This window comes from Psychrobacter sp. T6-6 (assembly GCF_052258185.1).
Taxonomy (GTDB): Bacteria; Pseudomonadota; Gammaproteobacteria; order Pseudomonadales; family Moraxellaceae; genus Psychrobacter.
On record NZ_JBQQEX010000001.1, the window covers coordinates 115,343 to 346,028 of the forward strand.

Annotated in this window: 180 protein-coding genes and 1 tRNA gene (2 of these 181 cut by a window edge); 87 read left to right on the forward strand and 94 right to left on the reverse strand. The window is 44.4% G+C overall.

The genetic code is table 11. The features are described 5' to 3' along the window. Positions 1 to 203 carry the 3' end of an acetyl-CoA carboxylase biotin carboxyl carrier protein gene (gene accB, locus ACTXGL_RS00445; protein ID WP_443524104.1) on the forward strand. It extends 229 nt beyond the left edge of the window, so 203 of the gene's 432 nt are visible here — the last part of the coding sequence; the start codon falls outside the window, past its left edge; its stop codon occupies positions 201 to 203. A gap of 122 nt (positions 204 to 325) precedes the next feature. Beyond that, complete coding sequence (gene accC, locus ACTXGL_RS00450; protein ID WP_319050348.1) at positions 326 to 1,687, forward strand: acetyl-CoA carboxylase biotin carboxylase subunit; 1,362 nt, start codon at positions 326 to 328, stop codon at positions 1,685 to 1,687. Between the two features lie 228 nt (positions 1,688 to 1,915). On the opposite strand, the gene ACTXGL_RS00455 is transcribed toward accC, so the two are convergent. Continuing rightward, entirely contained in the window at positions 1,916 to 2,533 is a 618-nt protein-coding gene (locus tag ACTXGL_RS00455) for a hypothetical protein (protein ID WP_443524106.1), read from the reverse strand. 313 nt (positions 2,534 to 2,846) lie between these two features. Then, positions 2,847 to 4,631: a 2-isopropylmalate synthase gene (gene leuA, locus ACTXGL_RS00460; RefSeq protein ID WP_443524107.1), complete on the reverse strand. Its 1,785-nt coding sequence runs from the start codon at positions 4,629 to 4,631 to the stop codon at positions 2,847 to 2,849. 220 nt (positions 4,632 to 4,851) lie between these two features. Between leuA and ACTXGL_RS00465 the strand changes: the two genes are divergently transcribed. Continuing rightward, positions 4,852 to 5,340, forward strand: a complete 489-nt coding sequence (locus tag ACTXGL_RS00465; RefSeq protein WP_443524109.1) for an Lrp/AsnC family transcriptional regulator — start codon at positions 4,852 to 4,854, stop codon at positions 5,338 to 5,340. Here the strand turns inward: ACTXGL_RS00465 and ACTXGL_RS00470 are convergent. The 5 genes from ACTXGL_RS00470 to ACTXGL_RS00490 form a co-directional block, all read right to left on the reverse strand. Next, positions 5,308 to 5,502, reverse strand: coding sequence for a hypothetical protein (locus tag ACTXGL_RS00470; RefSeq protein ID WP_319050344.1), 195 nt, complete (start codon positions 5,500 to 5,502; stop codon positions 5,308 to 5,310). The genes ACTXGL_RS00465 and ACTXGL_RS00470 overlap by 33 nt on opposite strands. Positions 5,503 to 5,666: 164 nt before the next feature. Next, positions 5,667 to 7,010, reverse strand: a complete 1,344-nt coding sequence (locus ACTXGL_RS00475; protein WP_443524111.1) for an ABC1 kinase family protein — start codon at positions 7,008 to 7,010, stop codon at positions 5,667 to 5,669. Between the two features lie 84 nt (positions 7,011 to 7,094). Further along, the gene (locus ACTXGL_RS00480) at positions 7,095 to 7,886 is read right to left on the reverse strand and encodes a HesA/MoeB/ThiF family protein (RefSeq protein WP_443524113.1); all 792 of its coding nucleotides are present in this window, start codon (positions 7,884 to 7,886) and stop codon (positions 7,095 to 7,097) included. 48 nt (positions 7,887 to 7,934) lie between these two features. After that, positions 7,935 to 8,807: a peptide chain release factor N(5)-glutamine methyltransferase gene (gene prmC / locus ACTXGL_RS00485; protein ID WP_443524114.1), complete on the reverse strand. Its 873-nt coding sequence runs from the start codon at positions 8,805 to 8,807 to the stop codon at positions 7,935 to 7,937. Between the two features lie 44 nt (positions 8,808 to 8,851). Beyond that, positions 8,852 to 10,747, reverse strand: coding sequence for an AmpG family muropeptide MFS transporter (locus tag ACTXGL_RS00490; RefSeq protein ID WP_443524116.1), 1,896 nt, complete (start codon positions 10,745 to 10,747; stop codon positions 8,852 to 8,854). An 801-nt stretch (positions 10,748 to 11,548) separates the two neighbouring features. Between ACTXGL_RS00490 and katG the strand changes: the two genes are divergently transcribed. From katG to ACTXGL_RS00515, 5 genes are all read left to right on the forward strand, one after another. Continuing rightward, a complete protein-coding gene (gene katG / locus ACTXGL_RS00495; RefSeq protein ID WP_443524822.1) occupies positions 11,549 to 13,741 on the forward strand; it encodes a catalase/peroxidase HPI in 2,193 nt (730 codons plus the stop codon). Positions 13,742 to 14,170: 429 nt separating this feature from the next. Beyond that, positions 14,171 to 15,100 carry a LysR substrate-binding domain-containing protein gene (locus ACTXGL_RS00500; RefSeq protein WP_319050339.1) on the forward strand — a complete coding sequence of 310 codons (930 nt, stop codon included), beginning with the start codon at positions 14,171 to 14,173 and terminating at the stop codon, positions 15,098 to 15,100. 240 nt (positions 15,101 to 15,340) lie between these two features. Next, on the forward strand, positions 15,341 to 17,872 hold the full coding sequence (locus ACTXGL_RS00505; RefSeq protein ID WP_443524118.1) for a membrane-bound PQQ-dependent dehydrogenase, glucose/quinate/shikimate family: 2,532 nt from the start codon (positions 15,341 to 15,343) through the stop codon (positions 17,870 to 17,872). A gap of 337 nt (positions 17,873 to 18,209) precedes the next feature. After that, positions 18,210 to 19,211, forward strand: a complete 1,002-nt coding sequence (locus ACTXGL_RS00510; protein WP_443524120.1) for an LLM class flavin-dependent oxidoreductase — start codon at positions 18,210 to 18,212, stop codon at positions 19,209 to 19,211. Between the two features lie 49 nt (positions 19,212 to 19,260). Then, the gene (locus ACTXGL_RS00515; RefSeq protein WP_319050336.1) at positions 19,261 to 19,434 is read left to right on the forward strand and encodes a hypothetical protein; all 174 of its coding nucleotides are present in this window, start codon (positions 19,261 to 19,263) and stop codon (positions 19,432 to 19,434) included. Between the two features lie 111 nt (positions 19,435 to 19,545). On the opposite strand, the gene ACTXGL_RS00520 is transcribed toward ACTXGL_RS00515, so the two are convergent. The 5 genes from ACTXGL_RS00520 to ispF form a co-directional block, all read right to left on the reverse strand. Beyond that, positions 19,546 to 20,505 carry an AEC family transporter gene (locus ACTXGL_RS00520; RefSeq protein WP_443524122.1) on the reverse strand — a complete coding sequence of 320 codons (960 nt, stop codon included), beginning with the start codon at positions 20,503 to 20,505 and terminating at the stop codon, positions 19,546 to 19,548. Between the two features lie 262 nt (positions 20,506 to 20,767). After that, complete coding sequence (gene mnmG, locus ACTXGL_RS00525) at positions 20,768 to 22,663, reverse strand: tRNA uridine-5-carboxymethylaminomethyl(34) synthesis enzyme MnmG (protein WP_443524124.1); 1,896 nt, start codon at positions 22,661 to 22,663, stop codon at positions 20,768 to 20,770. 302 nt (positions 22,664 to 22,965) lie between these two features. Then, positions 22,966 to 23,505, reverse strand: coding sequence for a hypothetical protein (locus ACTXGL_RS00530; RefSeq protein WP_443524126.1), 540 nt, complete (start codon positions 23,503 to 23,505; stop codon positions 22,966 to 22,968). A 229-nt stretch (positions 23,506 to 23,734) separates the two neighbouring features. After that, positions 23,735 to 24,085: a Grx4 family monothiol glutaredoxin gene (grxD, locus tag ACTXGL_RS00535; RefSeq protein ID WP_193012410.1), complete on the reverse strand. Its 351-nt coding sequence runs from the start codon at positions 24,083 to 24,085 to the stop codon at positions 23,735 to 23,737. Between the two features lie 185 nt (positions 24,086 to 24,270). Then, positions 24,271 to 24,777, reverse strand: coding sequence for a 2-C-methyl-D-erythritol 2,4-cyclodiphosphate synthase (gene ispF / locus ACTXGL_RS00540; RefSeq protein WP_443524128.1), 507 nt, complete (start codon positions 24,775 to 24,777; stop codon positions 24,271 to 24,273). Between the two features lie 368 nt (positions 24,778 to 25,145). Here ispF and mnmA point away from each other — a divergent pair, with 368 nt between their 5' ends. Next, a complete protein-coding gene (gene mnmA / locus ACTXGL_RS00545; protein WP_443524824.1) occupies positions 25,146 to 26,258 on the forward strand; it encodes a tRNA 2-thiouridine(34) synthase MnmA in 1,113 nt (370 codons plus the stop codon). Between the two features lie 211 nt (positions 26,259 to 26,469). Then, a complete protein-coding gene (purB, locus tag ACTXGL_RS00550; protein ID WP_443524130.1) occupies positions 26,470 to 27,861 on the forward strand; it encodes an adenylosuccinate lyase in 1,392 nt (463 codons plus the stop codon). A gap of 172 nt (positions 27,862 to 28,033) precedes the next feature. Here purB and ACTXGL_RS00555 read toward each other — a convergent pair whose 3' ends face one another. Continuing rightward, positions 28,034 to 28,219 carry an NF038104 family lipoprotein gene (locus ACTXGL_RS00555; protein ID WP_201571421.1) on the reverse strand — a complete coding sequence of 62 codons (186 nt, stop codon included), beginning with the start codon at positions 28,217 to 28,219 and terminating at the stop codon, positions 28,034 to 28,036. Between the two features lie 130 nt (positions 28,220 to 28,349). Between ACTXGL_RS00555 and ACTXGL_RS00560 the strand changes: the two genes are divergently transcribed. Next, positions 28,350 to 29,522 carry a JmjC domain-containing protein gene (locus ACTXGL_RS00560; protein ID WP_443524133.1) on the forward strand — a complete coding sequence of 391 codons (1,173 nt, stop codon included), beginning with the start codon at positions 28,350 to 28,352 and terminating at the stop codon, positions 29,520 to 29,522. A gap of 215 nt (positions 29,523 to 29,737) precedes the next feature. Here ACTXGL_RS00560 and ACTXGL_RS00565 read toward each other — a convergent pair whose 3' ends face one another. The 3 genes from ACTXGL_RS00565 to ACTXGL_RS00575 all read right to left on the reverse strand — a co-directional run bounded on the left by ACTXGL_RS00565 (position 29,738) and on the right by ACTXGL_RS00575 (position 35,692). Next, a complete protein-coding gene (locus tag ACTXGL_RS00565; RefSeq protein WP_319050327.1) occupies positions 29,738 to 30,430 on the reverse strand; it encodes a 1-pyrroline-5-carboxylate dehydrogenase in 693 nt (230 codons plus the stop codon). An 11-nt stretch (positions 30,431 to 30,441) separates the two neighbouring features. Continuing rightward, positions 30,442 to 33,705, reverse strand: a complete 3,264-nt coding sequence (gene putA / locus ACTXGL_RS00570; protein WP_443524135.1) for a bifunctional proline dehydrogenase/L-glutamate gamma-semialdehyde dehydrogenase PutA — start codon at positions 33,703 to 33,705, stop codon at positions 30,442 to 30,444. 691 nt (positions 33,706 to 34,396) lie between these two features. Further along, a complete protein-coding gene (locus ACTXGL_RS00575; protein ID WP_443524136.1) occupies positions 34,397 to 35,692 on the reverse strand; it encodes an NCS2 family permease in 1,296 nt (431 codons plus the stop codon). Positions 35,693 to 36,261: 569 nt separating this feature from the next. Here ACTXGL_RS00575 and tolQ point away from each other — a divergent pair. From tolQ to ACTXGL_RS00600, 5 genes are all read left to right on the forward strand, one after another. Then, a complete protein-coding gene (gene tolQ / locus ACTXGL_RS00580) occupies positions 36,262 to 36,984 on the forward strand; it encodes a protein TolQ (RefSeq protein ID WP_319050324.1) in 723 nt (240 codons plus the stop codon). Further along, the gene (tolR, locus tag ACTXGL_RS00585) at positions 36,981 to 37,442 is read left to right on the forward strand and encodes a protein TolR (RefSeq protein WP_319050323.1); all 462 of its coding nucleotides are present in this window, start codon (positions 36,981 to 36,983) and stop codon (positions 37,440 to 37,442) included. Before tolQ ends, tolR begins: the two co-directional genes overlap by 4 nt. Before the next feature lie 67 nt (positions 37,443 to 37,509). Further along, positions 37,510 to 38,532 (forward strand): cell envelope integrity TolA family protein, encoded by a 1,023-nt coding sequence (locus tag ACTXGL_RS00590; protein ID WP_443524138.1) that lies wholly within the window; start codon positions 37,510 to 37,512, stop codon positions 38,530 to 38,532. A gap of 135 nt (positions 38,533 to 38,667) precedes the next feature. Then, positions 38,668 to 39,960 carry a translocation protein TolB gene (locus tag ACTXGL_RS00595; RefSeq protein ID WP_443524140.1) on the forward strand — a complete coding sequence of 431 codons (1,293 nt, stop codon included), beginning with the start codon at positions 38,668 to 38,670 and terminating at the stop codon, positions 39,958 to 39,960. Between the two features lie 476 nt (positions 39,961 to 40,436). Further along, the gene (locus ACTXGL_RS00600) at positions 40,437 to 41,843 is read left to right on the forward strand and encodes a nucleobase:cation symporter-2 family protein (RefSeq protein ID WP_443524141.1); all 1,407 of its coding nucleotides are present in this window, start codon (positions 40,437 to 40,439) and stop codon (positions 41,841 to 41,843) included. A 197-nt stretch (positions 41,844 to 42,040) separates the two neighbouring features. On the opposite strand, the gene ACTXGL_RS00605 is transcribed toward ACTXGL_RS00600, so the two are convergent. Continuing rightward, on the reverse strand, positions 42,041 to 42,706 hold the full coding sequence (locus ACTXGL_RS00605; RefSeq protein WP_443524142.1) for a TetR/AcrR family transcriptional regulator: 666 nt from the start codon (positions 42,704 to 42,706) through the stop codon (positions 42,041 to 42,043). 476 nt (positions 42,707 to 43,182) lie between these two features. Here ACTXGL_RS00605 and uraD point away from each other — a divergent pair, with 476 nt between their 5' ends. The 7 genes from uraD (at position 43,183) to ACTXGL_RS00640 (ending at position 49,884) form a co-directional block, all read left to right on the forward strand. Continuing rightward, positions 43,183 to 43,704 (forward strand): 2-oxo-4-hydroxy-4-carboxy-5-ureidoimidazoline decarboxylase, encoded by a 522-nt coding sequence (gene uraD, locus ACTXGL_RS00610; protein WP_443524144.1) that lies wholly within the window; start codon positions 43,183 to 43,185, stop codon positions 43,702 to 43,704. Between the two features lie 120 nt (positions 43,705 to 43,824). Beyond that, the gene (gene uraH, locus ACTXGL_RS00615) at positions 43,825 to 44,193 is read left to right on the forward strand and encodes a hydroxyisourate hydrolase (RefSeq protein ID WP_443524145.1); all 369 of its coding nucleotides are present in this window, start codon (positions 43,825 to 43,827) and stop codon (positions 44,191 to 44,193) included. Between the two features lie 195 nt (positions 44,194 to 44,388). Continuing rightward, entirely contained in the window at positions 44,389 to 45,735 is a 1,347-nt protein-coding gene (locus ACTXGL_RS00620; protein ID WP_319050316.1) for a urate hydroxylase PuuD, read from the forward strand. An 82-nt stretch (positions 45,736 to 45,817) separates the two neighbouring features. Beyond that, positions 45,818 to 46,798, forward strand: a complete 981-nt coding sequence (puuE, locus tag ACTXGL_RS00625; RefSeq protein WP_443524146.1) for an allantoinase PuuE — start codon at positions 45,818 to 45,820, stop codon at positions 46,796 to 46,798. 85 nt (positions 46,799 to 46,883) lie between these two features. Beyond that, the gene (gene alc / locus ACTXGL_RS00630) at positions 46,884 to 48,005 is read left to right on the forward strand and encodes an allantoicase (RefSeq protein WP_443524148.1); all 1,122 of its coding nucleotides are present in this window, start codon (positions 46,884 to 46,886) and stop codon (positions 48,003 to 48,005) included. Next, complete coding sequence (locus ACTXGL_RS00635; protein WP_443524150.1) at positions 48,005 to 48,535, forward strand: ureidoglycolate lyase; 531 nt, start codon at positions 48,005 to 48,007, stop codon at positions 48,533 to 48,535. Before alc ends, ACTXGL_RS00635 begins: the two co-directional genes overlap by 1 nt. A 524-nt stretch (positions 48,536 to 49,059) precedes the next feature. Next, positions 49,060 to 49,884 carry a DUF5020 family protein gene (locus tag ACTXGL_RS00640; RefSeq protein ID WP_443524152.1) on the forward strand — a complete coding sequence of 275 codons (825 nt, stop codon included), beginning with the start codon at positions 49,060 to 49,062 and terminating at the stop codon, positions 49,882 to 49,884. 126 nt (positions 49,885 to 50,010) lie between these two features. Here ACTXGL_RS00640 and guaD read toward each other — a convergent pair whose 3' ends face one another. From guaD to ACTXGL_RS00660, 4 genes are all read right to left on the reverse strand, one after another. After that, entirely contained in the window at positions 50,011 to 51,432 is a 1,422-nt protein-coding gene (gene guaD / locus ACTXGL_RS00645; protein ID WP_443524153.1) for a guanine deaminase, read from the reverse strand. Between the two features lie 107 nt (positions 51,433 to 51,539). After that, entirely contained in the window at positions 51,540 to 52,604 is a 1,065-nt protein-coding gene (locus tag ACTXGL_RS00650) for an XdhC family protein (RefSeq protein ID WP_443524154.1), read from the reverse strand. Further along, a complete protein-coding gene (xdhB, locus tag ACTXGL_RS00655; protein WP_443524155.1) occupies positions 52,597 to 55,170 on the reverse strand; it encodes a xanthine dehydrogenase molybdopterin binding subunit in 2,574 nt (857 codons plus the stop codon). The genes ACTXGL_RS00650 and xdhB overlap by 8 nt, the downstream gene beginning before the upstream one ends. Positions 55,171 to 55,234: 64 nt before the next feature. Further along, positions 55,235 to 56,935: a xanthine dehydrogenase small subunit gene (locus ACTXGL_RS00660; RefSeq protein WP_443524157.1), complete on the reverse strand. Its 1,701-nt coding sequence runs from the start codon at positions 56,933 to 56,935 to the stop codon at positions 55,235 to 55,237. Between the two features lie 676 nt (positions 56,936 to 57,611). Between ACTXGL_RS00660 and ACTXGL_RS00665 the strand changes: the two genes are divergently transcribed. Continuing rightward, positions 57,612 to 57,737 (forward strand): hypothetical protein, encoded by a 126-nt coding sequence (locus ACTXGL_RS00665; RefSeq protein ID WP_443524158.1) that lies wholly within the window; start codon positions 57,612 to 57,614, stop codon positions 57,735 to 57,737. A 105-nt stretch (positions 57,738 to 57,842) separates the two neighbouring features. Here ACTXGL_RS00665 and ACTXGL_RS00670 read toward each other — a convergent pair whose 3' ends face one another. After that, on the reverse strand, positions 57,843 to 58,454 hold the full coding sequence (locus ACTXGL_RS00670; protein ID WP_443524159.1) for a flavodoxin family protein: 612 nt from the start codon (positions 58,452 to 58,454) through the stop codon (positions 57,843 to 57,845). A 743-nt stretch (positions 58,455 to 59,197) separates the two neighbouring features. Here ACTXGL_RS00670 and ACTXGL_RS00675 point away from each other — a divergent pair. Next, positions 59,198 to 60,454, forward strand: a complete 1,257-nt coding sequence (locus ACTXGL_RS00675) for a YeeE/YedE family protein (protein WP_443524160.1) — start codon at positions 59,198 to 59,200, stop codon at positions 60,452 to 60,454. 87 nt (positions 60,455 to 60,541) lie between these two features. Here the strand turns inward: ACTXGL_RS00675 and ACTXGL_RS00680 are convergent, their stop codons facing one another. Then, positions 60,542 to 61,438, reverse strand: coding sequence for a polyphenol oxidase family protein (locus ACTXGL_RS00680; RefSeq protein ID WP_443524161.1), 897 nt, complete (start codon positions 61,436 to 61,438; stop codon positions 60,542 to 60,544). A 139-nt stretch (positions 61,439 to 61,577) separates the two neighbouring features. Next, positions 61,578 to 62,651, reverse strand: coding sequence for an RluA family pseudouridine synthase (locus ACTXGL_RS00685; RefSeq protein ID WP_443524825.1), 1,074 nt, complete (start codon positions 62,649 to 62,651; stop codon positions 61,578 to 61,580). A gap of 869 nt (positions 62,652 to 63,520) precedes the next feature. Here ACTXGL_RS00685 and ACTXGL_RS00690 point away from each other — a divergent pair. The 10 genes from ACTXGL_RS00690 (at position 63,521) to yfaE (ending at position 77,066) form a co-directional block, all read left to right on the forward strand. Continuing rightward, positions 63,521 to 64,729, forward strand: a complete 1,209-nt coding sequence (locus tag ACTXGL_RS00690; protein ID WP_443524162.1) for an outer membrane protein assembly factor BamD — start codon at positions 63,521 to 63,523, stop codon at positions 64,727 to 64,729. 138 nt (positions 64,730 to 64,867) lie between these two features. Next, complete coding sequence (locus ACTXGL_RS00695) at positions 64,868 to 67,063, forward strand: DNA primase (protein ID WP_443524163.1); 2,196 nt, start codon at positions 64,868 to 64,870, stop codon at positions 67,061 to 67,063. A gap of 531 nt (positions 67,064 to 67,594) precedes the next feature. After that, positions 67,595 to 69,535: an RNA polymerase sigma factor RpoD gene (gene rpoD / locus ACTXGL_RS00700; RefSeq protein WP_443524164.1), complete on the forward strand. Its 1,941-nt coding sequence runs from the start codon at positions 67,595 to 67,597 to the stop codon at positions 69,533 to 69,535. A 203-nt stretch (positions 69,536 to 69,738) separates the two neighbouring features. Next, a complete protein-coding gene (locus ACTXGL_RS00705) occupies positions 69,739 to 70,707 on the forward strand; it encodes a bestrophin family protein (protein WP_443524166.1) in 969 nt (322 codons plus the stop codon). A gap of 429 nt (positions 70,708 to 71,136) precedes the next feature. Further along, on the forward strand, positions 71,137 to 71,529 hold the full coding sequence (locus tag ACTXGL_RS00710; protein WP_443524167.1) for a YbeD family protein: 393 nt from the start codon (positions 71,137 to 71,139) through the stop codon (positions 71,527 to 71,529). Positions 71,530 to 72,031: 502 nt separating this feature from the next. Beyond that, a complete protein-coding gene (nrdA, locus tag ACTXGL_RS00715) occupies positions 72,032 to 74,308 on the forward strand; it encodes a class 1a ribonucleoside-diphosphate reductase subunit alpha (protein WP_443524168.1) in 2,277 nt (758 codons plus the stop codon). Positions 74,309 to 74,389: 81 nt separating this feature from the next. Then, complete coding sequence (locus ACTXGL_RS00720) at positions 74,390 to 74,941, forward strand: hypothetical protein (RefSeq protein WP_443524170.1); 552 nt, start codon at positions 74,390 to 74,392, stop codon at positions 74,939 to 74,941. 153 nt (positions 74,942 to 75,094) lie between these two features. Further along, positions 75,095 to 75,466, forward strand: a complete 372-nt coding sequence (locus ACTXGL_RS00725; protein WP_443524172.1) for a hypothetical protein — start codon at positions 75,095 to 75,097, stop codon at positions 75,464 to 75,466. Between the two features lie 97 nt (positions 75,467 to 75,563). Continuing rightward, positions 75,564 to 76,697: a class Ia ribonucleoside-diphosphate reductase subunit beta gene (gene nrdB, locus ACTXGL_RS00730; RefSeq protein ID WP_290176118.1), complete on the forward strand. Its 1,134-nt coding sequence runs from the start codon at positions 75,564 to 75,566 to the stop codon at positions 76,695 to 76,697. A 99-nt stretch (positions 76,698 to 76,796) separates the two neighbouring features. Further along, positions 76,797 to 77,066, forward strand: a complete 270-nt coding sequence (gene yfaE, locus ACTXGL_RS00735; RefSeq protein ID WP_443524174.1) for a class I ribonucleotide reductase maintenance protein YfaE — start codon at positions 76,797 to 76,799, stop codon at positions 77,064 to 77,066. 138 nt (positions 77,067 to 77,204) lie between these two features. Here the strand turns inward: yfaE and ACTXGL_RS00740 are convergent, their stop codons facing one another. After that, a complete protein-coding gene (locus ACTXGL_RS00740; protein WP_443524176.1) occupies positions 77,205 to 78,533 on the reverse strand; it encodes a S1C family serine protease in 1,329 nt (442 codons plus the stop codon). Positions 78,534 to 78,839: 306 nt separating this feature from the next. Here ACTXGL_RS00740 and ACTXGL_RS00745 point away from each other — a divergent pair, with 306 nt between their 5' ends. Both ACTXGL_RS00745 and ACTXGL_RS00750 read left to right on the forward strand, forming a co-directional pair. Further along, positions 78,840 to 79,658 carry a Nif3-like dinuclear metal center hexameric protein gene (locus tag ACTXGL_RS00745; RefSeq protein WP_443524177.1) on the forward strand — a complete coding sequence of 273 codons (819 nt, stop codon included), beginning with the start codon at positions 78,840 to 78,842 and terminating at the stop codon, positions 79,656 to 79,658. Between the two features lie 984 nt (positions 79,659 to 80,642). Continuing rightward, positions 80,643 to 81,851: a transglycosylase SLT domain-containing protein gene (locus ACTXGL_RS00750; RefSeq protein ID WP_319050291.1), complete on the forward strand. Its 1,209-nt coding sequence runs from the start codon at positions 80,643 to 80,645 to the stop codon at positions 81,849 to 81,851. A 128-nt stretch (positions 81,852 to 81,979) separates the two neighbouring features. Here the strand turns inward: ACTXGL_RS00750 and ACTXGL_RS00755 are convergent, their stop codons facing one another. The 3 genes from ACTXGL_RS00755 to ACTXGL_RS00765 all read right to left on the reverse strand — a co-directional run bounded on the left by ACTXGL_RS00755 (position 81,980) and on the right by ACTXGL_RS00765 (position 87,305). Beyond that, positions 81,980 to 84,961 carry a LysM peptidoglycan-binding domain-containing protein gene (locus ACTXGL_RS00755; RefSeq protein WP_443524178.1) on the reverse strand — a complete coding sequence of 994 codons (2,982 nt, stop codon included), beginning with the start codon at positions 84,959 to 84,961 and terminating at the stop codon, positions 81,980 to 81,982. 327 nt (positions 84,962 to 85,288) lie between these two features. Further along, positions 85,289 to 85,783: a hypothetical protein gene (locus tag ACTXGL_RS00760; RefSeq protein WP_443524180.1), complete on the reverse strand. Its 495-nt coding sequence runs from the start codon at positions 85,781 to 85,783 to the stop codon at positions 85,289 to 85,291. A 301-nt stretch (positions 85,784 to 86,084) separates the two neighbouring features. Next, positions 86,085 to 87,305: a CNNM domain-containing protein gene (locus tag ACTXGL_RS00765; protein WP_443524181.1), complete on the reverse strand. Its 1,221-nt coding sequence runs from the start codon at positions 87,303 to 87,305 to the stop codon at positions 86,085 to 86,087. 688 nt (positions 87,306 to 87,993) lie between these two features. On the opposite strand from ACTXGL_RS00765, the gene yajC reads away from it, so the two are divergent. From yajC to ACTXGL_RS00795, 6 genes are all read left to right on the forward strand, one after another. Further along, positions 87,994 to 88,323 carry a preprotein translocase subunit YajC gene (gene yajC, locus ACTXGL_RS00770; protein WP_319050287.1) on the forward strand — a complete coding sequence of 110 codons (330 nt, stop codon included), beginning with the start codon at positions 87,994 to 87,996 and terminating at the stop codon, positions 88,321 to 88,323. A gap of 377 nt (positions 88,324 to 88,700) precedes the next feature. After that, positions 88,701 to 90,578, forward strand: a complete 1,878-nt coding sequence (gene secD / locus ACTXGL_RS00775) for a protein translocase subunit SecD (RefSeq protein ID WP_443524183.1) — start codon at positions 88,701 to 88,703, stop codon at positions 90,576 to 90,578. 9 nt (positions 90,579 to 90,587) lie between these two features. Further along, the gene (gene secF / locus ACTXGL_RS00780) at positions 90,588 to 91,841 is read left to right on the forward strand and encodes a protein translocase subunit SecF (protein ID WP_443524184.1); all 1,254 of its coding nucleotides are present in this window, start codon (positions 90,588 to 90,590) and stop codon (positions 91,839 to 91,841) included. Positions 91,842 to 92,114: 273 nt separating this feature from the next. After that, entirely contained in the window at positions 92,115 to 93,518 is a 1,404-nt protein-coding gene (locus ACTXGL_RS00785; RefSeq protein WP_443524186.1) for an MATE family efflux transporter, read from the forward strand. Positions 93,519 to 93,650: 132 nt separating this feature from the next. Continuing rightward, positions 93,651 to 94,382 (forward strand): AzlC family ABC transporter permease, encoded by a 732-nt coding sequence (locus ACTXGL_RS00790; RefSeq protein WP_443524187.1) that lies wholly within the window; start codon positions 93,651 to 93,653, stop codon positions 94,380 to 94,382. Beyond that, positions 94,372 to 94,731, forward strand: a complete 360-nt coding sequence (locus ACTXGL_RS00795; protein WP_443524188.1) for an AzlD domain-containing protein — start codon at positions 94,372 to 94,374, stop codon at positions 94,729 to 94,731. The genes ACTXGL_RS00790 and ACTXGL_RS00795 overlap by 11 nt, the downstream gene beginning before the upstream one ends. 119 nt (positions 94,732 to 94,850) lie before the next feature. Here ACTXGL_RS00795 and purF read toward each other — a convergent pair whose 3' ends face one another. The 11 genes from purF to ACTXGL_RS00850 all read right to left on the reverse strand — a co-directional run bounded on the left by purF (position 94,851) and on the right by ACTXGL_RS00850 (position 105,776). After that, positions 94,851 to 96,386 carry an amidophosphoribosyltransferase gene (gene purF / locus ACTXGL_RS00800; protein ID WP_319050281.1) on the reverse strand — a complete coding sequence of 512 codons (1,536 nt, stop codon included), beginning with the start codon at positions 96,384 to 96,386 and terminating at the stop codon, positions 94,851 to 94,853. A gap of 208 nt (positions 96,387 to 96,594) precedes the next feature. Next, a complete protein-coding gene (locus tag ACTXGL_RS00805) occupies positions 96,595 to 97,092 on the reverse strand; it encodes a CvpA family protein (RefSeq protein ID WP_319050280.1) in 498 nt (165 codons plus the stop codon). Positions 97,093 to 97,122: 30 nt separating this feature from the next. Further along, complete coding sequence (locus ACTXGL_RS00810) at positions 97,123 to 98,157, reverse strand: quinone-dependent dihydroorotate dehydrogenase (protein ID WP_443524190.1); 1,035 nt, start codon at positions 98,155 to 98,157, stop codon at positions 97,123 to 97,125. A 237-nt stretch (positions 98,158 to 98,394) separates the two neighbouring features. Next, positions 98,395 to 98,808 carry a DUF4870 family protein gene (locus ACTXGL_RS00815; RefSeq protein ID WP_443524192.1) on the reverse strand — a complete coding sequence of 138 codons (414 nt, stop codon included), beginning with the start codon at positions 98,806 to 98,808 and terminating at the stop codon, positions 98,395 to 98,397. 223 nt (positions 98,809 to 99,031) lie between these two features. Continuing rightward, positions 99,032 to 99,601, reverse strand: a complete 570-nt coding sequence (gene gspM / locus ACTXGL_RS00820) for a type II secretion system protein GspM (protein ID WP_443524194.1) — start codon at positions 99,599 to 99,601, stop codon at positions 99,032 to 99,034. Between the two features lie 32 nt (positions 99,602 to 99,633). Then, positions 99,634 to 100,956, reverse strand: a complete 1,323-nt coding sequence (gspL, locus tag ACTXGL_RS00825) for a type II secretion system protein GspL (protein WP_443524195.1) — start codon at positions 100,954 to 100,956, stop codon at positions 99,634 to 99,636. A gap of 102 nt (positions 100,957 to 101,058) precedes the next feature. Then, positions 101,059 to 101,517, reverse strand: coding sequence for a SixA phosphatase family protein (locus ACTXGL_RS00830; RefSeq protein ID WP_443524197.1), 459 nt, complete (start codon positions 101,515 to 101,517; stop codon positions 101,059 to 101,061). Positions 101,518 to 101,583: 66 nt separating this feature from the next. Beyond that, positions 101,584 to 102,870 carry an NAD(P)H-dependent glycerol-3-phosphate dehydrogenase gene (locus ACTXGL_RS00835; protein WP_443524199.1) on the reverse strand — a complete coding sequence of 429 codons (1,287 nt, stop codon included), beginning with the start codon at positions 102,868 to 102,870 and terminating at the stop codon, positions 101,584 to 101,586. A gap of 123 nt (positions 102,871 to 102,993) precedes the next feature. Beyond that, a complete protein-coding gene (locus tag ACTXGL_RS00840) occupies positions 102,994 to 103,578 on the reverse strand; it encodes a nitroreductase family protein (protein ID WP_443524827.1) in 585 nt (194 codons plus the stop codon). A 226-nt stretch (positions 103,579 to 103,804) separates the two neighbouring features. Then, positions 103,805 to 104,905, reverse strand: a complete 1,101-nt coding sequence (gene zapE / locus ACTXGL_RS00845) for a cell division protein ZapE (RefSeq protein ID WP_443524201.1) — start codon at positions 104,903 to 104,905, stop codon at positions 103,805 to 103,807. A gap of 211 nt (positions 104,906 to 105,116) precedes the next feature. Next, positions 105,117 to 105,776 (reverse strand): alpha/beta hydrolase, encoded by a 660-nt coding sequence (locus tag ACTXGL_RS00850; protein WP_443524202.1) that lies wholly within the window; start codon positions 105,774 to 105,776, stop codon positions 105,117 to 105,119. A 303-nt stretch (positions 105,777 to 106,079) separates the two neighbouring features. Between ACTXGL_RS00850 and ACTXGL_RS00855 the strand changes: the two genes are divergently transcribed. From ACTXGL_RS00855 to xseB, 3 genes are all read left to right on the forward strand, one after another. Further along, positions 106,080 to 106,448 (forward strand): hypothetical protein, encoded by a 369-nt coding sequence (locus ACTXGL_RS00855; protein WP_319050271.1) that lies wholly within the window; start codon positions 106,080 to 106,082, stop codon positions 106,446 to 106,448. A 238-nt stretch (positions 106,449 to 106,686) separates the two neighbouring features. Next, positions 106,687 to 108,219 (forward strand): exodeoxyribonuclease VII large subunit, encoded by a 1,533-nt coding sequence (xseA, locus tag ACTXGL_RS00860; protein ID WP_443524204.1) that lies wholly within the window; start codon positions 106,687 to 106,689, stop codon positions 108,217 to 108,219. Between the two features lie 58 nt (positions 108,220 to 108,277). After that, the gene (gene xseB / locus ACTXGL_RS00865) at positions 108,278 to 108,538 is read left to right on the forward strand and encodes an exodeoxyribonuclease VII small subunit (RefSeq protein WP_443524205.1); all 261 of its coding nucleotides are present in this window, start codon (positions 108,278 to 108,280) and stop codon (positions 108,536 to 108,538) included. 21 nt (positions 108,539 to 108,559) lie between these two features. Here the strand turns inward: xseB and pncB are convergent, their stop codons facing one another. From pncB to ACTXGL_RS00885, 4 genes are all read right to left on the reverse strand, one after another. Continuing rightward, on the reverse strand, positions 108,560 to 109,786 hold the full coding sequence (gene pncB, locus ACTXGL_RS00870) for a nicotinate phosphoribosyltransferase (RefSeq protein WP_443524207.1): 1,227 nt from the start codon (positions 109,784 to 109,786) through the stop codon (positions 108,560 to 108,562). Between the two features lie 372 nt (positions 109,787 to 110,158). Continuing rightward, entirely contained in the window at positions 110,159 to 111,079 is a 921-nt protein-coding gene (locus tag ACTXGL_RS00875) for an ATP-binding cassette domain-containing protein (RefSeq protein ID WP_443524829.1), read from the reverse strand. 63 nt (positions 111,080 to 111,142) lie between these two features. Next, positions 111,143 to 113,071, reverse strand: a complete 1,929-nt coding sequence (locus ACTXGL_RS00880) for a glycine betaine ABC transporter substrate-binding protein (protein WP_443524209.1) — start codon at positions 113,069 to 113,071, stop codon at positions 111,143 to 111,145. A gap of 478 nt (positions 113,072 to 113,549) precedes the next feature. After that, the gene (locus ACTXGL_RS00885; protein ID WP_443524211.1) at positions 113,550 to 115,034 is read right to left on the reverse strand and encodes a coniferyl aldehyde dehydrogenase; all 1,485 of its coding nucleotides are present in this window, start codon (positions 115,032 to 115,034) and stop codon (positions 113,550 to 113,552) included. Between the two features lie 488 nt (positions 115,035 to 115,522). Between ACTXGL_RS00885 and lipB the strand changes: the two genes are divergently transcribed. The 3 genes from lipB to ACTXGL_RS00900 all read left to right on the forward strand — a co-directional run bounded on the left by lipB (position 115,523) and on the right by ACTXGL_RS00900 (position 117,716). Then, positions 115,523 to 116,353 (forward strand): lipoyl(octanoyl) transferase LipB, encoded by an 831-nt coding sequence (gene lipB / locus ACTXGL_RS00890; RefSeq protein WP_443524212.1) that lies wholly within the window; start codon positions 115,523 to 115,525, stop codon positions 116,351 to 116,353. Positions 116,354 to 116,549: 196 nt separating this feature from the next. After that, a complete protein-coding gene (locus tag ACTXGL_RS00895) occupies positions 116,550 to 117,080 on the forward strand; it encodes an inorganic diphosphatase (protein ID WP_443524214.1) in 531 nt (176 codons plus the stop codon). A gap of 168 nt (positions 117,081 to 117,248) precedes the next feature. Beyond that, positions 117,249 to 117,716: a hypothetical protein gene (locus ACTXGL_RS00900; protein ID WP_443524216.1), complete on the forward strand. Its 468-nt coding sequence runs from the start codon at positions 117,249 to 117,251 to the stop codon at positions 117,714 to 117,716. A gap of 61 nt (positions 117,717 to 117,777) precedes the next feature. Here ACTXGL_RS00900 and ACTXGL_RS00905 read toward each other — a convergent pair whose 3' ends face one another. Continuing rightward, positions 117,778 to 118,632, reverse strand: coding sequence for a patatin-like phospholipase family protein (locus ACTXGL_RS00905; RefSeq protein WP_443524217.1), 855 nt, complete (start codon positions 118,630 to 118,632; stop codon positions 117,778 to 117,780). 465 nt (positions 118,633 to 119,097) lie between these two features. Here ACTXGL_RS00905 and ACTXGL_RS00910 point away from each other — a divergent pair, with 465 nt between their 5' ends. Further along, positions 119,098 to 119,319, forward strand: coding sequence for a hypothetical protein (locus ACTXGL_RS00910; RefSeq protein ID WP_443524218.1), 222 nt, complete (start codon positions 119,098 to 119,100; stop codon positions 119,317 to 119,319). 301 nt (positions 119,320 to 119,620) lie between these two features. On the opposite strand, the gene ACTXGL_RS00915 is transcribed toward ACTXGL_RS00910, so the two are convergent. Continuing rightward, positions 119,621 to 120,508, reverse strand: coding sequence for an SDR family NAD(P)-dependent oxidoreductase (locus ACTXGL_RS00915; RefSeq protein ID WP_319050262.1), 888 nt, complete (start codon positions 120,506 to 120,508; stop codon positions 119,621 to 119,623). A gap of 199 nt (positions 120,509 to 120,707) precedes the next feature. Between ACTXGL_RS00915 and ACTXGL_RS00920 the strand changes: the two genes are divergently transcribed. Further along, complete coding sequence (locus ACTXGL_RS00920) at positions 120,708 to 121,115, forward strand: DUF1622 domain-containing protein (protein WP_319050260.1); 408 nt, start codon at positions 120,708 to 120,710, stop codon at positions 121,113 to 121,115. 87 nt (positions 121,116 to 121,202) lie between these two features. Here the strand turns inward: ACTXGL_RS00920 and dusB are convergent, their stop codons facing one another. The 3 genes from dusB to ACTXGL_RS00935 form a co-directional block, all read right to left on the reverse strand. Continuing rightward, the gene (dusB, locus tag ACTXGL_RS00925) at positions 121,203 to 122,234 is read right to left on the reverse strand and encodes a tRNA dihydrouridine synthase DusB (RefSeq protein ID WP_443524220.1); all 1,032 of its coding nucleotides are present in this window, start codon (positions 122,232 to 122,234) and stop codon (positions 121,203 to 121,205) included. Positions 122,235 to 122,355: 121 nt separating this feature from the next. Continuing rightward, complete coding sequence (locus ACTXGL_RS00930; protein ID WP_443524221.1) at positions 122,356 to 124,401, reverse strand: BCCT family transporter; 2,046 nt, start codon at positions 124,399 to 124,401, stop codon at positions 122,356 to 122,358. Positions 124,402 to 124,787: 386 nt separating this feature from the next. Beyond that, entirely contained in the window at positions 124,788 to 125,231 is a 444-nt protein-coding gene (locus ACTXGL_RS00935) for an HIT family protein (RefSeq protein ID WP_443524222.1), read from the reverse strand. Positions 125,232 to 125,570: 339 nt separating this feature from the next. Here ACTXGL_RS00935 and ACTXGL_RS00940 point away from each other — a divergent pair, with 339 nt between their 5' ends. The 3 genes from ACTXGL_RS00940 (at position 125,571) to ACTXGL_RS00950 (ending at position 130,044) form a co-directional block, all read left to right on the forward strand. Further along, positions 125,571 to 126,455, forward strand: coding sequence for a hypothetical protein (locus tag ACTXGL_RS00940; RefSeq protein WP_443524223.1), 885 nt, complete (start codon positions 125,571 to 125,573; stop codon positions 126,453 to 126,455). Between the two features lie 191 nt (positions 126,456 to 126,646). Beyond that, a complete protein-coding gene (gene ilvD, locus ACTXGL_RS00945; protein WP_443524224.1) occupies positions 126,647 to 128,533 on the forward strand; it encodes a dihydroxy-acid dehydratase in 1,887 nt (628 codons plus the stop codon). A gap of 263 nt (positions 128,534 to 128,796) precedes the next feature. Further along, positions 128,797 to 130,044 carry a cation:proton antiporter gene (locus ACTXGL_RS00950; protein ID WP_443524226.1) on the forward strand — a complete coding sequence of 416 codons (1,248 nt, stop codon included), beginning with the start codon at positions 128,797 to 128,799 and terminating at the stop codon, positions 130,042 to 130,044. A 97-nt stretch (positions 130,045 to 130,141) separates the two neighbouring features. On the opposite strand, the gene ACTXGL_RS00955 is transcribed toward ACTXGL_RS00950, so the two are convergent. The 4 genes from ACTXGL_RS00955 to ACTXGL_RS00970 form a co-directional block, all read right to left on the reverse strand. Continuing rightward, on the reverse strand, positions 130,142 to 131,563 hold the full coding sequence (locus ACTXGL_RS00955; protein WP_443524228.1) for a serine hydrolase domain-containing protein: 1,422 nt from the start codon (positions 131,561 to 131,563) through the stop codon (positions 130,142 to 130,144). 214 nt (positions 131,564 to 131,777) lie between these two features. Then, entirely contained in the window at positions 131,778 to 132,362 is a 585-nt protein-coding gene (locus ACTXGL_RS00960; protein ID WP_443524230.1) for a protein tyrosine phosphatase family protein, read from the reverse strand. A 61-nt stretch (positions 132,363 to 132,423) separates the two neighbouring features. Next, entirely contained in the window at positions 132,424 to 133,341 is a 918-nt protein-coding gene (locus ACTXGL_RS00965) for a MaoC family dehydratase (protein WP_443524231.1), read from the reverse strand. A 312-nt stretch (positions 133,342 to 133,653) separates the two neighbouring features. Beyond that, positions 133,654 to 135,054, reverse strand: coding sequence for a 3-oxoacyl-ACP reductase (locus ACTXGL_RS00970; protein WP_443524233.1), 1,401 nt, complete (start codon positions 135,052 to 135,054; stop codon positions 133,654 to 133,656). A 551-nt stretch (positions 135,055 to 135,605) separates the two neighbouring features. On the opposite strand from ACTXGL_RS00970, the gene ACTXGL_RS00975 reads away from it, so the two are divergent. Together ACTXGL_RS00975 and ppk2 are read left to right on the forward strand one after the other, a co-directional pair. Further along, on the forward strand, positions 135,606 to 137,273 hold the full coding sequence (locus ACTXGL_RS00975; RefSeq protein WP_443524234.1) for an acetyl-CoA C-acetyltransferase: 1,668 nt from the start codon (positions 135,606 to 135,608) through the stop codon (positions 137,271 to 137,273). 179 nt (positions 137,274 to 137,452) lie between these two features. Further along, positions 137,453 to 138,553, forward strand: coding sequence for a polyphosphate kinase 2 (gene ppk2 / locus ACTXGL_RS00980; protein WP_443524235.1), 1,101 nt, complete (start codon positions 137,453 to 137,455; stop codon positions 138,551 to 138,553). Between the two features lie 90 nt (positions 138,554 to 138,643). On the opposite strand, the gene ACTXGL_RS00985 is transcribed toward ppk2, so the two are convergent. From ACTXGL_RS00985 to rsmG, 10 genes are all read right to left on the reverse strand, one after another. After that, entirely contained in the window at positions 138,644 to 138,991 is a 348-nt protein-coding gene (locus ACTXGL_RS00985; RefSeq protein WP_443524236.1) for a PilZ domain-containing protein, read from the reverse strand. Positions 138,992 to 139,102: 111 nt separating this feature from the next. Then, positions 139,103 to 140,233, reverse strand: a complete 1,131-nt coding sequence (locus ACTXGL_RS00990; RefSeq protein WP_443524238.1) for a DNA polymerase III subunit delta' — start codon at positions 140,231 to 140,233, stop codon at positions 139,103 to 139,105. 89 nt (positions 140,234 to 140,322) lie between these two features. Continuing rightward, positions 140,323 to 141,183: a 3-deoxy-manno-octulosonate cytidylyltransferase gene (gene kdsB, locus ACTXGL_RS00995; protein WP_443524239.1), complete on the reverse strand. Its 861-nt coding sequence runs from the start codon at positions 141,181 to 141,183 to the stop codon at positions 140,323 to 140,325. Between the two features lie 48 nt (positions 141,184 to 141,231). Further along, positions 141,232 to 142,362 carry a tetraacyldisaccharide 4'-kinase gene (gene lpxK / locus ACTXGL_RS01000; RefSeq protein WP_443524241.1) on the reverse strand — a complete coding sequence of 377 codons (1,131 nt, stop codon included), beginning with the start codon at positions 142,360 to 142,362 and terminating at the stop codon, positions 141,232 to 141,234. A 105-nt stretch (positions 142,363 to 142,467) separates the two neighbouring features. Further along, positions 142,468 to 144,255: a lipid A export permease/ATP-binding protein MsbA gene (gene msbA / locus ACTXGL_RS01005; protein WP_443524243.1), complete on the reverse strand. Its 1,788-nt coding sequence runs from the start codon at positions 144,253 to 144,255 to the stop codon at positions 142,468 to 142,470. A gap of 76 nt (positions 144,256 to 144,331) precedes the next feature. After that, positions 144,332 to 144,763, reverse strand: a complete 432-nt coding sequence (locus ACTXGL_RS01010; protein WP_443524244.1) for an ExbD/TolR family protein — start codon at positions 144,761 to 144,763, stop codon at positions 144,332 to 144,334. A gap of 85 nt (positions 144,764 to 144,848) precedes the next feature. Beyond that, on the reverse strand, positions 144,849 to 145,562 hold the full coding sequence (locus ACTXGL_RS01015; RefSeq protein ID WP_443524245.1) for a MotA/TolQ/ExbB proton channel family protein: 714 nt from the start codon (positions 145,560 to 145,562) through the stop codon (positions 144,849 to 144,851). Between the two features lie 100 nt (positions 145,563 to 145,662). After that, positions 145,663 to 146,820, reverse strand: coding sequence for a ParB/RepB/Spo0J family partition protein (locus tag ACTXGL_RS01020; RefSeq protein ID WP_443524246.1), 1,158 nt, complete (start codon positions 146,818 to 146,820; stop codon positions 145,663 to 145,665). 147 nt (positions 146,821 to 146,967) lie between these two features. Beyond that, positions 146,968 to 147,747: a ParA family protein gene (locus ACTXGL_RS01025; protein ID WP_319050236.1), complete on the reverse strand. Its 780-nt coding sequence runs from the start codon at positions 147,745 to 147,747 to the stop codon at positions 146,968 to 146,970. 246 nt (positions 147,748 to 147,993) lie between these two features. Beyond that, positions 147,994 to 148,713 carry a 16S rRNA (guanine(527)-N(7))-methyltransferase RsmG gene (rsmG, locus tag ACTXGL_RS01030; RefSeq protein WP_443524248.1) on the reverse strand — a complete coding sequence of 240 codons (720 nt, stop codon included), beginning with the start codon at positions 148,711 to 148,713 and terminating at the stop codon, positions 147,994 to 147,996. Between the two features lie 349 nt (positions 148,714 to 149,062). Here rsmG and ACTXGL_RS01035 point away from each other — a divergent pair, with 349 nt between their 5' ends. From ACTXGL_RS01035 to ACTXGL_RS01045, 3 genes are all read left to right on the forward strand, one after another. Further along, positions 149,063 to 151,843 (forward strand): AAA family ATPase, encoded by a 2,781-nt coding sequence (locus ACTXGL_RS01035; protein ID WP_443524249.1) that lies wholly within the window; start codon positions 149,063 to 149,065, stop codon positions 151,841 to 151,843. A gap of 211 nt (positions 151,844 to 152,054) precedes the next feature. Next, positions 152,055 to 153,194, forward strand: coding sequence for a helix-turn-helix transcriptional regulator (locus ACTXGL_RS01040; RefSeq protein ID WP_443524250.1), 1,140 nt, complete (start codon positions 152,055 to 152,057; stop codon positions 153,192 to 153,194). A 95-nt stretch (positions 153,195 to 153,289) separates the two neighbouring features. Continuing rightward, complete coding sequence (locus ACTXGL_RS01045) at positions 153,290 to 153,937, forward strand: TerD family protein (RefSeq protein WP_443524252.1); 648 nt, start codon at positions 153,290 to 153,292, stop codon at positions 153,935 to 153,937. Positions 153,938 to 154,122: 185 nt separating this feature from the next. Here the strand turns inward: ACTXGL_RS01045 and ACTXGL_RS01050 are convergent, their stop codons facing one another. Then, on the reverse strand, positions 154,123 to 155,106 hold the full coding sequence (locus ACTXGL_RS01050) for an ion transporter (protein WP_443524254.1): 984 nt from the start codon (positions 155,104 to 155,106) through the stop codon (positions 154,123 to 154,125). A 793-nt stretch (positions 155,107 to 155,899) separates the two neighbouring features. Between ACTXGL_RS01050 and ACTXGL_RS01055 the strand changes: the two genes are divergently transcribed. Next, positions 155,900 to 156,526, forward strand: a complete 627-nt coding sequence (locus ACTXGL_RS01055; protein ID WP_443524255.1) for an OmpW/AlkL family protein — start codon at positions 155,900 to 155,902, stop codon at positions 156,524 to 156,526. A 214-nt stretch (positions 156,527 to 156,740) separates the two neighbouring features. Here the strand turns inward: ACTXGL_RS01055 and ACTXGL_RS01060 are convergent, their stop codons facing one another. Both ACTXGL_RS01060 and aceE read right to left on the reverse strand, forming a co-directional pair. After that, a complete protein-coding gene (locus tag ACTXGL_RS01060; protein ID WP_443524257.1) occupies positions 156,741 to 158,459 on the reverse strand; it encodes a 2-oxo acid dehydrogenase subunit E2 in 1,719 nt (572 codons plus the stop codon). Positions 158,460 to 158,484: 25 nt separating this feature from the next. Further along, entirely contained in the window at positions 158,485 to 161,298 is a 2,814-nt protein-coding gene (gene aceE, locus ACTXGL_RS01065) for a pyruvate dehydrogenase (acetyl-transferring), homodimeric type (protein WP_443524259.1), read from the reverse strand. A gap of 579 nt (positions 161,299 to 161,877) precedes the next feature. Between aceE and ACTXGL_RS01070 the strand changes: the two genes are divergently transcribed. The 5 genes from ACTXGL_RS01070 to ACTXGL_RS01090 all read left to right on the forward strand — a co-directional run bounded on the left by ACTXGL_RS01070 (position 161,878) and on the right by ACTXGL_RS01090 (position 173,208). After that, positions 161,878 to 163,932 carry a hypothetical protein gene (locus tag ACTXGL_RS01070; protein WP_443524260.1) on the forward strand — a complete coding sequence of 685 codons (2,055 nt, stop codon included), beginning with the start codon at positions 161,878 to 161,880 and terminating at the stop codon, positions 163,930 to 163,932. Between the two features lie 249 nt (positions 163,933 to 164,181). Beyond that, on the forward strand, positions 164,182 to 164,649 hold the full coding sequence (locus ACTXGL_RS01075; protein WP_420230407.1) for a hypothetical protein: 468 nt from the start codon (positions 164,182 to 164,184) through the stop codon (positions 164,647 to 164,649). A gap of 41 nt (positions 164,650 to 164,690) precedes the next feature. Continuing rightward, entirely contained in the window at positions 164,691 to 166,799 is a 2,109-nt protein-coding gene (locus ACTXGL_RS01080; protein WP_443524262.1) for a beta strand repeat-containing protein, read from the forward strand. A gap of 139 nt (positions 166,800 to 166,938) precedes the next feature. Beyond that, a complete protein-coding gene (locus ACTXGL_RS01085) occupies positions 166,939 to 172,263 on the forward strand; it encodes an SdrD B-like domain-containing protein (RefSeq protein WP_443524264.1) in 5,325 nt (1,774 codons plus the stop codon). A 147-nt stretch (positions 172,264 to 172,410) separates the two neighbouring features. Beyond that, complete coding sequence (locus ACTXGL_RS01090; protein ID WP_443524265.1) at positions 172,411 to 173,208, forward strand: hypothetical protein; 798 nt, start codon at positions 172,411 to 172,413, stop codon at positions 173,206 to 173,208. 154 nt (positions 173,209 to 173,362) lie between these two features. Here the strand turns inward: ACTXGL_RS01090 and ACTXGL_RS01095 are convergent, their stop codons facing one another. The 4 genes from ACTXGL_RS01095 to glpK form a co-directional block, all read right to left on the reverse strand. Further along, positions 173,363 to 174,055, reverse strand: a complete 693-nt coding sequence (locus ACTXGL_RS01095) for a TetR/AcrR family transcriptional regulator (RefSeq protein WP_319050221.1) — start codon at positions 174,053 to 174,055, stop codon at positions 173,363 to 173,365. Positions 174,056 to 174,292: 237 nt separating this feature from the next. Continuing rightward, on the reverse strand, positions 174,293 to 175,315 hold the full coding sequence (locus ACTXGL_RS01100) for an endonuclease/exonuclease/phosphatase family protein (RefSeq protein ID WP_443524267.1): 1,023 nt from the start codon (positions 175,313 to 175,315) through the stop codon (positions 174,293 to 174,295). 299 nt (positions 175,316 to 175,614) lie between these two features. Continuing rightward, positions 175,615 to 176,085, reverse strand: a complete 471-nt coding sequence (locus ACTXGL_RS01105) for a hypothetical protein (RefSeq protein ID WP_319050431.1) — start codon at positions 176,083 to 176,085, stop codon at positions 175,615 to 175,617. A gap of 366 nt (positions 176,086 to 176,451) precedes the next feature. Then, entirely contained in the window at positions 176,452 to 178,086 is a 1,635-nt protein-coding gene (gene glpK / locus ACTXGL_RS01110) for a glycerol kinase GlpK (protein WP_443524269.1), read from the reverse strand. A gap of 572 nt (positions 178,087 to 178,658) precedes the next feature. On the opposite strand from glpK, the gene ACTXGL_RS01115 reads away from it, so the two are divergent. From ACTXGL_RS01115 to ACTXGL_RS01135, 5 genes are all read left to right on the forward strand, one after another. Further along, positions 178,659 to 180,317: a TolC family protein gene (locus tag ACTXGL_RS01115; RefSeq protein WP_443524271.1), complete on the forward strand. Its 1,659-nt coding sequence runs from the start codon at positions 178,659 to 178,661 to the stop codon at positions 180,315 to 180,317. Between the two features lie 207 nt (positions 180,318 to 180,524). Next, positions 180,525 to 181,391, forward strand: coding sequence for a YihY/virulence factor BrkB family protein (locus tag ACTXGL_RS01120; protein ID WP_443524273.1), 867 nt, complete (start codon positions 180,525 to 180,527; stop codon positions 181,389 to 181,391). A 62-nt stretch (positions 181,392 to 181,453) separates the two neighbouring features. Then, positions 181,454 to 182,653: an HlyD family secretion protein gene (locus ACTXGL_RS01125; protein ID WP_443524274.1), complete on the forward strand. Its 1,200-nt coding sequence runs from the start codon at positions 181,454 to 181,456 to the stop codon at positions 182,651 to 182,653. A 3-nt stretch (positions 182,654 to 182,656) separates the two neighbouring features. Further along, positions 182,657 to 183,970, forward strand: a complete 1,314-nt coding sequence (locus tag ACTXGL_RS01130) for an ABC transporter permease (RefSeq protein WP_443524276.1) — start codon at positions 182,657 to 182,659, stop codon at positions 183,968 to 183,970. Next, positions 183,970 to 185,166 carry an ABC transporter permease gene (locus tag ACTXGL_RS01135; protein WP_443524278.1) on the forward strand — a complete coding sequence of 399 codons (1,197 nt, stop codon included), beginning with the start codon at positions 183,970 to 183,972 and terminating at the stop codon, positions 185,164 to 185,166. Before ACTXGL_RS01130 ends, ACTXGL_RS01135 begins: the two co-directional genes overlap by 1 nt. A gap of 162 nt (positions 185,167 to 185,328) precedes the next feature. Here ACTXGL_RS01135 and sthA read toward each other — a convergent pair whose 3' ends face one another. Both sthA and ppsR read right to left on the reverse strand, forming a co-directional pair. Next, positions 185,329 to 186,972 carry a Si-specific NAD(P)(+) transhydrogenase gene (gene sthA, locus ACTXGL_RS01140; protein WP_319050212.1) on the reverse strand — a complete coding sequence of 548 codons (1,644 nt, stop codon included), beginning with the start codon at positions 186,970 to 186,972 and terminating at the stop codon, positions 185,329 to 185,331. A 160-nt stretch (positions 186,973 to 187,132) separates the two neighbouring features. Beyond that, positions 187,133 to 188,029 (reverse strand): posphoenolpyruvate synthetase regulatory kinase/phosphorylase PpsR, encoded by an 897-nt coding sequence (gene ppsR / locus ACTXGL_RS01145; RefSeq protein WP_443524279.1) that lies wholly within the window; start codon positions 188,027 to 188,029, stop codon positions 187,133 to 187,135. A 627-nt stretch (positions 188,030 to 188,656) separates the two neighbouring features. Here ppsR and ppsA point away from each other — a divergent pair. From ppsA to ACTXGL_RS01185, 8 genes are all read left to right on the forward strand, one after another. After that, positions 188,657 to 191,041 (forward strand): phosphoenolpyruvate synthase, encoded by a 2,385-nt coding sequence (gene ppsA, locus ACTXGL_RS01150; protein WP_443524281.1) that lies wholly within the window; start codon positions 188,657 to 188,659, stop codon positions 191,039 to 191,041. 169 nt (positions 191,042 to 191,210) lie between these two features. Next, positions 191,211 to 192,194 carry an RDD family protein gene (locus ACTXGL_RS01155; RefSeq protein WP_443524282.1) on the forward strand — a complete coding sequence of 328 codons (984 nt, stop codon included), beginning with the start codon at positions 191,211 to 191,213 and terminating at the stop codon, positions 192,192 to 192,194. Between the two features lie 293 nt (positions 192,195 to 192,487). Beyond that, positions 192,488 to 192,892: a 30S ribosomal protein S6 gene (gene rpsF, locus ACTXGL_RS01160; protein ID WP_101205443.1), complete on the forward strand. Its 405-nt coding sequence runs from the start codon at positions 192,488 to 192,490 to the stop codon at positions 192,890 to 192,892. A 16-nt stretch (positions 192,893 to 192,908) separates the two neighbouring features. Next, entirely contained in the window at positions 192,909 to 193,139 is a 231-nt protein-coding gene (gene rpsR, locus ACTXGL_RS01165; protein WP_010198808.1) for a 30S ribosomal protein S18, read from the forward strand. Between the two features lie 20 nt (positions 193,140 to 193,159). Beyond that, positions 193,160 to 193,666 (forward strand): 50S ribosomal protein L9, encoded by a 507-nt coding sequence (rplI, locus tag ACTXGL_RS01170; RefSeq protein ID WP_319050205.1) that lies wholly within the window; start codon positions 193,160 to 193,162, stop codon positions 193,664 to 193,666. Positions 193,667 to 194,032: 366 nt separating this feature from the next. Beyond that, the gene (locus tag ACTXGL_RS01175) at positions 194,033 to 194,272 is read left to right on the forward strand and encodes a hypothetical protein (protein ID WP_443524283.1); all 240 of its coding nucleotides are present in this window, start codon (positions 194,033 to 194,035) and stop codon (positions 194,270 to 194,272) included. Positions 194,273 to 194,826: 554 nt separating this feature from the next. Then, positions 194,827 to 196,185, forward strand: a complete 1,359-nt coding sequence (locus ACTXGL_RS01180; RefSeq protein WP_443524285.1) for a GntP family permease — start codon at positions 194,827 to 194,829, stop codon at positions 196,183 to 196,185. 111 nt (positions 196,186 to 196,296) lie between these two features. Then, positions 196,297 to 197,433 carry a glycerate kinase gene (locus tag ACTXGL_RS01185; RefSeq protein ID WP_443524286.1) on the forward strand — a complete coding sequence of 379 codons (1,137 nt, stop codon included), beginning with the start codon at positions 196,297 to 196,299 and terminating at the stop codon, positions 197,431 to 197,433. Positions 197,434 to 197,532: 99 nt separating this feature from the next. Here the strand turns inward: ACTXGL_RS01185 and ACTXGL_RS01190 are convergent, their stop codons facing one another. Beyond that, on the reverse strand, positions 197,533 to 198,402 hold the full coding sequence (locus ACTXGL_RS01190) for a LysR family transcriptional regulator (protein WP_443524287.1): 870 nt from the start codon (positions 198,400 to 198,402) through the stop codon (positions 197,533 to 197,535). Positions 198,403 to 198,510: 108 nt separating this feature from the next. On the opposite strand from ACTXGL_RS01190, the gene ACTXGL_RS01195 reads away from it, so the two are divergent. Further along, a complete protein-coding gene (locus ACTXGL_RS01195) occupies positions 198,511 to 199,011 on the forward strand; it encodes a lactoylglutathione lyase family protein (RefSeq protein ID WP_443524289.1) in 501 nt (166 codons plus the stop codon). Between the two features lie 220 nt (positions 199,012 to 199,231). Continuing rightward, positions 199,232 to 200,044, forward strand: a complete 813-nt coding sequence (locus ACTXGL_RS01200; RefSeq protein ID WP_443524290.1) for an enoyl-CoA hydratase — start codon at positions 199,232 to 199,234, stop codon at positions 200,042 to 200,044. Positions 200,045 to 200,149: 105 nt separating this feature from the next. On the opposite strand, the gene ACTXGL_RS01205 is transcribed toward ACTXGL_RS01200, so the two are convergent. The 3 genes from ACTXGL_RS01205 to ACTXGL_RS01215 all read right to left on the reverse strand — a co-directional run bounded on the left by ACTXGL_RS01205 (position 200,150) and on the right by ACTXGL_RS01215 (position 204,305). Continuing rightward, positions 200,150 to 200,488, reverse strand: a complete 339-nt coding sequence (locus ACTXGL_RS01205; RefSeq protein ID WP_443524832.1) for a RidA family protein — start codon at positions 200,486 to 200,488, stop codon at positions 200,150 to 200,152. A 59-nt stretch (positions 200,489 to 200,547) separates the two neighbouring features. Then, entirely contained in the window at positions 200,548 to 201,795 is a 1,248-nt protein-coding gene (locus tag ACTXGL_RS01210; protein ID WP_443524292.1) for an NAD(P)/FAD-dependent oxidoreductase, read from the reverse strand. 326 nt (positions 201,796 to 202,121) lie between these two features. Beyond that, a complete protein-coding gene (locus tag ACTXGL_RS01215) occupies positions 202,122 to 204,305 on the reverse strand; it encodes an ATP-dependent helicase (RefSeq protein WP_443524293.1) in 2,184 nt (727 codons plus the stop codon). A gap of 503 nt (positions 204,306 to 204,808) precedes the next feature. On the opposite strand from ACTXGL_RS01215, the gene ychF reads away from it, so the two are divergent. The 4 genes from ychF (at position 204,809) to ACTXGL_RS01235 (ending at position 208,985) form a co-directional block, all read left to right on the forward strand. Continuing rightward, positions 204,809 to 205,900 (forward strand): redox-regulated ATPase YchF, encoded by a 1,092-nt coding sequence (gene ychF, locus ACTXGL_RS01220; RefSeq protein ID WP_443524295.1) that lies wholly within the window; start codon positions 204,809 to 204,811, stop codon positions 205,898 to 205,900. A gap of 184 nt (positions 205,901 to 206,084) precedes the next feature. Then, complete coding sequence (locus ACTXGL_RS01225) at positions 206,085 to 206,621, forward strand: hypothetical protein (protein ID WP_443524296.1); 537 nt, start codon at positions 206,085 to 206,087, stop codon at positions 206,619 to 206,621. A gap of 168 nt (positions 206,622 to 206,789) precedes the next feature. Beyond that, complete coding sequence (locus tag ACTXGL_RS01230) at positions 206,790 to 208,199, forward strand: deoxyguanosinetriphosphate triphosphohydrolase (protein WP_443524297.1); 1,410 nt, start codon at positions 206,790 to 206,792, stop codon at positions 208,197 to 208,199. A 105-nt stretch (positions 208,200 to 208,304) separates the two neighbouring features. Further along, on the forward strand, positions 208,305 to 208,985 hold the full coding sequence (locus tag ACTXGL_RS01235; RefSeq protein WP_319050194.1) for a TetR family transcriptional regulator: 681 nt from the start codon (positions 208,305 to 208,307) through the stop codon (positions 208,983 to 208,985). A gap of 21 nt (positions 208,986 to 209,006) precedes the next feature. Here the strand turns inward: ACTXGL_RS01235 and gspK are convergent, their stop codons facing one another. The 8 genes from gspK to tsaA form a co-directional block, all read right to left on the reverse strand. Continuing rightward, positions 209,007 to 210,071, reverse strand: a complete 1,065-nt coding sequence (gene gspK / locus ACTXGL_RS01240; RefSeq protein ID WP_443524299.1) for a type II secretion system minor pseudopilin GspK — start codon at positions 210,069 to 210,071, stop codon at positions 209,007 to 209,009. 48 nt (positions 210,072 to 210,119) lie between these two features. Then, positions 210,120 to 210,959 carry a type II secretion system minor pseudopilin GspJ gene (gene gspJ / locus ACTXGL_RS01245; RefSeq protein ID WP_443524300.1) on the reverse strand — a complete coding sequence of 280 codons (840 nt, stop codon included), beginning with the start codon at positions 210,957 to 210,959 and terminating at the stop codon, positions 210,120 to 210,122. Then, positions 210,956 to 211,450 carry a type II secretion system minor pseudopilin GspI gene (gene gspI / locus ACTXGL_RS01250; protein ID WP_443524301.1) on the reverse strand — a complete coding sequence of 165 codons (495 nt, stop codon included), beginning with the start codon at positions 211,448 to 211,450 and terminating at the stop codon, positions 210,956 to 210,958. Before gspI ends, gspJ begins: the two co-directional genes overlap by 4 nt. Continuing rightward, positions 211,450 to 212,292 (reverse strand): prepilin-type N-terminal cleavage/methylation domain-containing protein, encoded by an 843-nt coding sequence (locus ACTXGL_RS01255; RefSeq protein ID WP_443524302.1) that lies wholly within the window; start codon positions 212,290 to 212,292, stop codon positions 211,450 to 211,452. The genes gspI and ACTXGL_RS01255 overlap by 1 nt, the downstream gene beginning before the upstream one ends. Before the next feature lie 158 nt (positions 212,293 to 212,450). After that, a complete protein-coding gene (locus tag ACTXGL_RS01260; protein ID WP_443524303.1) occupies positions 212,451 to 213,134 on the reverse strand; it encodes a TetR/AcrR family transcriptional regulator in 684 nt (227 codons plus the stop codon). 233 nt (positions 213,135 to 213,367) lie between these two features. Next, positions 213,368 to 214,156 carry a TatD family hydrolase gene (locus tag ACTXGL_RS01265; RefSeq protein ID WP_443524305.1) on the reverse strand — a complete coding sequence of 263 codons (789 nt, stop codon included), beginning with the start codon at positions 214,154 to 214,156 and terminating at the stop codon, positions 213,368 to 213,370. Positions 214,157 to 214,394: 238 nt separating this feature from the next. Further along, on the reverse strand, positions 214,395 to 216,182 hold the full coding sequence (locus ACTXGL_RS01270; protein WP_443524307.1) for a GspE/PulE family protein: 1,788 nt from the start codon (positions 216,180 to 216,182) through the stop codon (positions 214,395 to 214,397). A gap of 53 nt (positions 216,183 to 216,235) precedes the next feature. Continuing rightward, positions 216,236 to 217,141 (reverse strand): tRNA (N6-threonylcarbamoyladenosine(37)-N6)-methyltransferase TrmO, encoded by a 906-nt coding sequence (gene tsaA / locus ACTXGL_RS01275; RefSeq protein WP_443524309.1) that lies wholly within the window; start codon positions 217,139 to 217,141, stop codon positions 216,236 to 216,238. Positions 217,142 to 217,584: 443 nt separating this feature from the next. On the opposite strand from tsaA, the gene ACTXGL_RS01280 reads away from it, so the two are divergent. The 3 genes from ACTXGL_RS01280 to ACTXGL_RS01290 all read left to right on the forward strand — a co-directional run bounded on the left by ACTXGL_RS01280 (position 217,585) and on the right by ACTXGL_RS01290 (position 219,957). Then, positions 217,585 to 218,358 carry a ferredoxin--NADP reductase gene (locus tag ACTXGL_RS01280; RefSeq protein ID WP_319050186.1) on the forward strand — a complete coding sequence of 258 codons (774 nt, stop codon included), beginning with the start codon at positions 217,585 to 217,587 and terminating at the stop codon, positions 218,356 to 218,358. Positions 218,359 to 218,498: 140 nt separating this feature from the next. Then, positions 218,499 to 218,585: transfer RNA gene (locus ACTXGL_RS01285), tRNA-Leu, on the forward strand. Between the two features lie 172 nt (positions 218,586 to 218,757). Beyond that, a complete protein-coding gene (locus tag ACTXGL_RS01290) occupies positions 218,758 to 219,957 on the forward strand; it encodes a tyrosine-type recombinase/integrase (protein WP_443524310.1) in 1,200 nt (399 codons plus the stop codon). A 119-nt stretch (positions 219,958 to 220,076) separates the two neighbouring features. On the opposite strand, the gene ACTXGL_RS01295 is transcribed toward ACTXGL_RS01290, so the two are convergent. The 11 genes from ACTXGL_RS01295 to ACTXGL_RS01345 all read right to left on the reverse strand — a co-directional run. After that, on the reverse strand, positions 220,077 to 220,571 hold the full coding sequence (locus tag ACTXGL_RS01295; RefSeq protein ID WP_443524312.1) for a glycoside hydrolase family 108 protein: 495 nt from the start codon (positions 220,569 to 220,571) through the stop codon (positions 220,077 to 220,079). Between the two features lie 24 nt (positions 220,572 to 220,595). Then, positions 220,596 to 220,952 (reverse strand): hypothetical protein, encoded by a 357-nt coding sequence (locus ACTXGL_RS01300; protein ID WP_443524313.1) that lies wholly within the window; start codon positions 220,950 to 220,952, stop codon positions 220,596 to 220,598. After that, positions 220,930 to 221,448, reverse strand: coding sequence for a hypothetical protein (locus tag ACTXGL_RS01305; protein ID WP_443524315.1), 519 nt, complete (start codon positions 221,446 to 221,448; stop codon positions 220,930 to 220,932). The genes ACTXGL_RS01300 and ACTXGL_RS01305 overlap by 23 nt, the downstream gene beginning before the upstream one ends. 59 nt (positions 221,449 to 221,507) lie before the next feature. Beyond that, on the reverse strand, positions 221,508 to 223,538 hold the full coding sequence (locus ACTXGL_RS01310; RefSeq protein ID WP_443524316.1) for a tail fiber/spike domain-containing protein: 2,031 nt from the start codon (positions 223,536 to 223,538) through the stop codon (positions 221,508 to 221,510). Positions 223,539 to 223,651: 113 nt separating this feature from the next. Next, on the reverse strand, positions 223,652 to 224,551 hold the full coding sequence (locus ACTXGL_RS01315) for a BRO-N domain-containing protein (RefSeq protein WP_443524317.1): 900 nt from the start codon (positions 224,549 to 224,551) through the stop codon (positions 223,652 to 223,654). A 306-nt stretch (positions 224,552 to 224,857) separates the two neighbouring features. Then, complete coding sequence (locus tag ACTXGL_RS01320) at positions 224,858 to 225,310, reverse strand: hypothetical protein (protein WP_443524318.1); 453 nt, start codon at positions 225,308 to 225,310, stop codon at positions 224,858 to 224,860. A 58-nt stretch (positions 225,311 to 225,368) separates the two neighbouring features. Then, entirely contained in the window at positions 225,369 to 227,537 is a 2,169-nt protein-coding gene (locus ACTXGL_RS01325; RefSeq protein ID WP_443524320.1) for a hypothetical protein, read from the reverse strand. Continuing rightward, positions 227,521 to 228,360 carry a glycoside hydrolase family 24 protein gene (locus tag ACTXGL_RS01330; RefSeq protein ID WP_443524321.1) on the reverse strand — a complete coding sequence of 280 codons (840 nt, stop codon included), beginning with the start codon at positions 228,358 to 228,360 and terminating at the stop codon, positions 227,521 to 227,523. The genes ACTXGL_RS01325 and ACTXGL_RS01330 overlap by 17 nt, the downstream gene beginning before the upstream one ends. Positions 228,361 to 228,369: 9 nt before the next feature. Then, a complete protein-coding gene (locus tag ACTXGL_RS01335) occupies positions 228,370 to 229,851 on the reverse strand; it encodes a hypothetical protein (protein ID WP_443524323.1) in 1,482 nt (493 codons plus the stop codon). After that, positions 229,852 to 230,457 (reverse strand): hypothetical protein, encoded by a 606-nt coding sequence (locus ACTXGL_RS01340; RefSeq protein WP_443524324.1) that lies wholly within the window; start codon positions 230,455 to 230,457, stop codon positions 229,852 to 229,854. Between the two features lies 1 nt (position 230,458). Then, positions 230,459 to 230,686, reverse strand: partial view of a hypothetical protein gene (locus tag ACTXGL_RS01345; RefSeq protein WP_443524326.1) — the 3' portion only. 198 nt of this gene lie beyond the right edge of the window; only the last 228 of its 426 coding nucleotides appear in the window; the start codon falls outside the window, past its right edge; its stop codon occupies positions 230,459 to 230,461.

Genomic DNA, 230,686 nt, shown 5'->3' on the forward strand with positions numbered 1-230,686 from the left:
TCTATTCAGCACCAACGCCGAATGATCCACCATTTGTAAAAGTCGGGCAAAAAGTTCAAGCAGGTGATACCTTAGGTATTATCGAAGCCATGAAAATCATGAATCCACTTGAAGCGACTCAAAGCGGTATCATTGATGAAATCTTGGTAGACAACTCTGAAGTCGTACAGTTCGGCCAACCTGTCATACGCTATAAAGCGTAACGATATTTGCCATACTTTATTTCATAATGGCTGAGTTTTAGTGTACCTATCGTATCAATATTGAATAACACGATGCTATATTAAACTTGGTCAATGACTGACGCTTCGACAAGGATGAACCCATGATAAAAAAATTGCTCATTGCCAATAGAGGTGAGATTGCCCTGCGCATCGTTCGAGCTTGTAAAGCGCTAGGTATTGAAACAGTAGGTGTCTACTCTACCGCTGACGCCAATTTGATGCACCTGCGCTTTGTTGATGAGGCAATTTGTATTGGCAAACCTAATGCCAACCAAAGCTATCTGGATATCAATACCATCTTAACCGCTGCTGAAATCACTGGCGCAGATGCTATCCACCCAGGCTATGGTTTTTTGTCTGAAAATGCTGAATTTGCTGAACGAGTAGAAGAAGCAGGATTGACTTTCGTTGGTCCAAATGCTGATCACATCCGCTTGATGGGCAATAAAGTCTCTGCTATCAACGCGATGAAAAAAGCAGGCGTGCCGACTGTGCCAGGCTCTGTTGGCGCTGTGACACTCCACAACGCTGAAGAGCAAGCACGTAATATCGGTTTTCCATTACTGATCAAAGCCGCCTCTGGTGGCGGTGGACGCGGTATGCGTGTGGTTGAACGCTTTGATGAGTTGGTTGGTCAAGTACAAGCTGCAAAACAAGAAGCTGAGCTATGGTTCGGTGATGATACAGTCTATATGGAGCGCTATCTACAAAACCCGCGCCACGTAGAAGTACAGGTACTTGGTGATGGTAATGGTAATGCCATCCATCTATACGACCGTGACTGCTCATTGCAGCGTCGTCACCAAAAAGTACTAGAAGAAGCGCCTGCACCAGATATCCCAGATGATGTACGCGAACCGATTCTAAAAGCTTGTGTGAAAGCCTGTGAGCTTGTGAAGTATCGCGGTGCAGGTACATTTGAGTTCTTATTCGAAAACAACGAGTTTTTCTTTATTGAGATGAATACTCGAGTGCAGGTTGAGCATCCCGTGACTGAGATGATTACTGGCATTGATGTCGTTGTCGAGCAGCTCAAAATTGCCGCCGGTTATGGCCTATCTTATCGCCAAAGCGAGATTGAGATCCAAGGTCACGCGATCGAATGTCGTATCAACGCTGAAGATCCAGCGACCTTTGTGCCGTGCCCTGGTACTATTAGCCAACTATTCACACCAAGTGGTTCTGGTATTCGTTTTGACTCGCATTTATATCCTGGTTATGAAATACCGACTTATTATGATTCATTGATTGGTAAGCTAATCTGTCACGGTCAAACGCGTCAGCAAGCTATCGCTAAGACAGTACATGCCCTTGATGAATTAATTATTGAAGGCATTAAGACCAACATCCCACTACATCGTGATGTTATTTTGGCAGATGATCAGTTTGTTCAAGAAGCACAAAACATTCACTATCTTGAAAGAGAGATGTTGAGTGCCGACAAAACCAAAAAAGAATCATAAATTACAATAGTTAGAGCTTCTGTAATTAACAACTAGATAAATAGTAATTAGTATAACTAGAGACTTGATAGTTATAGGCTTTAACCCTCTAATTAATGATCCCTAAACCAGATTTATTGGAAATTTAGCACGAAAAAACCGCTATATTGATAGCGGTTTTTTTATGTCATTTTAGAGCAGGATAATCAGTGTTTTGTATGGTAGACAATGTATTATTGACACCACTTACTATGGCAAAACTCTATTGAAGTTCATAAAGCATTCTTTTCCATCAGGGTCAGCGCACCACTGCATCTGATTGCCATCATGATTTATAAAGGCAATCAATGCTTCATCAGTCTGGTCTATCTGATTGCCCGAGCAGTCTACCTCGTTATTGTCATAGACGGTCTTGATCGCGATAATAGGTAGCCCCTCTTCGCGATGGGTGATCAAGTAACGACCATAGGTCCATTCTTTGCCACTAGACGCTCGCATCTCGTTATCAGCACCAAAATTGTACAACTCGCGGCACTGCGCAGAATTGTTGGCTGAGCTAATAAGGTTGTTGCTAGTAATCGGCGGAACCTTTAAAACTCGCTCTTCGTTTTGAGTCAGTATGCCGCCATCTATCCCAGCCGTTACTTTAGGCTCTACGCTACTGGGTTTTTGCTCACTCACAGCCGCTTGTTTAGCCCTCGCCTCTTTGGTCATAGTGATAGGGCTGTCCAAATCGATCTCCCACTGCCCTGCAATAGCGGGGCTGATATGAGTAGTGATTGTCGGCTCAGTAACCGCTTCACCGTTTGCAGGTAATGAAGCTAGAATAGATGCCAATGTAAACGAAGCAAATGAGGTAGGTTCCATGGTTAACCTTTTATTTATAATGTTTTAATATATACATTAGCGTAAGTCGTAGGCACCAAAAATACAAGTAACATTATGCTATTGGTCGCAGCATCATATATATAAAGTATTCAAAAATATCAGCATGACCGTAGGCTATATCCATAAGAAGATAGAACATTGACCAACGCTCAGTCTTCTTTTTACCCAAAAAATAACGCCATAACTTTGCTTGTTAGGCACAAGAAAGCTATGGCGTTATATATTCATAAACTTAAGATCAGCATAGGTCACTGGACTACTCAGTGATTGCTGTTTAGTACACTTTTTAGTATTAGGCTACCTCTGTACTCAATGCTTGAGCAAAAGCTGACAGCGCCCCTTTGAGCATCGCTGATACCGTGCTACTACATGTACCGATACCAGAGTATACTTCACCATCTACATTTAGCTGAATATAGGCAGCAGCATTGGCATTAGTCTTGTTGTCACTGTTGGTATCGTCATCGATGCCATTGCCGCTGTTATGGTGCGGGTTAATCGCATGCTCAGCATAGTTAATGATATGCAAAGACTTACCCGTATGCTGTGCAAGACCATCAATAAATGATGACAACGGGCCATTACCAGTACCATCAATATCAATAGTGTCACTATTCATCTGTACCTGACCACTAAAATATACCTCGCCGCCTTTGTTATTGACACTATAGTCTAATAGCTCGAACTTACCTTGCTGTAAGTAAGTATCTTCAAAGGTCTGTAGGATTTCATCGTTTTGCAATTCGCGGGCAACCGCTTCAGCCTGCTTTTGTACCACGCGACTAAAGTCAATCTGCATCCAGCGCGGTAAATTAAAGCCATAATTGCGCTGTAGAATATAAGCAACGCCACCTTTTCCTGACTGACTATTGATGCGTACCACATCTTGGTAGCTACGACCAATATGTGCAGGATCGATTGGCAAGTAAGCCACATCCCAAACGTTATCCGTCTCGTTTTGATGATTTTCATTATAATCGAGAGACTTTTTGATGGCATCTTGGTGTGAGCCACTAAATGCCGTAAAGACCAACTCGCCTACATAAGGATGACGTGGATGCAACGGTAAATTATTGCACTCGCTCACGACTTGTACGATTTCACTCATGTTGCTAAAGTCAAGATCAGGATCGATACCTTGGCTAAACAAGTTCATAGCCATGACCATGATGTCCATATTACCGGTACGCTCGCCATTGCCAAGCAGAGTACCCTCGATACGATCAGCGCCTGCAAGCACACCCAATTCAGCTGCCGCTACTGCACATCCGCGATCGTTGTGCGTATGCAAACTAATAATGACATGCTCACGCTGGGCAAGATGACGACAGAAGTACTCGACTTGGTCAGCAAAGACATTGGGCATAGATGCCTCAACAGTCGCTGGTAAGTTAAAAATAACTTCTTGACCGTTCTGCGGCTGCCACACGTCACAAACTGCATCGCAGACTTCTACAGCATACTCAGTCTCTGTCTGGCTAAAACTCTCAGGAGAGTATTGAAATACCCAATCTGTCTCAGGATATTTTGCCGCATACTCTTGTAGTAGCTTGGCACCAGCGATAGCAATTTCTTTTATCTCAGCTTTGTCTTTGCCATATACTTTTTCGCGTTGTACACGACTGGTTGAGTTATAAACATGAACGACTGCGCGTTTTGCGCCTTTCAATGATTCAAAGGTACGGGCAATCAAATGCTCGCGCGCTTGTACCAATACTTGCAGTGTCACATCATCAGGTACATGTTTTTCTTCAATGAGCTTACGAGCAAAGTCAAACTCAACCTGTGCCGCTGATGGAAAACCAATCTCAATTTCTTTAAAACCAACATCGACTAGCGTCTTAAAAAAACGCATTTTTTGTTCAATAGTCATCGGGTCAATCAATGCTTGGTTACCATCACGCAGATCTACGCTTGCCCATATCGGTGACTTTTCGATTGTTTTGCTCGGCCACGTCCGATCTGGCAACGAGGGTGCAAATGCAAATGGACGGTATTTACGAAAGTCAAAAGCGGCACTTTTTGGTGTGATCTTTGCAGTCCCTGAGACTGCAGTGCGAGTGGCTTGGTCAGACATAATCAATCCTTAGACGGTAACGTTATTTGTATATTTAGTGGGCGATTAGCTGCTGGTTAGATCAATACTTATCATATAAGATAGCTAGTGTTTATATCACAATAATAGCAAAGTTTGATGCTCAGAAACCTGCTTTTTTTCACTCTATTTATTGTTATTTTAGTGGATAATACTATATTAGGCTCTATAATCGAGTTAATTCACTATTGAGACAATAAAAATGCCAGACAACCAGATCGAGAATACATTAGTAGCGGATATAGACGAGATCGATAGGCAACTACTGCGCTTATTACAGACACAAGCGCGCATGAGTGTGACTGAACTTGCTGAGCGCGTTAATCTGTCTGCCACGCCCTGCGCGCGGCGAATCAAACGCTTAGAAGATGCAAATGTTATCACAGGATATCAAACCAAGACCGATGCACAAAAACTCGGTTATCCACTTGCTGTGTTTATCGCTATCAGTATGGACCGTCATACAGCTGAGCGTTTCGAACAGTTTGAGCGCAAAGTTCAAAGTTTTGAGGAAGTTATTAGCTGTAGTATTGTCACAGGACGCACAGAGGACTATCTAATCAAAGTGAGGGTACGCGATATGGCACATTACGAGGAGTTTTTGTTACATCGACTCAATCGTATCGAAGGCGTTGCCCAAGTACATACCAGCTTTGAGTTACGAGAAGTGTTTAGTCGGAGCGTGGTTTAGAGGGTCTAAGCCACTGGTAGTGTAGGACGACGGGGTGTTAGCATTATTATCCTGCCCTGCCAGCAAGGCTGTGACCAATAAGCCAAAAAACTGCCCTAGTGCATAGAACAGCGTCACCAATGCAATCACTAAGTCAGAGTGGGCAGCAGTGGCATTTGACACAATGTGAGTATCATCGCTACCCTAACAACAAAGATTAATTACAAAAATCTCAACCTTACAATAGTGGCATTGCCATGTAGCCCAAATGTCCCATCAAACCAGATATTCAGGCACTCATCAATAGCAAAAACGATAAACCTATGACTTACTAATCGAATCAATATTTACGAGACGTTTAGCGTTGGCATTTCTGTCTCATCTTGTCCTAACATCTGTACACGCTGGTCACTGAACATATCCATATCAGGGGCTAACGTACGCATAAACCGATCAAAATATAGCATCTGCTTGGTCAGTAAAGCAAAATCACGCGGGAAATGGATACCATGACGCTTACCCACTTCGACGATCTCAAGCATCATTTGATTCAGCTCGTCTGCTTGTTCTTTGCTGTTGAAAGGCACGCCACTGGTAAACGCCTTATCTTCTGCCATGATGGTTGTCATCATGCGCTGTAAATCATTGCCCAATGCAGCCACATCGATTTTGTTGTCGCCATGCGTCATTTCCATATCAATCATATGACGGGCCATCGCTTGATAGTCATTGTCTTGCATCGCTTGCATCATACCCATGCACGCGCGCCAACTCTCAGCTTTTAGTTTACCAACGATACCAAAGTCTAAAAAGCCAATACGGCCGTCGGTCAATAGCATCAAATTACCAGCATGTAAGTCAGCATGGAAACTGTTGCACAGCATGAGACTGGCAAACCATGTGTTTAGAGTATCTGCCATCACTTGCGCAGGATCGCTACAGTACTGACGCATGAGTGACTCATCGACCATCGAGACGCCATATAGTCGGCTCATTGTGAGTACACGCTTAGTCGTCAACGCTTCGTATACTTGCGGCGCCACTACGCGCGTATTACCTGACACCGCTAAGAACTGCTGAAAATCGCGGATATTTTGTGCTTCAGCGATAAAGTCAGTTTCGGCAAGCATACGCAGACGAATCTCATCGATGATCGGTGCGATGCTGGCAAATTTCATCGACGGCATTACAATTTCGAGCAGTTTAGTCACGCCATGCAAGACACCCAAATCGGTCTGCATAATGGTTTCGACACCAGGTTTTTGCACCTTTAGCACCACTTCATCACCGTTATGCAACCGTGCTGCATGCACTTGGGCAATAGAAGCTGATGCGAGCGGCTCTGAGTCAATATGTGCAAACGTGTCATCAAGGGTCATACCCTCAGTCGCTAGCTCTTCTTTTAACACTTGCTCAATATAAGCATAAGACAATGGCGTGGTCTGATCCAGACAGCTCTGGAATGCCTTGACATACTCTCGTGGAAATAGCGACGGTGTACTGGCAATAAACTGACCAATCTTAATATAAGTAGTGCCGAGTTGCTCAAAGGTTTCTTTGAGGAGCATCGCGTCAGGTTTCTCCCCTTTTGCTACTCTCAGCGCAGACAGACCTGCCACACTCGCTGTCTGGCGAACACGGTTGACGACATTAAAGGTATGTTTTAATAAATGCGGACGATGAATTTTCATAAGAAACAACTATGGTAATAAGAAGGATGTTTGAAAATAGATAATGTACTAAAAGTATTTATAAAGGGTTAAAGCATTAGCATATTAATTAACACTGCTACAGACAGGGCATTGGGGGTCTTTTCTATAACCCATCAGTCGCTGCTGCATTTGACTACCATCCCATATGAGCAGCTTATTTGTCAGTGGATTTTTGGTTAATCCCAAATACTGTAAGGCGGCATTGGCTTGCAGATTACCCATGACGGCTGTAGTACTAGCGAGCACACCCGAATTGGCACAGGTACGTTCATCAGCGGCATCATCGCGCACAACTGAGCCAAACACGCAGTGGTAGCAGCCTGTATCGAGCTGAGGCTCAAACAACGCCAACTGCCCTTGCATTGCAATTGCTGAAGCTGATAACAGCGGGATTTTATAGCGCACGCTGATACGGTTGATACTATCACGCGTGGTAAAATTATCCGTACAGTCTAAGAGTAAATCAGGCTTGTTTGTTGCCATACCTAGCAGCTCATAAGCATTGTTTTCATCTAAACGTGCGACTGTCCCGTGAGCTTGTGTCAGAGGATTGATACGCGCCAGCATAGCAGCTGCACTCAGTGCTTTAGACTTGCCAATATCTTCTGGCAAAAATAACGTTTGCCGTTGTAGGTTACTCGCCTCAATCTCATCATCATCAATTAGATGAACATAGCCCACCCCTGCACGTACCAGTGTCTCAGACGCTGGGCATCCAAGACCGCCTGCCCCTATCATAACCACGCGTGCTGATTTTAATCGCAGTTGAGCATCTATATCCCAACCGTCTAATAAAACGTGCCGAGCATAACGGAGCAGCTCATCATCGGATAGCGGTACCACCTCTTCTACCATATTTATCTACAACCTATAATCAAAGAAATCTACTACCAAAAAACTTGTCTATTGAACTTGCCCTAACGTGACACGGTCATTACCACCATAATCTTGTACCGTATGCACCGACTCAAAATCATTATCCAAAAACAACTGTCGAACAGCAGCACCTTGATCATAGCCATGTTCGATAGCCAATAACCCATCTGTACATAGGTATATCGGTGCCTGCTGGATAATATGCTCAATATCCGCCAAGCCATGATTGGGCGCACTCAGTGCGCTTATCGGCTCTGCCTTTAACGCAGCCAAATGCTCATCTGTCTCATCGATATATGGTGGATTAGAGACAATCACATCAAACTGCTGTTCAGCACCAGTAGCGAGTGTCTGATACCAACTGCTTTGGACGAACTCAATATCAGCAACGTCATTGCTCACAGCATTATGCTGAGCAACCTTCAGCGCGTCGAGCGATAAATCGACCGCAACAACTTGCCAGTTAGCGTGCTTAAGTTCATGAGCAAGACTGATAGCAATACAACCTGAACCCGTCCCCAAATCTAGCAAACGCTTATTATTAATACATGTCGGCTGAGCATTGATCCACTGTAGTACCTGCTCGACCAATACCTCGGTATCCGGTCTAGGAATCAGAGTATGCTCATTGACATTAAAATTAAGTGACCAAAATTCTTGCTGCCCAGTCAAGTACGCAAGCGGTATGCCTTGCTGCATCTTATTCACACCATCACTGAACTGTGCAAGCTCGCTGTCACTCAATTGGTAATCTTCATCCGTCATCAACGCTATCGCGGGCTTATCAGTGACATGTAACAACCAGTCAGTTAGCCAAAACGACGGCAGCCGGTTGCTCGTATTATCATTCGTCAGTTGTCCAATGTGTTGCTTAATTTGACCGATGGTTGATGCTGACATAAGTCACTCTTAAAAATAATAGAAAGATCAGTAAAGAGCCTAAACTACTCTGATGCGCGCGGTGGCTCTTTGGTATCAGTCAGGTTTGGGTTTGCCTTGGCTAATTTATCACCGCTGCCATCATCGTCGCCATAAATGTCATCGTTATCACCAATGACAATATGTTTATCAACGAAATAAATCAGTGCCAAGATAGGAATACCAATCGCAAAGGTAAAAATAAAGAAGAACGGATAGCCCATATTATCGACGATAGCACCAGAATAACCACCCATGACCTTAGGTATAAGCGTCATCAGTGAAGAAAAAATAGCATACTGTACGGCAGTAAAGCGAATAGAAGTCAGTGCCGACAAGAAGGCAATAAATACAGCACTTGCCAGTCCTGCAGCTAAGTTATCAAAAATGACCGCCAAATACATGAATGGTAAGCTGCCTGGATTATACGTCAATAGTACAAATAACAAATTGGTCGCACAGGCTAAAATAGCACCAATCATCATAGCGTGCATAATACGGAAGCGCTGGGCTAAAATCCCGCCCAAAAACCCACCTCCAATCGCCATAATCACACCGACAAGCTTCACGGCATTCGCAATGTCCGTCTTACTAAAGCCCATGTCTTGATAAAAGACGTTTGAGATCACGCCGGCTACGATATCAGATATACGATACAGACCAATCAACGCCAGCAGCAACAGGGCTTTTTTGCCATAACGACGGAAGAAGTCTAAAACAGGCTCAATCCATGTGGCCATCGCCACTTCTTTTTTGACTAATCCTACTTGTACCAATGCGTAGCCTGCTACCATCGCCGCCCCTAAACTCACCAGTAAATGGAAAGTTTCTACAAAGAAACTAGAAAACGCGCCTTCAAATTCTGGTAGGACTTGTCCCATCACTATGTAAGCAGCAATAAAGGCAATCACTGAAAACACAAACAACGCCACCAGTCTGACGTAATCCTCACGAGTCTCAGCGACCAGTGGGGCTTTGTTGATGATTTTGGGTTGGTTGACGATGAAGTACAGTAGTAATAATGGGGCACAAGCAACCAAAGCCAAAAAGTAAAACTTGATAGCCGGCATTATCATTAACGGTATCAACGCCACTGTGCTATCAAATACTGTATTGATTAAGATATTAATTAAGTAAATAAAACCGAATAGCAGCCCTGGTATCAGCAGTAACGCAGAATAAATAAGAAATACTTTCAAATTGCCTTTTTGCTTGTTGTTTTGTAAAACGTCAGCCGTCGGCTCATAACTGGCAAATGTCGTCAAGACCCCTAAAGTCATGACCCCTGCCATGATATAATAGGTATTGCGCCATGCCTCGTAACTGTAAAAAGTCTCATTTGAGCCAAAATAGTCCGCCAAATACAACGCGCCTGCCCCAGCAACGATCATACCAATACGGTAACCTGACACATAAATAGAAGACAAAATAGACTGCATAGACGGCGGTGCAAGCTCGATACGGTAGGCGTCAATCACAATATCTTGCGTCGCAGAAGAGAAGCCAAGCAACACGGCCGCACCTGCCATATAGACCAAAACATCTTCACTGACAGGGTTTACCCTTGCCATTAGAACGATGGCCAGCACAATGAGCAGCTGTGATACCACCATCCAACTGCGGCGGCGCCCGAGCCATTTTGTCAAAAATGGTACAGGTAGCGCATCGATTAATGGTGCCCAAATAAACTTAAATGAATATCCTAATGCCGCCCAACTAAACATGGTAACGACGCTACGATCAATTCCTGCCTCTCTGAGCCATAATGATAAGCTTGAGAAAATAAGCAGAATAGGGATACCCGCTGAAAAACCCAAAAACAACATGATAATCACACGAGGGTCTAGATAGGCTTTTGTCGCCTCGCCCCATGATTTTTTAGCAATTGATTGATTGGGCGGCACAGATTTGACAGCAGACATAATAACTCACCAACAATTGAGACAAGGAACACAACTGCACACAATTCTTATCACTCTTCAAAATCAGTTACTCAATAAAGTAGCGATAAAAAAGAATCGATAGAAACTGCTCGACGTTGTACCAATATAAAGTTGTACCAATATAGATATGACAACAAAATCCAGTTATGGTACTTGAGAACCTTCACCTTGACTAGATGTTTTTGCACTAACTCACTGACTATACTGCTTGTACGATAGCTTATGTTTCGTAGTAGTCACGCAGATTATAACAATATTTCTCTAAGGTTAAATTATCCCTTATTTTTCTTGCTACATTCTCTCTTAAGCCATACCTGACAACGTCATGATATATAGGTAATATAAAGGTAGCTATAAAATTGAAATAGATCTAATTGATTGAGCGTAATCTGCTGGTTTATTCTCAACTAGCGATAACGAGTACAGGCGTTAATGACGATTTAGATAAACAAAACATCAAGCTTTTTACGATTAATAATTTAAAACTTATAATTCTTATATATTAGTTTTATAAATACACAGTGCTTCGCTATGCTCTATGTATAAACAATGATTATTTCGATTAACTGTTTGTTCTTTCTATTATCATAGCCCAGGAGTTTTACCATGTCCGATTCGACCAATACCCCAACCAACAAAGACGCCGCTCAGGATACTGCTGGTTGCCCTGTGGATCACAACAACGCACCAACCAATACCACTTATGATCAAGGAGATGACAAGGGACCAACGATTCATAGTGAAAACGTTGACAAAACACACGCGCCTCAGCGTCCTAGCATGGGCGGCTGTCCTGTCATACACCAAGCTCACACCACTACTGCTTCTGCTGCAACCGATTGGTGGCCAAACAGCTTGAATTTAGACATATTGCATCAGCAAGACAAAAAGACCGATCCTATGGGAGCGGATTTTGACTATAACGAAGCATTTAAGCAACTTGATCTAGAAGCGGTAAAAACAGATCTAAAGAACCTAATGACTGAGTCACAAGAATGGTGGCCAGCAGACTGGGGACACTATGGCGGTTTGATGATTCGCATGGCATGGCACTCAGCCGGTACGTATCGCGGTGCTGATGGTCGCGGTGGCTCTAACACGGGTAACCAGCGTTTTGCGCCATTGAACAGCTGGCCAGATAACGTCAACCTAGACAAAGCGCGCCGTTTATTATGGCCTATTAAGAAAAAATACGGCAACAAACTATCTTGGGCTGACTTGATGATTTTGGCAGGTAACATGGCTTATGAGTCTATGGGTTTCAAAACCATAGGTTTTGCTGGTGGTCGCGCTGATACTTGGCATCCAGAAAAAGACATCTATTGGGGTTCTGAGCGTGAATGGTTAGCAGATACAGAGAACCGTTACGACAATGATGAAGACCGTACCTCGCTCGAAAACCCACTAGCAGCAGTACAAATGGGCTTGATCTATGTTAACCCTGAAGGTGTGGACGGCAACCCTGACCCACTAAAAACAGCTCAAGATATGCGTACTACCTTCGCTCGTATGTCAATGAATGATGAAGAGACTGTGGCATTAACAGCTGGTGGTCACACCGTGGGTAAATGTCATGGTAATGGTGATGCAACAACCCTAGAGGATGAGCCAGAAGCCGCTGATGTGAAAGAGCAAGGTCTAGGCTGGCGCAACCCTAAAGGTAACGGCAATGCAGGTAACACGGTCTCAAGTGGTATTGAGGGCGCCTGGACGACCAATCCTACTCAGTGGGATCACGGCTACTTTGAGCTATTATTAAACCAAAACTGGGCATTGACCAAAAGTCCAGCAGGTGCATGGCAGTGGGAACCAACCGACATCAAAGAAGAAGATCGTCCATTAGATGCTCATGATCCAAGTGTACGCCGCAATCCAATCATGACTGATGCCGATATGGCGTTGATTAAAGATCCTATCTATCGTGAGATCTCTGAGAAATTCCACAACAACCCAGAGTATTTTGATGAAGTATTTGCCAAAGCATGGTTCAAGCTGACTCACCGTGATTTGGGACCTAAAGCTCGCTATTTAGGTGCCGATGTACCAAGCGAAGATTTTATCTGGCAAGATCCTATCCCAGCAGGCAATGCAGAGTTAACTGCTGATGATATTGCAACGCTAAAATCGCAGGTATTAGATAGTGAGTTGAACCGCCGTGAATTTATCATTACCGCATGGGATAGCGCACGTACATTCCGTGCCTCAGACTATCGTGGCGGTGCCAACGGTGCACGTATCCGTTTGGCCCCTCAAAAAGACTGGGCGGGTAATGAGCCAGAGCAGCTACAACGTGTACTTGAAACATTAACACGCATTCAAGCTGACTTTGACAAAGACATCAGTTTGGCCGATCTAATTGTGTTGGCTGGTAACGCGGCTATCGAGCAAGCAGCAAAAGAGGCAAGTGTAGACATAACCGTTCCATTTACACCGGGTCGCGGTGATGCCGATGCATCAATGACTGATGCTGAATCTTTTGCTGATTTAGAGCCATTACATGATGGATATCGTAACTGGGTCAAAGAAGATTATGCCGTTTCTCCTGAGGAGATGCTACTTGATCGCTCTCAGTTGATGGGATTGACAGCGCCTGAGATGGTTGTATTGATTGGTGGTATGCGAGTCCTTGATACCAACTATGGTCACAGCCAACATGGTGTCTTTACGGAACGTGCTGGTGTTCTCACCAATGACTTCTTTGTTAACTTGACAGACATGAACTACACTTGGCATCCTGTAAAATCGGACGACAAAGCAAGTGATACTGTTGATAACTATGAAGTGCGTGAGCGCAGCACTGGAAAAATCAAATGGCAAGCACGCCGTGTCGATCTAGTATTTGGCTCAAACTCTATCTTACGTGCTTATGCTGAACTATACGCACAAGACGATAATGTAGAGAAGTTTGTTCGTGACTTTGTGAGCGCTTGGAACAAAGTGATGAATGCAGATCGCTATGATGTTGCTAAGTAAGCGTTATTTATTGGATTAACGAAAATCAAGCAAGTCTATAAATCATGAACAGCTACCTTCTAGAAGGTAGCTGTTTTTTGTGCTGAAAATTTACCCGTTTGAAGTCTATTTTTTAGAAAGCCGTAATTTTTCGTGCTTTATAGACCGCTTATCCTTCATAAGACATTTGTCTTTTATGAGTGACTACCATCTTATAAGCCATTCACGTTTTACTAAAATAAATCATCATAACCCTTGTTGAGAACTATGTCACCACATTAACTACCCCTATATTCATTATTATCATAAATTGATAGCTATTTATTATATACAAGAATAATAGGTTTGTTTTACACTAGCCTATTGCGGTATATTCGTATGTTTTTACTTTCATATACAGACCTTTCAAACATAGACAAGGTCTATATAGTTATACAATAGGATTAGGTTATGGCAATCGACGTAGTGGTCAACCAGCGACATTTGCAGATTCAGCTCAAACAGTTGGAAACAGTATGGCATACGGTGATCAATGGCTATAACTTAAGTCAAGCAGCGACGGTACTACACACGAGCCAGTCGAGCTTATCTAAGCATATCGCAGCCCTCGAAAACCAACTAAAGACCGAAGTATTCATTCGTCAAGGCAAGCGCTTGACAGGTTTGACCACTATGGGTACAGCACTCATGCCTCATATCGAGTCTATCTTTGCTGAAATCCGTACCATTGAAAATTTGAGTCTAGATTTTAACAATCCCAATATAGGCACGCTAACGATTGCCACCACTCACACACAAGCACGCTATGTGTTGCCGCAAGTGGTCAAAGAGTTCAAAGATCGCTTTCCCAAAGTAAATCTCATCTTGCAACAGGCAGATCCTGAGACCATCGCGCAGATGGTGATTCGTGGTCAGGCGGATATTGGTATCGCAACCGAGTCGTTGCTGCAAAACAATTACCTCAGATGCTACCGTTACTATGATTGGACGCACCGCGTCATCGTACCGAGCGATCATGAGCTTGCTAGTCAAGAATCTATCGACTTGCCTACCCTTGCCAGCTATCCCATTGTTACCTATCATGGCGGCTTTACTGGACGCGGCGCGATTGATAAAACCTTTGAAGAAGCAGGTTTAGAGCCGGATATCGTACTAGCGGCGCTGGATGCTGATGTGATCAGTACCTATGTTGGACTGGGTTTGGGGATTGGCATCATCGCAGAAATGGCGTTTGAACCCAGCCATTATCAGAACCTAACTGCCATACCAGTAGACCATTTCGGCCGCTTTACCAGTTGGATGGCAGTACGAGATGATGCCGAAATCCGCCAATACGGCCGCGCCTTTATGGAACTGTGTCAGAAACAATTCAACAACTAAAACAACCCTACCAAACCGTTACTGCTAGCTTGCGTCACCTTTACCCAACTTATGCATAAATGATAAAATAGAGTCTAAAACGTCATCCAACGTTTTATTTTTTATTTATGCATGTATTGCTGGACACCTAGACATTTAATGACCTAAATATTCAGATATTTGAAGATTTAGAGACTCAATGACTACTGGGTGTCGATCACTGCATGTCCATTTGCTCTTATGTAACAGGTGATACCGCTCATGGAAAAACTCGTAGCGATCATTATGGCAGTTTTTGCCGCCCCTTTGCTTATTGGCGGCGCTTATCTGCTCTCTCTAGGCGGTAGTCCTTACTATCTTTTCGCTGGCGTTATCATGTTAACGACAGCTTTTTTATTGTTCAAAAAACACTGGAGTGCTTACGGACTCTACGCCCTCTTTATCGTGGCAACCATGGTGTGGGCACTATGGGAATCTGGATTTTATTGGTGGGCGCTAGCACCTCGCGTTGGTTTCCCACTGATATTTGGTTTGCTCATGCTATTACCATGGGTAGCTAATAAGATGCGTGGACATAAGCCTCAAGTAGCCGCGAGCACATCACCAACCACAGACTCTGTTAAGAAAAGTCCCCTATATTATTGGGGTCTGCTCGCTAGTGTCGTTGTGGGCGCATTGCTCTCTTTTGGGAGCTTGGCAAATAACGCTACTGACAAACTAGGCGAGCTTGATTTGTCTGCGACCGATAAAAGCGACCAAGATGACAGTACAGATGAAACGTCAGCCAATCTTGGTGACCCATTATCCAATGGTCAACAAACGCCAGATGGCGAGTGGAGCGCGTATGGTCGTACAGACTACGGACAGCGCTACTCTCCTCTGACACAGATCAACACTGATAATGTCAAAGATTTAGAACTGGCTTGGCAGATCCAGACAGGTGATGTCAAAGGTCCTAACGATGTCGGTGAGACCACCTATCAGGTAACCCCGCTCAAAATTGGCAATGCACTATATCTATGTACACCTCACAACTGGGTTATGGCATTAGATGCAGACTCTGGTGAGACACTATGGAAGTTTGACCCTCAAGTAGAAGAGAACTTACAGCGTCAGCACCAAACATGCCGCGGCGTCTCTTATTATGCGGGGCAAGCTGGCACTGATAATACGCCTGTGATTGCTGATGATACTACTGCGACTAATGCAGCGGGTACTCGCGATACGATGGTTCAAAAAATTGCTGGCAATACATTTGACAATACCTCTAAGCAATGTGATGCCAAAATATTTATTCCGACGTCTGATGCCAAGCTATATGCACTTGATCCAAATACTGGACAGCGCTGCCAAGACTTTGGTGATGATGGTGCATTAGATTTGATGCATAACATGCCATTTACTCAGGCAGGATACTACTACTCTACCTCGCCGCCAGTAGTAGCAGGCGACGTTATTATTGTAGCTGGCGCTGTCAATGACAACTATGATGTCAACTCGCCTTCTGGTGTGATACGTGCTTATGATGTCAATACTGGTGAGCTCATGTGGAACTGGGATTCAGGTGATCCTGAAAACACCGCACCTTTTGATGTTAATGATCCAACCCAAACTTACAAAACCAGCTCACCAAATTCATGGGCGATTGCTAGTGCTGATGAAGAGCTTGGATTGGCATATTTCCCAATGGGCAACCGTACTCCCGATCAGCTGGGTAGCTATCGTAACGCTGCTGAAGAAAAGTATGCAACGTCTGTGGTTGCGCTAGATATCGAAACGGGTGAAGCGCGCTGGGTTCAGCAGTTTGTGCATCATGACCTTTGGGACATGGACACCCCTGCTCAGCCTACGTTGCTTGACTTAGATACTGCTGACGGCGTTCAGCCTGCGTTGGTCGTACCGACCAAACAAGGCGACGTCTACGTATTGAACCGTGCAACAGGCGAGCCTATTGTACCTATCAAAGAACGTGAAGCGCCGCAGGGATATCTGGTAGCAGGCGAGCACGCCGCACCGACTCAGCCATACTCTGGTTTGAGCTTTGAGCCTGAAATGATGACTGAAAAAGACATGTGGGGCGCTAGTCTCATTGATCAAATGATGTGCCGTATCGAGTTCAATCAGCTCAACTATGATGGTCGCTATACACCGCCATCAACCAATGGTAGCTTGGTCTATCCTGGTAACTTCGGTACCTTTAACTGGGGCGGCATCGCGGTCGACCCTGAAAATGGCGTGATGTTTGGTATGCCGACGTATTTAGCATTTACCTCAAAACTCATTCCTAGAGAAACGCTAGGCGATGCGGAGACCAATAAAGGCGAACAAGGGGTCAATGCCAACGAAGGCGCAGACTATGCAGTCGAGCTAGGTCCTTTCTTATCGCCACTAGGCGTCCCTTGCCAGCAGCCACCATGGGGTACTATAGCAGGTGCTGATCTAGCGACTGGCGAGATTGCCTATCAGCGCAAAAACGGTACGGTACAAGACCTGTCTCCTATCCCAATTAAACTGGAACTAGGGGTTCCTGGTATTGGCGGACCTATGATCACCAAAGGCGGCGTTGCGTTCTTATCAGCAGCGACCGAAAACAACTTCCGTGCTTATGACCTAAAGAATGGTGATGTGCTGTGGAATGTTCGTATTCCGGCGGGTGGCCAGGCCACACCAATGACTTACCTAAACTCTAAAGGTGAGCAAATGGTGCTACTGGTTGCTGGTGGACATGGCTCAGTGGGTACAACTATTGGTGACTACGTCATGGCTTATAAACTCGGTGACCAGTCTAAATAGCTAACAGACTGAACAGTTACTCAGCTATAAGACGTTATGTTGATAAAGTATTGATGATTCATATCATGGCTATTTTATCAATAACCAAAAAAAGCAGGCAACCTAGGTTGCCTGCTTTTTTGTTCTTTATGATGGTGCAATATTGCTTGTACTACCTCTATATCGTACGACGACGTTATATGTGACGCTCAGTGGTTAACGAGTGATTATTAAGTGAACTTAAAAACAGAGTTAGCTTACTTTGTTATGATTGATTAATACCGATCAGAGGCACTTGAAACTATCACCAATCATGAGCATATCGGTAGACAGTAATTTACACACTACTGGATAATTTATGAATAACAACATCCCTTTATCTTTTTTAGATTTAGCACCCGTACCTGAAGACCATACTATCGCTGAAGGTATCGCCCAAACGGTCGAAACCGCACAGCAAGCAGAAAAATCTGGCTTGAATCGTTATTGGATGGCAGAGCATCACAATATGCCAGGTATCGCTAGTGCAGCAACCTCAGTGCTACTGTCACATATTGGCAGTCAAACCAAGCGTATCCGTATTGGCGCAGGCGGCGTCATGTTACCTAATCATGCGCCCCTCGTGATCGCTGAGCAGTTTGGTACCTTGCAGGCGCTCTACGGTGACCGTGTTGACTTAGGTCTGGGACGCGCGCCTGGTACTGACGGGGCGACGTTTCAGGCGCTTCGCCGACAAATGAAAGACGCTGAGCGTTTTCCGCAGGATGTGCAAGAGCTGATGTACTTTTTGGGCAATGATACTGACGGTAGCCCTGTACAGGCATTCCCTGGTGCAAAATCAGGCATTCCTATTTGGATATTGGGCTCTTCTCTTTTTGGCGCTACTTTGGCCGCCCATTTAGGACTGCCTTACGTGTTTGCCTCGCACTTTGCACCGCAGATGCTTGGGCAAGCAATCGATGCCTATCGTGAACAGTTCAAACCATCTGCATATTTGGACAAACCTTATGTGATGCTGGCTGCGAACTTATTACTCGCTGATGATGATGAAACTGCCGAGTATCATTTTACTTCAGCACAGCAGAGCTTTGTGCGGTTGCGCCGCGGCGAGACCGGTCAGATGCCAAAACCTACTTACGATATGGACAGTATCTGGAGTCAAGCAGAAAAAATGATGGTAGACAATGCCCTATCAGTGTCTTTCGTTGGCTCTGTTGAGACCGTTAAACCTAAATTGTCTGCGTTTTTGGCAAGATACCAGCCAGATGAGCTGATTGTGACTGCCAATATCTATGACCAAGCCGCCCGTATCCGTTCACTTGAACTTACACCGGAGCTAAACTTATTTACTTTACAATGAAATGAGAGACTTGCATAATTATTAGTAAACCTAAAACTGGATCTTTGACATGGAAGCAACTCCCATTATTGGCGCGTCATTGATGATTGGCTCATCAATATTTATGTATATCGTGGCGCTCCTTGCAGTACTGGCTATTTTTGCATACCTTACCTATCGTACTAGCCCTAAACGCAAACAGCGCCGAGAAGATAAGCGCAATCGAGACAATTTAAATCGATAACGAAAAGCCCTTTCTCAAATAAGAAAAAGGGCTTTTTTTGGCTCAAAGATATGTCAACACTCAGTAATGCTGTTAATTTGAATGTAACCGATGTCCGTAATAAAATAAATACTACATCAAGCCAAGCGCACGCAGCGCTGCCGCCCCAAACGCCATTCCGAACATGCCAACGACCGTAGTAAACGCTAAAATATTTGCCGCCAGTATGTCATTGCCACCCATCGCTTTTGCCATCACATAACTGGCTGCTGCTGTTGGTGACGCTACCATCAGGAATAACACGCCCATGTGCACACCTGACAAGCCAAATGCCATTCCAATCGCGACAGCTACCAATGGTGCAACAACAATGCGTCCAATACTAGCCTGCATGGACAATCCTGACGCACTCAGCATTGATTTCAAATCAATGCTCGCACCAGCACAAATCAATGCTAAGGGTAATGCGACCGCTGCCAATAAGTCACCAGTCTTATGTATCACGCCTGTTAGTGGTGGCAATGGCAGTGCCTTATATGCAAATGCTGATAACAATGCCAAAATAAGCGGATTAGTGAATACTTTTTTGATGATCATAATACTACGACTGATCAAGGTATCATCTGCGCTTTTGGAGACCCGGCTCAAGGTAATGACCGCTAAAATATTGAACAGTATCGTCACCACGCCCATATAGACAGCGCCGATACTTAAACCTTGCGCGCCATAAGCGTTGGCAACCGTTGCAAGACCAATAATTGCCATATTACTACGGAAAATACCCTGTACGAACACGCCTTGATCTTCAGGACGTTTGACAAACCGCTTGGCATAAAGCTCTGCGCCAATAAACAAAACAAAGGTTACCAAGATACCAACGAAGATTAGCTTAATTTGCTGACCATAGTCGACATCACTATCGACCACGCTAAAGAACAACAAGCACGGCAAGCAGTAGTTAAAGACAAAACTTGATGCTTGATCGATAAAAGTTTGGCTGGTCTCACCTCGCCTTTGCATAAAAAAACCCAACCACATCAGTGCAAGGTTGGGAAAGACAATGGTAATCGCAAAAATAACAGCATCGATCATAAATAAGCTCAGTTCGCTGACAAGCCCGACATCATATAGGCATCAGCGATATAAATTAATAAATAGTAATGAGATTTGGTGACATTGGTAACCTAGTTTCGATGACCTAGTATAGAGATAAAGTAGCCAATAAAACAAGCTCACATACTTCTTTCTTGTCAGAACGATGTATATCTTGACAAACAAAAGCCTGTAACGAAGTGCCGTTACAGGCTTCTTATACGATAAGTGCTTTATTATAAAAGGCTTTATTACATACCTATTATGAGTCCAATGCAGCCTTTGCTTTCTTATGTTTTTTGACCGTCATCGCTAATAGCTGTATAGCAGCAGGTGTCACACCACTGACTCGCCCAGCCTGAGCAAGCGTTGCAGGACGCACTTGCGTGAGTTTCTGTACGATCTCGTTTGATAGACCTGAGACGACGCTATAATCAAAATCTAGCGGTAGCGCTGTGTTTTCTAGTCGCTTCATTTGATCGATGTCTTCCTGCTGACGGTCGATATAGCCTGCGTATTTCACAGAAATCTCGATCTGCTCGCCCACTTGTGCATCTACTGTTGAATCAGTAATAGCAGCGATATCCGCAAAGTGAATCTGCGGACGCTTCAGCAAATCAAAGGCTGTCGATTCTTTAGACAGCACCTCACCTGTTTGCTCAGTCACTTGCTTACCTAATGCATTACTAGGCGTTGCCCACATGTCTTTTAGACGCGAGGTTTCTGTCGAAATGGCTTCAATTTTCTCTTGATAGGCCTGCCAGCGCACATCATCTACCAGTCCTAGCTTACGACCTGTCTCAGTTAAACGCTGATCGGCATTGTCTTCACGTAGCAATAGACGATACTCTGCACGGCTCGTAAACATACGATATGGCTCGGTCGTACCGTGCGTAATCAAGTCATCGACAAGCACACCAAGATAAGCCTCATCACGGCGCGGTGTCCAGGTGTCAAACTCGCTGTTATTAGTGGTGACCAATGCTGCATTAGTACCTGCTAGTAGACCCTGTACGCCTGCTTCTTCATAGCCCGTCGTACCATTAATTTGACCAGCAAAGTACAAACGATCAATCGATTTGGTCTCAAGCGTTGGTTTTAAGTTCTGCGGATCAAAGTAATCATATTCAATTGCATAGCCTGGACGCGTGATATGAGCGTTTTCTAGTCCTTTCATACTATGAATAAATTTCAGTTGCACATCAAACGGCAAACTGGTCGAAATACCATTTGGATATAGCTCATGCGTGGTGAGACCTTCAGGCTCGATAAAGATCTGATGGCTGTCTTTGTCCGCAAAACGATGGATTTTATCTTCGATAGATGGGCAATAACGCGGGCCTACGCCTTCGATTTTTCCAGAGAACATCGGTGAGCGGTCAAGGTTCTCACGGATGATGTCATGAGTACGCGCGTTGGTATGGGTGATATAGCAATTGACCTGTTCAGGATGCATAGAGACGTCACCCATATAGCTCATGACTGGTAGTGGCGTATCACCCGGCTGTACCGTCATCACGCTAAAATCAACGCTACGGGCATCGATACGCGCTGGTGTGCCTGTTTTTAAACGACCTACTGGTAGTTTAAGCTCACGCAAACGATCTGCAAGTTTGATAGACGGCTGATCCCCTGCACGGCCACCCTTTGAGTTTTCCATACCAATATGAATGACGCCGCCCAAGAAAGTCCCTGAGGTCAGCACCACTGTTTCAGTCTTAAAGACAATACCTGTAGAGGTCACAACCGCTGTCGCACGGCCATTCTCTACCAAGATATCGTCAGCGGCTTGTTGAAATAAGTCTAGGTTTGGTTGATTCTCTAGTGTGTGACGAATAGCCGCTTTGTACAAAATACGGTCTGCTTGCGCACGCGTGGCACGAACGGCAGCCCCTTTACGGCTGTTTAGTACGCGGAACTGGATACCTGCTTTGTCCGTTGCCAGCGCCATTGCACCGCCCAACGCATCAATCTCACGCACCAGATGCGATTTACCAATACCGCCAATCGCAGGATTACAACTCATCTGCCCGAGCGTCTCAATATTATGCGTCAACAATAAGGTCTGTGCGCCCATACGTGCAGCCGCCAAAGCAGCTTCTGTGCCAGCATGACCACCGCCGATCACTATCACGTCGTAATGTTTTGGGTATTGCATGTTTGCCTCACTTGACTCATAACGCTGCTTGGTACCACATTTCATTGAATAACATGGTAGTCGGCAAATAAACGTCAGTCGTATTTATAAAAAAGATAACGACTCAGATAAGTCGTTCATAATTGGTTAGATAACCTGTCATTATAACAATTTTTTGACGCTTAAAAAACGCTAGGACAAAAACTATTATAATTAAGCGCAAAGATATTTATACCAGTAATGACGATGTTGACAGTAACACCGTCATTACTGGTGCAGCCACCATCACTTTAGCGGTTAGCTTTTTAGTTTATGATGATATCTTAGCCATTACCGTTACCACGGCTCAGCGGTACTATTTGATCTGACTGACCACTAGACAGCATATGGTGACTGCCATACCCTTCTGGATTGATCTGTAAATAGGCATTCATTTGACCAATGGCATCACCGTCATCACTCGCTAAGATCTGCTCTTTGATGAGCTCGACTGGTGGTAATGGTAAATTTTTAAGCAATGCTAAGCGTTGGTCGTTGTCACCCTTGTTGACCACCAACTCGATTAGCTGGCGCGCATCAATAGGTAGATCAGGGGTATTTTGTGCCAATAATGCCAAATGATAAGCACCTGCCGTATCTTGGTCTGCAACGACGCGCTGCTCGATAGCGATATAGGTCGCTTCTGTCGCACCGCCTGCCACACTCAACTGGTGAATACACTTGAGTGCTGAGTTTGACTCATTACTAGCAATCTCGATGATACGCGTAGATTCGTTTTTTAGACGCTCACGACGCTTTTCAATCGCTGCTTGCTCAGCCGCTTCTTTTTGCTCGTTTAACTGTTCACTGGTTTTGTTATTCATAAAGCTCTCTTACTCATCTAGTAATTATTATTTATATCGCTGATATCTTGGACACTATATGGGGGTAAATACTATAAAAACAACGAAGCCTAATGATATAGGCGCGTGAGAATACTAATGGGGACAATAAAAAACCCAAATAGCCATTAATAGCTATCTGGGTTTGCTATGCTCATATCTTGCAAAGGCTAATTGGACATCAAAGACATCCAACCAACACTCTCAAGTATTAAGCAGCAGGGCTGTTTGCTTCAACCAATGGCTTTAGCTCACCTGATTGATACATTTGCAAAATAATGTCAGATCCGCCCATCAACTCACCATCGATCCATAACTGTGGGAACGTTGGCCAGTTAGCAACTTTCGGGAGTGTTGCGCGGATTTCTGGGTTTTCTAAAATGTTTACAAATGCAAATGGACGACCAATCTGAGTCAACACTTCAATAGAGCGTGCAGAAAAACCACACTGCGGAAATTGCGGCGTGCCTTTCATGTAGATAATGACTTTATTGTCACGGATTTGATCACGGATCAATTGTTCAACGTCGTTTGCAGCAGTATTTGGGGTTTGCTCACTCATAAAAGCTCCTATTGATAAAGCGGTTTATTAAAATGATTATTTATATAAAAATAATTATGTGAAGATATGGCTGATACATGGGGTGACTGCTTGTATATTACAAGCGCCCTTTCATATTGTTTTAGCCAGTTGTTGTTTACTAAATCTAAAAGCTCTAGATTCAACAGCTCCTAGAGTCGATAGCATTATGGACCAACCGCATTAGGCATCAATAATACCACGGCGTTGGCCATGATGCCTTCTTGTCGACCAGTAAAGCCCAATTTTTCCGTCGTAGTGGCTTTCACACTGATATTGCTAATATCTGTTTGCAAGTCGCTCGCAATATTAGCGCGCATCGCTTGGTTGTGCGGTGCCAGTTTAGGCCGTTCACACATCACCGTGATATCGGCATTGCCTAGGCTATAACCTGCCTCTTGTACTTTGCCATAAACGTAGCGTAGCAATATACGCGAGTCTAGGCCTGCATGGGCGGCGTCTGTATCAGGGAAATGCTGACCAATATCACCAAGTGCTAAAGCGCCAAGTAGTGCGTCAGCCAAGGCATGCAAAACCACGTCGCCGTCAGAGTGTGCCAGCAAACTGTGCGAATGCTCAATGGGCACCCCTGCCAATACGACGTATTGCTGCTGCTGACCGTTGTTATGAAACGCGTGAACATCAATACCTTGACCGATTTTTATCATTTTCATTCCAAGATGAGTTAGACGTGATTAAAATAATTCAAAATGACTATCTGAATTTTCAAAGTGGTTTTCCCAATAGCTAGATAGCATCGGTCGCCACCAGTTTAAATTAACTGGTATAATATGACGTTTATTTTATCATAATACCAGATCCAAAAGACAAGCTGACACTGTTATGCTGAGACTATACGTTATAGTAATTGTATAACTCTTGGCGTCGGCATTTACTTTGGATAACGTATAAATAGTTGAGCCGTTCTATGTCAGCCACAAAAAACACCTCAAACGCAGTCGTTTCTGAGTCTTTTAATGCTCACCGCCCGTTGACACTTGCCGACGTCGAAAACCCTAGCACCAAACATGTGATTGTTGGTATGTCAGGTGGAGTCGACTCCTCTGTGTCAGCCGTATTACTTCAACAAGCGGGTTTCAAGGTTGAAGGCTTGTTTATGAAAAACTGGGAAGAAGACGATGGTACTGAATACTGTACGGCAATGGACGACCTAGCAGACGCGCAAGCCGTATGTGACAAAATCGGTATGAAGCTACACACTGCCAACTTTGCTATGGAATATTGGGACCGTGTTTTTGAGCATTTTTTGGCAGAATACAAGGCTGGACGCACCCCTAACCCCGATATCTTGTGCAACAAGGAAATCAAGTTTAAGGCGTTTTTGGACTACGCGTTGACCCTTGGTGCAGATTATATCGCTACAGGTCACTATACGCGCCGCAGTGTGAATTACAAAAATGCCGAGGGTGACGAGGTTGCCCAGTTATTGCGCGGCCTTGATAACAATAAAGACCAAAGCTATTTCTTACATGCGGTTGGCGGCGATAAAATCGCTAAAACGCTATTCCCAGTTGGTGAGCTTGAAAAGCCAGTGGTACGTCAAATTGCCGAAGAGCATGACCTAGCGACGGCTAAGAAAAAAGACTCTACAGGTATTTGCTTTATTGGTGAGCGCCGCTTTAAAGACTTCTTACAGCAATATCTGCCTGCTCAAAAAGGCGAGATACTTACTGATGACAATAAAGTCATCGGTACTCATGACGGCCTCATGTATTACACACTGGGTCAACGCGGCGGCATCGGTATTGGCGGTGTTAAAGACCGTCCTGAGGAGCCTTGGTTTGTATTGGCAAAAGACTTAGAAAAAAACCGTTTAATCGTTGGTCAAGGGCATGAACATCCCATGTTAATGAGCAACGAGCTAAGAGCTTGTAAGCTCGATTGGACGAATGGTCTGCCGCCTGCTGATGTGTTTAGTGACGAAGGGCTAGCCTGTATGGAAAAGTCTCGCTATCGCCAGCCAGACCAAGCATGTCGCGTATTTGCGATCAATGCTGATGGCAGCGAAGTGCGTGTGGTATTTGATGAGCCACAGCGCGCCGTCACTCCTGGTCAGTCAGCGGTATTTTATATCGATGACGTATGTCTGGGCGGCGGCGTGATTGAATCTATCGATGCACCTTGTGGATTCTAATTGCTTCCTAAGACCCAACTTAAGGTACAGATGTTGATGCAGTGAATAGATTGATTTTAACGAGCCTCAACATCGCTTTATTTGCATAGACCGCTTTTTTAATAACATATTTCTGCTATATTACGCGCAGCGATTTCGATGTCGTTTTTTGTATGGTAATTTTTAGCCAGACTCTTGCAGTTTTTTATTTCATAACTACTGAGGCATAACCATGACCCCACTTACCGCTCTCTCTCCAATTGATGGTCGTTACGCATCAAAGGCTGATAGCTTACGTCCTTATTTATCTGAATTTGGTCTAATCAAAGCCCGCGTTACGGTAGAGATTCGCTGGTTGCAGTCATTGGCTGACAACAGCGCAATTGGTGAATTAGCAGCATTTGATGAACAGACCAATGCTTTTTTGAATGCGATTGTTGATGACTTTAGCGAAGCCGATGCTCAAGCGATTAAAGACATCGAAGCAACGACCAATCACGATGTAAAAGCGGTTGAGTACTTTATCAAAGACAAATTCCGTGGTCAGGATGCCTTAATTGACTCGCTTGAATTCATTCACTTTGCTTGTACCAGTGAAGATATTAATAACTTATCATACGCATTGATGCTCAAAGACAGCCGCGAGCTCGTCGTTGCCAAAATGCAGCAAGTGACTGACAGTATCGTTGACTTAGCGATTGCGCATGCTGCCCAACCAATGCTATCACGCACACATGGTCAGACCGCCAGCCCAACGACGCTTGGTAAAGAGATGGCAAACGTGGCCTATCGCCTTGCTCGTCAAATCAAGCAAATCGGTCAAGTAGAGCTACTTGGTAAAATAAACGGTGCCGTTGGTAACTATAATGCGCATTTTTCAGCGTATCCTGATGTTGACTGGCAGAGCCATGCTGAAGCCTTTATCAATCAGCGTCTAGAGCTGACATTCAACCCTTACACGACTCAGATTGAGCCACATGACTATATTGCTGAGCTGTTTGATGCTGTTAAACGCTTCAACACAATCTTGATCGACTTTAACCGCGATATCTGGCAGTACATCAGCTTAGGCTATTTTAAACAACGCCTAAAAGATGGTGAAGTTGGGTCTTCTACCATGCCTCACAAGGTTAACCCAATTGACTTTGAAAACTCTGAAGGTAACTTGGGCGTTGCCAATGCTATGTTGGGACACTTAGGTGAGAAGCTACCAATTTCACGTATGCAGCGCGACCTATCGGACTCAACGGTATTGCGTAACATCGGTGTTGGCCTAGCACAAAGCATGATTGCATTTGATGCGTGCCTAAAAGGCGTGGGTAAACTTGAGCTAAATGCACAGCGTTTGAATGATGATTTGAATCAAGCGCAAGAAGTGTTGGCAGAGCCGATTCAAACGGTCATGCGTCGCTACCGCGTTGAAAACCCATACGAGAAGCTAAAAGCTTTAACTCGTGGTAATGCTATGACTCGTGAAGCCATGCTAACGTTTGTCGAGAGTGATGAGCTATCGGCAGTTAGTGATGCTGACAAAGCAAGTCTACGCGCATTGACGCCAGCCACTTATATCGGTAATGCCGCTGAACAAGCGCGCACTATTAAAGAATGGATTGCCAAGCTTTAATAGCAGTAAGCGGATACCAAAAAATAAGAGCGTGTAAAATAATTTACGCGCTCTTATTTCAATAATATTACTGTCTGGTTCAGCTAATGTCTTACTGGTTTTGTGACCACACAACAGCCTTACTTTGAATGCTATGATATTCATTTAAAATTCATAGTTGATAAGTGAGGTTTTATTTTTTGTCATCATCGTCATCACTGTCGCCTGGTATGATGGCTTTGCCAACCGCTACCGTTCCTTTTACCACGCCTTTAGTGGTTTTGTAAGCAACTTTAGCGGGCACCGTGACGATTTTGTGGACACAGGCTTGTAGCAAAAACACGCTAGCGATGATTGCGATCAAGTGCAATTTTTTCATAACTTTCCTACGATTTAGTGGCTACTCTGATGATAACCATCAGATAGACCATAATCATAGACTATTAAAACCTTCCTATAAAGCGTCCCTTATTATTAATATTGTACGTATTTAAAATATGGATTTATCAATGACTTCTATTCCGCTTTGTCTACCTGACACCATCACGCCTGAGCAGTTTCTAGCAGAATACTGGCAAAAAAAGCCACTGCTTATTAAGCAAGGGTTGTCGCAACTGATTGACATGTTTGAGCCCGATGACATGATCGGTCTTGCCCTTGAAGAAGACGCTAGCGCACGCCTACTAACTCAAGCAGCCAGTAAAAAAGAAGGTCAAGCGCAGTGGCAGCTCAAAAAAAGTCCACTAACCGAAACTGACTTCGAAGACTTACCAGAGCAATGGACGGTATTGGTACAAAATCTCGAGCAATGGTCACCAGAGCTGGGTCAGTTGTGGCAAGCGTTTGACTTTATTCCGCAATGGCAGCGGGATGATATTATGGTGTCTTATGCTCCACAAGGTGGGTCGGTCGGTAAGCATTATGACGACTATGATGTGTTTTTGGCGCAAGGCTATGGCTCTAGACGTTGGCAATTGGGTAAGTTCTGTGATGAGCAAACAGCGTTTGTTGCTGATGAGCCTTTGCGATTATTTGATGATATGGGCGAGATTATCTTTGATGAGGTACTAGAAGCAGGTGACGTGCTTTATGTACCACCTAAATTATCACATTTCGGTGTGGCACAAGACGATTGTCTGACTTTTTCTTTTGGGTGCCGCCGTCCAAACCTGATGCAAATTATCGATAGCGTGGCAGATATTGCGACCAATGACAGCAGCTTGTTTGTCCCGATGCTACTGCCACAAGCACTACAGAACTCAGGTGAGCTGCAAACGGATAGTATCGCTGCTATCAAAGCGCAGTTGCTAGAGATGCTACAATCTAGTCGCGGTGACGACATGATTCGTCAAGCAGTCTCGGAGGTGGTCAGTAAGCGTCAATATGATGCGCTGATGCCAGAAGAAACGTTAGATATCGATGAGCTCATGCAAGCGCTATCAGAAGGTGCCACATTACAAGCAGACTATAGCAATCGCCTTCTCTATAGTCAGACCAATGATAGCACCGTGCTGTACGCCAACGGTCAACGTATCGATGGGCTTGATGAAGTGGCAATATCAGTACTGGTACGCTTGGCCAATGGTGAAACACTGCAACATAGCGACGTGACGAGTATCGATGCAGATGATTTGAGCGAATGGCTAGAGAACGGCTGGGTATGGGTGGATATTGCTGAATAATACTCAGTAATAAAATTTCAGTTAAATAACGCAAAAAACCGCTATCTGATAATTACTCAGATAGCGGTTTTTTCTTATACATTTTTTGCAATTACTGGTTTGGTACTTATAGCGCTACCAAATACCACTTAGCCTTTGTGAAAGTTACTATTATGAGTTGCTATTATGAATAGTTACTATAAAAGCTAAGCGGATTCGTAATTAATGCAACTACTCTACTCTGTACCCAGCTCAAGCAAGCTCGCGTTACCACCGATTGCTGTGGTATTGATAGTCTTAACACGCTCAGTGACAAACCGATGCAAATAATCAGGCGTCAGCATCTCTGATAGGCCTTCCATATCAGTGACACTAATGACTTGGGTCAAAATACCGTCAGTATTGGCAAGCTCTTGACTGATCGCCTGTACTTCGCTATGACTACCAGACACTGCCACTTGCGCAAGACGGTCGATATATAAAAGCGTGACCGTTTGTGAGTCGTTAGCAACGCTCAGTACATCTTCGCTGATACCAGTATCATGTAGTATCTTGGCCGCTTCGCTACACATGTCATCTTGGCTTGGGCAATGTAGTATGACTTCATTACCTGTCAATAGCGCAGCGATAAGTTGTCCTAGTACGGCCATGGCTCTAGCAGACTCACCGCCGATGACCATGGTTTTACCACGGCCAGTCACATACAAGTCGTTTGACTCGCCAGTTGCACCCGTCATGCGATGCGTCTCATCTAGACTAGGAGCCGCACTCAATAGATGGTTGAACAAACGCTTTGCTTTATTAGCATCACCAGTGAGCAGCGCCAGTTTTGACACTGCCGCTTGCAGGTACGTTGCGCGATTGACTGCGCCAAGTAGTCGCCAAGATTCACAAACCTGGGCATGATTTTTTTTGAATTCAGTCGCCATGTTGCTACTCCTTATGCGAGTTCTGTTTGAATGGTAGATTGGGTGGTTGTTGCTGTCACGTCAGCAGCTGACTGTGATGCATTAACTGACTCTGATTTGAGCTGCATCAGACGCGCAACATAGTGCGGCCCGCCAGCCTTTGGACCAGTACCAGATAAACCACAACCACCAAATGGCTGGACGTTTACAACTGCGCCGATTTGGTTACGGTTAATATAGGTGTTCCCTACAAAAGCACGACGCTCAATGTGCTCAACCGTGTTTTCGATACGGCTATGGATACCCAAAGTCAGACCAAACCCTGTGTTGTTGATGGCATCAATCAGCTTATTCAAATCACGCGCTTGATAACGCAGCACATGCAGGATGGGACCAAAGTGCTCACCGCCGATGACGTCAATGCTTTTGACTTCGATTGCGGTTGGCAGTACAAAGGTAGATTTTTCCTGGCTGACCACTGAGCTTGAGCTCATTGGCGTTTGCGCCAAAATATTCGCTGTCGGTTCAGCATCCATACGCGCAATATGCGCCTCCAAACCATGCTTAGCGTCAGCATCAATAACTGGACCTACATCTGTCGCAGCATACAAAGGATTGCCTACAGACAGCTCAGCCATATTGCCTTGTAGTAGCTCGATCAAGTCATCAGCCATCTCTTCTTGCACGCATAGTATGCGGCAAGCTGAACAACGCTGACCCGCTGAACCAAATGCTGATAGCACCGCATCTCTCACGACTTGCTCTGGCAATGCTGTTGAATCAACAATCATAGCATTCTGACCACCAGTCTCAGCAATAAAGACAGGCAGCTCACCGCTGGCTTGTGCATGATCATTCAAGCTTTGGTTGATACGCTGGGCAGTTTGCGTCGAACCTGTAAATATCACCCCTGATATATTGTCAGCAGCTGTCAATGCGCCGCCCACATCACCTGCACCAGTAACTAACTGTAGCGCTTCGGCTGGTACGCCCGCTTGATACATCAACTGTGCACCAAAATGAGCAATTAAGCTGGTTTGTTCGGCAGGTTTAGCCACGACAGTATTACCTGCTGCTAGTGCCGCTACGATTTGACCTGTATAGATTGCCAATGGGAAGTTCCATGGGCTAATACAAACAAAGGTGCCACGCGGTTTATACACTTGACGAGATTGCTTACCAGACAAATCGGTAAACTCATGTACAACGTCGTCTAATCGCTCTGCTTCATCCGCATAAAAACGGCAGAAATCAACGGCTTCTTTGATCTCATCGATGCTGTCTTGCATGGTCTTGCCTGCTTCGACTTGGCATAATGCCATCAGCTCAGCATAGTTTTCTTCAAATAGCTCACCAATCTTACGCAAGATAGCAGCACGCTCAGTGACTTTCACGTTTTGCCACATGCTTTGTCCAGCGACAGCAACGTCAATCGCTTGACGAGCCAATGCTGCATTGGCGTATTTGACTTCACCAGCGCTTACATCATGGTTCCAAGGCGCAAGTACAGTCTGTGCATTCAGCTGATGGGTGGCACCATCTACTTCATACTCATTGATCGCTTCACCATTAATGATAGGTGTCGCTGACCATTTGTTATTTAGATGACTATCAATAGCTGATTTGAACGGCAGCCATTGTGACTCAACAAATATATTAGGGCCAAAGCTTGCACGTCGCTCACCATAAATCTCTAGTGGTAATGGAATATCTGGATTGTGCAAAGTGGCATTAGCAAGTAGCTTGTCGTACGGATGTACGGTTAGCTTTTCAATTGGATAAGACTTGTCTAGCAACTGATGGACAAACGAGCTGTTAGCCCCGTTCTCAAGCAAACGGCGTACCAAGTATGGGAGCAAGTCTTTATGCGCGCCCACTGGTGCATAGATACGTACAGGGATCTCGTAAGCTTGCAAGATATGATCATAAAGCGCATCACCCATACCGTGCAGACGTTGGAACTCAAAGTCTCTGTGCGCACTCATGGTCATGATTGACGACAATGTATGGGCATTATGCGTGGCAAACTGTGGCCAGATAAGACCACGTAGTTGCTCTGACAATAAGAAACGCGCGCAAGCTAGGTATGCGGTATCCGTACCTTCTTTGCGTGTCCATACTGGATAGCCTGATAGACCTTTTTGCTGAGCAAGTTTGATCTCAGTATCCCAGTAAGCACCTTTTACCAGACGTACTGGAATGCGGTCGCCTACTTCAGTCGATATACGAGCAAGCCAAGCCAATACAGCGATGGCACGCTTAGAGTACCCTTGTACGACGATACCCAAACCATCCCAGCCAGCCGTCAAATTATCACGGTACAAAGACTCAAACAGTTTTAGAGAAATCTCAAGGCGATCTGCTTCTTCAGCATCGATACTGATATCGACATTGACTTCGCGCGCAGCTTCAATAAGCAATAGGCAACGCTGACGCAATAGCCCCATAACTTGAGCTTCTTGCGTGGCTTCATAGCGAGGATGCAGTGCTGATAATTTAATAGATACAGACGGCTTAGGCATGCCTTCTTTGACTTTAACATTAGCCGTTGCTCTGATCGCATGCAGGTAGTCATTGAAATATTTTTCAGCGTCTTTGTGCGTGATCGCCGCTTCACCCAACATATCAAACGAATAGGTATAGCCTCTATTACGATATGGTTGGCTGTTTTTGTTGGCGTCTTCGATAGTCTCACCCAATACAAACTGGTGACCCATGATACGCATGGCTTTTTGCATGGCACTACGAATGACAGGCTCCCCCATCTTTTTGGTCATGCGATCCAAGAAACCTGATGCAGTGGTGCTGCTATCGATACTGACAACACGGCCTGTCATCATCATGCCCCATGTAGAAGCATTGACCATAAAGCCATTGTCGTTTTTGATGTGCTTTTTCCAATCAGCAACACTCATTTTGTCATGAATCAGCGCATCAGCCGTATAATTATCTGGTACACGAATCAATGCTTCTGCCAAACTCATGAGCAAGATACCTTCTTGGGTATCAAGGCTATACTCAAGCAATAATGAGTCAACCATCTTGACGGCTTTGCCATCGTTACGCACATGCTCAACCAGTTTGCGTGTCTGCTCAGCAGCAGCATCGCGCTCTTCTATACTAGGCTTGGCAAGTGGCAATAAATCAGACAACCAACGTTCTTCATCAACGCTATATAATGGCGAAACACGCTTATGTAGCTCTGCTGCTGACTGCGCAAGATACTCTGGCGACAGCAAATCAACAGGATTGAACAAAATCGGCTCTTGCGGGGTAAACTGGTCTACTGGGTTCATAACAACTCCATAACTATCGTTTAAAAACCATAATAAATGGTGCTTTAGGAAGTCTGATCGTCCTGTATAACTGCTCGTAACCGCTATCAAAAAATAGAGGTTATTGACGGATATTCACAGCAATAATCAAAAGACCAAACGGCGCCATCACAAAACTAGAAAATCCAGCACATGCTGGAGACGGTTAAGTAGGTCGTTCGACTGTTAAACGGGCTACGTTAACAATACAAAGGCAACAACGAAAAATTAAGCGGCATTAGTGCCTTCTTCTTGTTAGTAGTGAAAGGAGTGTGATGACCAGATATCGCTTGAAACAACCTAAATCTGTCATCTTTATGTGCTAATTCACTGTAAGAAAAACCTCTACGGCGTTGATTGAGGTGATGCGCTTAACTCGGCTATAATATCATGAAAAAAAATTTCAAACTAACGAATTTTTCTTAATTTCATAAATTAATATATACATAAATAACAATAGCTTACAAGCAATTTATTGACTATGACGCTTTGGTTATATATTTCTGTTTACTATTGCCTGTTTTTTGGCATGTCAAAAGCTAGCAAAAAAGCCCAAAATATAGGGGTAGATTTAAGCCTGTAAACTTATACCCCTGACAAAGAAAAACCCTCTTTATCATTCAATGATAAAGAGGGTTTGCTTTTTAGATACTAGCTAATCTCTGGTTATACCTTACAAGAATACAATCTTAACCAGTAGTATAATAGTCAAAATCCATACCGCGATACTGATATCAGAGAACTTGCCTGCGATAGCTTTTACCGCAGCAAATGTAATGAAACCTAGTGCAATACCATCAGCGATAGAATATGTCAGCGGTGTGAATAACAACACGACGACTACAGGCGCCGCTTCTGTTAAATCGCTCCAGTTGATGTCTTTTAGAGTGCCCATCATCAGTACAGCAACATAGAAGATTGCACCAGCCGTTGCATACGCTGGAATCATACCTGCTAGTGGCGAGAAGAAGATACTGAATAAAAATAGCACACCAACAGTCACTGCCATTAAGCCCGTACGGCCACCTGAGGCGATACCAGAGATACTCTCAATATAACTGGTCGTCGATGACGTACCCAGCAAAGAGCCTGCTACTGTCGCTGACGAATCAGCCAATAGTGCTTTGCCCATATTAGGAATGTTACCGTCTTTGTCGGTCAGCTTGGCTTGGCTAGTGGTTGCAATCAAAGTACCAGCAGTATCAAATAAATCGACAAACAAGAAGGCAAAGATCACGCTGATCATACCCACATCGAACGCACCTGCAATATCAAGCTGCATGAGCGTTGGTGCGACTGAAGGTGGCGTAGAGATAATACCCGTGAACTGTGTATAGCCCATTAGTAAGCTAATCAGAGCAACCAATAAAATACCGATGGTAACCGCGCCTGGTACTTTCTTATAAGATAAGCCGATAATAACCACAAAACCCAATGAGGCCATAACAGGTCCAAATGACGTCATGTCACCAAGACCAACTAAGGTTGCATCATGATTGACAATAATGCCAGCGCTCTGTAGAGCAATGAAAGCTAAGAATGCACCAATACCAGCGACTACGCCGTTTTTGAGAGAGTTTGGAATCGCATTAATAATTGCTTCACGGATCTTGAATAAGCTTAACAGTACAAAGATACAACCCGACAAGAACACCGCACCTAGCGCTGTTTGCCATGCATAGCCCATGCCTAGCACAACCCCATAGGTGAAAAAAGCGTTGAGCCCCATTCCTGGTGCTAACGCTACTGGTAGTCGGGCATATATACCCATGATAAAACAACCTATCGCTGCAGCCACACAAGTCGCTACAAATACTGCTCCTTTATCCATCCCCGCATCAGCTAAAACATTTGGGTTCACAAAGATGATATATGCCATCGTCAAAAACGTGGTTATACCAGCGATGATTTCTGTTTTGATCGTGGTATTCTCACCATTGATCCCAAAATAGCGTTCAATTGCATTCATAAGTGTCGCCCCCGACTGGCCAATAAAAAGTCACCACTACTTAAAATCAAACGTAACTTCAGCAAAAATAACGACGCCACAGTAAGAATAATGTAGTAACAAAGCGTAACATATTAGACCAGTTATCTTACAAACTCAATCGTTGATAATGCCTAATTCGTATAAAAACACAATTCGAGATGCCACTGACGCAAGGGCTAAACGTCTATACAAATATTCTGCTCTCTATATTACTCTAGGTGTTTTTAGGTATATCAGTCATCAATAAAACCGTTCGTTGCTCTACTATTATTTCTATATATATTCGCTACTTGCCATTTGATATATGCGCTATCTATTTGTTTAACACATTAATAATGACCTTTCTTTCATTTAGAAGTAAACTAGGGGGTTATTGTGTCAATACCTTAATCATTGCTCGGCCCCGATTGGGCAATTATCTTTGCTGTTGTAGACATAGCATTGCCTTGAGGGCGACCAATAAAGCATAAGCATTATATTTTGAGGTTGGTCTGGTTAATATACTTTTATTCAATCCAGCTGTTGTCAATTATCCGTGAGTCCATTACATGCCTGAATCATTAAATATTATTGATCTTATTACCCAAGCCAGTTTATTGGTACAGATTGTGATGGCGTTATTGCTATTAGCGTCTTTACTCAGTTGGGTTATTATTTTTCGTATGAGTGCGCGTCTCGGTACGGCCAAAAACTTTGATCAGCAGTTTGAGACTTGGTTTTGGTCAGGTGAAGATCTGGCAAAGCTATATCAAGGTATCCAAGGCTCACCTGATCGCCAAGGGCTTGAGCAGATTTTTTATGTGGGATTTTCAGAATACCTCAGAATGCATAAAAAGCGCCAACCCAAAGACGATATTATCGATGGTGTCGAGCGTAAGCTGCGCGTGGGCTTAGGTCGTCAGCAACAGCTATTAGAGTCAGGACTGACGGCGCTTGCCAGTATCGGTTCGGTCGCGCCTTATATTGGCTTATTTGGCACTGTTTGGGGCATTATGAATGCCTTTTTGGGGCTGTCACAAACGGAGCAGGCTACCCTCGCCTCTGTTGCACCCGGTATCGCCGAGGCATTAATTGCAACGGCGATGGGATTATTTGCTGCTATTCCTGCAGTTCTGGCTTACAACCATTTCACTGCAAAATCGAGTAACCTTTATGACTCACGTGCATTATTCTGCGATGAGATGACAGGCATGCTACAGCGTGAGACTAGCGTTCAAAGCCCTGTCAACAGAGAAACTCAAGTGAGTGCCAGTCAGGTGAATGGGCTATGAAACCAAACCCCTATCGCCGTGAGAAAAAAGCACTCAATGCAGAGATGAATGTCGTGCCTTATATCGATGTGATGCTGGTGCTGTTGGTGATATTTATGGTGACCGCACCGATGCTCATTACGGGTGTCGATGTTGATTTGCCAAAAGAGCAGACCAATACGATGAGTCAGAGCCAATTACCCGTTATTGTCTCTTTGACTGATAATGGTGAGATTTTTGTCAGCTATGAGAACAACGTCGATTTACCCATGAGTGAGCCTGAGCTGATCAACACACTATCAAATTTACAGTCTCAGAGCGGTAGTACCAATGCCGAGCCATTGCAAGTAATGATCAATGCCGATCAAAATAACCAATACGGCGCTATCATGACGCTAATGGCGACTTTGCAGCAGGCCGGTATTGAAAAAGTGGGATTGTTGACTGGTGCGCCTCTACCAACGCCTGCGCTCCAATAGTGGTACGCTCCATAAATACTGACTCAATAGCCAGCCCGATAATTCTCGTTTCTGATAACTACCGTTCATGAGTATCTATACCATGCATAATGCGCCTGCCGTCTATGTACCTACCGAACCTGAAAGTAACGGGCTGACCCTACCTACGTTGCTCAGCTTGCTAGCACATGGTCTTATCATCGGTGTACTGGTTTATAATTATCAAACCGCTGACGTCGAAACCTCTGGTAGTATCGAAACCGTAATGGTATCGCCTGAGCAACTCGCTGAGATGCAAGGACAGATACTGGCCAACCGTGCAGCAGCAAGTGCCATGCAAATGGAAAGTAGCACCAGCGACTCGCCCAGTAGCGCTCAACCGCAAACGTCAAGCAGTAGTACCAGCGCGCAAAGCGCAAGCCAGCCAGACTCTCAGCGCGTTCCTGTGTTTACACGATCTGACGAGCCAGCCAGCCAGCCCATGCTCATGAGCGAAGAGCAGCATCAGCGATTGCGTGAACAAAACCAAGAATATGAGCGCAGAATGGCCGAGTGGGCATCTCAGTTGGACGAGACAACCATGGAAGAGCTCGAGCAAGTTGAACAAAACAAAAGAGAGCAGATGATCGAAGAGCAAAAAAGGCTTGGGGATTTTCGCCAAAAGCAAAACAATCCACCTAAAATAAAAAGACCTACTGCCAACGATCGTAATATAGAGATTGATACCGATGGCTCTGGCAATGCCGGCCGAACCTTTAGCTTATCTGATGGTCAATCAACCATCACAGGTGATACCTCAACGGCTAGCACCTCTAGAGGCAGCAGTCGTTCCGCCTCAAGTGGTAGCCGCGGTGCCAGCAACAACGAGATTATAAATCTTATCAAGCGTAACTATACACCGCCTACCGCAGCGAGAGGTTCCACCCAGCGTGCTACTTTGACCATCACTGTCAATGCCAATGGCGACGTCATCAATGTTACCGCCTCCGGACCTGATAACACCGTCAACGAAGCCGCAAAACAAGCCGTGCTCAATACAGGTAGCCTACCCATCAATACTGATGATCCTAAATACCCTACTTTTACCATACAGTTCAGAGGTAGCAACTAATCAGTTGCTAGCGTCTTGTATTATTGATAACGTAACGTTAATCGGCTTGTATCGTATCGGTTTTTTCTATTTAAATGCGTGCCTTATTGACTATAAAAATGAATATCATACTACTGTTAGGAGCTCAATTAACTCATGCGTACTCATAAAAAACTACTCGTCTCTTTATTGACTGGCACCTCGGCACTGCTTGTCTCGCAAAGCTTGCTAGCAGCACCTGTCGTACTAGAACTCGACTATGATATTCCTGTTCAACAGAACCAAGTCGCGTTTGTACCATTCGCAGGCGACTCTGTTTTATCTCCTATCATCCTAAACGACTTGAGCAACACAGAGCTGACAGTTACCAGCCAAAACTTGCCGCAGCAGCCGCGCAGTAGTAGCGAGCTGGCAGGTACGCTACCTGTGTGGCAAAACATGGGCATCCCTTATCTCGTTGTCGGTAGCACCCGCACCAATCGTGGCAAAGTCGTCACCGATTACGAGGTTATCGATGTTAAATCTGGCCGCGTGATAGAGGGTAAGCAAAACCTAACGGCAGATAACAACAGAGAAAGTATGCGTTACGCCGGCCACGTGATCGCAGATAAGGTCTATGAGCTGATTACTGGTATTCCAGGGGATTTCTCGGGACGTATTGCCTACATTGAAGAGACAGGCACTGGCAAGCAAAAAGTCTCTCGTCTAAAAGTAATGGATGCTGATGGGGAAAACGCCAAAACCATTACCGAAGTAGCAGGGTCTATTTTCTCACCAGCATGGTCACCTGATGGCAACCGTATCGCCTACTCTGTACAACGTGAAAAGTCGTACCCTGTCATCTACATTCAGAACGTCAGTGGCGGCGGTGCCAGCGTATTGACACCTTTTTCTGGTAGTAACCTAAGCCCATCATTCTCTCCTGATGGTAGCAAGATACTGTTCTCCAGTAGCTTTGAGGGCAGCGCTGATATTTATGAGATGAGTGTCAGCGGCGGTACACCTAGGAGACTCACCAACTTGCCAAGCAGTGAAGTACAACCAAGTTATGCCCCTGATGGTAAGTCATTTGTCTATGTCAGTGACAAAACAGGGTTTAATAAGCCGCAAGTCTATCGTTATGAGTTTGGTTCAGGGCGCACAACCAAAGTGTCCAATGGTGGCTATGCAACCAGTCCACAGTTTAGTAGTGATGGGACGCAAATTGCCTTTTTGAGTGGTCGATCAGCCGCTATTATGAATAACAGTGGTGCGGTAACGACCAACCTTGGTAATACTGGTATCGACGAAGCGCCAAGCTTCTCGCCCAATGGTAAACGTGTGGTCTATGCGTCGACCCAAGGCGGTAAAGGTGTATTAACGATTAAATCACTCAATGGTGGTGCAGCCTTCGGTAAGTCAGGACAAGGCATCATTCGCTCACCAGTATGGTCATCAAGTCCAAAATAAATTTGCAATTTTATTGTCATGTAGCTATTCAAAGAAGCCTCAATCATGATAAGTATGGTTGGGGCTTTTTTGTGGGTGTTTGAAGTACAGATGCAACTAGATGGACTGTTATCTAATGATATTCATTTTCTAAAATCTCTCTATTTAGGTTAAGCCTTTCTTTCTAAGACGTAACAATCACGTAAACCTGCTAGTACCAAAAAAAACATTGCATTCACTCATAATTTATCTATATCCTAAATAGACCTGACCAAATGGTCAGACTTTAGCAATACTAGCCAACAAACATAGGTTTTTTGGCTAGTATTCAATCGGATGTGTGCCCCCATTGTATAAATCGATAAAAAACTGCTCAAAGGTTAGATATTAATTCTTATCTAATGACCTCCATGTTATCTGAGATCCATTTGATTGCCATGTTATCTGATATATGCCGTTGCGCGGGTGCCAAGTAGTTATTTTAGGAGGAAACCACCATGAGTGAAAACGTTCCAGAAAATACCGATTTACTATATAAACTACATGACCGTCCAACCCCTATCAAAGCATTCTTAGGTGCTATACAACATGTGCTAGCAGCCTTTGTTGGTATTATCACTCCCTCCCTAATTATCGGTGGTACTCTAGGTTTGGGTGAGCATATCCCCTACCTTCTCAGCATGTCTTTGATTGTTTCTGGGGTGGCAACCTTTATTCAAACTCGAAAAGTAGGTCCTGTGGGCTCTGGGTTAATGGCGTTACAAGGTACCAGCTTTGGGTTTTTAGCGGCGGTATTGACCGCAGGGTTTGTGGTAAAAAACCGTGGCGGAAGTCCTGAAGAGATTTTATCAGTTATCTTTGGCGTCTCATTTCTCGGTGCATTTGTTGAGATATTTTTGAGTCAATTTATCACCAGGCTCAAATCATTTATGAGCCCTATTGTTACAGGGTGTGTGATTGTCACGATTGGTTTGTCTTTAACCAAGGTAGGTTTGACTGATTTGGCAGGCGGGTTTGGTGCGGAGGATTTTGGTAGTATTCCAAATTTACTTTTAGGTGGTGGCGTACTTGCAAGCGTCGTGCTCATCAGCATTATTAATAACAAGGTTATTCGCTCAAGCGCTATTTTTATCGGTTTGATGCTTGGACTCGTCGCTGCTGTCTTTATGGGCCGTATTGACTTTTCATTGGTGTCTGAGGCGGCGTTTTTTACCGTGCCCGTACCGTTCAAATATGGCTTTGGTTTTGATTGGCAGGCGTTTATTCCTATTGCCTTTATGTACATCATTACCAGTATTGAAACGTCTGGCGATCTGACGGCTACCTCGATGATATCAGGGGAACCGATCAAGGGCCCTCTGTATGAAAAACGCATTAAAGGCGGCGTATTAGGAGACGGTGTCAACTCTCTGATTGCGGCGGTCTTTAATACCTTTCCGGTCACCACCTTTAGCCAAAACAACGGTGTGATTCAAATGACAGGGATTGCGAGTCGCTACGTCGGTTTTTATGTTGGTGGTATATTGTGCTTGATGGGACTGTTTCCGGTGCTTGGGGCTGTTTTTACGCAATTACCTAAGCCAGTCGTTGGCGGTGTCACGTTATTGATGTTTGCTACTGTGGCGACTGCGGGTATCCGTATTTTGTCTACCGTGAACTTCACCCACCGTAATGTATTGATTATCGCCACCTCTCTAGGTTTGGCAACAGGTATTGCGTTCGTACCTGATGTACTGTCACAAACCCCGCAGTTTTTTCAGAATATCTTTGGCTCAGCGGTGACGATGTCAGGAATTGTCGCGATTACACTTGATATGATTTTACCGAAGAATTACGGCGTTGAATTTGATACAAAAGCGCAGCACCAAGATGACTCTCTAGAGCAAGTCCAAGAAACAGCTTGATAAGCCTCTGTACATAGTGCTTGATTGACTACGCTTGGCTGACTGATCTTATCTGGCTGTTCTTAACTGACTGAGCTTGACTGACAACCTTTCATCACCAAACAGCGAAAAACACAGTATCACTGCTTGGTGATGAAAGGTAGACTACTCAACGTAGACAACCCATACGACATAAAGCCTGTGACTTTAATCCGTAATTATTCTAGCCCGCAACCTCGCAGAATAAAGGGTACTAAAAACGCTTCTGCGCGTGCCTGGTCCTCTGCATCATAAGCGGTCTTGTCCATTAAGCCGACAATTTCTATCTCAAATTCTGCATAGCGCTGGGTCGTCGCCCATATCAAAATCAAGAGTTGCAAGGGATCCGTAATACCTATCTTTCCTTGCTTATGCCATTCTTTCATGACTTGTGCTTTATCGTTTACCCAGTCCTTCATCGTGGTAGACATAAACTCGTGTAAGTGCGGCGCACCGCCAATAACCTCAATAGCAAACAGTTTATGACGACTCGGGTTGGCAAAGGCTTGTTGCAATTTGGTACGGACGAACTTTTCAATGACAGTTTTTGGATCACTCTCTACGGTCATAGTGACCAAGCCCTCATTCCATTCCTGAATGATTGAGCGCAGTACCGCCATGTACAGATTTTTTTTGTTTTTAAAATAGTAATGAACATTGGCTTTGGGTAGCCCTGCTCTATCCGCAATTCCTTGCATCGTAGCACCGCGATAGCTTTGGAGCACAAACTCCTCTTCGGCTGCTGCCAGTATTAGAGATTGATTGTGTGCACGCGTCGCTTGCTGGCTTCGATGCGAGGGCGCGTCAGTAGTAAGGGTATCTTCTTTTTGGTTGTCTTTAGTCATGGTAGTGGTATCTCACTCCGAGTGGCAGGTTCGACAAAATAGTCGTTATTTTTCCTGAGACGTTTGGTTATCAATGCACAGAGTTGTGCAGCATTATTCTCTGGATAAAAATATTTCCAATAAAACAGTTGACCAATTAGTCAGGTTTTAGCAAAATGGTAACTATAAATTCATCACATTACTACTAAAATCATGTTGCCATGATTTTTTACCATTGAATTGTTAGCATTCATGCGGTAAAGCAGTTTTTTATTATCAATGCTATCCCACACAAATCATGGTTATTAACGATAAAGAATTAAATGCAGCAAGTGAAATATATACGCATGCAAAACAACATGGATATAGCAAATGGATATAGTAAAACGTCTACTGCTACCGTCACATTTATGCCCATAACCATAATGTATAAATCATTATTAGACAACCGTTACCCGATAGGTAAACGGCCTGTCATATTATAAAAGGATATCATCGTGAGCTTAACCTTAGCGCAATTTAATGATCTGTCTCAAGAGTTGGCTGTCGAGCACCTGCTAACGTGTTGTACCAGCAGCACGTGGGCGAGCAAACTTGCTGATGCGCGTCCTTTTACAGACTTGGATACACTGCTAACGAGTAGCGATACTATCTGGCATGAGGTACAAACCAACGAGGCCGACTTGCTAGAAGCGTTCGATGGTCATCCACAAATCGGTAACGTGGCAACCCTAAAAGAAAAATATCGCAATACGCAAGGTAGCGCCGCCCACGAGCAGTCAGGTGCTAATGATGCAGCTGACGATGTGCTCGAAGCACTTGCCAAAGGCAATCAGGACTATCTGGAAAAGTTTGGTTTTATTTTTATTGTCTTTGCCACTGGCAAAAGCGCGCAGCAAATGCTTGATTTACTATTGGCTCGTCTGCCTAATGAGCGTACCACTGAGCTGGCGAACGCAGCCACTGAACAAAACAAGATCACACGCCTACGTCTACATAAATTATTCGGTCAGGCATAGATAACTGCGACTTGATGAACCGTAAGATCAACATTCATACAATGGTTTATTCATCAATCACTCTAGACTCATTCACATCGCTACTGAATTTACATCGCTAATAAATATAAAGGAAGCATCATGTCTGCCACCCTATCATCACATATCTTGGATACGCATCTTGGTAAGCCTGCCACCAATATCGCTGTCACTTTACACCGTATACAGGACAGCGGCGGCGCCACCCTACTTGCACACGGTACGACCAATGAAGATGGCCGTGTCACCCCAGATGCTTGGCAATTTGTTACCATGCTCGATAGCGCAGCGCAGCAGCTAAGCATCGGACGCTATACCGTGACTTTCGATACTCAGTCTTATTTTGATGCCCAGCAGTTGACTGCATTTTATCCGCAAGTCATTATCGATTTTGTGGTGAATGATGCCAGTCACTATCACGTGCCGCTACTACTGAGTGCCCATGGTTATAGCACGTACCGTGGATCGTAGCCTATAGAGCGTGGTGTCCTTTAATGTGTATTCGCGTTATATGATCATAACTCATTGCTGACATTTTGCTGACGTTGCCACTTTATCTCATTACTTTATATCCAAGCGATCATAAACCATGGTCGTTATTAATTATCAAAAAAGCTTATCAATATATTTTATCAAGACACGGTCATATTAAAGGACAATTACTACATGGGTGCCTATCTTCTCGAATGGTTGAGTTTATTTTTCCGCTGGTTTCATGTCATCGCTGGGGTAGCATGGATTGGTGCCTCATTTTATTTTGTGTGGCTAGATCTGAGCCTACGCAAGCCGCCACAGTGGAAAGCAGACAAAGGTATCTCAGGCGATCTTTGGGCCGTACATGGTGGCGGGTTTTATGAGATTGCCAAATACAAGCTCGAACCAGAAGAGATGCCAAAAACCCTACATTGGTTTAAGTGGGAAGCATATACCACGTGGCTAACGGGTGCGGCGATGATGTCTATCGTCTATTATGCCAATGCAACTGCTTACCTAATTGACCCAAGTAAGGTACCTTTTACCAGTATCGGTGCTATTGCCACAAGTTTGCTGTTTTTGTTTGGTAGTTACTTTATTTATGAGGTCATCGTGCGCAGTCATTTGGGTAAAAACGCCCTAATATTTAGTACGTTGATTTTTATTCTTTTGATCATTGCCTGTTGGGGTTCGTACCAGCTGTTTAGTGATCGCGCCTCATTTATCCATATCGGTGCTATCCTGGGTACAGTGATGGTCGGTAATGTGTTCTTTGGTATTATGCCAGCACAGCGCGCCCTCGTAGATTGCGTAAGGCGCGGTGAAAAACCGGGTAAAGAAGTGGCTGAGTTGGCGCTACAAGCCAAAAACAGATCATTGATGAACAACTACTTTACCCTACCACTTATCTTTACCATGATCAGTAATCACTATCCAATGATGTATGCTCACGAGCAAGGTTGGTTGGTGTTGGTCTTCGTCGGTATCATTACCGCGACTGCCCGTCATTACTTTAACCAAAAGCACTTGGGACACAAAAAACCGCGTTACCTAGTCATACCAGCGATACTGACCGTATTGCTCATTATCTGGATGCGACCTGAGCCGATTGAGCCTGCGCCTGTGATGCCTGCAGCTTCAGCAACTACTGCTACAGTTGACAACGCTCCATCAGTGACAAGTCCGCCACCAGCTGCAAGCATGACTACTGACTCAAACACTGATACCGTTACTAGTACTAACAATAGCGTTGCCAATGATACTGCCACTGCTGAAGCCGTACCCATAAGCGCGTCAGCAGATGACGCGATGATGGATGTGGTGCATACGCGCTGTAGCACTTGTCATGCCGTGCAGCCAACGCAACAAGGGTTTGCCGCGCCTCCAGCAGGTATTATCTTACAGACACCAGAAGATTTGAGAATACATAAAGCAAAAGTCGTCACTGCGGTACAAACAGGCTACATGCCACTTGGCAATATCACGCAGCTAACAGATACAGAGCGCCAGCAACTTGTCGCGTATGCCTCATCACTTTAATTTGTGATTGAAAAATAATTGGCTCTGACGAGTAATATTTAAATAAATATTCGAGGCTCTAAGCAATATAGGAACAATAGTAATGACCCAAAAAATCACAAGTGACTTTGATCTAAGTACATATCCACGAGATCTAAAGGGCTACGGCGACAATCCACCAAAAGCAAACTGGCCTGGCGGTGCAAAGATAGCCGTACAGTTTGTACTCAATATCGAAGAAGGGGCAGAGAATAGCGTCATTCATGGCGATGGACAGTCAGAGCGCTTCTTGTCTGATATCTTGGGTACGCCTGAATTTAACAACCGTCATCAATCAATTGAGTCTGCTTTTGAGTACGGTAGCCGTGTCGGTGTATGGCGAGTCCTAGATGTTTTCAAAGAGTACGGTGTTCCTATCACCACGTTCACTTGTGCTGCTGCTGCCGAAAAAACGCCGCACATTATTGAACGTGTATTAGAAGACGGTCATGAGATTGCCAGTCATGGTCTACGCTGGATTACCTATCAGGACATGTACCGTGAGACTGAACGCGAGCACATTCGCTGTGCGACTACTATCTTCAAGCGTATGCTAGGTAATCAACCTCTCGGCTGGTATACCGGACGCGACAGTCCAAATACTCGCGAGTTGGTCGCTGAACAAGGCGGCTATGTTTACGACTCTGACTCGTATGGTGATGAGCTACCCTACTGGCTCAATGTAAAAGTCCAAGACGGCAATGTCCTCACGCGTAAGCCGCATCTGGTCATACCCTATAGTTTAGAAACCAATGATATGCGTTTTTCTTCAAGCCCAGGGTTTACTCATGCAGAGCCGTTTTATCAGTATCTCAAAGACAGCTTTGATACCCTTTACGAAGAAGGCGCGCATACCCCGAAAATGCTGACGATTGGTTTGCACTGCCGAATTATCGGACGTGCAGGACGCATCAAAGCGTTAAAGCAGTTTTTGCAATATATCACCAATAAACCTGACGTATGGATATGTCGCCGTGATGACATCGCCAAGCACTGGTACGACAATCATCCTGCCACGTCAGACAACACTGTCAACTGGATGTGAGCGCCGCCATTATCTTGGTATATTGACCACATAAGACAGACCGCATACGATAAATACAACCTCATATAGAATAAAGGAAATAACGATGAGTCAAAGTAGTTCAGAAGTCGGACAAATTCTCTCAGCAAACAATTTACCTGAGACATTGCCAGCATTTACCAAAAAATCAAACGTGGCTGACAGTCGCTTAGGCGCAAAATCACTGTTTGCGACTGATGATTTTTTTGCAGATAAAAGCCGTATTCTAAATCCGGATGCGCCTATATTTGTGGTTGGTAAATTCGATGACAATGGTAAATGGATGGACGGCTGGGAGACGCGTCGTAAGCGTCATTTAGGTTATGACTACTTGGTTATTCAACTTGCCCGCCCAACCAAAATCGCTGGGCTCGATATCGATACCAGTCACTTTACAGGTAACTTCCCATCTTCTGCCAGTGTCGATGCTTTGTATGCACCAGAGCTATTACAGCAGGCTGATACCGAACTTGCCAACCTAAGCAAAGAAGACTGGGACGGTAAAAACTGGCAAACGCTTGTAGGTATGACGCCGCTACAAGGACACAATCATGAGTTTGTCGAGATCGATCATGAGCAAACGGTGACCCATATTCGTTTGAATATCTATCCAGATGGCGGCGTTGCTAGGCTACGTGTCTACGGTGATATCCAGCTTGATGCGAGCCTCAATACTCAAGGCGAGTTGCTCGATTTGGCAGGTGCGCTAAATGGTGGTCGCGCGATTGCTAGCAATGATGCGCACTTTGGCGCAGCCAGCAACTTACTGTTACCGACCAAAGCACCCAATATGGGGGATGGCTGGGAGACTCGTCGTCGCCGTGAGCCAGGTAACGACTGGTGCATCATTGCCTTAGGTCAAGCAGGTATCGTTGATTCTATTGAGATTGATACGGCTCATTTTAAGGGCAACTATCCTGACAAAGTCTCGCTCCAAGCGGTCTACTCACCAAACACACCAGAGCAAACGCTAGTGACTCAAAGTATGTTTTGGGAGACGTTACTTGAGCCGCAAAAGACCAATGCTAATGACGTCCATACTTTTAGTAAAGATAAGCTTCAGATAGACCAGCCTATCACTCATATTCGAGTCAATATCTTTCCAGATGGTGGTATCAGCCGCGTGCGTATATATGGACAGATTGCTGACAATGCCGCGGCCCAGCCCAACGATAGCGAGACTACCTAATGTCTGTCATATTAACCGCCATACCTTTGACGAAGGAAAATTTTGCCCCCTATGGTTCGGTGATCGAGCGCTATAGTGATGATGAGCAAACCGCTGACAATACTTATGAGATCAATAATGGCTATGCCGTTCGCCATCATGCACTTGCTGAAAGCCAGCTTGAGGGTGGTACAGTAGGTATGAGTATCTTTCGTGCCAAAAAGCGCGAGAACCCTATTGTCCTCTCCGTCATGGAGTACCACCCACTTGGAACACAAGCGTTTGTGTCTATGGAAGGTCAGGACTATGTCGTCGTTGTTGCAAAAGCGGGTACACCGCCCCAGTCTGCTGAAGACCTCGCTGTATTCTATGCCACCTCTCATCAGGGTGTGCAATATGACGCTAACGTCTGGCACCATCCACTACTGGCTCTAGGGCGTGATAGTGATTTCTTGGTGGTTGATCGCATCAATGGCGACGGTAACAATTGCCATGAGATAGATATTACTGACTGGCATGTATTTATTGAACTAGCAGACGAGTGCAGCTAACCAGCAAATACAGCACGTACGATACAAACTAAAAGCCAGCTAAGTCCTATTAGCTGGCTTTTTTATGTTTGGCAGATTGGTAAGTCCTATCTATGTTGACTCAAAGGCATTTTTATACAGCCCAAATTGGGGCATAAAAAGGTCTATTTTGGTGCTTTTATCGCGTGCTTTTTCATCCAAAAGCACTGTTTTCTATATTTACTCAAATACATAGGAGATGCGTCTGGCATTTAAGAAAAACTAAGGACTATTTTGCTTATTTTATACCCTGATAATAGCAAATAAGCATAAAAGCCAGTAAATGCTGCAGAGCATATATTTTATAGGTTCGTGGCACGATTATTGAATACTCTTTAGGGGTAAGCGTATGAATGCTATTTATTGATTACTACTTAAAAACAGAACCGGTCAATAGCACGCTTATTGTTAGTTGATAGTGATTTTCAAACAACAACCTATTTTATGAATTATCAAAGATAAATTTAAGGTAATTAATATTCCATCGTATATAAAGGAGTTACATTTTGCATTTTGATTTACGAACGAGCCTACTCTCCACCTCTAAACTGTCTAACCAGCAACCATTTAGTCAAAAAAAATCTAGCCAAAAGCCGTCTTTGCTTAAACCGTTGTCAATCGTGGCAGTTGCTGTCGCCGCTCTCGGTAGCATGTCTAACCTCCAAGCTGAGACCTATTTTACCGATACAAGCGTTTCTGTACTTTACGGCAGTGACTATGACCTTGTAGAGGATGGAGAGCTGACGACTGTTACATTAGAGCATGTCTCTGCGCACGACTGGGGCGGTGTATTCTTCTTTGTCGATCGAAATCAAGGTGCCAATGATATTGAAAACAATAGATTTAGAGAAACTTATGGCGAGCTGTCTCCTACACTCAAAATGGCGACTTTTGACAATAGCTTTGTAAAGCAAGTTAATTTAGCCGCTACTTATGAATTTGGCTCAAACAGTACTGGCTTTGATCAAGACAATTATTTGGTTGGTATTGGTGCAGATCTAAATATACCTATTCCAGGGACAACGTACGCGTCTGCAACGCTATACCATGCTTTTAATGACAATATCGATGATGATCAACAAATCACCTTAACCTACGGCTGGGAGCGTAACAATTTTGTAGTGGACGGTTTTATTGATTATTCATTTAATAACGATGATATTGAAGATAACATTCATATCAATCCGCAAATCAAATACAACCTACAAGAGGTGCTCGGTATTGATAACCGGCTAGAAGTCGGCATGGAATATAGTTATTGGAAGAACAAATACGGAGTCGATGGTGTCAATCAAAGCGCCCCTAGCGCCTTAGTAAAGTTCCATTTTTAACACCGGATAAAGATACCTTTATTCGTAAAAACCCCTGCTTCTATCTGGTAGAAGCAGGGGTTTTTATTTCTGATTAGACATCTACTGGCTGCGTTATTGGTGCAAGCATACACTGATGTATTTGTCCTATAAGGCAGCGCTGCGATAGCGACTCACACCTGCAACGACTGTCTGTTCGATCACTCTATCATCACCCAGCATCATCAGTACAAACAGCTGCTCCTCGAGTGATTTGGTCTGTGCCATACGTCGCTCCATCAGCTCCGTCGCTCCCATATCGATAACTACAAAATCGGCTTCTTTATCAGGCATAAAATTACCGATCTTATCATCCAATAGCAGCGACTGTGCATTACCCAAAGTAATCTGATACAACCCTTGATGCGCAGACAACTGATTGCTCTGTAACTGTTGGACTTTGTACGCTTCTGATAATGTCGTCAGCATAGATAGGCTCGTGCCCGCCCCAACATCGGTGGCGATACTGACACCGGTATAGCTTAAGGTCTTGGGCAAATCGAACAGTCCACTACCCAAAAACAGATTGGACGTCGGACAATGTGATATCTGTGTCCCAGTCGCGCGCAGGCGCTCATACTCTGATGTCTCGAGGTATATTCCATGCGCCAAGGTTGTGCGTCGACCTAACAGACCCATATCATCATAGACATCGAGGTAGCCTTTATGATTGGGATAAAGCTGCTGTACAAAAGCAACCTCATCACGGTTTTCTGCCAAATGCGTCTGTAAATAGACACTATCATAACTGGCATATAACTCGCCTGCCAGCCGTAGCTGCTTCGGTGTCGAGGTAATCGCAAAGCGCGGGGTGATGGCGACATGCTGACGTCCGCGCTCATGCCAGTTATCAATGATGTCTTGAGTATCGCGGATACTTTGCTCAGCAGGAACGCACAGTTGCTCAGGCGCATTTTGATCCATCAATACATTACCCGTGATCATACGCGTGTTGAGCTTGTGGCTTTCGGCAAAAAATGCCTCGGCAGATAGCGGGTGACTGGTAGAGAAAACCATGGCACTAGTCGTACCATTTGCCAGCAGTTGGTTTAAGAAGAACTGCGCAGTGTCGTGCGCTACTTTTGGATCAGCAAAATTGGCTTCGGTGACAAAGGTATAGTTGTTGAGCCAGTCGAGCAGTTGCTCACCATAAGCGGCAATCATATCGATTTGCGGATAGTGCACATGGGTATCGATAAAACCTGGCATGATGAGTTTGTCGCGATAGTCGTGCACTGTAACTGCTGGCTTGCCCTCTGCATTAGCATACGTCGATAAGATAGTCTCGCTACGACCGTACTCTAAAATGCGTCCTGTCACATCATCTACAACAAGCGCACCATCAGCAATATATTCAGGGTAAATGCGCTCGCCTGCAATCACGGGTAATAACATTGTGCTTTGATCAATGGTTGATACCTGTGCATGACCAGGTTGATTGGTGTTCGCTATTTTAGAGGGTGTACGCTCAGTACGATCGCTTTCGGTCAAATAATGCAGCAGTCGAGCTTGATAAATATGTAGGGTCATTTGGTGGTCTCACATGGCTTAATAGTACTGAGCATCTTGATAAATAGTACTGAGCGTTTTGATTGTTTAATAAAAAGTGACACGGTTTTATGAGGTAATTAGTTCCTTCAAAGAGCAGCCTGATGATAACGCTGTAGCAACTGTGCCACGATAGAGACTGCTACTGCCATTGGCTCTTTGCCGCCGATTGATAGTCCAATGGGCATGACGAGCTGACTCACTAATGACTCACTATAACCGCGCTGAATCAAACGGTCTCTAAAACGTTTGGCTTTGGTGGCCGAAGCAATGCAGCCGATATAAGGTACTGGGATATCTGAGCGCTTATCATCATCTGGGCTGCTATCAGAAATAGTATCTAATGCTGCTCGCACCAGCTCAAAATCAACACTATGGTCATGCGTCATAACCAAAATAAAACGCTGACCGCCCTGCTCTATGAATGGACGCACAAAATCGACAGGATCGTCATCGATATGCGGACGGATATGCGCTGGTAATTTGTAAGAGGTTGGTTGGGTTGATGCTGTTTTGTTTGATGCTAATGGTCGTGCTTCAGCATCGTTATGTGATATTGAAGTGTGGCGGTTACAGTCTGTCTGATCTGCTTTATCAGTATTTGGCTTATTACTTAAGTAACGCTCAAACATCTCTGGGCGACTGTCCACCCAATCTACCTGACATGGCAATTCAGCAAGGATGGTCATGAGTGCTGAGGCCACATGTCCTGCCCCAAATACCAGTAATGACATCGGCGGTATCACATTAAAGCATTCAAACATAACGGTGACGCTACCGCCACAACACTGTGCCAATTTCGCACCCAACGGGTAATGTTTGGTATAAACCGCGTCTCGGCGCACCGCTTTAGAAGGATTTAGCGCGCTTGTATCATTGACTTCAGAAACTTTTGGTTTAACTTCCTTTGATACCGTTGCTGAAATCTCACCGTTCAGTAGCTGACGAGCAGTAGTAATCACATCGTGCTCGAGACCGCCACCGCCCAGCGTATCTACGATGCCGTCTTGTGTGACGATCATCTTTGCCTGTAGCGAACGTGGGGCTGAGCCATTCACAGCTACCACTGTCGCCAACACATGAGCGGTACCTTGCTGCTGATATCTTGCCAGACCTTCATACCAGATCACTGGCGGTGCTAATGACTCACTCACTGTGCGCAGGACCTCTTGCCCCTGCGACGTTTGGATGCTCTATCGCCTCTGGCTGCTCATCGGTCTGTTTGCCTGCCACCTCTTTTGGATCAATGTCTTTGGCATGGCGCACATCTTGCGGCATGACCTTGTCGTTATAGAGATCGCCCTTTTCTTCTACGCCTTTGGCAAGACTATCCATCGTATCTTTATCTGCCTTGGTCTCTAGATCCCATGAGGTACCTTCCATACGCATCACTGCCTTTAGTACCGCTTCTGGCGTTGCAGGCATGGTCAGCTCTGGATTCTTTTTATACTCACCGAGACTAGCCACTGCATTATTGAGTGCGCACCAGACACTGGCTGCCAACATAAACGGCGGCTCACCAACGGCTTTAGAGTTATAGATAGTTTGTTCTTCGTTTTTGCGGTCGTATAATTTGACATTCCACTGCTTAGGTAAGTCATGCGCAGTTGGAATTTTATAGTTGGCAGGACTGTCAGATGCGAGTTTTCCTTTATCATTCCAGATCAGCTCTTCTGCTGTGAGCCAACCCATGCCTTGAACAAAACCGCCTTCAATCTGACCGATATCAATGGAAGGGTTAATCGACTGCCCTGCATCGTGTAGCACGTCACAGCGCAGCACTTTGTACTCCCCTGTCAGCGTATCAATCTCAACCTCAGCGCAGGCGGCACCTAGCGCAAAGTAAAAGAACGGACGTCCCCATGCTTTAGAGCGATCATAAAATATCTTTGGCGTTTTGTAGTAGCCAGTAGACGATAGGCTGATGCGATTCTGATACGACAGCTGAATCATTTCAGCAAAAGTTAGCGTTTCTTTATCACCGATATAGACATGGTTATTTTCAAAACGTATGTCTTCTTGTGCCACCTCAAAATGCTCAGCTGCAAATTCAACGATGCGCGCTTTGATGCTCAAGCACGCATTTTGCGCCGCTTTACCGTTGATATCGGTACCTGATGACGCAGCAGTTGGTGAGGTGTTAGGTACTTTATCTGTACGCGTCGCTGATACCTTGACCGTATCCAGATCCACATCGAACTCATTAGCGACGATCTGGGCGATTTTGATATATAGTCCTTGCCCCATCTCTGTACCGCCGTGATTGAGATGGATACTGCCATCGGTATAAATATGTACCAGCGCACCTGCCTGATTGAGCGTCTGCACGGTAAATGAAATACCGAATTTGACGGGCGTTAGCGCGATGCCTAAACGCTTGTCACTGCCTTCAGCAGCAGCTTTTTGATTGGCTTGTATGATTTGCTGACGGCGATTGTCATAATCGCAATCTTCTGCCAGTGTGCTCATGATGGTCGCCAAATCAAAGTGCTCAATGGTCTGACCATAATGCGTACTTTGACCATCTTGATATAGATTGGCTAGGCGCACTTGCAGTGGATCTTGACCCAAGGTATAGGCGATATGATCCATCATATATTCAGCCGTCATCAGCCCTTGTGGTCCACCAAACCCGCGATAGGCTGTATTGGATACCGTATGGGTCTTGCAGCGATGACCTGCCACATGAGCCGCTGGATAATAATAGGCATTGTCACAGTGGAACATCGCTCTGTCGACAATGGCATCAGACAGATCTGGCGCATAACCGCACAAACCAGCCAATTGCATATCGACGCCTAGTATACGACCCGACTCATCCAAGCCAACCTCATAGCGATTGGCAAACTCATGACGCTTACCGGTCACAACCATGTCGTCTTGACGGTCTAGACGCATACTGACAGGAACGTTATGGCGCTTGGCAATGATACCGCACAGACAAGCCCATGCCGCGGCTTGCGTTTCTTTACCGCCGAAACCGCCACCCATACGGCGCACGACTGTGTTTACCGCATGAAATGGCAAGTCTGTTACTTCAGCGACCAGTTGCTGCACTTCACTTGGATGCTGTGACGACGTGTATACTTCTAGCCCTCCATCATCACACGGCACCACGTAAGACACTTGCCCTTCAAGATAAAAGTGCTCTTGCCCGCGCATATGAATATGACCTTCGATGCGAACTGGTGCGTTCTCAAGCGCCGTCGCGGCGTCACCACGCTTCATAAAATGACTCGGACGCACAAAAAACTCTTGCTCTAGCGCTTTATCGATACTCAGCACCGCTGGCAATGGCTCATATTCAACCACGGCTTTGGTAGCCGCTTTTTTGGCGGCGCGATGACTGGTCGCCACAACCACAAATAGCGTTTGACCCACATACTCTGTAATATCATCAACCATGAGTGGCTCACCGTCGAACACCGCACCGATATCCGTTTGCGCCGGTAAATCCTGGAAATTTAAAACATCTACAACCCCATCAGCCTCTCTAACAGCGCTTAAATCCATACTCAGGACACGTGCATGAGCATGGCTGCTCTTGCCAACTGCTAAATGTAGCGTACCTTGTGGTTTTGCAATATCATCCACATAGGTTGCCGTCCCCATGACATGACTGATCGCACTATCATGCTTGGCCGAGGTGCCAATTTTGTTTTTTGGCGGACGCACACGGCGAATACTATAACTGTCGAATAAGGACGAATGATGGCTCATGGCAAGTCTCTTCTATTAATACGCTTTTATTGATGCTGTTTTTGATTTTCGGCAATGTTAATGATTAGGCACTCTCAGTCTGCATAGCTGTTGTCAGCTGCTTACCGCACTTCACCAGTAGACGCTGTACCACATGCATGCGGTATTCACGGCTGGCTCTGACATCAGTCATCGGGGTCACATCAGCAGATAAGCGTTGTGCTGCCTTCTCAAAACTTGCCACTTCAGTAGCTTGCCCAATAAGTGCTTGCTGACACTTGGTCGCTAACAATGGTATCGCTGCCATACCGCCAAGGCCTAGCTTAGCACTCTCAATGGTTGCACCATCTGCTGACACATCTAGTCGCGCGGCAAGCAAGCACGCTGAGATATCATCTTCGTAGCGTTTGCTAATCTTATGGATAAATAAATGTTGATTTTCTTGTAGCAAAGGAATATGAATAGCGACGACGTAGCTGCCTGCTTGTAGCTTAGTCTTTTTATAATCTAAGAAAAATTCTGATAACGGTATGATTTCATCCGTATGAGACGAGCCGCTTGACGCTTCAGTATTAGTCGCACAGTGACGCAAATGAATAGAAGCGTCCAATGCTAAAAGAATCGGTGGCAGATCACCAATCGGCGACGCGTTGGCTATATTGCCGCCAATGGTGCCCATATTACGAATTTGCGGAGAGGCAATACGCTCAAACACTTGCGCAAAGGTTGGGAAGTGTTGCTCAAGCACAGGCAGCATCTGTTGATAGCTCATGCAAGCACCTAGCACTAGTGACTGAGCTGTCAGCTTTTCGCTATCCGACTTATCACTGTTTGAGTCAGGGTTTGCGTCAAGTAGCGACCATGACTTTAGTGCCTCAACGCCTGAGAGCTGAATAATGACGTCATGATCGATTAGATGCTGGGTTACGCTCAGCCCTAAATCCGTACCACCTGCCCAAATCGTTGCCTGCGGATTGGCTGCCAATACTTGATTAAGCTCATCTACTGTTTTAGGCATATACAACTGTCGCCCAGCATCAGTCAATGCAGCTTCAGTATTTTTTTGCGCTGTATTATCTGGTTCAACTTCAGTTAAGGCAGTATGAGAGGCTGCTGATTGTTTTGTACTACTCATGGCATCTGTCGCCAAACTGACCGTCAGATCTTTCACCGCTGACTGCTCTGCCTGTCTTTGCTGACCGATATCACCCATCAGTAGACCCGCTTCAATAATCGGACGATAACCCGTACAGCGACATAGGTTGCCAGATATCGACGCGATGACCTCATCATAGCTTAATGGCTTGGCATCACTTTGTTCACTGTCATTCTGATTGGTTTGCAAACGCTTGTTTTCGTAGACACAAGCCAGCGACATCACAAACCCAGGGGTACAAAAACCACACTGCGATCCATGACACTCGACCATTGCTTGCTGGGCAGGATGCAACAAGGCACGATCAGGGTGATGCTCAGGATTGTCTGCTAAGTAAGCCGCTGTCATTACATGATGACCATCCATGAGCGAGACTAGCGTGATACAGGCATTGATAGTATAGAACGGTGACGCAGTGCTTTCACTATTGCCATTTTCGACATCAGACGACTGCTGGTTGGTTGTGGGTAGACGCTGAACCATCACCGTACAGGCACCGCAGTCACCACTACCGCAGCCTTCTTTTGTGTCCATTTGGCCTTCATACAATCGTAGATACTCAAGCACCGTCGTATTGGGGTTAAGCTGGGTTAGCTCTTGGATTTTTCCATTGAGATAAAAACTAATCATAGCAAGGCTCGGCTAAAATAATGAAGATAAAAATAAGGGATTTGACGGCTCAAACACTCAGCTTAAGCGCTCGAATTGTATCGTATTGCAATTGTTTTCGTATCACTCATGGGTGCTACAGACTTTAATTTATTGACTGCTCTGTGGCACACTTGCAAGATACCAATACATTGACGACAGTACACTTTTATAGTAAATAAACGGATAAAAAATATCAGCAATTATCAGGCAGTTTCGCTAGAAGTTTACAAACGCTTTAGAAACTAATGTTAATGATATAAGATACCTGACTATTTGGTCAGCTTTCAACATATTATCACTATTCTTATTTACAATACAACCCATTAGGGTGCCTACCAATACTACCGAATAGTTGATATATAGACAGATGCTCAATGGCTCTGATTGATATGTGTAGTAGCAAATATATTGCCACTATGTATTCGCTTTAGCCATATAGGCAACAGACCGAGCAGAGTGATCAATAAAGCAGGTTGCCATTGAATAAATAATCCTTTGAAAAACAAGGTCAAACACATATATCTTGTCTAAACTTTTATAGCTGGCTGGTTTTTATATATAATAGCTAAAATACATCCAACATTTTACTGCCATCGCTTATGATAATCGGTAGTAGAAAAATATTACTGGTCAACACTGCCCTTGAGATACGATCATGAAGTCATTTAGCTTTATTTATTTGTTGGTAGTGACGATGATGCTGACAGGGTGTCAGGCATTTCAGTTTGTTGACAGCCCCATCCCTGTGACCGCAGCCCCTGCTACATTAATTGCTCAATAGAAACTCGGTACAAAAACTCTCTCCAAAATAAATTTGACATAAAAAAAGCAGACATCACAAGGTGTCTGCTTTTTTCTTCTACTGGTCTGTTAGCTATCCGCTCGTCTAGCTTTTAGTATCAGTTGGTTGGTGCTTGATAATAGTCTTTGCCAAATGATCACCGAACCAAATAGCGGTGTCGATATCCCCTTTTCCTGGTGTCTCTTCAGGTGGACCATCAAGCGACTGCGTCATCAAACCCAAAAAGCTAGATAAACGGTTTAAGTCATGTGACTCATGACCTGTCGGCATCAAGGGCAGACCGATCCAGTTCATGCCATGCTGCATCGCATATAACGAAATTTGCTGTAGTACAGCAAGCTTATCACCGCTCAAACCGCCCGAGTTGGCAAAGGCTGCGGCCCACTTGCCTTCCCACTTACGGTTGTACCAGCGCTTTGAAGTCTCATCCATAAAGGTCTTAAATTCAGCGGTCACGCTACCCATATATACTGCACTACCGAAAACCAGCAAATCTGCCTGATCTAAATAGTCCCAATCAATATCATAAATATCGACTGCCCTTGCTTGAGCTTGCGGCAATTGCTGATGCGCACCTTCTACAATCGCTTCGGCAACGCGCTTGGTATGACCATAATTACTATGAAAAATAACAGCGATTGATACGTTGGGCGTGCTATCAGTAGATGTTTCAGACGATTTAACAGGTGTATTCATACATACTCTAATAATAAATAATTGGTTGGATAATAAAGATTGTAAAATATCGGCTACTTAGCGATGGTCAGTAGCTTGTGACATCGCTTTGATTGGTAAAGGCGTCATCATTATCACTGATAAGCAATCAAGTGCTGACAGGCGACTCTAAGCAATTGATTACTGAATCAATCACTTTCATGGACAAAAGCGTCGATGACAACATTTCTAAATGGTAAAATCTCTAAATGACAAAGCTTGCACATGATTTTTATACGTCAGCGTACACGTATCATCATATATGCGATGAACTTCATTGAATTCAAGCCTATTGTATCAGACGTATTTTTATTTTTGAGTTATTTGTTAGATTCTAACCTATTAAACTATCAGGCTACGCGGTTTACCAAACGATGCGCTATGCACGATCAATACAGCCTAGAGTCTTACCTTAGATAGACGCAATGGCTTTAATACGCTGATAACCCTTATGTTTGGTAACTATATAGACGACTATCAAACTCGAACAATATCAGCAATTAACTCCTATATTCCAAATAATTATATGCTAATTCAAATTATTCTACTCTCTTCAGGTTTACATTACGCCCAATAGGATTAAGATGTAGCGCTTCTCTTAATTTGACCGTGATACCACTTTTCAACTCTGTAGACCTGCATATATATAAACCTGCATACATATAAAACATAAATCCTCGTAAAAACGATATCTGATAAAACTGTCGGATAAGGAAGCTATTACCTTGACTACTACTCTCGTTCAACCTGTAAACGATACAAAAGACCCCATTGTCAGAGACGATCTTGCTCTGAATGCCCCGCAAAAACCCTTGATCATAGGGGGCGGTATCGTAGGATTAATGGTGCTTGTGTATCTACTGGCTACCCAGCATATCTCTCAATCACTGCTACTTGGCATTGGCCTATTGTTGGGCTATACCCTCTTTCATGCACGCTTTGGCTTTACCTCTGCTTTTAGACGCATCATGGCGGTAGGCAATGGTCAGGCGATGCGCTCACACATGCTGATGCTAGCGGTTGCCGTTACTTTGTTTGCGCCCATACTTGCTTATGGTACGACGCTATTTGGTGGACCTGTGGCAGGTTATGTCGCACCGTTAGGTGTCAGTCTGATCGTCGGTGCATTCGTGTTTGGTATCGGCATGCAGCTTGGTGGAGGCTGTGCCTCTGGTACGCTCTACGCGGTAGGCGGCGGCCGTTCAGTGATGTTTATCACCTTTATCTTCTTCATCATAGGCGCGACGATTGGCGCTTATCATCTGCCGTTTTGGACAGAGGAGATGCCCGCAGCGGCGCCTTTTTCTTTGGCAACCTCCACAGATCTCGGTTATACAGGGGCATGGCTATTGTCTCTTGCGATATTCGGTATCATCGCGTGGGTGACTCTCATCGTTGAGAAAAAGAAAAACGCACCAAAGATGGCGCCCGTCCCCTCTGAGTCTGGCTGGAGAAGAATCTTTCGCGGTTCTTGGCCACTGTTTGCTGCCGCTATCGTCTTGGCGCTACTTAACGGACTGACACTGCTCACGCGTGGTCAGCCGTGGGGGATTACCTCTGCCTTTACATTATGGGGTTCTAAAATTGCAAGCGGCTTTGGTATGGATGTCGCCAGCTGGGGCTACTGGCAGGGTGCTAATGCAGCAGCCCTAGAAGCCTCTATCTTCGCAGATTCGACCACGGTACTAAATATCGGTATCATCGTCGGTGCGTTTATCGCGTCTGCAGCGGGCGGCTTATTCAAATTTACTAAGATTACTACAGGTAATTTTGCAGCGTCCGTCATTGGCGGATTGATGATGGGATATGGCGCACGTCTAGCATTTGGCTGCAACATTGGCGCTTATTTTGGCGGTATCGCTTCTTTTAGCTTACATGGCTATATCTGGGGCATACTCGCAATGGCAGGTACGTTTTTAGCGCTGTATTTACGCCCTTTGTTTGGCTTATCTGTGCCAAAATCTAGCGATTCTGTTTGTTAATACAAATTTAGTTCTTAAATAAAAAAACAGCAGATTATTCTGCTGTTTTTTATTGCGTGCTGTGCGGTGTATATATCTAGAGCGCTTCTAACGGCGCACGATGACCAGTGCCATGCGACCCGTTGCCGGCTGCTGCATATGGGTCTGACGACGGTAAGAATAATAGTGAATATCTGCGTAGCTACAGTTAACTGGCAGGTCACTCATGATGGTAGCGCCAGCCGATTCTAATTGCATGGCAGCAAGCTTTGGTAAATCTAGCTTGACCTTGTCATCGACAGATGGAATAGAAAACAGCGTCACAAAATTATCGATATGTTCCTGTGATAATGTCTGATGCTCTATGCACCCAGCCAATAGCTTATCGCGAACGTCTGTATTTACTTCGTAGTTAGCCTGACTGATACAGACCCCTATCCAAGCCTGTATAGCCCCTGAATCCGTAAAGCGCTGCGCCGTCTCTTGAATGACGCCACATGCCAACCCTTGCCAGCCTGCATGGATCGCCGCTATTTTGCCACTGGTAGGCTGGTATAAGACAATCGGCACACAGTCTGCCGTCATTATCGCTAGTCCGCGCCCACATTGTTGGCTGACCAGTGCATCAGCAGCCAATGGCATCATACTCAATGTTGTCGCATCAATATCGTGGATTTGCTGTCCATGGACTTGACTGACCCAATGTATACTATTGATACTGCCATACTGCCCATCTATCGATGACTCACTTGCCAGCTGCTCATTAATAGCAGTCAACAAACTCATCCGGTTGCCCAATACTTTTGCCGCATCATCATTGACATGAAGACCTAGATTCAGCTCACCGTAATTTGACTGTCCCTCATACCCCATACGCTGGTTTCTGGTAACAGAGTCATTCCTATCATCATACGCAAACGCAGCCGTTTGAAAAACAGCCACTTCATCCATTTGCGCAAGCATTGTCATTGGGAAGTTATTTGTTATCGGAAGCTTGTTTATCATGACTGCTCTACCCCTTTATCCACCGATTACCTCACAATGAGGTTGGTTGTATCACTGCCGTAGACTAGATAGGTGTCATACCTGTGTACAGCAATGACTCAACCGCAGCATTGTTTCCGTAGCTTTGTTTCAGCAGGTTTTACTCTTCATCATAACCATCACTTAATACGGCTATTAGTTTTTGCATGTCTTCTGGCAGCGGCGTAGTAACTTCGATGTCTTCACCAGTCGCTGGATGAACAAAACCTAAAGTATAAGCATGCAGTGCTTGGCGCGGGAAATTATTAATGGCTTGACGCTGTGCTTCGGACAATCCTGCACGCAATTGACGACGTCCACCATAAACACGGTCTCCTACTAGCGGATAAGTCACATGACTCAAATGCACACGAATCTGATGTGTACGACCCGTCTCAAGCCCCACATCTAGCAGGCAGTAGTTGTCATTAAGGGGCGTCACTTTCAGTAAATGCGTCACCGCTTCACGGCCTGCTGTCATGACTGTCATTTTGGTACGCTGCGTACGATGGCGTCCAATCGGTGCATCAATACGGCGATGACGCAGCAAACTTGCTTGGTCACCTGCTACCACACACTTATAGTGACGATAAACAGACTTGTCTTTTAGCTGCTCCATGAGTGCCATTTGAGCAGGTTTGGTCTTACCAATAAGCAGCAGCCCAGAGGTGTCCTTGTCAATACGGTGTACCAGACCAGCACGCGGTAGATGGTGCTGCTGCGGATAATGGTATAGCAAGGCATTGACTAAAGTGCCAGTTTGATTACCTGCCCCAGGATGGACCACCATGCCGACAGGCTTATCGATCACCAGTACCTCATCATCTTCGTAGACCACATTGATATCAATATCTTCTGGCTGATCTTCGCTATGCTGCTGCAGCGTCGTTGATAGATGTAGCACGTCATCTGCTTTTACACGGACCTTTGGCTTTTGCACTTTGCCGTTATATAGCAAACTGCCGTCAGTTATCCAGCCTTGTAACTGCACACGCGAAAAGTCTGAAAATACTTGCGAGGCGACTTTATCAATGCGCAAACCAGACTCTTCTTCTGTGACGATGTGTGTCATATCTACGACTACTGGCACCGCTTGACCTGCTACTGGCGCTTCATCATCGTCGCTATCATCTATATCATCTGCATCGCCATCATCAATGCCATGCTCTTCAACACCATCATCGTCGATGAGCATATCGTCGTTATCCAGTATTTCATCATGTGCTTCATCAATCATTGTCTGATTATCAGGTAGCTCTTCATTATTTAAAACGTTATTTGGCATTGGTGGCTCTTGTGCTGATGAATCAGTCTTTGACGATTGATTCTGTGATAAATGGGTAGTCATGGCGTTATTGTTCATAGCGAATTTATACATATCAAGACCCTTAACAGATAGTGATAAGGCAGCCTTAAAAAAAGTAATAAAAAAAATTATAAAAAGTTGGCGTTTTTTGACCTTTAGCTGACATATAAAAGCAATCAGGACTCAAAAAATCGGAAACAATATCGCCATAGTGTACCATGTCACGCGCCCAAGCCCTATAAAAGTGGCTGGTATCTATCGATTTTGAGCGTTTAACATTTACCCCTTAGCTCTCTGGAACATAACATTGCTGTAATTTACTGTATATTTGTCCCAGCCAGTGATATTCGATATCGCTCGTGATAGCCGCTCATGTTAAACTGCCTGTAAAATACCTGTGGCGAAAAAATAGACGAAGCTGACGTTATTCTATAAAGTGTAGCCATGTTTTGCTGTATGCTATGGCACTATATTTGAATGCTTTGTATTTGAATGCTCTGTTGACATGCCGTATTTGAGTGCCGTTGCATTCTATCGACAACGTTTGCTCTCTATATCGTTTGACTGTGATAAAACACGCATGCGCGGCTGAACATTTATAAATTTTTCATAGCTTAATCAGTTCTATGAGTAAAATACGTCATAACAAAAACTGCATTCGATAAAAACCTTATTATTCGTGAATTGTTTTTATCACTAACCTTTTATATAGCATGATAGCGCTGCTGCTATTATGCGTCTTGTGTCGGAGAAGAAGTATGCAAGCTGTTGGCAATACGTTTATCAAGCTGTCCTCAATAACCTTACTTGCGCTTAGCGTCAATCTAGTGGGTTGCCAAACTTTCAAAAACCTAACGGGTGCCAAAGACGTCGATGCGGTAGAAACTGCAGAAAAATCAGAGCAAGGTTACTATAGCGATGCCGTTGCTCAAATCGACAAAGGTCGTTATCTCCAAGGTATTGAAGAATTGACTAATTTGCGTACTTTTTATCCAACTGGACAGTATGCTGAGCAAGCATTGCTCGACATGATGTACGCACAGTATGAGGCTGATAAATACGAGATGGCAGCGGCAAGTGCTGAGCAATTCATCCGTCTATATCCGTCTAACCCGCAAGTCAGCTATGCTTACTATGTACGCGGCGTTGCCAATATGGAAGGCTCATCTGAGAGCTTAAAGCTATTTAAACTCAACCAAGCAGAGCGTGATACTGCGTATTTGCGTATTGCTTTTGCCAACTTCCAAGAACTTATCAACAAGTATCCAAACAGCCCTTACGCACCAGATGCCGCTCAGCGTATGACCTTCATCTACAATCAATTTGCTCAAAGCGAGATGAGCGCAGCCAACTGGTATATCGAGCGTGAAGCTTATGTGGCAGCTGTTAACCGCGCCAAATGGGTGTTCCAGTACTACCCACTTAGCGAATCGATTCCAGATGCCCTAGCCGTCTTAGCCTATAGCCACGACAAGCTTGGTCTAACAGATTTGGCAGACGAGTACAAAACCCTCTTGCAAATCAACTATCCAGACATGTTGACCAGCAACGGCAGTGTGAAGCTAAGCACCAAACGTGATCGCTCTTGGCTCAATAAAGTGACTTTTGGTAAGCTTGGTCGCTCAAACACAACTGACAACTCAGTGGCAACTGGCGAATATAACGGCGTGACTAAAACTCAGATGATTCGCAATGCCAATCAGCTCAGACTACCAAGTGATAATGGCATAAGCGCTGCTCGTGCAGCCACTGCCAACACTACGACGGCCTCAGGCAACAACGGCATCAATGTAGGTCTAGGTCTGCCAGAAGCATCAGCTGAACGCGTGACCAGTCAATCAAGCACTGGCTCTACGGCGAGAGAAGCCAACGTTGATCCACAAAACATCAACCCAACACGCCGCACCACCCTAGATGGTAACAGCAATAGCATACTACTGACCCCATCAGATATGGACGACGAATAATCCCATTCAGTGACTGGGTTAAGTCGACACCGTCTGTATGATTAATAATAAGGCCAACACTATGTTGGCCTTATTTTTCTAGTGGTATGCTATTCGCTATGCCCCAATATAATTGACCTATGGTAAACTGTTTTTTGTATGAGCATCCCTAACCATATTCTTGAACAATTAAATAGCCAAGCTGACCTGATCAGCATTATTGGTCGACATACCACGCTCAAACGTGCTGGTAGTGAATATAAAGGCTGTTGCCCCTTTCATGGTGAAAAATCACCCTCATTTTATGTCAATCCGCAAAAAAACATCTACCACTGTTTTGGCTGTAGTGTTGGTGGCAATGCCATCAGTTTTTTGCGTGATTATGAAAGCTTAACCTTTATTGAAGCGGTCAATGAGCTGTCCAAACAAACAGGCATTGAGGTACCAAAAGAAGAACAACAAAACGTCAGCTACCAGCGCCGCGCACCCAAACCTGTGCCTCCGCCACAGGCACCAAACCGTTCTAATGTAGCCGTAGATCGAGCTGTCAATCAAAGCCATCCAAATGCTAGCGACTCAAGCAAGAGCAATATAAAGCAAGCCCATTCAGATCATAGTCACGCAGATCAGAGCCACGCAGATAGCAGCGACCAAAGCTACATGGATCAGCCCAGTTATCCAGATGCTCAGGGCTACGATAATTTCCCGCCGATAGATGCTTACGATTCAGTGCCATACGCAGCGGACCCATATCCGTCCGATTATTCACAGGATGATAGCTACCCGCCAGCATGGCTGACGGATACCGATGCAGGCATAGCTAGTATTGAGACGACTGACCAAGATGGCAACCTATACGAGCTGCTAGAGCAAATTCAGCAGTTTTATCAGCATAACCTAACCACTCACCCTCATGCCAAGCAGTACTTTTTGTCTCGTGGACTCACTGAAGAGACTTTTGAGACTTTTGGTTTAGGTTACGCGCCATTTGGGTGGCAACATCTTGAGCACCAGTTTCCACAAGATATTGAAGGACTCAAAGCCTTGGGACTAGTGCGCCAGTCAGAATCTGGCCGCGACTATGATCTGCTGCGCGATCGGGTTATTTTTCCTATTCGTGATAACCAAGGTCGTACTATTGGTTTTGGTGGTCGCGCGCTCGATGACGAGGTCAAGCCCAAATATATCAACTCCTCAGACTCGCCCGTCTTTCACAAGCAGCACGTACTCTATGGCTATTACGAATCGCGCCAGCAGCGTGCCAACGACTGGCTGGTGGTCGAAGGCTATATGGATGTGATTGCACTGTACCAAGCCGGTATCTATGGCGCTATTGCGTCAATGGGTACGGCCATCAACGAAAGCCAGATATCACGTTTATTGACTCTAAACCCAACCTTGACCTTGAGCTTTGATGGCGATAGTGCCGGACAAAAAGCGGCTTGGCGTACGCTTGAAGTTGCTCTGCCTGTATTGGCCGATGACAAAGAGCTACGGTTTTTGACCCTGCCCAACAATCATGATCCTGACACGTTTATTAAGAGTCAGGGCAGCGATGCCATGCGTGAGCAAATCGCTAATGCCATGCCGCTATCACAGTATATTTTTGCATACTTGAGTGAGCGCTATGACATGAGTCTGGCTGAAGGCAAAGCCAAACTCATGTCGCAAGTACGCTCGTTGACCACCGCCTTACCTAAAGGCAGTAGCTTTCGCTATTTGCTCAACAATGATGTGTATCAAAAGCTGGGCGGCAAGCGCAGTCAAAATGTCGAGGCCAAAGATGCATTGTTAGATTTTGATGGTGACATGACCATCAGTCAGCAACTGCAGCTTTGTTTTTTGTTTCAGCCGCGCGCGTTAGTCGATGATCCTATTGAGTCAATATGGCAACAGTCTGGTCTTACAAGACTAAAACTGCCAGCCCACATACAAAAAAAGGCCGCGAGCGATGCATTGCGCGCTATCGCATGGGAAGACTTGCAAGATGCTGCGCTATTGAATGTCGTCACGACCATCAAGCGTTGTATCACGCACTTACCAACAGACGCCAATGCGGCGGCACACTTTGTATTATCCAACCTTGATCATACCAATCAAGTGACATTGAGCGGTAGTTGGGGCGGGTTTTATAGAGCGCTAACCGCAAGGAACGTCCTCAGTCTTGATGATTTGATTGAAGAGCTCGTAAGCTCACTACTTGAACGTAATATAAAGAAAAAAATGCAAGAGCTGATAAAAAACCCTGACCACATCAAACAAGCAATCGTACGTATGCAAGCCCAGCATTTGAGTAATTGGCTGCGCGCGCAACATGCCGAACGCTCATCACAAATGGTCACTGTCCAGTCTTAATGCTCAATTTCAAATGTCGACCCTTTAAAAGTTTAGTTACTGCCCCCACTACTAATGATTATACCCAGTAGCATGAGCAGCTCCTATATCATTCAACTGATAATAAATAATCAGTAAAAATGGCTAGTAGCTATCACTAGCTCGTGCTTGAGAGCTGCGGTCTGTGTTAAACTGTGTCGCTGTATATTGACAGCACTGCTTGGTGAATGATTGCGAGCATGCATCGTTAAGCACAAATTTTAGGTATTATTTTTACGTATCCGCTTTTAGATACTATTTTTAAGTACTGTATTCTTTTAAGCACCATATTGAAGTTTTTTAGCTTTTCTAATTTTTAGCTGTTTTTTAGCATAGCTATTTTTTTAGCATTGTTATTGTAGTGTTTTGAGCCTTTATTCATATCAACTCATTTTTGATATTATTGACAACCTCTACGCCATATTTTGATCAATCGACTGATAAGATCAACGCAAAGAGCAAGCGATAGCGCGTCACAATATAAAAATGTCCGATGCAAGTAAGCGAGTATTTATGAACGATAAGTCAGTTTCTAAGTCCACATCTCAACTGGCCACCTTAATCCAAATGGGCAAAGAGCAAGGGTATCTTACCTACGCTGAGGTGAATGACCAGCTGCCCGACTCTATTACCGAAAGCGATCAGATCGAAGATATTGTGCAGATGCTAACCGATGTTGGTATCAAAATCTTTGAGTCTGCTCCTGATGCCGATGACATCTTGATGAATGATGATTCAAGTGACGATGACATGGCAGCAGATGAAGCAGCAGCGGTACTCGCCTCTGTTGAGACCGAGCCTGGCCGTACCACTGACCCTGTCCGTATGTATATGCGTGAGATGGGTACCGTTGATCTACTGACCCGTGAGGGCGAGATCTCTATTGCTAAACGTATCGAAGAAGGTATTCGTGACGTGCAGCATGCCATGTCTTACTGGCCGGGTACCGTACAGTTCGTCCTTGATGAATATCAAAAAGTACAAGACGGCGAAAAAAAGCTGTCTGATGTCATCACTGGTTTTTTAGACCCTGAAACCGAAGAAGACAAAATCGCTGCTCAAGAAGCAAAAGAAGCGGCGAAAGAAGAGCGTGAGCGCATCAAAGAAGAAAAAGAAAACCCACCCGTTATCAAAGCCAAGGTCAATGCCAAAGCTGAAGCTGAAGCTGAAGCTGAAGCCCTTGATGATGAAGACGAAGATGAAGACGACGTTGAAGAAGAAGCTGAAGAAGAAACCAGCGGTCTTGATCTAGAAGAAGTACGTCTACGTCTAGAAGAGATCGAGCATTTATTTATCAAAGCCAAGCAAGCCTTGCTAGATTATGGTCGTGGTAGCGTGCAGGCAGATACTGCGTATGCCCTACTTGCTGAACGCTTCATGATGTTGAAGCTAAACAACCGTCTGTCAGATCAAGTCATGGCAATTATGCATGATGTCTATGATGATGTGCGTAAGCAAGAGCGCCAGATCATGCGTCTGGTGATTCGCCGTGGTCGTATGCCGCGCGAAGAGTTCCGCAAGACTTTCCCAAGCAATGAAACCAACGTTGATTGGCTCATTGAGCGTATCAAAGGTAAGCCTGCATTTGCTGGTACGCTAGAAAAAGTCACTGATGACGTCATCTTATTACAACGTCGTATCCGTGACTACGAGCAACAGCTCGACATGAAAATCCATGACATGAAAGATGTGGCACGCCGTATGGCAGTTGGTGAAGCAAAAGCTCGCCGCGCCAAAAAAGAGATGGTTGAAGCCAACCTACGTCTGGTTATCTCTATTGCGAAAAAATATACCAACCGTGGTCTGCAGTTCTTGGATCTGATCCAAGAAGGCAACATCGGTCTGATGAAAGCCGTTGATAAGTTTGAATATCGCCGTGGTTATAAGTTCTCAACCTATGCCACGTGGTGGATTCGTCAGGCAATCACCCGCTCTATTGCTGACCAAGCGCGTACCATTCGTATTCCGGTACATATGATTGAGACCATCAATAAGATCAATCGTGTCTCACGTCAGCTGCTACAGGAAATGGGACGCGAGCCAACGCCTGAGGAATTAGGCGAACGTCTAGAGATGGACGAAGTCAAAGTCCGTAAGGTGCTCAAGATCGCTAAAGAGCCTATTTCTATGGAAACCCCTATCGGTGATGATGAAGATTCACACCTAGGTGACTTCATCGAAGATGGTACGATCTCAAGCCCTGTCGACGATGCGACGTCTGCTGGACTACAAGAAGCCACTCGTGATGTACTCGGCAACTTAACTGAGCGTGAAGCGCGCGTGCTCAAGATGCGTTTCGGTATCGATATGCCAACGGATCATACGTTAGAAGAAGTCGGTAAGCAGTTTGACGTGACACGTGAGCGTATTCGTCAGATCGAGGCAAAAGCACTACGTAAACTGCGTCATCCATCGCGCTCTGAGCATCTGCGTTCGTTCTTAGAGAACGACTAATACTCAAGCCAGCGACACAAAAAAGCCGAGTTTATCTCGGCTTTTTTGTGTTTAACGAATCAACTACAGCGTTATCAACTGCTCAGACATGTTGCTACGTTTTAGGCTGACCCGATGGCTATTGAAGTCAATATTGATGTTGATGTTCATGCTGATGCTGATGCTATTAGTGTGACCACAAAACCCACCGCTAGGACGCCAATATGATTGTCCGCCAAACCCCAAACGCACTCAAAATATTTTTTACCCTGCGCGGCTCTATTGTTCCCAAGATCTATCCGCAGATTTTACTAACTACTCTACTTAGCACGCTGATAACGGTTATCCAGCACTGGCACCCTAACTCGTTCCCTTATTATGGTACGGCGACCTTTACCTTGATAGGTATTGCACTATCGTTGTTTCTTGGGTTTCGGAATAATGCCAGTTATCAACGTTGGTGGGAAGCGCGGACACTATGGGGTCAACTGGTCTATGATTCTCGTAGCTTAACGCGCCAAGTATTGTCCTTTATAGATGAGGACAATACAACTGCCATAGAGAATGGCGAGGATGGTAAGGATAACAACGAGACTGGACGCGATATTCAGCGAGATATGGTATATCTGACCATTGCTTTTGCCCATGCTGTACGTCACAGGTTACGTGGTACGCTACCTTGGGCGGATATCGAGCCTTTTGTCGCAGTGACAGATCATGACCGTATGCATCAAGCGAAAAACGTGCCTGATTATATAATGCGCCTAATGGGGAAACAGCTCGGCGATATTCGGCGTCAAGGACTGATATCGGAGCAAGTTATACAAAACATGGACGAGCGCCTGACCTCGATGACGATTGTGCTGGCAGCGTGCGAGCGTATTCACAACACTCCGCTGCCCTTCGCTTATATGCTGCTGGTACATCGCACGACCTACCTGTACTGCATTATGTTACCTTTTGGTCTGGTAGCCTCACTCGGTTGGGCAACGCCATTAATCTGCGCGGTAATCGCTTATACCTTTTTTGGACTAGACGCGCTAAGTGAAGAGCTAGAAGAGCCTTTTGGCTTGGCAGCTAATCAGTTACCTTTGACTGCTTTGTCACGCACCATCGAGATCAATCTACGAGAAGCATTGGGAGAAACCGATATTCCACCTGATATCACTCCTATCAATGGCTATTTGCAGTAGTTTGTGTTGATAGCTATTAATAAAAGCCATTTGGCTTACTGTTTCGCGATAAACCTGACTAAATACAGACTTTACTTGAATAATTGTCCATAGACCACTATAAACAGTGCATATACTCTCTGCCTAATATAGCCATTCCATTATAAAAGTATGACAGCGTTAACTCCGCTTGAAGTATCACAGTTACATCTACACTCGGTTACCTTGTCCTACTTTTAAATTGAATCGACTATAGCTTGACTGAATTAAATGCCATTTACGACCATACTGAGCCTGTCTCAGATTTTTGCGTTATGATATTGGCATGACTCACACGCACGGGCATAACTCAAGCGCATGGTTTACTGATTGAATATCTAACCAGCAACTTCTTAATTATTTATTACTGATTAAATTTTCCTATTTATTTATATAAGCGAGGCTCATATCATGAGTGATGATTCAAAAGACAACAACGACAACAATTCAAATAACCCAACCAACAATCAGCCATCAGTGAAAGTCACTGATCTGACGCCAAATAAAGGCGTCCTGAAAGGCAAAAAAACAGACATCCAAAACCCAGAGCTTTGGGAATTCCCGATGAACTACCCGCTCAGTATCATCGGTCATGAAGGCGAGCATGAGAGCTTACTCAATGAGATAAAGCTCATCTTGGGTAGTCAGTTCCCTGATTTTGATCTGGCATCTATCGAAGTCAAGCCATCAAAGACAGGTCGTTTTCACTCAGCACGGGTCAATTTGTATCTAACCGCTGCTGAGCAAGTCAACGCGCTTTATGCGGCACTCGATAATGCAAAAACGGTTCGTATTGTGCTGTAGACAATTTAGAAAACTTTAACGCCTTTTTAGTCCAAGTCGTCACTCGCTAGTAATAAGATACGGGTGGCGATTTTTTATGGTTTGATGTACAATCTGCGCCCGCATTATTGTCTTCATGACTGCCCTTTTCAGTCAACAATAACCGAGAGAATGAAAAGCGAAACGTCACGATATTTTTACAAAAAATTTATTATTGACCGCATTCGCGTCTAACCCTTATCCCATCGTCGTTTGCCAAAATTTGGACCGCCTACAACCTTGTAGCAACATAGTTTTATTCTAAAATCAATATAGTATTTTCAAAATTTTCCCGCTATATTGTGCCTACCAATTAACAAACACGCTATATGTAGTACTCAGTGATTTTAACCATCACTATGAGTAGTGGTAGTCTTTTGTCCAAAAAATGACCTATCACAACCCCGCATAATAGCGTCATAAAGAATGTCTGCCGCCCACTCGGCGCGTAGCATCACTATAAGCAATCAAAATAGAGGCCAGCATGACACATATTGATAAAATCCAAGTAACCAAACGTGATGGACGTTTAGAGCCTATTGATTTAGACAAAATTCACAAGGTAATCGCATGGGCTGCGGATGGCTTGGACAACGTGTCGGTATCACAAGTTGAGCTAAAATCGCACATCCAGTTTTATGAAGGGATCAAGACGCGTGACATTCACGAAACCATCATCAAATCTGCTGCTGACCTCATCTCTGAGACCACGCCTGACTATCAATATCTGGCTGCTCGCCTAGCAATCTTCCATTTGCGTAAAATTGCTTATAATCGATTCACCCCGCCGCATCTATATGACCATGTCAAAACCCTAACGGACTCTGGCAAATACGATCAGCATATCCTAGCGGATTATAGCCGTGCTGAATTTGATGAGTTAGAAGAGTATCTTGATCACTGGCGCGATATGAATCTTGCTTATGCGGCTGTTGAGCAAATGGCTGGTAAATACCTAGTCCAAGATCGCGTGAGCAAGACTGTCTATGAAAGTCCGCAGTTCTTATACATGCTCGTCGGTATGTGTCTGTTTAGCCAATACGACAAGTCAGATCGTCTTGATTTCGTCAAACGCTTCTACGATGCGACGTCAGAATTCAAAATCTCACTACCGACGCCGATCATGTCAGGTGTACGTACGCCATCGCGCCAGTTTAGCTCGTGCGTACTGATCGAATGTGGTGATAGCCTAGACTCTATCAACGCGACTACTAGCGCCATCGTACGCTATGTGTCACAGCGTGCTGGTATCGGCATCAACGCAGGTCGTATCCGTGCCCTTGGTAGCCCTATCCGTGGCGGCGAAGCACAGCATACTGGCTGTATCCCATTCTACAAATTATTCCAGACTGCTGTGAAATGCTGCTCACAAGGTGGCGTCCGTGGCGGTGCAGCAACCCTGTTCTACCCACTATGGCATTTAGAAGTTGAGTCATTACTGGTACTCAAAAACAACCGCGGTGTCGAAGACAACCGCGTCCGTCATATGGACTACGGCGTACAGTTAAACAAAACGATGTACACGCGCCTAATCAAAGGTCAAGACATCTCGCTATTCTCTCCAGGCGATACTCCTGGCTTGTATGATGCGTTCTTTGAAGATCAAGACAAGTTCGAAGAATTGTATACCAAGTACGAAAATGATCCTAACGTACGCAGCCGTCAAATCCCAGCAGCCGACTTGTTCAGCCTAATGATGCAAGAGCGTGCTAGTACGGGTCGTATCTATATCCAAAACGTCGATCATTGCAACACCCATAGCCCATTTGACGCGACGGTTGCCCCGATTCGCCAGTCAAACCTATGTATGGAAATCGCGCTACCGACCAAGCCACTGGATAACATCAATGACGAAGAAGGCGAAATCGCCCTTTGTACGCTATCAGCGGTCAACTTGGGTAAAGTCGAAAATGTCAGCGATATCGAAGAGCCAGCTGAGCTGATCGTCCGTGCACTTGATGCCCTGCTCGACTATCAAGACTATCCAGTCAAAGCGGCTCAAAACGGCAGCATGCGTCGCCGTACGCTCGGTGTGGGCGTGATTAACTATGCGTACTACTTAGCTAAGAATGGCGCTCGCTATTCGGACGACAGCGCGCTTGGTCTGACCCATCAGACGTTTGAAGCGTTGCAGTTCTATCTCTTGAAAGCATCAAACAAATTGGCAAAAGAGCAAGGCGCGTGCCCTGCGTTCAATGAGACCACGTACTCACAAGGTATTTTGCCGATTGATACGTACAAAGCCGACTTGGACAAAATCTGCCAAGAGCCGCTACATCTCGATTGGGAAACGCTACGTGGCGAGATCACCGAGCACGGTCTACGCAACTCTACCCTAACCGCCTTGATGCCGTCTGAGACCTCAAGTCAGATCGCCAACGCAACCAACGGTATCGAGCCACCACGTGGTCTGGTCTCTATCAAAGCGTCAAAAGACGGCATCCTAAAGCAAGTAGTGCCTGAGATTGATAAGCTAAAAGATCAGTACGAGCTACTATGGCAAATGCCAAACAATGATGGTTACCTAAAGCTGGTCGCTATCATGCAGAAGTTCGTCGATCAAAGTATCTCTGCCAACACCAACTACGATCCAGTTCGTTATGCTGGTGGCCGTGTACCGATGAAGATATTGCTAAAAGACTTGCTAAACGCTTATAAAATGGGTGTGAAGACGTTGTACTACCATAATACTCGTGATGGTGCGAACGATGCCCAAGCGGATATGGAAGATGATTGTGCTGGCGGGGCTTGTAAGATCTAGGCTATTGATGAATGGCGGGTTTGGCTTTTGAGTTAAGCCCGCTCTTTTCTGGTATTGATATAATAGTTAGGTTATCTATTTATGAAAAAAATTCAGAACATATTCTTCATGATCCTTGGCATATCAATAATCATCGGCATGATTGTCGCTATAATTTATAGTATTAAGTTTTTTATAAATTTCTTTTATCAAATTGATGCAACTGTAGCGGCTGCACTCATTGCTGCTTCAGGAACTATAATAGCTACAACTTTTACAGTAGTGATAGGACAAAATATTAATAAAAGAAGGGAAATCGAAGAAGCACACAGAAGTTATAAAATTGATATATATTCTAAATTCATTGATTTCACGATAGATTATGTATTCTCGCAAAATAGAAACGACGTTGAACCAATATCTGATGAAGAGTTACAAAAGTTTTTTATTAAATTCTCTAAAGACCTAACCTTATGGGCATCCCCAGAAGTAATCAAAACATGGTCTATATTTCGTGGTCAGGCTGGAGATGATAGCAACTCCGATACACTTTCTAAAGTAGATAATATTTATAGAGCCATGAGGAAAGACTTGGGTAATAGCAATGCAGGTCTGAATAATAGAGCTTTAATAAACCTATATGTTAACGATTAACTTGCTTTACTACTTTTAAATCAATAAAGCACATAGGTTGGGCTGACGAAGGAAACCCAACGGTTTGAGTCTTTGTTCGGTCTCGTGCCTCGACACTAACCTACTCTTATAATTAAAACATACAGACAGAATAAAACGACGGAGGTCATAGACGTGCAATATACCGCAATCATCAAAGACGGTGGTTTGTTTATCCCAAACGTATTTTCAGACCTAAACGATGGTGGCTCGCATATCGTACAAGTCGAGGTTGATATTGCAGCAGTGCGTCAGCAGTTAGGTGTGGATGAAGCACCAAAGGCAACTGTCACCAAAAAAAGCGTGACAAAAGCAGCCAAAAAGCCAGTATCGAGAGCGGCTAAAAAAGACTTAAAAATAGCAGCAGAAGATTCTAATGTGAGTACCCTGCGCAAAAGCGCACTTGATGAATTAGAAGCACTCGATGATAGTGAACTGAGCGAGATATTCAAAGCCTATATGAACGATGGGCAAGAGTCGTCACAGATATCACTAGAGAACCTCTAAGCTAAAACGCTATAATCCAAAAACGTGTCATAGCATCAGATCAAAACCAGTCAAACCCCTATAAATTAATAACCGTATCAATTATAAAGGCAGTCCCATGACTTACTCGATTTTTTCGCAAACGCCAAACAATGCGCTAACAGAGCCGATGTTCTTTGGTCAGCCCGTCAACGTGGCGCGCTATGACCAACAAAAGCACCCTATCTTTGAGCAATTGATTGAAAAGCAGCTATCGTTCTTTTGGCGTCCAGAAGAAGTCGATGTCTCACGCGATCGTATCGACTTTAGCAATTTGTCCTCGCATGAGCAGCATATATTTTTGAGCAACCTCAAGTACCAGACCCTACTCGACTCTATCCAAGGTCGTAGTCCAAACGTGGTACTGCTGCCGCTGGTATCTATCCCTGAGCTTGAGACGTGGATTGAGACATGGTCGTTCTCTGAGACCATTCACTCACGCAGCTATACGCATATCATTCGTAATATCGTCAATGATCCAAATATTATCTTTGATGACATTATGCAAAACGAGCACATCTTAGGCCGTGCCTCTGATATCGCCCAGTATTATGATGAGCTGTACCGCAACTCACAGCTATATAGCCTGTACGGTCCAGGTACGCACAACATCAATGGCGAGCAAGTCACAGTTGATTTAAGATCATTGAAGAAACAAATGTACCTATGCATCATGGCGGTCAACGTCCTAGAAGCCATTCGTTTCTATGTATCGTTCGCTTGCTCGTTTGCCTTTGCTGAGCGTAAATTGATGGAAGGCAATGCCAAAATCATTAAGCTAATCGCACGTGATGAAGCGCTGCATTTGACGGGTACGCAGCACATGCTAAACCTCATGCGCAACGGTCGTGACGATCCTGAGATGGTCGAGATTGCCGCAGAGTGCTACGAAGAAAGCATCGAGATTTTCCGCAAGGCTGCTGAACAAGAAAAAGAATGGGCGGGTTATCTGTTCAAAGATGGATCAATGATTGGTCTAAACAAAGACATTCTATGCCAATATATCGAATACATCACCAACTTACGTATGGAAACCGTCGGCTTGCCAGCGGCGTTCCCGAACTCAAAATCAAACCCAATCCCATGGATCAACACGTGGTTGTCGTCTGATAATGTACAAGTAGCACCGCAAGAGACCGAGATTAGCTCGTACTTGGTTGGTCAGATTGACTCTGATCTATCAGACAGTGATTTTGATGACTTTGAATTATAAGAGCTTTGAGCTGTAAAAAGCTGAATTATAAGAGCTTTGAATCGTAACCGTTTTACGTTTTAGTAGTAACAGCAAAGACGTATCCCAATAGGATAAATTATGACGTGGGTAATGACCAGTAAGCAGCAATTTTACTTGCATGACGATGAAAGTCTGCTTGATGGTCTGCTGCGCACTGGTCATGAGGTCAACTATCAATGCCGTGAGGGCTATTGTGGTAGTTGCCGAGTCAAGCGTATTGCCAGCTCGCATACGGTGGACTATCCGTTTGATCCGCTTGCGATGATTGAGGAAGACGAGATCCTACCCTGTTGCTGCCGAGTGCAAGGGGTTATTCATATCAATCATGACCCCATTGAAAGGTCATAGCAAAGTTATGTGTAGATAAAGCTAGCCTAAATAAAACCAGCTCCAACAAAAAGCGCGCTTCTTATCTAAAGGAGCGCGCTTTTTTATGCGACTAGCTAAATCAATATGCTAATGAAAAGCATATATTATCAATACACCTTACTGTGCCGCCGTATCTTGTTCAAACAGTTTCATCAGCTCTTCGCGCATACGATCACGCTCTGCTTTTGACATCATTGGCGCCTCTTCATCACTTTGAATACTTGGCTCTGCTTCCATACCGCCCATACTCTCTCCTTGCAGTACCACAGGACGCTCGATAGGCTCTTGGACAGGACGTTCCTCTAGCATGATTTTGACTTGTGCATTTTTGCCCTGGCGTAGTATCTGCGCATCCAGCTCAGTATTTGGTGGCTTGCGAGCGACATACTGGATCAAGGTATTGGCATCGGTCATCTCGACACCATCGATGGTTAGGATAATATCACCAACACGCAGTCCACTCTTGGCAGCAGGACCACCTCGAATGACATTTAGCACTTCCACGCCCGTTGAGGTTTCAAGCTGCGTTGGGTCACGTAGTTGTGACTGAATCTCGATACCGAGCCAGCCACGACTGACGCGGCCATCTTTGATGAGCGCATTCATCACTTGCTCAACGAGCGCTGTAGGAATCGCAAAACCAATCCCCATCGAGCCACCAGAGCGTGAGAATATTACGGTGTTAATACCGACCAGCTCACCACGCGCATCGACCAGTGCCCCGCCCGAGTTGCCTGGATTGATTGCCGCATCTGTCTGGATGAAGTCTTCAAATTTATTTACACCCAGTCCAGTACGTCCAGTCGCTGAGATAATTCCTTGGGTCACCGTTTGACCGACCCCAAATGGATTACCAATAGCTAGGGCCAAATCGCCAACACGGATTGGGTCTTCACGGAAACCAAGGGGCGTCAGTCCTGTCATATCGACTTTGATCACTGCCAAGTCACTGTCTGGATCAGTACCGATGACTCTAGCACGGCTCTTGCGACCATCGTTGAACGCGACTGTAATCTCATCGGCTTTCTCGATCACGTGAGCATTAGTCACGATATAGCCGTCTTCTGATACGATGACCCCTGAGCCTAGATTGGTCGACCCTTGATCTTGTGACGGTCCACTATGATTTTCAAAAAAACGACGCAATACAGGATCATCCATATAAGGGTGCTCCATCATCGCTTGAGTCGTATAGATATTGACCACCGACTGTGATGCGCGAGCCACTGCGTTATGATAAGAAGATATCGGCGCTGGCGTGTCTGCCACTGGTGCTGAGGCTTGCTGCTCAGCTGGCGTGGTTCTTGGTGGTTCCCACGTCGCCTCTGATGTCGACTTCATACTCATAAACAACCAGATAAACGCTGCTAACACTAGCAACAATAAAACCCAAGGCAACCATTTTAATAGGGGTGCCTTGTTATGGGTGTTCTGGGATGACGACATATAGAACCTCTATAAATGTAATGCAAACAAACAGTGAAAAATAAAGTTATAAGAGATAAAGTAAGTTGGTTGCGACTGATCGCATCTCATTGCCTGGCTAAGCAATGAAAAGGTCTGGCTAGGCAACGGATGCACAGATAGGCAGACTTACATGTATAAATTATAACCGCAATGCCGTCAAATAGTAACGTATCGTGTACCGTTTCAGTTATCCATCTTGTCTACTCTTTTGCAGCGTCATGTTAAAATAAAAACCATGTAAAATACTTGCCACAGAGACCGATACGATAAGAATAAGGAAACCCAATGACCCAAAACACGATTAAATCTTTGACCAGTAGTATCAGTGCACAAGAACTAACCCAGTTCTGTGATGAGTATCTATCTACCAGTGCATTTAAAGACTACGCGCCAAACGGGCTACAAGTAGATGGTGGACGACCGATACAACGCATCGTGACAGGGGTGACAGCATGTGAAGCCTTAATTGACGCTGCTATCGCTGATAATGCTGATGCCATTATGGTGCATCATGGTTACTTTTGGAAAGGCGAACCTGCCCCGCTCACAGGCATGAAGGGTCGACGTGTCCGTAAACTCATGCAGCACGGTATCTCTATGATTGGCTATCACTTGCCGCTTGACGCGCATCCTGTGGTTGGCAACAATGCCCAGTTGATCGATGTCTTAGGTATGACGATGACTGGTGCGCTCTACCCTTCCGAGTCGCACCCTGTTGGCAATATTGCCACTTGTACACCGCAAACTACTGATGATCTTATCACCACAATTACTCAAGTATTAGGGCGCGTACCGCTTCATATCTCAGCCAATTATGAAAACAACGCAGATGCTCACTCACAGAACAGACTGATCAAACGAGTGGGTATTTGTACAGGTGGTGCCCAAGATATGATTGAACAAGCGGCTGCTATGGGCTGTGATGCCTTTATATCAGGAGAGATATCTGAGCGTACCACGCATAGTGCGCGAGAGTTGGGTATCGACTATTTTGCCTGTGGTCATCATGCAACCGAGCGTGGCGGTATCCAAGCATTGGGCGATATCGTTGCCAAAAAATTCGAGCTACCAGTGACGTTTATTGATATCAATAACCCTGCCTAAGAAATCAGCATAGCGTGTATGGATAGTTACATGGTAAAAAAACAGATTGAAAATTGACAGTTTCGGGCTCATTTAAATTCACTGTCTATCTGTTTTTAGCCATTATTAGTCTTTTTGTGAATAACAAACAGTTAATGTACGGAAATTTAACCGTTTATGTCTCTATTGTTAAGTTTTATCGCTTTTTTCTTAACTCTACTTGAATAATACAATCGGTAACCGCATATTACTACCTGTAAGAAAGAACGTTTTGTCATGAAACTTCCCATTATTACAGCTTCCGGTTATGGCACTAGAGTGATATTGGCAGTAATCTAAGATTTTATTACACATGATAAGTAATGATATTTTAGAATGCTGGCCACTGAGACACGATGTATGCACTATATTTTGGCAACATCGCGTTTTTAACTTTAGTGTCGCGATGACAATAAGACGTGGCTTATTTTTATTCGATAGCTACTGTACTTACTCTCATCGCTGGACAAGAAACTTTGTAGCAAGCCACCTTATTACTAATAACACAAGGTGTCGCCAGTTTTCAAAGTTGCATAGTAAAGGCAAATGAAGATATTTATTTTAATCTTAAAATATCTCAATGCTGCTTAGCGCTATGTCATTGTCCCAATGACTTACTCATGACCTTACCTATGTTTGATATATAGTTGTTTGACCATTAGCCACACCGAAACATTGATGAAGGAATCATCTGATCTATATCCTTCCTATAGTCGTGCGTCTAGATTTTGAGACGACTGTTGTGATGATATGAATGATACTTGAATTGCCGGCTAATGATCGCTCACATCGCTAACTCTTAGAGAGAGTATGCTAGTGGCACTGTATTCAAGCAAGATGATATGTGCTTGTTTTATTTAAAAGTACCCTATCGTCTGAGACGCTATATCGATAGATGCAAAATGACGTGCACTTGTCTTTATGTGTTTTTGTGGTAAGAAGGATGGCTAAAATCAGGAGACATCCATGCAACGTATTACTTATCGTGTAAAAGTATCTGCGCAAGGGGCCAAACGCCGTATTTCTTATTTACTGCGTCCATCTAAACGCCTGCTTAACACCAAAAGTAACATCGTTTCATCCGTTACCCCTACTGCGTCAGGGCGTTTTGCCAGAACCAAGAAGCTGGCACAAGTATCCAGTATAGCACTACTCTCTCTGCCAGCAGAAAGTCTGACCACTATGAGCGCGCCTGTGCCAGCTTATGCCAACGTCATGCTAGAGAACACCTTAACCATTGCCGCAGTACCAGGCGATAGTACCTATTTTGCGACTGATGGCTTCCAACATGGCTTTGGATTTGATTTGGTGCGCACTTACGCTGATGAGCTGGGTGTTGATATCGACCTAAAAGCTTATGCTAACGAAGAAGCTGCGCTAAAAGCTATCAGATCAGGTGATGCTGATATGGCGCTGACTACTGCCAGCACCAAGCTAAAAAGCCAGCTTAATCTGTCCTCTATAAATGTCAGCTGTGGTTATGATGCCAGTTTGACTAAAAATGGCTTACATCCAAAAGTCAGCTGGACGTTCAGTTCACCTAATGACCCATTGTCCAAAAAAGCCAGTTACTTCTTGTGCGATAGCATCAAGCTACAAAACACACAAAAGCTAGCAGCATTCTACAATCAGAACTTGCTAAAAGATGCATATAGTCAGGATCATTTCCAAAAAACACTGACAGAAAAACTGCCTGATTATCAATCATCGTTTGAAGAGCAAGCGCGCAATTATAATCATGATTGGGAATTGCTAGTGGCTATGGGTTATCAAGAGTCGCATTTGGATGCCAATGCAGTATCACCGACTGGCGTACGTGGCCTTATGATGCTGACCAATAACACCGCAAAAGCAATGGGCGTCTCAGACCGTGTTGATCCTTACCAAAGTATTGGTGGCGGTGCACGCTACCTAGAGCAAGTCAAAGACGACTTCTCTGATGTACCCAAAACGGACCGTATTTGGTTTGCCCTTGCAGGTTATAACATGGGTCCCAATGCAGTCAAAAGAATTCAGCGTGAACTACGTGCTCAAGGTATTGATGATAAGAGCTGGGCGAACGTCTATGCTTATTTAGCAGATAACAAAGCTTCCAACAGTCGGTACGGGCAAGCAATGCATTATGTCAGTAACATCAGAAGCTACCTTGAGACCATCAAAACTCAAACTGTCTAGTCGATAGATCTCTATTGGATAGACACTTGTAAAACTAAATATCCAAAAAAAGGCTGCTCTTATTAAGAGCAGCTTTTTTGTTATACGGTCAATCAAAACGATATCTAGATACCGTATCTAAGGTCTTATTAACGGTTGGGTACTGTCAGACGCTGACCACGCTGCAACATAGTGTCAGCAGCGATGTTATTCATGTCAGCTAGCTCTTGTGTCGATACGCCATACTTACGAGCTAGACCGATCAAGCTATCGCCTGAACCAACGGTATAGCTTACAGTTACTTTTGGTACTTTAAGGGTTTGACCACGCTGTAACTGTGAGTTAGTTGCCAGATTATTCGTCGCTGCTAAATCCTCAACAGAAACTCCAAACTGACGTGCCAAAGCAATTAAACCATCACCTGATTGGACTTTGTAGTTTTCAGTGTTACTCAGTTTTGTTCCGCTACTCGCAGAGCTGCTGCTGTTACTACTAGTAGAGCTACTGCTTTGACTACTGCTAGAGGCACTTGCAACACTGCCACCAGCAGGAATCGTAATCGTACGACCCAGTATCAAATTAGAAGTGGTCGTTAAGTTATTCGCTGATGCCAAATCGCTCAAGCCGATGTTATAGCGTCTCGCCACACCAGTTAGCGTATCACCTGATTTTACTTTATAGCTAACCGCTTTATCATTGAGCTGACGATCAACCAATTCTTTAGACACAGGTACTTTGATCGTTTGACCACGTTGGAGACGTGCTCTTGCATCAAAGTTGCTGTTAACAGCAGCAATCTCTGCGGCACTAACACCCACACTATTGGCAATACCAATCAAGGTGTCACCTGATTGTACCTTGTAACTGGTGGTCGCTACTGAGCTTGCGCTATTGGCACTACTAGAGCTTGACGTACTTGCTGTATCAAAATTAACACTAGCTGGTACTTTTAATATCTGACCAACGTATAGTGAGCTGTTGGTATTGATACCATTTAGGCTGGCTAATGTGTCTGTTGATACATTGAACTGACGCGCTAGAGCAATCAGACCGTCTCCTGATTTTACTTTATAACTCTTAGTTGCAGCGCTTGACTTGTTCGACCGAGTAGAAGGTGCCGCAGGTGTTGTCGCCGGTGCAGTCACTTTGCCCGGTATCAACCACAACTTTTGTCCTCTAAGCAGATCTGCACGACTACTAAGATTATTGTAGCTGGCAAGCTGAGTGACTGACAAACCAAAGCGATTTGCTGTACCGATGAGCGTGTCGCCGCCTTGTACAACGTAGCTATCAGGCTGACTGGCTGCAGTATTATTGGCAGCAGCCAATGGCTCGATAGACTTAGCATTGTATAGATACAAGGTACTACCAGACAATAAGTTGGCACTGGCGTCTATCTGGTTCCACTCTGCGATATCACGCCAGTTTACCCCAGCACGGCTTGCAATATTCGATAGGGTGTCGCCACGCTTGACTGTATAAGTACTGCGCGTGCCTTGCGGTTTTGGCTTGCTGGCCGATGACTTTGCAAAGCTAAGTTTTTTCTCTGCACCGCTTGCTTCTAAGATAGACTGCTGTGTTTGAACGGCTGATAGGTTAATATTACCATCAGCATTAATTACGTTAGTTTCAGAGGTGCTTCTACGAATTTGATTGGCAATGAAATCACGCTCTTCTTTACTCAGTGGTGGCTCTTGGACAATCGTATTGTTCTGAGTGATTTGAGCTGAAGTGGTCGGTAGACTGTTGCTACTCTTAAGCTCAGCATTGATTTTTTTGGTCTCAGCATTGGTCAATGGTGGCTCAGTACGCACTGAGGCACTACCGCTATAAACAGAGCTGCTCGTCGTTTGAGCCGATGGTGAGATATAGCTTGTCGTTTGCTGAGGGACGCTCGCGCTGGCAGCATAATCAGCTAAAGCGCTGCTGCTAGATGGTAGTGATGATGAGGTATATGGCTTGTTATTATAGCTTGGTGTCGTTGACGCCGGTGTGCTTGTATTACCAGATGCCAATACGTTACCTGTACCATTGCCGCGCAATAGGCTCAGTTTGGCATCAGCATTTAGGCTAACATCGTTAGGAATAATAACACGCTGCGGACCTGAAGAATCAACACGACCTGAGGTCAATGCCGTGTTGAGTCGTTCGAGCTCATCATAAGTCACACCTGTGAGCTGTGATACCTCAGACAAGCTCACACCATAGTTGACTGGTACACTACGGAAATGCTGACGATTGGCAATAGCTGGTAGGTATACGCCATACTGTTCAGGTTTGGCAACGATTTCGGCAACTGCCAAAAAGCGTGGCACGTAGTTCATGGTCTCTGTAGGCAGCTGTAGTGACCAGTAATCTGTTGGCAAGCCGCGTGCAGCGTTCGCATCAATGGCTTTTTGTACACGACCAGGACCTGCATTATAAGCTGCTAACGCAAGCTCCCAACTACCAAACTGGTTGTGCAGTGCGGTCAAGAAATCATAAGCGGCACGGGTCGACTCGATCACGTCACGGCGACCATCATAGGTACTGCTTTGGTTCAAACCGTAAATACGGCCCGTACTTGGAATAAACTGCCATAGCCCTGCAGCGGCTGCACTACTGGTACCGCTTGGATCATACGAGCTCTCAATAACGGGTAGCAAAGCCAGCTCTGTCGGGATATTACGTCGCTCAGCTTCTCGTACCGTATGATAAATATAACGGCTGGCACGAGCTGTTAAACGGTTTAGGTAGTCTTGTCTGCTAGTAAACCAGCTTTTTTGTCCTTCGATACGCTGATTATAAATCGGCTTACCACCGTTCATACGGTAACCGGCACGCAGGCGATTCCACAAATCACCATACTGTTGAATGGCAAGCTGGTTGCCCTCCACCATTGTCATGTCAGTTGCTTCTAACAAATCTGCCAACTCATCTAAACTCTCTGCATCTAAAAATGCAGTAGAATAGTCTGTACTATTCGTCGCCACTTGAGTAGCAGAACGTTTAGTAACAACAGATGAGCTATTAGTCGCACCTGTGTTTTTTACTGCTGAGGTGTTGCTACACGCACTGATGAGTAACGTTGATACTGCAAGCGTCAAGGGTAACGCGACAAACGAGCGAGATTTTGATAGCACAGTAGACATGGTATTGGAGGTTTCCTAACGACAGAAAGTGATAAGATAAAGTTGATAGATAGTATAGTATGCAACGTAAAGCAAAAACCAGCCTAATATAAAAGATAGTAATAATCGTTTAAAGAAATGTTTAAAGCTGACACCTTTTACAGACTTTTGATGTCAGACTTTTAATGTCAAAATCCTTAGTCATAGGTTTTGACATCGACAATCAGACTGGCTACTTTTTCAAACAAATAACCGTTTTTTGCTTTGTCTGACGGACATGCTTGGCTACCTACTCTTTTTGTTAATAGGTAATAGGCAGCAGCTAACTACGCTTGTTCTGAGTCAGACTTAGTTAATAGCTACTTGCGATACTGCGCGCAGTAGTACAGCATTACCAGTAGATACCGTCAGCGTCACGCGAGAGGTGGTAACAAACGATACTGGCTGACCGTTTTTAATCCAGCTTTCGTTTGTTATGACATTGGCTTTAGCCTGATCACCTGTGATGACCACATTATCTACTGATATGTCATAGCGATAATTCGACGTATCGTTCCAGCTATTCTGCAATAGTCTCAAGTAGGCATCTTTATCTAGGCTAGTCGACTTACCCTTTCTAGATAAAGAAATCAGCGCATCATCAGATACAAGACGCGCCACTTGATTGATGCTTTGGTTATTTGCAGAGGACTTCATTGCTGATGCATAATTTTGCACCAAAGCTTCTGTCATCGTGGCAGCTTGTGCACTGATGCTAGTGGTGCTGGCTACTGCTACTATCGCAGTGATGCTGGCGCCTTTTACCAAGAGAGCTAATAGCCCATTACCCAATAGTTTTTTCATGATAATCCTTAGCGATATTTTTCGTTAGCGTCATATAGTGACGATCAACGCTCTTTATCATTTATTTTGGCAGTGCGTTTTTATAGATATATCTATATGATTATACCTATATAATATGCCGAGCCTATCATCGAATTCTCACAGCCATGTGACACCCTGTGTAATTATTGCGACTAACAAAACGCAGAAGTCCCACATTCGCGGCTATGACACCGCACGTCATTAAAACGGTTATTTTTATGACGTTTGGTACCATAACATTTGATCTCAAGGGCTCTTAATACTAGATAAGCTCTCAATACTAGAATTTGGCGTCGCTATTGCTATCGTCATCTTGCTCGTCGTCACTGAGCTTCATACCCAAACGTTCTACACGTCTGTCCATCATTTGTCGAGCTAAGGCCTGCATATCTTCTACGCGATCTATCTCATCAACAATCTCAAGCCCTAGTAGTGTCTCAAAAACATCTTCCAACGTGACCAAGCCTTTTACTTCGCCATATTCACCGACAGTAATCGCAATATGAATACGGTTTTTTAGCATAAGCTCTAATAGATCGAATAGCTTCATTTTAGAGAATACAAAAGTAATGTCTCTTTTGAACTGGGTCAACGGTTTGTGCATAGCATGATTGACTTTGGCCAATAACATGTCAGTCTTTAAAACAAAACCCGTAATATTATCTAAGTCACCATCATAAATAGGCAGTCGAGAAAAAGTCAGTTTTGGGCGATCAACCAATAACTCAGCCACTGTTTTGTTTTCTTCAAATGCGAGCATCACTGAGCGCGGCGTCATGATGTCTTCGACCTTTATAGCACCAAACGCCAGTAGATTACGAATAATCCGTGACTCTAATGGATCGATCTGACCTGACTCTTCACCAATGCTAGCAAGTGCGGCAAACTCGCGACGGCTAAACGTTTGCGTCTCTTTACCGCGTACTAGTAGCTTAGTCAAGCGTTCTGACACCCAAATAAGTGGGTACAAAATCATGATAATACCGCGGACAAAGTATGCCACCATGCCACTCAGCTGACGCCAGTAGACCGTACCCAGTGTTTTTGGAATAATTTCAGATAAAAACAAAATGGCAAGCGTCATAATGGCAGAGAATAAGCCGAACCAAGCGCTACCAAATACGATCGTAGCCTGCGCACCAGCCCCAATAGAGCCAAGCGTATGCGCGACCGTATTTAGGGTCAAAATAGCAGCCAATGACTGATCGATATTGTCAACTTTAAGGCTCTTTAGCATCGCTGCTTTTTTGGGGCTTGTTTCTTGCACATCGGCAATAAACGATGGCGTCATGCTAAGCAGAACAGACTCTGCAAGCGAACAGACAAAAGAGACGCCAATAGCGAGCAAGACAAAAAATATCAAGAGAGAAACACTGAGCGCAGTTGGTGCAGCAGCAGCGGTTGTTGTGGCTACAGCACCAGCTGCCCATACAGACTGCGGTAGCATCAATAACGCTAACGCAGAAAAAAATGTATAACCAATTTGAGAACTATTCTTCATTCTCGGGGGAGGTTCTGCAGATGCGTCTTCACGATGAGCGCGCGGACGACATAAACGAGGTACAAACATAAAAGTGGTGAACAAGTTAGGTAACCTAAAAAGAGAAAAGGGAATATGACATGAAGAGCAAAAGATGTCGGTTAGTAGCATACTACAAGATATCTAGAGATCATTATAATCTTGATTATATATAGATCAGATACGGTGTCAGGCTCGTTCAGTCTACTCTGTAGTACTTTTACTCACCATCTACCTCACTACACTGCATGAACCAATACCACTGCTCAAAGCTGACTTAGCACTGCTCCAAAGCTATATTTCGCTTCAATAGACAGCAGACTAAATGCAGGCAATCATTGCCATTTGATAGTAGCATTGATAATAGCATTTCACAATAAGCCGCTATTTTTAAGTTTTTATTTTTTGGTCACTTTTATTGTTCATTATTGCCTCAATATTACTGAGCGAGTCACTGCTGTTTATGGCTCCCTGTGATGCTATTTATAGCTTCGTATTTTCGTATTCTATACTTGGGGTAGTAAAACGTTGTTGTGACACCTGTGTGCTGCTAGTATGCCGCTACGCTAACAAAAACACGCTCAGCCTATGATTAACAGTTACCAAGTCGGGTATTTTTTGTTACTATGCGTCTAATTTTATTGTTATCTATGACTTACTGAGAGATATTATGAGCCTATTTATTCAAGCTGCCCATGCTGCCCCAGAGACTGCAGGTGCTGCAGGTTTATTCGGTCAGATTTTACTGCCTGTTGCCTTTTTTGCAATTTTTTACTTCTTGGTTATTCGCCCGCAGTCTAAGCGTACCAAAGAGCACCGTGCAATGGTTAACGCTTTGAGTGTTGGTAATGAGATCATTTTTGCTGGTGGCTTGATGGGCCGTATCAAAGCGATCGAAGGCGATTATGCCGTCGTAAGCCTAAACAACAATACTGACGTAAAAGTACAACGTGCTTCTGTTATTTCAGTATTGCCTACTGGCACGATCGAAGGCGTATAGTCACTACTGTTTCTTACTAGTAATGATTTGATGGTCATCTCACCACTGGGTGTCATGACAAAACAATGACCGTATATCATTTACGGTCATTTTTCGCTATTAAGGCAGTAAAGTATAGTTGCCATATAGGCTGATTTTTTGTCTATATATATTGGCTCTTGAGACACATTGGTTTTATCTATTTGCTTGGTGATATTTTTGGTGACTAGATAAAGATACCGCTGTATTATTTGCTTTACTGTTTTATGCTTTACTATCACCGCGGATGATCGCAATGAAGCCTGCCAAATAGACAGTCAATCATTGCTGTCGCTAACTTCCCATCTGCTAACTTGTGGCTCACATCGCCAGTCGTTTATCAACCTAAAGAAGTGATTATGCAATATCCCGCTTGGAAATACTTAATTATTGCCGTCGTGCTACTTGTGTCCGGTCTGTATGCTGCTCCTAACCTCTACCCTGACGAGCCTGCAGTGCAGATTACCAGTGCAGCAGCTGGCACACAATTGTCTGAAGGCATTTTGACCCAGTCTCAAAGCTTACTCGAAGAGGCAGGACTAGACAATCATGATGGTACATTTGAGGGAAACAGTGCGCTGGTACGTCTCAACAACCCAGTTGACCAGCTAAAAGCGCAGGAAGTACTCCGTCAAAACTTGGGTGAGGACTATGTAGTCGCTCTCAACTTAGCACAGACGACCCCGCAATGGCTGCGTGATATCGGTGCAAAACCGATGAAGCTCGGTCTTGATTTACGCGGTGGTGTTCGTTTTGTACTAGAAGTTGATATGGACAAGGCACTTGAGCAGCGTTTGACCAGTGCCAGTCGTGATATGCGACGCGAGCTACGTGCTGAGCGAGTGGCGATCAAAGGTATAAAAACTGAAGAGCGCGGTGTTGTGTTGCATTTTGCTGACACTGATACGCGTAGTCGTGCACAGAATGTCTTGCAAGGCTCGATGAGCAATACGTTTAATCTGCAATCTTCTATTGATGATCAAGGGCCTGCATTAGTGTTGTCGTATAATGATGCAACGCTTGATGAGATCAATAGCTATGCGGTCAATCAGAACTTAACGACCCTACGTAACCGTATTGCTGAGCTGGGTGTTACTGAAGCCTTGGTACAGTCTCAAGGTGCTAGCCGTATTGTGGTCGAGCTGCCAGGTGTACAGGATACCGCTGAAGCAAAACGTGTCCTTGGCCGTACCGCAAACCTTGAGTTTCGTATGGTGGCAGACGACGCCGATACCTATACAGGCGGCATACCTCCTGCAGGCACAGAGGCATTCCCGTTTGAGACACTAGATGGTCCACCAGTATTACTCGATCGTCAAGCGATCGTCACAGGTGATAAAGTAACCAACGCTCAAACTGGCGTTGATGAAAGCGGTCTCCCTGAAGTAAGTATTACTTTGGACAGTGCTGGTGGCAAGCTCATGCAGAACGCCACTCGTACCGCTGTTGGTCAACAAATGGCTGTATTGTTTATTGAAAATAAGCAAAGAATTACTTACGAAGAAGATCCAGCTACTGGTGAAACGACTGAAGTTCGTACGCCTTATGCTGAAACTAAAGTTATCAACCGCGCTAACATTCAAGCGGTACTGGGCTCATCGTTCCGTATCACTGGTTTAGACAGCACTGCTGAAGCAGCCGAGCTTGCTTTATTACTACGTTCAGGCGCACTTGCGGCACCGATGTACTTTGTAGAAGAGCGCACCATCGGTCCATCGCTGGGTCAAGAAAACATCGACAAAGGCTTATTCTCTACGCAGGTTGGCTATCTTCTAGTCTTTGCGTTTATGATTATCTTCTATCGTCTGTTTGGGGTGATTGCCAACGTGGCACTCGCCGTGAACGTTATTATTATCATTGCTATCATGTCAATTTTGGGATCGTCTCTTACTCTACCTGGTATCGCAGGTATCGTTTTGACCATCGGTATGGCCGTTGATGCCAACGTACTGATTTTTGAGCGGATACGAGAAGAGATAGCAAATGGCGTACGACCAAAGTCCGCTATCGTGGCAGGTTTTGACCGCGCATTTAGTAGTATTTTTGATGCCAACATCACAACCTTATTGGTCGCGTTTATCCTATTTGCGATTGGTACAGGTCCGATTAAAGGCTTTGCGATTACGCTAGCTATTGGTATTGTCAGCTCACTATTCACCGCTATTTTGGTGACACGTGCACTGGTACAAATTGCTTACGGTAAGCGTAAATCCATCAAAAGTCTGAGCATCGGTTAGGAGAATACTATGGCGATCGATAATAACAACCCTTTAGAGCAGCAGAACAACCCTGATCGAAATGGCTCGACTGGTGAAGCGAATAATGCAAGTACGCGACGCCGCAAAAAACCGCGTCGTGATGGTAAAGGTAGCAACACTAAAACCAATAATCCAACTGCCACAAAATCTGGCAAAAGCAGTCGCAGCGGCGGCAAAGATAACAAAGACAGTCAGGCATTATCTACTGCGACTGATCCCAATCTAGTATCAGGTGACGCCGCTGATGATGCTGCAGCCGTAGCTGAAGGTGGTATCAAAGCGGTTGGTAATCAGCGTATTATTCCTTTTATGAAGATAGAGAAGCCAATGGCGCTATTATCTTTATTTATGGTTATCGCTAGTATCATTGCTATCGCTGTCAATGGCTTGAATTTAGGTCTTGATTTTACTGGTGGTGTCTCAGCAGACGTGCGTTATGAGCAACCTGTCGAGCAGGTAGCCGTGGTACAGGCGCTGGCAGACAGTGGGTTTGATGATGCTGTCGTACAGTATCTAGGCACTCGCGAGGAGCTACTGGTACGCCTGCCGCCACAGTCAGATAACGTCGACGGTCTAAGCGCAGGTCTTACTCAGGCATTGGCATTACCTGGTAATACTGCTGATATTAGCAACGTCAATATCATTGGTAGTCAAGTGGGTAACGAGGTTTACTTAAACTCAGTTATGGCGCTAGCACTAGCACTGGCCTGTATGCTGGGCTATGTTGCGCTACGCTTTCAGTTCAAGCTGTCTTTGGGCGCTGTACTGTCTCTTTTTCATGATGCCGTCGTAACTATTGGTGTGTTTGCATTGTTTGGCTTTCCGTTCGATTTGACAGTATTGGCTGCTATCTTGGCTTTGATTGGTTATTCATTGAACGATACGATTGTTGTCTATGACCGTATTCGCGAAAACTTCCGCCGTGTTCGAGGTATATCGCCCAGTCAAACTGTCGATTTATCTTTGACTGAAACCTTACGCCGCACGATTATGACCATCTCAACTGTTCTATTGGTCGTACTAGCCATGCTCTTCTTGGGCGGCGATGGACTATACTGGTTCTCAGTGGCGCTATTTATCGGCTTGCTTGCCGGTACATACTCGTCGACTTATATCGCAAGCTCGATTCCATTACGTATGGGTCTATCGCGCGATGACTTTATTGTGAAAGTAAAACCAGAGTTCGAAGAAGAGATTGTTACTTTTAATGATCCAAAAATGTTTGAACAGGACAATGTCTAATAAGCCATATTAGCTGTCTAGCAAATTGGTTGAGCTAAGACGCGAACATAGCGTATTATTGGTCTTTATATTATCGCTACTCAAATAGTCATAATAACAGTCACTATCTTTAAAAGCGTCTAAATAAGAGCACCTGACTCATGAATGATGAGTCTAGGTGCTTTTGTCTTTATAGCTATTTTGTCTCACTTCTCATAGGTATAGCACTGCTGTTTTGCTACAGATTAAATAACATATTACTCTCTTTATCACCTCAGTATAAACGAGCTACCAATGTCAGCCAACGCTTCAACATCTAATGCCATGCCGCCTATTGATACCAGCTATAAGCGTATCATCGCGATTGCCCTGCCTGTACTATTGGCCAATCTGGCTATGCCACTGCAAAGTGTTATCGATACAGCAATCGTAGGCAATATGAATGACACTGCCAAACTCGCTGGTATGGGTCTGGCAATACAGCTGTTGTCCTTATTGCTGGTCAGTTTTAACTTTTTGCAGTACGCCTCATCGGGACTTTCCGCACAGGCATTGGGACAGTTGGCTAATAGTACTGACCGTATTACAGCAACCTCTGCCACCCCTCTGCTGTCTATCTTACAACGTGCGCTGTTGTTAACCTTTATAATTGGCGCAATATTGCTACTCGCAAAGCCATGGCTGATTGATTATGGTTTACAAGCACTGTCAGCCAATCCGGAGAGCGGTCGTGCGGCAAAAACCTATCTAGATGTACGCTTTTGGGGCGTGATAGCGGAACTCATGAACTTTGCATTTATTGGATGGTTTGCAGGACAAGGTAAGACACGATATATGCTCTACCAACAGGGTTTTATCGCCATAATCAATATCGTGCTGACCTTATTTTTTGTGTTTGTAATGCAGATGGGTTTGGCTGGTGTTGCTCTAGGTACGACTATAGCATTTTGGCTGGGAGTGTTACTGGCGTTGTGGTTAAGCCGTCATCACTTAACGATATCTTGGAGCGTTCTATTTAGGGCTGACAGCCAACATTTCACCAAAGAAAAGATGCTTAGGCTATTTTCTTTAAATAAAGATATTTTTGTACGTACGCTTATCTTAACGCTAAGCTTTGCGTGGATTACTCGCCTATCGGCTCAAAGTGGCGACGTCATACTGGCAGCCAATGCTATTTTGTTGCAAGTATTAAGTATCTCAGCCTTTGCGCTTGACGGTGTTGCTGTCTCTGCTGAAACCTTGAGTGGACAGGCCGCTGGTCGACGTGACTGGTCACGTTTTCGTCTGATCGTCAAACGCACAGGTGTGGTTAGCTATGCTCTCGCTATCATGTTGAGTGCCATTTGGTGGCTTGCAATGCCCACATACTTAGACTTTATGACCAATATTGAGCCAGTATTTACCCTCGCTTATGAGTACCATTGGTATGCTGTGCTATTACCTCTTGTCGGCGTGGGTGCCTACTGGTTGGATGGTATATTTTTTGGTTTGACCGCGGGTAATGTCATTCGAAATGCGGCACTGATACTGGCTGTTGTTTTCTTTCCATTGAGTTGGTTACTTTATCAGCAATGGGATATGACTGGTATTTGGCTCAGCGTATGGTGTTTGTTGCTGTTGAGATTGATCATTTTAAGTGGGTTTTTATACCGTGCGCATCAGTCAGGTAGTTATGAGGTGCTACAGCCTGAATCATAATGATTATCGACTAAATGCCTGCTTGGTTAGCCACCTTATGCAATGAGTGGTTTATCCTTAGAACGTATCAGTCTATCAGTCTATCAGTCTATCAGTCTATAAAAAATTAGTAAGACAAATTTAGGATGTCATGTGAGTACTCATTCAAATGAATTAAGCCGGCAACACAACAGTCACTACGACTGGGCTGAGGGGTTCAAAAAGAGCTTACCCGTTGCTATGGGGTATCTGCCTGCAGGTATTGCCTTTGGTGTGCTGGCACAAGTTGCCGGTATTCCCATATGGGCAACCATCATGCTCAGCATTGTGTTGTATGCTGGTGCCGCACAATACGCTTGTCTACCCATGCTAAGCGCAGGCTTACCAATCGGTAATATCGCAACCAATATCGCAGCGATAAATTTACGTCACGTATTTTACGGTATGCCGTTATTACAGTATTTACCTCAACACAAACTCGCCAAAACGTATTGTTTGTTCGCCCTAACTGATGAGACATTTTCGGTGATGACCAGTCTACCCCATGAGTCACGACGAGCATTGATACTGCCTATTAGTTTATTCAATCAAAGCTGGTGGGTGCTCGCGAGTGCTATTGGCGTGGTCATTGGTAGTACGCTCAGTGATTTAGTACCGCATTTAGATTTTGCGTTGGTTTGTCTGTTTGCAATTTTAGCCTACGAGCAGTTTCAAAGTATCAAGCGTTACTTTCCAATTGGTATTGCAGTGATTGGCCTAATTATCGCCTCGCTATTTACGAGCGATTGGTTGCTATTAGTAGCCATTACTATCTGTATGATCATGATTTTGATACGTGGATTTTGGATACAACGTCAAGAAATAGGAGCGCCTCATGACCAGTAGTTATCTTATTTTTGCAACACTTGCCATGGCTGCTGTTACCTTTATCACTCGTGCATTGCCAGCGCTAATACCTAGAAAAATTTTAGACACGCCTTGGCTACATCGATTGAATGAGAGCTTGCCGCTGTCTGTCATGGTCTTACTTATCTTGACCAGTCTGTCTTATCAGAATTTACCAGCAGATATCACATTCAATAACTCTGAGCTCCATTTATTGATGGCTCAAGTTGGTGCGCTTATTTTGGTACTATTTGTTTACCATATTAGCCGTCAACTTTTAGTAAGTATGGTCGTTGGTATTGCTGCAATCAATGGTTTGTTTTGGATACTTAGTCGATTTTTTGGCTGACTGTATGATGTCCACTCGTACTAGTGTCATTATTTCTGATTGTGCTTTACATACAAAAGAGCTGGATTCTACTTAGAATCCAGCTCTTTTTACAACATCATTCTTCAGCGGTATATGACTTAGAGCTCTTCAACACCCATCATATCTACTGGGGTATCGGCCACTATTTGCACACCTTTTTTTCCCGTTTTAGCAGTGTCATTACGCTGTTCTTGCAGGTGATCAAGATACGCTTCATTGATCTGACCTGTGATATAACAGCCATTGAATACCGCACAATCAAAACCTTCAACGCGGCTATGCTTGGTGTCTTTTACCGCATCGATCAAATCATCCAAATCTTGGAAAATTAAACGATCAGCACCGATGATATCACGTACCTCTTCGACACTATTACCTGAAGCTATCAGCTCACTACGCACTGGCATATCGATACCGTAGACATTTGGGAATTTTACCGGTGGCGCAGCACTCGCAAAAAACACCTTGTTAGCACCGGCATCTCGTGCCATCTGGATGATTTCATGACAGGTCGTACCACGAACGATAGAGTCATCAACCAATAGTACGTTTTTACCTTTGAACTCTAATGGGACAGCGCTAAGCTTTTGACGCACTGATTTTTTGCGCTGCTGCTGACCTGGCATGATAAACGTACGACCGATATAGCGGTTTTTCATAAACCCTTCACGATATTTGACGTTCATTTTGAGCGCCAGCTCCATGGCTGACGTACGTGACGTATCTGGAATCGGGATAACCACATCAATGTCATGTCCGTCGCCCCATTCAGCAAGGATCTTATCTGCCAGTTTTTCACCCATGCGTAAGCGTGACTTGTAAACTGAGATATTGTCCATAATCGAATCTGGGCGAGCAAAGTACACATACTCAAAGATACAAGGCGTGTATTCTTTTTGCTCTACGCACTGATGCGTATGCAATTTATGGTTCAAGTCGATAAAAATCGCTTCGCCTGGTTTTACATCACGAACGATAGTGAATCCTGACCCTGTTAGCGCTACTGACTCTGAGGCGACCATATACTCGGTACCGCCGTTCTGTGCCATGCGTTTACCAAAGATAAGCGGACGGATACCGTTTGGATCACGGAATGCCAGCAGACCATGACCAGTAATCAAAGCCACAACGCCATAAGCACCCTCACAACGCTTATAAACCGCTTTTACTGCTTCAAAGATATCATCAGCCGTTGGATGAGTCTTGCCAAGATTTTGCATCTCGTGCGCCAGTACATTTAGCAGTACTTCAGAGTCTGAGTCAGTATTTAGATGACGACGATCTTCGATATATAGCGATTTGGCCAAACTCTCAGCATTGGTCAAGTTGCCATTATGTGCAAGCGTAATACCATAGGGTGAGTTGACATAAAATGGTTGGGCTTCAGCGCTGCTAGAGGTGCCAGCCGTCGGGTAACGAACGTGACCAATACCAAATTTACCAACCAGTTTCATCATATGACGATTCATAAATACGTCACGTACCATGCCATTTTCTTTACGTAGATAGAGTCGCCCATCTTGCAAAGTGACAATACCTGCTGCATCTTGCCCGCGATGCTGTAGCATCGTCAAGCCGTCATAAAGTATCTGATTGACTGGCTCATGAGCTGCAACTCCAATGACTCCACACATAATAGCTATATCCTATTTTGACCCACACATTAGTACGACAATAACGGCAAATGCAACGACAGCATGTTGCTAAAATCACTCACTGTCGTTCGCCGCTAACCTGATGATTTTGTAAGACACTTAACGATAGTTTCTGATAACTTGTTTTTGATGATCCGCGACACGCACAAACATTTAGAAGTATAAAAAGAATGAAAACTTTAGAAAATTACGATTGATTGACTTGATCCCAAGCCATGCCTAACACATCTGAAACCAAGGCTTTGCCCATGGGTGCATAGGGCATGAGTTCAGGGGCAAGTACTGAGGTCTGCCATTGCGGCATCTGCACCAATAGAGGTGCACTGACACTCAAAATGACCAATACCATCAAGACATTTTTGGCAGCACCAAGTACCCCGCCAGCCATTTTATCGACCACACCTAAGCGTAGGGTTTTGAGTACGCCTGAAAACACAAAAGCCACCAAGTGCATGATAGCCAATATCGCAATCACTACCAACAAAAAAGCCAACGCCATTTGTAACACAGGGCTTTGTACAATACCAGACAGCTGAGGCGATACTACGCCTGCTAGGCGAGTTGCGGCAATAAGCGCAATGAACCAACCTACCAAGCCTACTGCTGTTTTGATCAGTCCGACTTGGAACCCACGCCATAAGCCAATCAATACCACGATAGCAATTACAATATCTAGACCGCTCATATTTTGCGCCTCACTACCTGCTTCATGTGATTAGCTTTCCATGGCATCATAATACCCACCGATTGCTTGAATACACGACTGTACCAGTCCAGGGCCTCTATAGATCAGTCCGGTATAGAGCTGCACCATGTCTGCACCCGCTTCGATTTTTTTGACGGCTTTGGCGCCACTATCGATACCGCCGACACCGATCAAAGCCACTTTACCATCCAGCTGATCGGAGAACTGCTGCAAAATCTGAGTACTAATATGGCTGACTGGTCGACCTGAAAGACCGCCCATTTGATCGCCATCACGCAAGTCTTCGACGCCTACGCGGCTCAATGTCGTATTGGTCGCGATCAAACCATCGATTTCAAAATCTAACAATTGCTGTGAGATATAGTCGACTTGCAGAGGCTCTAGATCAGGGGCAACCTTCAATACTAATGGCACATAAAAACCATATTCAGTGGCTAACTGACTGTGACGGTTCTTAATCGTATCCATCAGCTGGGTCAACGCTTCTCCACTTTGCAAATCACGTAAGTTCTTGGTATTTGGCGATGAGATATTGACCGTGATATATGACGCATGAGGATAAACACGCTCTAGACAATAGACATAATCATCTGCTGCTTGCTCTACTGGCGTATCAGCATTCTTGCCAATATTGATACCGATATTACCCTTGTACTTGCAGCGTTTGACGTTATCAATCAGATAGTCGACGCCTTCATTATTAAAACCCATACGGTTGATAATAGCGTCTGCTTGTTTGATTCGAAACAGTCTGGGTTTATCATTACCCACTTGTGGTCTTGGTGTGACGGTACCTACTTCTATAAAGCCAAATCCAAGCTCAGCTAAGGCATCAATATAGTCACCATTTTTGTCCAGACCTGCGGCAAGGCCAACTGGATTAGAGAATTGCAATCCCATACAGTCTGTGGGCTGCATCGACTGACCATATGCCAGACCTAAGACGCGCGCCTTATGTGCCTTGTCCAATAAAGACAAAGTCATCTCATGGGCGTGCTCAGGATCCATATTAAACAAAAAAGGACGAAGTAAGGCATAAGACATAATGACGACAGACCCTGCTCAAAAGCAATAGTGAATAAAGAATATGAATAAAATCAAGCGCAGCGATTATATCAGCTTAACAGAAACAAGGGCAAAGTTTCATACGGTAAATTTCCACCCCAAAGTAACTCTTAGTACTCCTAAGCATTCAGTAAATGACGATAATAAGTCACTGCCTGTTCAGTGGATCAACATCAAAAAACACTCAAACCATACATTTTGCGGCATATTAAAGCACTAAGGTACTGGGCGACCATCAGTCAGAGCAATCCAACCACGAACGATACGATATAGATGCCAGATAAAGGTAAAGGTCATAATCAATAGGCCAAATCCAGCCAATAATATGGAACCAATAGCGATATTACCACTATCAGCCAACACACTGACACCAAAGCCACCCAGTGCAAAGGTGATGATGATAACACCAATGACAAACCAGACAATACTGTACCAGAAGGTTTTGATTTGCCAATCAAAATGCGTGGCTAGCCATGACCCATTCGCATCATGGCGCTTGGCATAGTTCATCACAATCGGCACAATCCATAATAAACCAGCAGTAAAGTAACTGATCACATATAAGAAATAAGTAATGTGGTTGTAAGTCACCAAAGAACGGTGCTTGTCTTTGCTCATACTGTCACTCATCGTAGGCAATCTTCCTTACTGAGTTGGCTATCTAGATATTCTTTTGCGATACCTATTTTTTTTGGTTAGCAGTGGCTAATAAATAGTTAATGGTGCCAGTAAAAGGCATTTCAATGACATTCAATCTAAAATGGCACCTAATCTAAGATGTTGGACCCAGCAAGCCGTCTTAAGCACTGGCTATCGCTCATCTAGACTGATGTATTATGTTTGGCACATCATATTATGAAGTGACAGTGGCTTGCACTTCAATAGATTTGTCCGCTAGGTTCTGCTGCATCGATAATTGCATGAACTGCCAACCTTGCTGCTTAAGCTTACCAAGTGCAGTACTAACAACAGCTTGACTAGGATGAACAAACCTCAACTGCACCGAGTCACCAGCAGCAACGACTTGAGCGTCCGTAATACCTGAATTATTGAGTAGCGCACTGATGCGATTGGCAGGCGGCATGTCAGCCACGCCGTTAGTAGTATTATTAATATTCAATGCATTATTATCAATATTACCTGCTTGCGCACGCAACCAAAAATAATCAGATACTTGCTCTTGATAGTTACTTTTGCTGGCTTTTGCGGCTTGATGAATACTATAACCGCCATAGCCACCGATAAATAACAGCAGAAACACGGACAATACAGCTAATGCCAGCTGGTCACGTGGTGGTAGAGCTTGCCAGCGCGTTGCCAGCATGTTTTGATAAGTGCCAATCTGAGCTGAGAGTGCATGCGTTGTAGTATTGGGTGTAGAGGCAGCTGCACTACGTTTGGTACGGCGCTGTAATCGTTTCATATTTTAACCTTTATTACCGATACCTAGATGAGTTATGACGCTGCCACATTGTCTGTTGCACCACTCCCTTCCACTACATTTACAGTAATCTGACCACTGAACTGGCCTTGCTCATTACTATTCACTTGTGCAAGCTTAGCACTCAATCCCTGTGCAACCAGTGTGCTCGTAAACTGATCTAGACTGCCGCGATCAGGTGCAATGAGCGTAAAACTGAGTGCTGATGGTTGCATGACTAATGATTGCGCACGTAGCGAGGACTGTTTGATCAAAGGTGATATCTTTGATAGTGCGGCTATATGCGACTCAGGTGCTTGGCTATCGCTCATCAGCTTGGGTTGCAGTTGTACTTGGAGTTTGGTACGTGTACTGAGTGGCTCATCAGCGAACCAAGATTGATACTGCGTCGCGATTTCGGTCTTGGTTGCAGCAGTGGCCTCGTTGTACTTGTACCACTGTACGCCATCGGTTGCCATCTGTAGCACCAAGGCCGCGAGCGCAACCATCATTGCCACTCGCAGATAAGGTGATAGCTGCGAGTCAGTTGATTTAATAAAAAAGTTAAGAGCATGACGTTCAGGACCGTCAATGGGTTTAGGTATACTCGGTAGCGTCGTCAATAGCAGTTGAGCATCAGCGATAAGCGCTGTTGTTTGTGCGATGGCGCTGGTTGTCGCTGACATCGTCTGGGTATCTTGTGTACCCGTAACAGCAGTCTCGTTAGACTCTATAGCCGCGTTTAGACTATCATCTATCGACTGGTTGTCTACGAGACTCGAAGCCTCAATAGACGATAGCATCATCACTTCACTTAAGTGCGGCAAACGCTCCAATATCAGCGGTAAATAGCTGACAGCCATACCTTGGCGCACTGACTGACGCAATAGCATCGTCTGCCCATCTTGGTACAGTGTCACTTGCTGACCTGCTCCCTCCTCTGGTGGCAGCAACAATAAAAAATCAGGAAGTAAGGCAACAATATTCATGCCAATAAGCTGAGCACTTTGCTGCCAGGACTCAATATCGCTTTGCGCCAGTGCGTACAGCTGCGTAGTATCAGCATGACCTAACTGGCGAATAGCCAATTGCTCAACAGGTGTGAGCGAGGTCTCTTCAAACAGATACTGCTTACCGCTGTTGCCTAGCTGCTTGAGCTGAGTAGCACTAAGCTCGGTATCTACCTGCAGTGCATAGCTCGAGGGAAAATATAGGCAAAGTGACTTTTGGCTATTGGATTTATAATGGCTATAGACAGTTTGCAGCTGCTGCCAGCTGTCAACCAATTGCCACTGCTGTACCTCTTCATGCCAGACAGCTAACGGACTATGCTGCGCTCGTAACCAAACGTGTAACACTAAACGTGTCCTCAATTATTGATGCAATTGTAACCATACGTTCATGAGGCAGAACCCCAAAGGCATCTGCTAAATGTTCAAATGTCCAAATGTCCAAATTTTTTAGTATGGCTGATCAGGCACAAACCGATCCACTTCTGTTGCCATACCTGTCATCACAAACTCCATCTCAAACACTCTAGCTTCTGCCAAAGAGAATGATTCAGGAGACTCACCGGTAAGCAGCCCCGCTATATAAGCAACAATCGACATATGGCAAACCACTACCAGACACTCCGCTTCAATATTAGCGATATCTATTAGCGCCTGACGAGCATTATCAGAAGGCGTAATGTTGGATTGGATAGATGATGGTGTTTTTGGCGCTCGCAACTGAAATGCAGACAGTGTCTGTTGCGCCCGCTCATAAGGGCTAACTATGAAATAATCTGGGCTATAATGAGTGGTCACGTACTCCGCCGTTTGCACTGCTTGCTGCTGACCAAAATCCGTCAACTGGCGCGCACTATCTGGACGCGTCTCATCTTCTGCTTGACCATGACGTACTAATATAATTTTCATAACCTTCCTTGGTGCATGTGGCGGCAGTGTATTTTGCCTAATAGTACTTTGCCTAAATGATAGGCCTTACTTACTATCAGCATCATTGGCATTGTCTGTAGCACTGTTTTTCATATGAGCGGTCAGCGCGGCATTGCTATGGTCATGAGCCATCACAAACTCAACATCACTACGGAATCCTGCTTCCATCAAATGTAGTGCCACGCCTAGTGCTGCCTTATCTTCATAAATCACGGCATAGAGTGCATGGGTAATGGGCATATAAATGCCCGCTTTAGTGGCTTTTTCGTGAACCTGCTGAATCGTATTAACCCCTTCAGCAGTTTGACCGAGCTTTTTGACAGCGGCGTCGATACTCATGCCACGACCGAGCATATTGCCGATACGGTAGTTGCGGCTCAATTCTGAGCTGCAAGTAGCGTATAAATCCCCCACTCCCGACAGACCTAAGAAGGTGAGTGGATTTGCCCCTTCTTCGACACCGAAACGACTCATTTCTGCCAGCGCACGGGTCAGTATCATTGCCTTGGTATTCTCACCTACTTCATAGGCAGCTGCCATACCCATAGCAATGGCGTAGATATTTTTGAGTGCGCCTCCAAGCTCAACGCCGCGTATATCATCGCTAGCAAACACTCTAAAAAACGCACTATGCAGCGCAGCTTGTACGGCATGGCGTAATGGTTCCGACTCACTTGCTATGACTGTAGCAGATGGCATGTTTTTCATAATTTCGATAGCCAGATTTGGCCCTGACATAACACCAAAGTTTACCTCAGGCAGCACTTCTTTGATGATGTCGCTCATCATGGCAAAAGTGTCTTTCTCCATGCCTTTTGTCAATGAGACAATAGACTGTCCACTGATAAATGGCGCGATACTCTTGAGGGTCTCGCGAAAAGCCAAGCCCGGTACAGCAATAAAGATGATATCTTTGTCTTTAACGCTTGTCGCCAAATCATGACTGTATTTTAGACGATCATCAAGCTTGTAGCCCGGTAAATATTTTTTGTTGGTCTGGGTTTTTGCCATCGCTTTGACAGTACGTTTATTACGTACCCATAGCGTGGTATCACAGCCATTACGTGCGGCCAAATTTGCCATTGCCGTACCAAAGCTACCACCACCCAAAAATGCCAAACGCAGCTTGGTAGGATTACTATGAATATCTGCCATATCCTTTGCAACTGCAGACGCCACTGGACTCGGTATTGATTTCTTACGACCGATGCCTGACTTACTTGCACGCTCTAAGATACCTGCCAGCATACCGTTTTGTTTGTCAGACGTATTGTTGCTCGTCTCATCATTAGCGCTGCTATTGTCTTTGTTGCTATTGTTAGGGCTTGTCATGTTCTTTTATCCGTGTTGACTGACTTATTATCAATAGAATCTATCTTACCCCTGATATCTTAGATACACAGGTTGACTGTCTATTTTGGCAATACTATTACCAAGAAATCCTATAGGGTCAAATCATGACTCGAAGCGTACTAACGGTTCGATATCGATAGGTTTGCGGGCAGACTCATCTTTGGGGCTTGTGCCAGTATAAACAAAAGCGGTCACATAATCATCTGGCCCTACGCCAAAATAGGCTTTTACTGCCGGCTCGTTACATAGTAGTCCAGTACGCCACACCGTACTAAACCCTTGGGCTTTTAGCGCCAATATAAGGTTTTGCACCGCAGCGCCAGCACTAAGCATTTGCTCAAATGGTGGGACTTTTTTATGCGCTTGCATTTGAGTAACCACAGTTATAATCACTGGTGCACGAAGTGGCATAGTGTGGGTTTTTTTGATGGTCTTCTCAGATACCTCTTCACCATCTTGTAATGCCTTTGCTTTGACGGCTTCAACCAGAGCATTGCCAAGCTCATGTCGCGCGTCACCTTGCGTCACAATAAATCGCCATGGGCGCAATTTTTTGTGATCTGGTGCTGTTGCTGCGCACTCAATAGCAGACTCAATCTGGTCACGCGTCGGTGCTGGTGTATCTAGATTGCCCATACTGCGTCTTGAATTAATCCAACCTATTAACTCATCACTGGTAGATGACATATCGCTTCCTGATACATTTTTCACGGACAGCTTATTGTCTAGAGCTTCTTCATTTGTCGTAGTCATTTTTTATCCTTATTTATTATTATCTATTTTTACTGATTGTTTGTAATATTTATCACTGACTGCCTAATTCTTATTACTCAGCAGTTCTAAAGAATAAATCTTTAACAGTACTTTTAGAAGCAATGAGCATAGAGCATCAGCAATACAGCTTTAAGGAGAACTACGCGGCATCCTCGACACGGTGCTCCATACGTAGGTAGTCTTCTGATTGCATCTCAAGCAAGCGCGAGCGAGTACGCTCAATCTCAAACGCCAGCTTTTCTCCCTGATATAAGTCCAAAATCGATTGTTCTGCCCGTACCAATAGTTTTACACGGCGGTCGTAAAACTCGTCAACAAGGTAGATAAAGCGGCGCGTTGGATCACGCAGATCATCATCCAAGGCAGGAACTGAGTCGACCAATACCGTACTGAACTGTTTGGCAAGCTCAATAAAATCAGATGCTGAGCGCGGTGCCATGCACAGATGGCGGAAATCACAAAATAGAATATCGTCAGTACGCGCATTGACTTTTACTTCGCGACCATTAATAGTAATAGGATCATTACTGATTTTTTGGTTATCAGACAGACTGGCAAAACGGTTGGCTAACCAGTGATGGTTGGCCTTGGTCATTGGCGACTCATATAGCTCCGCTTGCTGAAGCACTCGCAGACGGTAATCAATACCAGAGTCAATATTCATCACTTTTGTATGGCTTTCAACTTCTGCAATGGCTGGCAAAAAACGGTCACGGTGCAGGCCATCTTTGTATAGTCCAGCGGGTTCAATGTTTGATGTGGCGACCAAGGTAATGCCGCGATTAAACAGCATAGTGAACAAATCACCTAAAATCATAGCATCGGAGACGTTAGACACAAAAAACTCATCGAAACAGATAATGACCGCTTCTTCATAAATAATATCGGCGACCTTTTCGAGTGGATTGCTTTCACCTTGGAGTTTATTCAACTCTTGATGAACGCGCTGCATAAAATGATGAAAATGCAGGCGCATTTTGCGCTCAATGGTCAATGAATCATAGAACATGTCCATCATCCACGTTTTACCGCGTCCCACACCGCCCCACATATATAACCCAGTTGGTACAACAGGCTTAGACTTCAAAAACCCAAAAAAACCTTTCTTTTGCGGCGCACTATTGATGAGCTGATGGTATATCTCATCAAGGGAACTCATGGCCTGAAACTGCTGCTCATCACGGGTAAACTCATCTGTACTGACGGCTTTCTCGTAACGTTGCAATGGAGATAAACTCATAATACGACTCATCGTTGGATTCAATAAATATCAAAATTAAATAACAAAACAGTGGGATAGCCAAGCATCTGACAAGAAACACTACCCGTCAACACATTTCATATCAAGGTACTTCATTCAAAAACATTGGCTGTGAGATGTACTACAAGAAGCCTCTTCAAAGACAAAGCTGTGAAATAATGACCTTTAAATAAAAATTATAAAGCCAAAGCTAGCCGTCATGCCCAAAGCTATGGGCTTCTAATAGCTTTTTGAGCTCTGACAAGCGTCCATGGAAAAAGTGTCCAGCACCATCGACGACGCTAACCTCAAGCCCTAGACGATCTGCAAATGCTTGCATATTGTCAGGTTCAATCACTTCATCAGCATTGCCATAAATCTCAAAGGTTTTGTCAGCGGGTAGATCAATGTCACTACTGTCGTTTTTTTCGACTGATGGTGCAATAAGGGCAATTTTTGAAACTTCAAAATCACCCACTCCCCATATATGCGGGGCTTCAAGCACTTGCTCAGCCACGCGGGCTGTAACATATCCACCAAAAGAAAAACCACCAAGCCATAGTTTGCGGGCATTGGTTTGCTCGGCGATCCATTGTAGCACGGTCATTGCATCGACGACTTCACCTTCCGCGTAATCGTGCTCACCTGTCGATTGACCTACCCCGCGGAAGTTGAAGCGCACCACATGCATGCCATTATCACGAGCAAAGCGATACATAGTCGTGACTACTTTGTTATTCATCGTACCGTCAAACAGGGGATTAGGATGACACAGTAGCGCCACGGTATCGGTGTTTGGGTCATTCGGATTGTCTTGTTGCCATAGTGCGTCGACCTCGAGCACACCAGCAGGAGCAGGAATCAATTGCATAGTATTACTTTTTAATAAAAAATGAATGGCTCAATTATGCTAGATATGATTTATATTTCAAGTGATTTGCTGTGTATGGTCGTGTCTTGTTTTGTTTTAAACGAATGAAAGTTATTTTTAGCCTTGGGATTTAGGCTTTAGACCTCACTCATTTCACTAAACGCACTTATGGCAGTGTCTTTTCGCAATATCGCTGCAATACAACACACCATAAGCGTCTAGACATTTAATATATCGTTAGGTTACATTCATAAAGCTTTACTTATAATCATGATGTTTTTTTTGTAACCTCAGGAATCATTTATGAATACTTTTAATAAAACCGCCAGTCTAGGTGCGTGTTTCGCGGCTATACTGACATTGAGTGCGTGTCAAAGCACACCATCATCGCCTGTGATTCAACGTGCCAATTCCATTTATGAGACTACTGGTATTAGCGATACTAAAGTAAAGGCGCAACAGAATGCCATAGATAGTGCGCAAAAAACCTGTCGTAGCAAGCAAGTGATTATCGTAGAAGATAGCGTGCAATATAACGGTATCTTGAATGAGCGTACTGGTCGCATGGTTGGACAAATGGGTGCAGTCGTTGGCTCTATCTTTGGTACAGGCACACCTAACTTGTCGCGTGATGATGACTATGAATATACTATTAGTTTTCGTTGCCAATAAGCCAACAACCTACTTTATACGATAGCCACCTTACGGATGGTAAATTTACGAGTCATCTGCTGATATCACAGACAATCTGATGCCAATCAAATAGCCAACAAGCTTCGATGTCGATAATATATCGCTCAAAGCGTATTGGCTTCGCTTTTTGTACACGCCCTTTTGGGTTAAACTGTTCATATTCTACTTGTCACTACCTCATCAGTCTTTGTATTTCAATCATCTTCGGTCTCATATCATGCGCAAACCCAATCTTTCAAATATCAAACCCGCCAAAGTATTAGCGCCTGCTAAAGATTTGGCAACATTGGAAGCAGAACTCGCTGAGCAAGAAGACCATTTAGAAGATACCGTCCTACGCCTGAGCGACTATTTATCGGCGGTTGAAATGGTCATCAAGCAAACCTTTGATCACCGTGTCTGGGTCAAGGCGGAAATCCGCAATTTATCAAGTAAGGGCGGTCACTATTACTTTGAGTTGGCAGAAAAAGACGATGATGGCAAAGTAATTGCCAGTTGCCGCGGTAATCTTTGGCGTTTTAAAGCGTCTCGTGTGTTGGCTAAGTTTGAGCGCGCAACAGGCATGCCCCTTGAGCGTGACTTGACTGTCCTACTCAAAGTATCGGCAGGTTTCCATGCCCAATATGGCTTTTCTATCACCATTGAAGATATTGATCCTAGCTATACGCTAGGTGACTTAGCACGGCAATATGCAGAGATGGTTGATCGCTTGACAGGCGAAGGCCTACTGCATCTTAACCAACAGCTTCCGACTCCTTTTGATATCGAACATGTACTGGTCATCGCACCCGAAAAGGCTGCTGGATTGGGCGACTTTCAAGCCGATGCAAATCGCTTAGCGAATACAGGCGCTTGCCAGTTCCACTATCATCATGCGACCTTTCAGGGCAATCACGCGCCCGCCGAGATACGACAAGCGATTGTTAGCGCCCAACAGGCGTTTTATGATACTTACCAGCACCTACCAGACTTGTTAGTCATTATTCGTGGCGGCGGTGCAGTTGGTGATTTGGCTTATCTGAATGATTATGAGCTGGCAGCGTTGGTTGCTGAGCTACCTATTCCTGTCTGGGTCGGTATCGGTCATGAGCGAGACCGCGTGATTTTAGATGAAGTTGCGCACACAAGCTTCGATACGCCTTCCAAAGTCATTGCTGCTATCCATAACCATTTAGCACAGCTCGTCTCTCAGACGCTACAATATCAAGCGCAAATTAAGCAAGCCGCTCAGCGCCAATTGAATACTGCCGAGCAACAAACCACGCGCCAGTTGAGCCAAATACAATCGCAAACTATCGGACAGCTCACCGCTCTACAAAAAGACAGTGATTACACATGGCGTAGTATTCAACAAAGTGCCCAGCGCCAAGTAAAGCAAGCCGCTAGATTGACGGCTGAGCGGTACATACAGACACAAAACTTAGCGCATCAGCAGCTCACAAAGGTCGCTACTCGTAGTAAAAATTACCAAGAGTTCATTATGCAAAACGCGCAACAACAAGTGATACAAGCGAAGCGTGATAGTGAACATCTGCGAGACATTGTACTATTACATCGACCCTCTCGCGTGCTCAAGCAAGGCTATACCATGCTTATGGATAAAAAAGGCAAACAAACACTCACCAGCAGCGCCCAACTGTATCCTGAGCAAACGGTCAATATCATTCTAAAAGATGGTAGCGCAACAGCACAGATTATAGATTTAACTATGGATAAAGAGGTAACAGAAACCTCAGGCACTTTAACTTAACAAAATAATAATATCTAAAGAACACTCGTCTACTTACCTTTAAACATTAGGAAATTTTATGACCACCCCTACTCGCAGACGCAAAAAAGCCGCCCCAAAAACTTTTAAGGCGGCCTACGATATTTTGAAAACCAATGCAGCCGAACTACAGCAACAAGACGAGCCTGACATTGACAACCTGATGACCACCGTTGAAGAGTCTATCGCCGCTTATCGCGTGTGCGAGACTCGCATCAATGCGGTTCAACAAGCATTGGATGCCGCCTTTGCTGAAGAAAACCCTACTAGCGACTCCAAGCATAATCAGTCTGATAGTTAGACAACAGAATGTTTTTCTGGCTTACTCTGGTTCATCCACCTCAAATACTTGACGAAGATAGGCAAGATACGTGTCGTTATTGATCATGGTCTTGCCTGGGCTATCAGATAGCTTGGCTACTGGCTGACCATTGCACTCCACTAATTTAAGTACGATATTGATCGGTGTAATCCCCATATCATTGGTCAAGTTAGTACCAATGCCAAAGCTGGTTCTGATACGACCTTTAAAGTATTGATGCAGCTCCCACGCTTTTTCTAAATCCAGCCCGTCACTAAAGGTCAAAATCTTGGTCTTTGGGTCTATTTTTAGCTTTTCATAATGGGCAACTGCCTTATCACCCCAAATATAGGGGTCGCCGCTATCATGGCGTAACCCATCAAACAGCTTGGCAAAATACAAATCAAAATCACGCAAGAATGCATCCATTCCGACCACGTCGGTTAAGGCAATGCCTAAGTCGCCACGGTATTCATGCACCCATGCTTCAAGTGCGGCCTTTTGTGAGTCACGCAGACGCACATCCAATGCCTGAAATGCCTGCATAAACTCATGTGCCATCGTCCCTATTGGCGTCATTCCAAGCTGCTTTGCCAAATATACATTAGAGGTACCGCTCACGATCTTTGGTTCAGCGTTATATAACGTCTTTACCACATGCGCTTGCCAGCGTTTACTAAAACGTCGACGCGTGCCAAAATCAGCAACGATAAATGGCGGTGTATCGACACCATTGTTTGCTTGCTCTACCGCATATTGGTGCAGTAGTGTGACCTTTTCATCGAGGCGACGCTGTCCTTCTTCAATCACGCTATCATTCGATAGTGCATTAAAATATAGCTCATTGACGATAGCGAGCACAAATACTTCAAAGAACATCGCTTGAATCATCGGTCCTTCGATATCGATAGATAAGCGCCCTTTTTCATCGGTACTGACCGTAATAAAACGGCGCTTTAGCTTAAATAATTCAAGATAATCGACGAAGTCTGAACGCATAAAACGCAAACTGCGCAGGTAATCCAACTCATCTGGCAAAAAACGCAGCTCACATAAGCTGTCTAGTTGCTGCTCTAAGTCTTTTTGGACATCAGCCAATGGATAGGCCGTGTCTTTATTATTGCGGCAGCGAAAACGATAAACACCATGTGTCTGAGGGAACTGATGCAGCATGGCTTGCAGCATGGTAAATTTGTATAAGTCATTATCAAGCAGTGAGGTAATGATCGGGGTATAGGTAGCAGTCATGCTATGGCCTTAGAAGTGCAAAATGAGAAACAAGCGTCACTGAATAGACCAAGCGACATTGCAACATTGTATTTGAGATATAAACTGTATTTAAGATATAGGCTGTATTTGAACTATACATAGTATCTAAATAATAAACGACAAAACTTTATAAAGCGCGTGTTATCAAAAAGCCATTAAGTATAACGAAGTTTGGTGTTTATTTCAGAGTTCACTATAAATTGCAGCAAAATTAGTACAACCTTCAAGTTAGTGAGCCGGCATATTTGGCATATAACATAGAAAACGCTAAGGCTTAGTTTAGCGTTTTTTATTTATTTTAGATCAGAGTTTTCTTAGTATTTATCACGTCTTATTAAGTATTGGGATCTATCAAGCTTTTGCACTCATGAACTGCTCGACATAGTCATCAACAGGATTATGCTGTAACTCACTTGAGGTGCCAGTCTGTATCAATCGTCCACCATTTAAAATACTGATGCGCTGACCGACTTTGATGGCTTCATCAATATCATGAGTGATAAAAACAATGGTTTTGTTGAGTCTGTCTTGTAGTGCAAGCAGCTGATCTTGCAGTTGGGCGCGAATAAGTGGATCAAGCGCAGAGAATGCCTCATCCATCAACAAAATCGGATTGTCGGTTGCTAATGCTCGAGCCAGCCCGACACGCTGCTGCATACCGCCTGACAGCTCGTCTGGGTAACTGTGCTCTACATTGGTAAGTCCCACTTCATTTAGCCAGTGCCGTGCACTCTCATTGCGTTCATTCACACTCATTTTGCGGACACGTAGCCCATAAGCGACATTTTGCATCACTGTCATGTGCGGCACCAAACCAAAATGCTGAAATACCATACTAACCGTCTGCTGCCGATAGTGCTGCAATTGCTTATCATTAAGCGACAAAATATTGGTGGCAGTTCCTGAGAGTTCCTCTGCTGCTGGGTCGAGCGTTTCTATTCTTCCTACACGGCTTTTAGTATTTGTCACTGACTGAGTAATACGATCTGCATTCAGCGCAGTATCCACCCATATCTCACCACTGGTAGGATCGATCAAGCGATTAAGATGACGTATCAACGTAGACTTACCAGAACCTGATAGTCCCATGATGCAATGTAGCTCGCCTGCTTTGATATTCAAATTAATATCGTAGAGACCCACCGAGTAGCCAGTTTGTTCTTTGACAGCAGTACTGTCCATACCCTCAGCCAGTAATGCCAATGCAGATTGTGCTTTTGTGCTATTGGCATTATAAATTTTGCTGATATTTTTTAATTGGATATGATTCATCATTGCTCTCACTATTGCCTGATTTTTTATTATTGCTTTAGTCACTAACGATTGGATAAACAACTATCCAATGGGACGCCTACCTGCCTTAATCGTTTTTTGGCGTGCACGCTTGCCTTGACCAAACGCTTGAGTAATACGGTCAATGATAATGGCAACGATAACGATAGCTGTTCCTGCTTGTAGTCCTTGCCCGATATTGAGGGTTTGAATAGATTGCAATACATCCTCGCCAAGCCCTGGTGCACCAATCATCGACGCCAGTACCACCATCGCAAGCGACATCATCACCGCTTGGTTGATACCTGCCATGATACTAGGCAACGCCTGTGGCAGTTTGATCCAAATAAGTAGCTGCAAATGCGTACTACCAAAAGAGCGACCTGCTTCGACCATTTCGTGATTAACTTGAGTAATCCCTAGTGTCGTCAGACGAATCAGTGGTGGCAGTGCATAGATAACCGTTGCAAACAATGCAGGCACTTTACCAATGCCAAATAGCATCAGCACTGGAATCAAGTACACAAAGCTTGGCATGGTCTGCATCACATCGAGTACTGGCGTCACAATCTTACGCAGTAACTTACTGCCTGACATCGCAATACCGATAGGAATACCGATCACTACGGTGACCAATACTGATACGATAAGTAACGCCAAGGTATCAATTAATGCGCCCCATAATCCAAAGGCACCAATCAAAAACAGCCCCGCGCCGCATGCCAACGCAAACCAAATCTTGCGAACACCAAACCATGCTAGCACAGCCACCAAAGCGATAATCAGCCAAGGCGGAATGATGGTCAGCAATCGCTCGATAGGTAAAAGTAAATACGTAAGCGCGGCTGTGCTAATGGTGCGAAATACGTCTCCATAATTTTGAACCACACTTGCCAAAGCGTTATTGAGCGGCGTCTCAAGTGACCATGAAGGGAATATTGATGCTTGGGCTGACCCATCGATGCTAGCGGTAGCAGTACTCTCAGTAATAGCACCATCTAAGCCGATACCTAAGTTTGAGGCAAGGTTGGTACTGGCCTCTTCAGACAACCACTCACGCCAAACGTCTGGGTTATCCCGTAAAAACACCAACGCCTGCTCATCCCCACTACGCTTGGTTTCACTCATCTCTAAGATCGCACCATTGAGCTCATCAGGCGTAAACTGCACCTGATCGAACACCTCTGCCAGCTCAGGGTTAGATTCGATAAATGGCGTAGATACTGCGATGCCTAACGGCGATACAGGAAAGCCTGATACACAGTCAGACGTACCGTCAGCAAGCAATAGATCTTGCCAGCAGGCATCTTTGTGAGCAGGAAACTCCAAAGCAGCAAAGTCATACTTTGCCATGAGACCCGTGGGCTGCCAATAATAGAATAATAGCGGCTTGTGCTGCTCAAAAGCGGAGGCGATTTCGGCATCAAGCGCTGCGCCAGTACCAGGATGAGCATTGTTAAAAATACTGTCTAGACCGATGTTTTTTAGCAATCGTGTATTGAATATCTCGCATGTCCAACCGGAGGGACAGTTCATAAATCGCGACTTGTTGGGGTCTTCAGGGTCTGTAAATAGGTCAGCATATTTAGGTAGATCTTGATAACTGCGCAGCCCTGGGTTTTCTTCTAAGACGTATTTTGGGACGTACCAGCCTTGGGTCGCACCGCCTTTTAGCGTATCACCAATGACAGTGACTTTGTTTTGTGCAATGGCGTCTTCCATAATTGGTGAGCGGCCAATCCATTGCTCACCGATGATTTGGATATCGTTCTGCGACAATGCAGTCTCTAACGCAGGTCCTGCGCCTGGCACTTCCTCGACCGTACAGCCGTACCCATCTTCTGCGATGTATTTGAGCACACCAGAGATAAATTGACCGCTCTCCCAAGTGAGTGCTCCAAATTTGATCGGTGACTCACAAGCTGCGGATGCCGATACGGGTAGCAACAGCGCGCTTATACACAGTAAGCTTAATGCAATCCATTGGCGCATGCTTTGTCCTATTTTTTGTTTTTTATTAGCATGAAATAAGCATCAAATCAGCAAAGCCCTGTGATGACATTTTGTAATGACATATCAAGTAATGACGTCTATGAATCATGCAAATATTATCTACTGTTGTTTAGACTTACTACAAAGTGTATCGATTTATGTGAGTGATGACAAATGCTTATTTATCGATAGATATCATGGTTGTGACGATTGATTTTGATACCACAAAGATAGACATTCTGGTACTAAACACTCTTTTTCTGATTGCGTTAATTAATTTTTGAATAAAAAAAACAGCACCTATCTAAATAGGTACTGTAAGTTGTAAAATGTGAGTTATAAAATCGCCTGTAACTGAGCTATCTTTGAAAAGTCTATTGTGGAACGAGTATTTCAAAGGTATTTCTTTTAAAAACCAATCCTCTAGAAAAGATTATTTAAAAATTTGTTATTTCACAAACTATCATTTTAGAAGCTATCATTTTAAAAACAGCGCCATCGCCTTTTTAAACAGTCCACCATAAGGCGGCAGCAAGAAATTGAGACCATTAAGCTTGGTTTGTACAAAGACAGGCTTCATATGGCTCAAACGCTCAAAACCAGCTTTGCCATGGTATGCGCCTGTACCAGAGTCACCAACCCCGCCAAACGGTAAGTCATGCTGGGCAACATGAATAATCACCTCATTAATACATAGACCACCAGAGACTGTATTATTACGCACATTCTCCACACTACTGTAGTTATCACTAAAGACATACAACGCCAATGGCCGTGGACGTGAGTTGACAAAATAAATCGCATCATCAAGGGTTTCGTAATGCACCAATGGTAAAATTGGGGCAAATATTTCGTTCTGCATGATATCGCTATCAGGTGCAGGCTCACTCACGATGACTGGCGGCATTAAGCGTGTTTCTATATCAGGCTCAGCAGTGGTAAGGGCATGCACCTCATCACCAGTTAGCGCATCTAGATAGCCTTTGACCCGTTTGAACTGCTCGCCATTGATGATACGCGAATAGTCCGGGTTTTCTTCGATATTAGGATAGTGTTTGGCCATCCACTCTTTTGCCAAATGGATGAACTGGTCATGATGTTGACGCGGAATCAACACGTAATCTGGGGCAATACATGTCTGACCAGCATTTAATGTTTTGCCCATCATCACGCGATTGACCACAGACTCTAAGTTGGCATCATCTAATACAATCACTGGGGATTTGCCACCGAGCTCAAGCGTCACTGGCGTTAAGTTAGGTGCAGCAGCAGCCATTACCTTTTTGCCTACAGCAGTCGATCCTGTATAGAGCAGATGATCAAATGGCAACTCGCTGAAGGCTGCAGCAATATCAACCTCACCCAGTACCACACAGATCATATCTGGTGAAAAGTAACGAGCAATAGCATCCGCGAACGCCTGAGCGAACTGCGGCGCCGCTTCGCTCATCTTGACCATGATTCTGTTGCCCGCAGTGAGCGCATCGATCATTGGGCCAATGGCTAGGTATAGTGGATAGTTCCAAGGCACCATAATACCAATCACACCCAACGGCTGCGGCTGGATCTCATTGTGTGCTGGCATATATAGGGCTGAGATAGGCGCGCGATGCGTCTTCATCCATTTTTTGCCGTGTTTTTTGGCATGACTAATACCCGTAAAGCTCGGGAACAACTCGGCAAACTGGGTCTCTGATTGGCTGCGATAACCAAAGTCAGCACTGATCGCCTTTGCAAAGCTCTCTTGATTATCACTCAGCATCACTTCTAAATTATCCAGATGAGTCTCACGCTCTCTCCAGTCATTGATTGGCTGCGTACGACTCAACATCTGCAAGCGTGAAAACTGTGCTTTCATCTCATCGATAGTAGTAGCAGTGCTCAGTGCTTCGGGCATACGCTGTAGCACAGTTCGGGCATCAGCTGATGTCTGCTCAGGGGTGTGTTTATTGTTATCTGTCATTTTTCTTCCTTGTCGTAGTCGTTTATGCTCATATCATTTATGTTCATATATTATAATGCAGTCACGGCGCTATATTGGGTTATAGGTACGGTCTTACTAGGCAGACCTTTTTATTTTGTATTCAGGTCTATTGACTATCTTACTTTTGAATGTCCTGCTGTTTACTATACTGCTTTGACTGTAGATTCTATCAAGTTCCATTTGTGCTACTTTAATGTAGCGCATCGACTGCGCAATGAACAGCATCTTTGATTGACTACAGGGTTTGTATCAATACTGTTTTTTGACCTTTAACGCAATGATATACAAATATTTTTAGCGCCTTCTCGCACTGCTTTTTTTATGAGCGTCGACCACCTTTGTAGGCAGCGTGATAGCATATAATTTTGAGCGACAGTTGCCAAAACTGCTACACTGCCTATTTATACACCATACCTTTACGCCAAACCGTTGTGCCCCTTTTCATCAGACAATAATAAGACACTCCCATGCCAAACGACACGCAACAACTCAATGACACACTGATCAGTAAATCTCTATCAGCAGCCGACTACGTCTCTACGCTTGATGCGATGCTATCACGCACACTTGCTCGTATCGATTTAAAAAAACAACAAGAACAGCGTACCCCTGATGAGTTGTGGATCGTAGATCATAACGACGTCTATACACTCGGACAAGCTGGTAAAGAAGAGCACATATTACAGCGTACCGATACGCCCATTATAAAGACCGATCGCGGTGGTCAGGTGACATGGCACGGTCATGGACAATTAGTGATTTACTGGTTGTTTGACTTGGATAGTCTCAAATGGAGCGTACGTCATCTGGTCTCTCATGCAGAGCAGGCGATCGAAGATGTCGTCAACGACTGTTTGCATAGCTCAGCATCATCTAGTGATGACCACATCAGCGCTCATGCCCGACGTGATGCCCCTGGTGTTTATCTTTACGCTGACCCTACCGATACATCAACCAACAGCACCTCGTTTGATGACACACCTCTTGATCACAAAATTATGCTGGGCAAAATAGCCTCATTAGGTTTCAAGATTAAGCATGGCTTTAGCTATCACGGTATTGCGATTAACCTCAATTGCGATTTGTCAGCATTTAATGCGATCAACCCATGCGGGTATGCAGGTATGCAAATGCTACGCCTATCGGATTTTGTAGATATGCAAAAAGAGACACAAAACCGAACGGCTCAACAAACAAGTGAGGCACTGAGCTATGACGTCGTTACTCAAAAACTCATCGACAATATTGCAAAACGCCATGCTGGTTTGATTAAATTACGAGCGATTGCACCTAAATAAGTGCTTTGAGTCCATTTTTGCATAATCTTTTTTTGCATAATGTCTTGCACGCTTAGACTTACGCATTGTGAGAAAACTTGATTCAAACTTGCTATAATCGCATGCAGCATAAATCGGATGCCCCAATATAATGTTGTGGCACTGCAAGCTCAACCCCTTATTCAAACTTCTAAAACAAAAGAAAATGGAGTATTTTATGGCAGATTTTAATAAAATCTTGGACGCAGGCGATGTAGACGGCGGCATTATTAACGCCGTTGTTGAGATTCCAACTGGTAGCAACCACAAAATCGAATGGAACCGCGAATTAGCGGTATTTGAGCTTGATCGTGTTGATCCACGAATTTTTGCAAAGCCTTGCAACTACGGTTTTATCCCGCAAACCCTTGACGAAGATGGCGATGAACTGGACTTGTTGATTCTAACGGAAGAGCCATTGACCACAGGTGTTTTCTTAAAAGCCAAAGTAATTGGTGTGATGAAATTTGTTGATGATGGCGAAGTTGATGACAAGATTGTTGTTGTTCCTGCCGATGATCGCAACAATAGCAACGCCTACAACAGCTTGGATGACCTACCAAAACAAATCATCAATCAGCTAGAGTATCATTTCAACCACTATAAAGACCTGAAAAAACCAGGAACCACTGTGGTCGAATCATGGGGCGATGTCAGCGAGGCCAAAAAAGTCATCCATGAAGCCATTCAACGCTGGAAAGATCTCTAATTTATCAAAAATTGGCATCAATGCTGACACAAGATAAATAATAAAATACCGCAATCATAATGTGATGGCGGTATTTTTTTGCTTGAATATTGTTTGTGTAACATGGTTATAATAAACCGACGATACCCGCCTACTCTATGTGGCATCTATTTGACACTAAGGACAACCATGTTTAATCCCGACCCTATCACAAAGCCCGTCAATACAAAGCTGCCCAAAGCAATCATTACAATGATCGAAAAAAATAACTTGGTCATGGCGATCAAAACATTGGCAGCTGATGAAAACATCAGTATGGACGAGGCAAAGGTACGGATTGATGCTTATGAGACCAAGCTAAAAATAGAGCAACAGCAAAAGCTAAGCACCATTGCCAACAAACAAGGCATCCCCAATCAAGCTATTAGCTTCGATAGAGAACAAGACATTGAAGAGGACTCTGGACCGCTAGTAAAAAATCGGGTCAAATCTACTAAATCAGAACAAGGATTTAAAAGTCTGCAAGCGGGTGTAGACAGTCAATTGAATGATTTGGGTTACAAAAAACCGTTACTCCCCTACTGGCTAAAACGCGTGCTCGTTATCGCTATCATAATGCTGGGTGTGTTTTGGATATTATGGCGGGTTTTTGGTTAAAAACTATATTGAACAAGCGCTTAACTTAACGGGCTTCATGTTTTCTATACCATCCTTGGAACTAAAGCTTGTACCACTCTTCAATCGCTTGGTGCCCAGCATCCAACCCGACATCATAGCTATAGCGGATTTTAGCTTTGTTTTTAGACAACCGGCTCGCCATATTTTTTAAGTCAGGTGGACAAATCTCTAAAAGCGTCTGTGCTGGCGATGTATGCAAAAATTGCACGGCATCATTATAGCGTTGGGTTCGTGTCAATAAGCTTTGAGCAAAACCTTGGCGCTGCTTAGCGTAGTATTTTGCCAGTAACTTATCGCCTTTGAGACTCGCTTTATAGTAGTTTTTGGGGCGAGTACGTACAACCATCATCTTAGCGACGCGATCCTGATTGGCAGCCCAATGTACGGGTAAAGCGTCAGCCACACCACCATCAAAATAAGGCTCACCAAATATCTCAACGGCTTGTCTGGTCAGCACCGGGATAGAGCTTGATGCTCTTAATCCCTCCAGAATATTTTTTCTGCAAGCTTTGATATAGGTTGCCTCTCCTGAAATAGCATGCGTCAATACCATATAAAATTCAGCATGATTGGCAAATAATTGTTCCTGATTTAGCGGGTATTCCTGTTCGACAACGTCCCACATCCACTTCAAATCTAATAAGTCACCGCCTCTAAAAAAACGACCATAACGGATAAATTCAGATCGAAGAGAGTGATCTAAGTAAATGTGCAAGGTACGACCTTCTTGTGCAGCCAAATAGTTAGCGACGTTGGTTGAACCTGAGGAAACGCCCACACAAAGGTCAAAAGGATTGAACTGTTGCTGTAAAAAAGCATCTAAAACGCCACTGGTAAATGCGCCGCGCATTCCGCCGCCTTCAACGACTAATGCCTGCCGATGTTGTTTGATCATTAAAAACCTCTGATAACTCACGCAGCGCACACTTACCAGCACACTAGGTGAGAAAATATATACAAATAATTTGGGGTTTATGGTCGGGCTATCAAGTCATTATTATCGCCATAAGAGACTTTGTAGTAAATAGTCATGGGTACATTCTGACTGATATGAATAACTGAACGCTATAGGTATCTAGGTACAGGAGTCTGCTATCACTTATTTAAATTATCTGAGCATAAATGACAAACCCAAACAGATAGATATTAGTTTGCTCAATCAATACTCTTAGTAACAAATACCAACTTTACAAAAATAATCCTAATACAAACAAACAGTCATAAAATGGACTTTTTTTTACCGTTTATCGGATAATCGACGATATAAGCCAAAAATACAAAAAAATACCGTCTTTATAATTGGCATTTGTTCATAAATAATATATATTCTATGTTGTTTTGATTTTGGGGAGATACACTTGTGATAGTTTCTGGTGACAAACTTATATGCATCATTGGCAATCCTTTTTTTGAAGAAGGATCTATATATACGGTTGGCGATGTCGTGACCAAGGATTTATTTGAAATAAAAATAGGGCTCGACGAATACTGGTATGCCAAAAAATGCAACGAAAGGATTTGTGTCCATTTTAACTCGAACGAAACGGCGATCAACGATGCATGGTTCCAGCAAGTCAAATAGGTGTTAAGTAAACTGACTGTAGACACCATTTTATAACTCATAACCTAAAAACCGTCTGTAAATTACGGACTCCTTTGCTGACCCTCGAATTTTTTATAGATAGCCATTGATAGTCTCTGATCACTCTCAAATAAATATTCTTGAAATCAAAAGCAAATCAAAATATCATCTAAATATCTCTCTCACGGCAACTGAATAATCAAACAAGCTAATCATTAGATCACTCAAAAAGTCAGAAGCATAAAAAAGGATACCATCGTATCCTTTTTTTATTTGCTTAAAAACTCAAAAAGTTTCTACTCTAGTGATATTCACCAGGCAAAATCTTAGCAAAAGCGCGTTGAGCAAGGTTTGGCTTGCTGTCTTTGGTCTGTGCTGCAGTAGAGCTTGGGAAGATACGATAACCAATCGACTGAATACCGACGTTGAATGCTGGTACCAACGAATAGGTCGCTGATGCAAATTTACCCATATTACTAGCGATACTGTTTGGCTTATCAACAATAGCTCTTGCTACCATCAATGCAGCTTCGTCTGGCATAAGCGCAGGCATATAACGATACAGCTTGGTTGGGGCAATCATAGGCGTACGTACCAATGGCATAAAGATATTGGTGACTTTAATGTTATCCCCTTTCACTTCTGCTGCTAGGCAACGACTAAAGGCATCCAATGCAGATTTTGATGCCACATATGCAGAAAATCGAGGACTATTTGCCAATACACCAATTGACGATATATTGACAATCTGTCCAGTACGGCGACCAATCATCGTGGGCAAAAACCCAAGAATAATCTTGACGGCACCGAAATAGTTAATCTCCATCGTACGTTCAAAGTCATGAAAACGGTTGACAGACTCATGCACCGAACGACGAATCGAACGACCAGCATTGTTTATGAGTACATCGACATGTTTAAAATCAGTCAGAATTTTTTCGCTGGTTTTTTCGATCTCATCCATGTTGGTGAGGTCACATGGATAATAACTGGCTCTACCACCAAGTATTTCAATATTTTCTTTTACTGTTCTAAGCTTGTCTTCAGTACGTGCAAGCAAAATAACGTGGGCACCGCACTCACTTAATAAAAAAGCGGTACGCTCGCCAATACCGCTTGACGCGCCTGTAATGATAATATTCTTACCTTTCACTGCTTTGGTTATTGCTTTTTTCGAGGGATTAGCCATAAAAAGTCCTTTTTGTCTGTCCTATGCCAATAAATATTCGTTTATAGCATAGCAAAAAAATATCGTATAAAGTGAACAAAACACCAGTAACTGTCCGTTAGTACGATGATTGTGCAGGTATGCAGTGGTATATAATCATACAATAGCGGTAAGATTTAATATTCTGCTATGTACTAATTGAGTTTGAGGAGGATATATTTTGATAGAAACGTTAACCCACTATATCGATCTAATTGCCAAAATAGTCGAAGTCATTGGGGTTCTTATAATGTTTTTTGGCATATTTTTTGCGTTTTATAGGGCATTTCGACTGCCAGGAGGCTTCAACCATAATACATATGTCGATATCAGGCAGACTGTTGGTAAATCTATCCTATTAGGGCTAGAGGTACTGATCGCTGCTGATATCGTCGCCACTGTGGTCACAGAGCCATCGTTACGTAGCGTAATAGTATTGGGTATTATCGTACTTATTAGAACGTTTTTGAGCTTATCACTACAGGTAGAGCTAGAGGGTCGGTTCCCTTGGCAAAAAGAAAAACCGCTGCCGAAAGAAAATCTCGCCACTACCCCTACTAATAATACGACACCTATCAATAGAGCATAGGAAACGACAAAGATACGCGTATGCAGTATCTGCTATACAAGTGTGATGATAGATACTAGATGAGCATAATAGCATCATTGTCTTCTACTACTCATGCGCTTGCAAAAAAGTCTCAACCACTCGAAATTGTCCAGCGGTGCTCTCTTCGCCATACATTGCTTGCCGAAAGGCGTTAGAGTTCGGAATACCTGTCGTATACCAAGCGATATGCTTACGGGCTATACGGCAGCCAGAGTACTCACCATAAAAGTCATAGAGCTCTTGTAGATGCGCCAGTACAATCTCTTTTATCTCACTGATACTTGGGGCATCCAGACGCTCGCCCGTACGCAAGAAATGCTCAATATCACGAAATATCCATGGCTGCCCTTGCGCCGCACGACCAATCATCACCGCATCACAGCCCGTCATCTCATAGACATGCTGGGCTTTTTGCGCGCTATCGATATCGCCATTAGCGATAACCGGAATACTGATGCTGTCTTTGACTTCTCGTATGAGCTCATAACGCGCTTCACCCGTATACATATCCTCACGCGTGCGCCCATGAATGGCAATCGCCGCAATACCTGCTTGCTCAGCTCGCTTCGCTACTCGCAAAATATTCTCGCGACCATTCTCATAACCCAAGCGTGTCTTTAGCGTAACTGGCGCATCAACTGCATTAACCGCTGCGTCTAATAGGCGCGCGACCAAATCCTCATCTTGTAGCAGCGCTGAACCTGCCAGCCTACGGCAGACTTTTTTGGCAGGACAGCCCATATTGATATCGATGATCTGCGCACCGTTATCGATTTGATAACGAGCCGCTTCAGCCAATTTGTCAGGCTCCGCACCTGCTATCTGTGCAGAGATAGGGGCAATCTCATTATTGAAATTGGCACGATATAGTGATTTTTTACGTGCATAAAGTGCCGTATCTGCGATGATCATCTCACTGACCGCATGACCTGCACCGAATGATTTGCACAAACGGCGAAAAGGATTGTCCGTCACCCCTGCCATCGGAGCGACCATCAGACGGTTGTCGATCGTCAGACCACCGATGTTCAATGGCTGCAATAACGGATGGTCAGACACTGAGTCGGATGAGGATAAAACTGAAGAATCAATAGACATAAAAAAACGGCTTGATTTGTAAGGAAAACAAGCCGTTATTCTAAGGAATATTGTGTTTATTGCAAGCAATTAAGGTAAATAGCTTGCTCAAGTCCTATTTATTTTTAGTGTATTACAAGCCTTATTTATCGAGTACACTGCCCTGCTCTAGGGTGATATCTTCATCATGTTCTTGCATACGCCATGGTAGGCTATCAGGTGATACATTGAGGAAATGCAGGTATTTTTCGAACTGATCGATGATGTCATTAATCACTGACTCAGACTGGTAGCCATATAGGTCATATGTTTGACCACCGCGGCGTAGATAAACCTCAGCACGGTGATAATGTTCTTGTGGCAAGGTGTCTGCGGTGCCCTCAGTATAATAATCAGGCGCATCATGTTCAGATAAGCGCACTTCATACCAAAACTCAACATCATCGCCACGCTGCAACTCAAGTACTGCACGGTTATTGACCGCATCGTAATTGACTTCAGTCGTCCAGCCTGTTTCTGCAAACTTAGATGATACTTCCATCATGGATGGCATAATCACTTCTTTGATATAACTCAAGACCTTATCGCGCGTTGGTTTGTCAGTCATGTAGTCAATACGCTCGCGCCATGCTGATGGTTTGAGTAGATGCGGTGGCAGTTTGTTATTTTGACCGAGGCTTTGATTACGGTGGCCTTCGATACGTAGGGCACGCCACATACCAAACATTGAGATTAGAATAATAATGGCAAACGGTAGCGCACTGACGATAGCTGCTGTTTGCAGTGCCGTTAGACCACCTGCGATTAATAGTACTGCTGCTACAGCGCCTTCGGTCACTACCCAAAAGCTGCGCTGCCACCACGGCGTATCACTACGACCACCAGCCGCTAGTGAATCGATCACTAATGAACCTGAATCTGACGACGTCACAAAAAAGGTAATAATCAATAGAATAGTCAATGACGATACAAACTCAGTGAATGGTAGGTTTTCTAATAGCTTAAATAAAGCAATCGCTTGGTTGTCCTGTACATCACCAATGAGCGAGTTATAGCCATCGACCATAATCATATGTAGTGCGGTATCACCAAACACAGCAAACCAAAAGAACGTAAAGAACGTTGGCACCAGCATCACACCCAACACAAACTCGCGAATGGTACGACCGCGGCTAATCTTGGCTATAAATAGACCAACAAAAGGCGCCCATGCGATTGTCCACGCGAAAATAAACAACGTCCAGCTACCGATCCAGTCGCTGTTCTCATAAGCCTGTAAGCTAAAAGTACGCTCAACGATATTGCCCAAGTAGCTGCCTGTATTTTCCATAAAGGCATTCAAGATAAAGATGGTCGGACCGACAATAAACACAAAAATCATCAGTGCTGTCGCTAGCACCATATTTAAAATAGACAAGCGTTTGACACCCTTGTCCATGCCTGCAAGCACCGACAACAGAGCCGCTGACGTCACTAATGCAATAGCAATCACCTGCACAGTGGTGTTCACTGGAATGAGATCTGGCAACAGGTAATTGAGTCCCGCGTTGATCTGCGATACTGACAAACCGAGACTGGTCGCAATACCAAACATCGTGCCCAATATCGCAAACACATCGACCGTGTGACCGATAGGACCATGAATCTTGTCACCGATGATTGGATACAGTGTTGAGCGTATCGATAATGGTAAACCGTGGCGAAATGCAAAATACGCCAGTGACAACCCCACTACCCCATAAATCGCCCAAATATGAAATCCCCAGTGAAAATAGGCAATTTGCATCGCTTCTTTTGCCGCCGCAATCGTTTGTGGCTCCGAGAGTGGCGGACTGGCAAAATGCATCACTGGTTCTGCTACCCCAAAGAACAGGAGCGCGATACCATAGCCTGCCGAAAAGAGCATGGCAAACCATTCAAGAAACTTGTATTCCGCTTCAGCATGGTCAGGCCCCAGCTTGATACTGCCATAGGACGAAAATGCTAATACGATAATAAACATCAAGAACAGTGCCACTGCCAACATATAAAACCAACCGAACGTCTCAGTCGTAAAGGCAAGTACATCGTTGAATAAAGCACCTGCTGCTTCAGGATTGATCGCTGTACCAATGACCAGTAGCAGCATAATGATGGCAGCGGGTACAAAGACTGGTAATAAAATAGTAGAACGAGGTAGTTTACTCATGAAAAGCGATTTCCCAAAAGTTGATTTTGCCTTTTTTATAGTTATTCATTGGTAAGGACAAAGGTAAATGTAAGATAGCTAATAGATAGTTTATGGTTGTGCGTTAAATCTAAATTAGTTAGTAATAAGTCGATTAACGATAAGTTAGTAAACACGTATCATATCTATCACATTCTTTTCAAAAACCCTAGACGACCAGCTGACTCGTAACATGACCTTAACGCTCGTTACATGACTATTACTAAGCAACAAAAAAGACAGCTTGCGAGCTGTCTTCTTATCTTGTACACCATTTATGTTAATGCGCTATGACTTAGACCTACATATCGCTATAGATATTAAGGTCATAAAGCATGGTATTTATATCACAAAACATGGTACTGCGATTACGCATCACTGATTGCTGCAGCAAGTTGCTTTGCAATATTGGCAAGTTCACTTTGATCAGCTTGTGTCACTGCATGGCGACCCAGCTCATGAATACTCGAGGGGATCAGATGTATGTGATAATGAAAAACCGTTTGACCTGATTGCGCACCATTCAACTGCATTTGGATGATACCTTCACGCTCGAACACTTTACGCTGCGCTTGCATGACTTTTTTGGAGGTCATCAAAACAGCGGCAGCATACTCTGGCTCAAGATTAGCTAGGTCAGCTGTTTTTTGTTTAGGTATGACCAATACATGACCTTTTGCCTGCGGCATGATATCCATAAAGGCAAGGGTTTGGTCGTCTTCATACACTTTATGGTATGGAATATCACCATCTAACATTTTGGCAAAGATATTGTTGTCGTCATAAGCAGTTTGTTGATTCAATTCAGTCATTATTTTTCCTTTGATTATTAGGTATTAATTTAATTGTTAGGTGCCAAGTAGCTTTTAGAGTCGCTGACAGTGCTCATCCTATAGTGGACGAAATGTATAGTCAGTTCAAGATAATTTAGACACAAGGAAGGGGAATGAAAGTACTACAAATTGTAGACTGAGTGAGCCTGACGCTGTATCTAGTTTATATAGGATTGACTATAGGTTTAGTACAAGTCGGCATCCTCGTATTCATTGAGAAAATCAAGTGGTATATCCACTGTCTCAGCTCACTAATTTATTGGCGGGTCATGCCCTTAAAATGTTATATTGGTACTCTATTTTAACAACGCTATGTTTATGGATTTGCCTACTTTGCCAACCACTACATCAGATAACTCAAATAGCCCAAACAATTTAGACAGCCCAGATAACAATGCTTACGCTGTGCGCGATGATGCAGCTCAAGTGTCTGGAGCGTCCCAAGTATTCGAAAAAGGTCTCTCTGTGTCTAACAGCCTTCCTTCAGAACAGCATGCTTTAGAACAGCACGGCTCAGAACAACCTCATAGTGAATCTGAGAATATGACTCAGACCATCGATCCAAATGCCATCATCTTGGCAGAAGCGTTGACAGACAAAGCCATCAGCTGGCAAATACATAACTGTAAAATCATAAAAAAGACGGTCACTCAAGACTTACCACTACCTTTTCTGTATCACTATGATAGCTTAGACGATACCATCAAACAGGCGCACCCCCTTACGCCTGAACTACTGACTCAATTCAATACGCCCATGTCAGCTCAAGAGGCTGCTAACTTAATTGGTATTAATCAAGAGTTATTGACCAGCCCTTGGCATGTAAAGGTAATTGGCTCATTAGTCGTGTTTAGTGAATCATTACAATTGGCTGTACGGCTGCATTGGACTAATACTGGCAAAGAGACTCAGCAGGTATATACCAAAGATGCAGCAGATGCGATTACCGTAGCTTTTAAAGACTGGCAGTTTTTTGGTCGTGTGGACGTTCTTTATAAGAATAACAAGCAGACATTGATCAGTATTGATGAGCAAAATCCCAGTACCCCAGCATTACCTACCGAATCACTGCTAACGATTGGCGCAAGTAGCGACTATCAACAGCTTTTAGCCACTCATGCACTGGCAGCTATTGTCAAACTAGAAGCTGACAAAGCTGATTTACCTTGGTTTGACACAGCCATATTGGCGCGTCTTGAATAATCGTTTTTACTCACCTTTAGCGGTTCTGGAACCCTTATTATTGGCATATTATTTTAAGTTATTCATATCTAATGGTATGGTAACGACTTAGTATTATTCACTAGTCCTCACTCTCTATAAAAAGCACACTATCCCTATTAAAACTGAGGGTGCAAATTTTAACAACTCCGCCTATTTGTAAGGAATATCACATGGATTATCGTTCAAAAACCTCTACCGGCGGTCGTAATATGGCAGGTGCGCGTGCATTATGGCGTGCAACTGGTATGACTGACGGCGACTTTGGCAAACCAATCATTGCGATTGCTAACTCTTTCACCCAGTTTGTACCTGGTCATGTGCATCTAAAAGATTTGGGACAACTGGTCGCACGTGAGATTGAACAAGCAGGCGGCGTGGCAAAAGAATTCAACACCATTGCCGTTGATGATGGCATTGCGATGGGTCATAGCGGCATGTTGTATTCACTGCCAAGTCGTGATTTGATTGCTGATTCGGTCGAGTATATGGTCAATGCTCACTGTGCTGACGCGCTCGTTTGTATCTCAAACTGCGATAAGATCACTCCAGGTATGCTGATGGCTGCCATGCGACTGAATATTCCAGTAGTATTCATTTCAGGTGGTCCAATGGAAGCAGGCAAAATCCTAGCCAGCACCGTCGGTAAGAGCCACAATACTGATAGTAATGACAGCAGTGCTGTTCGTAAACTCGATCTGGTCGATGCCATGATGGACGCTGCTGATGACAGCATTAGTGATGAAGATGTGGCCGCGATTGAAGCCTCAGCCTGTCCGACATGTGGTTCGTGCTCTGGGATGTTCACTGCCAACTCTATGAACTGTCTAACAGAAGCTTTAGGACTGGCATTACCAGGTAATGGTTCACTACTGGCGACCCACTCATTGCGCCGTGAGCTGTTCTTAGAAGCAGGACGTACTATTGTCTCACTTGCCAAGCGTCGCTACGAGCAAGATGATGACTCAGTCTTACCTCGCTCAATCGCTAGCAAAGCGGCCTTTGAAAACGCGATGACACTAGATATCGCGATGGGCGGCTCGACCAATACTATTTTGCATTTATTAGCCGCAGCGAACGAAGCAGAAGTCGACTTTAAGATGTCAGATATTGACCGCCTAAGCCGCGGTGTGCCCTGTCTGGCAAAAGTCGCCCCTGCCTCACAAAAGTACCATATGGAAGATGTGCATCGTGCTGGCGGCGTGTTTGCGCTATTGGCCGAGCTTGACCGTGCAGGATTAATAAATACGGACGTTCCGACCATTCATAGCCCAACGATGAAAGCGGCGATTGATAAATGGGATATCATGAATGCGGACAACCAAGAGGCACGCGCACGCTATCTAGCCGCGCCTGGTGGCGTACGTACTACTGAGGCGTTTTCACAATCAAAAGAATGGTCAAACCTCGATGTCAATCGTGAGTCTGGCTGTATCCGCAGTGCCAAGCATGCTTACTCACAAGATGGTGGCTTGGCTGTACTGTATGGCAACATTGCCGAGCGTGGCTGTGTGGTCAAAACCGCAGGCGTTGATGAAAGCATCTTAGTATTTACTGGGCGTGCACGTTTATTTGAGTCTCAAGATGATGCGGTTGCCGCGGTATTGGATGATAAAATCGTTGCCGGTGATGTGGTCATTATTCGCTATGAAGGCCCTAAAGGCGGTCCTGGTATGCAAGAGATGCTTTATCCAACCACGTACTTGAAGTCAAAAGGACTGGGTAAAGAATGCGCCCTACTCACTGACGGTCGTTTCTCTGGTGGTACATCAGGTCTCTCAATCGGTCATGCCAGCCCAGAAGCTGCTGAAGGCGGGGCGATTGGTCTGGTTGAAGAAGGCGATACTATCCATATTGACATCCCTAATCGTACTATCAACATGCAGGTTAGCGATGCTGATTTGGCGACTCGCCGTGAAGCTATGGAAGCTCGTGGACGCGATGCGTGGAAGCCTGTCAGTCGTGAACGATACGTGACCCCTGCACTACGTGCTTATGCTGCCATGACTACGAGTGCCGATACTGGTGCCATACGCGATGTGAGCCAGGTTGAGCGCTAAGCCCTACTTGAACCGTTAACATTCAAAACCTACTTGTATTATTCATTAAGCCTGCGCTATGCAGGCTTTTTTTTCACCAAAAAACAACGCAGTAATCGTTTTGATAACTATTTCTTTCGGTAATAATCGTTTTTTATCGGCATGATAAGTCTTACCGTTAGACAAAGTTTTTATTGATATAGACTTTCATCAGCTTCAAAAAGCTGTATTCAAAACAACACCCTAGAACTGGCATTTAAAACCTAACAACGTGCGCAAACCTTATGATTGAAAAATATAACTTATTCTTATTGATTTGCGGTATCGCCTTTTTATTAGGGGCATTATTTCCTGTCATCTTTAAGCGTAACTTTATCTCCTTACCCATGCTACAAGTTAGCTTTGGTTTGATGATGGGCTACTGGTGGACCTCTTTGTCCTTTTTGGACCCTATAGACAATGGCATGCTCATCGAAAAGCTAACTGAGATCGTGGTATTGGTTTCGTTGGTTGGTGCGGGTATAAAGATTGATACCGAGCTCTCTTGGCAGTTATGGCGACCTACTGTCAGGCTATTGCTGATCACCATGCCCATTGGTATCTTTGCAATGGCAGTGTTAGGTTACTACGCATTTGGCTTAAGCCTAGGCGCTGCTATCTTGTTAGGGGCAGTATTGGCACCTACCGACCCTGTCTTGGCATCGAGCATTCAGGTTGGACCGCCTAATACTGGTGGAGAAGACACACCGCGCTTTACGTTAACGTCAGAGGCAGGATTAAACGATGGGCTTGCCTTTCCCTTCGTTTATTTAGCCATCAAAATTGCAGAAGCCTTTAGTGAAGGACAGGCTTTTACCTACGATATGCTATGGTCGTGGTTCACTCATGATGTCTTGTGGAAAATTGGCGCAGGCGTCGTTGTTGGTGTTTTGGTAGGCAAAGCGATGGCCAAAGTCGTGTTTTCTAAACATACTCGTGACACGACTATCTCACAGGGGTATGTTGTTATTGCCCTCACCTTAGTCGCCTATGGTGTCGCAGAATACGTACATAGCTATGGGTTTATCGCAGTTTTCGTTGCGGCATTTGCCTTTCGGCGTTCAGAGTGTGAGCATAGCTATCATCAAAAACTTCACGACTTTGCTGAGCAGTCAGAAGGCTTGCTGATGTCGCTGGTGCTGGTGATTTTCGGTATGTTCTTGGGCCAAGGATTACAGTCTGGGATTGAGCTGACATGGCGTGTCTATATCGTCAGTTTTACTTTTCTATTACTCATACGTCCGATTGGGGGGTTCATCGCCTTATCGGGACTTAACTTACCGCATACCGAAAAATACGCAATCTCAGCACTGGGCATTCGTGGTATTGGTACGCTGTACTATCTGTCTTATGCACTCAATAAAGATTTTTTTGCGGATGAAGATGCACTCAAACTATGGATTGTTTGCTCAATTGTGATTTTAGCCTCCATCTTTATTCATGGTTTAAGCGCTGCTAGGCTCCTAAAACTAACCCCTCAAAAGTCCAGTTGATTATTCATACTGGGTTTATTTTTAATAAAGCTGTTTGGGCAAAATCAGTTTGACTACAGCAACTGTTTAAGAGCACGTTAATTTGAGAGCGCACTAACTAATGTAGCTCATTGATCCAGTCTAAAACCGCCTCTGTAAGCGCAAACTGACGGATGTCGTTGAGCATCGTGGTGTCAAAATTATGAATAAAGGTAAATGACAATTGCTGCGCAGGATCACACCACGCCACTGAGCCATTGTACCCCATATGCCCAAACCCTGATGTGGCAGGCGTTACACTACTATCGGTGGCTCTCTCGTTGTTGCCTATACTAAATAGCTTATGGTACCCCAAGCGCCATTGCATGGCCGCTGGCATTACTGCATCTAGACCGGTGACTTGCGGCGTAGACAGTTGCTCAAAAGTAGCCCTATCGATCAGCGTCTGCCCTTGCCATACGCCGCCATTGGCTAGCATGGCGTAGATAGTGGCTAATGCATCAGCTGAGGCGACACCGTTCGCAGCGGGAATGATGGCCTCTAACGTTTTGCGATTATGGTAGTCAAGTGCGTGTTTACCAGCAGGAATGAGCGCCGCTTTATAGTTCTTTAGATTGAGCTGACTGGTATCAAAGTACAAACGACTAATATAAGCTGTATCCATGAGTGGTAAACCATTTTGCTCATGACCTGTATCTTGCTCATTAGTTATATCTGGAGTGGGTGTCTGGTCATTGATTAAGCCCTGCTGCTGCCAGTATGTATAGCTGGGTAAACTGGCATAGGTACGCAATGTGTCTTGTGAGTCGGACTTCAGCGTTGGTTTATTGCGTTTGTTACGTAGCAGTACACTATCTTCGTCTGAAGTTTCAAAGTCTTTTGCCAGTTTTGCTACTTGATCGACCTTATCTTTTGGCACACCAAAATAACAACTGTCTGAAATACCTAAAGGGTCAGTGAGATACTGGCGTAGTGCTTCAGCTAGTGACATCTGCGTCACTGCTTCTATCACACCGCCCAGCACCCAGCCATATATCAACGCACTGTACGCGCTATCATATTTTGCTGCATCTTCAGGTGCGGTGACAGGCATACCCTCAACGTGTCTCAGCATCGCGCCCCAATCGAGCACAGTGTCACTGTCAACATCGATACTGGTGATCGAAAACAGATCAGCCTGATGTGACATGACTTGTCTCAAGGTGATGTTGTCTTTGCCGTTTGCAGCAAACTCTGGCCAATACTTAGCGATGGGCACATCATAAGTGAGCTGCTGCTGAGAGACCAGCACATGTACGAGCGTCGCTAAAATGCCTTTACCCGTAGAAAAGTTAATCGCTAGCGTGCTAGGCTGCCACGGCTCATCAAGACGCGCCATTCCTATACTTGCTTGCGCGATGCACTCACCTGCCTGATATACCACTACCGCACCACCTGCTGGTGCATCCTCAAGCTGTAATACAGTTAGTAGCTGCTGCAAACGTTGCTGCAAGTCCATCCTTGTTAGAACATGAGAGTGTTCTTTATTATGTTCCGTCATTATTGTCTGGCTCCAGTGCTATAAATTATTGTCATTTTGGAATTACATAAACACGCTATCATCAGGTCTGAACTAGTATAAATGAATGTGCAATCAATAAAAAAGGCCACCTACTGGTCGCCTTTAATTGTTTCATAACAATATTTTAGAGTGTTACTAAAACTATGTGTCACGCTAGTATTTATTGAGTCATTTCACCCAGCTTAAGTATCTACTAGCGAGGCACTAACAAACGATTATGAACTTCTTGTTCAAGCTTGGTCAGACCATGACTACGGCCGCGTTCCATAGCCGTATCCATTTTGCGTCCACGGAGCCAACCTGCTCGTAGCGCAATCGCTGCACCAACTCTATTACCGGATCCACAATGCATGGCAATTTTTTTGCCATGATGCTGGCGAAGTATGTTATCAAATGCCAGTATTTTGAGCTGCTTTAGCTCGGTAGCCCCATTGATAGGCAGATGCTCATAGCTCATTCCTGCCTGCTCAACCGCTACTGCTTCATCAAAAGTAAGCTCATCATCTGGCTGTAAATTGATGACCAATTCTACACCAGATTTTGCCAAAGCAGTGATCTTTTCATCATCCAATGCCCCGCACACAATAGTCTTGTCGTCCGGACGGAAGTAAGGCTCAAAAACAGCAGCTAAGTCGATACCGTTGTCACTATCTAAGCCACTATCTAAAGCCTCAGTGATTGATTTGTCATTAGCAGCGACTGTGTCAGTAGCTGCTAAACTATCAGCGTGGTTGGTGCTTGTCGCATTGCTTTGTGGGTTTGTATTTTGTGACGTCATAATGATAAATGTGTTCGTTAAATTTGGCTATTAAAATAAAAGCTACGCTATACAATATGTGCTACTTGCTGTCGCTGTTTAAGGTCATAACACCAGCCAAATGTGGCTTGCTGTTTTTAGAGCTATATAGGCCAAACTCACAAGTATCACCTGTGTTTTCTAGCTGTGCTACTGGCTCAGCGATGAGCTCTACTTCAGCTGGCAAAAAGATAGGCAGCTTGAATGAAACCTCGATAGTATAAGCATCAGGTAGCTCATCCATTAAAGCAAGACACTTGGCTTTTGACCACATACCATGTGCAATCGCTTTTGGAAAACCAAAGGCACGAGCTGATAACGGATGCAGGTGAATCAAATTGAAGTCACCTGAAACGAATGCATAACGGCGACCGATATCTTCTGGCACTTCAAAAATACTATGGACATCTTTCTCACCGACTTCTGGCTTGACGGCAACTGGACGCGGTGCGCTTTTCTTGTCTTTGCTACTGCTGGATTTTTTGCTGCGTGACAGATAAGTTGACGTCCCTTCCCAAATAATTTCGTCTTCTGATTTGACTGTTGTTACAAAGTCAAACTGCTGACCTTGGGCATGATCGCGCAAGTTACTAAATGTGACGGCCATTGCGACCGTTTCGCGCTCACCGATAGGGCGATACTGTGTGACGCTGTTGTCGATATGCACCAGACCTAACATAGCAAATGGGAATGGCTCTTTTACCATCATGTTCATCTGCAACGTTTGCGATAGTACGGAAAAATAAGTCGCTGGAACTTTTCCATCGTCAGCGAATCCGCAAATTTTACGATAGTCATTTAGATTGTCTTGATCGATATGCAAGTCATCGACGTAATAAGTCGCTTGTGGTAATTGATCTTTGCTGATTTTTTCGCTGTTGCCAATAGGCAATAAGCTTTTGACGATATTGGCGTAGGTAGTGTGCGCTTTTGGCAACGCATCATAATGTGTGTCTGACATAAGTAAATCCTAAATGTGGCTTGAACAAGTTTTAACGTATCTAAAGACATTCTGCAGTCGTTGATTAGAACCTATTATTAAATCATTTAATAAGCGCCATATTCAATCAATCTTATGAGTATCTCTAATAGCAAAAAATAGTTTGGCTAATGGGTCTTGTGTTTTTATCATAAAAAAGCCACCCGTGGGCAGCTTTATTACAATTTATCAGCAATTATTCGTAAGCATATGTGAAGTTAATCAAAAATGAGAGGAAGTTCTATGCAGCTTCCCGCCCGTTAATTATCACAAATGCTGGCAAATAAATCCATATTATGCACCAAGTAGGCTTTGGCCACAGACACGGACAGTGTTGCCGTTCAGACCGCCAGAAGCAGGTGAAGCAAACCATGCAATAGTCTCAGCCACATCTACTGGCAGACCGCCTTGGCTCATTGAGTTCATACGGCGACCCGCTTCACGAATAGCAAAAGGAATGGCTTCAGTCATTTGCGTTTCGATGAATCCTGGTGCCACGGCATTGATGGTCATGCCTTTAGCATTGTCTTCTAGCTGCTTGGCAGTTGCGTTGACCAAACCGATCACACCCGCTTTAGAAGTCGCGTAGTTAGTCTGACCCATGTTGCCAGCGATACCTGAGATTGATGACACACAGACGATACGAGCGTTTGCTTTTAGTACGTCATTATCAAGTAGATAGCGGTTCAATTTAGCAATGCTGCCTAGGTTAATATCGATAACCATATCCCACTTTTTCTCATCCATTCTGGCCAGCGTCTTATCACGTGTTACGCCAGCATTATGAATGATCGAGTCTAAACCGCCACGCTTTTGCGCCGCATCTGCAATTTCTGCACCAGCATCATCACTTGTGATGTCTACCGTCAGTGCAGAGCCACTGATTTCACTTGCTACTTTTTGTAGGTCAGCTTGCTGCTGTGGTACATCCAAACAGATCACATGCGCGCCTTCGCGAGCCAAGACACGAGCAATTGCTTCACCGATACCGCGACTGGCACCAGTCACTAGCATGGTTTTACCGCCTAAAGGTTGATTCCAATCGACATCGACCGACTCGCCTTTGCTCACACGTACCACTTGTCCTGAAACGTACGCTGAACGTGCTGAAGTGAAAAAGCGCAAGGTTGAATCTAGGTTCTGCTCGGCACCTGCTTCTACATAGATAAGCTGCGCCGTAACGCCGCGCTTGAATTCTTTACCAACTGATTTTACAAAACCTTCGAGTGCGCGCTGTGCCATTGCCGTTTCGATATCAGTGATGCTCTCTGGCGTACGACCCACAATGATGACTCGGCCTGATTTTTCTACGCGGCGGGCAACGGTATGAAAAAAGTCATACACTTCTTTGAGTTGATCGGCGTTGCTGATGTTACTGGCATCAAAAAGTAAAACTTTAAATTGATCATCGCCACCTGTGTTTGCTTTTGCCTCAATACCTGCATCAGCCAATGCGTCTTTGATATCATCGCTGCTGTTTACATAAACCTCAGCATGAACATCTGACAAAATACGCGCAACTGATTCGCCAACGCTCTTGTCGTCCCCATTCGCACGGCCAACCAACACACTACCGCGAACCAAACGCTCACCGCTCTCAAAACGATCAAGCGTGGTTGGCATCGGCAAACCTAAGTTTTTTGCTACTTTTTTGCCAAGAGAAGATTGAACAAAATCACCATAACGGTCTGACATAATATATTCCCTATAAATAATAAATGGTTAGAAGAATAGTAAACACAAGAGGTAATGCACCTATTATATAGGCTCATCGACATTGTAATTATTGATATTTGGTAAATCATTTTAAAACCAGCCTAACTATACACTGCCCTTGTAAACAAGTCCAAAAACAGACAATGTCTACAACAATCTGTAAACAACTCAGTATACAAGCCAGCAACTTTTTGTCGCGTTAATCGCCACCATATCATGCTAGAATCCGACCTATAAGTTATGGCAAGTTTAATTATCGATAACAATATATTATCAAACGAACCATTATGCAATGCTAATATCTAATGTTGATTGGGCGATTAACGTCTTACCCATTATTACTAAGACTGATGATAACGCTTGTATAAGCGTCACATCGTTTGCTAAAGATATACACTAAACGAGTAAAAACGCCTTATCATACACAGCTATACGATGTAATAAATGATAATATTTGCTTCTTGCTTAAAATAACATTACCTATTCTTTACCCTCCATTTCTTCTACCCATACTTTTTAAGGATAATATTATGAGTAATAAAAATAACCACCCTGATAGCCCAGTTGTCGAAAGTACTGTCGTTAAAGCGAATGATGCAAAACCACAAGAAACAGCGGCAAGCAGTGAGCCTACTGCAGATGTCAAAGACGTGGCAAAAAAAGCGGTCGATACTAGCAGTACAAAAGATACCAACAATACAAAAACAGATAGCTCAAAAAAAGACGTGCCTGCAAAAGACACCAGAACTGAAGCACCTAAAAAGCCTGACACTAAAGATACGGCTACTGATACAGCTACTAAAGGAACCGCTACTAAAGATACTGCAAAAAAAGCAGATGACGAAAAGGCAGCAACCCATGCTGCTAGAAAGCCAGCGGCCACTGCCAAAAAGACGAGTAAATCCAAGCCTGCCTCAAACCAAAACCGTGTCGCTATCCTAGGTGGCAACCGTATCCCATTCGCACGTTCGAACGGCTCATATGCTGACGTTAGCAATACAGATATGCTGACTGCAGCCCTAGACGGTTTGGTTGAGCGTTACAACCTACAAGGTGAGATACTAGGCGAAGTGGTATCTGGCGCTGTCATGAAGCTAAGCCGTGACATCAACTTAACTCGTGAAGCGACGCTAAACACAGCGTTAAACCCGCACACACCAACTTATGATATCTCACAAGCGTGTGGTACTGGCTTGCAAGCGACGTTTGCATCTGCCAACAAAATCGCCTTGGGTCTAATCGACTCGGCCATCACTGGTGGCGTAGACACAACCTCAGATGCGCCTATCGCTATTGGTGATGGCTTGCGCAAGGTACTCATCAAGCTGGGTGCAGCAAGAGACAACAAACAACGTCTAAAAGCATTGATGGGTCTAAATCCAAAAGATCTAATCGACTCTCCACAAAACGGTGAGCCACGCACAGGTCTATCAATGGGCGAGCATCAAGCAATCACCACACTTGAGTGGAATATCAGCCGCGAAGCTCAGGATGAGTTGGCATTTAACAGCCATCAAAACCTAGCGCGTGCTTATGACGAAGGTTTCTTTGATGATTTGATCACACCATACAAAGGTCTGACTCGTGACAATAACTTGCGTCCAGATACCACACTAGAAAAACTGGGCAAGCTAAAGCCAGTCTTTGGCAAAAAGAGTGCTAACCCAACGATGACGGCTGCTAACTCTACTCCACTGACTGATGGTGCATCTTGTGTATTGTTGGGTACAGATGAATGGGCAAAAGAGCACGGTCTAAAGCCACTGGCTTATATCGCGCATCAAGAGACCGCAGCGGTAGATTTCATTGGTAAATCTGGTATCACAGAAGGTCTACTAATGGCACCGGCATATGCGGTACCGCGTATGCTCGAGCGTGCTGGTCTCACCTTGCAAGATTTTGATTTCTATGAGATTCATGAAGCCTTTGCCTCACAAGTACTATCAACCCTTGCCTCTTGGGAAGATGAGAAGTTCTGTGAAGAGCGCTTAGGTCTTGATGCGCCTCTAGGATCTATCGATCGTAGCAAGCTAAACGTAAACGGCTCGTCATTGGCAGCAGGCCACCCATTTGCTGCAACTGGTGCTCGTATCCTAGCGACTGCCGCAAAACTACTGGATCAAAAAGGTTCAGGTCGTGCGCTTATCTCTATCTGTGCGGCTGGTGGTCAAGGTGTGACTTGTATCTTAGAAAAATAAGATTTAACACCAATATAGTTTGTTAGTTAAGCGTCATTGATACAGATGACGCTGTCAAAAAATAAATGCCCTCTAATTGAATTAGAGGGCATTTTATTTGCCTTTATTTTGTTATCATAAATTTGCTCTATGACGATAGCCTTTTACAAACGCCAGCTTATCAAACAAAGGTAATATTTATGAGTACGATGAAATACTTGTTAAAAAAGCTCAGGCAAGTGATTTTTGATGAGCATCAAACTGTCCAACATGATAAAAAAAAGCCCTCAACGGTGACTGAATTTAAACCTATCTCATCTCATACCTACGACAATGCCAATAAGAGCCGATACGAGCGTGAGCAGACCACTTTGTCCAAGCGCATCGAAAAAGAAGTCGACTATGATGAGTTACGTCGAAAAATGCACCAAGACCTGATCGATAGCCATGATGAAGAGTTAGAGAACGAAATAGACGATTATATGCGTAACTTTTATTTTGACGGATGTCAGTTAACTACCCAAGAGAAGCTCGACCGCCGCACTTATTTTCAAGAGTTGGTTCGTTTACAACGTGAACTCATCAAACTACAAGACTGGGTCGTTGAGAATGGCGAACGTATCGTTGTGATATTTGAAGGGCGTGATTCTGCAGGTAAAGGTGGGGCTATCAAGCGCATCACCCAACGGCTAAACCCACGAGTCTGTAGGGTTGCCGCATTGCCTGCGCCGACTGAGCGTGAGCAAACACAGTGGTATTTTCAGCGCTATGTTGCCCATTTGCCAGCAGCAGGCGAGATTGTATTATTTGATCGCAGCTGGTACAACCGCGGCGGTGTTGAGCGGGTGATGGGGTTTTGTACTGATGAGCAGTACGAGGAGTTTTTTCAATCCGTACCAGATTTTGAGCGTATGTTGGTCCGCTCAGGCATACGCTTGGTAAAATACTGGTTTTCTATTACCGATGATGAGCAACATTCGCGCTTTATGAGCCGTATCCATGACCCCTTAAAACAGTGGAAGCTCTCGCCAATGGACTTAGAGTCACGTAGACGTTGGGAAGACTATACCAAAGCAAAAGAGACCATGTTTGAGCGTACTCATATCCCTGAAGCGCCATGGTGGGTGGTTGAAGGCAATAGCAAAAAGCGCGCAAGGCTCAATTGTATTGCTCACCTGCTCGAACAAATCCCTTATAAAGAAGTCCCTCGTGATGAGATCGAACTGCCTGATCGTAAGCGCGACGATGAGTACTACCGCGAACCCATACCTGATGACATGTATGTACCGCCCCGCTACTAGCCTATATTTATACACAATTAAAGAGACTTTAATTGCTATAAGCAGCCTTTATTTAATAGGGCTGCTTTTTCGTATACATCTTTAAAAACATTACATCGTATATGTGGATTGTAAGCTATCGATTTTACCAGCCAGCAGGCGCTCAACTTCGTTTTTGATACGCTGTCCAGAAATATCACTACCAATTTGCACTGCAAAACCTGCCGGACGACTGCCTTGGGTTTTAGAGTTAATCCAAACGACCTTACCGTTCATCGGTAAGCGTTCGCTAGAGTTTGGTAAGGTGATAGCGATAAACACCTCATTACCTAGCTGCTGCGGCTGATCAGAGGGCACAAATAGCGCGCCATTACTCACAAAGGATAAATAGCTGGCATACAATGTCTCGATACTTTCAATGTGGCAGGTTAAGATCCCGCCGCGGCCTGGCATTGCCATAGTCAGCTTCCTTTATCGAATGAGTTAAATGTATTTTATGAGCGTATTGGATATATATAAATAAAAGCAATTGTGAGTTAGCAATCCCTTATAAGACGCTACAGCACTGCCTTACAAGTATGCCAACTCTTGCATTAGCTTATCATAGGCAAATTTTTCTTGCACATTTTGTTGTAGAGCAACTTTGGTCTGCTGCAAGCTCATAGCTACGGTTTCTAGTCCGCTACCTGTAGGTTGGTAAGATGCCAATGCTGATGAGAGATTAATGTCTTTTTGTAGTTCGCTAAGTCCCAAACAAACACGGCGTATATCAAGAAGCATCAACTCAGACAACTGGATAAACTCTTTGATACTCAGCTGACTTTGCCAATAATCACTTGCTGCCACGCTACTACGCTTGCCGCTACGCAGTGCCTGCCATGTGGTCAACCACAGCGCGCGCTTGCTGTACCACGTTGCCTGCGCTAAGTCTATAGCAGCGAGCGGAGCACCATTTGCCAGCTGTATGAGCTGCTCGATGGCTGTCTGACCCACTGCCTCACGGTTGATCGTATGGCCTAGCACTTGGGTCACATAATCGATGGCAACAGCAGGCTCTATCGTCTGTAGCGCTAACTGCTGTACTCGGCTCTTGATGGTTGGAAGTAGCTGAGCGGGTGTATCACTAATCAAAAACAAATGAACCTGCGCTTGCGGCTCTTCTAAAGTTTTAAGTAAAGCATTGGCAGCAGCAACGGTCATTTGCTCAGCATGATCTAACACGCAAATACGCATTCCCTGTCCGCCTTGATATATAAAAGGCTGGAGCGCTCGAATGTCATCAACTTTAATTTTAAGAGCGCTATTGCTGTTTGCTTTGGTGTTTTTCTTGTCTTTTGTATTGCTTGATTTTTCTTTGAGAGAATCGTTGTCTGCCTCGACGGGCATACTGACTAGCGGTAAGACTTGCAAGCTTGGGTGGGTGCCCGACTTTAACCATTGACAGCTTTCACATACGCCGCAGGCTCCTGATGGATGTGTACTACGCTTGCGGCACAATAACCAAGCAGTCAATCGCCACACAAAGGCCCGTTTACCCATACCCTGCATACCAGCAGCAAGTAGTGCGTGCGGCAATGACTGCTGCATCAACACTCGCTGCGTCAGTTGCGTCCACAGCGTCTGCTGCCATGGCAACAATGGTGCAAAATAGATACTGCCTGACGCCTCCAGTGTACCTACATTCCCTGTCATATCATTCATAGTTATAGCTCTATTGGCTCTATCACGTTTTTGGGTACTTGGGATTGAGAGGCAGCATGCGACCACTGCTCTAAAAATATGTGGTTAGATTACTGTGCAATGGGGCTTTGGGTAATACCATTTTGGGTAGCAGGGTTTTGAGCAGCAGGACTCTGAAAGTCAGCTAAGCTCATCGAATTTAAACGCTCTAGATCTTCCTGTGTATCCACACCAGCAGGTAATTGGCAAGCAGCCTCGGCAATGGCGATATGCTCACCGTTTTCTAGCACACGTAGCTGCTCTAGACTTTCGAGTAACTCGAGCGGCGTCTGTAGCCAATGTACAAACTGCTGCAATAAACTGACGCGATACGCGTATAAACCCAAATGGCGATACGCATTTTTTGGTGGTTGTCTTTGACTGCTACCAGCCAGCGCAACATCACGATCACAAGGGATGGGCGCGCGACTAAAATAGAGTGCACGCTGTAGGTTGTTTGCCTGTTGACTGACGACTTTTACCACAGATGGTCGCTGAAACGTATCGTAATCATCGATAGGTTCACAGAGCGTCGCCATGACGCTAGCCTCATCCGCGACCAAAAGCGCTTGTACCTGCTCAAGCAGCAATGGCGGTACAAGTGGCTCATCCCCTTGCATATTGACAACAATGTCATGGTCAGCCCAGCCTTTGATAGCAGCTACTTCTGCCAAACGGTCCGTCCCCGAAGCATGTTCGCTACTGGTCATAACAACATCGAAACCTGCATCGGTACAAACCTTTGCAATACTCTCATCATCAGTCGCGATACACATATCATCTGCAAAGGTAGCTGCCTGTGCTTTTTCAGCCACCCACAGTATCATCGGCTTGCCATGAATGCTTAGCAATGGCTTACCAGGTAGCCGAGTGCTCTTAAAGCGAGCAGGAATTACGATATGGGTTTTAGTAGAGGGAGCGACAAGCGACATGGTTGATTCCTATAAAATTATGGTGCAGTTTGGTGTCTTAACCAGTGTCTATGATGAGACGCTTATACTAGCATCTTGATTAGCATTGACACCTAAAGCTTTTAATTGCTGATTAAGATTGTCGTAGCAGTTATCGGATAAAACGGCTGTCACAGGTAATACCCATAATCTATTGATTAGCTCTGCGTACTCATCATTCAGCACTTGATCCGTTCTATAGTCTGACAATAACGCGCTTATTTTTACCGCATCTTTACTGGTCACCACGATTGGATAATCACTATATTGCAATAACTCAGCCAAACTAAAGTCATAATGATCAGGATAAGAATGTCCTACGACATCAAAACCAAGAGATTTTAAGGTATTAAAAAAACGTTGTGGATAGCCGATGCCACTGACTGCATGTACTCGGCTATTACTAACCGGTATTGCGTTATCGGCCTGAGGCGTATCCGACTGTGGATTCCATAGCCTTTGCAATGTATCCGCTTGCAAATGCATGGTTAAGCGCTCAGCACGTCGCGCTTTCTCACCACTTTTATTATCATAAGCCGAATCTATGACAGGCTTCTCGTGATAGATGACGTCAGCCCCTTGCAGTCGTGACATCGGCTCACGCAAAAACCCAGTCGGGAGCAACTGCTCATTGCCAAACCCTCGCGCGGCATCTACCACAATCCACTCTATATCGCGCTTGAGCGCATAATGCTGCAAACCATCATCAGCGATGATCAATTGTAGATCAGGCTGAGCATCCAGCAAAGCAGCAATCGCCTGCTGACGGTTGGGACATACTGCCATAGCAACGCCTGTCGTATGAACAATCAAACAAGGCTCATCACCTACCACGCTCGGCAAACTGGTAGCACTTACCACGGCTGGCATTTGACTGGTATCACCACCATAACCACGGCTGATTACCCCTACCTTTATGCCTTGTCTTTGCAAATAATTAACTAGAGCAATGATAAGCGGCGTTTTACCACTACCCCCTACCGTAATATTACCGATGACCATGACGGGTACAGGGGCACGGTAACTCGATAGCAACCCAGATTTATAAGCATTGCGGCGAAGTATGGTAATCAGCCCATACAGCCAGCTAATAGGCAACAATAGCCAAAGCCAAATGGCGCGGCGTTGCCATGCACGGGTGATTGTCGTCTCGATGCTCATTGATAATTGCCATTTATTCTATTAACTTATTACGTAGGCGCTCACGGTCGTTCCAGTTTTTAAGACCACCAGACTTACCATGAAACAAAGTACAGATATGTGATGCTATTCAAAATCTCGAGCATACATTTGCGCATAGTGACCCTGTAGTTGCATCAGCTCGTCATGCGTTCCTAGCTCAACGATTTGACCGCCATCCATCACAGCAATACGATCAGCGGACTCGATCGTCGTCAAACGATGCGCGATTACTAGTGTCGTGCGGTCTTTCATGACATTATCGAGGGCCTGTTGAATATAGTATTCTGACTCATTATCAAGCGCACTAGTGGCCTCATCCAAAATCAAAATCGGTGCATCTTTTAATAATGCGCGAGCGATAGACAGTCGTTGACGCTGCCCACCCGACAGCTGTAGTCCTTCAGCACCGATTTCACTTTGGTAGCCGTTTGGCATCTTCATAATAAAGTCATGCGCAAAAGCCGCTTTTGCAGCCTGCTCGATCTCAGCTTGGGTTCTATCAGCCAAGCCGCCATAAGCAATATTGTTCAATACTGTCGTGTTAAATAGCACCACTTGTTGATTCACCATGGCGATTTGTGCACGCAAGCTTTCTAATTTGATGTCTTCAATGGGCATGTTATCTAGAGTAATTTGCCCTGAGGACGTCTCTAAGGTACGTGTTAGAAGATTCACTAAGGATGACTTACCCGCCCCGCTTCTTCCGACTAGTGCAACTGTCTCGCCTGCTTTTATATCTAAGGTAAAGTCGCGTAGAGCGACCGTTGAGTCTGGATATACCAAGCTAATATTATCCAAAGACATTTGACCGGATAACGCCTTACTAATAGTACCTGTGTCTTCCTCTTCTGGTTCATCAAGTAACGCAAAAATCGACTCACCAGCAGCAATACCTTTTTGCAACTTTTGATTGATATCGGTCAGTGATCGGACAGGCTTACTAAGCAGACCAGCCGCCGCAATATAAGAGATAAACTCGCCCGCTGAAATATTACTGATGACTGAAGGTCTAAGGGCAAGCCATACCACCACTGACATGGCTATCGCCATTAATAGCTGTACTGCTGGGGTATTGATACTATTGGTGACGACTACCTTCATGCCTTGGCGTAAATTCTTTTTTGAAGTCTTATCAAAACGCTCAGCTTCGTACGCTTGTCCACCGTAGTTCTTTACCACCTGATAGCCACCGATGACTTCATTGGTGATATGACTGACACTACCCATCGTTTTTTGGATACCTTTAGACAGCTTAAGGTAACGCTTAGAAGCAATACGGATAAGCCATAAAATAGGTGGTAACACCACAAACAAAATGAGCGTCAAGCGCCAGTTGCTATACAACAAAAAGCCTATCAGTGCCACAACCGTCAAACCATCACGTAGCAAGGTCTTCATTGAGTCGGTACTGGCAGCAGTGACTTGCTCTACATCAAATATCAACTTGGATGAAATCGTACCAGCAGGGTTGGCCAAATAGAATGAACTTGGTAGACGTAGTAGTTTATTAAATACCTCTACACGCAGCTCATAGACCAGATTACGTGACACCAAAGCCGAATAATAGTTACCCAAAAAGCTACCCACACCGCGTACAAAAAACAAGGCAATGATCAATAAAGGGAATAAAGCTTGTTTGCTGCGGTCATTTTGATTGATGGCATCAGTGATGTATTGTAATAGCTTGGCAATCCAAATCTCAGTTCCTGCATTGATAGCAAAACCCACAACCGTTAGGAGCAAAGCCCACCAATACGGCTTTAGATATCTCAGTAGGCGCAATAAGGTCTTACTTTTGGGCGGACTAGAAGGTACTGCTGAAGGTTTTTTAGCAGAAGGTTTTGTAGAGTCAGATGTATAAGCTTGGCTCATAAAAGCCTCAATGTAGGTGTCATGATATGGATGGGCTGTGCTTGATACACAGTTTATAGTAATGATGCGGCAAATGTTATTGCGGCAAAGTTTGACCAAGTGGGACAACGGTGCTGATATTCAGGTTCAAAAAGCCAAGTTTGCCAGCGACATCCATCACCCGTACGACAGACTGATGGGTAGCGTTGGCATCCGCTGCAATCACAAAGAGCATATCGCGATTGCTCCCTGCTTCTTGCTGCAACATGCTGATCAGTTCAGCCTCGTTGCTACTGGCGAGCGTAATACCATTGACCAGGTAACTGCCATCTTCTTGGACAGCCACTTCAATACTGTTTTGTGGTTCTGTCTGTGCCACACCTTCTGCTTCAGGAAGGATAATGTTTAAGCGACTAAAGTGGTTAAAGGAGGTAGCCAGTAGCAAAAAGACAATCAAAAATAGTAAGCAGTCAATCATCGGTGTTAGATTAATCTCAAGCGGCTCAACCGTCGGTTTTCTAAAGCGCATATGAATCTCTTCAAATTATCTAGTGCGCATGGGCATACTTTCGTATGAAAACCATCGCTATTATATAGAATCAAAACTATGACCGTTATGGTGTCGCCATGTTGACCTTGTCTGTATCTAACTGAACTCTTGCATGCTCATCCATAGCTACTGTACTATTGGCAGGCACCAACGTGTGAATATTTTCGAGCAATTGGTAGTCATATAGCTCTTGAATCATAAGCCCTGCTTGCGTCTCGAACTGCGCATTGATATCGATGATACGGCGCTGAAAATAACGATATGCCACCAGTGCTGGGATAGCAACGATCATGCCAGCAGCCGTCGTGATTAATGCTTGTGACACACCAGCAGCAAGCATAGTTGGATCTTGCATCGCACCATCAGTGATAGCTAAGAATGAAGAGATAATACCTAATACGGTACCTAATAATCCAAGCAATGGCGCAATAGCACCAATCGTACCCAGCATATTGATATTTTTTTCTAATTGATGAACTTGTACGCTGGCACGGTTTTGCATATGCATGGTCATAGACTCTAAGCCATACTGACGATAAAGCAGACCTGTTGCCAAAATATCACCAAGCGCTGTCTTTTCTTTGACATTCATCAACTGCGTACGGCCAATATCACCATTTTCACGTAAGCGAGTGATGAGCTGCTCTCGTAGTCTAGTGGGCACAATTTTGTTAAATTGTAGCGTATGGCTACGCTCAATGATGATAACCAGTGCTAATATAGAACAGACGACGATAGGTGTCATTAGCCAGCCACCTGCCTTTACTAACTCCCACATACTTACTTTCTTCCATATTCTCAAAACAGTTATGACGTAGACGGATTCATGCGTAAACAATTGCTACTAATAAATCAGTCCTACTAATTCGCGTGTTGTCCTAAGCCTGCGCTTCTATATGCTTGATCAAAGCGGCCAGTTGATCTTGATTATGGAAGAATATCTCAACACTACCCTGTCCATCTTTTTTGTGCTTGAGTTTGACTTCGGCGCCTAGCATATCAGTCAGTCTTTGGGTGAGACGTTCAGCATCACGAGATTGTGCCTGTTCGATACGATTGGCTTTGGGAGCCGGCTGCAAGATAGATTTGACCAGTTTTTCCGCTTCTCGCACCGTCATGCCGCCATCGATGATTTTTTGCGCGATGATAGGCTGCTGCTCAGAAGACAATGCCAATAGCGTACGGGCATGACCCATATCTAGCGCGCTGGTTGCCAAATGGTCTTTTACCGTATCATGTAATTGATTTAAGCGCAGTAAATTCGATACCGTCGTACGTGCCTTGCCAACGACTTCAGCAATCATGGCATGACTCATACCGAACTCAGTATGAAAGCGCTGCAATGCTGCTGCTTGCTCAATGACGGATAAGTCTTCACGCTGGATGTTCTCGATCAAGGCGAGTGCAATGGCAAGCTCGTCAGATAGCGCACGTTCAATAGCTGGAATAACCGACTTTCCTGCCATTTTTGCCGCGCGCCAGCGACGCTCACCCGCGATAATTTCGTGAGTAACAAAATCTTCACTTTTATCTTCATTGGCCAGTAAAGGACGAATCACAATAGGCTGCATCACGCCATGCTGCTCAATAGAAGACGCCAACTCTGCAAGCGCCGTTTCACTCATATCACGACGTGGCTGATATTTGCCCGCTTGTAAAAGGGTGACATCGATTTGTACGAGGCTGATTTGATCTTCTTGCGTACTTGCTTCTGTGCTGCTGTTGCGTGACTTAGCAACAGTAGACTTACTCGCAGCTCGCGGACTACGCGGTGCGCGAGTACCGTTGTCGCTATCAGCATCATTAGACGTTGTGGTCAATTTTTTGCTGGTTTTAATCGAAGTAGTATCAGCAGTCGCAGCTGCCGCGTTGGTATCGGCAGGCACTTTGGGATTCGGTGTTTCAGCTGGCGACGTGTTGTCACGTGCAGCCATATCGTCTTGCAAGGCAGAGGCGGTGATTTGCTTTTCTTTTTTGATTGATCCCAATAAGGCATCTAAGCCTCGATTGGCAGCCAACCCTCTTTTCTTCGCCATGATTACCTATCCTCTAACGCTAAAATAAAAGCCTATTGATTACTATTACGGCTTACTAAATACAATTTTCAGTGCTTTGTTGTCCAACTGATTGCTTACTGTCTTTACCAGTGACACTCGCTTATATAAACAACGCTTATATGAAAATCAACTGCTCTGCTTTATGACTTCAGCAGCCAGCTTTTGGTATGCGCGTGCGCCTTTTGACCATCTCTCATAAGCAATGACGGGCAAACCATGTGCAGGCGCTTCTGCTAGGCGAATATTTCTTGGGATATGTGTCTTGTACATGATATCGCCAAAATGTGCTTCTAATTCAGCAGACACATCACGAGCAAGCGTATTACGTGCATCAAACAGCGTTCTCACGACTCCGCGTATGTATAGCTTAGGATTTAACTCTGTTAGACGCTCAATCGTTTGGGATAAATCAGCCAACCCTTCTAATGCATAATACTCACACTGCATCGGAATAATGACGCTATCAGTTGCGACCAGAGCATTAATGGTCAATAGATTCAAACTAGGCGCACAATCTATAATCACATAATCATATGACTGCTTTTTATTAGCGACCTGATCATTAACCAAATCTGCCATGGCAGTTTTGAACAATTCATGGCTATCAGTCTTGCTCATCAATGTGATATCCATACCTGCCAAATCGCGGTTGGCACCGATAACATCGAATCCAGCAGGGCTAGTGACAATGGTTTCAGTCAGTGATACCCCATCAAGCAAAACATCGGCTATGGTAAGCGTTAGCTCATTTTTATCAACACCAGTCCCGCTGGTTGCATTACCCTGTGGGTCTAAGTCAATCAGTAGTACGTGCTTGCGCTTAGCAGCTAAACTGGCGGTCAAATTTACCGCCGTTGTGGTTTTGCCCACACCGCCCTTTTGATTCGCAATTGCTATGATTTCCATACACTCACTCAATATTATTAAAATCTATTACTTGATTTTTCTTTTACTGTATTTGATGCAGTTGGTAACGCTCATACTGGTAAATTCGTACTACGCCAGCACTCTCAATCCGCAGCCGTTTTAGATGTCAACTGCTCAATTTCCGCTTACGTAGTTTTAGTGCTTTTAAATACTATGTCATTTGAGTACAAACGTAAACTATGTTTCACAAAAAATGATAGCTGTTTCATGACTGAGAAGTGTTTGTCATTTAGATGTTTTGACAGACATCTCAATCAAATGACGGCTATCATGCAGGCGCGGTACTGATAGCTTGATAGTTTTGATGTGCCAATCACCATCGAGCGCTTGCAGCTCTTCATCACTCGGTGCTTTGCCTTTCATTGCACACAGATAGCCGCCATCTACTAATCTTGGCTGCGCTACCTCAACAAAATCTATCAAACTGGCAAATGCTCTAGAAGTCACTACGTCGTAACTGGCCTCGTGTGCTTCGATACGTGAAGCGATTGGCTGCATATTGCCCAAACCAAGCTCACTGCTGATTTGCTTGATAAAGCGAATCTTTTTCTGATTACTATCAAGTGCTGTACATTGGCGCTCAGGCTGACAGATCGCAATAATCACTGCTGGCAACCCTGCTCCTGTGCCAATATCAAGCAGTGAACCTGCTGGTAAATGCATTATAATAGACAAACAATCAATCACATGTTTGATCAGCGCTTCTTCTGGATCGGTAATGGCGGTCAGATTATACGCTTTATTCCATAACAAAAGCTGGTCTAAGTATAATAATAACGTGCGCTGCTGTTTATCACTTAGAGATAAACCGAGCTCGGCTATTGCTTGTGCTAAGATATTAGCAAGCGTTGGCAGCTGTGCCCCAAGTTTGACAAAGCCAGTCGGATCAATACGGATGTTACCCGTGTTAGCAGACGATGAAGAGGTTTTAGCGGAAGCTGACATACAACGAGTTATCCAGTTTTGACATGTGAACCGCCTATTTTATCATGTGACCCGCTCATTGAATAGTTGCAGATTGCGCCAATGTGGGACATCTTATACTATCTACGCTTGTTGTGAGGCGTTATCGTACTTTAATAGCATGACACGCCATGAGCCATTTATTGTCTTTTTATTCATTATTCTATATAAGTTATCTGCATATGATACAAAACTGCGCTCAATGACTTCGCTAACATGCGGCTACATCTTGTAAGATGTCTTTATTGAAAGTGATAGTTTTAGAGCAAATAAACCTCGTATAAAATACCATACCCCAACCGATACCTTTAAGATGATGTTTTAATATCCTATGACTGAGCAACTCCGCACCCCTATATCTCAAATATCAAAAGACGCTAACAATATGGTACTACCTACCGCTGACTCAAAAAATAATCAGCAAGACACACCTAATACGCCCAATCCTATTTTTATAGAGGTTCAGCAAAATTGCCGCATATCAGCTGAGCAACTAAAGCGCTATAGTGACCCTGATGAGCTGCCTACAGACACCCGCACGGCACCGGACTTAGATGTTGGTTTTGGTCAGCAGCGTGCACTAAAAGCATTGCATACGGCTCTAGATATCAAGGCTAGTGGCTACCATGTATTTGCTGCTGGTGAGAACGGTTTGGGCAAACGCACGGTTATTAGTCGCCTGCTTACCCGCATCGCCGCTGATGCACCAACGCCTGACGATTGGGTCTATGTGCATAATTTTACTGATCCCCGTACGCCGCTCGCACTGCGTCTGCCTGCAGGTCAAGCATTACAACTACAGCAGCACGTCAATAGCTTATGGCAACAAGCCAAAAAGCGACTGAGCCAACGGTTTCGTAGTGACCAATACCAAAGTAAAATCGAAGCGATAAAGAACAATACACATCAAAAAGAAAGTCATGCCTATGATGCGCTAAACGCTGAAGGCAAACAATATGACTTAGCTTTGACGTTTCGCTCGTTTGATAATAAAGCAGTTTTCGTTCATCCCAGTCAACTGACGACAGACAATAGCAGCGACCACTCAAAGGATTCAAAATCATCTAGCAATGATGATGACTCATCACCGATAAATAGTATCGAAAAAGCCAACATACCAAGTAACGATAAAACTAACGGTAATGAAGATCAAAACAACGCCCAAAATTCTGAGTATGGCAATAGCGAGTACGAAGCTGAATTAAATAACTTTGTACAGAAAAACCATATGCAAAAACGGCTCAGCCAACTGACCATCGCTTTAGAGCAGTTAGAAGATGAAGCCAACGATGCAATCGAGTCATTGCATCGCAGTATCGCACACCGTGCGCTACAACCTTTGTTTGCCCCTGTTTATGAGCAGTTTGCCACGCACCCGCTTGTTGTTGATTACCTCAAAACTTTGTTTGCCGATATGGTTGCTCATGTAGAGCGCATCGTCAACGGTGATGACGAAGAATTTGTGTCGGCAGTATTAACCACAACACCCAGCCGTTATGCGGTGAATGTCATTGTGAGCCATCTGCCAGACAGTGGTGCACCTGTTGTCTTTGAAGACCTGCCGACTCACCTTAATCTGTTGGGTCACGTTGAGCAAATCACTCAATTGGGTACCGTAACGACTGACGTCAGTATGATTCGCGCAGGCGCCTTGCACCGTGCCAATGGCGGCTACCTGCTCCTAGAAGCCAGCCATTTACTTGAGCACCCTTATGCATGGCAAGGTCTAAAGCGCGCGCTACAGTCTCGCAAAATTAAGCTCTCAAGTCTTGAGCAGATGCTCACCTTAACAGGTAGCTTGTCTTTATCACCTGCGCCCATTGATCTTGATATCAAAGTGATCTTATTAGGTGAAGCAGACTTGTACTATGAGCTGTTAGAGCTTGAGCCTGAGTTCGATGCGGTGTTCAAAGTTCGCGCGGACTTTCATGATGATGTAACGCGCACCAGCGAGCATGAACTGGCACTGGTAGCGAAAATGGCAGACATCATTGACTACGCCGATCTGTATCCGTTCGATAGTAGCGCGCAAGCCACCTTACTTGAGCATTTGAGCTTGCAAGCTGAAGAACAAGACCGCCTAAGCTTACATAGTGACTTGCTCATCAAACTGCTACATGAGTCTAACCGTCATGCGCGTTTGAGCGCACAAAATATGGTAACTGCTGACCATGTCATTCAAGCCATCGACAATATGGATGAGCGCTCAGGATATTTGCGTGACCTATATTGGGATGAGCTCAAAAACGGGCAACAACTGATTCAAACGCAAGGCAGTGCGGTTGGACAGGTCAATGCCCTGACTGTCGTCAGTTACGCTGATAGTGAGTTTGGCATGCCTGCGCGTCTCACTGCGGTGATTCAACCCAATATTGGTGCAGGTGAAATCCTTGATATTGAACGTGATGTAGATTTGGGTGGTAGCTTGCATGCTAAGGGCATGCTGATCATGACCAGCTATTTGCGGGCGCTGTTTAGCCAGCACCATGCCCTAAATTTTAGTGCCTCGCTCGCATTTGAACAAAGCTACGCTCATATCGATGGCGATAGCGCCACTGTCAGCGAAGGCTGCGCCCTACTATCCGCCTTAGCCGATGTCCCCATTGATCAATCATTTGCCATCACTGGTTCCATGAATCAGCTGGGTGAAGTACAGGCTGTTGGCGGCATCAACGCCAAAATCGCTGGGTTTTTTGATGCCTGCCGTGAGCAAGAACTCACAGGTGAGCAAGGCGTGGTTATTCCGATGGCCAATGTCAAACAACTGATGTTACGTGACGATATCATTGCTGCTGTAAGAGACGGCAACTTTCATATCTATGGTGTTTATACATTGAGTGAAGCCTTGACCTTGATGACAGGTCTACCCATCGACACCATGAACAAGAAAGGTCGATATCGCAAAAATACGCTATTCGGTAAAGTTCTGGATCGTCTGATGCTGTGGGATGAAAACCAAGATGGTGATGATGAGGTCGATGATAAAAAGTCAAAAAAGAAAGAGAAAAAAAAGCGTAAAGCAAAACGTCAGAAAAAAGAGGATAAAAGAAAGGAAAGAAGTCGTAAAGACGAAAATGGTGAGACTGAAGTCATTGATGATGAATCGCTTTAGTACCTACTAGCTTTAGTATCTACCACATTAGTCTTCATTATTAAATGAAGAGCGTTCGATATGGCGTTGACATGTACGAACGTCCCTAGACGCCACGATGCTTTTCTGCGATGATAAACGGCTGCTAACTGGTTAAAACCTATAAAATATTAACCTTTAAAGCATTAATCTTGAAAATATTGACCTATGACTTCATAAAGGGTATCTCTTAATGACTGTACGTCCTACCACTGCCAATGACATCCACGCTCAAGCCAACGCTACTGAGCAAGAGAATATGCTGGTGGCTACAGACAGCAACGCGCTAAAAGAGAGTAATGACAACCGTCATGGGGCGGCGACGACTGCTCGTCAATGGCAGGTGTTGTCACAGCTACAGCGCAATCGCTGGGTAGGCACCACCCATATTTACGAACAGCTCATGATGGCCGGTTTTGACATCAGCCTACGTACTGTACAGCGTGATTTGAATGCGCTGGCAAAACGATTTCCTATCGAAAAAAACAATGCCAATCCTCAAGGCTGGCGCTGGAAAGAAGATGCCCCGCTACAAAGCTTACCGCATATGAACTTATCGCAAGCCGTTGCCTTCAATATGGTTGAGGCCAATCTGACTCAGCTATTGCCACCTGTCATTTTAGATGAGCTGTTCCCTTGGTTTGACTTGGCAAGGCGACAACTCAAAAATAGCAAAGTGACACATTCCTGGATAGACCGTGTCCGTATTGAACCTGCGACTCAGCCACTCATTGCGCCACACATAGACTTAGACAGCAAAGACAACATTTATCATGCTCTATTTTATCAGTTACAAATCAATGCCTGCTATACTCGCAGCAATAAGTCAGAAGCCAGCGAGTATACGCTAAACCCTATTGCTATCATTCAGCGCGGTGTGATTATCTATCTACTGGCCACTCGTACCGATGATCCTGACGTCATCATTCGTACCTTTGCACTACACCGATTTGATAGTGTGGAGATTTTAGAAAGTACTGCGCAAACACCAGAAAACTTTCAACTTGATACGTATTTGGACGAAGGCAGTATGGGGTTTAGTCACCCGTTTTTCGGTGAACTGGCTGAGCGTGGTAAAAACACCACCATTGAGCTACAATTTACGCAGCAAGCAGGTAGAAGCCTCACCGAGAGTAAATTGAGTGACGATCAGGTTGTCATAGCAAATGATGACGGAACCTTAACGATAAAAGCGACGGTTAATCTGACCTCACAACTGGTTTGGTGGCTACGTGGTTTTGGCAATGGGTTGTTAGATGCTAAGCCTGAGTTGTTATACCAAGCGGTGTTAGACAAACCTCGAGCGACAACGAATACTGATAGTGATGTCTAAACTAAGTAATACTTAGACCACAATATGCGCTAATAACCAAGAACCAAGAACCAAGAACCAAGAATTAACCACTAAGAATTGAAAAAAGGAATGTTATGCCGACCACTGCCCCATCACCACTGCTTTCCGACAGTTTAAGAGGACTGGGCTTGGATACGGGAACCTTATTTTTTGCGCTCAATTATGAATTTACCAAGATTGAGCCAAAAGGCTTATTTAAGCGTTTTAAAAAGGACAAAAGCGCGGTCGATATCGACTTAGCGTGCGTCTTATATGATGACAACTGCATCATTAGTGACATTGTCTGGTTCAAACAATTGCGTGATAGAGCCGAATCAGTCAAGCATCAAGGAGACAGTCTAAACGGCAAGGATCGCGGTGAGCAAGCCATGTATCTTGCGCCACTTGACCAAGAGCAAATTAGATTGGAGTTAGAAGAAGTTCCAGAACATATCACCCATATTGCGCTGCTTGCCAACTCATACCATGGTCACGCGTTTTCAAGAGTTAAGAAAGGCGAGATTCATCTGAGCGATGACGAGGGCAACCGCTGTTTTGAAGTCAACCTAAAACAGCTGCCACGTGACTGTAAAACACTTTGGGTTGCTCATTTGCGTCGTTCTGTCGATGACTGGCATCTGACGCTACAAAACCTACCACTAGATGCAGAAAATCTATCAAGTGCAGCACAGCAAGTGGCCCATGAGTTGGCACGTGCGATGCCTATTCCTCAGGGTGTATAGTCCTAGATATATATTATCAACAAATAGTAAAATATAAAAATGGTCCTGTGTTTTGATCACACAGCACCATTTTTTTATCGCCCACACCGTTATCTGGTGACTGTTTAGATTACTATTTGAATGGCTACTTCAATAGCTACCTTAGTAGCTACTTCAACAAACACCTACTCCTATCTAATTTTTATCTATAAGACCTCACCACAATGTGGACAAAAATTCTTTTGACGGTTCTCTACTTCTTTTTCGCGGCGCTCCAACTCTTGTTCACGCAGCACTTGTAATACGATATTTTGTGCCTGCTCTTTGTCCAGTCCTAGCTCGCGGCGAATCTTATCAATCATCATCTGATTTTGTACCAAATCAAAGTCACTATCGATCAGCTGCTCTCGGAAATGCTGCTCCAGCTCTTCACGCCGCTGCGCAAGCTCATTTGCAAGACCCGTCGCCAGAATACCTGCAGGCAGGGCCGCAAGACCCACACCCAATATGGTAATGATTGCCCCCAATATCTTGCCAGCATTGGTGATTGGGGTTACATCGCCGTAGCCCACAGTAGTAAGCGTAACTACAGCCCACCACATCGCTTTGGGTATCGACTCAAACTCTTCTGGTTGGGCATGGTTTTCAACCAAATAAATACCGCTCGATGCCGTCACAATCATGATAATTAATATAAAGATAACAGCTTGAAACGAGCCTCGCTCTTTACTGATAACCACTAGTAGAATACGCATGGACGCAAAATAGCGAGTCAGCTTGAGGATACGGAACAGACGCAAAATCCGTAGGAAACGCAAATCAATCGTGACAAAGAAGTTTAGGAACGCTGGGACAATCGCTACCAAATCAATGAGTGCTGACGGGCTTCTGATCCAATCCCAACGCTGCTTCCACGTTGTATTGTCAGGCTTGGCTTCAGCGACGCTCCATAATCGCAACAAATACTCGATAGAAAATATCACAATAGAGAAGTTTTCAAACCACGTGAAATATTCCTGATACGGGTAATACCAGCTATCTACTGACTCCGCTATCACGGCTGCCACATTGGTCATAATCAAGAATATAAGAAAATAATCGAGATAACGACTAAATAACGTGTCGTGCGCTTCGTTTTGCAAAACATCATAAACAAAATGACGCAAGCGCCGTATAGATTGGAATAGCATGCCGTCCCTATGCGGTGAAACACCGGTATTATATTAGTAGAATAAAACAGTGATCATAGAATATGACTACCTATATGTTCAAAAAGACAGATGGTCAAAAAAATAGCTCATTTGATGGAGCGCCTGACTTGAAGCCACCCGTATTACTCATGGTTTTATCATACTTGACCATAAAGGGTTACGTAAATTTTGAATAATAGATATAGACAGATATGAGCAGCATCAGTGCGGTTGATAAAATAGAGAGTCTTAAAAACTGCTCATCAGCAATGAGCTGTTGGCTTATATCTTGAGCAGGCACCAAAAATAAATTGCATTCAGGGCAACAAGAGTCTACCTGATTCAATATCTTTGTAGAGCGTGCATTCTCACAGCGTAGAGGAGAATTACTACAATAACCGAGCATAATATATTACGCCTCTTGTCATATCATCAATATCAATTCCATAAGCCATTATCAATCGTTAATAATTTGACGCTCGTCAACTCTTCGATTCAGATAACCATTATTATCTCAGTTTTTAAACCAGTTATATCAGAGTATCACAATGCGGTTGTACCCTATCCCACAATAATTATTTTTTTAACAGTCAAAAGCTGTCAAATAATTCCTTCTATCGTTAGTGACTAAATAAAAGTGCTTAAATCTTAAATTAAAACCTTACAATAAATGTGGTTTTAAACTATAATGATTCCGTGATGTTACAGATTAATTATCTATTATAACATTATGTATCAGTGTACAATGCCATCCCTCATTTCACTGACCCTTTCACATTTTAGGAACCAACCAATGAAACTACAATCCCTAGTTTTGGTAGCTGCTGCATTTACGATGACCACTGCGTTCGCTGTCCCTGCTGGCACATGGTCTGTTGCCGCTGGTGCCCATATGGTCGACCCAAAAAGCGACAACGGTACATTAGTCGACGGTACGCTAGCAGTAAAAGTGGATGATGATATCCGTCCAACTATCAGCGGCGAATACTTTATCGCTAATAATGTTGGTGTCGAATTACTTGCAGCCATCCCATTTCATCATGACTTTGACCTGAACAACGCTGATGGCAATGAAGTTTTGACAGGTAGTACCCAACATCTACCACCTACGCTTTCTGTACAGTATCACTTCGATAATGACAGTATGCCAATGAATATCAAGCCTTTTATCGGTGTTGGTGTGAACTACACGACATTCTTTAAAGAAAGAATCTCTAGTGGTGGTGATTTAGATCTTGATGATAGCGTTGGCGTAGCTGGTCACGTAGGTCTTGATATTCCTTTTGCCCCTACTGAGGCATTCCGAATCGATGCACGCTACATGGACATCAAAACCGACGCCACTTTAGACGGTAGTGATATCGGTGAAATTGATATCAGCCCTTGGGTATATGGCGTTGCCTTTGTCAAACAGTTCTAAGCCAGTCAAGTATCATGACTCAAAAGAGCCAGCTTATTAGCTGGCTCTTTTATGTTTGCTCATTACTGATTTTTACTCGCTACTCAGTATGACTACTGCCTACCTCTAACCTCGCCGTTAACTAGCTATTTTTAGAATAGTGGTTTCTAGAAACGAAAAGCGAGCCATAAAAAAGACCATCCGTAGACAGTCTTTTTTTGTTTATCAGTAAGTGTTAGATCAAGATACGACGTGGATCTGCAAGCAAGGTCGCAACATAGCGGGTAAACACTGCGGCATCGGCACCATTGATAACACGGTGATCATAAGATAATGATAATGGCAGCATCAGGCGCGGCTCGAAAGTCTGCTTAGCATCATTCCAGACAGGCTGCATAGTGGCTTCTGAAGCTCCTAAGATACCTACTTGTGGCCAGTTGACCAGTGGTGTAAATGCTGTACCCCCTAGGATACCTTGGCTTGAGATGGTAAAGCTTGCACCTTGTAGATCTTTGGTACTGAGCTTCTTATCGCGAGCCTTGACAGCAAGCTCACCAATCTCAATTGCGATTTGCTTGATACCTTTATCTTGCGCATCCTTAATAACAGGTACAATCAGACCATCATCAGTTGCTACTGCGATACCCATATTGACACTCTTACGCAAAATGATTTGCGTGTTGTCATCGCTTAAATGACTATTAAAGCGTGGATGCTGCGTGAGCGCGTATGCGGTCGCTTTAACGATAAAGGCCAAGATAGTCAGCCCAACCCCTTCAGCTTTCATACCGCCTTTTAACTCACCACGTAGTTTTTCAGTCTCGGTAATATCAGACAAATCAAACTGTGTCACTTGTGGTAGCAAAGTATTGTAGTTCAGCTGCGGTATTGATACTTTTTGCAGACGGCTGAGGTCTTGGGTTTCTGTCTCACCCCAAACCTCTGTATTGCTCATATCAGGCAGTTTCGGTAGACCTGAACTTACGGCGCTGCTGCTCGCAGGCGCTGCTTTTTGCTTGGTTAGGCTATCTTTGACATGAGCAAACAGATCTTCTTTTAGGATACGATCATTTAATGCTGAGCCAGACACTTGCGTGATGTCAACACCTAACTGACGCGCAAGCTTACGCACGGCAGGACCTGCATACACATCGACCAATTTTTCATTAACCTGTGCTTCAGTGAGTTTACCCTCTGGTTTGCTAGCAGCTGTATCAGTATTGGTCGGTTTGGCAGCTTGTTTTGGTTCACCAGTGGTCTTAGGAGCTGTTTTATCTTCTGTTTTGGCGGGTGCTGACTCTTGTGGTTTAGAAGCTTCAGGCTCACTATTACTCGCATTATCTGTACCGCTTTCCATAATAACGATAAAGTCCTGACCGTTGGCAACCATATCACCTGCTTCGACCAAGATTTTTTCGATCTTACCAGCAACAGGTGCTGGCACTTCAACTGAAGCTTTATCAGATTCGATCAATAAAATCGACTGTTCAGCGCTGACAGTATCACCGACGCTCACCATAATCTCAGAAACCTGTGCTTCATCAACACCTAGGTCAGGCAACGCATGAGTCGTTGCTTGACCAGTAGCAGCGGGCTTAGCAGGAGACTCTGATTGCTTTGATTCAGTAGTATCAGGCTCAGATTTTTCTTCTGTTTCAGCAGATGTGTCCTTTGCAGTGTTCTCATCTTGTTTATCATCAGCAGTGCTATCGCTATCATTGCTATCATCTGCACTCTCAAGCTCAATGAGCACCATACCTTCACTGACTTGATCACCAATAGCAATGCTAATTTTAGTGACTTTACCAGCAGCAGAGCTTGGCACTTCGACTGATGCTTTGTCAGACTCTAATAACACGATGTTGTCATCTTTTGCGATGACATCACCGACTTCTACCATAATCTCGCTGACTTCGGCGCTATCCACACCTAAATCGGGGGCTTTAATGTCCATGATTTATTTCCTCGTCTTATGGTTATTATTCTTTGACATCGCTATCATCGAGTACATTTGCATCTGCTTGGTCTTCAGCGCGTCCCTCATCACTGATTTCATCATCATCTTCTTCAACAAACTCAGGAACAGGTTTTGGATTGACATTACCTGGTGCTGGTGCGTCTGGAGACTGATCATAATACGACTGCTGTTGCCATGCAGGTGGGTGATCCACATCGATACCTAAGCTTGAAATCGCGTCTTTGACCAAACGCATCTCAACTTCACCTTCATCCGCTAAGCGCTTCAGCGTTGCCACAACAATGTGTGCGGCATCAACGTTAAAGAAACTGCGTAGGTTTTCGCGCGTGTCAGAGCGGCCATAACCATCCGTACCCAAAGTCGTATAAGGACGGTTGTCTGGTAACCAAGCACGAATCTGCTCTGAGTAGTTACGCATATAATCTGTCGCAGCAACCACGATACCTTCGTGCGGTGCTAACTGCTCAGTAACCCAAGGTACTTTTTCTTCGTCCATCGGATGCAAGCGGTTGTAGTCGTCGCAATCCATACCATCACGAGTCAGCTCATTAAAGCTGGTAACGCTCCAGACGTTAGATGTGATATTGAACTCATCTTTTAGTATCTGTGATGCTTTTTGTACTTCGCGTAAGATCACACCAGACCCTAACAGCTGTACTTGTGCTGAGCCATTGTCTTCTAATAAGTACATACCGCGCTTGATACCTTCTTCGCTTCCTTCTGGCATTTCAGGTTGTTCGTAGTTTTCATTCATCAGCGTCAAGTAATAATAGACGCGCTCGCCTTCACCATACATACGGCGCAGGCCATCATGCATCACTACCGCCAGCTCATAACCGAAACAAGGGTCATAGGTGACGCAGTTCGGTACGGTATTGAATAGTATCTGTGAATGACCATCCTGATGCTGCAAGCCTTCGCCGTTAAGCGTTGTACGACCAGCTGTTGCACCTAGTAAGAAACCCTGTGCCTGACAATCGCCTGCGGCCCAAGCCAAATCACCCACACGCTGGAAACCAAACATTGAGTAATAGATATACATCGGAATCATTGGCAGAGCGTTCACAGAGTAGCTGGTTGCCAAGGCAATCCACGTACTCATTGCGCCCGCTTCGTTGATACCTTCTTCTAGCATGTGACCATCGATGGCTTCTTTATAACCCATCAACGCCTCACTATCTTCTGGCGTATACTTCTGACCGACCGCTGAATAGATACCCAATTGACGGAACATGCCCTCTAGACCAAATGTGCGTGCTTCATCAGGTACGATTGGTACAACGCGATCTTGGATGTCTTTGTTTTTGAGCATCGCAGATAGCAAACGTACAAAGACCATCGTGGTAGATTGCTCTTTGCCATTGCTACCTTTTAATACGCGATCAAACATCGATAGCTCAGGAATATTAAGCGGGATGTGACCACTACGGCGGTTGGGCAGATGACCCCCTAACGACTCGCGGCGCCCTTTGAGATATTTCATCTCCGCCGAACCTTCTTCAGGGCGATAGAATGGTAAGGTCTCTAGTTGCTCATCAGTAAATGGTAAATCAAAACGATCACGGAAATACATCAAGGCTTCTTGATCTAGCTTTTTGATCTGATGTGACTTGTTAACGGCTTGCGTTTGAGTAGATAAGCCGTAACCTTTGACAGTTTTGACCAAAATAACAGTGGGCTGACCTTTTGTCTTCATTGCTTCACTAAAAGCAGCATAGACTTTCACTGGATCGTGGCCACCGCGGTTCAGACGTGCAATCTCTTCGTCTGTCAGCGCATCTGCCATCTCTTCTAACTCTGGGTATTTACCAAAAAACTCTTTTCGGGTAAATTCAGGCGTACGTGCTTCATATAATTGGTACTCACCATCGACCACTTCTTCCATACGATGTTTAAGCACGCCGGTATGATCTTTACTAAGTAGTGAATCCCAGTTACCACCCCAGATAACTTTGATGACGCGCCAGCCTGCACCGCGGAACACAGACTCTAGCTCTTGAATGATCTTGCCATTACCACGTACAGGACCATCAAGGCGCTGTAAGTTACAATTGACTACCCATATCAAGTTATCCAACTTTTCACGACCAGCAAGAGAGATTGCACCTAAGCTTTCTGGCTCATCTGTTTCACCATCACCCAAGAACGTCCAGATTTTACGACCTTCTTTTTCTAGTAATTCGCGGTTTTCCATATAGCGATGTACATGGGCATGGTAAATCGACATGATGGGACCAAGTCCCATTGATACCGTTGGGAACTGCCAATAATCAGGCATCAGGTATGGATGTGGATAGCTTGATAGACCTTTACCACCCACTTCACGGCGGAAGTTATCAAGCTGATCTTCGGTCAAACGACCTTCTAAATAAGAGCGAGCATAGATACCTGGTGCTGAATGACCTTGGTAATAAATCATATCGCCACCGAAATGATCGCTGGCTGCTCGGAAGAAATGGTTAAAACCAGTCTCATAAAGCGTTGCACTAGAGGCAAATGTCGCTAAGTGACCACCCAAGTCATCATCGTTTTTGTTGGCACGCATAACCATGGCAAGTGCGTTATAACGAATCAAAGCACGTATCTTACGCTCCATGCCTAGATCGCCTGGATACATTGGCTCATCTTCTGCAGCGATACTATTGACGTAAGCGGTATCTAGTCTATTAAAAGGCAGGCCTTCTTGAACTGCCATGTTGTACAACGCCTTTAGTAGAAACTGGGCACGGTCCTTATCTGCGTGTTTGACCACAGATTCAAAGGCTGCCAGCCACTCTTGGGTTTCGGTGCTATCAGCATCCTTATAATAATTCATTGGTGTTAATCCTTTTATATCAGTCGTACCTGCCTATATGGCAGGGCTTTGTTAAATACTGGTGAGTGATGGGATATCGACTTACTGATGGCTTCCTTGCTATCTTCAATCATTCCATTGTTTTGTGCGGTGGTATAGAACATGATGGTAAAAAACACTACTACGTTGAGCTGACTTGTACATCAAATAGATGCCATGACAAAACAGCTCATACTGTTATCCCTGTATATCCTGTCATAGATGATTTTGACAGTCCATTATAGGCGTTTGCGAGGGAATTGTTTATGGCTGTAAAGAAATGGATAAATAACAAGTATTTTTTAAATAAATAACGATTAGTTTTTTTAAAAATGATTACTGATGACTCACTGAGAGAGAGATAATTTTGTTGAATGTGCAAAAACAAGTATAGCCTTTGCAGTAGGGGTTCAGCTCTCTAAATATATTATCTGGAAAAGCTTTCTGCTATTCATACCCTATAAATAGACTTTCGTCTCATTTTTGTATATTAATTGTCACTTAAATATTATTCTTATAACAAAATTATATATACATTCCATCCTTGCTCTCGGAGCTATTATGAATTCGTCTGTTGAACTATCAGCTCTTAAGTCGAGAGTAACGCGTTGGATAGCTTTGCCATCTTTGTTGATACTATTGCCCAACTATCTGGCTTTGGCGGCAATTACAACCTGTCCTGCCAACTTTGTGTCTGATGAGTTTGCAAGCACTGATTACAGCAACTTAGGATCGACAGCGTCACCACCTATTCTTGGTATAAACCAACTTTTAAACGGCCTCAGAAGTGAAAGTTACACTATTGCTTCTAACAGTTTAGTGACTACTGGCAGTTTAGATGCTGGCGGCTCAAATTTTTATAGACCTAAGACGCTAGCAGGCAACCTTCAATCGTTTGAATTTTTTCAGGACTTTACTAATAAGGGATCGTCTCGTGCGGTCTCATACACTTTTAAAAACAGTTTCACCAACGAATCTCAAGCCCTTACCAATGTCAGCTTAAGTATTTATGATATAGATGTGAACTATTTAGGTACAGGGACAGGAAACGGAGGAACAACAGCAGGTACTAGGTATTTCGAGTTTTCCGACCAAGTAACAATCACTGGTTTTACTAGTGCGGGTGCTAGTGTGACGCCAACTTTGACATATAGAGGCACCGGAATAACGACTACTGCACCCTATCGCCAAACAACTACTACTGGTAGCGTTTTATGTAGTACAGATTCTGTAGATGAGAGATGTAAAGTATCCGTTGCTTTTAATCAACCTATCGTTAGAGTAGATGTGTCTTATGGCAATAACCCTAACCTAGAATACTACGATAATACTACTGGCACTGTAGGTAACCCTGGTGATCAGCTGATCAACATTGTATTTGATGGTTACTGCTACCTACCACAGCCGCGCCTAACATATACTAAAGTTCTCTCTTCTTCTCGTAAAACAAATACCGATCAATTTACTGTTCAAATCAAGGACAATGCAGATAACTCGGTTGTTACCAACGGCATCAGCTCGGTCACTACGTCGGGTTCAGGCAATACAGTTACTACGGGTACAGGCACTACAGGAACCTTTAAGGTGAACCCCGCCAAGACCTATACACTGACAGAAGCCGTCTCAGGAACGACCAACCTAGTAGATTATACTGCGTTATATGCATGTAGAAGATCGGATGGTACAACCGTTACTACTTTAGATCCAAAAAATCTAAAGCTTACGTACGGAGATAATTGGGCATGTACAATCACAAATGACAGATCCAATTATGTCTTTTCAGGTATTGTATTTAACGATAACGGTCAAATCACATCTCCAGCCAAAGACGATGTATCTGCTAAATATCTGAATAACAGCCTTTATTTTAATGGTAGATATGACTCGCCAACTGAATCTGGTATCCCTTTTACCACCGGTCACACCATTACTTTGAATAAATGTGCCGGTGATAGTGGGACGTTTTCGCCTCAAACAGTGAATATAAATAGTGACGGTACCTACAGCTTCAATTTGACATCTGCACAAGTTGGCAGTTACACAAGACTTTGTGTCACTCAGAATGAACCTAGCAATTATGCATATTCTGTAGACACGACAAGCGATGTGCGACAAATAAACATTATTAATAGTCAGTACAACTATCCTAGCAATGATTTCGGTGATGTTATCCAAGAAAATGCTGCATTGGTATTAATCAAAAGTCAGTATGTTCATGACTGTAGTCTAAATAACCTTGCTACAATTGGTGTCAATTATGAAGGTAGTGCTAGCAGCGCGTATAGTACAAAACCAATATCTGGCATTGTGCCAGGACAATGTATCGCTTATAGAATTGAAGCTGTCAACCGGGGCAACGTTTCTCTGACAGATATTGTTATCAAGGATACGCTACAGAGTAAAAATGACTCTAATAATTCGTTGATTACTTCTACCTTAGTTAATCCAACACCTATTGGTGAAAATAGTGGCACTCCATCATTTGCAGCAAATTCGGTATCTATTGGTAACAACGGTACAGTGACCACCAATAATTTTTCTTTAGGTGCCACTACAGCCACTCGTCGTCAGGCCATTCGTTTTAATACTAAATATGGTACTACCAGTAGTAACTAAACACCTGTGTATCAAATTACTGAATACTCAATCAAGCCCTATCTTCCTAGATAGGGCTTTTACCGTTTGGTCATCTCGAAATACCATTTGTCGTCTTTATAATGAAAGTTTGTATTGGTTACGTGACAATAGCTTAAAGGGAGATGTGTGCTTTTTACAGACGAGCCTGATATCGAGTTATAGACAGCCTCACTGGAGCCCAAAGCATCAATATCCCAATGATAGCAACGGTATAAGAAAGGATTTTATATGAAACGTTTCAAGATTCTACGCAATGTTCTATTAGCAACGGTTGCTTCTACTTGCATGTTAGGCCTCGCGCATGCTGAAGATGCTCTAAAGATGGAACTGACTGCCAATCAAGTCATCAAAAATGCTGACGGTAAGACAGTCTATACGGCAGTACGTACCGCACCAGCAGGTACTGTCATCCAATACAAGGCAACTTATACCAATACCATTAATAAAGATATCAATGACTTAATGGTGACTCTACCTATTCCTGCCAACATGACCTTTACTGGTGATGCGATGCCTGCAAGCGCACAAGCTAGCACTGATGGCAAGAACTATGCTGATATGCCGCTAATGCGCAAAGTCGATGGCAAAATGGTTAAAGTGCCCTACTCTGAATACCGTACGCTACGCTGGAACATCAAATTACTACCCGCAAAAAAGGCAGCAGCTGTTGCCCTCAATACTGTCGTTAACAAATAACCCTTCATCCTTACTGATTTAATCTTTCGGAGATTTACTGCATGAAACCAAATTCTTTTAAATATTCAGTATTAGCCGTAGGTGTTGTGGCTGCAATGGGTATCTCTACTGCCGCTAATGCAGCTACTCCTAATACTACTGGTGGTATTAGTGCAGGAGCAGCACCGATTACCAACGTCGCAACCGCAAACTATAGCGTTGCTGGCATTGCTCAGCCAAACGTTACTTCTAACACAGTGACTGTGAGCGTTAGCGAAACAGCTAACTTTGCACTCGTATCGACTATTGATGATGGTAGCATCGGTGACGATATTGCTATCAATCAGACTGCTACGCCAGGTGGTACGACTACCTTTACTCATGCTTTAACCAATACGGGTAACGTAACGGATACTTATACCGTTAATACCACAGGTAATGACTCAGCACTAGTAACAGCTACGCCAGACTATGCTTTAGGTACTGCGCCTGTCACGTTTACGATTGTACAAGCAGATGGCACTGCTTTAACTCCTGCTCAAGTCACCGCTCTAAATGGTCAGGCACAGACAGGTACCCTAGCCAACGGTGGTACTATTAGACTACAACCAGGTACCAGAGCTAACTTAAGCTACGAAGCAGCTACACCAGCCGCTCGTAACGGTAATGACAAAGGTGTAGGCACATTAACAGCAACCAGTAGTTTCTTTACTGCTAATCTTCCAGCAAATGCGACATTGGTGAACGAAAACCAAACTATCGTGAGACTGCCTACCTTCAAAATAGCAAAAACAGCAACCAGTACTGTCGATTTGACAGTCGCTAATCCACAGATCGCTTATAGTATCGTAGTCACTAACGTGGATACTGACTATAGTACTGCTGCGACTGATATTGTCATCCGAGATGTCCTTCCTGCAGGTTTGAGTTTGCCTAATGGCACAGCCTCAGACGTGACCGTAACTGGTGCTGGCACTGCTACGATTTCTACTGTTGGTACTCGACAAGCTATTAATGTTGCTGTAGCGAACTTAGCCGTTGGCGCAAGTCGCACAATTACTTTCACAGTTAATGTCGATAGAGATCAGTATACAGCTGCTAATAGTTCAGTAACTAACAATGCAGAAGTCTACGATAAGTTCGTCGGTGCGGTTAGTCCGTTAATTGCTGCTCCTGTACTTGGTACTGACTATGACATTTTGGATAGTACAAATAACAATTTAGATATGACTAGAGTACCTGCTGCTGCGGATCAAGCTAACGGCGCTGGTATAGATACTGCTGGTGTGACTAACTTTACCAGACGAGCGGTTGTAGTGAGCAATCCAACAACTAGAGAAGTTCCCCCTGCCTCAGGTACTGCTAGTCAAGCGACTCATTCAACTCTCATTACTAACAGTGGTCAAGATGCTGAAGGTACTAATACTAACCCATTGACCTTTACTATTGCTGATGGTGGCAATAATGGGGCTGTTAGACCTGTTACTGGTCCTGTTAGTGTTACTTACACGCCGCCTGGTAATGGCGCCCCGGTTACTATATCGCTGCAACCTACCGTTGCTGGTGGTAATACGTACACCCTTGATAGCACTACACTACCAACCGCTCAATTTCCAAATGGTATTGCACCTGGTGGCACACTAGCAATCAACTACAATGTGTCGTCGGGCAATGTGGATGCTCCTGCAACTGTTGCTGATGCTGCAGCTGTTGGTAGCACTGAAACTTCTGTAGTAACGCTAACGCCTGCCGGTATTAATCCACCTGCTGTTACTTCAGTGACTGATACGACTAACGTTAGAGGCTTAACGTTGGTGAAGTCTCAATCACTAGATGCTGCTTGTGAAGCTACCGTTGCTACAAGTACCTTTGTTCAGACTACACTCAATGCGGCACCTGATCAATGTGTTATCTATCGTATTCAGGCAACTAACACTTCTTCAACAGCATTAGGTTTTAATCTTAACGCATTAACTATCTCGGATTTGTTGTCTAACTTTTCAGCTGGTGCGGATTTAGTAGCTGGTTCACCTGCTACTTCGGCGACTGCTTCATCTACTGCAGGCACGCCTAGTGCGACTAGTACTGCAGTTCTTGGTACTAACTTTACTATAGTTCCTCAGGGCGTTGGCACCTTGACTTTCAAAATCAAAATCAAAAACGATCGTTAATTTATATTTAATATTTCAAAGTCTATAAGCGTCACAAGACGTTTATAGACTAACGCTCCAGTTTGACCTGATCGTTTTTGGTTAGCCAAGCTGGAGGGTTACTACCCTACCCTTCTATGTTTTATTGGATAAGCGACATATGACTACATACTCAACGTCTAATCGTATTACGTTGCATACAGCGAAGATCTCTGCGCTGACAGCTGCAATGTTGCTTATGCAATCAAATGTGGCGCTTGCTGCGCCTAGCACGCTCGTACAGACTATCAACAACATTGCTAATGCGACTTATGATGTCGATTCTATTGAACAAAGCGGCATTTCAAACCAAGTTCAAGTCAAAACCTCTGCCCTACCTGAATATGGTATTAATTTAACTCAGCAACCTCTGCGTACTGTCGCACCCAACACATTAGTGAATTGGGTCAATGTTCTTAGTAATACTGGCTATAGTAGTCAGACTGTTGAGCTGACGCTTGATGTATCGCCAACTCTATCTAATTTGAAAGTTTATCAAGACCTAAATAACAACGGTATTGTCGACAGTGGCGATAGACAACTTATTCTTGATAACATGAGTGCTCAAATTAAGCTTGGTCAGAGTGAAAACATTCAGCTTATTGTACAAGCGCTATCAGATGTTGATGGTCAGGATGGGGATGCTGCTGATATTAAGATTGGTGCAGTTGTGTTAGCAGATTCGTCAGTAGCCAGCGTGAGTGCGACCGATAGCTTGGTCATTATCGAATCTGGTATCAAATTCACCACTCCTAAATTTGATGAAAGTAAAACTGTTTCACAAATTAATGATGATGTTTATGTCAGTGCCAGCTATGCGCAATGTAACGTACAAACTGATAAGCCTGATCAAGTATGGGTAACCATCAAGTCGCCGATAACTGGAGATAGCTATTCACTTAAAGCTATAGAAACTGGTAATAACACGGGTAAATATCAGCTATCAGCGGCCACTCAAAATAACGCCAACGCTATTAATGATAAGCTCATCCAGACGTTGAACAGTGACACATTGACTGTCAGCTTAGACGCCTGTATCGCCCCTTCGGTTGGCATTGGTGCTGATGAATTGCCGAACGCGTCTGACTTCACCGTGCGTATCAGTGATCTGAGCTCACAAATTAATATCGTCGATGACAACCCAGCTTTAGTTGTCACAAAGGAAAGTGACGTAAAAAGTGCTGAGCTCGGTGATTACGTCAGCTACACCATCAATATCACGAACAACGGTAGTGCTACTGCTTACGATGTGCAGCTAAAAGACGCATTACCACGCGGTTTTGATTATGTCGATAGCAGTGTGCGTGTGAGCCCAGCGACTGATATCAATCAGACACAAACTACTGAGTTTAAGTCTGACGGTAAATACCAGGTATTGAACTTAGGCAATATGGCAAATGGCGAAAGTAAAAAAATTACTTATCGTGTGCTTGTTGGTGCTGCATCACTAGGTGGTGATGGTATCAACCGCGCAATCGCAGTTGCTAACAACGAGCAAGGTCAAAGCTTAGTATCAAGAGAAGCGCAGTGGAAAATCGAAGTAGAACGCGGCGTCATGAATACTGACGGCATCATCATCGGTAAGGTCTATCACGACATCAACCGTGATGGTATTCAGCAAAAAGAAGATGGCGAGCTTGGTGTCGCTGGTGTCCGTATCTACATGGAGAACGGCAACTTTATTGTTACTGACCCTGAAGGTAAGTATAACTTTTATGGCGTCAGTGCCAAAACGCACGTACTAAAAGTAGACCGCACGACGATCCCTAGAGAAACAGAGCTAGTTACCCAAAGCAACCGTAATGCTGGTGATGCTGGCAGCCGTTTTGTTGACTTAAAATACGGCGAGTTACATCGTGCAGATTTTGCAATAGTCGCTGGTATGGCGGATAGCACTGAGCGTCTGAACGCTGAGCTAATCGCTCGTAGCAAATCAGTGAGCGCTAAAAACGATACGCTAGAGCAAGCGGTAAAAACAGCGCTAACACTAGAGCCAGACTACGATACCGACACGACTGATAATATCGATGCAAGTGGCTGTAATATCAATGGTGACTTAGACCTTGGTAACAACTGTGATTCTGCTATTGTCAACGATATGGTTGGGCAAGCGACCAATCGTGTCGATATGGCCGTGACAACGATTACACCTCCAGTAGAAAAAGAGCTCGAAGAATACTTAAAAGAAGTGGCTAACAACAATGTCGCCTTTATTAATCTAGGTGAAGGTCAACAGCTTAGCACTTACAAGCAGATGGTACAGGTGCAAGCCCCTCTTGGCTCAATATTTACTTTATACGCCAATGGCAAAGCGGTATCAGAGCAAAATATCGGTAAAACTGCTAAGCAAGAAAAGCAAAATGTGACGGCTTTTGACTATTATGCGGTTGACCTACAACGTGGAAGTAATATCCTGCGGGGTGTGGCCACTGATATCAACGGCAAAACCATCTCTGAGCAGACGATTAAAGTATTGACACCTGATAGCTTACAATCTATCGATTATCGCACTCAGACTCAGCTAGTAGCTGCAGACGGCATTAGCGAATACCAGATAGTCGTTAGTCTAAAAGATCGTGACAATCGCCCCTATATTGGTACTACTTCTCTTACACTTGATACTAATATCGGTCGTATCAATTTGGAAGACAGCAGCAAAGATCAAGCCGGCACCCAAGTTACTGTGTCAGGTGGTGAGCTACTCATACCAGTCATCGCCTCAAGCGTACCCGGTAAAGGCGAGCTCGTCATTGACACGGGTAGCAGTAAACAAGTCATTCCATTACAGTTCACTGCTCAATTGCGTCCGCTGATTGCCGTTGGTATCGTAGAAGGGGCTATTTCGCTCAAAGATTTCGACGGTGGCAGCATTACTGATGCTCAAGGTGCATTTGAACAAGAGCTCAATGATTTTGCGGGTAACGACGATTACACAGCCTCTGGTCGTGCAGCGATGTTCCTCAAAGGCAAAGTGCGCGGCGATTATTTGCTGACGCTTGCTTATGATAGTGATAAAAAAGGTGAGCGACTCTTCCGTGATATCGAGCCAGGCGAATACTACCCTGTGTATGGCGACTCATCAGCTAAAGGCTTTGATGCGCAGTCTACAAGCAAGCTCTATGTGCGCTTGGACAAAGGTCGCTCATTCGCTATGTATGGTGACCTAAAGACACAGATTGATAATGATGAAGGTATCAAGCTGGGTCAATACAACCGTACCCTAACTGGTCTAAAAGCTCAGTTTGAGGACAGCAATACTCGTGTCACGGCATTTTTGGCAGAGACCAGTACCAGCCAGCGTGTTAATGAGACGCGTGGCCTAGGCATTTCAGGTCCATATCCATTGGCTGAGAACTTCGATGCGGTATTAGAAAACTCTGAAACGATTGAAGTGATCACTCGTGATGCCAATAATCCTGGTCTTATCATCAGCCGTGAAACGCTGACACGTTTTGCTGATTATGAGATTGATCCGATTAGCCGCAGCTTATTTTTGAAATCACCGATTGCCAGTCAAGACATCGAAGGCAATCCTGTCTATATCCGTGTTACGGTAGAAGTAGATGAAGGTGGTGAGGACTATCTAGTTGGTGGTATCGCTGCTAAGCAACAGCTAACCAACAAAGTCTCTATTGGTGGTAGCTATATCAATAGTGACGATCCACTGAACAAAGAAGAGCTTGCAAGTCTCAACAGCGTGATCAAATTCAACGACAAGTTAAAGCTAGTCGCTGAATACGCCATGAATAAAGCTGAGAATCCAAATTTTCAAGCCAGCAATCAAATCAATACAACAGAACTCGATGATAGTGATGTCGAGGGCAATGCGCTTCGTCTTGAGATTGACTTTGATAATAAGAAAAACACCCGTGCCAAAGCGTACTACAATGATGCTGATGAAGGTTTTGTCACTGGTGCCTCACCGCTTACGGCGGGGCGTACCGAGTCTGGTGTAGAAGTCGTTCACACGATAAACAATAAAAAAACAGCATTAAAGCTAGAAGGTGTACGTACCGAAGACCATACTACCGAGGCGAGCGTCGAAGGTATACAAGCCAGTATAGAGCAGCGTTTGAGTGAAAATGTTGTCGGTGAGATTGGCGTACGCTACTATAAGCAAGATGCTACCGCTGCTTCACGCAATACCCAAGCGGCGACAGACGTGTTGGATATCACAGACGACACGCTATTTAATGATGACATCATCAATCAATCAGCTTTAAGTAGCGTTAGTAATGCTGATGAAGACATCGAAGGTACAACCGTTCGTGCTCGTATTACCTCTCGCCTGCCTAAATTGAATAATAGCTTGGTATTTGCAGAGTATGAGCAAGATATCGACAATAGCTCACGTAATGCCACTTCTATTGGCGGCGAGACCCCTCTTGGTAGCTTGGGACGACTGTACGCGCGTCACGATTTGATCAACAGCTTATCGGGTACTTATGGTCTTGATGATACTGATGAGCGTCAACGTACTGTTTTTGGTTTCGATGCCACTTATATGAAAGACGGTAAAGTGTATAGCGAATACCGTATGAGTGACGCTATTAGTGCACGCGAGGCCGAAGCCGCTATCGGTCTAAAAAACAAATGGTATGTCCAAGAAGGTCTAACTCTAAATACCTTGTTTGAGCGTGTTGAGTCGCTTGAAGGTGAAGAAGACAACACGGCAACCGCAGCAGGTATTGGTGTTGAGTATCTTGCCAAAGAAAACTACAAAGCATCGGGGCGTTTTGAAAAACGCTGGGGCGAAACAAGTGATACATTGCTGGGTAGTGCTGGTATTGCCTATCGCTATACTGATGAGATCACCCTACTTGCCAAAGATATCTACTCACGCACTGATTACACTGATGGCGACCGTACTATTAATCGCTTTCAGCTAGGCGCAGCTTATCGTGATTATGATAGCAACCAGTTAGATATGCTGGCAAAGCTTGAGTATCGCTTGGATGATAACAACACTGGTGATGACACTTACCGAAAAGACACGACCATCTGGTCATGGAATGGTAACTACCATCCGACGCGTCCACTAACCTTATCTGGACGTTATGCTGGTAAATACACAGAGTACAAAGCAGATGCATTGACCAGTGACAATACGGCACATGCTGTCTATGGTCGCGGGCTTTATGACCTCAGTGAGCGCTGGGATATCGGCTTACAAGCAGGCACTTACTGGAACGATCAAGCAAACGACTTGGCTTATATGCTTGGTGCAGAGGTTGGCTATAGTCCAATGACCAATCTGTGGTTATCACTTGGCTACAACTTTATGGGCTTTGAAGACGAAGACATCGCCTATGATGACAGTACTCAAGAAGGGGCTTATTTCAGACTGCGCTTCAAATTCGATGAAGATCTATTCAAACGTGAAGATCCACGAAAAAACCAGCGTTTGATGAGCAGCTCTACTACCGTTAGCGATAATACGTTGTAAATTGACAACGCGATCTAATGGCATTGCTTCAGTACCGTCTTATGACAATGCCACTATAACTGCATTACAACCTACCAAGCTATGAGTAGCACTAGCCCTGATAATGGTAAATAACATCCCTTATTACCTTCATACAAGGTTTGCATTATGTTTAAAGCTGTCATGAAAACCATACCTGATAAGCAAACGATATCTACTGCCTTATCGGCAATACTGCTACTGACGGTAGCCTCACCTGCTTTAGCTAACAGTGACATCGTTAATACTTCAGCTCAAATCACTAATACGACCAATATTACTAACTGTCGTGATGACTTGCAGAGCCATGTGCAGAAACAAGCGCATTCTTATAAGTATCAAAGCCAACAACAGCGTGTATTGAACTGTATGGTAGCGCAATTAGAGCCGTATCAACAAAAAGACAAGACAGCTCATGAGCAGTATCTCGCTTATAAAGCACAAGCATGGCTTACTTATGCTATCAATAAAGACAGTATGAATAGCCGCTCATCTGCAGGCTCAGTTGCAGTAGAAATGGCAGAGACTATTTTGCAAGCACTAAAAAATAATAGTGCACAAGACATGAGTATATATCAGGATATTCCTACTACCTCTGCGCTAATGCGACCTGACCTGTGGGCAACGCTGAGTGCACTCAAAGATGGTAATGGTATAGCGTCAGCACCTCGTGAGATGGCATTTGGTGAAGTGGCTCTAATATGGGCCGCCACCAACCAATGCGAACGAGGCTGGCGAGAGTCCGGTATACATTTTCGTATGGCAGATCGATGGCTTGAGCAAGCACGTGAAGCTTATATCAACGCTCATGACTCACAGACTAATGTAGCGTTAGAAACATCAATAATCAGCTACTATCAGCAATATGCCCCTTTAGATGCTGTCGATGATGTCTGCCGTGGACAAGACTTAACGCCAAATAGTTGAGAGACAGCTTATTTTTGACAAATACCATTAATCATCACTGCTATGACCGTATAACGCCTCAATGGACGACAACTATGTATTTAGAATATTGTAGTAAATACAAAACATAAAAAAGCCGACAGAGATGTCGGCTTTTTATATGTGGTATGGAAAATTAAACGCTTTTGCGTCGTAGCTTTTCTGGTAGATAGCAGCGCAGATACGCAATAAATGCCGTATTTGCTTCTTGAATATAGTCCTCAGTAATGCTCTGATGACGACGATAAGACAAGGTAAAGATAGCGTTGACGATACTATAAGCAATCAACAGGGTGTTTTGGATATCATCAAAGTTTGGCATCTCATAACGCTCTGACAAGCGCTTATATACCAAGTCAACGATTTGATGGTCCATATCTTCACCAAAGCTGTCGCCTTCAAAGTCAGGCGTATTGGTATCGTAAATTAGCTTGGCTTTGGTCTCATCACTATGGAAGATCATCACGCACTGATCAATAAGTGCAGTCAGATATCCTTGCCATCTATCGTAATTACCGATATCAACTGTTTCTACCATCTCCAGTATTTCGATTGCGTTCAAGAAACGCAAGGCTAAAAATATTGCTTCAATATTAGGAAAGAAGTGATAAGCAGAGGCTCTTGGTATGCCTGCTTCTTCACATACGGCAGCCAAGGTAATATCATTAATTGCTTGTGTTTCACTCAATTTTTTGGCACCAGCCAAAAGTTTTTGGCGGCGTACACGGCCTTGTTGGCTGGTAAATTTAAACTTGTTCGGTACAAGTTTTTTTGCCAATTCTGAGTCTACCAACACATCTTCAATTTTGTCGTCTTTGTTATCACTCATTATAAATCTCTTTATGTTACGCCCTATTGTATAGATATAATCTTCATCAGACAGTATTCATCCAAAACTAACGGATTACTGGTTATTGGCTAAAATATAGCGCCAATATTATCGTTACCACACTCGATGAGGAGGCATCATAAACGCTTGTACACTATCAAGCAAGGGACATGAATGGGTTAGAAGTTCATGTATCGATTAATACTCTACTAGAGTTAACTGTTTAATTTTAAAAAGTTAATCATTAAGTTTGATTTTCGCTCTTATAATACCATGATCAGTGACTCTGTCTGCATAATCCCATTTAAGGTGATCATTGAAATAATCAACGCGTTCAACCTGACCAAGCGAAAACTTACTATCAGGTAAAAACTCCTCTGAGACAAACAGCTGATCGATTACTTCTGGCATGCCTTGGTGTATATGGGTGTAAGCGACATCTTTCATCCAGCCATAACGAGCCTGAATACGAGCGGCATCAAAAAGTGCGACGTCGCGCATACTTTTATCGTAATTGACCTCACCAGTTTCGGTCATCAACTGAGTGGTGACACTACCTGTCACATCATTCATATCACCCAGCAGTATCAATGGCTCACGCGTATGATGCAAACGCTCCATAATCGCCATTCGAATCGATGCGGCTTCTGCAGCACGCATGCACAAACTGCGCAGCTTGGCACGAATACGAATATTGGGATCATCCATGTCTTCTAGTAGATTGCCGTTCTTATCACGTAAGAAAAAAGCACGTTTACTTTTTAAATGCGCAGTAATAATCGTTATCGGTTGACCATATGCATCGACACGCAATACGAGCGGTGGACGATTAAAGCGCTCATAAGGTCCTATATCTGGAATATCAATCACAGCCTTTGGTGCAATATCTTCTAATAGACTGGTTTCTAACTGCTCAAATCGACTGATAATACCAACAGCTGGTGTGCCTTGTGCCCCCATACCTTGAGTATGCGGACTGGCACTGTCATTACTTGCCAGCGGAATAACAGCATGCTCTGGTTTGAATCCTAACGAAACAGATAGCGCCTCTAGTGCCTCACTGTCCCATACTTCCTGCACGGCAATGATATCAGCATTCGCTCTGGATAATAAGTCTGTAAGACCATGCAGCTTATGCTCATAGGATTGCTTATCATAAGCCGGTGCATTGTCGTAATAAATCCGATCAGGGTTGGCGAAATTCAATAAGTTGGCTGTGGCAACATAAAACTGCTTATTATTATCAGCGTAATTACTCATATATTCCCTATTGTTTTCATCATTATAATACATAATATTCATTTATGTGTATAAACAGCAAATTTTATGCCTAAAAAAACCTCCAAGGTCAACCTTGGAAGTTTTAAAATAGCATAAATTTGATAGTTAAATCTATTAGTAGAACTAATCATACAATTAGTCTGTTTGTAGCAATGAATCAATAATATATTAGTTTATTCATTTACTAAATCGTTTAGCGAATCCATGTTACATCATGATATGACTTAAAGAACCCCAACTGAATCATTGACTACGTGGCTTCTACTATGGCATGTGTATTACGAAACACGGTGCCATGCATCACGTGATGCTAAACGTGCCTCATCCCATGCTAGGCGAGACTCACCTTTCACTTCGTGCCATGAACGCTCCAAGTCTGCTTCGTGATCTTCAAAGCGAGCATCTGCTGGATAACGAGCACGGTTTGCATATCCTACTGCATAGGCTGGATGCAAATCACGATCGAAGTCATGTCCTTCTTTATAATAGTCAGCGTTTGCGTATTCTGCACGCCAGTAGGCTTCTTCATGCGTTGGGTTTATCGCTTCGCCCGCTGCATGACCTGCACCGCCACCAACAACTGCACCGATAGCACCACCGATTAACGTACCTAATGGACCTGCCATCGAGCCGATCGCTGCACCTGCTGCTGCACCGCCTACACCGCCAATACCAGTACCTACTGGATGTGAACCTGGTTCACCTGTTATCATGTCGGCGTTCAGGTCGTCTTTTGTCTCATCAGACATGTGCTTTACTTCGCTACGGTCGATAGCGTCATGGTCACGGTTGTAGTCGCCTGTTACATTTGTGCGTGTAGTGCCATCTGCATTAATTTTTGTTTTATTTAGTTCGTCATGGTTATTCATAATAAATATATCCTTAATTAGTTATTGATTTCCGTTTTTTTTAGGTCTTGTCAAAATCCTTGTTTGACTGCCATTTGAAGTATAGGAACAATCAATACCCTACGATATACAGGTTATGTAAGCTATGTCGATATCGTTATAGGCTTGCGTTACAGCCTGTATCTTTATCACGTTTATGTACGGTTGACCTATACTTTGAGTAATTGTAAAAATGCGTTGATATTAAGTTCGCTAAGTAAAACAGGTTTATAGCTGCCTTAACGACCTCTCGATAGCACGTTGCCATTTATCAAGATGCTGTTCGCGGGCATCAGTAGACATGCTTGGCTCAAAGATACGATCTACCTGCCATGATGCTTTCATTGTTGACTCATCGTATAACCCAGTTTTTAGACCCGCGAGTAGCGCCGCGCCCTTTGCTGTAATTTCTGTGTCTCTTGGGCGTAGTACAGGAACATCTAACAGATCCGCCTGAAACTGCATCAGCAAATCATTGTTTGCCGCGCCGCCATCCACTCTCAGCTCAGTCAACGGATGAGGACTGTCTTTTTGCATAGCGATAAGTACATCATACGTCTGATAGGCTACCGCCTCTAATGCTGCACGGGCAATATGCGCTTTGGTCGTACCGCGGCTCATACCTGTGATACTGGCACTGATATCAGAACGCCAGTAAGGTGCCCCAAGTCCAGTAAACGCCGGTAGCAGCACCACATCTTCACTACTATCCACTTGGCGCGCTAGGTCCTCAACATCACTACTTTGTTGAATCATACCTAAGTTGTCACGCAACCACTGGACGATAGCACCAGCCATAAAGACACTACCTTCTAACGCATAAGTGACTTCCTTTTTGGGCGGCTGTAGCATACGTTTGCCTGACTGTACAATTTGATCAAACGATAAATTGTCTGGACGGGTTGGCGATGTTTTTCGTTGCCACGCGATAGTTGTCAGTAGCTTATGTTCGCTCAACTTTGGTTGCTGACCGATATTCATCAGCATAAAACACCCTGTACCATAGGTGTTCTTTGCCATACCTGCATCAAGACAGCCTTGCCCAAAAAGCGCCGCTTGCTGATCACCAAGTACTGCTTGAATGGGTATTTGTTTGGCAAACAAGCCTTTTTTAGTTTTGCCAAAATCACCGTCTGAGGGCAGCACTTTGGGTAATATGTTCATAGGAATGGCAAAGCGATCACAAAGTGTCTCTGACCACGCCAGTTTATGGATGTCAAATAACAAAGTGCGAGAGGCGTTAGTCACATCGATAACGTGCTCTCCACCTGTTAGCTTGTATATCAGCCAACTGTCGATAGTACCGACAGCTATCTCACCTTTACTGGCTCGCACACTAAGCTTTGGATTGCTTTCGAGCAACCACGCAATCTTGCTGGCACTAAAATAAGGGTCTAACCGCAGGCCTGTAATACGCTGTACCTCATGCGCCATATTATTTTGATTATTTTCAGACGTGTTCGTATGAGAGCTGTTTTTATAGCCGCTATCATCCATACTATTGGTAGCGCTTTCAGCAGCAAGCGTCTTACAGTAGTTTGCCGTCCGTCTGTCCTGCCAGATGATAGCAGGTGCCAATGGTTTACCCGTTTGTTTGTCCCACATCACGATAGATTCGCGCTGATTGGTAATGGCAATGCTGGTGACGTCCGTTGCAAGCAAACCTGCCCGATTGATAACATCGTGCGCACAGCTGATCTGGGTTTGCCAAATCTGCTGTGCATCTTGCTCTACAAATCCAGCACTTGGCGTTTGGAGGGTCGTTGGTTGTTGTACCATTTTTATAGGGCGTGCATGATCGTCATAGAGGATCGCTCGACTCGATGTTGTTCCCTGATCCAGCGCCAAAATATATCCTGCCATTACGCACATCCTCTACTAAGGTTATTTATTTTATTTGACAAAAATTCGTAATAAGTGACTACTTACTCTTCATTGATTAACGTTCATCGCTTGCTGTTTTTTTATGAATGACTGATTAATTATTTTAATAGTAAAACTAAAAACAAAGTTTATTTGAAGACAAATAGAATCATCTCAAAATACCTCCTAAGCTATGTTGTTAGTTATAAAGAGATATTTAAATATAGAGTTGAGCTTCTATCATACCGCTACTGCCCATACAATAGAAAACCAAAAAATACTGAGCATTGACCGGTCACCATTGTGGCTCTACAGTGTACGCCTTAATTTAAATGATGTTTCAAATGATAGACTGTCAGCGACGCTATGATAAGACCCTTTTTATTTAAAAGTCCTGACCTATTTGACAATAAATGTTTTGTATCGGCATCATTTACTCGATGACTGGTAGACGCGGTCGCTCATAGATAGTCTATAATAATTTGATCAGTTAATATCTGAGCAATACAGTCTATCAATGATAACCGTTGTCTTATAATACCTTACCTCTCAATTAATGGTTTATGTGACTTATGAAATTCGCTTTATCAGCGCTACCGTCCGCTATGATGACTGTTACACTCATAAGTGTTGCGCCTGTGACTTACGCAAGTACTGATGCCGATCGTATCGAATCAACTGGTATGGCATCTGGCCCTGTAACACAAATCGTGGAGGCTAACGATCCGAGCAATCATAAGACCACTGTAACGCCTAATAACACATCGATAAATACTTATGATGGGCAACCTTCACTGGCTACCCTTGTCGATCCCATCTCACACAAAACGATTGATAATAGCTATCCGTTAGAGGTCTCCAGCTTTTTGAGCTTAGCGCAAGCACAAAAACTTTTAGTCCAAGTATCGCCCAAGATAGCGGCCAATCAAGCAGCCATTGCTGCCAGCGAATACCAAACTGATGCTCTAAGAACCATCGATAACCCGCTCGTATTTGCTCGCGTATCTGCCAGTGCTTACCATCTAGACCAAGATATAGATTTGTCTACTCTTAAAAACGGCATCATAGATGGGGTGAATAATCGTGTCGATAGTGTCATTCCTCCTATTGCAAGCTTGCCAGACTTACCCAACTTTGGCGAATTGGTTGGTGAGCGGATTCCAGACTCGTATGACCTCAAACGCTCAGGCTCCACAACTGGAGCAGGTGTTGGTGTGGTCTGGCCTATTTATACTGCTGGACGTACAGATGCCTTGACTGGCGCCTCCGATGCACGCACCCAAGAAGCGCTAGCAGATAGTATTCTTGATAAAAACGAGCTGTATAATACGTTGATTGAGCGCTACTTTAAGGCGCAGCTAGCGATCATTGCCGCTTACTTACGTGAAGACGCTTACGATACACTGCAACAAACTGACCATATGGCAGAGCGTCTATTTGAAGAAGGCTTTATCTCACGGGTCGAGAGATTAGAGGCTCAATCTGCGCTTGCCGACGCCAAAAGCGAGTCTGTTAATGCCAATAACGATGCACGCTTGGCTATGATTGCATTACAGCGGTTACTACGTACCAACTACCGTATTAAGCCGACGACGCCTTTGTTTGTGTCTAGTCGCCCGCTACCAGATGTCAGTTATTTTCAAGATCTGGCTCTGAGTCATCACCCAGGATTACAGAAAGTTGCCGCTAAACGTGCGCAGGCACAGCAGCTGCATGCGTTATCTGATACTGGTTATAAGCCGACCGTTTTGCTGTATGGTTATGGTCAGGTAGAGAAGGATCCAAGCTGGGTTGCTGGTATATCTGCCAGTTGGAAACTCTGGGGCGGACTTGATAAAACAGCCTCATTGGCATCAAGTAGCGCTCAAATCCGTCAAGCCGATCTCTCTGAAATTGAAGTCAGTGACAACCTACTCCTGCTCGTAGAAAAAAACTGGCATGATGTCAATAATGCCCAATCTCGCTATCAGGCACTTCAGAGTAATGTTGATTTGGCGGCAGAAGTGTTGCGACTGCGCCGCCTTGGCTTACAAGAAGGTGTGAATACCACCGTCGATGTGGTACAAGCGCAAACTCAGTCGCTCAAAGCACGTACCGAGCAAGCACAAGCTGCCAATAGCTATGTACAGTCATTGGCTGCACTCATGCAAAGCTGTGGCACCCCGCTTGCTTTTAATGCTTATCTGAATGCCGCTGACATTCAACTGCCAACTTTGTATACTGAACAATAATGAACATGAAAACCATAAGTCGTATGGATGAGCGCTTGTACAGTCGATTTAGTTTTTTATTATAACGATGTCTTTGAGCGGTACGGTACATCGACTGCCTCAAGTGCGTGAGGTGCGATCATACCTTTGTAATGCACTGAATACGGGGCCTGTCACAACGCTGACAACATCCATACTGTTACTCATTCTATTGTGAATAATTGTTTTATGAAAAAATCTACCTCTAAATCGATAAGTCATTGGTTGCAGCCTTTACTCAAAACATGGCAGCTTGCAAACACCTCCAACGTTTGGGCACACTGTGCAAGCGTGGGATTTTTTGGTTTTTTGTCGATATTTCCCGTGATGGCAGTGTTTGTACTCGTTTATGGCCTCGTGTTTTCACCCGTCCAGATGCAAGAACAGATCTCAATTTTGAGTCCATACATACCCGATACCGTGTATGAAGTCCTCAACTCACGCCTGAACGACCTAGTCTCTACTACCACGTCTAAGTTAACTTTTAGCCTTATTTTATCGTCACTGCTCGCTCTCTATGCTGGCTCTAAAGGCATTAAGTCTTTAATTATCCTTATCAACCTCGCCTTTCATATCACTCATGAACGTGGGTTCATTCAAGGTACTATTCGAGCCGTTGGACTGACCTTTGGCGCAGTAGTTGTCTTGATTATAGCAGTCTCCTCTATCGCCATTATTCCTGTGGGAGCGGCTTTTTTCCCGTTTCCTCAGATAGCTGAAACGATTGCGCTTTGGAGCAGATGGCCAATATTGGCTGGTATTATATTTCTGAGCTTTTTGGGGCTCTACCGCTTAGCACCTAATCGCGATGCTGTCGCGCTAAAAAGGCTAGTGCCAGGTGCCGCACTAGCGACCATTATGTGGATTGTATTGTCTGTGCTGTTCTCCATCTATGTGCAAAATTTCAATAACTATAGTGCTGAGTTTGGTGCGCTTTCAGCTGCTGTGGTAATTATGCTGTGGCTGTATTATTCGGCATTTATTGTCGCTTTTGGTGCTATTTTCAACTCTGAAGCGTTAGACAGTGCTAAGCCTTACGCTGTTCGAATGTATTAATCATAACCCCTTTATTCTAGACCCTTTATTCTCAACTTTGCTGCTTTAGGAATCCCGCTGTCATGTCTGAATTGCCAAATGAATCAAACGACTCAAATCAATCTGATGATTCAACCGAGTTAGCGACCTCTCAGGACAGTCAATACTCAGCTAAACCAGCAGAAAACACGCCTGACGCTGAGCCGGTGCAGCCTACGCCACCGTACAATCGCGGTAATGCTAACGCTGATAAATCTGCTCGTGTAAAAAAAGCGCTACTTGCAGGGCTTGCATTGATTGTTCTTGCTGTGATTGCCTATGGTCTATATAAAAGCAATCAACAGAGCGAGCTTGAAATCATTACGCTTCAAGGGCAAATGCAAATGCAGCAAACCTCTATCGCTGCAAAAGTGCCTGGCCGCATTGCACAGATTATGGTGACAGAAGGTGATACCGTTACCGCGGGTCAACAGCTGGTCGAAATGGATTCGCCTGAAATTAATGCCAAGATCAACCAGGCGCGGGCTGGCAAGCAAATCGCACAGAGCCAGTTGGACAAAGCCGAAAATGGCGCACGCCCGCAAGAAATCGCTCAAGCAAAAGCGGCTTGGCAAGCCAATAAAGCGGCCTCTGATCTGGCAAAGAACACTTATCAGCGCGTTAATCGCCTCTACGAAGAAGGATTGATGGCGCGGCAAAAGCGCGATGAGGCGTATGCACAGTACCTTGCTACCGAAGATCAGACTGAAGCGGCACGTCTGCAATATGACTTGGCGTTAGAGGGCGCGCGTAGTGAAGATAAGTCAGCCGCTACCGCCCAAGTTGCACAGGTCGATGCCCAACTGGACGAGGCACTGGTCGCAAAAGAAGAAGCCAATCTAAAAAGCCCTATCGCAGGTATTGTTGATAATGTCATTGTCAGTGCTGGTGAAGTCATCGGTCAAGGCGTTCCTTTGCTCACTTTGGTAGATACTAATGACCAATGGGTGGTACTCAACGTCACTGAATCTTATCTGAATCAATTTGCTATCGGTCAAACTTTTATAGGAACTATCCCAGCTCTATCATCAGCAGACAAACCTTATAGCAAACAGTTCACTGTTTATGCGACGTCGACCCTATCTGATTTTGCAACTTGGCGACCGACTAACAATGACGATGGGTTCGATGTGCGTACCTTTGAGGTAAAAGCTCGACCATCAACGCCAGATACTCGTATTCGCTCGGGTATGAGCGTGATTGTGCGTATCAATCCTACGCCTATTAACCAGAACCAAGAGTAAACCATGCGCTTAATTGAGGCGTTTTTGCGCAGTGCAGCCTATGAGCGGCGATTTTTGACCAAAAACCAGTGGGACCTTAGCATGGTGTTATGGATACCGCTGGCAACCGTCCTACTTATTTGGTGGATATTTTCACAGACTCAGATTACTGATTTGCCTATAGGCGTTATCGATCAAGACAATAGTGCGATGGCCAATACTGCCGTACGCTACTTAGAAGCCAGTCCTACGCTGACAGTCAGGCAGTTGTATTATTCTCAAGCAGAGGCCGAGGCTGCGATATTGCAACGCGATATTTACGCAGTCGTGACGATTCCTGAAGACTTCTCTCGCCATATTCTATCGAATACACCTGCGCCACTCACACTACAAGTAAACGCACAGTATGGTACTCACTCTGGTATTATTCAAACGAGTGTTCAAGCAGTTGCAAGTACACTGTCCGCAGGCGTCGAGATACAGCGATTGGTCAAGCAAGGCGTAGCACCATCACAAACCGCGACTGCTTACGCGCCTATCAGTATTCAGCGTATCAGTCTGTTCAATGCAGCGACCAATTATCAGCAGTTTTTGGCCTCAACCGTGATACCTGCCCTACTACATATACTGGCAATGGTTGTTGGCGCAACGACCATTGGACGTGAGCTACGTGATAAGAATATTGGTCGCTGGTACCGTTTTATCGATACCAAAAATCCTGAACAAACATCACCTCAATATTCGAAAACACCAACCGCACCGTTCACCAAGCAAGATAGTATCAATAACAGCCGCGATAATGCTACGGTAGCATCAACCTTACAAGCGCCACAGGCAGTCAGCATGTCAGTATTGTTATTTGGTTTATTAGGTAAATATTTTTGGCCAATGCTGGCCTATAGTGTATGGTCGGCTATGATCCTGTGGTTGACAACTTCGAACCAAGCTATAAGCATAGCTTCTTTTGCTGTGGTCTATGCTGGTTTGTTATGCCTAATGACACTCTCGTTTTGGCTGGGTGCGATCTTTACGTTGAATGCTTTTTCTCTACGTATGGGGCTGTCTGCTACTGGTTTTATCTCAGCGCCTTCTTACGCCTTTGCTGGCGTGACCTTTCCTTATATTGCGATTAGTGATAGCGCGCAGTACTGGTCGAATATCCTACCACTGACGCATTATCTCAAGCTTCATATTGCACAACTGCAGATGCAGGCACCCATTGCTATATCCCTGCCTGGTGTCTACGGTCTCACCCTTGCTATGATCATAGCACTGCTACTAGCCGCATTATTAACCAAACGTGCATTGGCACATCCTGAACGTTGGGGAGCACGCTAATGTCAATACGATCAAACCCCAATCTCAAAAAATCTGAATCAACGAAGTCGTTGTCATCACCGTCGTTCTGGACAAGCTTTGTCCAAACGCTTAAAGATATTTTTGGGGATAAAGGTATCTTGCTGATGTTGATCATCGCCCCTATTATTTATGGCTTCTTTTATCCGTGGCCTTATTCTACTGAGGTGGTCAATCATGTACCGGTAGGTATCATCGATTATGACAATAGCAACTTATCGCGTACGCTCGCTCGTTACTCAAGCTCCAGCCCTTATTTAGATACCGAGCGTTTTGTCAATGAGCAAGCCGCCAAAGAAGCCATGTGGTCTAATCAAATTGCAGGTTATATGGTGATTCCTAGTGGGCTTGAAGCGCAAGTACTATCAGGACAACAAGCCTATGTCAGTATTTTAGGTAATGGTGGCTATTTTATCTTAAATAAAAATGTTCAGCTGGGCTTCTCTCAAGCAGTGGGTACGGTATCAGCAGGCATAAAGGTAAAGAAGGCCGTTGCGACAGGGGCTTATGCACCCACTGCCGCACAGAGCACGCAAGCAATACCGCTACGCATCATACCACTGTATAACCAAACTGAAGGCTATGGTGCTTATGTCGTGCCAGCTGTCTCTGTCATTATCTTGCAACAAACACTACTGATGGCGACAGCGATGCTGATTGGCACATGGTATGAGCAACGCCGCCATGCGACGAGCATACGTGGCTGGCTAGGACGCATCGGAGCGCTAAGCACGCTAAGCTTTATCGTCGGCTGTTTTTATTATGGCTGGGCGTTTGAGCTTCATCATTATCCACGTGGTCAAAACATGCTTGGTACGTTATTGTTTTTGGCATTATTTTGCCCGACGGTCGCCACGCTCGGCTGCGTGCTTGGGCTATGGTTCCGGCAGCGAGAACGCAGCATGCAAATCTTAATCTTTGTCTCGCTACCGATATTTTTCTTGAGTGGCTACCCATGGCCAGCAGACCAGTTGCCTCAGATATTACAAGTCATACGCTGGATCGTGCCCACAACCCCTGCCATCAATACCTCTGTACAGCTGAACCAAATGGGTGCCAGCGTGTCCCAAGTTGCTATTGGGTTTTATGTACTGGCAGGCTTATGGCTATTTTACTTTGCCTTATTACTGCTTTTACGCAAACGTATACCGCAAAGACAATCCGCTTATAGTGCTTAATAGTAACTGAGCTCAAGACCCTGACAAAAAAGCGCCTGCTAACAATAGCAGGCGCTTTTTATGGAGAAGACTTTATACTTTCAAGCTTTTTACTTGCGAACTTTGTACTTCCAAGCTTTTTACTTCCAAACGTTGAAGCTTTCTAAGCAGTTAAAGGAATCGTTAGAACACTCGGTTCAGACCATTGAGCGCCGCAACACGATATGCTTCTGCCATTGTTGGATAGTTAAAGGTGGTATTAACGAAGTACTCAAGCGTATTGTTACACTTCATAACTGCTTGTCCGATATGGATAATCTCTGATGCATGGTTACCGTAGCAGTGAATACCCAAAATCTCTAGCGTCTCACGATGGAATAGTATCTTTAGTACGCCTGTACGCTCACCAATGATTTGTGCGCGAGCCAGATGCTTAAAGAAAGCTTGACCGACCTCGTAAGGTACTTTCTCATCTGTCAGCTCTTGCTCGGTTTTGCCAATACAAGAAATCTCAGGGATCGTATAGATACCCGTTGGTACGCTAGATACAGGTTCAGCATCACTGTCGCCAACCATAAATGCAGCCGCACAGCGTCCTTGATCATATGCCGCTGATGCTAATGATGGCCAGCCGATCACATCGCCTGCTGCATAGATATTATCAACATCAGTGCGATAAGTATCATCAACTTTTAGCTGACCACGGCTGTTCGCTTTTAGCCCGATAGCTTCTAGGTTTAGACCTTCAGTGTTACCTGAGCGTCCATTTGACCACAGAATGGCATCTGATTTGATTTTCTTACCGCTTTTGAGATGTAGGATTACGCAGTCATCATGGGTCTCAAGATGATCAATCTCTTCGTTACTGCGAATGAGCACACCGAACTGTCTAAAATCGTGCGCGATGGCATCGCTAATCTCGCTATCGAGGTAGTTAAGCAACTGATCTTGGTTGTTGATTAGATCCACTTTATAGCCAAGACCAGTAAAGATGGAAGCGTATTCACAGCCAATCACGCCAGCACCATAGATGATGATTTTTTTGACGATATAATCCATCTGTAGGATCTTGTCAGAATCAAAAACACGCGGATGATTGAAGTCTAAGATATCAGGACGATATGGACGACTACCGACCGTTACGATGGCTTTATTAAAGGTAATGGTTTCAAACACATTGTCATCCGTTTCAACACGTAAAGTATGTTTGTCAACAAAACTGCCCCACCCTTGAATGACTTCAATACGGTTGCGCTCATAAAAACCCGTATGCGTGTTCACTTGACGGCGTATCACTTGACGAGCGTTGGCAAGCACTTTATTCAGCGGAACTTGCTTATACTCCATCGCTTTTGTGAACATTGGATCACGGCGAAAGTTAATCAAGTTAAATACCGATTGGCGCAGTGCTTTACTCGGGATCGTACCTACATGAGTCGAGTTACCACCCACCTGATCACGCGGATCGACCACCACCACTCTCTTACCAGATTTGGTAAGCTTCATGGCAGCAGCCTCTCCAGCTGGTCCTGCACCCAATACCACAACATCGTATTCATAGTCGTGATTGTCGCTTTTTAAGCGACGAGAGTCTTTGGCAAAACCCGATTGAATATCGATACGGGTGTCATCGAGCGGGTTGATAAGGTCTGGATGGTGCATGACATCATCAGTAACTTGCTCGTGGGTTTGTTCAATTTTTTGTTTTTTGTCTTTACCTTCGGTATGTTCAGGGTTGGGCGTGCGACCGTTCTCTTTATTAGATACTTCGGTATGAATATCTTTACCAGTATCATTGGTCGCGTCGCTTGCACTTTTACTTACCATGATGTCCTCTTTATTTATTGATTATATGAATAAGTTTGTATGGGAGTGAGTTTTTACGATCTACGTAGGTTAATAAAATTAGGTTAGTAAAATCACGCCACCATAAAGTATGGATATCTTTTTTGCAATCTTGATACGTATTGCGCACTGTAATAATTTATCAGCCAATACGGCGCTTAAGACCAGTCATTTGCAAGATACGGGTGGCAATCTCTTCAACAGACATCTCCGATACGTCCAAGCTTGGAATACCATGAGTAATATAGATACCTTGTATCGCACGCTGCTCTTGCTGACATTGTTGGTAGCTGGAATAACGACTGCCTGCACGGCGCTCTTGACGGATTTTTACTAAGCGATCGGTATCAATGAGCAAGCCAAACAGTTTGTCTTTGTGCTCACGTAATGCTTTTGGCAACTGATTGTCGTACAAATCATCTTCGGTCAAAGGATAGTTTGCCGCTCGAATACCAAACTGTAATGCCAAGTATAGCGATGTCGGTGTCTTACCAGAACGCGACACCCCCACTAAGATAATATCTGCTGCATTATAGTGGCGAGTACGCGCTCCATCGTCATTGTCCAAAGCAAAATGAACCGCATCGATACGCTCTTTGTAGGTTTCAGAGTCAACGTCGTCGTGCGCATGACCAGAGTGACCATCTGGCTCAACGCCGGTTTCTTCTGCAACGCGTCCTATTAATCCCTCATACATATCCAAGTTACAGCTGTGGGCTGAGTTAATCTTTTCGCGGATCTCTGAATTAACGATAGTATCGAACACCAGCGGCAGTGAGCCATCGCGCTGATAAGCCATATTGATTTGCTCGACTGCGTCTTCAGCACGCTCTAGGCTGTCAACGTATGGCAAAACACGCGTCTCAAAAGGCACTGAAGCAAACTGACTTAAAATAGCGCGACCCAATGTCTCAGCAGTAATCGCTGTGCCATCTGAGATGAAAAATGCCGTTCTGATGGCTTGTGAGCTGTCCAAGTTGAGTGCGTGATGGTTTTGGATAGTGGACTTAACTTGTTCAGATGGATTGCTTGAGTACATGACGTTGGCACCTTGGTTGAAAACTCAATAATGATCTTCATTTAGCTTCTAGTGATGATTTGATAGCGTTTATCTAAATTTGGCGGCTTAATTGAGTTACCTGATTAGCTATTTAAGTACTCAATGATTGCTCTTGAACGAGATACACAGCGGCATCTGTATCGTACGTTGATAGAACCATGCACATCACCTATCTATGCGCTACATTATACGCATATTAAGCCCTTAATAGAAATCAATGTTACAGGCACACACTTAGAACCAACACGGTTTTTCACGCAATCATTACCTTCAACTGCCTACTCATTAAATGTTTTTATTACTGAACCTTTTATGTAGAAATAGAAGTTGTGAGAATACTCGAATACCGTCGCTCGAATGCACTCATCTTCAAATTTCTTGACAATTATAAGCACTCAACAAGCACATACCATTACTAATACTGTTGATATTTTTTGTGCTTTCAGACAAAAAAATCTCAGCCACTTACCAAAATTTATGTGGCAATTCCTACAATTTGTGTATTTTTAACAAGTTTTTTGGTCAAACCCCTCGAAATCCTCATAATATGGCGGTATAATTCACCGTTATAATCTTTACTAAATAACCTTATTTTCTGGAGTTATCATGGCAGCGCAATCTACAGCACTTGTAATCAATCTTGATCAGCTAGGAAAAGACGATATCGAAATGGTTGGCGGCAAGAATGCCTCTCTTGGTGAAATGATCAGCCATCTGTCTGATTTAGGCGTTAGTGTTCCAGGCGGTTTTGCCACCACTTCAAATGCTTTCAATCGCTTTTTGACAGAAACAGGCTTGCTGGACAAAATCAACAATGAGCTAAAAACACTAGATGTTGATGATGTCAAAAAACTTGCAGAAACAGGTAAAAAGATCCGTACTTGGATTATTGAACAAGAGCTGCCAAAAGATCTTGAGCAAGAAGTACGTCAATCATTTGAAACCATGAGTGGCGGCGAAGACATCGCGGTTGCTGTCCGTTCTTCTGCTACCGCTGAAGATTTGCCAGATGCATCATTTGCCGGTCAGCAAGAAACCTTCTTGAACATTCGTGGTATTGATAACGTTCTAATCGCTATTAAAGAAGTATTTGCTTCTTTATATAATGACCGTGCCATCTCTTATCGTGTACACAAAGGTTTTGAGCATGAAGGCGTTGCCTTGTCTGCGGCTGTACAGCGTATGGTACGTTCAGAAACTGGCGCTGCTGGTGTTATGTTTACGCTAGATACCGAAAGTGGTTTTGATCAAGTCGTGTTCATCACCTCAAGCTACGGTCTAGGTGAGATGGTTGTACAGGGCGCGGTTAACCCAGATGAGTTTTATATCTCAAAACGTCTGCTAGCTGATGGTAAGCCTTCTGTTATCCGTCGTAACCTAGGTAGCAAGCATAAGAAAATGGTTTATGGTGACGAAGGCAGCACGGCTAAATCAGTGAAAACTGTCGATGTTGAAAAGCAAGAGCGTATGCAATTCTCTTTATCTACTGAAGAGCTGACCTCACTTGCCAAACAAGCCGTAACCATTGAGCAGCATTATGGTCATGCAATGGACATCGAGTGGGCAAAAGACGGCGATAGCGGTGAGATCTTTATCGTTCAAGCACGTCCTGAGACTGTTAAGAGCCGCCAAGACAGCAATGTCATGGAGCGTTATGTCATCGACACGACTGGCGCAAAAGTATTGTGTGAAGGTCGTTCAATCGGTCAACGTATCGGTTCAGGTAAAGTGCGTATCGTTAGCAACCTAAACGAGATGGACAAAGTAGAAGAAGGCGACGTACTCGTATCAGACATGACTGATCCGGATTGGGAGCCAGTTATGAAACGCGCTTCTGCTATCATCACTAACCGTGGTGGCCGTACTTGTCACGCTGCTATTATTGCGCGTGAGCTAGGTGTGCCAGCTATCGTTGGTTGTGGTAACGCCACTGAGCTATTGGTTGATGGTCAAGACGTGACTGCGTCTTGTGCTGAAGGTGACACTGGTTTCATTTATGAGAGCCAGATTGACTTTGAAGTACAGACCAACTCTGTTGAGTCTATGCCAGAGCTTGCATTTAAAGTGATGATGAACGTTGGTAACCCAGATCGCGCGTTCTCATTCACCCAAATGCCAAACGAAGGTATTGGTCTTGCGCGTCTAGAGTTCATCATCAACCGCATGATTGGTGTGCATCCAAAAGCGCTACTAAACATGAATAGCTTGCCACGCGAAATTTCACAAGCAATCCAAGAGCGTATTGCAGGCTATGCCTCACCTGTTGATTTCTACGTTGATAAGTTGGTTGAAGGTATCTCAACCCTAGCCGTTGCCTTTATGGATCAGCCAGTTATCGTTCGTATGTCAGATTTCAAATCAAACGAATACGCTAACCTGCTAGGTGGTAAGTTATACGAGCCATCAGAAGAAAACCCAATGCTTGGTTTCCGCGGTGCTAGCCGTTATGTCTCTGACAACTTCCGTGATTGCTTTGAGCTTGAGTGTAAAGCACTAAAACGTGTTCGTGATGAGATGGGTCTGACCAATGTTGAGATCATGATCCCATTTGTCCGTACCACTGACGAAGCAGCACAAGTAATTGAGCTACTTGAAAAGAATGGTCTAAAACGCGGCGAAAATGGTCTACGCGTCATTATGATGTGTGAACTACCAACCAACGCCTTACTCGCAGAAGAGTTCCTAGAGCACTTCGATGGTTTCTCTATTGGTTCTAACGATTTGACTCAGCTAACGCTTGGTCTTGATCGTGACTCAGGCATCGTCTCACATCTATTTGATGAGCGTGACCCTGCAGTTAAGAAACTATTGACGATGGCTATTGACGCCTGCCGTAAACAGAACAAATATGTTGGTATCTGTGGTCAGGGTCCATCAGATCATCCAGATCTAGCATTCTGGCTTATGGAGCAAGGTATCAGCTCAGTATCATTGAACCCAGATTCGGTACTAGATACTTGGTTCTTCTTAGCTGGTGAAGAAGCACAGTAAGTCACTGTGTTAAGTGATCATTGTGTTAAGTAACTATATTGACTCACTATGCTAAGTCACAGTATTAAGTTACTGGGGTAATTCACACAGTAATTAAAGATACCACTATTAGGGTCTATTTGATTTTTTCAAATAGACCCTAATATAATGTGTTAAGACATGACTAACTATGCAGGCAATTATGCAGATTTTCCTTGCTCGAAATAACGTACAAGCTGGCCCATATGATTTGGAGCAGCTGAATATTATGCTCGCCTCTGGTGAAGTACTGCTAGATGATTTGATGTGGCATGAAGGCCTGAGCCAATGGCAACGTGTAGGCAATCTCACCAACAACCAAGCGGCTTATAGACCTACTGCTAGTGGTCGTTCTGAAAACAACGATTCCATTATCAACAATGTAACCGTGTTTCCTGAAGACAATGCTAATAGCGCGAGTGGTCAAGAAGATAAGTCTGTCTCACTAGATAGATTGTACGGCAAGCCTGAACGTCCCAAAAGCGTCAAGGCAGATATGACGACCAATCGTCATCAAACGCCGCATAACAATGTATCGTTGAACAAGTCCAATCTCAAAAAGACGGCCGCAGACAAAACCGTGGGTAACGTCGTGCTCGCGCCTATTATGTCGCGTGTATTGGCAACGGCATTAAATGGTTTACTTTATGTCTTAGCCATTTTGCCATTGGTCATGGCATTGACCAAATTGGATGTGGATTACACCAAGTTCCAGAACATCCAAGACATGGATGCCGCTTATCAGTATTCAATGTCGCTCATGGAAAGTCTTCCTAGTAGCACGTTAATGATGTCGCAAGTGATGGTATTTGGACTATTTGCTTTGCAATTGTTATTTATTGCTATGCGCGGTCAATCACTAGGCAAACTGATTACTGGTATTCGAGTGGTGGATCAAACCACGCATCGACTGCCTTCATTCATAAAGCTTATCGGTACGCGTACATTATTGTTGTTCATCATCTACAACTTGCTCTTTTCGTTTACCAGTTTTTTAGGTTTCGTGATTATCGCTATTCATTATTACATGGCATCAAGAAATCCTCAGAATATTGGCTGGCATGACAAACTTGCCAAAACCTTAGTCGTCAAAGCGGACAGTAGCCAGTTAGAAAAAAAGTCTAAAACGAAGTAAATCTTTTTTATACTCGATTATCAATACTGTCTCTACTTTTTCTTGTAATTACTATAGAAAAGCTGCGTATAATCGCGGCTTTTTTATTTAGCGAAGATTATTTATCCTCTTTTTATATTTTATTGGCAACAGCTTGGTGATTAACCTTTGTGTTAATCACCGAGTACTGTTATAATACGGCGCTTTATAAACTAAGCTTTTTTCTTATAATATTTTTAGGAATTAGGGCTTACCTTGTAAATCTCCTTGCTATTAACATAGGGTTAATAGCTACTAATCCGTAAGGAGTCATAATGCGACATTACGAACTGGTGTTACTTGTACACCCAGACCAAAGCGACCAAGTGGTCGGCATGGTTGAGCGCTACATCAAGTTAGTTCAAGACAACAACGGTGTTATCCACCGTCTAGAAGATTGGGGCCGTCGTCAACTGGCTTACCCAATCAACAAGATTCACAAAGCTCATTACGTTCTTTTCAACATTGAAACTGACGGCGAGACTTTAGCTGAACTTGAAGAATTATTCCGCTATAACGACGCGATCATTCGTAGTCTAGTTATGCGCCGTGACGAAGCTGTCACTGAAGAGTCGCAGTTAGCCAAGAATGCCGATGAAAAACGCGCACGCAAAGCAACTACTCGTCGTCCAGATAATCGTGAAAACGATAATGACGACAACGACAACAGTGAAGACTAATTAAAGGAGAATACTCATGGCACGTTTCTATCGCCGTCGCAAATTCTGCCGTTTCACTGCTGAAGGCATCACTCACATCGACTATAAAGATGTTGAATTGCTAAAACAGTATATTAGTGATAATGGTAAAATCGTACCTAGCCGTATTACTGGTACATCTACTAAATATCAGCGTCAACTAGCGACTGCTATCAAGCAAGCTCGTTACTTATCGCTACTTCCATACACTGATAACCATCAAGGTTAACCGCTAACTAGGAATGACTCATGCAAATTATTTTGTTACAGCGTATCGTCAACCTTGGTAAACTCGGTGAAACTGTCGATGTAAAACCAGGTTACGGACGTAACTTTCTTATCCCTCAGGGCCGCGCTCTACCTGCTACTAAAGCTAACATTGAAAAGTTCGAAGCACGTCGTGCTGAGCTTGAAGCTGAAGAAGCAAAAGAGATCGCTGTTGCTCAAGAGCGTGCTGATGCACTAACTGACGTTAATGTTATCATGCGCGCTAAATCAGGTGACGAAGGCAAGCTATTTGGCTCTATCGGTACTCGCGATATCGCTGAAGCATTGACTAACTCAGGTCTAGAAGTTGACCGTGCTGAAATTAAGCTACCTGAAGGCACTCTACGTCAAATTGGTGAATACAATGTTGATATTCAGCTACACCATGACGTTACTGCTAGCATCTTAGTTACTATTCTTTCTGAAGATGGTAACAACGAAGATTCAGCTGATGAAGAAGCATCTGAAGAAGACTACTCTGAAGAGTAATTCTTTAGACAGTTAAGTTTATTTAAAAAACCAGCAGCCTTGTGTTGCTGGTTTTTTTATTGTGTACGATTTTTGGTTATAAGCTCACATATGTGAGCAAAATCACTATCACTTCATAAATTACTGTCAATTCATAAATCAACACACTAACAAATTAGGACTCAATTTTTCTTTAGCTGTTTTTGTATTATTTAGAAAATACATTGCTATAACAGAGATGCTACCGACGTAAAGTTGTAGCAACTATTTGCTACAACTACATTAAAAATGGCATACGAAACAATAAGATAGTGCCTATATAATTATCTTTATTATCGATAGCAGACTTGATATTCTGCTGTTTTAGTTATAACGGGGCGCAAGAATATGAAAGACAATGAAATACACACAGACGATAAGCTTATATGTACTCAAGGCAATGATATTTACCGAGAAGGTGAAATTTATACAGTAGGCAGAATCGTCAATGACAAGTACTTCCAATTATTGACGAGTGGCAATGATGATCATTGGTATGCCACTCATGACGAACAGGGCATCCATGTGAGCTTTGATACAACGGTATTAACCACGCCAAACAAAGCGTTTTTTGATAAAATCGCGTAGTCATATGTAGGTGTTCGTTGGTTCAATACCATATCGCTTAAATACCGCTTGTTCATACCTTGTTTTGGGCTAAAACTTTGATATGAGCATTGCGTTAGACATTATCTTTTATCAGTACAAACTGGTCACTAAATGTGGCCAGTTTTTTTGTGCCCTATCCATATAACCTATTCTAATAAAATAGACTTCAGTAGTGTCGATGCCATGAAATACTTTGAACAAACGTTGATTTTCTTTTAGAATGGCTTCAATAAACAGTAATCCCATACAGCTATATTATTTTTCAATATGACATGGACAGAAATAGCGCTATATTTCTGCTGAATATATTTCCTAGTAGCAACCATTTGCTATAGAATATGCCCCTTCAAAATTTCGTATCGTTATTGATGTTTATAATCAGTTCAAGATGACTTATATAAAAACCCGTGCAAATAAGAGTCCTGCCATTATGACATATAGTCTGAGCAGCTCTGATGCCGTATATGACTTATATAAAATTGACTGTATTTGTATTAATAATCCATTAAGTTCTAAACCATATTGAGACAGTGATGATTGTATTTTGGCTTGTACTGACCATTCTTTTTATTATTTTCGCTACTGCAAAACTGAAGTGGCATCCTTTTTTAGTATTGATTCTATCTGCTTTTTTGGTCGCGCTATTTTATCAAGTACCGCTCAATACAGTCGCAAAAACAATCTCTGATGGTTTCGGTGGGATTTTAGGATACATCGGTCTAGTTATTGTATTTGGTACGATTATTGGTTTAATCCTTGAAAAGACAGGCGCTGCTATCGTAATGGCAGAATCAGTGATCAAAGTATTGGGGCCACGCTTCCCTACGTTGACCATGTCTATCGTTGGTGCGGTGGTATCAATACCTGTGTTTTGTGACTCCGGCTACATCATCTTAAACTCTCTAAAAGAATCTCTAGCTGAGCGTCTAAACGTCTCTAGCGTGGCAATGAGCATTGCCTTGGCTACTGGTCTATATGCTACTCATACTTTCGTACCACCTACTCCAGGTCCAATCGCGGCAGCGGGGAATTTAGGACTAGAGTCAAACTTGGGTCTGGTCATCATGGTCGGTGTGGTCGTGACAGCAGTTGCAGTACTAGCTGGCTGGTGGTGGTCTAACCGCTTTCTCAATGCGACACCTGACAACATAAACGAAGCTGACGCCCCAGCAGCAGCAATGCCTGAAGGCATGAAAACTCGTGATGATTATAGTCACCTACCGTCAGCGACAATGGCGTTTTTACCTATTATTGTTCCTATTATCTTGATCTGTCTGTCTTCTGTTGCTAATTTCCCAAGTGCACCATTTGGCAGTAGCATGGTAGCTGAGATTTTAATATTCATTGGTAATCCACTGACTGCGTTACTTATCGGTTTGTTCTTATCATTCTTCTTAATCAAATCAAGCCAAAAAACGCAAGAAATTAGCGATAGCATCTCACAAGGTTTGGTTGTTGCTGCCCCTATCCTATTGATCACTGGTGCTGGTGGCGCATTTGGTGCCATGTTAAAAGTGACACCGATTGGTGATTATTTGGGTTCAACGCTATCTGCTTTGGGATTGGGTATCTTTATGCCATTTATCGTTTCTGCTGCCCTAAAAACAGCGCAAGGCTCAACCACAGTCGCATTGGTTACGACTTCTGCAATGGTCGCACCTCTTCTAAACCAAATCGGTCTAGACAGCGAGCTTGGCCGGGTATTCTGTGTGATGGCAATCGGTGCCGGTGCCATGACCATCTCACATGCCAATGACAGCTTCTTTTGGATTGTGAGCCAGTTCAGTCGCATGAGCGTGGCACAAGCGTACAAAGCTCATTCAATGGCTACTGGTATCCAAGGTGTGACTAGCATCGTATTTATCTGGTTGTTGACGCTAGTATTTATCTAATTCTAAGATTAGCTGTTTTTACAGACGTTTATTTGGCTATTATTCAGTAAACGTTTTAAAACATGACACCATCGCAATGATCGTGTCATTAAGATATTCAAAGAGAGCCGTATGAAAATTTTGATTGCCCCTGACTCGTTTAAAGAAAGTCTAGAAGCGCTCGATGTCTGCCGTGCCATTCAGTCTGGCTTTAGCCAAGTGTTTCCAGATGCTGACTATAAGCTACTACCAATGGCAGATGGCGGCGAAGGCACATCAGCAGTACTGTCTTATGTATTAGGGGGTAACTGGAAAGAAGTCAAAGTACACGACCCATTGATGAGACCAATCACCGCAAAGTACTTACTGTTGCCTGACGCGACTGCGGTAATCGAAGTGGCTCAAGCGTGCGGATTGCATCTACTGACAGCTGATGAGCGTAATCCTGTTATTGCGAGTAGTTATGGTGTGGGTGAGCTGATCGAAGATGCGTTAGCAGAAGGGGCCAAGCGCATCATTATCGGTCTCGGTGGTAGCGCAACCAACGATGCAGGTCTTGGTATGCTAATGGCATTAGGTGTGACATTTCATGACATCAATGATAGCTTGCTCACTCATGGTGGCGGTGCGCTTGCCAGCCTACATCATATCGAAAGCACCAACCTCAATGCCAAGATATTGAATACTGTATTTGAGGTCGCTTGTGATGTGACCAATCCATTATGCGGCCTGCTAGGAGCAAGCGCAGTATTTGGCCCGCAAAAAGGTGCCAGTCCAGAACAAGTCAACGAATTGGATAAAGCACTAAATCACTTTGCAACAACGTGCAACCAGCATGGCTATGAAGACTGTCAACACGTTGAAGGTGCTGGGGCTGCTGGCGGTCTTGGCTATGCGATGATGACATTCTTTCAAGCTCAGCTAAAGTCAGGCTTTGACACGGTTGCTGGAGTGGCTCATCTGTCAGAGCATATCGCAGAGGCTGATCTTGTCATCACTGGCGAAGGTAAGCTCGATGCGCAAACCGCCATGGGTAAAGTGGCAGGCGGTATCAGCCAAATCGCTAAGGCTAGCCGTACACCTGTTATCGCTATCTGCGGCAGCGTAGACGGATTAAAGCCTGCGCAGACCAGTCAGTTCGATGTGGTCATGCCGAGTATCCAAAAAGTAGATACGATCGATAATGTGTTAGGCTCTGCTTACAACAATATTGAGACTACTGCTGCTAATATTGCTGCAAGTATTAAGCTGGGCCAAAGCCTAAAGTAGCGCAACGCCCACAAATTCATAGTCTTCTCTAAATATAAAAACGTTAAATGCACCGCTCCTATATACCTGCTAGCGGTGCATTTATTGTTTTCAAAATATCTATAGCCATTTTTTGATATCATCAATGACCGTATACATTCTATTAGAGAGTACCTGCTGTCGTCTGACTGCCAGATATAGCGTTTCGCTAACGGCAACTGGTAAAGCATGGCTGTTGATGAGCTCAGGCTTTGAGTAAGCAGCTACTGCATGTGCAGGTAAAACCGTAAAGCCTATTCCTCTGCTGACAGGCTCTAAAATCAGACCAATCTGATTCGAAAAGCCCTTTTTCTTAAAATCATTGATATGCTGAAATTGTTCATAGTTGGCAGTCAGTAGCATGCCTGCATGATGGGCACCATCCGGATGATCAATAAATCCGAGCTGGGTAAGCTGCTCCCAGCTCGGCTCGGTTGTCGTCGCAGGTGTCACCAGTATCAATGCTTCTTGCGCCATAGGCTTACAGCTAACCGTTTCATTCTCTGAGATATCTGTCATAAACCCAATATCAATCTCATGGTTGGCAAGTGCTTGCTCAATATCTGAGTTGGGTGCAAAACGATAATCAATCACCAGCTGTGGGTGTTGCTGCTGTAGATTTAGAAGCTTTGGATATAGCTTAAGCCCTACACTACCCGGTGACATCAACCGTACCAACCCTTCATAAGGTGGGTCTTCACCGATACGTTGCTCTAAATTTGATAGACGCTGCAATATCTCGCCTGCTTCTTTATAAAGCTGTTCACCTGCATTGGTCAGTGAGAACTGCTTACCTTGTCGAATCAACAAATCCGTATCTAGTTGCTCCTCTAACTTACGTATGTGCTGGCTCACGCCAGACTGCGTCATGTATAAGCGCTCAGCGGTACGCGTAAAGTGCCCGACCTCAGCAAGCGTGCAAAAAGTACGTAGCCATGCGATGTTTATCATTACGTTTCATACTTATTTATATAATATTTGATAATTTTACATAATTAATCTGTATTTGTATACTGGCTCCACGTTAAAGAAAAAGCATATCAAACAGGAGCACGAGCTATGAATAACGTCTATCCAAGAAGCTTTTCTCATATCGGTCTTTCAGTCCCTGACTTAGAGGCCGCTGTAAAATTTTATACTGAAGTGATGGGTTGGTACACCATCATGGAGCCTACTGAGATTGTCGAAGATGACAGCCCGATTGGTGAGATGTGTACTGAAGTATTTGGTGAAGGTTGGGGCAGCTTCCGTATCGCTCACCTATCTACTAGTGATCGTATCGGTGTTGAGATTTTTGAATTTAAAAATCAAGAAAACCCTGAAAACAACTTTGAATACTGGAAAACAGGTATCTTTCACTTCTGTGTTCAAGATCCAAACGTTGAAGAGTTGGCTGAGCGTATGGTTGCAGCAGGTGGTAAAAAGCGTATGGAAAAACCACGCTACTACTACCCTGGCGAAAAACCTTACCGTATGATCTATATGGAAGACCCGTTCGGTAACATCGTTGAAATTTATAGCCACAGCTACGAGCTTATCTATAGCGAAGGCGCATACTAAGTTCAGTATAAATTTAAGTTAGTATAGATTTAGATTATATTTGACTGAAAAACCAATAGCGTACTCATCATCTGGGTGCGCTATTTTTTTCGTGAGCTTTCTATGTGTGTGCTCCATCTATTGTATAGAATATGAGCCATGCTACTATTTAAAACGCTTTATATAACTTTATAAATAGTAGCCTTTGCCAAATCAAATAATCGATTATCAAGGATGATATATGACACAGCCTGACACTCCCCTACACACCGACGATATTTTGGTCCTCAGAAAAGACGATAGAGAACAGGGTGTGGTGACCCTGTCATTGAACCGACCTGCACAATTTAATACGTTGTCAGTTGACGTACTGTCTGCCATGCAAGCGGCCCTAGATAATATTGCTCAAGACGATACGATCAGAGTCGTCGTCATTCAAGCAATGGGCAAAGCGTTTTGTGCAGGACATGATCTGAAGCAAATGCGCGCTCACTCGGATGCAGCCTTCCATCGTGCGTTATTTCAACAATGTAGCCAAATGATGCTCACCATCAACCGTATGCCGCAAGTCGTCATTGCAAGGGTGCAAGGGATAGCCACTGCGGCAGGATGCCAATTGGTCGCAGCTTGTGACTTAGCCGTGGCAGCTGAGCATGCAAGATTTGCCACTTCTGGGATAAATGTGGGGCTATTTTGCTCCACGCCCGCCGTTGCCGTCAGTCGAAATTTACCTCGCAAGCAAGCGTTTGAGATGCTCATCACAGGCGAGTTTATCGATGCACACACTGCTCTACAATACGGGCTGATTAATCGAGTGGCACCAGCAGAGCAACTGGATCAGGTACTTCAGTCATTAATATCAGCGATTACCGCCAAATCCTCTGTGGCAGTGAAGACTGGCAAAGATATGTTTTATAAACAGCTGGATATGAGTGTGGCAGATGCTTATGACTACGCTAGTGAAGTGATGGCTTGCAATATGATGGCGGACGATGTGAGTGAGGGAATTGATGCGTTTGTGGAAAAGCGTCAAGCGGTATGGAAGGGATGCTGATAGTCATATAAATAATTAAACTAATTTATTATAAAGCATAAAAAAGCCACGATATTGCTATCATGGCTTTTTTTACTGCTTGGCTAAAGGTGCTGCAAGCAGTCTTTACTCAGCAGCGACGGCAATCATCTCAACCAATAACTCAGGACGTGCCAGTGCTGATTCGCCGCAAGCGCGCGCTGGTGGCTCGATACCTTCAAACCACTCGTCATAAACTTCATTCATAGCTGCAAAATCAGCCATGTCTTTGATCCAAACCGTCACTGAAAGCAGTTTTGATTTATCACTACCCACTTCTTCTAATAGCGTTTGGATCTTTTCCAAACACGTTAATGTTTGCGCTTTGATATCGTCTTCTGCATTACCGACCTGACCACATAAGTAAACGGTCTGGTTATGGACGACGATTCTACTCATGCGTGGGGTGCTATGTAATTTCTTTATCATGTGATCTACCTTCAATTTATTAATTTAAAATGGTACTAAATTTGCTAGACGCGCTTTTAATTAGAAAAACGCTGTGCACTAAATGGTGCCAAATCTACCAATGCCGGCTTGTCATGAATCATCTCTTCAACCAGGCGCCCTGTCATTGGCCCTAAGGTAAAGCCTTGATGACTGTGACCAAACGCAAACCATAGTTTGTCATGCTTGTCAGCAGGTCCGATGACGGGCTTCATATCTGGCATACAAGGACGTGATCCAGCCCATGCTTCACTTTCAACGGCATCTTCTAATGGCAAGATTTTCTTAGCAAGTTTCAATACGGTTTTTAACTGACCAAAGTTCTTTGGCGCATTCATGGTCGTCATCTCAGCACCAGTCGTGATACGGATACCCTGCTGCATTGGACCCATGACAAAGCCTTTGTCCATATCAAACATACTATGATTGATGGTGTTCTTATCTGTTACTTTGAAATGCTGATGGTAGCCACGCATCGGGAATAACGGTAGGTTATATCCCAGTGGTCTGATCAAATCATTCGACCATGGACCTGCTGCAATGACTAATTTATCACTGTAGTAAGTATCTTTATCAGTGATGACTTTCCAGCCGTCAGCATTTTTGACGATTTCTTTAACGTCATTCTCTTTGATCGTACCCTGCATGTCTTGGAAGTTTTTTGCATAGGCTTTTACAAGCGAGCTTGGGTTTGATACTTGCCAAGAGTTTTTCCAATGAATCGCACCAACGAACCCTTCAAAATTGGCACTAGGCTCCATGGCCTTGAGTTCTTCAAGGTTCAGTACGTTATGCTCAACACCTTGGTTGCGCGCATCGATGGCTGATACTTGGGCTTCTTTAAACGTCTCTTCCGAGCGATGTAATTGCAACCAACCATCACGAGTAATGAGCTCGTCAGCACCAGAGGCACTGATCATGGTTTGGTGCTCACTGGTACAATGCTCAATCAGCGTCTGCCACTCAGATTCGATTTGTTTAACAGATGCTGGCGTAGAGTATTTCCAGTATTGTAGTAGCGCTTGGTGATAACGCAAAATAGCTGGTATACGGTAGCGAATATCAGTACCTTGGTTCGGCAATACTCTAATCATTTCTGTCAGCTGACGCGGAAAAGGATGGGTATGAATCGCTTCGCGCTGAATCAATCCTGCATTGCCATACGAGGTCTCTGAACCTGGCAATTTCTTATCTAAGAGTAATACATTTGAGTTATTTTTTTGTAGATGCCACGCGATTGACGTGCCAACCATACCTGCACCGATAACGATCACTTCGTAGCGCATAACCTATCCTTTTCTTAGGGTGTTAATACAGAGTATCAAATATAAGGGTCGAACCGAATTAGGTGCTAATAGTAACGCATTGGGCTAAATATGAAACCCTTATCTGAAAAATATTTTCGCCATTAAATACTTTTGGTTATGCCTTTATTAGTAGAGTATTTTCAAAAGGAATAACTGAGGTATGGTATGGTTATCTGGTTATAAAAATGGAAGGAAATAAGCTAAAAATCAGCACGAATTTCTACTGTAGATCTCATGTGATATAAAAAATACGCTCTTCTTCTTTGTCTTATAAAAATAACGTAATTTCGCAGTCTCATCAACAGTTACCACCACATTGGATCATCATTATCCATGATAAGCGGTTTTACCGTTTCTACTGTTACCTCGTCGGCAGATAACTCCGCGATGAAGCGTGATGCCATATCAAAGTATCCAGAGTAGCTAGAAAAATAATTCGGCGCGGTCAGATATAACTGTGTCTTTGCACGACTACAGGCCACATAAAACAGTTTACGCTCTTCTTCTAATGCTTCAAAGTCATCCAGCGAGCGGTGATGCGGCGTGATGCCATCTACCAATGAGTTAACAAATACCACTGGCCACTCTAGCCCTTTGGCACTATGAATGGTTGAAATGGTAACCTTATCATTACTCTGCTCATCATCAGATCGCCCCATGACCGCGACCGAATCATTCGGTGGGTCGAGCGCAAGATTTTCTAAAAAACTATCGAGGCTGGTATGCTCTTTCGCTAAGTTCTTTAGCACCCGAAAGTCCTCAGTACGCTCACGCCAGTTGTCTTCAATCAGCTTTAACACAGGAATATAAAAATCAAGAATACGCTCAATGGCTATTTCAACCGATTCCGCTTTCTGGGCGCTAACAAGTGTATGGTACAGCGGTTGTAGCTGTTCACTTTTCTTGGCAAACGGCGCTGCCAATAACGGCTCAAACGCATTGTTGTCAGCAGTGATGGCTTGTGTGAGACGAGTTGCGGTAACTGCGCCTACCCCTTTAAACAAGGTCAATATACGGTGCCACGCAATCGTATCATTCGGGTTGTAAAGTATTTTAACGAACGCCAGCACATCTTTGATATGGCGCCTTTCGATGAATTTGATACCGCCCACCACGATAAAGGGAATATTGCGCGCCATAAACTCCAACTGTACATAATTGGACTGAAAAGACGTACGGCACAACACAGCAAAATCGTTATAGTCAAACTCTGGCTTGAGCGCGATAATTTTATTAGTAATATAACTCGCTTCTTTCGTCTCATCACTGAGTCGTCGAAATATTGGCTTGTCGCCTGCTACGGGTGCGTCAGAGTGCAACTGCTTTTGATAGCCCAAGGTAATTTGCGCTGACAATGCATTGATGTAGCTTAGAATTGATGGCGTGCTGCGATAATTCTGTTCAAGCTTGATAAGTTTGGCGGCAGGATATGTCTCACCGAACAGCAAAATGTTTTCATAATTGGCACCGCGAAAGGCGTAGATGCTTTGATTGTCATCACCAACGACCATTAGTGACACCGAATCAGGCTCACAGATCAAATCGATCAGCTGCTTTTGCGGGATATTGGTGTCTTGGTATTCATCAACCATGACATAACCGTACGTGCTTTGGAGACGCTTTCGAAAAGTGTCGTTGGTTTTTAGATGACGCACCACTTGACTAATGATGTCGTCAAAATCATATAAGTGATTGGCGCGTTTATACTCATGGAAGTCAACTGCCAACTGCTCGATGATAGGAATGTGTACCGCGATATCAGGGTAATTACTTTCTATTAAGTCGCGAATATGAATACGCCTGTTTCTAGACGTTGATATGATATTTTGCAGTGTTTTTTTGCGCGGAAAAGCTTGGGTTTTAGTTTGTGCGGGATATTTTTTTTCTTTATGTACCAAGTCAATCGCATCTTCGCTATCACTGGTATCCAAAATAGTAAATCGTGGATTGATACCAAGCAGCCCAGAATACTGACGTAGCAGCATATTGCAAAACGAATGGAACGTGCCACTCGTGATGCTGTTTAATGCCTTGTCTGTTGGTAATTTATCTTCAGCTAGCTCTTCGTTTGTTAGCCTACTTGCCAGCAAAGACTTAGCGCGATCTTTGATTTCATTCGCGGCTTTACGAGTGAATGTCAGTAGTAATATCTCTTTAGGCGATACCCCGTTTTCGAGCAAGTAACTGGTACGATAGGTCAAGGTTTTGGTTTTGCCAGAGCCTGCGCCCGCAATGACCAACACTTTACCTTCGGTGGTAGTGGCTGCCATAAGCTGATCGGGATTTAACTCGCTGGCATAGTCAACCGTTAATCCTAAATGACTATCTAACCGTTGAGCGAGAAGCTTGGTATTTTTGACATCACTGGTATGAATTAAATTTGCCTCTAGCTTTTTTATGGCCTGCTCAAGTCGAGCAAGCTTAGGCTTCATCTCAAGGAAGTTTTGCGGATATTTATAGCGCTGTGTATCAAAGATCGAGATTGTCATCGTCAGATATTGCCTTACGTTTTATTTTGGTGCGAACTGATTGTTTTTTGGTCAGCTTTTTATCGCTGTGATATCAGGCTATAGAATCAGTATTAGCTGTTAAGTCAAACACCACACAAGTGCTTCATCGTCTTGTGCTTTAGGGTACTGTTTGTATCAGATAGCTTACCATACTAAAAAGTCTTGAATAACCGCGCAAAAGTAATGCTTACCACTCATATAAGCTGCCCGACTCGTTTATGGACGCTCTATGTATACGAACCTAGCCATCGAGCAAGCTGTCATTGGCAGGCAAAAACCTTAGCATATAAAGTAACAACCTCACCCCTATTCAGGTAAATTTGCTACAATGTGCCCAATTTTGATTGACTATCTGACTGCTGTTCTAAATGCCTATTTTAAACGCGCTTCGTTTCGTACAGGTGAGGTTTTAGGCTTACGCCATAATCAGTCTTATAGTCACTACATACCAACTATTTTTATTAATACATTGAGAGACTATTATGGGTTTTAATTGTGGCATCGTCGGCCTACCAAACGTGGGTAAATCCACTTTGTTTAATGCATTAACCAAAGCGGGTATTGCCGCTGAAAACTTTCCATTTTGTACCAAAGATCCCAATACTGGTATCGTACCAGTACCTGACCCTCGCCTAAAGCAACTGGCTGATATCGTCAATCCTGAGCGCGTGATGCCTACGACGATGGAGTTTGTCGATATTGCAGGGTTGGTCGCAGGCGCTTCAAAAGGTGAAGGTATGGGCAACCAGTTCCTAGCCAATATCCGTGAGACTGATGCGATTGCTCACGTCGTTCGCTGTTTTGACGATGATAACGTGGTACACGTTGATGGTCGCGTCAGCCCGATTGATGATATTGAAACCATCAATACTGAGCTGGCTTTAGCCGACTTAGAAGCCGTTGAACGCGCTATCCTTAACTTGACCAAGAAAGCCAAGGGCGGTGACAAAGACGCCAGTGCCATGCTTGATGTGTTCAAAAAGATTGAGCCATTATTAGCAGAAGGCAAAGCGGCACGTGCGGCTACTCTAGATGCTGATGAGAAAAAACTGATCAGAAGCTATGGTTTAATCACCCTAAAACCTACCATGTATATCGCGAACGTTGCTGAAGATGGTTTTGAAAACAACCCATACCTCGATGCGGTGCGCGACTATGCCACTGGTGAAGACTCTATCGTGATCGCTCTATGCAACCAAATCGAAGCTGAAATTGCTCAGCTGGACGAAGAAGATAAGAAAGACTTCTTAGCTGAGATGGATATGGAAGAGGCCGGTCTTGACCAAGTCATCCGCGGTGGTTACGACTTACTTGATATGCAGACCTACTTCACAGCTGGCGTAAAAGAAGTGCGCGCATGGACAGTAGCCATTGGCGCAACCGCACCGCAAGCAGCAGGCGTGATCCACACTGATTTTGAGCGTGGTTTTATTCGTGCCGAAGTCATTGCCTATGATGATTTCATCGAACATAATGGTGAGAAAGGCGCTGCCGCTGCTGGTAAATCACGTCTAGAAGGCAAAACTTATATCGTGCAAGATGGCGATGTCATGCACTTTAGATTTAACGTGTAGCTTTAGATAGTTAACACTGTTTAGTCGCTAACAAGCCGATGCTGGATATTCTCCAGCATCGGCTTTATTTTATTACTTAATTGTTATAATATAACATATCTTTTTTGTCTTACTCTAGGATTATATTGTGATCAATTCTTTTACTTTTTCCAAATTCGTAAGCGCTGCTCTAATAAGCAGTGTTATGACAGTTTCACTGTTAGGTTGCCAGCCCAAAACAGACAGTGAACCAGTAGCATCTGAAGATGTAACAACCACAGACAGTCATGCAGGACACGATGAACATGCTCATGAAGAGCATGACCACGAAGCACATGATGATATGGAACACGATCATGAAGGACATGATCACGAAAGTCATAATGGCATGGACACTCACGAAGGACATGATCATGCAGGTCACGACCATTCTGAGCACGCCAGCAACAGCATACCGTTCACCTGTGAGCCAGCTGCTACTATCGGTGTCTCTTATCATAATGATGTTACGCCGCAGACAGCGCATCTGCTTATCGATGGTATCGAGTACGATTTGTCAGCGGCTTCTGATAGCAATGTGAATACGGATAAAGCCACCTACACCAGTGATATTGGCTTAGATAACGATCATGGTATTATCTGGCAAGTAAATGGTGACAGTGCGACATTGCGGAATAAGACAATAGACGGCGCTATCGCTCCTGAAGACGAAGACGTACTTTTTGACTGTCAGAAGTCTTAATATAGTCCGTTCAATATCTATTAGTTATAAAGGCGGCGAGTGACAGTACTATTATGAGTCAGCTAGGCAAGACTGACACTCTATTCACTGTATAAAGAATGGACTATAGCTGTACCAAGGGCGCTATTTTGCTATGCTAGAGGCTCCCTTGGTTTCGGATGTTTTAGTATGCTAACCTCTCCCTCTTTGCTGTCTTCTACCGCGCAATGGTCTCATCTTCTTAACTCGCAACGTCTTGGCGCTGCCAAAAAGCCTAACGCCAATACCAGTACACGATCTCAGTTCCATAAAGACTACGATAGGTTGGTATTTTCTCACTCATTTCGTCAATTAAACCAAAAAACCCAAGTCCATCCTTTGACCAATCAACTGGGCATTCATACCCGCCTCACACATTCACTTGAGGTATCCTCTATTGGGCGCTCCTTAGGCATGATGGCAGCAGAAAAACTCCATGATAAGTTGGGCAGTGGTCTACCAGCAGGCGTCTCACCATATGATGTCGGGGTGATAGTACAGGCCGCCTGTCTCGCTCACGATATTGGCAACCCGCCCTTTGGCCATGCTGGAGAGTACGCCATTCGTGATTGGTTTAGGCAGTCCGACCCTCAGGCAGTATTACAACAGCTAAGTAGCAATGAGCGACTGGACTTACTGGCTTACGAAGGCAATGCTCAAGGGTTTCGGCTCTTAGTACGCAATGAGCATCATCCTGATAAAGGCGGTATGCGTCTCACCTGCGCAACGCTAGGCGCTTTTATGAAGTATCCTTGGCTCGCCACTCACAGCAATGATACTAATGATAAAAACCACAATATACAGAAGTTTGGCTGCTTTTATAGTGAAGCTGCTCAGTTAGAGGAGCTGGCAGCGTGTTTACAGCTGCCGCGCGCCGCACAACACGATGGGTTTGCTCGTCATCCTTTAGCTTATCTATTAGAAGCGGCAGACGACATCTGCTATGCCCTAATTGATTTAGAAGATGGCATTAATCTCAATATGCTAACCTATCATGAGGTTGCCACGATATTTTATGAATTGATTGGTGAGCGTCCTGATAGCGTCAGCCTGCCCGCGCACATGTCTGTTAGGCAGAGCCTCGCATCATTGCGATCACGCGCTATGATGCGTTTGGTTAATACAGTCACCGATGCTTTTGTCGCCAACAGTGCAGCGTTGCTGGCTGGTACACTGCAAGGCAGCTTGTTTGCTCACTGTGATACTAGCGTACAAAACGGTATCTTGCAGGCCAAGCAATTAGCGCGTGAAAAGATATTCAATCACCCAAGCAAAGTCAGAATGGAGCTGATGGCCAATCAATGTCTGCATCGTCTGATGGATGCTTTTGTGCCATTGGCTTGGATAGGCTCTCAAGTAGACAGCTTATCATCGATGTCTTTTGAGCAGCAGCGTCTACTGAGCTTGCTACAGCCACATTTTGACGAACATCGCCGCGTGTTATCAGACGATATTTATGACAATATATTGAATATTTTAGATTTTATTACAGGTATGAATGACCACGAGGCTTATCGATTGGCGCAAGAACTGCAGGGCCATTGGGGTACCGTGGTTTAAAAAACTAGGTACAGATCTAGTAAATTCACACGAATTGCGCATTTTGGTCGTATTTATGCGTTGAAATGAGTATGATAAACACTTATCGGACAATTTTGAAATATTATGAGCAGTCGCGAACAAAAGAAACTTCAAACTCGGCACGCTTTTTTTAACGCCGTACTCGATCTATGTATGACAGGGCAATCTTTTAGCTCTATTAGTCTCAGGCAAGTCACCCGCGAGGTTGGCGTAGTGCCGACTGCGTTTTATCGTCATTTTGATGATATGGAGTCACTAGGGCGCGCCTTAGTCATCGAGGAGCTGGGCGGTACACTAGCCGCGCTTAGCGATAGTCTACAAATCGGACGCAAGCGCAGTTTTGATCGTCAAATAGCCAAGAGCATTCAGCTGTTTTTGTATATGGTCAGCGACCAGCCTTATTACTGGCAGTTTTTGGTCAGTGAGCGTTATGGCGGTTCAGAAGCGGTACGCAAAGCTATCAATGAGTTAGTAAAAAAGCATGCTCAAAGCTTAGCAGATGATTTGGCGTTACAGCCAGCGTTTACGCATATCAATGCTTATGATCGCCGTTTGCTGGCTGAGGCTGGCGTAAATATGTTCTTTTCTTGGATTATCGACTGGTTGGAGTTGACCTATACTGAAGACCACGATGATGAGATCGATCTAAATGAGATCGAAGAGAATAAGCAGTTGATGCTCCATAATTGTACTCGTCAAGCACAGATGTTGTTTTATGGTGCTTATAACTGGAAATCGAGTGAAGAGACTCGCCTGCGAGATTAATGAGTCATTCACGATGATTCACTAAAAACTCGGACGAAAAGCCCAGAGTCGCTGTCCAACCACTTTGATTTCTTTGGGCGTGTCGCTATTGGTATTACCACCATCAGTACCGTTTGGGGTTTGGTTATTATTTGACTGCTGGCTGTCATTCACTGCGGTCTTGCTGATTAAAACGGTAGCAAAGCGCTGTCTACCCCGTCCATTATCAGTCACAGCATTGTCATTTGCTGTGATAAGCGCCATAAAAGCTTGACTGTCAACTGCTAGCAACGGGGCTATCGCTTGACGCTGTGTATCATCTACGTCGCTCAGATTTGCCAGCTGCCATATCTCATCGATAGAGGTCAATGCTTGTCTTGCGCGCGCGTCGACCAATCCTTGCATCTGCTGGCTAGTTGCACCATCAATCAGTGCTGCTAACAATACTGGGCTGGCAGCATTGATGTTGATAGGCACGTAATAAGGAACCGCAGTCAGATAAGGTCGCATAGTCGCTAATGCCTCAGCACTTACCCCTTGCACTTCTTGTAACTGATCAATACTGACAAAAGGTTGATTAGGTAAAGCGCCATTTGCAGTGCCGTTTAACTGCTGGGCGTATACTGTGCTTTCATCACCGCCATCTTGATAGACATCGCTGTCCGTGTCTTGCCAATCAAGTACCGCAACAGCAATATCTGTCTCTAGGTTTAGTTCAGTCAATAATCGTTGAAAGACTGCCAGTGCAGCCGTATTAACCGCACCGCCTTGATACAAATTATTGATATTAAAACGACCCGCCTCATCGCGTAACTCAACACTAATACCATGGTTCGCCAATGTGTAAGGCGGAATTGGCTGTGCCCAAATGTCTCGCTCACTATCGGTATCGTTAAGCTGACTATCCGCGCGAATCATCGTCACTGCCAACTGTTGACCGGCATCGATATCTTGCAATAGCTGATTTTGATCAAACAATAAGCCGCTACGCCTAATAGCGACCTTTTGACTGGCTAGCATCGCTCCTGCAACCACGGTAATACTCACGACCAATAGTAATATCGTGAGCAGCGCCACACCGCGCTGAGCGTTCACTGTTATTGACATATATAGCCTTTATCGCTCGGCAAGCGATGCCTGTTAGATACCACCCTTTCAATTACCATTTTCTATACTGCCATTATTTATATTGCTGCCGCTGCTACCATTACTATCACTACCACTATCGTTACCATTACCCTCAGGATTGTTAGTCACGCTTGGCGTACTTTGTGGTATCGGCTGCGGAGTAAGCGCCCACTGCCACGTGATTGGCATATCTTGATACGTAAAATTAATAGAAACACCTTTTGGGAGCAGAACAGCATCGGGCTTACTACTCTCGGTATTTGCTGTCTGTCCCAAGGCGGTGTTGATATTGGTGCTACTACTATTGATATCATCACTTGGAAATTTAGGGCTTAGCTCTGGTAGATAGGCTTGCCAACGTCCTACGCTAATATCTTCTAATAGCACGCTGTCTAAGCTGACGCTATTGCTTCCATTTTCTAGACTGGTGTACTGCCGACGTATCAAGCGCCCATCTGCAAATACATATTCGATATGCTGGATACTCGTGCTGCTTTGATAGCGTGGGTCAGGATCAGCAAAACGTACAAAGCTGATGTGCTCACTATCTACCTTCATAAAAGGCTCAGGTACTGTTTCGCTGGTTTGCTCGCCTGCTGGACTGGTACTATCTGTACGGTTATTTGTAAGCACAGCAACACTGACGTTTGGATCGCTAGGCGCTTGGTAAGGGACTACTTGTGCCATATCTTGTTGCAGCTGCAAATAAGCATACTGTAGTACAGCCAAGTTATCAGCATGGGTTTGGGCGCGTTCACGAGCGCGGTTGACACTATCAAATACTTGCCAGCCTGCGACTGCTAGCATCGCGAATATCGCCATAGCAACCATCAGCTCGAGCAGTGTAAATCCACGCTGTCGCTTCACAGGCCATCTCCTGCTTGCCCGGTACTATCACCACCCACGTTATTAAAGTCTAAGCTTGCCGTATCTTGCTCAGCATTACTTAGCATGATACTAATATCAGTGACCGAGGTACGTGTTTGTCCATCTATGATAGGTGCCACCGATATATTAACTTCTTTTAACGCAGGTGTGATGGCATCGCCAACTGTCATCACTATTTGCCAGTCACGACCTTGAGCATTCACGGTTTGAGTACGATTGGCGGTCAGCCATGTCTCTTGGATTCGTAAGTCAGCAGCGGCATTTTGCGCCACAAAATGAGCGAGCGTACGGGTACGCAATATATCAACCGATCTTAAATACGCACTGCTGGCACGGCTGGCTGCTACTGCCACTACTGCCAAGATAGCTAAAGCAACCATCACTTCGATTAACGTAAATCCACTCTCACGTTTAGCATTGATTGCTCTCGGCTTATTCATCGTTCTGGGACTGTTAGATCGTTTACTCACTATAGTCCCTGCCCTATCATCATACTACCATCAGGCATAATGGTAATCACTTCCCCTACTAGTCGCGAGTCATGGATGACTTCAATAGTAACTGGTGTCGCTTGTCCCGTACCAAACCATAATAGCTGTGGTACGGTTTGATCACTAAACCAAGGTTGTAGCGACTGCGTCTGTCCTGTACTTGTCAGATTGATAGCGTCCAAACTTTGGACTCTGATACTGACACCAGCAGGTAACTCAGGCAAGCTCACTTCTGACTCAAGATCCCAGCTCGGTGTTGGCTGCTGCTCTCCAGTGGAGCCTGACATACCGCCCAGATCTGCAGACAGCTCCATCGAGTTTTTCGACTGGCTGTCGAGGTTATTTGAGAAGGAGCCTGATAGGGTGCCTGATATGCTATCAGCAGTTTGATAAGCAATATAAGGATTCGACAAGGTGACGATGACGGGCTCTATTTGACCTTGATTATCTGCTTGTAGACGCAAGCCCATTGGCTGCATACGCTCAGCTGATAGTAGACGAACGTAGCTCAAAGAATCGGTAAAGTGCTCATAAAAGGCGCGGTTTTTTCGGGATTCGCTACTCCCAACAGACAGACTCATCATGCCAGCAAATATAGACAGAATAACCACCACTACTACGATTTCAACCAGCGTAAAGCCAGTCTGCGTGGTCTTATATATCGATAAAGGAGATAATGAGTCACAAACAGCTGTAGGAGCACCGCTGTAGTGAGGGTTGGTAGCTATCGTACCGAAGTGGGTTAAACGTGAGGTTTGACTGATTAAGGCTAAAGGGCGAGTGGCCACTGAGCTGGACTGAGTCTTGACAGTGACCGGCATATCGCACCTATAGAGCCTGTAATTCGTTTATATATGTAGGATAATAGATTTTGCTTTTGTAAATGCTAAAAGGAGACCTTTAAAGTGTTGCCATATCGGGTATGACAACACAAAAATGACGTCATTGAGGATAATCAACACAGTAAATCATAGACCGTTTAGTAATTAGTATTGCGATGCTCTTCTGATTCAGTGTCGATCTGCTCTACTAGCTCTTGCATGTCCTCATCCATCACCTCATCATCCTCAGCGGGATAGTGACTAGGCAACTCTAGCATTTGCTGAACAAAAGCGTAGCGCAAGGTATCACGGCGACCCAAGTAACGCTGATAAAAACTTGAATTTAGCAGCCCTGCACCGCCTTGACCCATCGCCCAAATAGATGACAAATAGTCACGTGTGCTCAAATTACTGTGCTCGTCTTTTAAGTAGGCACTGATAATATCAATCAAGCGCTTCATACGTTGGCGGCGAATATCATATAACTCACCAAATAGGCGATTAAGACCAGTAACTGATGCGGCAAGACGCTCTTCTATTTGATTCAGCAGCATGGCTTTTTGCGGATTAAATAGCTGCTGAAAAATCATGCGGGCAACACCTGCTGATGGGCAGTCATCAATACGATTGATATCGAACAATTGCTCTTCATAACGAATAATAATACGTAGGTAGAGCTCATCTTTGCTAGAAAAATGCTTATATAGCGTGCCTTTGGCCAAGTCTAGCTGATCTGCCAAACTGTCCAACGTAATATCACCATCGCCTGACTCAAGTAGCAATTGCTCTGCCATCGCTAAGATATTCTCTTCTCGTGCCTTGAACTGATGCTGACGACTCATAATCTCTCCTAAAACATGACAAGATTAAGCATACAACCATCATTCACAGCAGTATAGGTAGTAAGCGTTTAATGCTATACCAAAACTGCTAAAGCTCTACAACGGGGAATATGCTTATGTTTGCTGACATAGTTATCGGTAGTCATGTGATTATATTTATTGTGATAAATACTTAGGGGGATTGAACCACAAGACTATCGAATAAATGACTGATTGGTCATAGCATAACCATTTTAGTGGTACTGTGCCAGTAAATTTTCAAAGTTTTTTGCCGTCAATGCCCCTACTTCTTCTGCACTACAACCATACATGTCTGCGACGCAGCTCGCCACGTAGGGCACATACGCAGGCTCATTGGGTCTACCGCGTTTGGGGACTGGCGCCAAGTACGGACTATCAGTTTCGATTAATATTCTATCTCTTGGCATTTGTTTAGCAGCATCCTTGATATCTTGCGCGCTCTTAAAACTCACGATACCTGAGAATGAGATATAAAAACCCAGATCCAAAGCACGCTTTGCGGTCTCCCAGTCTTCAGTAAAACAATGAATGATGCCATGCTCAGCGCCCTCACTTTTTAGGATATCTATCGTATCCTCTTTTGCATCGCGCATATGTATCACCAGCGGCTTTTTTAACTGTTGACTGGCATGAACATGGCGCGCAAGGCTGGCTTGCTGCTCTTTTTTATTTTCTGTTGACCAATAGTAATCGAGACCCGTTTCTCCTATTGCCCATACGTGATCAGCCTTTGCAGTTTCTATCAGACGCTCGACTGTCGCTGATTGCAAGACACCAATATCTTCACAGGGATGGATACCCACACTCATCCCTAAATTGAGTGTCTCATCGCCATAGGTACTGACAATATTTGCAATCTCATCATATTCCGCAAAATCACACATAATTGCCATCGCACGCGTCACATTGGCAGCTTTCATGGCATCAATTGCGCCTGTCAGTTGACCATCATACTTGGTTAAATCTAAGCGGTTTAGGTGGCAATGTGTATCTGTAAACATAAATAATCTCGTTATTGGAAGCGTATCGGTAAAAACTATGCAATAAAAACTATGCAAATTAAAAATTCGTTAGTATCTTAATTGTTCTATCAATGATGGTTTTCAAGTAGTGGATGATTTTCGAGCGGCGTAAGTTCAAGCCAAGTAGCGTAAGTGCAGCTACGTGCAACGGAAAATAGACTTACGCTCGGTTGAGTGTTTAATGAGTATATTTTCACTTAACGTATGGTGCCTAACGTTAATGCAGTGGCACCACACGCATGACTTCTTCTATCGTTGTCACCCCTTCGCTAATGCGTTTAGCACCTGAGAGACGCAGTGGCTGTACCCCTTCACGGTACGCTTGTTGTTTGAGCACATCTAAGTTTGCATCAGCGGCGACCAGTTTTTTCAATTCATTAGATAATGGCATAATCTCGTAGAGGCCAACTCGGCCCTGATAGCCTGTATGGCGGCAGTGCTCACAGCCCTGCGCCATATAAATCTGTGCAGGTACTGCTGCACGCCATGGTTGGACCAACTCTTGCCATTGAATGGCGATTTCGCTATCTGGTGTCACGTCTATTGCTTGCTTGCAATGCGAGCATAGCGTACGTAGCAATCGCTGTGCCATAACCCCTAGTATCGTCGCTGACGTCAAAAATGGCTGGATACCGAGATCATGCAGACGAGTGAGCGAGCTTGGTGCATCGTTGGTGTGGAGCGTCGAGAGTACCAAATGCCCTGTTAGTGAAGCCTGCACGGCCATATTTGCCGTTTCGGCATCCCGAATCTCTCCTACCATAATAATGTCAGGATCCTGACGCATCAACGAGCGAATACCATCAGCAAAGTACAGATCAACTCCTGGATTGACCTGCATTTGGTTAAATGCAGGCTCTATCATCTCAATCGGATCTTCAATCGTACAGACATTGACTTGCTCAGTGGCCAGTTGCTTAAGCGTGCTATAAAGAGTCGTGGTCTTACCTGAGCCTGTCGGGCCCGTGACTAGAATAATACCATTAGGGTTCGCAGTCAGCTGATGCCAAGTCTCAAGCTGCTTGCCTGAGAGACCGAGCTGAGCAAATGAGCGTACGAGTACTTCAGGATCAAATACACGCATGACCAGCTTTTCACCAAAGGCAGTGGGCATGGTTGAGAGACGTAACTCAGTCTCCAATCCTTTTGGTGTACGGGTTTTTAAGCGACCATCTTGGGGTTTGCGTTTTTCTGCGACATTGAGACGCCCCAAAATTTTGATACGTGCTGTCACTGCCACGATGATCGCAAGCGGCATCTCATACACAGTATGTAGCACGCCATCGATACGGAACCGCACTTTTCCCGTCTCACGGCGTGGCTCTAAATGGATGTCACTGGCGCGCTGTTCAAAGGCATATTGCAACAGCCAATCAACGACTCTGACAATATGCTGATCATTGGCATCAGGATTGGTATTGTCACCCAACTGCAATAACGCTTCGACATTAGTGACATCAGCCGCGGCGCGTTTGTGAACACTATTTGCCCCAGCGATCGCTTGCGTGACTTGATAGAACTCCTGACGGTAACGGTTGATTTGGTCAGGACTAATATAAACCGTGCGATAGTTCTTTAATTTAATCAGCTTTTCAATACTGGAGTGCCAATCGGTATAAAAAGGCTGGTCGGTACCGATGACGACCTCATCTAGAGTAACCTCTATCGGCAAAATATGCTGTGAGCGCGCGTACTCAAACGACATCAGCTGCGTGACGGCAGGCACATCAATCTTGAGCGGATCGATACGGACCAGCGGCACGCCCGCTTTTGATGCTAGCCACTGATTTAACCATGCCAGCGTCAGTTTACTTTCAGCGCTAGTGTCTGCTGCATGACCATTCGGCAACCCAAACTCACTAATCGTCAGCAGTGGATGCTGCGTTTTATCACGGCGACTGGTAATCACTAGATTGTAGCTGCGCTGATCAATGATTTTATCTGCCAACAACTCATCTAGGCACCAACGCAAATCAATCACTATCGAATAATTTTGAGCAGACATATTTTTCTTCTTTTATTATAGTTAAATGGTCTCTTATCAGACAAGGCATCAACTCATACGAGCGCTATTGCCACCACTAATGTTATTTGTAGCTGCCCTGACGCTATTAGCCTAAAGCCCACATCAACAGACTTATAACGCATCACAAATGATGCATCCACCTCATGACGACGATAAGCTGGACGCGGGTCTTGAGCGATTAGCGCTTTGATAGCATCGATATCAGAGACTACCAGCTGGCTTTGTATCTGGCGAAGTGCTGCAGCTACTGTAGCATTTCTGGTGGCACTTTTTATATGGCTACTTATGTGGTTACTTATATGAGTACTGCCCTCGTCACTATCGTTGATACCAGCTGGTTCTTCAGTGCTCACTAGCAGCATAAACTGCTCGTACGCATGCTCGGTCATGATCACATCTAGCAGCGTTGGCGCAGCGGGTGCAAACCCGCTTTGTGCCTGTATGAGTGCATCGCTATAGGAAACATACGGCTTTATATCAATAATTGGGGTGCCGTCTATCATGTCGGCACCTTTAATGATAAGTAGTATACGACCTTGTATCACCTCTACACGCTCAAGCTTGACAACAGACAACCCCAATGCTGATGGTCGGTACATACTACGACTGGCAAACACCCCTATTTTTTGGTTACCACCCAATCTTGGAGGGCGCACTTGTGCTCGAAAATTACTATCCGCTTGATGATTGTCGCTATGTCCAGAATTTTTGTATCGATAATTATGATGAAACTGCCAACTGATCCATATATGACTAAAAGCATCTAAACCCCCAAACGCGGCTGGCGTATCATAAGGCGCGACCATCTCTATAGCGCTGGTCAGCGCGACCAAATTTGGCTGGCGCGGTGCTCCAAACTTTTGTGAAAGCGGTGCACGGTGGTAGCCAATGATAGGCGCTTGATGATAACCAACTAAAGGCATATTGCCATCAGACATAAGCCTGCTCCAGTAATAGCTGACTGTCTTTTTTAGACAGTTTTATCAAATGATACAAAATTACTCACTAACGATATTCCATTTTATCATGCTAGAAGGTAACGGCTAGACGGATTTTTATTTTAAAGTTTGGTATTATGAGCAATAATTTTGATGAGAGTCTTTTTCATTTGTACTCTCTGATACTTATTTGTAAAGGCTATTAGCATCGATTATGAATGGGTATACGAAATACAATATAGGCTACCTTCCCTTCTATAGAGACTGATAGGCCAGATTTATTATTAAACCTTCGTTACTTACGTTTTAATAATCAGTATTTTCGATAACTATTAGAATACTGGTAGGTTTTTATATTTTTTAATCTATCATTGAAAATTTTGATTTAATACGTATTTAAACGTGACGACACCGACAGCAACTTATTAATTAACGAGGACTTTATGTCAAAACTTCGCACCGAAACGGTCACAGAGGTTCATCACTGGAATGACTCTCTATTTAGCATCAAAACCACTCGTGACGATGGCTTACGCTTTCGTAATGGCGAATTTGCGATGATTGGACTTGTTGTCGATGGTAAACCATTGCTACGTGCTTACTCGATTGCCAGTCCTAACTACGAAGACCAATTAGAGTTCTTTTCTATCAAAGTTCAAGACGGTCCATTGACGTCACGCTTACAGCATATCAAAGTGGGCGATGAGTTACTGGTCAGCAAAAAACCCACCGGCACATTGGTACTAGATGACCTATTGCCTGGTAAGCATCTATATATGCTCTCAACGGGTACTGGGCTTGCACCATTCTTAGCGTTAGCACGTGATCCTGAAGTTTATGAACGCTTTGATAAAATCATCTTAGTACATGGTGTCCGTCATGCTCATGACTTGGCTTATCGTGATATGTTCGAAAACGAGCTGCCTAATGATGAGATATTTGGTGAATGGTACCGCGAAAAATTCATCTACTACCCGACTGTTACTCGTGAAGAGTTTAAGAATCAGGGACGTGTCACAGACTTAATGAAGTCAGGTAAACTGTTTGAAGATATTGGCTTGCCACCGATGAATAAAGACGATGACCGTGTCATGTTATGTGGTAGCATGCCGTTCAATGCTGAGGTTTCAGAGATTCTAGATGGCTTTGGTCTTACTGTTTCACCACGTATGGGTGTGCAAGCTGACTATGCCGTTGAGCGTGCCTTTGTCGGTTAGATTGAGAGTAACTTAGGGAATAAAAAATTATCTAAAATAATTCTTGACGCCTGCAAATAGGCTGCTATAATACGCAGCCTATACAGTCAACACTGTAGCCAAATTCGATAACAGTTGTAATAAACATTATCTCCTAACATGCCAGTGTGATGGAATTGGTAGACATGACGGATTCAAAATCCGTTGCCTTTAAAAGCGTGTCGGTTCGAGTCCGACCACTGGTACCATATAGCAGTCTAAGTAAGTCTGAGCAAGTCTGATTAGCCCTTATGTTTCATAGCATAGGGGCTTTTTTATGTCTGTATGTGTCTGTACTTGTCTGTTGTAAACCGAGATTATTAACAGTAAACTTGGCAGTAATTACCGTTTTTACTGTTTTAATGACTGGAATTTACTGTTATGGCTCGCATCACTAACCCACTGACTAATACCGAGGTCGCCAAAGCCAAGCCTAAAGATAAGCCTTATCGATTATATGACGGCAACGGTTTAGTGCTGAATATTGCGAAGTCCGGTACCAAAACTTGGTATTATCAATATAGTCGTCCTTATACCGGCATCGCTGATATGTTCAAACTTGGTCGCTACCCTGCACTATCGTTAGCCGATGCTCGCAAAAAACGTGCTGAGTGTGATGCGCTGATCGAAAACAACGTCGACCCAAAGACTGACAACCAAAATCAGATAGCGACTGAGCGCAATAAAATAGCGAATGATTTTAAATCGGTGTTTGATGAGTGGTTAAAAACCAAAAACTACTCAGAGTCGACGCTAAGTAAAACAAGAACGGCAGTTGATGAGATAATTGCGGTTATCGGCAATAAGCCGGTAAGTGAAATTACAACTGTTGACTGTATGGCAGTATTAAAACCGATTGAGGCAGCCGGTCATTTTACCAAGTTGCAAAAGACTCGCACCAAGATTAGCCAGGTCATGACTCATGCTATCGCTACCGGTCGCGCCACACAAAATCCAGCCTTACACTTGCGTGGTGTTTTTGGTACCGGCGAAGTAAAACACGCACCGGCTATATTAGATGAGCGTCGACTTGGTGAACTGGTAACAGCCATAGAAGGCTATCATGGCAACTTCTCCACTCGTAGGGCGTTACGCTTTGCAATCCTGACATTTGCGCGTGTCGGTGAAGTGCGGCACCTGAAATGGTCTGATTTAGACTTAGACAAGGGCGTTTGGATCTACACGCCACCAAAGACAAAGAAAAGCACCGGCGTTGATATGGTGTCTCCACTATCAACACAGACATTGCAAGTAATCGATGAAATGCGCGAATACGCCACTGGTGAGTATGTTTTCCCTTCGTCCATGTCAAAAAGTAGGGTCTTATCTGAGAATACACTCAATCAAGCACTCAAACGTATGGGCTTTGACAGTAGCGAGCAAACGAGCCAAGGCTTTAGGGCAATTGCTAGAACGCTGCTAGAGGAACGCCTAGAGTTTGAATATGCGCTGATTGATATGCAACTGGCGCACAAGGTAGTTGATGGCAATGGTCGCGCTTATAACCGCGTTAAATGGCTCGAAAAACGAAGGCTGATGATGCAAAAATGGGCTGACTATCTCGACTCTCTCAAAACCTAGGCACAAAAAAACAGCCCACTCGAATTAACGAATGGGCTTAGATCTAGACTCCGCATACTACAAAATCTATTTACCTTTGCAGGGTGTAGCTATTATAGCAGATAAACGTGGCTAGGTGCTTAATTATCTTTAGCGGCCCATCTTAGATTGCCAACGATACGGCGTGACCAACCGCGACCAAATGTCGCCCATGTGCCTAAGCGCGTGTAAAAGTCCAAACGCTCAGCATTGAATAGCAAGATAATATCGTTTTGGTCCATTGCTTTAACTGCTGCTAATGTACGCGGTCCTATAATACCGTCATCACTCGCGCCGATAGCTCGCTGTAGAAACTTGACCGCGTTACGGTTGCCATGATTGTATGCTGCATCGACTACCTGCCAAGCAACAGCGCGTGGTAGATCGTCGCCTTTCACCGCTTGCCAATATGACTTGTCAGCGATTGCTTGAGCCGTGGCTTTTGGTAAACTACGCATTGGACCATTATAACCATGAGCGCGGGCAACACGTTTTGTCACACCCCACATTGTCTCACCGCCAGGGTCACTTGGATGATTGACATAACCGCCCTCATGCTCCATTAGTCGATTGAATAAACCTTCAAAAATACTCATTTTCTACACTCCAAAAAAGCCCCATTAAGGGGCGTGTTTATTGCATTTACCTGATACCTTGCGAACCTGCATATATGCGCTGTATCGCGTGACAAGAAGCAATGCTAGTAGCCACGCTACAAAGCCTAAAAACCTTGCGAGCGTATAACCCCAGTGCCCTTGATAGCCAATCGTGTGAAGTGTCGGGTATGATGTAATAGCTGATGATGCCAAAAAACCATATACTGCCCAACTTAAAGCACCCGAACAAACTAGAGCCAACTCAATTATGGGCGTATAGACACCATCGTCAACGACACGCATACGTGTCATCATGACAGCTAAACCTAGGACAACAGCGCAGACCGCCATCGTTAAATCAAGATAGATTGGCGCTATCATCGCTACCTCCTTTTTTGTAATCCGTGTCGACTTGAAAATCATCGTCTATCGATGTGTCAAACCCTGTGCGTTTGCGTACCGCCTGATTCAGCGTTTTGTTGATACGTTTTTGGTTGCTAATCCACACCTGCGTACCTGCTACCAGTGGCGCACTAAACAGACCTGCTAGTAGTGCAAACAATGGTAGAGCGCCTGATTGAGACTCGCTGAAAACATCGATAGCTAGGCTTAATGCAACACCACTAAACAGACCTATCAATGCTTTTGCTAAACTTGGATAGTAAAAACGCACATCAATCTCAGGTATTTTAACGAATGCAGCACACAAACCACCTGCTGCCGAGAAAACCCATACACCTGTCCAACTCAGCAGAAACGGTGCAGGCAAAACCTTCGACTCAATAAGCTGTTCAGTCGCCCATGCGCTGATTGGGTATGATGCAGCTAGAGCAGCTACACAAGCCCACCATAGCTGCCAAAACTTAATCCTAGGCATCACTCCCCCTAATTTTAGATAATAAAAAACCCCGATTAAGGGGCTTCGTTAAACACGTATTAGGCAACTAGCACCCAGCGATAATATACTTTAGTGCCAACAGGTAAATCTTTTGCGCTTACTCGTATTGTTGCATCGTTTACTGTGTGCCAGTTCAGCGAGTAGGGGACTAAATAATCGTCTTTGTAAACAGATAGCTGTAAATTAAACTTATCTAAACTCCCCCAATTTACTGAGATGTTGCCAAAAGTCGTCGTAGCACCTGCTTGCTGCAAAATAACGTGACCGATACCCTCTTTTAGTATCTTGAGTCTACCTGTCGGCGTGTTAGGTAGTAAACGTGTCTCGTCAGATACAGTGACACTGCCACGTATCGCTTTAGTACCAGAGTTTGATGCACGAGCTTCGACTGAACCGCCTGTTACTGTGACATCGCCATCGTTTGTAATTAAACCAAATACTGGATCAGTACCCGTACCAACTGCCAGAATATCTGGGGCTGTAATTGTAGTCCTTGCGCCCACAGTGCGTGAGCAGTTAAATCCACCGACACCCTCAAATCGTGAGTCGTTAACATGCAAGTCAAGCAACCCACTTGATACTAAAGACGCACCATCGGGTGAGATATAAGTGCCACCGTGAAAATTCACTCGACCAGTCGTACCTTCCTGTAGCGATATATTAACGGCTGTACCGTTATTAACCGTTCGCACGTCACAGTTATTAAAATTAATCTCACCAAAAGACCTGTTGTTGAGTGTGACAATATTAATACCTGCTAGACCATTCGCCACTAAACCTTCTTCGGCATACGCACTACAGTTAGTGTAGTTCACAAGTACGTTGTCGTCATATGGGTGGAACATTTCAACGGTACGAGCACTAGCAACCCCTGTGCAGCTATACAAATCGACCTTAGCGCAACTGGTTTGCTCAAACAGTACTTGGTTGTCAATTGACGTACAGCCAAGATAATAACCTGTTGTTCTTTGTTCCGTTGGGTTTGACAGCGCCCAATGACCATAACCTGTACAGTGTATTGCTTCTACGCGCTCAACAGCAAAGTTCACAACCTCGCTGCACATAACGCCATGTACGCGCTCGCTTGGCGCACTACCCGCATTGTTTGCGTCCGCTGTAAAGTCAACAAATCTACAATTATCATGTACCATCTGTATGACGTTATTGCGTTGAGGATTGCGAGTCCACAGCTCAGGTATTACTGTCAATCCTGAGACAGCTTTGCTTATACCAAAAACGACCTGACCATCTTTGCCTGTGTTTATGCCCTCTGATGTACCATACTTAGCTGCTAAAAATACGTGATGACCACTTTGCATTGCCATTTTTACAGCAGCACTATCGTCAACAATGTTACCTAATGTACTTTTTGCACCGTACATCTCTGGCGTTACGATTTTAAAACCACCAACTAAGCCGATACCCGTTGGCGATGCCAAATCTTGACGTAGTGCTACATCACTAACCTCGCGCCACCCATTAGCAGTAAAGCCACCTGTGGCTTCTGGTGAGCTATTAGCAGGCACAGTCTTTGGTAAATCGCCTAACCATTTGTAGAGTTTACCGTCTGATGCCTTGCGTAGTGCTTGATTGCGCTGCGTGATGGTAGCGCCTAATTCAAAGCTGTCTATAATCACAAAGCCAAGTTTTGATACTTGAGTATCAATAGCCTGCCCGACGGCTATTACTGCTAAATCTACAGCAGATTGCCGCGCAGATTCTATAGCTGCATCAATTTGAGCAATAACATCATCGTTCCAGTTATTACGCATCATCGCAGCTTTGTAGAACACCTGACGACCGTACTGATCTAAGACCTTGACACTGTAGATAATCTCAGATGCGTGTAGCTCTATCATGTCACCGCTATCATTGATAAAACCGCCTTTGGTACGTACAGGCTGACTTATCGGCTTTGTCATCTGGTCATCTGAAAATATATCAATAGGATAAAACTCAGGGTCTTTATTTTTTTCACCAAAGAAAATCATGCCGTAATCTAAGGGGCGACCTGTGCTATCACCAATATACATATGTGGTGATACGGTCAAAGGTGTGCGTAATGCCATGTTGCTCTCCAAAATTTAGGCAAAAAAATACCCGCGCAAGGCGGGATTGTGGGCAATAAAAAAAAGCCCTGCAACTCAATGCAAGGCTTTTTTTATTTGGTTTTAATTAAAAGCTACTTACCTAGACGCTCAACCGCTTCGTTGATGATGCTAGGTAGTTGCGATCTATCTGCAAACTGCACTACGCTGGATAGACTCTCGCGACTCACAACGGCGTGTTCTTGAGGTATAAAGCCAATGTTTGGCTTACCGTTATGATCAAAACTCAGCATCATACGATTACTTTGTATCATACTGGCCATAAAGGCGCGGCATATCTCCTCTTTGTCAAAATCAGGATAACTAGGCAATTTATTGCCACTATTTACTATCGTTCTTTGTAGTGAGTACACATAATCCATCACCTCGTGCTTAACGCCCATGATGTATTGATTGTGCGTAAAACTGGATATTGGTGTGCTTTCTACGTTCAAGCTAAGTATTCGATCATGAACGTACTCAACAGCCTGTGATAACTGCTCAAGCGTCAAATCTTTAATGTGTTTAACGCCAAATCGTTGATGGACTATCTTATAACCTTCTGGGTACATGATGCCTGACTTTCCTACCAGTTTGTTTACAGCATTACGTAATGGCAAGGTTTGTTCAGCGGTAAGTTGATTGTTAAACACCTGAACTGGTGCACCAACTTCTTTATCGAGAATATCAAGTACCCATTTTCGGAACTGCTTGGCGATTTTGGTGCGAGCAAAAAACCCTATAGCGTGACAGCCGCGTAAACTAAATATTCTTACGGACATTTTACGCTTACTGCCACTAATTCCATTGGTCACTGATTCAATGACCAATGTCATTTGATCAGTAAACTCGTCGGAATTATTACTATACAGGTTGCTAACTGACTTAGTGCTCTTGTAGCCAAGCGCTTTAGCAAGGTCGATAGACGTTAGCCATATTTGACCGTTACGCTCAACTGGATTAAATGTGGTTTCGTTAAATGTTAGTGTGTTCATGATGAACTCCTAGTTGTTTTCTGAATAAGCCCATAATAGGGCGCCGAGAGGTTCAGAACCGTCAACTAGAACGGCGGGCAGTTTTCCCTACAAAGAGGTCTTGTATAGCTGCCACCCTCTCGACATAGCTGGTAGTACGAGGCTAGGTAGAGAAGTTGCCTTTTGATAGGCATAAAAAAACCACGATTACGCTTGTGGGTTGCGCTAGTTGATTGGAGGTTCTGACGCCTCAGTGGTTAATATAATACAGCTATCATAAGTTTGCAATAAAAAACCGCCAATTAAGGCGGTATTTGTTTGGGTTTTTTAGGATTTAAGTCTATTTATATACTCAATCCACTCTTGCCTAACTCTTGGGTATTCCGAGTCATCTAAGCCTTCTAGTTCTACGATAGCCTTGATGATTTCATCAAAACTCATATCTACATTTCTAAGCTTCCAACGATACTCTTTTATCGCTGGAGGCACCCCTAGGTCTTTTCTAAAGCTGTAGAAAATAGCGAATAACGACACAGCAACATACAACCAGCTAAAAACAATTAGAATCAAGCTCACACCCATGACTGCTACATATTTAAGTATGGACTTGCTTGCGCTGTCTCTTGGGTATCTAATATCAACTATACCTGAACCTAACAAGCTTGTTTTCTTACCTATCTTATTTAGGTTTTTTTCTAGCAGCGAGTTTTTTCTAACTACTGTAGAAATACACCCGTAAAGCCATAGCAAAAAAGCAACTGTTACGCCTGTTTCGTACATTTTCACTTCCCACTAAGTTGTATAGAGCAACTATAAACAAAATTGCAATAATCAGCAATCAAAACGATGTTAACGAGGCGCTATTCTCATCGCTAACCTTTGTGCTTGCTACCGCGTCAGCTGTTTTAGCACCTGCTGCGGCTGTTATCTTGGCGGCTGCCTTTAGGATATTGTCCAGTGCTGCTTGCTGTGACTCAGGTAGCTTATTAGCTGCTAACAGTAGGTTTTTACCTGCTCTAGTGGTCAATAAAGTCTTAGCTATAGCGGCAGCACCCCCAACTTTTAGTGTTAATGGCAAGCTGGTAGCAGCGCCGCCAATTATAGCAAAATCTGTCAATCGAACGCCTGTTGGTGGATTCTCTTTGTACTGACCCGCTCGCTCAACATGACGCATGAGCTTGACGAGTCCGTCCATTTGTTTCTTGTCATCGCCTTTAAATATATTACCGTAAGGCTCTGACATGCGCTCAAACTCACCTGCAAACTTAGCGGGGCTAAAACCTGTACTTTCATTTGTGGCCTTGCCGATAGCCTCATCAGCCATTTGATAACGCAGTGCTGCTTGCCCTTTCTGATCCAAAGCTTGATAAAAATTATTCGCCCTATCACCCCTACCTGTTTTGACAAATGCTTTGTAAATCTCATCGGGCTTGTTACTGTCCATAGCTCGCGCAATTGCTTTATCACTGCGCTTCATGGCTTGTTTATAAAACTTGTCAGCGCGTTTGTAGGCTTTCTTGATGGCTGCATTGCCTGAATTAAGCGCAAAATCTGCAATATCGTCATCAACTGCCTGGCGAATATCAGCAAACACTTTGGACGCTGCTTTGTTGCCATTAACAGGACTGCCGTATTTATCTGCAAGGTCGCCTAATTGTGATCTAAGCAGACGCATATTACTAAAACTCTTTGATATATCAGGGTCATTGATACGCGATGATATATCGGTTAATTCTTTTTGTAGTACATCATCAGGCGCTAGTGAGGCTGACTGTTTTTGCAGTGCGTCGTTCAATGCGGCTGTGGACTTGGTGGGTGTGATTATATCATTGCCGCTCGCTGCCACCGCTTCATCAACCTTGTCATACAGTCGTGATGCAATCTTACCTTCACGGAAGGCGCGAACCTCTGCACTCGCTTGTAGTACGCGCCCTGTGTCGTCACCTGCTGTCTCAACGATGTTTAGTACACGCGCTGCGTTTCTATCCCCTGCCGCGGCTGCCTGTCTGATGGTTGGTAGTGCCTTGTAGTCTGTTTCCGACATGACGCGTTTCAGCTTGCCTGTAATTTTACCTGCTGCGGATGTTGCCTCCTCATTTTGACCAGAACGAAACTTACCTATACCCACCACTGGCAATCGCTCCAAATGGGATTCGGTGTTTTTAATAACTCCGCCACCCTTTATATCGCCAACGGACGTTCTAACATCAAACTGCTTGCCGAGGTCGTCAATCTCTTTGTACGCTGGTGCAAGATTACCGCGTCTGGCATTGACTGCCTTTGTTACGCCTTTACCGATTGCACTACCGACTTTCTCACCGACGCCTTGACCGATAGCGCCACCTGCTGCGCCTACGCCCATATTTAGTAATCTGTCGTCTGTATCGTCTGCATATTGAGCTGCACCAACTGCTGCACCTCTCACGCCTTGGTCAGCCATACGAGCACCTAACGTAGTGCCTCGACCTGCTGCGTATATTGGCAATGTCGCTGCGATCTCAGCACCACCGCGCACCCAATCGCCACCGTCACGACCTGCAACCGAACGTGCACCATCAGTGGCTAAATTTGCTTGCTCGTATTCTTTGTTGTAACGCTCTGCTGCTGTGGTATCAAGATTTGTTCCAAGCACGCTGTTAGCGACTGTGTTGGCTTTATCACCAAACTGCTTGTTCATTTGCCAAATACCAGAATAAGCATCAGCCAAGCCCATTGCAGCACTGGTTGCATACGAGCTTAGCTTGTCGCCTATTGATGTGTTACTACTCGACTGACCTGCGACACGGCTGCCTTTGGCTCGGCTTGGATTTAAGCTAAACATGCCCATAACATCCTCAAGTGGCGTTTGTGATCCCGCCTCTTGATACCTTTCAACTGCTGTTTGTAGATTTTTGCCTACGTTGTCTTTTCGCTTGAGTAGTTTAATAGCAATCTGTTGGTCGCCTAGTCCTGCCTTGCGATACTTATCTACAATCTTTTGCACCGCTGCTTTAGATACGGCTGCCATAATTACCACCTATAATGTTTGGTTGTGCCTCGTTGTTTGGTTGCGACGGCTCTTGTGTCTCAATGCCTTGTTTAAAGCTATTCCAGTCGGTGCCAAGTGGTTGCATTGTTTGAGGCGATACTGGTGCGCTATCACCTTCTAAGCTACTCTTGAATGCGCTCCAGTCTGCACCTAAAGGCTTAGGCTGCGGCATAGGTTGCTCACTATCCATGCTAGATTTGAAAGCCGCCCAATCTGTGCCAAGTGGTTTGGGTTGTAGTTCTGCCTGACCACCCTCTAGTTTGCTTTTAAAGGCATTCCAGTCAGTGCCAAGTGGTTGGGGTGCTTGCTCTTGCTGTGGTGCACTACTCACACCTTTAGCGCCTAAAAACTTATTAACCGCTTGCCATGATTTGGTCGGCTGACTATAGCTTGCTGGGGCTGTTGGTAGTGACGCCCAAGTACGCCCCGATTTCCTTACAGCGCCCTGCATGTCACCTTTCAAAATACTACCTAATGCGCCATTTTGAGCAAGCAAAGCAACTGCACCTATGTCTTGGTTTTTGGGGCTAAAATCATTCAATCCATACTTTTTAGCTACGCCATCCCATGTGCTAGATAGGAATTGATAGCGACCTGCTGCACTGGTTTTGTTGGTTTTACCGTTCTGCTGCTTAAATGTTTTCATGTAGCGCGGATGGTCATTAAGACTGGATAAGCGACCGCCGCCAAACGCTGTGCGATAGCCGTTACCCTCTGTACCTTCGGTGTGAGCAATCAAGTCCAAAAACTTGCGTACACGAGGGTTTTTCGCGTACTTTTCTAGCTGCGCCCTTGTTGCCATATCGCACCTCTACTTAATCAAATCACTTAAATCAACCGAGCTATTACCACGACCACCTGACACAGTAGGTGTCTGCTCACCATTTGCGCTTTCTAGCAACTTAGCTGTTGCAAGCTCACGATTGCGCTTTTTCTGCGCCTTGACAGCGTTAGAGTCACCAACCTGGGCAAAGTATTGCTTTCTAGCGTTTTCAAACTCACTTTCTGCAATTGCTGCACCTGATTCGCGTCTCAAGATTGCATTAATGAAGTCACGTTGCGCCTGTATGTACTGCTGCTGCTCGGGTGAGTTGCCACCTAATGCCGAAGGCAGTAAGTTAGCCGCTGTCTCGCCTAAGCTGCCTGACCTAGACAATATAGAGCCTCTATCAACACCCTGTCTTTCCAACTTAGAGACAATATTATTCGCTTCTTGCATTCTTGATCCGAACAGATAGTCTTTAGTCTGCGACTCGGTGCGCGGTTTCTTGCCTTTGTTGGTTGCTATAAGCTGCTTACCGTCTGGACCCATAGCTGGATAAATCTCACCTGATTTATTGACAAAATAATACTTACCGCCAGCCTCTTTTAGTTCGCCCTGTTTATTCTTAACCGCTGCTTGCTGTCGTTCGTACTGTAGCTTCTGCTGAGCATCGGCGGAATTAACATCAATGCCGTACTTTTTCATTTCAGCCGTTACTTGCGTGTTGTATCGGCTTGTATCATTATTACGAATGTTGTTGCCTTCATTCACCGTATTGGTTCTGATGTTGTTATTTTCAGATGCCGTTACGGTACGAATATTATTATTCTCGTTAGCTTGATTGGTGCGAATGTTATTACCCACCAAGGTTTCGTTATCAAGCACGTTATCAGGCGTGGCTGCTTTGTCTGCAATCCACTCAGCACCGCTTACTTCGCCCGTCACTGGGTCAATAGCGTAATTCTGAATCTGGTCGCCTGTGTCCACTTCTTTGCGTTGTGGATTTAGCGCCTCACCATAGGCTTTAAGATTAGCACCTGATTTCTCATCGCTAAGACCTGCATACTGAATCATTAGTGCGCGTTGGGCTGTGGCTGGGTCGGTCAGTGACATTTCAGCCAGCCAATCAGCATCTTTTGCTGCTGCTTCATCACCTGAGTTTCTGTAACCTTCCGCCTGAGCTTTGAATAAATCGGCTGCTACTTGGTTAGAGCCGCTTTGCAATGCAGATATGCCACGGCTCATTGTTCCTAGCAGACCTTGTTGCGCCTTAGCCTCCATCTGACCGTAATAGTCTTGCGCGCCTTTCGTGTATTCAGGAAATTGAGCGACAACACGACGAACCGCGCTCATATCGTTCCAGTCAATCGTTTCAAGCGCCTGTTGCGCTGCAATCTTACGTGCTTGCTCGGCTTGTTTTGCCTGTAACAAGTCCTTGTTTTGACGTAACAACTGACCCTGACCGTATGCCTCAAGCACACCGTCGAACGGACTTGCTTGTCCTTGTAGATAACTTTGTGCGAGTTGCATTTAAAATCCTCCAAAACCTAGTGCGCTAGCACCTGCATTAAGTCCAAAGCCTAGCAATCCGCTATTAATCTGACCTTTTGCCAACTGATAACCTGCTTTTGCCTGACCAATATCCGCATAACCTTGCGCCATATTGTTGCCAAACTGCAAGCCTTGACCGCCAAGTCCTGCTGCTGCGCTCTGACCGTTAGCAGCGACACCGCTTAAATTCTGTAGCTGCTGCTGTACGTTGTTGTAAAGCATGTTTGATCGGTTGTCTGCCAATGCTTCTTGTGTATTGCCACCACGCAGACCACCAGTGGCAGACGCATTTTGCAATAGCGCGTTCTCTGCTTGTTGGTACTGTGATTTAAAGAATGGGCTATTTTCAATGTTGCCAATCGCTGACTGTTGACTGCCAAAGCCATTCAAGCCTAGCAGGTCATTTTGCCCTTGTAGCGCACCTGAGCCTTGGTCAACATACGGCTGCATAAGCTGCTGCATAATATCAAACTGGCGGCGTTGTTCTGCCATGCCCTTTTCGGTAGCTTGCTGCTGTGCCTTGCTTGCGTCTTTTGCGGCAGACTTGCCCGTTATGCTGTCAAACGCATCTTTAACAAATCCCATCTTACACCTCGCAAAAATAAAGCCGCTCAAGCGGCTCAAAGTTATTCTTTTCTAAAAACCCATCAATAGGGGCGCTGTCACGGCTCGATATGTACCAATATTTGACACCCATTGGTTTTAACTGCTCGCGTATGCCGTCAATAAAATCCGAGCCATTACCTCGATACTCAGGCTTAACCCATATAACATCGGTTGACGCATCGACAATCATAGGGTTACGAAGCGACGG

Bases quoted from the DNA above. Each gene is read 5' to 3' on its own strand.
- puuE (WP_443524146.1), top strand. From the start codon at position 45,818: ATGACCCAAAAAATCACAAGTGACTTTGATCTAAGTACATATCCACGA.
- mnmA (WP_443524824.1), top strand. From the start codon at position 25,146: ATGTCAGGTGGAGTCGACTCCTCTGTGTCAGCCGTATTACTTCAACAA.
- ACTXGL_RS01335 (WP_443524323.1), bottom strand. From the start codon at position 229,851: ATGCAACTCGCACAAAGTTATCTACAAGGACAAGCAAGTCCGTTCGAC.
- leuA (WP_443524107.1), bottom strand. From the start codon at position 4,631: ATGTCTGACCAAGCCACTCGCACTGCAGTCTCAGGGACTGCAAAGATC.
- ACTXGL_RS01290 (WP_443524310.1), top strand. From the start codon at position 218,758: ATGGCTCGCATCACTAACCCACTGACTAATACCGAGGTCGCCAAAGCC.
- tolQ (WP_319050324.1), top strand. From the start codon at position 36,262: ATGCCTGAATCATTAAATATTATTGATCTTATTACCCAAGCCAGTTTA.
- xseB (WP_443524205.1), top strand. From the start codon at position 108,278: ATGACCACCCCTACTCGCAGACGCAAAAAAGCCGCCCCAAAAACTTTT.
- ACTXGL_RS00500 (WP_319050339.1), top strand. From the start codon at position 14,171: ATGGCAATCGACGTAGTGGTCAACCAGCGACATTTGCAGATTCAGCTC.
- rplI (WP_319050205.1), top strand. From the start codon at position 193,160: ATGCAAATTATTTTGTTACAGCGTATCGTCAACCTTGGTAAACTCGGT.
- ACTXGL_RS01195 (WP_443524289.1), top strand. From the start codon at position 198,511: ATGAATAACGTCTATCCAAGAAGCTTTTCTCATATCGGTCTTTCAGTC.
- ACTXGL_RS01050 (WP_443524254.1), bottom strand. From the start codon at position 155,106: ATGCTATTCCAATCTATACGGCGCTTGCGTCATTTTGTTTATGATGTT.
- alc (WP_443524148.1), top strand. From the start codon at position 46,884: ATGAGTCAAAGTAGTTCAGAAGTCGGACAAATTCTCTCAGCAAACAAT.
- ispF (WP_443524128.1), bottom strand. From the start codon at position 24,777: ATGAAAATGATAAAAATCGGTCAAGGTATTGATGTTCACGCGTTTCAT.
- ACTXGL_RS01215 (WP_443524293.1), bottom strand. From the start codon at position 204,305: ATGACAATCTCGATCTTTGATACACAGCGCTATAAATATCCGCAAAAC.
- glpK (WP_443524269.1), bottom strand. From the start codon at position 178,086: ATGGCAGGATATATTTTGGCGCTGGATCAGGGAACAACATCGAGTCGA.
- ACTXGL_RS00530 (WP_443524126.1), bottom strand. From the start codon at position 23,505: ATGAATAACAAAACCAGTGAACAGTTAAACGAGCAAAAAGAAGCGGCT.
- ychF (WP_443524295.1), top strand. From the start codon at position 204,809: ATGGGTTTTAATTGTGGCATCGTCGGCCTACCAAACGTGGGTAAATCC.
- ACTXGL_RS01340 (WP_443524324.1), bottom strand. From the start codon at position 230,457: ATGGGATTTGTTAAAGATGCGTTTGACAGCATAACGGGCAAGTCTGCC.
- ACTXGL_RS01080 (WP_443524262.1), top strand. From the start codon at position 164,691: ATGAAACCAAATTCTTTTAAATATTCAGTATTAGCCGTAGGTGTTGTG.
- ACTXGL_RS01255 (WP_443524302.1), bottom strand. From the start codon at position 212,292: ATGCCGGTCACTGTCAAGACTCAGTCCAGCTCAGTGGCCACTCGCCCT.
- yajC (WP_319050287.1), top strand. From the start codon at position 87,994: ATGAGCCTATTTATTCAAGCTGCCCATGCTGCCCCAGAGACTGCAGGT.
- ACTXGL_RS01225 (WP_443524296.1), top strand. From the start codon at position 206,085: ATGACAGTTTCACTGTTAGGTTGCCAGCCCAAAACAGACAGTGAACCA.
- dusB (WP_443524220.1), bottom strand. From the start codon at position 122,234: ATGTCTATTGATTCTTCAGTTTTATCCTCATCCGACTCAGTGTCTGAC.
- ACTXGL_RS00830 (WP_443524197.1), bottom strand. From the start codon at position 101,517: ATGAAAATTATATTAGTACGTCATGGTCAAGCAGAAGATGAGACGCGT.
- xdhB (WP_443524155.1), bottom strand. From the start codon at position 55,170: ATGAGCCATCATTCGTCCTTATTCGACAGTTATAGTATTCGCCGTGTG.
- ACTXGL_RS00840 (WP_443524827.1), bottom strand. From the start codon at position 103,578: ATGTCATCTACCAGTGATGAGTTAATAGGTTGGATTAATTCAAGACGC.
- ACTXGL_RS00510 (WP_443524120.1), top strand. From the start codon at position 18,210: ATGAATAACAACATCCCTTTATCTTTTTTAGATTTAGCACCCGTACCT.
- sthA (WP_319050212.1), bottom strand. From the start codon at position 186,972: ATGGTAAGTAAAAGTGCAAGCGACGCGACCAATGATACTGGTAAAGAT.
- ACTXGL_RS01310 (WP_443524316.1), bottom strand. From the start codon at position 223,538: ATGGCATTACGCACACCTTTGACCGTATCACCACATATGTATATTGGT.
- grxD (WP_193012410.1), bottom strand. From the start codon at position 24,085: ATGAGTGAGCAAACCCCAAATACTGCTGCAAACGACGTTGAACAATTG.
- ACTXGL_RS01115 (WP_443524271.1), top strand. From the start codon at position 178,659: ATGAAATTCGCTTTATCAGCGCTACCGTCCGCTATGATGACTGTTACA.
- ppsR (WP_443524279.1), bottom strand. From the start codon at position 188,029: ATGTACTCAAGCAATCCATCTGAACAAGTTAAGTCCACTATCCAAAAC.
- ACTXGL_RS00670 (WP_443524159.1), bottom strand. From the start codon at position 58,454: ATGAATACACCTGTTAAATCGTCTGAAACATCTACTGATAGCACGCCC.
- ACTXGL_RS01120 (WP_443524273.1), top strand. From the start codon at position 180,525: ATGAAAAAATCTACCTCTAAATCGATAAGTCATTGGTTGCAGCCTTTA.
- ppsA (WP_443524281.1), top strand. From the start codon at position 188,657: ATGGCAGCGCAATCTACAGCACTTGTAATCAATCTTGATCAGCTAGGA.
- ACTXGL_RS00985 (WP_443524236.1), bottom strand. From the start codon at position 138,991: ATGGCAATGCCAGGCCGCGGCGGGATCTTAACCTGCCACATTGAAAGT.
- ACTXGL_RS00555 (WP_201571421.1), bottom strand. From the start codon at position 28,219: ATGAAAAAATTGCACTTGATCGCAATCATCGCTAGCGTGTTTTTGCTA.
- ACTXGL_RS01270 (WP_443524307.1), bottom strand. From the start codon at position 216,182: ATGTCTGCTCAAAATTATTCGATAGTGATTGATTTGCGTTGGTGCCTA.
- ilvD (WP_443524224.1), top strand. From the start codon at position 126,647: ATGGATTATCGTTCAAAAACCTCTACCGGCGGTCGTAATATGGCAGGT.
- rpsF (WP_101205443.1), top strand. From the start codon at position 192,488: ATGCGACATTACGAACTGGTGTTACTTGTACACCCAGACCAAAGCGAC.
- uraH (WP_443524145.1), top strand. From the start codon at position 43,825: ATGTCTGCCACCCTATCATCACATATCTTGGATACGCATCTTGGTAAG.
- ACTXGL_RS01055 (WP_443524255.1), top strand. From the start codon at position 155,900: ATGAAACTACAATCCCTAGTTTTGGTAGCTGCTGCATTTACGATGACC.
- yfaE (WP_443524174.1), top strand. From the start codon at position 76,797: ATGACGTGGGTAATGACCAGTAAGCAGCAATTTTACTTGCATGACGAT.
- ACTXGL_RS01190 (WP_443524287.1), bottom strand. From the start codon at position 198,402: ATGATAAACATCGCATGGCTACGTACTTTTTGCACGCTTGCTGAGGTC.
- ACTXGL_RS00605 (WP_443524142.1), bottom strand. From the start codon at position 42,706: ATGACTAAAGACAACCAAAAAGAAGATACCCTTACTACTGACGCGCCC.
- ACTXGL_RS01200 (WP_443524290.1), top strand. From the start codon at position 199,232: ATGACACAGCCTGACACTCCCCTACACACCGACGATATTTTGGTCCTC.
- ACTXGL_RS00695 (WP_443524163.1), top strand. From the start codon at position 64,868: ATGAGCATCCCTAACCATATTCTTGAACAATTAAATAGCCAAGCTGAC.
- ACTXGL_RS01020 (WP_443524246.1), bottom strand. From the start codon at position 146,820: ATGGCGAAGAAAAGAGGGTTGGCTGCCAATCGAGGCTTAGATGCCTTA.
- ACTXGL_RS00810 (WP_443524190.1), bottom strand. From the start codon at position 98,157: ATGTCTTATGCCTTACTTCGTCCTTTTTTGTTTAATATGGATCCTGAG.
- ACTXGL_RS01130 (WP_443524276.1), top strand. From the start codon at position 182,657: ATGCGCTTAATTGAGGCGTTTTTGCGCAGTGCAGCCTATGAGCGGCGA.
- ACTXGL_RS00755 (WP_443524178.1), bottom strand. From the start codon at position 84,961: ATGTCTACTGTGCTATCAAAATCTCGCTCGTTTGTCGCGTTACCCTTG.
- ACTXGL_RS01040 (WP_443524250.1), top strand. From the start codon at position 152,055: ATGACTGTACGTCCTACCACTGCCAATGACATCCACGCTCAAGCCAAC.
- tolR (WP_319050323.1), top strand. From the start codon at position 36,981: ATGAAACCAAACCCCTATCGCCGTGAGAAAAAAGCACTCAATGCAGAG.
- ACTXGL_RS01100 (WP_443524267.1), bottom strand. From the start codon at position 175,315: ATGAGTAATTACGCTGATAATAATAAGCAGTTTTATGTTGCCACAGCC.
- ACTXGL_RS00905 (WP_443524217.1), bottom strand. From the start codon at position 118,632: ATGATCAAACAACATCGGCAGGCATTAGTCGTTGAAGGCGGCGGAATG.
- ACTXGL_RS00785 (WP_443524186.1), top strand. From the start codon at position 92,115: ATGTCAGCCAACGCTTCAACATCTAATGCCATGCCGCCTATTGATACC.
- ACTXGL_RS00935 (WP_443524222.1), bottom strand. From the start codon at position 125,231: ATGACTGAATTGAATCAACAAACTGCTTATGACGACAACAATATCTTT.
- mnmG (WP_443524124.1), bottom strand. From the start codon at position 22,663: ATGCAATACCCAAAACATTACGACGTGATAGTGATCGGCGGTGGTCAT.
- gspK (WP_443524299.1), bottom strand. From the start codon at position 210,071: ATGTCAATAACAGTGAACGCTCAGCGCGGTGTGGCGCTGCTCACGATA.
- ACTXGL_RS01125 (WP_443524274.1), top strand. From the start codon at position 181,454: ATGTCTGAATTGCCAAATGAATCAAACGACTCAAATCAATCTGATGAT.
- ACTXGL_RS00760 (WP_443524180.1), bottom strand. From the start codon at position 85,783: ATGAAAAAACTATTGGGTAATGGGCTATTAGCTCTCTTGGTAAAAGGC.
- guaD (WP_443524153.1), bottom strand. From the start codon at position 51,432: ATGACCCTACATATTTATCAAGCTCGACTGCTGCATTATTTGACCGAA.
- ACTXGL_RS00505 (WP_443524118.1), top strand. From the start codon at position 15,341: ATGGAAAAACTCGTAGCGATCATTATGGCAGTTTTTGCCGCCCCTTTG.
- ACTXGL_RS01015 (WP_443524245.1), bottom strand. From the start codon at position 145,562: ATGTGGGAGTTAGTAAAGGCAGGTGGCTGGCTAATGACACCTATCGTC.
- ACTXGL_RS00855 (WP_319050271.1), top strand. From the start codon at position 106,080: ATGAATACTTTTAATAAAACCGCCAGTCTAGGTGCGTGTTTCGCGGCT.
- ACTXGL_RS00900 (WP_443524216.1), top strand. From the start codon at position 117,249: ATGTTTAATCCCGACCCTATCACAAAGCCCGTCAATACAAAGCTGCCC.
- ACTXGL_RS00480 (WP_443524113.1), bottom strand. From the start codon at position 7,886: ATGGTAGAAGAGGTGGTACCGCTATCCGATGATGAGCTGCTCCGTTAT.
- ACTXGL_RS00520 (WP_443524122.1), bottom strand. From the start codon at position 20,505: ATGATCGATGCTGTTATTTTTGCGATTACCATTGTCTTTCCCAACCTT.
- ACTXGL_RS00685 (WP_443524825.1), bottom strand. From the start codon at position 62,651: ATGCTCATCGACGATGATGGTGTTGAAGAGCATGGCATTGATGATGGC.
- aceE (WP_443524259.1), bottom strand. From the start codon at position 161,298: ATGAATTATTATAAGGATGCTGATAGCACCGAAACCCAAGAGTGGCTG.
- ACTXGL_RS00455 (WP_443524106.1), bottom strand. From the start codon at position 2,533: ATGGAACCTACCTCATTTGCTTCGTTTACATTGGCATCTATTCTAGCT.
- ACTXGL_RS00975 (WP_443524234.1), top strand. From the start codon at position 135,606: ATGAGTAATAAAAATAACCACCCTGATAGCCCAGTTGTCGAAAGTACT.
- nrdA (WP_443524168.1), top strand. From the start codon at position 72,032: ATGACACATATTGATAAAATCCAAGTAACCAAACGTGATGGACGTTTA.
- purF (WP_319050281.1), bottom strand. From the start codon at position 96,386: ATGTGTGGAGTCATTGGAGTTGCAGCTCATGAGCCAGTCAATCAGATA.
- ACTXGL_RS01305 (WP_443524315.1), bottom strand. From the start codon at position 221,448: ATGCCTAGGATTAAGTTTTGGCAGCTATGGTGGGCTTGTGTAGCTGCT.
- ACTXGL_RS01070 (WP_443524260.1), top strand. From the start codon at position 161,878: ATGAATTCGTCTGTTGAACTATCAGCTCTTAAGTCGAGAGTAACGCGT.
- ACTXGL_RS01185 (WP_443524286.1), top strand. From the start codon at position 196,297: ATGAAAATTTTGATTGCCCCTGACTCGTTTAAAGAAAGTCTAGAAGCG.
- ACTXGL_RS01235 (WP_319050194.1), top strand. From the start codon at position 208,305: ATGAGCAGTCGCGAACAAAAGAAACTTCAAACTCGGCACGCTTTTTTT.
- ACTXGL_RS00690 (WP_443524162.1), top strand. From the start codon at position 63,521: ATGCAAGCTGTTGGCAATACGTTTATCAAGCTGTCCTCAATAACCTTA.
- ACTXGL_RS01105 (WP_319050431.1), bottom strand. From the start codon at position 176,085: ATGTCTGATGAGACAAAAGACGACCTGAACGCCGACATGATAACAGGT.
- ACTXGL_RS01315 (WP_443524317.1), bottom strand. From the start codon at position 224,551: ATGAACACACTAACATTTAACGAAACCACATTTAATCCAGTTGAGCGT.
- ACTXGL_RS00960 (WP_443524230.1), bottom strand. From the start codon at position 132,362: ATGACGTCACAAAATACAAACCCACAAAGCAATGCGACAAGCACCAAC.
- ACTXGL_RS00620 (WP_319050316.1), top strand. From the start codon at position 44,389: ATGGGTGCCTATCTTCTCGAATGGTTGAGTTTATTTTTCCGCTGGTTT.
- ACTXGL_RS01060 (WP_443524257.1), bottom strand. From the start codon at position 158,459: ATGGACATTAAAGCCCCCGATTTAGGTGTGGATAGCGCCGAAGTCAGC.
- ACTXGL_RS00720 (WP_443524170.1), top strand. From the start codon at position 74,390: ATGAAAAAAATTCAGAACATATTCTTCATGATCCTTGGCATATCAATA.
- purB (WP_443524130.1), top strand. From the start codon at position 26,470: ATGACCCCACTTACCGCTCTCTCTCCAATTGATGGTCGTTACGCATCA.
- ACTXGL_RS01155 (WP_443524282.1), top strand. From the start codon at position 191,211: ATGCAGGCAATTATGCAGATTTTCCTTGCTCGAAATAACGTACAAGCT.
- ACTXGL_RS00560 (WP_443524133.1), top strand. From the start codon at position 28,350: ATGACTTCTATTCCGCTTTGTCTACCTGACACCATCACGCCTGAGCAG.
- kdsB (WP_443524239.1), bottom strand. From the start codon at position 141,183: ATGTCGCTTGTCGCTCCCTCTACTAAAACCCATATCGTAATTCCTGCT.
- secF (WP_443524184.1), top strand. From the start codon at position 90,588: ATGGCGATCGATAATAACAACCCTTTAGAGCAGCAGAACAACCCTGAT.
- ACTXGL_RS00875 (WP_443524829.1), bottom strand. From the start codon at position 111,079: ATGAATCATATCCAATTAAAAAATATCAGCAAAATTTATAATGCCAAT.
- ACTXGL_RS00600 (WP_443524141.1), top strand. From the start codon at position 40,437: ATGAGTGAAAACGTTCCAGAAAATACCGATTTACTATATAAACTACAT.
- secD (WP_443524183.1), top strand. From the start codon at position 88,701: ATGCAATATCCCGCTTGGAAATACTTAATTATTGCCGTCGTGCTACTT.
- lipB (WP_443524212.1), top strand. From the start codon at position 115,523: ATGCCAAACGACACGCAACAACTCAATGACACACTGATCAGTAAATCT.
- ACTXGL_RS00885 (WP_443524211.1), bottom strand. From the start codon at position 115,034: ATGACAGATAACAATAAACACACCCCTGAGCAGACATCAGCTGATGCC.
- ACTXGL_RS00595 (WP_443524140.1), top strand. From the start codon at position 38,668: ATGCGTACTCATAAAAAACTACTCGTCTCTTTATTGACTGGCACCTCG.
- ACTXGL_RS00565 (WP_319050327.1), bottom strand. From the start codon at position 30,430: ATGGCGACTGAATTCAAAAAAAATCATGCCCAGGTTTGTGAATCTTGG.
- gspM (WP_443524194.1), bottom strand. From the start codon at position 99,601: ATGAAACGATTACAGCGCCGTACCAAACGTAGTGCAGCTGCCTCTACA.
- ACTXGL_RS00765 (WP_443524181.1), bottom strand. From the start codon at position 87,305: ATGAAGAATAGTTCTCAAATTGGTTATACATTTTTTTCTGCGTTAGCG.
- ACTXGL_RS00965 (WP_443524231.1), bottom strand. From the start codon at position 133,341: ATGTCAGACACACATTATGATGCGTTGCCAAAAGCGCACACTACCTAC.
- ACTXGL_RS01010 (WP_443524244.1), bottom strand. From the start codon at position 144,763: ATGCGCTTTAGAAAACCGACGGTTGAGCCGCTTGAGATTAATCTAACA.
- msbA (WP_443524243.1), bottom strand. From the start codon at position 144,255: ATGAGCCAAGCTTATACATCTGACTCTACAAAACCTTCTGCTAAAAAA.
- ACTXGL_RS00710 (WP_443524167.1), top strand. From the start codon at position 71,137: ATGAGTGATGATTCAAAAGACAACAACGACAACAATTCAAATAACCCA.
- ACTXGL_RS01180 (WP_443524285.1), top strand. From the start codon at position 194,827: ATGATTGTATTTTGGCTTGTACTGACCATTCTTTTTATTATTTTCGCT.
- ACTXGL_RS01035 (WP_443524249.1), top strand. From the start codon at position 149,063: ATGACTGAGCAACTCCGCACCCCTATATCTCAAATATCAAAAGACGCT.
- ACTXGL_RS00795 (WP_443524188.1), top strand. From the start codon at position 94,372: ATGACCAGTAGTTATCTTATTTTTGCAACACTTGCCATGGCTGCTGTT.
- ACTXGL_RS00465 (WP_443524109.1), top strand. From the start codon at position 4,852: ATGCCAGACAACCAGATCGAGAATACATTAGTAGCGGATATAGACGAG.
- ACTXGL_RS01320 (WP_443524318.1), bottom strand. From the start codon at position 225,310: ATGTACGAAACAGGCGTAACAGTTGCTTTTTTGCTATGGCTTTACGGG.
- ACTXGL_RS01265 (WP_443524305.1), bottom strand. From the start codon at position 214,156: ATGTTTACAGATACACATTGCCACCTAAACCGCTTAGATTTAACCAAG.
- ACTXGL_RS01085 (WP_443524264.1), top strand. From the start codon at position 166,939: ATGACTACATACTCAACGTCTAATCGTATTACGTTGCATACAGCGAAG.
- ppk2 (WP_443524235.1), top strand. From the start codon at position 137,453: ATGAGTACGATGAAATACTTGTTAAAAAAGCTCAGGCAAGTGATTTTT.
- ACTXGL_RS00680 (WP_443524161.1), bottom strand. From the start codon at position 61,438: ATGATAAACAAGCTTCCGATAACAAATAACTTCCCAATGACAATGCTT.
- ACTXGL_RS00475 (WP_443524111.1), bottom strand. From the start codon at position 7,010: ATGAAAATTCATCGTCCGCATTTATTAAAACATACCTTTAATGTCGTC.
- ACTXGL_RS01210 (WP_443524292.1), bottom strand. From the start codon at position 201,795: ATGCGCTACGAAGTGATCGTTATCGGTGCAGGTATGGTTGGCACGTCA.
- ACTXGL_RS00805 (WP_319050280.1), bottom strand. From the start codon at position 97,092: ATGAGCGGTCTAGATATTGTAATTGCTATCGTGGTATTGATTGGCTTA.
- ACTXGL_RS01330 (WP_443524321.1), bottom strand. From the start codon at position 228,360: ATGGCAACAAGGGCGCAGCTAGAAAAGTACGCGAAAAACCCTCGTGTA.
- ACTXGL_RS01230 (WP_443524297.1), top strand. From the start codon at position 206,790: ATGCTAACCTCTCCCTCTTTGCTGTCTTCTACCGCGCAATGGTCTCAT.
- ACTXGL_RS00880 (WP_443524209.1), bottom strand. From the start codon at position 113,071: ATGCGCCAATGGATTGCATTAAGCTTACTGTGTATAAGCGCGCTGTTG.
- ACTXGL_RS00950 (WP_443524226.1), top strand. From the start codon at position 128,797: ATGATTGAAAAATATAACTTATTCTTATTGATTTGCGGTATCGCCTTT.
- ACTXGL_RS01300 (WP_443524313.1), bottom strand. From the start codon at position 220,952: ATGATAGCGCCAATCTATCTTGATTTAACGATGGCGGTCTGCGCTGTT.
- ACTXGL_RS00515 (WP_319050336.1), top strand. From the start codon at position 19,261: ATGGAAGCAACTCCCATTATTGGCGCGTCATTGATGATTGGCTCATCA.
- rpsR (WP_010198808.1), top strand. From the start codon at position 192,909: ATGGCACGTTTCTATCGCCGTCGCAAATTCTGCCGTTTCACTGCTGAA.
- ACTXGL_RS00970 (WP_443524233.1), bottom strand. From the start codon at position 135,054: ATGTCAGACCGTTATGGTGATTTTGTTCAATCTTCTCTTGGCAAAAAA.
- ACTXGL_RS01175 (WP_443524283.1), top strand. From the start codon at position 194,033: ATGAAAGACAATGAAATACACACAGACGATAAGCTTATATGTACTCAA.
- ACTXGL_RS00940 (WP_443524223.1), top strand. From the start codon at position 125,571: ATGGATTTGCCTACTTTGCCAACCACTACATCAGATAACTCAAATAGC.
- ACTXGL_RS01280 (WP_319050186.1), top strand. From the start codon at position 217,585: ATGTCAAAACTTCGCACCGAAACGGTCACAGAGGTTCATCACTGGAAT.
- accC (WP_319050348.1), top strand. From the start codon at position 326: ATGATAAAAAAATTGCTCATTGCCAATAGAGGTGAGATTGCCCTGCGC.
- ACTXGL_RS01295 (WP_443524312.1), bottom strand. From the start codon at position 220,571: ATGAGTATTTTTGAAGGTTTATTCAATCGACTAATGGAGCATGAGGGC.
- ACTXGL_RS01095 (WP_319050221.1), bottom strand. From the start codon at position 174,055: ATGAGTGATAACAAAGACGACAAAATTGAAGATGTGTTGGTAGACTCA.
- ACTXGL_RS00660 (WP_443524157.1), bottom strand. From the start codon at position 56,935: ATGATTAGTTTTTATCTCAATGGAAAAATCCAAGAGCTAACCCAGCTT.
- ACTXGL_RS01090 (WP_443524265.1), top strand. From the start codon at position 172,411: ATGTTTAAAGCTGTCATGAAAACCATACCTGATAAGCAAACGATATCT.
- ACTXGL_RS00490 (WP_443524116.1), bottom strand. From the start codon at position 10,747: ATGTCTGCTGTCAAATCTGTGCCGCCCAATCAATCAATTGCTAAAAAA.
- zapE (WP_443524201.1), bottom strand. From the start codon at position 104,905: ATGAGTTTATCTCCATTGCAACGTTACGAGAAAGCCGTCAGTACAGAT.
- putA (WP_443524135.1), bottom strand. From the start codon at position 33,705: ATGAACCCAGTAGACCAGTTTACCCCGCAAGAGCCGATTTTGTTCAAT.
- ACTXGL_RS01135 (WP_443524278.1), top strand. From the start codon at position 183,970: ATGTCAATACGATCAAACCCCAATCTCAAAAAATCTGAATCAACGAAG.
- ACTXGL_RS00930 (WP_443524221.1), bottom strand. From the start codon at position 124,401: ATGAGTAAACTACCTCGTTCTACTATTTTATTACCAGTCTTTGTACCC.
- ACTXGL_RS00835 (WP_443524199.1), bottom strand. From the start codon at position 102,870: ATGACAAGCCCTAACAATAGCAACAAAGACAATAGCAGCGCTAATGAT.
- prmC (WP_443524114.1), bottom strand. From the start codon at position 8,807: ATGTCAGCATCAACCATCGGTCAAATTAAGCAACACATTGGACAACTG.
- ACTXGL_RS01045 (WP_443524252.1), top strand. From the start codon at position 153,290: ATGCCGACCACTGCCCCATCACCACTGCTTTCCGACAGTTTAAGAGGA.
- xseA (WP_443524204.1), top strand. From the start codon at position 106,687: ATGCGCAAACCCAATCTTTCAAATATCAAACCCGCCAAAGTATTAGCG.
- ACTXGL_RS00895 (WP_443524214.1), top strand. From the start codon at position 116,550: ATGGCAGATTTTAATAAAATCTTGGACGCAGGCGATGTAGACGGCGGC.
- ACTXGL_RS00850 (WP_443524202.1), bottom strand. From the start codon at position 105,776: ATGCAATTGATTCCTGCTCCTGCTGGTGTGCTCGAGGTCGACGCACTA.
- pncB (WP_443524207.1), bottom strand. From the start codon at position 109,786: ATGACTGCTACCTATACCCCGATCATTACCTCACTGCTTGATAATGAC.
- ACTXGL_RS01325 (WP_443524320.1), bottom strand. From the start codon at position 227,537: ATGGCAGCCGTATCTAAAGCAGCGGTGCAAAAGATTGTAGATAAGTAT.
- katG (WP_443524822.1), top strand. From the start codon at position 11,549: ATGGGCGGCTGTCCTGTCATACACCAAGCTCACACCACTACTGCTTCT.
- ACTXGL_RS00750 (WP_319050291.1), top strand. From the start codon at position 80,643: ATGCAACGTATTACTTATCGTGTAAAAGTATCTGCGCAAGGGGCCAAA.
- ACTXGL_RS00635 (WP_443524150.1), top strand. From the start codon at position 48,005: ATGTCTGTCATATTAACCGCCATACCTTTGACGAAGGAAAATTTTGCC.
- ACTXGL_RS00955 (WP_443524228.1), bottom strand. From the start codon at position 131,563: ATGACGGAACATAATAAAGAACACTCTCATGTTCTAACAAGGATGGAC.
- ACTXGL_RS01025 (WP_319050236.1), bottom strand. From the start codon at position 147,747: ATGGAAATCATAGCAATTGCGAATCAAAAGGGCGGTGTGGGCAAAACC.
- ACTXGL_RS00705 (WP_443524166.1), top strand. From the start codon at position 69,739: ATGATTGTCCGCCAAACCCCAAACGCACTCAAAATATTTTTTACCCTG.
- ACTXGL_RS00665 (WP_443524158.1), top strand. From the start codon at position 57,612: ATGAAGTCATTTAGCTTTATTTATTTGTTGGTAGTGACGATGATGCTG.
- rsmG (WP_443524248.1), bottom strand. From the start codon at position 148,713: ATGTCAGCTTCCGCTAAAACCTCTTCATCGTCTGCTAACACGGGTAAC.
- ACTXGL_RS00915 (WP_319050262.1), bottom strand. From the start codon at position 120,508: ATGGCTAATCCCTCGAAAAAAGCAATAACCAAAGCAGTGAAAGGTAAG.
- ACTXGL_RS00740 (WP_443524176.1), bottom strand. From the start codon at position 78,533: ATGTCGTCATCCCAGAACACCCATAACAAGGCACCCCTATTAAAATGG.
- lpxK (WP_443524241.1), bottom strand. From the start codon at position 142,362: ATGAGCATCGAGACGACAATCACCCGTGCATGGCAACGCCGCGCCATT.
- ACTXGL_RS00745 (WP_443524177.1), top strand. From the start codon at position 78,840: ATGACCCAAAACACGATTAAATCTTTGACCAGTAGTATCAGTGCACAA.
- ACTXGL_RS01075 (WP_420230407.1), top strand. From the start codon at position 164,182: ATGAAACGTTTCAAGATTCTACGCAATGTTCTATTAGCAACGGTTGCT.
- rpoD (WP_443524164.1), top strand. From the start codon at position 67,595: ATGAACGATAAGTCAGTTTCTAAGTCCACATCTCAACTGGCCACCTTA.
- nrdB (WP_290176118.1), top strand. From the start codon at position 75,564: ATGACTTACTCGATTTTTTCGCAAACGCCAAACAATGCGCTAACAGAG.
- ACTXGL_RS01260 (WP_443524303.1), bottom strand. From the start codon at position 213,134: ATGAGTCGTCAGCATCAGTTCAAGGCACGAGAAGAGAATATCTTAGCG.
- ACTXGL_RS00990 (WP_443524238.1), bottom strand. From the start codon at position 140,233: ATGAATGATATGACAGGGAATGTAGGTACACTGGAGGCGTCAGGCAGT.
- tsaA (WP_443524309.1), bottom strand. From the start codon at position 217,141: ATGTCTGATGGCAATATGCCTTTAGTTGGTTATCATCAAGCGCCTATC.
- ACTXGL_RS00575 (WP_443524136.1), bottom strand. From the start codon at position 35,692: ATGAATGCAATTGAACGCTATTTTGGGATCAATGGTGAGAATACCACG.
- ACTXGL_RS00590 (WP_443524138.1), top strand. From the start codon at position 37,510: ATGAGTATCTATACCATGCATAATGCGCCTGCCGTCTATGTACCTACC.
- ACTXGL_RS00815 (WP_443524192.1), bottom strand. From the start codon at position 98,808: ATGAGTGACAGTATGAGCAAAGACAAGCACCGTTCTTTGGTGACTTAC.